214 protein-coding genes and 1 pseudogene (2 of these 215 running past the window's edge) are annotated in these 225,617 nt (G+C 71.0%); 119 read left to right on the top strand and 96 right to left on the bottom strand.

Annotation, left to right across the window (positions count from 1 at the left end; genetic code table 11):
- The 3 genes from ACIBF7_RS28870 to ACIBF7_RS28860 all read right to left on the bottom strand — a co-directional run.
- Positions 1-349, bottom strand: partial view of a (2Fe-2S)-binding protein gene (locus ACIBF7_RS28870; RefSeq protein ID WP_148036880.1) — the 5' portion only. It extends 134 nt beyond the left edge of the window; the window shows 349 of its 483 coding nt (coding positions 1-349); the start codon lies at positions 347-349; its stop codon lies off the left edge, out of view.
- A 75-nt stretch (positions 350-424) separates the two neighbouring features.
- A complete protein-coding gene (locus tag ACIBF7_RS28865) occupies positions 425-628 on the bottom strand; it encodes a hypothetical protein (protein ID WP_148036881.1) in 204 nt (67 codons plus the stop codon).
- Positions 618-2,876 carry a PspC domain-containing protein gene (locus tag ACIBF7_RS28860; protein WP_397198565.1) on the bottom strand — a complete coding sequence of 753 codons (2,259 nt, stop codon included), beginning with the start codon at positions 2,874-2,876 and terminating at the stop codon, positions 618-620. Before ACIBF7_RS28860 ends, ACIBF7_RS28865 begins: the two co-directional genes overlap by 11 nt.
- 112 nt (positions 2,877-2,988) lie before the next feature.
- Between ACIBF7_RS28860 and ACIBF7_RS28855 the strand changes: the two genes are divergently transcribed.
- The 9 genes from ACIBF7_RS28855 (at position 2,989) to ACIBF7_RS28815 (ending at position 10,008) form a co-directional block, all read left to right on the top strand.
- Entirely contained in the window at positions 2,989-4,197 is a 1,209-nt protein-coding gene (locus tag ACIBF7_RS28855; protein WP_148036883.1) for an ATP-binding protein, read from the top strand.
- Positions 4,194-4,826, top strand: coding sequence for a response regulator transcription factor (locus ACIBF7_RS28850; protein WP_148036884.1), 633 nt, complete (start codon positions 4,194-4,196; stop codon positions 4,824-4,826). Before ACIBF7_RS28855 ends, ACIBF7_RS28850 begins: the two co-directional genes overlap by 4 nt.
- A 156-nt stretch (positions 4,827-4,982) precedes the next feature.
- Positions 4,983-6,446: a glutamate--cysteine ligase gene (locus ACIBF7_RS28845; RefSeq protein ID WP_397198564.1), complete on the top strand. Its 1,464-nt coding sequence runs from the start codon at positions 4,983-4,985 to the stop codon at positions 6,444-6,446.
- Between the two features lie 5 nt (positions 6,447-6,451).
- Entirely contained in the window at positions 6,452-7,105 is a 654-nt protein-coding gene (locus tag ACIBF7_RS28840; RefSeq protein WP_397198563.1) for a neutral zinc metallopeptidase, read from the top strand.
- A 75-nt stretch (positions 7,106-7,180) separates the two neighbouring features.
- Positions 7,181-7,438, top strand: coding sequence for a WhiB family transcriptional regulator (locus ACIBF7_RS28835; RefSeq protein ID WP_219545166.1), 258 nt, complete (start codon positions 7,181-7,183; stop codon positions 7,436-7,438).
- Positions 7,439-7,481: 43 nt separating this feature from the next.
- On the top strand, positions 7,482-8,192 hold the full coding sequence (locus tag ACIBF7_RS28830) for a CPBP family intramembrane glutamic endopeptidase (protein WP_271276625.1): 711 nt from the start codon (positions 7,482-7,484) through the stop codon (positions 8,190-8,192).
- The gene (locus ACIBF7_RS28825; RefSeq protein WP_148036889.1) at positions 8,192-9,178 is read left to right on the top strand and encodes a DUF2804 domain-containing protein; all 987 of its coding nucleotides are present in this window, start codon (positions 8,192-8,194) and stop codon (positions 9,176-9,178) included. Before ACIBF7_RS28830 ends, ACIBF7_RS28825 begins: the two co-directional genes overlap by 1 nt.
- A gap of 195 nt (positions 9,179-9,373) precedes the next feature.
- Entirely contained in the window at positions 9,374-9,598 is a 225-nt protein-coding gene (locus ACIBF7_RS28820) for a type II toxin-antitoxin system VapB family antitoxin (protein WP_148036890.1), read from the top strand.
- Positions 9,580-10,008, top strand: a complete 429-nt coding sequence (locus tag ACIBF7_RS28815; protein ID WP_148036891.1) for a PIN domain nuclease — start codon at positions 9,580-9,582, stop codon at positions 10,006-10,008. The genes ACIBF7_RS28820 and ACIBF7_RS28815 overlap by 19 nt, the downstream gene beginning before the upstream one ends.
- 6 nt (positions 10,009-10,014) lie before the next feature.
- On the opposite strand, the gene ACIBF7_RS28810 is transcribed toward ACIBF7_RS28815, so the two are convergent.
- Complete coding sequence (locus ACIBF7_RS28810; protein ID WP_219545169.1) at positions 10,015-10,734, bottom strand: PIG-L deacetylase family protein; 720 nt, start codon at positions 10,732-10,734, stop codon at positions 10,015-10,017.
- A 124-nt stretch (positions 10,735-10,858) separates the two neighbouring features.
- Between ACIBF7_RS28810 and pcrA the strand changes: the two genes are divergently transcribed.
- Positions 10,859-13,081, top strand: a complete 2,223-nt coding sequence (gene pcrA, locus ACIBF7_RS28805) for a DNA helicase PcrA (protein ID WP_271276630.1) — start codon at positions 10,859-10,861, stop codon at positions 13,079-13,081.
- A gap of 9 nt (positions 13,082-13,090) precedes the next feature.
- Here pcrA and ACIBF7_RS28800 read toward each other — a convergent pair whose 3' ends face one another.
- A complete protein-coding gene (locus tag ACIBF7_RS28800; protein ID WP_148036893.1) occupies positions 13,091-14,050 on the bottom strand; it encodes a L,D-transpeptidase in 960 nt (319 codons plus the stop codon).
- A 350-nt stretch (positions 14,051-14,400) separates the two neighbouring features.
- The gene (locus ACIBF7_RS28795; RefSeq protein WP_397198562.1) at positions 14,401-15,099 is read right to left on the bottom strand and encodes a hypothetical protein; all 699 of its coding nucleotides are present in this window, start codon (positions 15,097-15,099) and stop codon (positions 14,401-14,403) included.
- Between the two features lie 396 nt (positions 15,100-15,495).
- Here ACIBF7_RS28795 and sucC point away from each other — a divergent pair, with 396 nt between their 5' ends.
- The 3 genes from sucC (at position 15,496) to ACIBF7_RS28780 (ending at position 19,345) form a co-directional block, all read left to right on the top strand.
- The gene (sucC, locus tag ACIBF7_RS28790; protein ID WP_148036896.1) at positions 15,496-16,677 is read left to right on the top strand and encodes an ADP-forming succinate--CoA ligase subunit beta; all 1,182 of its coding nucleotides are present in this window, start codon (positions 15,496-15,498) and stop codon (positions 16,675-16,677) included.
- A gap of 3 nt (positions 16,678-16,680) precedes the next feature.
- A complete protein-coding gene (sucD, locus tag ACIBF7_RS28785; RefSeq protein WP_148036897.1) occupies positions 16,681-17,556 on the top strand; it encodes a succinate--CoA ligase subunit alpha in 876 nt (291 codons plus the stop codon).
- Between the two features lie 163 nt (positions 17,557-17,719).
- On the top strand, positions 17,720-19,345 hold the full coding sequence (locus tag ACIBF7_RS28780) for a DUF6350 family protein (protein WP_397198561.1): 1,626 nt from the start codon (positions 17,720-17,722) through the stop codon (positions 19,343-19,345).
- Here ACIBF7_RS28780 and ACIBF7_RS28775 read toward each other — a convergent pair whose 3' ends face one another.
- Positions 19,346-19,765 carry a hypothetical protein gene (locus ACIBF7_RS28775; RefSeq protein WP_261809072.1) on the bottom strand — a complete coding sequence of 140 codons (420 nt, stop codon included), beginning with the start codon at positions 19,763-19,765 and terminating at the stop codon, positions 19,346-19,348.
- 76 nt (positions 19,766-19,841) lie between these two features.
- On the opposite strand from ACIBF7_RS28775, the gene purN reads away from it, so the two are divergent.
- The 3 genes from purN to ACIBF7_RS28760 all read left to right on the top strand — a co-directional run bounded on the left by purN (position 19,842) and on the right by ACIBF7_RS28760 (position 22,310).
- Positions 19,842-20,471 (top strand): phosphoribosylglycinamide formyltransferase, encoded by a 630-nt coding sequence (purN, locus tag ACIBF7_RS28770; protein WP_261809073.1) that lies wholly within the window; start codon positions 19,842-19,844, stop codon positions 20,469-20,471.
- A complete protein-coding gene (gene purH, locus ACIBF7_RS28765; RefSeq protein ID WP_148036900.1) occupies positions 20,468-22,009 on the top strand; it encodes a bifunctional phosphoribosylaminoimidazolecarboxamide formyltransferase/IMP cyclohydrolase in 1,542 nt (513 codons plus the stop codon). Before purN ends, purH begins: the two co-directional genes overlap by 4 nt.
- A 118-nt stretch (positions 22,010-22,127) precedes the next feature.
- Positions 22,128-22,310: a hypothetical protein gene (locus ACIBF7_RS28760; RefSeq protein ID WP_148036901.1), complete on the top strand. Its 183-nt coding sequence runs from the start codon at positions 22,128-22,130 to the stop codon at positions 22,308-22,310.
- On the opposite strand, the gene ACIBF7_RS28755 is transcribed toward ACIBF7_RS28760, so the two are convergent.
- Genes ACIBF7_RS28755 through ACIBF7_RS28745 form a run of 3 tightly spaced genes read right to left on the bottom strand, consistent with a single transcriptional unit; the run spans position 22,289 to position 28,391 of the window.
- The gene (locus ACIBF7_RS28755; RefSeq protein ID WP_148036902.1) at positions 22,289-23,218 is read right to left on the bottom strand and encodes an ROK family protein; all 930 of its coding nucleotides are present in this window, start codon (positions 23,216-23,218) and stop codon (positions 22,289-22,291) included. The genes ACIBF7_RS28760 and ACIBF7_RS28755 overlap by 22 nt on opposite strands.
- Positions 23,215-24,003 carry a hypothetical protein gene (locus ACIBF7_RS28750; RefSeq protein ID WP_397198560.1) on the bottom strand — a complete coding sequence of 263 codons (789 nt, stop codon included), beginning with the start codon at positions 24,001-24,003 and terminating at the stop codon, positions 23,215-23,217. Before ACIBF7_RS28750 ends, ACIBF7_RS28755 begins: the two co-directional genes overlap by 4 nt.
- On the bottom strand, positions 24,000-28,391 hold the full coding sequence (locus ACIBF7_RS28745; protein ID WP_397198559.1) for an NEW3 domain-containing protein: 4,392 nt from the start codon (positions 28,389-28,391) through the stop codon (positions 24,000-24,002). The genes ACIBF7_RS28750 and ACIBF7_RS28745 overlap by 4 nt, the downstream gene beginning before the upstream one ends.
- Before the next feature lie 115 nt (positions 28,392-28,506).
- Between ACIBF7_RS28745 and ACIBF7_RS28740 the strand changes: the two genes are divergently transcribed.
- From ACIBF7_RS28740 to ACIBF7_RS28730, 3 genes are all read left to right on the top strand, one after another.
- Complete coding sequence (locus ACIBF7_RS28740; protein WP_148036905.1) at positions 28,507-29,358, top strand: bifunctional methylenetetrahydrofolate dehydrogenase/methenyltetrahydrofolate cyclohydrolase; 852 nt, start codon at positions 28,507-28,509, stop codon at positions 29,356-29,358.
- Positions 29,359-29,487: 129 nt separating this feature from the next.
- Entirely contained in the window at positions 29,488-30,462 is a 975-nt protein-coding gene (locus tag ACIBF7_RS28735; protein ID WP_397198558.1) for a hypothetical protein, read from the top strand.
- Positions 30,463-30,559: 97 nt separating this feature from the next.
- Positions 30,560-31,342: an IclR family transcriptional regulator gene (locus ACIBF7_RS28730; RefSeq protein ID WP_397198557.1), complete on the top strand. Its 783-nt coding sequence runs from the start codon at positions 30,560-30,562 to the stop codon at positions 31,340-31,342.
- Between the two features lie 22 nt (positions 31,343-31,364).
- Here the strand turns inward: ACIBF7_RS28730 and ACIBF7_RS28725 are convergent, their stop codons facing one another.
- On the bottom strand, positions 31,365-32,234 hold the full coding sequence (locus ACIBF7_RS28725) for a MurR/RpiR family transcriptional regulator (protein ID WP_148036908.1): 870 nt from the start codon (positions 32,232-32,234) through the stop codon (positions 31,365-31,367).
- Positions 32,231-33,661, bottom strand: a complete 1,431-nt coding sequence (locus ACIBF7_RS28720) for a glycoside hydrolase family 3 protein (protein WP_397198556.1) — start codon at positions 33,659-33,661, stop codon at positions 32,231-32,233. Before ACIBF7_RS28720 ends, ACIBF7_RS28725 begins: the two co-directional genes overlap by 4 nt.
- 88 nt (positions 33,662-33,749) lie before the next feature.
- On the opposite strand from ACIBF7_RS28720, the gene ACIBF7_RS28715 reads away from it, so the two are divergent.
- Entirely contained in the window at positions 33,750-35,279 is a 1,530-nt protein-coding gene (locus tag ACIBF7_RS28715; RefSeq protein ID WP_397198555.1) for a glycoside hydrolase family 10 protein, read from the top strand.
- Between the two features lie 4 nt (positions 35,280-35,283).
- Positions 35,284-36,405 carry an anhydro-N-acetylmuramic acid kinase gene (locus tag ACIBF7_RS28710; protein ID WP_397198554.1) on the top strand — a complete coding sequence of 374 codons (1,122 nt, stop codon included), beginning with the start codon at positions 35,284-35,286 and terminating at the stop codon, positions 36,403-36,405.
- Here ACIBF7_RS28710 and ACIBF7_RS28705 read toward each other — a convergent pair.
- Positions 36,379-37,020, bottom strand: a complete 642-nt coding sequence (locus ACIBF7_RS28705) for an FHA domain-containing protein (RefSeq protein WP_148036912.1) — start codon at positions 37,018-37,020, stop codon at positions 36,379-36,381. The two genes, ACIBF7_RS28710 and ACIBF7_RS28705, sit on opposite strands and share 27 nt — an antisense overlap.
- Before the next feature lie 181 nt (positions 37,021-37,201).
- On the opposite strand from ACIBF7_RS28705, the gene ACIBF7_RS28700 reads away from it, so the two are divergent.
- The 4 genes from ACIBF7_RS28700 to ACIBF7_RS28685 all read left to right on the top strand — a co-directional run bounded on the left by ACIBF7_RS28700 (position 37,202) and on the right by ACIBF7_RS28685 (position 41,046).
- Positions 37,202-38,323 (top strand): citrate/2-methylcitrate synthase, encoded by a 1,122-nt coding sequence (locus ACIBF7_RS28700; protein WP_148036913.1) that lies wholly within the window; start codon positions 37,202-37,204, stop codon positions 38,321-38,323.
- Entirely contained in the window at positions 38,320-38,625 is a 306-nt protein-coding gene (locus ACIBF7_RS28695; RefSeq protein ID WP_148036914.1) for a DUF3017 domain-containing protein, read from the top strand. The genes ACIBF7_RS28700 and ACIBF7_RS28695 overlap by 4 nt, the downstream gene beginning before the upstream one ends.
- Before the next feature lie 51 nt (positions 38,626-38,676).
- The gene (locus tag ACIBF7_RS28690) at positions 38,677-39,891 is read left to right on the top strand and encodes an NADP-dependent isocitrate dehydrogenase (protein WP_148036915.1); all 1,215 of its coding nucleotides are present in this window, start codon (positions 38,677-38,679) and stop codon (positions 39,889-39,891) included.
- 153 nt (positions 39,892-40,044) lie between these two features.
- The gene (locus ACIBF7_RS28685; protein WP_271276616.1) at positions 40,045-41,046 is read left to right on the top strand and encodes a polysaccharide deacetylase family protein; all 1,002 of its coding nucleotides are present in this window, start codon (positions 40,045-40,047) and stop codon (positions 41,044-41,046) included.
- On the opposite strand, the gene ACIBF7_RS28680 is transcribed toward ACIBF7_RS28685, so the two are convergent.
- Both ACIBF7_RS28680 and ACIBF7_RS28675 read right to left on the bottom strand, forming a co-directional pair.
- Positions 41,043-42,101 carry a hypothetical protein gene (locus ACIBF7_RS28680; protein WP_271276615.1) on the bottom strand — a complete coding sequence of 353 codons (1,059 nt, stop codon included), beginning with the start codon at positions 42,099-42,101 and terminating at the stop codon, positions 41,043-41,045. The two genes, ACIBF7_RS28685 and ACIBF7_RS28680, sit on opposite strands and share 4 nt — an antisense overlap.
- Positions 42,098-43,630 (bottom strand): hypothetical protein, encoded by a 1,533-nt coding sequence (locus ACIBF7_RS28675; protein ID WP_397198553.1) that lies wholly within the window; start codon positions 43,628-43,630, stop codon positions 42,098-42,100. The genes ACIBF7_RS28680 and ACIBF7_RS28675 overlap by 4 nt, the downstream gene beginning before the upstream one ends.
- Positions 43,631-43,884: 254 nt before the next feature.
- On the opposite strand from ACIBF7_RS28675, the gene ACIBF7_RS28670 reads away from it, so the two are divergent.
- The 3 genes from ACIBF7_RS28670 (at position 43,885) to ACIBF7_RS28660 (ending at position 47,626) form a co-directional block, all read left to right on the top strand.
- Positions 43,885-44,427, top strand: a complete 543-nt coding sequence (locus ACIBF7_RS28670; protein WP_271276613.1) for a hypothetical protein — start codon at positions 43,885-43,887, stop codon at positions 44,425-44,427.
- A 108-nt stretch (positions 44,428-44,535) separates the two neighbouring features.
- On the top strand, positions 44,536-46,596 hold the full coding sequence (locus ACIBF7_RS28665) for a serine/threonine-protein kinase (protein WP_397198552.1): 2,061 nt from the start codon (positions 44,536-44,538) through the stop codon (positions 46,594-46,596).
- Positions 46,597-46,651: 55 nt separating this feature from the next.
- Positions 46,652-47,626 carry a malate dehydrogenase gene (locus ACIBF7_RS28660; RefSeq protein WP_148036921.1) on the top strand — a complete coding sequence of 325 codons (975 nt, stop codon included), beginning with the start codon at positions 46,652-46,654 and terminating at the stop codon, positions 47,624-47,626.
- A gap of 45 nt (positions 47,627-47,671) precedes the next feature.
- On the opposite strand, the gene ACIBF7_RS28655 is transcribed toward ACIBF7_RS28660, so the two are convergent.
- Positions 47,672-47,821, bottom strand: a complete 150-nt coding sequence (locus ACIBF7_RS28655) for a hypothetical protein (RefSeq protein ID WP_271276611.1) — start codon at positions 47,819-47,821, stop codon at positions 47,672-47,674.
- A 59-nt stretch (positions 47,822-47,880) separates the two neighbouring features.
- Positions 47,881-48,828: a UDP-glucose 4-epimerase GalE gene (galE, locus tag ACIBF7_RS28650; RefSeq protein ID WP_271276610.1), complete on the bottom strand. Its 948-nt coding sequence runs from the start codon at positions 48,826-48,828 to the stop codon at positions 47,881-47,883.
- Between the two features lie 86 nt (positions 48,829-48,914).
- Here galE and ACIBF7_RS28645 point away from each other — a divergent pair, with 86 nt between their 5' ends.
- Positions 48,915-50,228: a hemolysin family protein gene (locus ACIBF7_RS28645; RefSeq protein WP_148036923.1), complete on the top strand. Its 1,314-nt coding sequence runs from the start codon at positions 48,915-48,917 to the stop codon at positions 50,226-50,228.
- Positions 50,229-50,242: 14 nt separating this feature from the next.
- On the top strand, positions 50,243-51,247 hold the full coding sequence (gene trpS / locus ACIBF7_RS28640) for a tryptophan--tRNA ligase (protein ID WP_148036924.1): 1,005 nt from the start codon (positions 50,243-50,245) through the stop codon (positions 51,245-51,247).
- Positions 51,248-51,745: 498 nt separating this feature from the next.
- Here trpS and ACIBF7_RS28635 read toward each other — a convergent pair whose 3' ends face one another.
- The 5 genes from ACIBF7_RS28635 to ACIBF7_RS28615 form a co-directional block, all read right to left on the bottom strand.
- Positions 51,746-51,886, bottom strand: coding sequence for a hypothetical protein (locus ACIBF7_RS28635; protein WP_271276608.1), 141 nt, complete (start codon positions 51,884-51,886; stop codon positions 51,746-51,748).
- A gap of 267 nt (positions 51,887-52,153) precedes the next feature.
- Complete coding sequence (locus ACIBF7_RS28630) at positions 52,154-52,945, bottom strand: SRPBCC domain-containing protein (RefSeq protein WP_148036925.1); 792 nt, start codon at positions 52,943-52,945, stop codon at positions 52,154-52,156.
- Positions 52,946-53,413 carry an SRPBCC domain-containing protein gene (locus tag ACIBF7_RS28625; protein ID WP_397198551.1) on the bottom strand — a complete coding sequence of 156 codons (468 nt, stop codon included), beginning with the start codon at positions 53,411-53,413 and terminating at the stop codon, positions 52,946-52,948. It abuts the gene before it with no gap.
- Between the two features lie 127 nt (positions 53,414-53,540).
- Positions 53,541-53,969, bottom strand: coding sequence for a MarR family winged helix-turn-helix transcriptional regulator (locus ACIBF7_RS28620; RefSeq protein WP_397198550.1), 429 nt, complete (start codon positions 53,967-53,969; stop codon positions 53,541-53,543).
- A gap of 29 nt (positions 53,970-53,998) precedes the next feature.
- Positions 53,999-54,193, bottom strand: coding sequence for a hypothetical protein (locus ACIBF7_RS28615; protein WP_397198592.1), 195 nt, complete (start codon positions 54,191-54,193; stop codon positions 53,999-54,001).
- A 101-nt stretch (positions 54,194-54,294) separates the two neighbouring features.
- On the opposite strand from ACIBF7_RS28615, the gene ACIBF7_RS28610 reads away from it, so the two are divergent.
- Positions 54,295-55,245, top strand: coding sequence for a YihY/virulence factor BrkB family protein (locus ACIBF7_RS28610; RefSeq protein ID WP_271276605.1), 951 nt, complete (start codon positions 54,295-54,297; stop codon positions 55,243-55,245).
- Here ACIBF7_RS28610 and ACIBF7_RS28605 read toward each other — a convergent pair.
- Positions 55,240-56,361, bottom strand: coding sequence for a D-alanyl-D-alanine carboxypeptidase family protein (locus tag ACIBF7_RS28605; protein WP_397198548.1), 1,122 nt, complete (start codon positions 56,359-56,361; stop codon positions 55,240-55,242). The genes ACIBF7_RS28610 and ACIBF7_RS28605 overlap by 6 nt on opposite strands.
- An 89-nt stretch (positions 56,362-56,450) precedes the next feature.
- On the opposite strand from ACIBF7_RS28605, the gene ACIBF7_RS28600 reads away from it, so the two are divergent.
- Entirely contained in the window at positions 56,451-56,669 is a 219-nt protein-coding gene (locus tag ACIBF7_RS28600; protein WP_261809076.1) for an SCO4848 family membrane protein, read from the top strand.
- Here the strand turns inward: ACIBF7_RS28600 and ACIBF7_RS28595 are convergent.
- On the bottom strand, positions 56,646-57,992 hold the full coding sequence (locus ACIBF7_RS28595; protein WP_187281629.1) for a PP2C family protein-serine/threonine phosphatase: 1,347 nt from the start codon (positions 57,990-57,992) through the stop codon (positions 56,646-56,648). The genes ACIBF7_RS28600 and ACIBF7_RS28595 overlap by 24 nt on opposite strands.
- A 60-nt stretch (positions 57,993-58,052) precedes the next feature.
- On the bottom strand, positions 58,053-59,441 hold the full coding sequence (locus ACIBF7_RS28590) for a peptide ligase PGM1-related protein (protein WP_397198547.1): 1,389 nt from the start codon (positions 59,439-59,441) through the stop codon (positions 58,053-58,055).
- A gap of 506 nt (positions 59,442-59,947) precedes the next feature.
- On the opposite strand from ACIBF7_RS28590, the gene ACIBF7_RS28585 reads away from it, so the two are divergent.
- Positions 59,948-61,183: a M20 family metallopeptidase gene (locus ACIBF7_RS28585; protein WP_397198546.1), complete on the top strand. Its 1,236-nt coding sequence runs from the start codon at positions 59,948-59,950 to the stop codon at positions 61,181-61,183.
- A gap of 51 nt (positions 61,184-61,234) precedes the next feature.
- Here the strand turns inward: ACIBF7_RS28585 and ACIBF7_RS28580 are convergent, their stop codons facing one another.
- Positions 61,235-63,121 (bottom strand): Xaa-Pro dipeptidyl-peptidase, encoded by a 1,887-nt coding sequence (locus ACIBF7_RS28580; RefSeq protein ID WP_397198545.1) that lies wholly within the window; start codon positions 63,119-63,121, stop codon positions 61,235-61,237.
- Between the two features lie 277 nt (positions 63,122-63,398).
- Here ACIBF7_RS28580 and ACIBF7_RS28575 point away from each other — a divergent pair, with 277 nt between their 5' ends.
- The 6 genes from ACIBF7_RS28575 (at position 63,399) to ACIBF7_RS28550 (ending at position 70,168) form a co-directional block, all read left to right on the top strand.
- On the top strand, positions 63,399-64,472 hold the full coding sequence (locus ACIBF7_RS28575; protein WP_148036934.1) for a BMP family protein: 1,074 nt from the start codon (positions 63,399-63,401) through the stop codon (positions 64,470-64,472).
- An 87-nt stretch (positions 64,473-64,559) separates the two neighbouring features.
- Positions 64,560-66,104 carry an ABC transporter ATP-binding protein gene (locus ACIBF7_RS28570; RefSeq protein ID WP_271278913.1) on the top strand — a complete coding sequence of 515 codons (1,545 nt, stop codon included), beginning with the start codon at positions 64,560-64,562 and terminating at the stop codon, positions 66,102-66,104.
- Positions 66,104-67,243 (top strand): ABC transporter permease, encoded by a 1,140-nt coding sequence (locus ACIBF7_RS28565; RefSeq protein WP_148036936.1) that lies wholly within the window; start codon positions 66,104-66,106, stop codon positions 67,241-67,243. Before ACIBF7_RS28570 ends, ACIBF7_RS28565 begins: the two co-directional genes overlap by 1 nt.
- A complete protein-coding gene (locus ACIBF7_RS28560; protein WP_397198544.1) occupies positions 67,240-68,502 on the top strand; it encodes an ABC transporter permease in 1,263 nt (420 codons plus the stop codon). Before ACIBF7_RS28565 ends, ACIBF7_RS28560 begins: the two co-directional genes overlap by 4 nt.
- Positions 68,499-68,894: a cytidine deaminase gene (locus ACIBF7_RS28555; RefSeq protein WP_148036938.1), complete on the top strand. Its 396-nt coding sequence runs from the start codon at positions 68,499-68,501 to the stop codon at positions 68,892-68,894. Before ACIBF7_RS28560 ends, ACIBF7_RS28555 begins: the two co-directional genes overlap by 4 nt.
- Complete coding sequence (locus ACIBF7_RS28550; RefSeq protein WP_397198543.1) at positions 68,894-70,168, top strand: thymidine phosphorylase; 1,275 nt, start codon at positions 68,894-68,896, stop codon at positions 70,166-70,168. Before ACIBF7_RS28555 ends, ACIBF7_RS28550 begins: the two co-directional genes overlap by 1 nt.
- Before the next feature lie 78 nt (positions 70,169-70,246).
- Here ACIBF7_RS28550 and ACIBF7_RS28545 read toward each other — a convergent pair whose 3' ends face one another.
- Entirely contained in the window at positions 70,247-71,245 is a 999-nt protein-coding gene (locus ACIBF7_RS28545; protein ID WP_148036940.1) for a hypothetical protein, read from the bottom strand.
- A gap of 32 nt (positions 71,246-71,277) precedes the next feature.
- On the bottom strand, positions 71,278-71,667 hold the full coding sequence (locus tag ACIBF7_RS28540) for a MarR family winged helix-turn-helix transcriptional regulator (RefSeq protein WP_148036941.1): 390 nt from the start codon (positions 71,665-71,667) through the stop codon (positions 71,278-71,280).
- Positions 71,668-71,832: 165 nt separating this feature from the next.
- Between ACIBF7_RS28540 and ACIBF7_RS28535 the strand changes: the two genes are divergently transcribed.
- From ACIBF7_RS28535 to ACIBF7_RS28500, 8 genes are all read left to right on the top strand, one after another.
- Positions 71,833-72,408: a hypothetical protein gene (locus ACIBF7_RS28535; RefSeq protein WP_187281631.1), complete on the top strand. Its 576-nt coding sequence runs from the start codon at positions 71,833-71,835 to the stop codon at positions 72,406-72,408.
- Positions 72,409-72,412: 4 nt separating this feature from the next.
- Complete coding sequence (locus ACIBF7_RS28530; RefSeq protein WP_148036943.1) at positions 72,413-72,766, top strand: AraC family ligand binding domain-containing protein; 354 nt, start codon at positions 72,413-72,415, stop codon at positions 72,764-72,766.
- A gap of 16 nt (positions 72,767-72,782) precedes the next feature.
- Positions 72,783-73,856, top strand: coding sequence for an adenosine deaminase (locus tag ACIBF7_RS28525; protein ID WP_148036944.1), 1,074 nt, complete (start codon positions 72,783-72,785; stop codon positions 73,854-73,856).
- Positions 73,853-74,464, top strand: coding sequence for a hypothetical protein (locus ACIBF7_RS28520; RefSeq protein WP_397198542.1), 612 nt, complete (start codon positions 73,853-73,855; stop codon positions 74,462-74,464). Before ACIBF7_RS28525 ends, ACIBF7_RS28520 begins: the two co-directional genes overlap by 4 nt.
- A gap of 396 nt (positions 74,465-74,860) precedes the next feature.
- Positions 74,861-75,367: a hypothetical protein gene (locus ACIBF7_RS28515; protein WP_397198541.1), complete on the top strand. Its 507-nt coding sequence runs from the start codon at positions 74,861-74,863 to the stop codon at positions 75,365-75,367.
- Positions 75,368-75,508: 141 nt separating this feature from the next.
- Positions 75,509-76,354 carry a hypothetical protein gene (locus ACIBF7_RS28510; protein WP_397198540.1) on the top strand — a complete coding sequence of 282 codons (846 nt, stop codon included), beginning with the start codon at positions 75,509-75,511 and terminating at the stop codon, positions 76,352-76,354.
- Positions 76,355-76,574: 220 nt separating this feature from the next.
- Positions 76,575-77,243, top strand: a complete 669-nt coding sequence (locus ACIBF7_RS28505) for a DUF433 domain-containing protein (protein WP_148036948.1) — start codon at positions 76,575-76,577, stop codon at positions 77,241-77,243.
- On the top strand, positions 77,194-77,664 hold the full coding sequence (locus ACIBF7_RS28500) for a hypothetical protein (RefSeq protein ID WP_187281632.1): 471 nt from the start codon (positions 77,194-77,196) through the stop codon (positions 77,662-77,664). Before ACIBF7_RS28505 ends, ACIBF7_RS28500 begins: the two co-directional genes overlap by 50 nt.
- 97 nt (positions 77,665-77,761) lie before the next feature.
- On the opposite strand, the gene ACIBF7_RS28495 is transcribed toward ACIBF7_RS28500, so the two are convergent.
- From ACIBF7_RS28495 to ACIBF7_RS28460, 8 genes are all read right to left on the bottom strand, one after another.
- Positions 77,762-78,493 carry an enoyl-CoA hydratase/isomerase family protein gene (locus ACIBF7_RS28495; RefSeq protein WP_271278904.1) on the bottom strand — a complete coding sequence of 244 codons (732 nt, stop codon included), beginning with the start codon at positions 78,491-78,493 and terminating at the stop codon, positions 77,762-77,764.
- Positions 78,490-79,980 (bottom strand): AMP-binding protein, encoded by a 1,491-nt coding sequence (locus ACIBF7_RS28490; protein ID WP_397198539.1) that lies wholly within the window; start codon positions 79,978-79,980, stop codon positions 78,490-78,492. The genes ACIBF7_RS28495 and ACIBF7_RS28490 overlap by 4 nt, the downstream gene beginning before the upstream one ends.
- Entirely contained in the window at positions 79,973-80,647 is a 675-nt protein-coding gene (locus ACIBF7_RS28485; protein ID WP_397198538.1) for a TetR/AcrR family transcriptional regulator, read from the bottom strand. The genes ACIBF7_RS28490 and ACIBF7_RS28485 overlap by 8 nt, the downstream gene beginning before the upstream one ends.
- A gap of 191 nt (positions 80,648-80,838) precedes the next feature.
- Positions 80,839-82,236, bottom strand: coding sequence for an ATP-binding protein (locus ACIBF7_RS28480; protein WP_397198537.1), 1,398 nt, complete (start codon positions 82,234-82,236; stop codon positions 80,839-80,841).
- Between the two features lie 77 nt (positions 82,237-82,313).
- Complete coding sequence (locus tag ACIBF7_RS28475; RefSeq protein WP_397198536.1) at positions 82,314-83,948, bottom strand: phospho-sugar mutase; 1,635 nt, start codon at positions 83,946-83,948, stop codon at positions 82,314-82,316.
- Positions 83,945-84,748 (bottom strand): purine-nucleoside phosphorylase, encoded by an 804-nt coding sequence (locus ACIBF7_RS28470; protein WP_397198535.1) that lies wholly within the window; start codon positions 84,746-84,748, stop codon positions 83,945-83,947. Before ACIBF7_RS28470 ends, ACIBF7_RS28475 begins: the two co-directional genes overlap by 4 nt.
- Position 84,749: 1 nt before the next feature.
- A complete protein-coding gene (locus ACIBF7_RS28465; protein ID WP_397198534.1) occupies positions 84,750-86,054 on the bottom strand; it encodes a M20/M25/M40 family metallo-hydrolase in 1,305 nt (434 codons plus the stop codon).
- Positions 86,055-86,136: 82 nt separating this feature from the next.
- On the bottom strand, positions 86,137-86,589 hold the full coding sequence (locus ACIBF7_RS28460; RefSeq protein ID WP_148036953.1) for a gamma-glutamylcyclotransferase: 453 nt from the start codon (positions 86,587-86,589) through the stop codon (positions 86,137-86,139).
- Positions 86,590-86,660: 71 nt separating this feature from the next.
- Here ACIBF7_RS28460 and ACIBF7_RS28455 point away from each other — a divergent pair, with 71 nt between their 5' ends.
- Positions 86,661-88,055 (top strand): NAD(P)H-quinone dehydrogenase, encoded by a 1,395-nt coding sequence (locus ACIBF7_RS28455; protein ID WP_148036954.1) that lies wholly within the window; start codon positions 86,661-86,663, stop codon positions 88,053-88,055.
- Positions 88,056-88,107: 52 nt separating this feature from the next.
- Positions 88,108-88,680, top strand: a complete 573-nt coding sequence (locus tag ACIBF7_RS28450) for a dihydrofolate reductase family protein (protein ID WP_271278644.1) — start codon at positions 88,108-88,110, stop codon at positions 88,678-88,680.
- Here ACIBF7_RS28450 and ACIBF7_RS28445 read toward each other — a convergent pair.
- The 9 genes from ACIBF7_RS28445 to ACIBF7_RS28405 all read right to left on the bottom strand — a co-directional run bounded on the left by ACIBF7_RS28445 (position 88,650) and on the right by ACIBF7_RS28405 (position 96,479).
- Positions 88,650-89,285, bottom strand: coding sequence for a bifunctional 2-polyprenyl-6-hydroxyphenol methylase/3-demethylubiquinol 3-O-methyltransferase UbiG (locus ACIBF7_RS28445; protein WP_271278645.1), 636 nt, complete (start codon positions 89,283-89,285; stop codon positions 88,650-88,652). The two genes, ACIBF7_RS28450 and ACIBF7_RS28445, sit on opposite strands and share 31 nt — an antisense overlap.
- A gap of 17 nt (positions 89,286-89,302) precedes the next feature.
- The gene (locus ACIBF7_RS28440) at positions 89,303-90,277 is read right to left on the bottom strand and encodes an NAD(P)/FAD-dependent oxidoreductase (RefSeq protein ID WP_271278660.1); all 975 of its coding nucleotides are present in this window, start codon (positions 90,275-90,277) and stop codon (positions 89,303-89,305) included.
- Positions 90,278-90,367: 90 nt separating this feature from the next.
- Positions 90,368-90,526 carry a hypothetical protein gene (locus ACIBF7_RS28435; RefSeq protein WP_271278646.1) on the bottom strand — a complete coding sequence of 53 codons (159 nt, stop codon included), beginning with the start codon at positions 90,524-90,526 and terminating at the stop codon, positions 90,368-90,370.
- On the bottom strand, positions 90,523-90,777 hold the full coding sequence (locus ACIBF7_RS28430; protein ID WP_148036958.1) for a dihydroxy-acid dehydratase: 255 nt from the start codon (positions 90,775-90,777) through the stop codon (positions 90,523-90,525). The genes ACIBF7_RS28435 and ACIBF7_RS28430 overlap by 4 nt, the downstream gene beginning before the upstream one ends.
- On the bottom strand, positions 90,680-92,167 hold the full coding sequence (locus tag ACIBF7_RS28425) for a glucose-6-phosphate dehydrogenase (protein ID WP_397198533.1): 1,488 nt from the start codon (positions 92,165-92,167) through the stop codon (positions 90,680-90,682). The genes ACIBF7_RS28430 and ACIBF7_RS28425 overlap by 98 nt, the downstream gene beginning before the upstream one ends.
- The gene (locus tag ACIBF7_RS28420; protein ID WP_271278648.1) at positions 92,164-93,960 is read right to left on the bottom strand and encodes a glycoside hydrolase family 15 protein; all 1,797 of its coding nucleotides are present in this window, start codon (positions 93,958-93,960) and stop codon (positions 92,164-92,166) included. The genes ACIBF7_RS28425 and ACIBF7_RS28420 overlap by 4 nt, the downstream gene beginning before the upstream one ends.
- Before the next feature lie 48 nt (positions 93,961-94,008).
- Positions 94,009-95,019 carry an NAD(P)-dependent alcohol dehydrogenase gene (locus tag ACIBF7_RS28415; protein WP_364225450.1) on the bottom strand — a complete coding sequence of 337 codons (1,011 nt, stop codon included), beginning with the start codon at positions 95,017-95,019 and terminating at the stop codon, positions 94,009-94,011.
- A 174-nt stretch (positions 95,020-95,193) separates the two neighbouring features.
- The gene (locus ACIBF7_RS28410) at positions 95,194-95,400 is read right to left on the bottom strand and encodes a hypothetical protein (protein ID WP_271278650.1); all 207 of its coding nucleotides are present in this window, start codon (positions 95,398-95,400) and stop codon (positions 95,194-95,196) included.
- A 77-nt stretch (positions 95,401-95,477) separates the two neighbouring features.
- The gene (locus ACIBF7_RS28405; protein ID WP_397198532.1) at positions 95,478-96,479 is read right to left on the bottom strand and encodes a hypothetical protein; all 1,002 of its coding nucleotides are present in this window, start codon (positions 96,477-96,479) and stop codon (positions 95,478-95,480) included.
- A 102-nt stretch (positions 96,480-96,581) separates the two neighbouring features.
- Here ACIBF7_RS28405 and ACIBF7_RS28400 point away from each other — a divergent pair, with 102 nt between their 5' ends.
- On the top strand, positions 96,582-97,196 hold the full coding sequence (locus ACIBF7_RS28400) for a TetR/AcrR family transcriptional regulator (RefSeq protein ID WP_397198531.1): 615 nt from the start codon (positions 96,582-96,584) through the stop codon (positions 97,194-97,196).
- 20 nt (positions 97,197-97,216) lie between these two features.
- Here the strand turns inward: ACIBF7_RS28400 and ACIBF7_RS28395 are convergent, their stop codons facing one another.
- The 3 genes from ACIBF7_RS28395 to ACIBF7_RS28385 are packed head-to-tail and all read right to left on the bottom strand — an operon-like array spanning position 97,217 to position 98,636.
- Positions 97,217-97,843 carry a dihydrofolate reductase family protein gene (locus tag ACIBF7_RS28395; RefSeq protein WP_397198530.1) on the bottom strand — a complete coding sequence of 209 codons (627 nt, stop codon included), beginning with the start codon at positions 97,841-97,843 and terminating at the stop codon, positions 97,217-97,219.
- Positions 97,840-98,310, bottom strand: coding sequence for an SRPBCC domain-containing protein (locus ACIBF7_RS28390; RefSeq protein WP_364225460.1), 471 nt, complete (start codon positions 98,308-98,310; stop codon positions 97,840-97,842). Before ACIBF7_RS28390 ends, ACIBF7_RS28395 begins: the two co-directional genes overlap by 4 nt.
- Complete coding sequence (locus ACIBF7_RS28385; protein ID WP_148036966.1) at positions 98,307-98,636, bottom strand: helix-turn-helix transcriptional regulator; 330 nt, start codon at positions 98,634-98,636, stop codon at positions 98,307-98,309. Before ACIBF7_RS28385 ends, ACIBF7_RS28390 begins: the two co-directional genes overlap by 4 nt.
- Positions 98,637-98,771: 135 nt before the next feature.
- On the opposite strand from ACIBF7_RS28385, the gene ACIBF7_RS28380 reads away from it, so the two are divergent.
- From ACIBF7_RS28380 to ACIBF7_RS28355, 6 genes are all read left to right on the top strand, one after another.
- Positions 98,772-101,069 (top strand): TIM-barrel domain-containing protein, encoded by a 2,298-nt coding sequence (locus ACIBF7_RS28380; RefSeq protein ID WP_397198529.1) that lies wholly within the window; start codon positions 98,772-98,774, stop codon positions 101,067-101,069.
- A complete protein-coding gene (locus tag ACIBF7_RS28375) occupies positions 101,066-102,367 on the top strand; it encodes an ABC transporter substrate-binding protein (RefSeq protein WP_148036968.1) in 1,302 nt (433 codons plus the stop codon). Before ACIBF7_RS28380 ends, ACIBF7_RS28375 begins: the two co-directional genes overlap by 4 nt.
- The gene (locus tag ACIBF7_RS28370) at positions 102,368-103,231 is read left to right on the top strand and encodes a carbohydrate ABC transporter permease (RefSeq protein ID WP_148036969.1); all 864 of its coding nucleotides are present in this window, start codon (positions 102,368-102,370) and stop codon (positions 103,229-103,231) included.
- The gene (locus ACIBF7_RS28365; protein ID WP_148036970.1) at positions 103,228-104,049 is read left to right on the top strand and encodes a carbohydrate ABC transporter permease; all 822 of its coding nucleotides are present in this window, start codon (positions 103,228-103,230) and stop codon (positions 104,047-104,049) included. The genes ACIBF7_RS28370 and ACIBF7_RS28365 overlap by 4 nt, the downstream gene beginning before the upstream one ends.
- A gap of 25 nt (positions 104,050-104,074) precedes the next feature.
- Positions 104,075-106,951 (top strand): glycoside hydrolase family 3 C-terminal domain-containing protein, encoded by a 2,877-nt coding sequence (locus ACIBF7_RS28360; protein ID WP_397198528.1) that lies wholly within the window; start codon positions 104,075-104,077, stop codon positions 106,949-106,951.
- A 222-nt stretch (positions 106,952-107,173) separates the two neighbouring features.
- Positions 107,174-109,840: a cellulose binding domain-containing protein gene (locus ACIBF7_RS28355; protein ID WP_397198527.1), complete on the top strand. Its 2,667-nt coding sequence runs from the start codon at positions 107,174-107,176 to the stop codon at positions 109,838-109,840.
- 27 nt (positions 109,841-109,867) lie between these two features.
- On the opposite strand, the gene ACIBF7_RS28350 is transcribed toward ACIBF7_RS28355, so the two are convergent.
- From ACIBF7_RS28350 to ACIBF7_RS28340, 3 genes are read right to left on the bottom strand one after another with little or no spacing between them, the layout of a single operon-like run.
- Positions 109,868-110,788 carry a carbohydrate ABC transporter permease gene (locus ACIBF7_RS28350; RefSeq protein WP_397198526.1) on the bottom strand — a complete coding sequence of 307 codons (921 nt, stop codon included), beginning with the start codon at positions 110,786-110,788 and terminating at the stop codon, positions 109,868-109,870.
- A complete protein-coding gene (locus ACIBF7_RS28345) occupies positions 110,785-111,846 on the bottom strand; it encodes a sugar ABC transporter permease (protein ID WP_148036974.1) in 1,062 nt (353 codons plus the stop codon). Before ACIBF7_RS28345 ends, ACIBF7_RS28350 begins: the two co-directional genes overlap by 4 nt.
- The gene (locus ACIBF7_RS28340; protein ID WP_397198525.1) at positions 111,774-113,414 is read right to left on the bottom strand and encodes an extracellular solute-binding protein; all 1,641 of its coding nucleotides are present in this window, start codon (positions 113,412-113,414) and stop codon (positions 111,774-111,776) included. Before ACIBF7_RS28340 ends, ACIBF7_RS28345 begins: the two co-directional genes overlap by 73 nt.
- Positions 113,415-113,591: 177 nt before the next feature.
- On the opposite strand from ACIBF7_RS28340, the gene ACIBF7_RS28335 reads away from it, so the two are divergent.
- The 3 genes from ACIBF7_RS28335 to ACIBF7_RS28325 all read left to right on the top strand — a co-directional run bounded on the left by ACIBF7_RS28335 (position 113,592) and on the right by ACIBF7_RS28325 (position 118,676).
- A complete protein-coding gene (locus ACIBF7_RS28335) occupies positions 113,592-114,806 on the top strand; it encodes an ROK family transcriptional regulator (protein WP_148036976.1) in 1,215 nt (404 codons plus the stop codon).
- A 106-nt stretch (positions 114,807-114,912) separates the two neighbouring features.
- A complete protein-coding gene (locus ACIBF7_RS28330) occupies positions 114,913-117,675 on the top strand; it encodes a glycoside hydrolase family 3 C-terminal domain-containing protein (RefSeq protein ID WP_397198524.1) in 2,763 nt (920 codons plus the stop codon).
- Entirely contained in the window at positions 117,672-118,676 is a 1,005-nt protein-coding gene (locus ACIBF7_RS28325; protein WP_219543646.1) for a LacI family DNA-binding transcriptional regulator, read from the top strand. The genes ACIBF7_RS28330 and ACIBF7_RS28325 overlap by 4 nt, the downstream gene beginning before the upstream one ends.
- Positions 118,677-118,678: 2 nt before the next feature.
- Here the strand turns inward: ACIBF7_RS28325 and ACIBF7_RS28320 are convergent, their stop codons facing one another.
- The 3 genes from ACIBF7_RS28320 to ACIBF7_RS28310 form a co-directional block, all read right to left on the bottom strand.
- Positions 118,679-120,127 carry a serine hydrolase gene (locus ACIBF7_RS28320; RefSeq protein WP_271279935.1) on the bottom strand — a complete coding sequence of 483 codons (1,449 nt, stop codon included), beginning with the start codon at positions 120,125-120,127 and terminating at the stop codon, positions 118,679-118,681.
- Positions 120,128-120,232: 105 nt separating this feature from the next.
- The gene (locus tag ACIBF7_RS28315; RefSeq protein ID WP_261809081.1) at positions 120,233-121,615 is read right to left on the bottom strand and encodes a hypothetical protein; all 1,383 of its coding nucleotides are present in this window, start codon (positions 121,613-121,615) and stop codon (positions 120,233-120,235) included.
- A 180-nt stretch (positions 121,616-121,795) separates the two neighbouring features.
- The gene (locus ACIBF7_RS28310; protein ID WP_397198590.1) at positions 121,796-123,541 is read right to left on the bottom strand and encodes an acetyl/propionyl/methylcrotonyl-CoA carboxylase subunit alpha; all 1,746 of its coding nucleotides are present in this window, start codon (positions 123,539-123,541) and stop codon (positions 121,796-121,798) included.
- A gap of 196 nt (positions 123,542-123,737) precedes the next feature.
- Between ACIBF7_RS28310 and ACIBF7_RS28305 the strand changes: the two genes are divergently transcribed.
- From ACIBF7_RS28305 to ACIBF7_RS28295, 3 genes are all read left to right on the top strand, one after another.
- Entirely contained in the window at positions 123,738-124,010 is a 273-nt protein-coding gene (locus ACIBF7_RS28305; protein ID WP_261809082.1) for a WXG100 family type VII secretion target, read from the top strand.
- Between the two features lie 75 nt (positions 124,011-124,085).
- Positions 124,086-125,231, top strand: a complete 1,146-nt coding sequence (locus ACIBF7_RS28300; protein WP_345482817.1) for a S8 family serine peptidase — start codon at positions 124,086-124,088, stop codon at positions 125,229-125,231.
- 102 nt (positions 125,232-125,333) lie between these two features.
- A complete protein-coding gene (locus ACIBF7_RS28295; protein WP_397198523.1) occupies positions 125,334-127,442 on the top strand; it encodes a serine/threonine protein kinase in 2,109 nt (702 codons plus the stop codon).
- 174 nt (positions 127,443-127,616) lie between these two features.
- On the opposite strand, the gene ACIBF7_RS28290 is transcribed toward ACIBF7_RS28295, so the two are convergent.
- The 5 genes from ACIBF7_RS28290 to eccCa form a co-directional block, all read right to left on the bottom strand.
- On the bottom strand, positions 127,617-127,901 hold the full coding sequence (locus ACIBF7_RS28290; protein WP_261809123.1) for a YbaB/EbfC family nucleoid-associated protein: 285 nt from the start codon (positions 127,899-127,901) through the stop codon (positions 127,617-127,619).
- A gap of 12 nt (positions 127,902-127,913) precedes the next feature.
- Positions 127,914-128,282, bottom strand: a complete 369-nt coding sequence (locus ACIBF7_RS28285) for a YbaB/EbfC family nucleoid-associated protein (protein WP_148036983.1) — start codon at positions 128,280-128,282, stop codon at positions 127,914-127,916.
- Entirely contained in the window at positions 128,282-129,118 is an 837-nt protein-coding gene (locus ACIBF7_RS28280; RefSeq protein WP_397198522.1) for a hypothetical protein, read from the bottom strand. Before ACIBF7_RS28280 ends, ACIBF7_RS28285 begins: the two co-directional genes overlap by 1 nt.
- Positions 129,119-129,124: 6 nt before the next feature.
- A complete protein-coding gene (locus tag ACIBF7_RS28275; RefSeq protein WP_271278998.1) occupies positions 129,125-129,565 on the bottom strand; it encodes a hypothetical protein in 441 nt (146 codons plus the stop codon).
- Between the two features lie 123 nt (positions 129,566-129,688).
- Positions 129,689-133,678 (bottom strand): type VII secretion protein EccCa, encoded by a 3,990-nt coding sequence (gene eccCa, locus ACIBF7_RS28270; RefSeq protein WP_397198521.1) that lies wholly within the window; start codon positions 133,676-133,678, stop codon positions 129,689-129,691.
- Between the two features lie 149 nt (positions 133,679-133,827).
- Here eccCa and eccD point away from each other — a divergent pair, with 149 nt between their 5' ends.
- The 8 genes from eccD (at position 133,828) to ACIBF7_RS28230 (ending at position 140,240) form a co-directional block, all read left to right on the top strand.
- The gene (eccD, locus tag ACIBF7_RS28265) at positions 133,828-135,300 is read left to right on the top strand and encodes a type VII secretion integral membrane protein EccD (protein WP_148036987.1); all 1,473 of its coding nucleotides are present in this window, start codon (positions 133,828-133,830) and stop codon (positions 135,298-135,300) included.
- Positions 135,301-135,322: 22 nt separating this feature from the next.
- Positions 135,323-135,766: a YbaB/EbfC family DNA-binding protein gene (locus ACIBF7_RS28260; protein ID WP_148036988.1), complete on the top strand. Its 444-nt coding sequence runs from the start codon at positions 135,323-135,325 to the stop codon at positions 135,764-135,766.
- Between the two features lie 219 nt (positions 135,767-135,985).
- The gene (locus tag ACIBF7_RS28255; RefSeq protein ID WP_148036989.1) at positions 135,986-136,333 is read left to right on the top strand and encodes a WXG100 family type VII secretion target; all 348 of its coding nucleotides are present in this window, start codon (positions 135,986-135,988) and stop codon (positions 136,331-136,333) included.
- A gap of 17 nt (positions 136,334-136,350) precedes the next feature.
- Positions 136,351-136,656: a WXG100 family type VII secretion target gene (locus ACIBF7_RS28250; protein WP_148036990.1), complete on the top strand. Its 306-nt coding sequence runs from the start codon at positions 136,351-136,353 to the stop codon at positions 136,654-136,656.
- A gap of 79 nt (positions 136,657-136,735) precedes the next feature.
- Positions 136,736-137,128 carry a hypothetical protein gene (locus ACIBF7_RS28245; protein WP_148036991.1) on the top strand — a complete coding sequence of 131 codons (393 nt, stop codon included), beginning with the start codon at positions 136,736-136,738 and terminating at the stop codon, positions 137,126-137,128.
- A gap of 7 nt (positions 137,129-137,135) precedes the next feature.
- Entirely contained in the window at positions 137,136-138,449 is a 1,314-nt protein-coding gene (locus ACIBF7_RS28240) for a hypothetical protein (RefSeq protein ID WP_397198520.1), read from the top strand.
- Between the two features lie 4 nt (positions 138,450-138,453).
- On the top strand, positions 138,454-139,491 hold the full coding sequence (locus ACIBF7_RS28235) for a pentapeptide repeat-containing protein (protein ID WP_397198519.1): 1,038 nt from the start codon (positions 138,454-138,456) through the stop codon (positions 139,489-139,491).
- The gene (locus ACIBF7_RS28230) at positions 139,488-140,240 is read left to right on the top strand and encodes a hypothetical protein (protein ID WP_271278994.1); all 753 of its coding nucleotides are present in this window, start codon (positions 139,488-139,490) and stop codon (positions 140,238-140,240) included. The genes ACIBF7_RS28235 and ACIBF7_RS28230 overlap by 4 nt, the downstream gene beginning before the upstream one ends.
- Before the next feature lie 15 nt (positions 140,241-140,255).
- Here the strand turns inward: ACIBF7_RS28230 and eccB are convergent, their stop codons facing one another.
- Positions 140,256-141,674 carry a type VII secretion protein EccB gene (gene eccB, locus ACIBF7_RS28225; RefSeq protein WP_271278993.1) on the bottom strand — a complete coding sequence of 473 codons (1,419 nt, stop codon included), beginning with the start codon at positions 141,672-141,674 and terminating at the stop codon, positions 140,256-140,258.
- A 98-nt stretch (positions 141,675-141,772) separates the two neighbouring features.
- Between eccB and ACIBF7_RS28220 the strand changes: the two genes are divergently transcribed.
- Positions 141,773-142,156 carry a hypothetical protein gene (locus tag ACIBF7_RS28220; protein WP_148036996.1) on the top strand — a complete coding sequence of 128 codons (384 nt, stop codon included), beginning with the start codon at positions 141,773-141,775 and terminating at the stop codon, positions 142,154-142,156.
- A 5-nt stretch (positions 142,157-142,161) separates the two neighbouring features.
- On the top strand, positions 142,162-143,493 hold the full coding sequence (locus tag ACIBF7_RS28215; RefSeq protein ID WP_271278992.1) for a WXG100 family type VII secretion target: 1,332 nt from the start codon (positions 142,162-142,164) through the stop codon (positions 143,491-143,493).
- Positions 143,494-143,497: 4 nt separating this feature from the next.
- On the opposite strand, the gene ACIBF7_RS28210 is transcribed toward ACIBF7_RS28215, so the two are convergent.
- Complete coding sequence (locus ACIBF7_RS28210; RefSeq protein ID WP_345482816.1) at positions 143,498-148,204, bottom strand: FtsK/SpoIIIE domain-containing protein; 4,707 nt, start codon at positions 148,202-148,204, stop codon at positions 143,498-143,500.
- A 1,189-nt stretch (positions 148,205-149,393) separates the two neighbouring features.
- On the opposite strand from ACIBF7_RS28210, the gene ACIBF7_RS28205 reads away from it, so the two are divergent.
- The 12 genes from ACIBF7_RS28205 to ACIBF7_RS28150 all read left to right on the top strand — a co-directional run bounded on the left by ACIBF7_RS28205 (position 149,394) and on the right by ACIBF7_RS28150 (position 159,698).
- A complete protein-coding gene (locus ACIBF7_RS28205; RefSeq protein ID WP_219543632.1) occupies positions 149,394-150,056 on the top strand; it encodes a hypothetical protein in 663 nt (220 codons plus the stop codon).
- 1 nt (position 150,057) lies between these two features.
- Complete coding sequence (locus tag ACIBF7_RS28200) at positions 150,058-150,771, top strand: hypothetical protein (protein ID WP_148036998.1); 714 nt, start codon at positions 150,058-150,060, stop codon at positions 150,769-150,771.
- Positions 150,768-152,063 carry a CpaF family protein gene (locus ACIBF7_RS28195; RefSeq protein WP_148036999.1) on the top strand — a complete coding sequence of 432 codons (1,296 nt, stop codon included), beginning with the start codon at positions 150,768-150,770 and terminating at the stop codon, positions 152,061-152,063. Before ACIBF7_RS28200 ends, ACIBF7_RS28195 begins: the two co-directional genes overlap by 4 nt.
- A gap of 2 nt (positions 152,064-152,065) precedes the next feature.
- A complete protein-coding gene (locus ACIBF7_RS28190; RefSeq protein WP_148037000.1) occupies positions 152,066-152,908 on the top strand; it encodes a type II secretion system F family protein in 843 nt (280 codons plus the stop codon).
- Positions 152,901-153,821: a type II secretion system F family protein gene (locus ACIBF7_RS28185; RefSeq protein ID WP_148037001.1), complete on the top strand. Its 921-nt coding sequence runs from the start codon at positions 152,901-152,903 to the stop codon at positions 153,819-153,821. The genes ACIBF7_RS28190 and ACIBF7_RS28185 overlap by 8 nt, the downstream gene beginning before the upstream one ends.
- A complete protein-coding gene (locus tag ACIBF7_RS28180; protein WP_148037002.1) occupies positions 153,822-154,058 on the top strand; it encodes a hypothetical protein in 237 nt (78 codons plus the stop codon).
- On the top strand, positions 154,055-154,477 hold the full coding sequence (locus ACIBF7_RS28175) for a TadE/TadG family type IV pilus assembly protein (RefSeq protein ID WP_219543630.1): 423 nt from the start codon (positions 154,055-154,057) through the stop codon (positions 154,475-154,477). The genes ACIBF7_RS28180 and ACIBF7_RS28175 overlap by 4 nt, the downstream gene beginning before the upstream one ends.
- On the top strand, positions 154,474-154,866 hold the full coding sequence (locus ACIBF7_RS28170; protein ID WP_271280032.1) for a TadE family protein: 393 nt from the start codon (positions 154,474-154,476) through the stop codon (positions 154,864-154,866). The genes ACIBF7_RS28175 and ACIBF7_RS28170 overlap by 4 nt, the downstream gene beginning before the upstream one ends.
- Positions 154,863-155,273 carry a pilus assembly protein TadG-related protein gene (locus ACIBF7_RS28165; protein ID WP_271280031.1) on the top strand — a complete coding sequence of 137 codons (411 nt, stop codon included), beginning with the start codon at positions 154,863-154,865 and terminating at the stop codon, positions 155,271-155,273. The genes ACIBF7_RS28170 and ACIBF7_RS28165 overlap by 4 nt, the downstream gene beginning before the upstream one ends.
- Before the next feature lie 74 nt (positions 155,274-155,347).
- Positions 155,348-158,158: a BTAD domain-containing putative transcriptional regulator gene (locus ACIBF7_RS28160; RefSeq protein WP_397198518.1), complete on the top strand. Its 2,811-nt coding sequence runs from the start codon at positions 155,348-155,350 to the stop codon at positions 158,156-158,158.
- Complete coding sequence (locus ACIBF7_RS28155; protein WP_397198517.1) at positions 158,155-158,778, top strand: hypothetical protein; 624 nt, start codon at positions 158,155-158,157, stop codon at positions 158,776-158,778. Before ACIBF7_RS28160 ends, ACIBF7_RS28155 begins: the two co-directional genes overlap by 4 nt.
- The gene (locus tag ACIBF7_RS28150; RefSeq protein ID WP_271280474.1) at positions 158,775-159,698 is read left to right on the top strand and encodes a hypothetical protein; all 924 of its coding nucleotides are present in this window, start codon (positions 158,775-158,777) and stop codon (positions 159,696-159,698) included. Before ACIBF7_RS28155 ends, ACIBF7_RS28150 begins: the two co-directional genes overlap by 4 nt.
- Before the next feature lie 68 nt (positions 159,699-159,766).
- On the opposite strand, the gene ACIBF7_RS28145 is transcribed toward ACIBF7_RS28150, so the two are convergent.
- From ACIBF7_RS28145 to ACIBF7_RS28125, 5 genes are all read right to left on the bottom strand, one after another.
- Positions 159,767-160,267 carry a methylated-DNA--[protein]-cysteine S-methyltransferase gene (locus ACIBF7_RS28145; RefSeq protein WP_148037006.1) on the bottom strand — a complete coding sequence of 167 codons (501 nt, stop codon included), beginning with the start codon at positions 160,265-160,267 and terminating at the stop codon, positions 159,767-159,769.
- Complete coding sequence (locus tag ACIBF7_RS28140) at positions 160,264-161,688, bottom strand: AlkA N-terminal domain-containing protein (RefSeq protein ID WP_271280475.1); 1,425 nt, start codon at positions 161,686-161,688, stop codon at positions 160,264-160,266. The genes ACIBF7_RS28145 and ACIBF7_RS28140 overlap by 4 nt, the downstream gene beginning before the upstream one ends.
- 71 nt (positions 161,689-161,759) lie before the next feature.
- Positions 161,760-162,701, bottom strand: a complete 942-nt coding sequence (locus ACIBF7_RS28135; RefSeq protein WP_148037008.1) for an NYN domain-containing protein — start codon at positions 162,699-162,701, stop codon at positions 161,760-161,762.
- Positions 162,702-162,808: 107 nt separating this feature from the next.
- Entirely contained in the window at positions 162,809-163,021 is a 213-nt protein-coding gene (locus ACIBF7_RS28130) for an acyl-CoA carboxylase subunit epsilon (protein ID WP_148037009.1), read from the bottom strand.
- Positions 163,018-164,604, bottom strand: coding sequence for an acyl-CoA carboxylase subunit beta (locus tag ACIBF7_RS28125; protein WP_271280399.1), 1,587 nt, complete (start codon positions 164,602-164,604; stop codon positions 163,018-163,020). The genes ACIBF7_RS28130 and ACIBF7_RS28125 overlap by 4 nt, the downstream gene beginning before the upstream one ends.
- Positions 164,605-164,640: 36 nt before the next feature.
- Between ACIBF7_RS28125 and ACIBF7_RS28120 the strand changes: the two genes are divergently transcribed.
- The 3 genes from ACIBF7_RS28120 (at position 164,641) to ACIBF7_RS28110 (ending at position 169,654) form a co-directional block, all read left to right on the top strand.
- The gene (locus ACIBF7_RS28120; protein WP_148037011.1) at positions 164,641-165,411 is read left to right on the top strand and encodes an ABC transporter ATP-binding protein; all 771 of its coding nucleotides are present in this window, start codon (positions 164,641-164,643) and stop codon (positions 165,409-165,411) included.
- A complete protein-coding gene (locus ACIBF7_RS28115) occupies positions 165,408-166,970 on the top strand; it encodes a hypothetical protein (protein ID WP_271280398.1) in 1,563 nt (520 codons plus the stop codon). The genes ACIBF7_RS28120 and ACIBF7_RS28115 overlap by 4 nt, the downstream gene beginning before the upstream one ends.
- Positions 166,971-167,038: 68 nt before the next feature.
- Positions 167,039-169,654, top strand: a complete 2,616-nt coding sequence (locus ACIBF7_RS28110) for a phosphoenolpyruvate carboxylase (protein ID WP_148037013.1) — start codon at positions 167,039-167,041, stop codon at positions 169,652-169,654.
- Between the two features lie 9 nt (positions 169,655-169,663).
- Here ACIBF7_RS28110 and ACIBF7_RS28105 read toward each other — a convergent pair whose 3' ends face one another.
- Complete coding sequence (locus tag ACIBF7_RS28105; protein ID WP_271278364.1) at positions 169,664-170,740, bottom strand: epoxide hydrolase family protein; 1,077 nt, start codon at positions 170,738-170,740, stop codon at positions 169,664-169,666.
- A gap of 66 nt (positions 170,741-170,806) precedes the next feature.
- Complete coding sequence (gene fdhD, locus ACIBF7_RS28100) at positions 170,807-171,649, bottom strand: formate dehydrogenase accessory sulfurtransferase FdhD (RefSeq protein ID WP_397198516.1); 843 nt, start codon at positions 171,647-171,649, stop codon at positions 170,807-170,809.
- 108 nt (positions 171,650-171,757) lie between these two features.
- Here fdhD and ACIBF7_RS28095 point away from each other — a divergent pair, with 108 nt between their 5' ends.
- The gene (locus ACIBF7_RS28095) at positions 171,758-172,753 is read left to right on the top strand and encodes an RNA-guided endonuclease InsQ/TnpB family protein (RefSeq protein ID WP_397198515.1); all 996 of its coding nucleotides are present in this window, start codon (positions 171,758-171,760) and stop codon (positions 172,751-172,753) included.
- Between the two features lie 27 nt (positions 172,754-172,780).
- Positions 172,781-172,954: pseudogene (locus ACIBF7_RS28090) on the top strand (zinc ribbon domain-containing protein); the annotation flags it as partial.
- A 40-nt stretch (positions 172,955-172,994) separates the two neighbouring features.
- On the opposite strand, the gene ACIBF7_RS28085 reads toward ACIBF7_RS28090, so the two are convergent.
- Positions 172,995-175,199: an FdhF/YdeP family oxidoreductase gene (locus ACIBF7_RS28085; protein ID WP_397198514.1), complete on the bottom strand. Its 2,205-nt coding sequence runs from the start codon at positions 175,197-175,199 to the stop codon at positions 172,995-172,997.
- 81 nt (positions 175,200-175,280) lie between these two features.
- Between ACIBF7_RS28085 and ACIBF7_RS28080 the strand changes: the two genes are divergently transcribed.
- From ACIBF7_RS28080 to ACIBF7_RS28045, 8 genes are all read left to right on the top strand, one after another.
- On the top strand, positions 175,281-176,096 hold the full coding sequence (locus ACIBF7_RS28080) for a biotin--[acetyl-CoA-carboxylase] ligase (RefSeq protein ID WP_364225539.1): 816 nt from the start codon (positions 175,281-175,283) through the stop codon (positions 176,094-176,096).
- A gap of 32 nt (positions 176,097-176,128) precedes the next feature.
- Positions 176,129-176,641: a PH domain-containing protein gene (locus ACIBF7_RS28075; protein ID WP_148037018.1), complete on the top strand. Its 513-nt coding sequence runs from the start codon at positions 176,129-176,131 to the stop codon at positions 176,639-176,641.
- 97 nt (positions 176,642-176,738) lie between these two features.
- A complete protein-coding gene (locus ACIBF7_RS28070; protein ID WP_397198513.1) occupies positions 176,739-177,824 on the top strand; it encodes an S-(hydroxymethyl)mycothiol dehydrogenase in 1,086 nt (361 codons plus the stop codon).
- Positions 177,825-178,445, top strand: coding sequence for an MBL fold metallo-hydrolase (locus ACIBF7_RS28065; protein ID WP_148037020.1), 621 nt, complete (start codon positions 177,825-177,827; stop codon positions 178,443-178,445).
- Between the two features lie 97 nt (positions 178,446-178,542).
- Positions 178,543-178,719 (top strand): bacterioferritin-associated ferredoxin, encoded by a 177-nt coding sequence (locus tag ACIBF7_RS28060; RefSeq protein WP_148037021.1) that lies wholly within the window; start codon positions 178,543-178,545, stop codon positions 178,717-178,719.
- Between the two features lie 17 nt (positions 178,720-178,736).
- Complete coding sequence (bfr, locus tag ACIBF7_RS28055) at positions 178,737-179,222, top strand: bacterioferritin (protein ID WP_148037022.1); 486 nt, start codon at positions 178,737-178,739, stop codon at positions 179,220-179,222.
- A gap of 229 nt (positions 179,223-179,451) precedes the next feature.
- Positions 179,452-180,120 carry a response regulator transcription factor gene (locus ACIBF7_RS28050; protein WP_012888073.1) on the top strand — a complete coding sequence of 223 codons (669 nt, stop codon included), beginning with the start codon at positions 179,452-179,454 and terminating at the stop codon, positions 180,118-180,120.
- A gap of 2 nt (positions 180,121-180,122) precedes the next feature.
- Complete coding sequence (locus ACIBF7_RS28045) at positions 180,123-181,400, top strand: ATP-binding protein (protein ID WP_148037023.1); 1,278 nt, start codon at positions 180,123-180,125, stop codon at positions 181,398-181,400.
- Here ACIBF7_RS28045 and ACIBF7_RS28040 read toward each other — a convergent pair.
- On the bottom strand, positions 181,384-181,866 hold the full coding sequence (locus ACIBF7_RS28040; RefSeq protein WP_148037024.1) for a GtrA family protein: 483 nt from the start codon (positions 181,864-181,866) through the stop codon (positions 181,384-181,386). The genes ACIBF7_RS28045 and ACIBF7_RS28040 overlap by 17 nt on opposite strands.
- A gap of 172 nt (positions 181,867-182,038) precedes the next feature.
- Here ACIBF7_RS28040 and ACIBF7_RS28035 point away from each other — a divergent pair, with 172 nt between their 5' ends.
- The 3 genes from ACIBF7_RS28035 to ACIBF7_RS28025 are packed head-to-tail and all read left to right on the top strand — an operon-like array spanning position 182,039 to position 184,610.
- The gene (locus tag ACIBF7_RS28035) at positions 182,039-183,190 is read left to right on the top strand and encodes a 5-(carboxyamino)imidazole ribonucleotide synthase (RefSeq protein WP_397198512.1); all 1,152 of its coding nucleotides are present in this window, start codon (positions 182,039-182,041) and stop codon (positions 183,188-183,190) included.
- A gap of 14 nt (positions 183,191-183,204) precedes the next feature.
- The gene (purE, locus tag ACIBF7_RS28030; RefSeq protein WP_148037314.1) at positions 183,205-183,693 is read left to right on the top strand and encodes a 5-(carboxyamino)imidazole ribonucleotide mutase; all 489 of its coding nucleotides are present in this window, start codon (positions 183,205-183,207) and stop codon (positions 183,691-183,693) included.
- A gap of 23 nt (positions 183,694-183,716) precedes the next feature.
- On the top strand, positions 183,717-184,610 hold the full coding sequence (locus ACIBF7_RS28025) for a GNAT family N-acetyltransferase (RefSeq protein WP_148037026.1): 894 nt from the start codon (positions 183,717-183,719) through the stop codon (positions 184,608-184,610).
- Here the strand turns inward: ACIBF7_RS28025 and ACIBF7_RS28020 are convergent.
- Complete coding sequence (locus ACIBF7_RS28020; RefSeq protein ID WP_397198511.1) at positions 184,586-185,899, bottom strand: UDP-glucose dehydrogenase family protein; 1,314 nt, start codon at positions 185,897-185,899, stop codon at positions 184,586-184,588. The genes ACIBF7_RS28025 and ACIBF7_RS28020 overlap by 25 nt on opposite strands.
- Before the next feature lie 126 nt (positions 185,900-186,025).
- Here ACIBF7_RS28020 and ACIBF7_RS28015 point away from each other — a divergent pair, with 126 nt between their 5' ends.
- Positions 186,026-187,189 carry an acyl-CoA dehydrogenase family protein gene (locus ACIBF7_RS28015; protein ID WP_397198510.1) on the top strand — a complete coding sequence of 388 codons (1,164 nt, stop codon included), beginning with the start codon at positions 186,026-186,028 and terminating at the stop codon, positions 187,187-187,189.
- A 79-nt stretch (positions 187,190-187,268) separates the two neighbouring features.
- Here the strand turns inward: ACIBF7_RS28015 and ACIBF7_RS28010 are convergent, their stop codons facing one another.
- The 5 genes from ACIBF7_RS28010 to ACIBF7_RS27990 form a co-directional block, all read right to left on the bottom strand.
- Positions 187,269-188,465, bottom strand: coding sequence for a hypothetical protein (locus ACIBF7_RS28010; RefSeq protein WP_397198509.1), 1,197 nt, complete (start codon positions 188,463-188,465; stop codon positions 187,269-187,271).
- Positions 188,462-188,983, bottom strand: a complete 522-nt coding sequence (locus tag ACIBF7_RS28005) for a SigE family RNA polymerase sigma factor (RefSeq protein WP_148037030.1) — start codon at positions 188,981-188,983, stop codon at positions 188,462-188,464. The genes ACIBF7_RS28010 and ACIBF7_RS28005 overlap by 4 nt, the downstream gene beginning before the upstream one ends.
- A 290-nt stretch (positions 188,984-189,273) precedes the next feature.
- Entirely contained in the window at positions 189,274-189,873 is a 600-nt protein-coding gene (locus ACIBF7_RS28000) for a hypothetical protein (RefSeq protein ID WP_364225562.1), read from the bottom strand.
- A 170-nt stretch (positions 189,874-190,043) separates the two neighbouring features.
- Entirely contained in the window at positions 190,044-190,847 is an 804-nt protein-coding gene (locus ACIBF7_RS27995; RefSeq protein WP_364225565.1) for a hypothetical protein, read from the bottom strand.
- A gap of 553 nt (positions 190,848-191,400) precedes the next feature.
- Positions 191,401-192,663: an IS256 family transposase gene (locus tag ACIBF7_RS27990; protein ID WP_364225571.1), complete on the bottom strand. Its 1,263-nt coding sequence runs from the start codon at positions 192,661-192,663 to the stop codon at positions 191,401-191,403.
- 111 nt (positions 192,664-192,774) lie between these two features.
- Here ACIBF7_RS27990 and ACIBF7_RS27985 point away from each other — a divergent pair, with 111 nt between their 5' ends.
- Positions 192,775-193,443: a hypothetical protein gene (locus ACIBF7_RS27985; RefSeq protein WP_364225574.1), complete on the top strand. Its 669-nt coding sequence runs from the start codon at positions 192,775-192,777 to the stop codon at positions 193,441-193,443.
- A gap of 1,077 nt (positions 193,444-194,520) precedes the next feature.
- Positions 194,521-195,066: a hypothetical protein gene (locus ACIBF7_RS27980; RefSeq protein WP_364225577.1), complete on the top strand. Its 546-nt coding sequence runs from the start codon at positions 194,521-194,523 to the stop codon at positions 195,064-195,066.
- A 248-nt stretch (positions 195,067-195,314) separates the two neighbouring features.
- Here ACIBF7_RS27980 and ACIBF7_RS27975 read toward each other — a convergent pair whose 3' ends face one another.
- The 3 genes from ACIBF7_RS27975 to ACIBF7_RS27965 are packed head-to-tail and all read right to left on the bottom strand — an operon-like array spanning position 195,315 to position 197,464.
- On the bottom strand, positions 195,315-195,962 hold the full coding sequence (locus ACIBF7_RS27975) for a DivIVA domain-containing protein (RefSeq protein WP_364225580.1): 648 nt from the start codon (positions 195,960-195,962) through the stop codon (positions 195,315-195,317).
- Positions 195,959-197,080 carry a globin domain-containing protein gene (locus ACIBF7_RS27970; protein WP_148037035.1) on the bottom strand — a complete coding sequence of 374 codons (1,122 nt, stop codon included), beginning with the start codon at positions 197,078-197,080 and terminating at the stop codon, positions 195,959-195,961. The genes ACIBF7_RS27975 and ACIBF7_RS27970 overlap by 4 nt, the downstream gene beginning before the upstream one ends.
- Positions 197,081-197,464 (bottom strand): group 1 truncated hemoglobin, encoded by a 384-nt coding sequence (locus ACIBF7_RS27965; protein WP_148037036.1) that lies wholly within the window; start codon positions 197,462-197,464, stop codon positions 197,081-197,083. It lies immediately after the preceding gene.
- A gap of 519 nt (positions 197,465-197,983) precedes the next feature.
- Here ACIBF7_RS27965 and ACIBF7_RS27960 point away from each other — a divergent pair.
- The 3 genes from ACIBF7_RS27960 (at position 197,984) to ACIBF7_RS27950 (ending at position 200,638) form a co-directional block, all read left to right on the top strand.
- Entirely contained in the window at positions 197,984-198,997 is a 1,014-nt protein-coding gene (locus ACIBF7_RS27960; RefSeq protein WP_397198508.1) for a DUF4331 family protein, read from the top strand.
- 63 nt (positions 198,998-199,060) lie between these two features.
- Positions 199,061-200,038, top strand: coding sequence for a helix-turn-helix transcriptional regulator (locus ACIBF7_RS27955; RefSeq protein WP_397198507.1), 978 nt, complete (start codon positions 199,061-199,063; stop codon positions 200,036-200,038).
- 69 nt (positions 200,039-200,107) lie between these two features.
- Positions 200,108-200,638 (top strand): VOC family protein, encoded by a 531-nt coding sequence (locus tag ACIBF7_RS27950; protein ID WP_397198506.1) that lies wholly within the window; start codon positions 200,108-200,110, stop codon positions 200,636-200,638.
- Between the two features lie 15 nt (positions 200,639-200,653).
- Here ACIBF7_RS27950 and ACIBF7_RS27945 read toward each other — a convergent pair whose 3' ends face one another.
- From ACIBF7_RS27945 to ACIBF7_RS27930, 4 genes are read right to left on the bottom strand one after another with little or no spacing between them, the layout of a single operon-like run.
- Complete coding sequence (locus tag ACIBF7_RS27945) at positions 200,654-201,091, bottom strand: hypothetical protein (RefSeq protein ID WP_378525253.1); 438 nt, start codon at positions 201,089-201,091, stop codon at positions 200,654-200,656.
- Between the two features lie 16 nt (positions 201,092-201,107).
- Positions 201,108-201,479, bottom strand: a complete 372-nt coding sequence (locus ACIBF7_RS27940; RefSeq protein WP_378525251.1) for a hypothetical protein — start codon at positions 201,477-201,479, stop codon at positions 201,108-201,110.
- Positions 201,480-201,511: 32 nt separating this feature from the next.
- Positions 201,512-202,024 (bottom strand): pyridoxamine 5'-phosphate oxidase family protein, encoded by a 513-nt coding sequence (locus tag ACIBF7_RS27935; RefSeq protein ID WP_397198505.1) that lies wholly within the window; start codon positions 202,022-202,024, stop codon positions 201,512-201,514.
- Positions 202,025-202,027: 3 nt separating this feature from the next.
- Entirely contained in the window at positions 202,028-203,440 is a 1,413-nt protein-coding gene (locus ACIBF7_RS27930) for an MFS transporter (RefSeq protein ID WP_397198504.1), read from the bottom strand.
- Between the two features lie 100 nt (positions 203,441-203,540).
- Here ACIBF7_RS27930 and ACIBF7_RS27925 point away from each other — a divergent pair, with 100 nt between their 5' ends.
- Together ACIBF7_RS27925 and ACIBF7_RS27920 are read left to right on the top strand one after the other, a co-directional pair.
- Entirely contained in the window at positions 203,541-204,035 is a 495-nt protein-coding gene (locus ACIBF7_RS27925) for a winged helix-turn-helix transcriptional regulator (RefSeq protein ID WP_397198503.1), read from the top strand.
- Between the two features lie 59 nt (positions 204,036-204,094).
- The gene (locus ACIBF7_RS27920) at positions 204,095-204,985 is read left to right on the top strand and encodes an aminoglycoside phosphotransferase family protein (RefSeq protein WP_397198502.1); all 891 of its coding nucleotides are present in this window, start codon (positions 204,095-204,097) and stop codon (positions 204,983-204,985) included.
- Between the two features lie 4 nt (positions 204,986-204,989).
- On the opposite strand, the gene ACIBF7_RS27915 is transcribed toward ACIBF7_RS27920, so the two are convergent.
- Positions 204,990-205,634 carry a TetR/AcrR family transcriptional regulator gene (locus ACIBF7_RS27915; RefSeq protein WP_364225611.1) on the bottom strand — a complete coding sequence of 215 codons (645 nt, stop codon included), beginning with the start codon at positions 205,632-205,634 and terminating at the stop codon, positions 204,990-204,992.
- A 95-nt stretch (positions 205,635-205,729) separates the two neighbouring features.
- On the opposite strand from ACIBF7_RS27915, the gene ACIBF7_RS27910 reads away from it, so the two are divergent.
- A complete protein-coding gene (locus tag ACIBF7_RS27910; RefSeq protein ID WP_397198501.1) occupies positions 205,730-206,533 on the top strand; it encodes an alpha/beta fold hydrolase in 804 nt (267 codons plus the stop codon).
- An 11-nt stretch (positions 206,534-206,544) separates the two neighbouring features.
- Here the strand turns inward: ACIBF7_RS27910 and ACIBF7_RS27905 are convergent, their stop codons facing one another.
- Positions 206,545-206,982 (bottom strand): thioesterase family protein, encoded by a 438-nt coding sequence (locus ACIBF7_RS27905; RefSeq protein ID WP_148037048.1) that lies wholly within the window; start codon positions 206,980-206,982, stop codon positions 206,545-206,547.
- Positions 206,983-207,615 carry a TetR/AcrR family transcriptional regulator gene (locus ACIBF7_RS27900; protein WP_271276925.1) on the bottom strand — a complete coding sequence of 211 codons (633 nt, stop codon included), beginning with the start codon at positions 207,613-207,615 and terminating at the stop codon, positions 206,983-206,985.
- Positions 207,616-207,733: 118 nt separating this feature from the next.
- Here ACIBF7_RS27900 and ACIBF7_RS27895 point away from each other — a divergent pair, with 118 nt between their 5' ends.
- Positions 207,734-207,919: a hypothetical protein gene (locus ACIBF7_RS27895; RefSeq protein WP_148037050.1), complete on the top strand. Its 186-nt coding sequence runs from the start codon at positions 207,734-207,736 to the stop codon at positions 207,917-207,919.
- Positions 207,920-207,947: 28 nt separating this feature from the next.
- Here ACIBF7_RS27895 and ACIBF7_RS27890 read toward each other — a convergent pair whose 3' ends face one another.
- The 5 genes from ACIBF7_RS27890 to ACIBF7_RS27870 all read right to left on the bottom strand — a co-directional run bounded on the left by ACIBF7_RS27890 (position 207,948) and on the right by ACIBF7_RS27870 (position 212,331).
- Entirely contained in the window at positions 207,948-208,682 is a 735-nt protein-coding gene (locus ACIBF7_RS27890; protein ID WP_271276923.1) for a hypothetical protein, read from the bottom strand.
- An 87-nt stretch (positions 208,683-208,769) separates the two neighbouring features.
- A complete protein-coding gene (locus ACIBF7_RS27885; protein ID WP_364225619.1) occupies positions 208,770-209,603 on the bottom strand; it encodes an LLM class flavin-dependent oxidoreductase in 834 nt (277 codons plus the stop codon).
- Complete coding sequence (locus tag ACIBF7_RS27880; RefSeq protein WP_364225622.1) at positions 209,600-210,460, bottom strand: GNAT family N-acetyltransferase; 861 nt, start codon at positions 210,458-210,460, stop codon at positions 209,600-209,602. Before ACIBF7_RS27880 ends, ACIBF7_RS27885 begins: the two co-directional genes overlap by 4 nt.
- A gap of 47 nt (positions 210,461-210,507) precedes the next feature.
- Positions 210,508-210,855, bottom strand: coding sequence for an STAS domain-containing protein (locus ACIBF7_RS27875; protein WP_271276920.1), 348 nt, complete (start codon positions 210,853-210,855; stop codon positions 210,508-210,510).
- Positions 210,856-210,888: 33 nt separating this feature from the next.
- Positions 210,889-212,331 carry an LCP family protein gene (locus tag ACIBF7_RS27870; protein WP_271276919.1) on the bottom strand — a complete coding sequence of 481 codons (1,443 nt, stop codon included), beginning with the start codon at positions 212,329-212,331 and terminating at the stop codon, positions 210,889-210,891.
- Positions 212,332-212,412: 81 nt separating this feature from the next.
- Here ACIBF7_RS27870 and ACIBF7_RS27865 point away from each other — a divergent pair, with 81 nt between their 5' ends.
- Entirely contained in the window at positions 212,413-213,429 is a 1,017-nt protein-coding gene (locus ACIBF7_RS27865) for a glycosyltransferase family 2 protein (protein ID WP_397198500.1), read from the top strand.
- 37 nt (positions 213,430-213,466) lie between these two features.
- Here the strand turns inward: ACIBF7_RS27865 and ACIBF7_RS27860 are convergent, their stop codons facing one another.
- Positions 213,467-214,714, bottom strand: coding sequence for an SDR family oxidoreductase (locus ACIBF7_RS27860; RefSeq protein ID WP_397198499.1), 1,248 nt, complete (start codon positions 214,712-214,714; stop codon positions 213,467-213,469).
- 95 nt (positions 214,715-214,809) lie between these two features.
- Between ACIBF7_RS27860 and ACIBF7_RS27855 the strand changes: the two genes are divergently transcribed.
- The 8 genes from ACIBF7_RS27855 (at position 214,810) to ACIBF7_RS27820 (ending at position 221,512) form a co-directional block, all read left to right on the top strand.
- On the top strand, positions 214,810-216,246 hold the full coding sequence (locus ACIBF7_RS27855) for a CDP-alcohol phosphatidyltransferase family protein (RefSeq protein ID WP_271276916.1): 1,437 nt from the start codon (positions 214,810-214,812) through the stop codon (positions 216,244-216,246).
- Positions 216,243-216,866, top strand: a complete 624-nt coding sequence (locus ACIBF7_RS27850; protein ID WP_219543593.1) for a DUF5941 domain-containing protein — start codon at positions 216,243-216,245, stop codon at positions 216,864-216,866. The genes ACIBF7_RS27855 and ACIBF7_RS27850 overlap by 4 nt, the downstream gene beginning before the upstream one ends.
- A gap of 77 nt (positions 216,867-216,943) precedes the next feature.
- Positions 216,944-217,678, top strand: coding sequence for a sugar phosphate nucleotidyltransferase (locus tag ACIBF7_RS27845; protein ID WP_219543592.1), 735 nt, complete (start codon positions 216,944-216,946; stop codon positions 217,676-217,678).
- Positions 217,679-217,687: 9 nt separating this feature from the next.
- A complete protein-coding gene (locus ACIBF7_RS27840; RefSeq protein WP_271276915.1) occupies positions 217,688-218,746 on the top strand; it encodes an iron-containing alcohol dehydrogenase family protein in 1,059 nt (352 codons plus the stop codon).
- Positions 218,724-219,491, top strand: a complete 768-nt coding sequence (locus tag ACIBF7_RS27835) for a CDP-alcohol phosphatidyltransferase family protein (RefSeq protein WP_148037061.1) — start codon at positions 218,724-218,726, stop codon at positions 219,489-219,491. Before ACIBF7_RS27840 ends, ACIBF7_RS27835 begins: the two co-directional genes overlap by 23 nt.
- Before the next feature lie 188 nt (positions 219,492-219,679).
- Positions 219,680-220,564: a glycosyltransferase gene (locus ACIBF7_RS27830; protein ID WP_219543591.1), complete on the top strand. Its 885-nt coding sequence runs from the start codon at positions 219,680-219,682 to the stop codon at positions 220,562-220,564.
- Between the two features lie 98 nt (positions 220,565-220,662).
- Complete coding sequence (locus ACIBF7_RS27825) at positions 220,663-221,043, top strand: DUF4260 family protein (RefSeq protein ID WP_271276914.1); 381 nt, start codon at positions 220,663-220,665, stop codon at positions 221,041-221,043.
- Complete coding sequence (locus ACIBF7_RS27820) at positions 221,015-221,512, top strand: TetR/AcrR family transcriptional regulator (protein WP_271276913.1); 498 nt, start codon at positions 221,015-221,017, stop codon at positions 221,510-221,512. Before ACIBF7_RS27825 ends, ACIBF7_RS27820 begins: the two co-directional genes overlap by 29 nt.
- On the opposite strand, the gene ACIBF7_RS27815 is transcribed toward ACIBF7_RS27820, so the two are convergent.
- The 4 genes from ACIBF7_RS27815 to ACIBF7_RS27800 form a co-directional block, all read right to left on the bottom strand.
- Entirely contained in the window at positions 221,509-222,225 is a 717-nt protein-coding gene (locus ACIBF7_RS27815) for an acetoacetate decarboxylase family protein (protein WP_148037064.1), read from the bottom strand. The two genes, ACIBF7_RS27820 and ACIBF7_RS27815, sit on opposite strands and share 4 nt — an antisense overlap.
- Before the next feature lie 36 nt (positions 222,226-222,261).
- Positions 222,262-223,248, bottom strand: a complete 987-nt coding sequence (locus tag ACIBF7_RS27810) for a glycosyltransferase (RefSeq protein WP_271276912.1) — start codon at positions 223,246-223,248, stop codon at positions 222,262-222,264.
- 56 nt (positions 223,249-223,304) lie between these two features.
- Entirely contained in the window at positions 223,305-224,471 is a 1,167-nt protein-coding gene (locus ACIBF7_RS27805; RefSeq protein WP_271276911.1) for an acyltransferase family protein, read from the bottom strand.
- A gap of 151 nt (positions 224,472-224,622) precedes the next feature.
- Positions 224,623-225,617, bottom strand: partial view of an LCP family protein gene (locus ACIBF7_RS27800; protein WP_219543585.1) — the 3' portion only. The gene runs 622 nt beyond the window's last position; the window shows 995 of its 1,617 coding nt (coding positions 623-1,617); the start codon falls outside the window, past its right edge; its stop codon occupies positions 224,623-224,625.

Here is a 225,617-nt window from a genome sequence, read left to right as displayed (position 1 = left end):
TGTCTCTCACCAGGTCGATCGCGGCCATGACCATGCCTGGCGTGCAGAATCCGCACTGCAGCGCGTGTTCCTCGTGGAAGGCCCGCTGCATCGGGTGCAGCGACCCGTTCGCGGCCAGGCCCTCGATGGTGACGATGTCGGAGCCGTCGGCCTGCACCGCGAGCACCGAGCAGCTCTTGACGGTCTTGCCGTCGAGCATCACGGTGCAGGCGCCGCAGTTGCTGGTGTCGCAGCCGGCGGGGGTGCCGGTCTTGCCCAGCCGTTCTCTTAGTAGGTGAACGAGAAGAAGTCGCGGTTCGACGTCCTCCTCGTAGGCGATTCCGTCCACTTTGACGGATATCCGGGGCATACGTCCTCCCTCACAGGAGCAGGGGAAAGGCGGACAAGGCCAACGTATGCCCGTATTTGTCTCGGTAGTCAAGGGTTACTTACCACGAATAACCCTCGCCAGGATCGCCACCAGCCCCGCGAAGCCCAGGCCCGTCACCAGCACAGGCAACAGGACCAGCGGATCCGTGATCGACCGCGTCATGATCAGGATGCCCAGCACGACGAACAGGGTCCCGCTCAGCAGCGCCATCCAGTCGGTCCTGTGCAGGCGCCGCGGCCGGTCGACGTCACGCGGCACGCCGCACCTCCAGGTCTCCGACGCCGCCCCGGATGTGCAGCACGATCGTGGCCGGCTCGCCCTCGGGCGCGACCTCAGGCTCCATCACCCTGTCCAGCCGGACCTCCAGGCCGCCCCGGAGCGACTGGTCGACCTGGATGTCGCCGACCTTGTTGGTCGCGTGCACCTCCACCCGCGCGTCGGGCGGCACCACCACGTCCAGCGTCCCCACCGAGACCGCGGCCCGCACCTCGACCGTCGACCCCGGCTTCAGCGCGAGCTTCGACAGGTCCAGTTCGCCGTCTCCCACGCCCACGTCGAACACCTGGCGCGTCTCCTCCACCGTGAGGGGCTGCCACACGGCCGACCCCACCTTCGCCGGGAGCCCGCCGAACATCAGCCCGACGCCGATCAGCAGCGCCACCGTGGTGCCCGCGGCCACCAGCCCGGCGCCCTTGCCCCACCAGGCGGCGATCAGCAGCCCGGCCCCGATGGTGACGAGCACCGCGCCGCCGACGATCGTGGGCTGCACGCCCGAAGGCGATGCCGCCTGCACGGCCACGAGGATCCCTCCAATGATGGTTGCCAGCAGGATGGTGATGGCGCCGATGAACGACTTCGGCCGTTTCTGCCGCTTCGGCAGCGGCACCCCGTACAGCGCGGGGTCGTACGGCGAGTAACCTCCGCCGCGCTTGGCCGGGTCCAGCGGCTGGTACGGCCCGTGCGGCGCGAACGGCTCCCCGTACGAGCCGTACCGGGTCTCCCGGTGACCGGCGAGCGGCCGATACGCGGGCATCTCCCGCGTCTCACCCGCCGCGAACACCGACTCCTCCTGCACCCCATACGACCGAACCCGATCCCCCTCGGCCCCTTCGCCGGTCGCGGATTCGGCCCTGGAACCGGCCCCGGACCCGATCCCGGCCCCTTCCTCGGTCCCGGACCTGGACCCGATCCCGGTGCCTTCGTCGGTCCCGGTCCCGGCCTGGTCGCCGATCCTCGTACCGGGCTGATCGGTCCTCTCGCCTGTACCGGCCTCCGCCCGGAAGCCGGCCCCCGCCGGCTCCTGTCCCGGCGCACCCTGCCGCGGCAGATCAACGGCGGGCCGCGCCACCGTCTCATCGCCCCGGCCCTCCTGCGCCCGGTCGCCCTCGGCGGCCGGGTCCGTCCCCGCGTCGGCGTAAGCAGCGGCGTGTGCGGCTGCGGCGGGCGGCGCGGTCGCCTCGTCCCGCCCCGTTTCGGGCCACCCCGCCGCGTCGGGTGAAATGCTCGTGGGTGACGCCGCCTGGTCCCGCCCCGCTTCGGGTCGGCCGTCCTGCGCGGGCGACTCTGTTGCGTCGGGTGAGATGCTCGTGGGTGACGCCGCCTGGTCCCGCCCCGCTTCGGGTCGGCCGTCCTGCGCGGGCGACTCTGTTGCGTCGGGTGAGATGCTCGTGGGCGGTGCCGCCTGGTCCCGTACCGTTTCGGGCCGGCCGTCGGGCGTTGCCGCCGTGCCGGGGGAGGTGGCGGTCGCCTCGTCCTGGCTCCGTTCCGTCCGGTCGGCGTCTGCGGACGTCTTCGGCGAGACGCTGGCGTGGACCGCGGCGGGTCCGGCGCCGGTGAGCGGCACGGCACGAGGGCCCTTGCCGGGCTCGGGCGCCGCGTCAGCCGCCGGGTGGGAGGTCTCTTCCCGCGTACCGTTCTCGTCCGTACGGCGGGGCTGGTCCGGGGGGCCTCCGGCGCGGGACCCCGGGGGCCGGTGACCCATCGGAGGAGTCGCCTGCGCGTACGGAGGCACGCGGGGGGTCTCCTGGTACCCGTCCAGGTCCATCGCCCGGGGCCGCCGGTTGAGGCGTTCGGGCATCGAGCGCACCAGCCCCAGCAGGTCGACCCCGTGCGCGTGCGCCGCCAGCAGCGCGACGGCCAGGAACAGCCCCGCCACCAGCGTCCCGGTGTCCAGCCACACGGTCGACAGGTTGATGCCCAGCCCGAGCGCCAGCACCGCCGTCAGCAACGCCATCACCGTGTCGGCGTCGAAGTCGCGGTGGGTCCACTGCTCGATGAGCCCCGGCCGCCCACTGGGCTCCTTCATCAGCAGAAAAGCCGCGATGTACAGAAACAGCCCGATACCGGACCCGAACAGCAGGATCACGAACCCCACGCGGAACACCACGGGGTCGATGCCGGTGTGCCTGCCGAGCCCGGCGCACACCCCCATGAGGAATCGTCCCTCGCTGCTGCGGCGCAGCACGCTCGGGGGCGCGGCCGGTTCCCTGGGCGGTGCTTCTGTCATGGAACCATCGTGACCCACCCCCGAGGGGGCACGCATCGGGGAGACCCCTGACCCGACCCGGGGGTTGTTCCCTGATGCCCCCAACGCTGCGACATGTGACGATGGCGGTGTTATGACAGACCAGAAGACACTCGCCGAGCCCGAGACCAGCGGGCCGTACCGCCGCATGATGCGCCCCATGGAGGGCCGGCTCGTCGGCGGCGTCGCGCAGGGCCTGGCCGCGCAGCTCAAGCTCGACCCCGTCGTGATCAGGCTGGTGTTCGTGCTGCTCAGCGTGGTCGGCGGGGTCGGCGGTGTGGCGTACGCGGTGCTGTGGATGATCACGCCGCGCGAGCCGTACAGGGGAGAGCCGCCCGCCCGCGACTGGAGCCAGCTCGCCGCGTTCACGGCGATCGGGGTGGCGCTGCTCGCGTTCGGGTTCCTGACGGGAGCCTCGCGGGGCGGCATCGGCATGCTGCCGTTCGCGGTGGGCGGCATCGGCGGGCTGATCCTGTGGCAGCAGGCCGACCCCGACCGCCGCAAGAACTGGGTGAGCGGCGCGACCAAGAGCATCAGGAAGAACCGGGTGCGCACGCTCCTCGGCGTGATGCTCGTGGTGGCGGGCGGGATCGGCTTCCTGGTGGTCGAGGGCCAGCTCCAGGAGGCGGGCCAGGGCCTGCTGTTCACCACGGTCGTGGTCGGCGGGCTGGCGGTCATCGCCGCCCCGTGGCTGGCCGGCCTGTGGAAGGAGCTGCAGCTCGAACGGCGCGAGCGCATCCGTCAGGAGGAGCGCGCCGAGGTCGCCGCGATGGTGCACGACTCCGTCCTGCACACGTTGACGCTCATCCAGCGCGTCGCGCACGACTCGCGCGAGGTCACCCGCCTGGCCCGCTCCCAGGAGCGCGAGCTGCGCAACTGGCTCTACCAGCCGGCCCAGGACGCCGACGCCACCCTCGCCGCCGCCGTACGGCGCATCGCGGCCGAGGAGGAGGACGCGCACGGCGTGCCGATCGAGGTGGTCTGCGTCGGCGACATCGACCTCGACTCCGGCGGCAGGCTCGGGGCCATGCTCAAGGCGGCCCGGCAGTCGATGGTCAACGCCGCGAAATACTCTGAGAGTCCGTCCATTTCCGTGTACGCGGAAGTAGAGGGTGAAGAGGTCACGATTTTCGTGAAGGATCGGGGCAAGGGGTTCGACCTCGACGCGGTGCCGGTCGACAGGATGGGGATCAGGGAGTCCATCATCGGAAGGATGGAACGTCACGGCGGCGCCGCCAGGGTGCGTACCGAGCCTGGCGAGGGCACTGAAGTGATGCTGACGATGAAGGTGGAAAAGCAATGACGCGGGTGCTGATCGTGGACGACCACCGGCTCTTCCGCTCCGGCGTGCGGGCCGAGCTGGGCGACTCGATCGAGGTCGTGGGCGAGGCGGAGGACGTCGACTCGGCGGTCAAGGCCATCGCCGAGCTGCAGCCGGACGTCGTCCTGCTCGACGTCCACATGCCCGGCGGCGGCGGCCAGGAGGTGCTGCGCCGCGTGCTCGGCGCCGGCTCGCAGGTGCGCTTCCTCGCCCTGTCGGTGTCGGACGCGGCCGAGGACGTGATCGGCGTCATCCGCGGCGGCGCCCGCGGCTACGTCACCAAGAACATCAGCGGCAAGGAGCTGACCGACGCCATCAGCCGGGTCGCCGACGGTGACGCGGTCTTCTCGCCGCGCCTGGCCGGCTTCGTCCTCGACGCCTTCGCCTCCTCCGAGGCGCCTCCGATCGACCCCGAGCTCGACTCGCTGACGCAGCGCGAGCGCGAGGTGCTGCGGCTGATCGCCCGCGGTTACGCGTACAAGGAGATCGCCAAGGAGCTGTTCATCTCGGTCAAGACGGTGGAGACCCATGTCTCGTCGGTGCTGCGCAAGCTCCAGCTCTCCAACCGCCACGAGCTCTCCCGCTGGGCCACCGCCCGCCGCCTCGTCTGACCGCCGGGGAGAAAGTCGTCCATGAACGACTCCGGCTGGGCGTGGGCGGGGCTGGCGGCACGGGGAAGTTGGAGCGTAGGCGCCTTGCCTCAGCCCAGGACGAAGGCTGGGCGTGGTGGGGTGGTCTAACAAGGGACGGCGTGCGACATTCCAGGTATGGGCAGGGATGTGCCGATCGTCGTGTTCAGCCGGGACGACCGACGGAAGTACCGCGAGAAGGTCCACCGTTGCCTCGACGTCTTCGCGGAGCTGCTCCGGGAGTCGAAGTTCGAGGTCGACCGGTCGCTCGCCGGTCTGGAGATCGAGCTCAACATCGTGGACGGCGCCGGCGAGGCGTGCATGCGCAACGCCGAGGTGCTCGCCGCCATCGCGCGGCCTGACTGGGCCACCGAGCTGGGTCAGTTCAACGTCGAGATCAACATCGAGCCGCAGGAGCTCGGCGACGGCGGGGCCCGGCGGCTGGAGGACGACGTGCGCGCCCGGCTCAACCACGCCGAGGAGCGCGCCCGGTCGCAGGGCGCCCGTCTGATGCTGGTCGGCATCCTGCCCACGCTGCGCGAGCGGGACATCGGCGAGGGCACGCTCTCCGCCAACCCCCGCTACAAGCTGCTGAACGAGCAGATCTTCGCGGCCAGGGGCGAGGACCTGCACCTGCGGATCGAGGGCGTCGAACTGCTGGACACGCGCGCCGACAGCATCACCCCCGAGGCCGCCTGCACCAGTGTCCAGCTGCACCTGCAGGTCAGCCCGCCGGCGTTCGCCGCGCACTGGAACGCCGCCCAGGCCATCGCCGGCCCCCAGGTCGCCGTCGCCGCGAACTCCCCGTACCTGTTCGGCAAGGAGCTGCACCGCGAGACCAGGATCGCGCTCTTCGAGCAGGCCACCGACACCCGTCCGGACGAGCTGAAAGCACAGGGCGTGCGGCCCCGCGTGTGGTTCGGCGAGCGCTGGATCACCAGCGTCTTCGACCTGTTCGAGGAGAACGTCCGCTACTACCCGGCCCTGCTGCCCATCTGCGATGACGAGGACCCGAGGGCCGAGCTGGAACAGGGCCGCGTCCCGCAACTGCACGAGCTGACCCTGCACAACGGCACCGTCTACCGGTGGAACCGTCCCGTGTACGCGGTGGTGGACGGCCGCCCGCACCTGCGCGTGGAGAACCGGGTGCTCCCGGCCGGCCCGTCCGTGCTCGACATCGCGGCCAACGCCGCCTTCTACTACGGCCTGATGAGCGTGCTGCCGCACGCGGAGCGGCCGGTCTGGAGCCAGATGTCGTTCGCCGCCGCCGAGGAGAACCTCTACAACGCCGCCCGCCACGGCCTGGAGGCCAGGCTGTACTGGCCGGGGCTCGGCGAGGTGCCGGCGGACGAGCTGATCCTGCGCCGCCTGCTGCCCATGGCGTACGAGGGGCTGAACCTGCGGGGTGTGGACCACGACGTCTCCGCCCGCCTGCTGGGCGTCATCGAGGGCCGCTGCCTGACCGGCCGCACGGGCGCCACCTGGCAGGTCGAGAAGGTACGGACGATCGGCGGCGACCGGCATGAGGCGCTGCGGGCGATGACGCTGGAGTACCTCGACCGTATGCACGCGAATGAACCCGTACATACCTGGGCAGTCTGAGGCATGTGACGCCTCCCCTCGTCGTGCGCCTCCTGCTCGTCGTGCTGTTGCTGGCCCCCGTCTCCGCCTGTGGTGTGGTCGACGTGCCGTCGAGGGACCGGCGCGGGCTCGACTCGTTCGAGGACGACGTGTGGGGCGCCAGGACGCTGTCGGAGGAGTTCTGGAAGCAGCAGTTCGCGGCGTCCGGGATGACCTATCGCCCGGTCAACCGGTTCATCCCCTACTCGGGGACGAACGGGCCGCGTTGCGGCGGACAGCCGTCCGTGCCGAACAACGCCTTCTACTGCTCGGCGGGACATTTCATCGCCTACGACGAGGAGTGGATGCGGGCGCTGTGGAGCCGGATGGGCGACGGCTCCGTCTATCTGATCATCCCGCACGAGTTCGGCCACGCCGTGCAGGCCCAGCTCCGCACCAGTTTCCGCCTCAACGTGGAGATGGAGCTGCAGGCCGACTGCTACGCGGGCGGCACGCTGCGCGCCCTGATCGACTCGGGGGCGCTGGTGGCCGAGCCGGGCGACGAGGACGAGCTCCTGCTCAACCTCGCCGCCGCCGGCGACCCGACCGACGACTGGCTCGACCCAGCTGCCCACGGTACGGCCGAGCAGCGCCAGCGGTCGTTCGCCGTCGGCTACACCCGCGGCGTGAGCGCCTGCTGACACCTCCCGCGATGTAGTCGCGTGTCAATCCCCAGGATGATGCGACTGATCTTGTACACGTCATAGCGTTAGCCCATGCCATTGGAGGAGATCGGCTGGCTGCGCAGGGGGGCCTGCAGATCCAGCGACCCGGAGCTCTTCTTCCCCCTCGCCCCCTCACCCGTCCAGGAGGCGCGGGCCAAGGCCGTCTGCGCGACGTGCCAGGTCCTCACCGAGTGTCGTTCGTACGCGTTGAAGGCGGGCGAGGCCGATGGCATCTGGGGTGGGCTCACCCCGGAGGAGCGCCGCCGCTCCCGCGTTCCCGAAGGTGTGCGCCGCCCCGCGGCCTCGTGACCCTCCGGCGCGAGTTGATAGTGAGCGCGACTAATCTTCAAGGGTGCTGCTTCGCTCGATCGCCGTGCTGACCGCGGCCAACGTGCTCAACAACCGCGTCGCGCCGCGGCTCGGCCCCCTCACCTCCGCCGCGGCCACGGCGGCGCTGGTGGCGATGGCCCGCCGGTCCGGAGTCACGTGGGAGGAGCTCGGGTTCGAGCACGGGCGCCGTGGGGCGGTCATCGGCGGGGTGCTGGTGACCGGCGTGGCCGCGGTCTACACCGTCGGCATCACCCTCCCTCGCACCCGCCCGCTCTTCCACGACGAGCGGGCGCTGTCGCTCACCCGCGCCCGCGTCCTGGAGGAGGCCCTGCTCCAGGTTCCCGTCGGCACGGTGCTGCTGGAGGAGGTCGGGTTCCGCGGGGCGCTGCACGCGATGCTCCGCCGGGCCCACGGGCAGGCCACCGCCACGGCGGTGTCGTCGGCGCTGTTCGGCCTCTGGCACATCCTGCCGGCCGTCGACATGGCGCGCGCCAACCCGGCGCTGGGAGCGGTCGTCGCGGGCGAGTCCCCCGGGCGGCTCGACACGGCGCGGGTCGTGGCGGGCAGCGTGCTCTCGACGGCCGCCGCCGGGGTCCTGTTCACCGAGCTGCGCCGCCGGGGCGGGCTCCTCGCGCCCTCGATGCTGCATCTGGCGACCAACTCGCTGGGCTACCTCTTCGCCCGCCTCGCCGCGACCAAGACCGAGCCCGTCCAGCAGGAGGCCTCCCTCTGATGACGACGCGCGAACGGGAGATCACCGAGCCCGTGGACCTCTGCCTGCCCGACGGACGGCTCAACCCGGCCGCCGTCGGCTGGACGCGACGGCCGCTCCACCGGGCCAACCTGCGCGGCTGGGGCCGCACCAAGCGCTGGGAATACTGGGGGATCGTCACCCCGTCCCACATCATCGGCGTCGTGGCGTCCTCGCTCGACTACGCGGGCGTGCACGGCCTCTACGTCCTCGACCGCGCCGCCGGCGAGGAGATCAGCAGGGACGTCGTGGTGCCGTTCGCCCGCGGCACCGTCATGCCCGACCGCAGCGGGGAGGGCACCGCCGTCGCGAAGGGCGGCGGCGGGCTGGACATCCGGATCACCCAGACCCCCGGCGCCACCGCGCTGCGCGCCCGCGCCGAGGGCATCGAGGTCGACCTGGAGATGCCGTCGCGCGAGGGCCACGAGTCGCTCGGCGTGGTGGTGCCGTGGGGCCCGCGGCGCTTCCAGTACACGGTCAAGGACGTCGGCCGCCCGGTCCGGGGCAGGCTCGTGCTCGGCTCGGTCCCGTACGAGGTGCGCGAGGAAGACTCGTTCGCCGTGCTCGACCACGGGCGGGGGCGCTGGCCGTACTCGATCGCCTGGAACTGGGCGGCGGGCAGCGCGCCCGGGAAGGCGATCCAGCTCGGCGGGCGGTGGACGGCCGGCACCGGGATGACGGAGAACGCCCTGTTCATCGGCGGCCGGCTGCACAAGATCGGCGAGGAGCTGGCGTGGAGCTACGACCGCGCCGACTGGATGCGGCCGTGGCGGATCACCGGTCCCCGGGTGCAGGTGGAGTTCACGCCGTTCTACGAGCGGGTGGCCCGCACCGAGCTGGTGGTGGTGGGCTCCGAGACCCACCAGTGCTTCGGCCACTTCGCCGGCCGCGCCCAGGCCGACGACGGCACCTGGGTGGAGCTCGACGGGCTGACGGGGTGGGCGGAGGAGGCCCGGCAGCGCTGGTGATGTTCTCCCGGTGGTGAGGGTGCTTTCCGCCCCGGGGTGAGGATCCTTCACCTCGCGGCCCTGGCCTGCGTTCATCCTCTTTGCCGCTGCTTTAAAGTCACTTCCGCGCCTCAACGTGTTCGATCAAACACGGAGAGTGCGTATATCAAGATCACACTTCGTGATATACGCTGGAGGTAACGGAGGTGGTGTTCCATGCGAACGGTCATCGACATCGACAAGGAACTCGTCCAGGCGGTCCAGGACAGGCTGGGGACGAGCAGCATGAAGGAAACGGTCCACTCGGCCCTGCAGGCGGTGCTCGACCGGGACGAGGAGACGGCGGACGCGATCGAGGCGTTCGAGTTCTGGCGGACGGAGGGGAGCCCGGATCTGCTGGATCCGGAGGTAATGAAGCACGCGTGGCGGCGACAGGAGTGATCTACCTGCTCGACACGAGCGCGCTGGCGCGCATCAGGACCAGCGACGTCGTCGCCAAGGCGCTCCACCCGCTCTACGCGGCTCGTGTCGTGGCCACGTGCGACATCATCGACCTGGAGGTCGGCTACAGCGCCCGTAACCACGCGCACTACAAGCGCATCATCCGCGCACAGCACCAGGTCATCAGGCTGTCCGCCGGACCGGAAGTCTGGGCGCGCGCCCGCGAGGTCCAGCTGAAGCTGATCGAGGCCTCGCAGCATCGCGGCGTCAGCCCGCCGGACCTGCTCATCGCCGCCTGCGCCGAGGTGTACGGCGCTACGGTGCTCCACTACGACCGCGACTACGACCGGATCGCGGAGGTCACCGGGCAGCCGTCGCTGTGGGTGGTGCCGCCCGGTTCGGTGCCGTAAGCCGGCCTATGTCGTGTTGACGACCTGGAAGCCCTCGGCGTAGTGCCCGTCGGGGAAGCCGGCCTGCCGCGCCCAGGCGGCGAAACGGTCCCTGACGATCTCCGCGAACCCCTCGATGTGACCCACCTGACTGGCGTGCGACTGCAGTGCCGCCAGTTTGCGGTCGACGACCGGCGTGATGTCCACCCAGTGGTTGCGGGTGGGCCCGCCCATGAGCCACACCTCACGCACCGTCCACGCCTCCAGGCCCTCCTCCTCGACGAGCTCGGGGAAGGCGTACGGGTTGCGCGCGTCGGGATAGACGGCGTCCAGGGTGGCGCCGCCGACCGCCCGGTGGTCGGGGTGGCTGGGGGCGATGAACTCGTAGTTGCGCTCGGGGTGATGGGTGATCACCAGCTCGGGCCGTACCTGCCTGATGACGCGCGCGATGTCCCTGCGCAGATCCAGCGACGGGACGACGGTCCCGTCGGCGCGGCCGAGGGAGCGCAGGTCGGTCACGCCGACGCACTTGGCCGCCGCGGCCTGCTCGGCGCGGCGCAGTTCGGCCATGCCGGAGTGGTCCAGGGAGCGGTCGTTGCCGCCCGCGTCGCCGTCGGTGACCAGCAGGTAGGTCACCTCCACGCCCTTGTCGGCGAACAGCGCCACGCTGCCCGCCGCGCCGAAGTCGGCGTCGTCCGGGTGCGCCGTCACGACGAGGACCCTGGTGATCTCACTCTCCGGCAGCATGGCTCCCCTTTCTGAGGCGTCTGTCCGCACAACGGGAGCCCGGTCCCCGGCATTCCGGGCGCCGATTGTCGGTGAGGGGGCCTAACCTAGGGGCGTGCCCACCCAAGTCTCTGTTGACCACCCTTTGCTCGACGGCCTCAACCCTCAGCAGCGCGAGGCCGTGCTCCACCACGGCAGCCCGCTGCTGATCGTCGCGGGCGCCGGGTCCGGCAAGACGCGGGTGCTCACCCACCGCATCGCCTACCTCCTGGCCGAGCGCGACGTCCATCCGGGCGAGATCCTGGCCATCACGTTCACCAACAAGGCCGCCCGCGAGATGAAGGAGCGCATCGACAAGCTCGTCGGCCCGCGCTCGCGGGCGATGTGGGTGATGACCTTCCACAGCGCGTGCATGCGCATCCTGCGCCGCGAGGCCAAGCGGCTCGGCTTCCCTTCGAGCTTCTCCATCTACGACCAGGCCGACTCCCAGCGCCTCATGGCCATGGTCTGCCGCGAGATGGAGCTCGACCCCAAGCGCTATCCGCCCCGGTCGTTCTCCGCCCAGGTCAGCAACTTCAAGAACGAGCTGATCGACTACGAGACCGCGATCGAGCGGGCGGGCTCCCACCTGGAGAAGACGCTCGCCCAGGCCTACAAGAGCTACCAGCTCAAGCTCACCGAGGCCGGCGCGATGGACTTCGACGACATCATCATGAACACGGTGACGCTCTTCCAGCTCTTCCCCGAGGTGGCGGAGCACTACCGGATGCGCTTCCGCCACGTCCTCGTCGACGAATACCAGGACACCAACCACGCGCAGTACATCCTGATCAGGGAGCTGGTCGGGTTCCCCGAGCTGCGCACCGCCGACGGCGACCAGGTGCGCTCCGGCACCAGCCAGTCGGAGCTGTGCGTGGTCGGCGACGCCGACCAGTCGATCTACGCCTTCCGTGGCGCGACGATCCGCAACATCCTCGAGTTCGAGCGCGACTACCCCGACGCCCGCACGATCCTGCTGGAGCAGAACTACCGCTCCACCCAGAACATCCTGGCCGCCGCCAACGCGGTCATCTCCCGCAACGAGTCGCGCAAGCCGAAGAACCTCTGGTCCGACCAGGGCGACGGGCCCAAGATCGTGGGATACGTCGCCGACAACGAGCACGACGAGGCCGTGTTCGTGGCGCAGGAGGTCGACCGGCTGGCCGACGAGGAGGAGGTCAGGCCGGGCGACGTCGCGGTCTTCTACCGCACCAACGCCGCCTCCCGCGTGTTCGAGGAGATCTTCATCCGCACCGGCCTGCCCTACAAGGTCGTCGGCGGGGTGCGCTTCTACGAGCGCAAGGAGGTCAAGGACCTGCTGGCCTACCTCCGGGTGCTGGCCAACCCGCTCGACGTGGTGTCGCTGCGCCGCATACTCAACGTGCCCAAGCGCGGCATCGGCGACCGGGCCGAGGCGATGGTGGAGGCGTTCGCGGCGCGCGAGCGGATCCCGTTCTGGGAGGGCCTGCGGCGGGCCGACGAGGCGCCGGGCATGGCCACCCGCTCGCTCAACGCGATCAGGGAGTTCGTCGCGATGATCGATGAGCTGATCGCCAAGGGCGAGGGCGTGCCGCCGTCCGCGCTGGCCGAGGAGGTGCTGGTGGCCACCGGCTACCGCGCCGAGCTGGAGGCGTCCGAAGATCCTCAGGACGAGTCCCGTCTGGAGAACCTCCAGGAGCTGGTCTCGGTGGCCGGCGAGTTCGAGGAGGCCAATCCCGAGGGCACGCTCGTGGAGTTCCTGGAGCAGGTGTCGCTGGTGGCCGACGCCGACCAGATCCCCGAGCAGGACGGCGGCCAGGGCGTGGTGACGCTGATGACGCTCCACACCGCCAAGGGCCTGGAGTTCCCGGTGGTGTTCCTGACCGCCATGGAAGACGGCGTCTTCCCCCACATCCGCTCCATCGGCGAGCCGAAGGAGCTGGAGGAGGAGCGCCGCCTGGCCTACGTCGGCATCACCCGCGCCCAGCAGCGGCTCTACCTGACGCGGGCGGCGGTGCGCAGCTCGTGGGGCGCGCCGTCGTTCAACCCGGCCTCGCGGTTCGTCAACGAGGTGCCGGCCAAGCTGGTCGAGTGGCGCACCGACCCCGACAAGTCGGCGTGGAGCGCCGCCACCCGCCGCGAGCCCGCCCCGGCCGCGGCCCCGAAGAAGACCGGCGGCCGGGCCGTCCCGTCGCTGACGCCGGGCGACCGGGTCACCCACGACGCGTTCGGTCTCGGCACCGTGGTGTCGGTAGACGGCGTGGCCGAGAAGACCAAGGTCAAGATCGACTTCGGCTCGGGCGGTGAGAAGACGCTCCTGCTCGCGTACGCGCCGCTGGAGAAGCTCTGACCCCGTACGTCAGCTCTGGGCGGTGCGCAGGGCGCTGCCCTTCTTCCACTGGGTCCAGTTGAGCTGCCAGTAGCTCCAGCCGTTGTTCCACTGGAGCTTGCGCTTGGTGCCGACGATCTTGACGACGTCGCCGCGCTGGCTGATCTGGTAGAACCACTTGGCCCCGGCCGGGGTGGCGCGCACACAGCCGTGGCTCTGGTTGGACCGGCCGAGATACTGGTAGTCGCCGAAGCTCTGGTGGACGTACTCGCCGCTGTCGGAGATGCGCACCGCCCACGGGATCTCCTCCTTGTAGTAGCGGGGGTCCTTCGGGTCGGTCACCCCCATCCACGACGAGGTCATGGTCTCCACGGCCTTCTTGCCCATGGTCAGGTGGACGCCGCTGGTGGTCAGGTAGACGTCGACGCCGTTCCTGACGAGCCCGCCGCGGCCGGCGCTGATCGGGATCTTCTTGGCCAGCTTGCCGTTGCGGTAGACCTTCATGACGTGCTTGCGGGTGTCGACCAGCGACACGTGCTTGGCGCCGACAGCGAAGCGGCGGCTGACGTTCTTCGCCTTCTCGTTGCCGGGGATCTCGCTGAGCAGGGCCTTGAACAGCACCTTCTGGTAGGGCTTCCAGTAGGTCTTGGTGCGGTAGATGACCTTGCGCGGCGACACCCACCGCCAGGCGCCCTCGACGGGCTGCTCCGCCTCGACCTGGAGCACGGACTCGACGGCGGCCTTGTCGGGCACGTCGCGGTCGAAGGTGACGATGATGGGGAAGCCGACGCCCACCTTCTCCGTCTTCTCGCCCATGGGGGTGATGTCGGCGATGCCTATCTTGAACTTCTTCTTCGCCTTCGTGACGGTTTGAGCCGCCTGCACCGTCTGCGGCCGGGCGGCCTGCTGAGCGACGGGGGCGCCCTCCGCCGCGCAGGCCACCGCCGTCACCAGCGCGGCGGCGGCGAGAATCCGGGGGAAGACATTCACGGGTCGTACTCCTGAGCTATGGTTCTCCGCGTTACGCGTCTGTACGTGTGACAATTGGGACGCGTGTTTCGACGGCGAATGGCTCGTCACGATGTTGTAACGGTCCAAAGGAGCACGAACCCGGCCTCCGTGGATCAGCGTTTGACCTCAGCGGCCCGCCGCTCTGACGGTCCCGCTTCTCCACGGCGGCCAGCGGATCCTTGGGCGCGGCCTGCGCGGGGACGGCCTGGACGAAGGTCGAGGCGAGGGCCGCGGTGAGACGCTTCATGCGATGTCTCGGTCTCGTGGGACTGGGAAGACCCCCATGCCCGAGAGCATGAGGGTCCTCATTCGTACGGAAGAGGAGAAAGCTAGCCGCCGACCCCGAGTGAGCTGATGGCGTCTTCCGGGATCTCCGACGGGATGTCGGCGTCCGGCGTCTCGGCGAACAGGTCGGCGATGTCGAGCCACTGCGACTTCGCCGGGGCCTTGATCGTGACCTTGGAGCCCCAGCCGGTGTAGCGGGTGTCGGTGACGGTGCGGCTGCTGCCCATGAGGCCGAAGTCGAGTGTCCACTCGCTCACCACGCGGGTCACCAGTCCTCTGGCGTTGGTGTCGAGGAGATACTTGACCTTGATCTTCCCTAGCTTGCCGGGGATCGTCGTGTCCTGGAACGCCGCGAGCTGCTTGAGGGTGACCGTGCCCTTGTAGTCGCCCTTGACGTTCTCGGCCTTGGCGACCAGGCCCTTGAGCACCTTCGGGTTGAAGATGTCGACCATTTGGTTCGACTGGTGGGAGAAGCCGGGGTAACGCAGCCACTTCTTGCCCTCGGGCAGCATGTCCGTGAAGATGCCGCCCTGCAGGTACCTGTGGTCGCCCGTGCTGATGGTGCGGTTGGAGCCCAGCGCCGACAGGGAGGTGCGCGTATTGCCCTTACCGCTGGACTTCGCGCGGCTGGTCAGGTCGGCCGCGATCACTCCCTTCTTACCGAAGGCGAGTTTTCCTGTCGTACGAAGGGTTTCGGCGGCCTTTCCGTCGACGTAACTACGCGCAGTTTCGGAAACGCGCACTCCGTGTCCTGGCTTGAACTGCTGCTTCAGCGTTTTGACCGGATTCGCCGGTGCGGCCTGCGCTGGCGCCACCGTGACCAGCGTCGCCGCGGTGGCCAATGCCAGTCCGGCAATGACTCTTCTCATCGTTGTCCTCGGTTGAAAAGGAAGGGGAAAAAGGTATCTTGCCGATCGAAGATCACAGCGATATCTCAATAGGCGGACAAGAGCTGATGATTCGGTGCACATTTCGTGCAGGCGGAGTGAGATCACCGTCACATCCAGGCACAACCGCGACCCGGTGACCGGGAAGGGTCAAGTCTGGGGCTAGGCTTCACTGGCGGAAACGCCCGGCACGGACGTACGGGGTGGCCCGGGCCGTCGAACATTCAGTCGGAGAAGCAAGGACGGACCCTCGTGGACCTGTTCGAACATCAGGCGAAGGAACTCTTCGCCGACTACGGCATCCCGGTGCCACGCGGCATCGTCGCCCACACCGTGGAGGAGGCACGCGCGGCCGCCGAGGAGCTCACCGGTCGCGTCGTCGTCAAGGCGCAGGTGAAGACCGGTGGCCGCGGCAAGGCCGGCGGCGTCAAGGTGGCCGACGACGCCGCCGACGCCGTCGAGAAGGCCCAGGCCATCCTGGGCATGGACATCAAGGGCCACACGGTGCACAAGGTGCTCGTGGAGGAGGCCAGCGCGATCGCGGAGGAGTACTACTTCTCCTTCCTGCTCGACCGCGCCAACCGCACCTTCCTGGCCATCTGCTCCGCCGCGGGCGGAATGGACATCGAAGAGGTCGCCCACTCGACCCCCGAGAAGGTCGCCAAGGTGCCGGTCTCGCCGCTGACCGGCGTCGACCGCGCCACGGCCCGCGAGATCGCGGCGGCCGGCGGGCTGCCGGAGAAGGCGCTCGACGGCGCGGCCGAGCTCATCGAGAAGCTCTGGTGCGCGTTCGTCGACGAGGACGCCAGCCTCGTCGAGGTCAACCCGATGATCCTGTCGGCCGACGGCCAGGTGAAGGCCCTCGACGGCAAGGTCACGCTCGACGACAACGCCTCCTTCCGCCAGCCCGACCACGAGGCCTTCGTCGACCAGGCAGCCGAGGACCCGCTGGAGGCCGCGGCCAAGGCCAAGGACCTCAACTACGTCAAGCTCGACGGCACCGTCGGCATCATCGGCAACGGCGCCGGCCTGGTCATGTCCACGCTCGACGTGGTCGCCTACGCGGGCGAGGCCTTCCCCGGCAAGCCCGCCCCGGCCAACTTCCTCGACATCGGCGGCGGCGCGTCCGCCGAGGTCATGGCGGCCGGCCTGGAGATCATCATGTCCGACCCGTCGGTCAAGTCGATCTTCGTCAACGTGTTCGGCGGCATCACCGCCTGCGACGCCGTGGCCAACGGCATCGTCTCGGCGTTCAAGCTGCTGGAGAGCCGCGGCGAGTCGGTCAACCACCCGCTGGTGGTCCGCCTCGACGGCAACAACGCCCAGCTCGGGCGACAGATCCTGGCCGACGCCGCGCTCCCGCGCGTCGAGCTGGTCGACACGATGGACGACGCGGCCAAGCGGGCCGCCGAGCTCGCTGCGGTAGGTGCGTGACACATGGCTATCTGGCTGACCGAGAACAGCAAGATCATCGTTCAGGGCATGACCGGTTCGGAGGGCACCAAGCACACCCGCCGCATGCTCGCCGCCGGCTCCCGCGTCGTAGGCGGCGTCAACGCCCGCAAGGCCGGCACCACCCACGAGGGCCTGCCCGTGTTCGGCACGGTCAAGGAGGCGATGGAGAAGACGCGCGCCGACGTGTCCGTCGTCTTCGTCCCCCCGGCGTTCACCAAGGACGCCGTCAAGGAGGCCGTCGACGCCGAGATCCCGCTCTGCGTGGTGATCACCGAAGGCGTGCCGGTCCACGACACCACCGAGTTCTGGGCGTACGCGACCGAGAAGGGCAACAAGACCCGCATCATCGGCCCCAACTGCCCCGGCATCGCCTCTCCCGGCGCCTCCAACGCCGGCATCATCCCCGCCGACATCACCACCGCGGGCCGCATCGGCCTGGTGTCGAAGTCCGGCACGCTGACCTACCAGCTCATGTACGAGCTGCGTGACTTCGGCTTCTCCACCGCCGTGGGCATCGGCGGCGACCCGGTCATCGGCACCACGCACATCGACTGCCTCCAGGCGTTCCAGGACGACCCCGGCACCGACGCGATCGTGATGATCGGCGAGATCGGCGGCGACGCCGAGGAGCGCGCGGCCGCCTACATCGAGAAGCACGTCACCAAGCCGGTCGTCGCCTACGTCGCGGGCTTCACCGCGCCCGAGGGCAAGACCATGGGCCACGCCGGCGCCATCGTCTCCGGCTCGGCCGGCACCGCCCAGGCGAAGAAGGAGGCCCTGGAGAAGGTCGGCGTGCGCGTCGGCAAGACCCCCTCCGAGACCGCCCGCCTGATGCGGGAGATCATGCAGTCACGCTAGACAGCGGCGAAGGCCCCCACGGACGGCTCGTTCGTCCGGGCGGGGCCTTCCGCGTGTCCGGGGCTCGGAAAGCCCGTGCCCGTCGCGGAAACACCGTATAAACCGGGCGGGTGCGGCGCGTCAACCAAGCGCCGGTCGGGAAAGATTGAGAAAATCACTTGTTGTGACGGCGATACTCGACCAGCTCCGCACCGCCCCCCGGTCGGTTCTCGGCAAGCTGCCGGGGGTCTCGGGTGACGACGAGTCCCGCCGGCCCCTGCCCGTGTCCGGCATGCTCGCCGCCGCCATCGCGCTGGGCGCCGGGCTCGCCGTCCTCACCACGCTCACCATCGTCGGCTGGATGGCCGCCCCGCGCGGCGCGCTCGGCCAGGGGCTGCCCGGCGTGTTCCGCACGGCCGCGCAGATCTGGCTGGCCGCCCACCACGCGGGCTTCGACATCCCCGGCGGCCGGGTCGGGCTGCTGCCCCTGGGCCTGATGGTGCTGCCCGCCCTGCTGCTCTACAAGGCGGGGCGGTGGATGGCCCGCGACGCCGACCTGCGGCTGCGGATGCCGGCCCGGCTCCCGAAGAACAGCCCGAAGGAGAAGGCCAACGCGCGGCGCCGGGCCCAGCTCGTGCTGGTCGTGCAGGCGGGCGTCTCGCTCGCGGCCCCCTACGCCATGCTGGCCGGCGGCATCGCGCTGGCCACCACCAACGACCTCACCAAGCCGTCCATCGGCGAGGCGCTGATCAGCCACTTCCTCCTGGCCTTCCTGGCCGGCACGCTCGCCGTCGCGCGCACGATCGGGCCGTGGCGGGTGATGCCGAGGCTGCTGCCCGAGCGGGTGCGGGCGGTGACCGTCGGCACGGCGGTGGCCACCGCGATCATGCTCGCGGCCGGGCTGGTGCTCGTGCTGGTCGCCATCGTGCTCAACTTCGACCAGGTGCGGGAGCTGTCCGACGTGCTCGCGCCGGGGTTCGTGGGCGGCGTGCTGCTCCTGCTGGTGCAGCTGCTCTACCTGTTCAACGTGGTCATCTGGGGGCTGTCCTACATCGCCGGGCCGGGGTTCGCGGTCGGCGCGGACACGCTGGTCGCGCCGACGGGCGTGCAGCTCGGCACGGTGCCGAGCCTGCCGATGCTGGGCGCGCTGCCCGACAGCGGCCCGGCGCCCGTCTGGATGATGGCGGTGATCGCGCTGCCGTTCGCGGCGGGCGCGGTGGCGGGCGTCGTGGTCGCCAGGATCTCGCCCTCTCCCGCGTACGAGGCCGCGCCGCTCTGGGGTTTCCTCACCGGCGTCACGACCGGGCTGGTGGCGGCGGCGCTGGCCGCGTTGTCCGGCGGGCCGATCGGCGGCGGCAGGCTGACGGTCGTCGGGCCGCCGGCGTGGGAGGTGGCCCTGTCGGTCGGGCTGGAGGTGGGCGTGGCCGCCGGCATCTCCGCCGGCGTGACCAACCTGCTGCTGCTCAGCCGCAAGGCCCGCGCGCCGCTCGACAAGGCCGCCGCGCCGGTGCGGAAGGCGGGGGCGGCGATCGCCAGGGCGGCGAGCAAGGTCGGGCTGGCCGAGTCGGACGCCCGCCCGCTGCCCGGCCACTGGATGGACGCCACCGAGGCCGACACGCAGCCCATCCCGGTCATCAGGGACGACTGGCAGGACGAGCACGCGTCGGCCGCCGCCGAGACCCTGGCCCAGGCGCGGCCGCGCGCCCCGCTGGACGAGGCGCCGCGGAGCCGCAAGGACATCGTGGACGAGTCGGACGACAAGGGCGGCCACGTGATCTACGTGGACCCGTACGCGTGGGACCGCGACTGATCAGGGCTGCGCCGCGCCGAGCAGCTCCAGCACGTCGGGCGGCAGCTTCTTCTCGGCCGCCTCCCTGAACTGCACGAAGCACTCGCCCTGCGACTGAACCGTGCCGGCGCCCTTCATGCACTCCTGGTAGGCGGAGTTCTCGTCCATCAGGTAGACCTGCATGCCGGTGGCCCCGGCGGAGAGCAGCAGCGCGGCCGTCGCCACGGCGATGCCGCCCGACGCCACGCCGGTGGGTTTGCCCGCGCCTCTCAGCAGCGGGAGCGCGCGGATGCCGGCCACGAGCGCGAACACCGCCATGACCAGCCCGGCCAGCGGCAGCATGAACGTCATGGCCAGCGCTGCGATGGACAACCAGATCGCTCGGCGGCCCGCGGACTCCGCGGGCTGCTGACCGGCCGGTGCTTGCACCGGTGTCGACACCTGACCTCCTCTGCGTCACCGGGCGAGTAACGGATACGCTTGCAGCCCCACCCCACGATTGTCCATGGGAGAGTGCGTGTCTAAGGCTGGGCGGCTCGTCGTCCTCGTCTCCGGCTCTGGAACAAACCTACAGGCCCTGCTGGACGCTTCCGCCGATCCTTCGTACGGGGCCCGCGTGGTGGCCGTCGGCGCCGACCGCGATGGGATCGAAGGTTTGGCCAGGGCGTCACGCGCAGGCGTACCCACTTTTGTGCGAAATTTGCGTGATTATCCGAATCGTGAGGATTGGGATGCCGCGATCGCCGCGGAGATCGCGGCCCACAAGCCCGATCTGGTGATCTCGGCCGGCTTCATGAAGATTCTCGGCGCTCCGACGCTGGACTCGTTCCCGGTCGTCAACACCCACCCCGCGCTGCTGCCGTCGTTCCCGGGGGCTCACGGCGTGCGCGACGCGCTCGCGTACGGGGTCCAGGTGACGGGCTGCACCGTGATGCTGGCCGACGCCGGCGTCGACACCGGGCCGATCATCGCCCAGGAGGCCGTGCGCGTGCTGCCGGGCGACGACGAGTCCGAGCTGCACGAGCGCATCAAGACCGTCGAGCGCCGGCTGCTCGTCGACACTGTCGGCCGGATGGTCCGCGAGGGCTGGACGGTCAGCGGACGCGTCGTCCGCATCGGCAACAACATTGGAGGGGAAAACTCGTGACCCGCATCGCCATCCGGCGTGCCCTGATCGCCGTGTACGACAAGTCGGGGCTGGAAGAGCTGGCCAGGGCTCTTGACGGTGCGGGGGTGGAGATCGTGTCGACGGGCGGCACGGCCGCCGCCATCGCGTCCTACGGCATCCCGGTGACCAAGGTCGAGCAGCTCACCGGCTTCCCCGAATGTCTCGACGGGCGCGTCAAGACGCTCCACCCGAGGGTGCACGCCGGGCTGCTCGCCGACCTCGGCAAGCCGCACCACGTGCAGCAGCTGGAGGAGCTGGAGATCGACCCGTTCCAGCTCGTGGTGGTCAACCTCTACCCGTTCGAGCAGACGGTGGCCTCGGGGGCGTCGCCGGAGGAGTGCGTCGAGCAGATCGACATCGGCGGCCCCGCCATGATCCGCGGCGCCGCCAAGAACCACAACACCTGCGCGGTCGTGGTCGACCCCGGCTTCTACGGCGAGGTGTCCGCCGCGCTGGAGCAGGGCGGGTTCAGCAAGGCCGAGCGCAAGCGGCTGGCGGGCATCGCCTACGCCCACACCGCCGCCTACGACGTGGCCGTGGCCTCGTGGTTCGGCAGCGCGTACGCGGCCGAGGAGGAGTGGCCCGCGTTCATGGGCGCGACCTGGCGGCGCAAGGCCGAGCTGCGCTACGGCGAGAACCCCCACCAGGGCGCCGCCCTCTACACCTCGGGAGCGGACGGGCTGGCCAACGCCGAGCAGCTGCACGGCAAGGAGATGTCCTACAACAACTACCTCGACGCCGACGCCGCCTGGCGGGCCGCGTGGGACTTCACCGACCCGTGCGTGGCCATCATCAAGCACCAGAACCCGTGCGGCATCGCCGTCGGCGCCGACGTGGCCGAGGCGCACCGCAAGGCCCACGCGTGCGACCCGGTCTCCGCCTACGGTGGCGTGATCGCCGTCAACGGGCCGGTCACGGCGTCCCTGGCCCGGCAGATCGCCGAGGTGTTCACCGAGGTCGTGGTGGCGCCCGCGTTCGAGCCCGAGGCGCTGGAGATCCTCACCAGGAAGAAGAACCTGCGCCTGCTGGTCTGCCCCGCCGGCCCGGCCAACGCGGCCGAGTTCCGCCGGATCGACGGCGGCCTGCTCGTCCAGCAGGTCGACCGGGTCGACGCGGCCGGCGACGACCCGTCCACCTGGCAGCTCAAGGCGGGCGAGCCGGCCTCTCCGGAGATGCTGGCCGACCTGGCGTTCGCCTGGCGGGCCGCGCGCTCGGTCAAGTCCAACGCGATCCTGCTGGCCAGCGACGGCGCCACCGTGGGCGTGGGCATGGGGCAGGTCAACCGGGTCGACTCCTGCCGCCTCGCGGTCAGCCGGGCGGGCGAGCGCGCGACGGGCGCGGTGGCCGCGTCCGACGCGTTCTTCCCGTTCCCCGACGGGCCGCAGGTGCTCATCGAGGGCGGCGTGAAGGCCATCGTCGAGCCCGGCGGCTCCGTACGCGACCAGGAGGTCATCGACGCGGTGGAGAAGGCGGGCGTCACGCTCTACTTCACCGGCACGCGGCACTTCTTCCACTGATCGACGGCTCGGCGGCCCGGACTCCGGGCCGCCGATTTGCCGGAAAAGTGCGGCGGCATGCCGCTTGTCCGGTTAATCTGATGCGCGTTGCGTGTCTCATTCCCCTCGGAGTGTCTCCATGACGCTGCTCGACGCATCCCTGAACGTCCTCCTGGCCGTGAACGGATTCGCCACCAGCCCCTTCGTGCTCATCCTGCTGGCCTTCATCGGCGCCTACCTCGGCGGCCGGGCCATGGAGCTGATCCCGTTCACCCGCAGGATCATCGAGCGCCGTGAGGCTCAGCTCGCCGAGCGGGAGTAGTCCCAGGCCAGCTTGGCCGCCCCGGCGAGGCCGGCCCGCACCCCCAGCGTGGTCGGCCGCACCTCGACGGCCCTGACGAACCCCAGCCCGCCGACGTCGTCCAGCGCCGCCTCCAGCGGGCCGAACAGCACCGGCCCCGCCTGGGAGACGCCCCCGCCGACGACCACGGTGGTGATCTCGACCGCGGCGGCCGTCGAGGCGATCATCCCGGCCAGCGCCCGCGCCCCCCGCTCGAACGCGGCCACCGCCACGGGATCACCTGCGGCGGCATCCCCCGCCAACGTCCGCGCGTCCGCGACCACGGGGTCGCCGGTCGATGCCCGGCCGGGGGTCCAGCCGTTCTCCAGCGCCCAGCGGGCCATGTTGGGGCCGCTCGCGTACCTCTCGACGCAGCCGCGTCCGCCGCACTCGCAGCGCTCCCCGTAGGGGTCCACGCTCATGTGGCCGACGTGACCGGCGTTCCCGGTGGGGCCGAGCAGTGGCGTGCCGCCGACGACCAGGCCGCCGCCGATGCCGGTGGAGACCACGATGCCCAGCAGCGCGCGGGTCTCCTGGCCCGCGCCCAGCCAGTGCTCGCCCAGCGCCATGCACTGCGCGTCGCCGGCGAGCACGGTGGGCAGGCCGGTCACCTTCCGCACCTCGTCGCGGAGCGGGAAGCCGCGCCAGCTCGGCATGTTCACCGGGCTCACGGTCCCGGCGGCGAGGTCCAGCGGCCCGGCGCACCCGATCCCGACGGCACCGGGCTCCGGCCCGCCCTCGGTCACCTCCTCGATCAGGCCGCGCAGCGCGGCCATGACCTCCTGCCCCGGCGTGGGCCGGGTGCCGGAACGCAGCACGGATCCGCTCGCGTCCACGAGCGCGGCGGCGAGCTTGGTCCCGCCGATGTCAATGGCAAGTACGTGATTCATGAGTGTTTGTGGTGGTTGTCGGGCTGGCGAGGGTCGCCAGGATGCTCAAGTCCGGGCACGAGCCGCACCGTCGCGGCCCGCTTCTCATCGATCCACCGCGCGAAGGCGAGCCGCCGCGCCGCGTCGAGCCGGGGTGCCTCGGCGCCGCTCTCCGAAGCGGGCGTCTCGCCGTCGAGGGCCGCGACGTCCAGCTCCGAGCGCTCCGCCACCGCGACATGCCACCCCAGGGCATCTCGTACGGGGCCGGTGAGCTCTCCGAATGGCCGGGAGCGGAGGGCCGCGGCGAGGGCGGCGGGCAGCGACTCCAGGGTGACCGCGCCCAGCGGTTCCAGGTCGGCCGGGGTGGCCGTCCGGGCGGTCTCCCTGTCCTCGAACAGCCCGTGCAGCACCAGGTAGCGGGTCTCCCGATCGTCCCGTACGGGGGAGGGACGCCAGGCGGCGGGCACCTCGGCGGTGGCGGTCACGTGCCGGTACATCGCGCGCACCCACGGGCTGCCGTGATAGGCGGCGGCGTTGACGGAGCCCAGCTCGACGGCGGCGATCCGGTCGAGCGGCGGCCCGTCCACGGGGGCCAGCCCGAGGCGCGCGGCCTCGTCTTCGCACAGCGCCTCGGTGAGGATCACCTGGGTCAGCCACCGGGCCAGCTGGCGGTCCTCGGCGCTGCCGGGCGTGGGCAGCGCGGCGCGTGACGGCCCGGCCCGCAGTTCGGCGATCCGCCGGTCGAGCGCCTCCCGCCCCACGGGCCTGTCACCGACGTACCCGATCTCCGCGGGAACGGGGGTCACCGGGTCACCTCCAGGCGGACGGTGGCGGCGTACTGGCAGCGGCCGAACCACATGACCTTGGGCAGCGCCCAGAAGTGCCCGGCCGTCGCGTCCGGCGGGACCTCCACGGGGAACGTCACGTCACAGGTCCCTCCGGCGGCCACCGTGAACCCCCTGATGGCCGAGGGGAGCAGCTCCCACGTCCCCCACGGGGCGGCGAGCTGGGCCTCGCCCCGGATCTCTCCGTGGGTGCCGTTCGCGAGCCGTACGGTCAGAGCGGCGCGGTCGCCGGGGCGGAGGGTGAGCGCGTCCGCGAGCGTGGTCACCGACAGGCCGGTGGGGCGGGCCTCGTCGGCCGTGGTGCCCCGGACGGCGTCGACGGGGGCGGGCGCGGGGCCGGGCACGGGCAGTTCGGGGGCGTCGCCGAGCGCCACCGTGACCACGTCCTCGATCACCTGCCCGCCGACGCCCGTCCGCGCGGACACGAAGTGCAGGCCCCGGCCGGGTGCTGGGGTGACGGTGGCGGGGAACCGGACGTGCCCGCCTGGCTCGACGCGGAACGGCCGCCGCGCCGGCAGCACCGTCCACCCGTCGGGTACGTGCAGCTCCACGACGCCTTCGTGCGCCGCGTCGGTCAACTGCGACGACACGACGACGTCCACCTCGAACGGCCCGTCCGGGGTGACCAGGCCGGGAGTCAGGGTGACCGACACCGGCAGGTAGCCGAGCGGCGCCGGGCCCTTGTTGTGCAGCCAGTAACGCGCGTACACCGGCTGCGCGGTCTCTCTCACGGCTCCCAGCTCGGGCCCCGTCTCCATGGGCTCGGCGGCGACCAGAAACGTGCCCACCTCGGCCCCGCCCAGCCTCACGGCCCCCGGGTGGTTCCCCTCGGGATCGAAGAGCGGCCGGCGCGTCCTCGAACCTCTCACCCGCTTCGGCAGCACCGACCCGTCGAAGCCTCCCGCGGCGGGATGGGGCGCTGTCGGCGGGAGAGGACGTTCGAGCAGGTCGGCGGGCGTCAGAGCGGAGGGCAGAAGAGGGGAGTGGACCTTGGCCTCAGAGCCGAGGCCAGTGGCCTCCACCAGGCGCAGGGTGACCGTCTCGGCGTCGTGACGGGCGCGCCCGTGGGCGTGCGGGTTGCCGGTGGCCTTGAGCGTACCCAGGAGCACGTCACGAGCAGGCTCCACGCGCAGCAACGAGCACACCTGCGGTAGCACTAGACCACTCGCGCCCGTCAGCGGCCTGGCCGTGGCGTGCGGTGGGGACGCGTCCGCGTGTGGCGGCTCGCCAACCGGACCGGTCGCGCCCATCAGCAGCCTGTCCGTCGCGTGTGGTGGCTCGCTTGCTGGGTTGGTCGCGTGCGTCGGAGGTCTGTTCGCCGGGGTGACCACGCGGGGCAGCAGTGGGGTGGTGAACTCCTGGCCCGAGGAGGGGAGCCGGTTCGCCCGCCAGTCGCCGGGTCCGGCCACGAGGGCGTACGAGAACTCGTGGGTCCAGTGCTGGAGCTGGAACGCCGACCCGTCGGGGCCGGTGCGGCGCGGGGGGTCGAGCCAGACGCCGGAGGGCCAGCCCGTGCAGGACCGCATGAGCGACAGGTGCAGAGCCCCCGACGGGTCCACCGCGAAGCCCGGCAGCCCGTACGCCAGCAGCGCCACCGTCCGGTCGTCGAGCCGTTCGGAACCGGCCGGGCAGACCGCCGGGATGACGGCGCCGGCCAGGTCGTCCACCAGCTCGTCCACCGGCCCGGCGACGATGAGGGCGGGCAGGGAACGCAGGTCGCGCAGGTCCGCGCTGGGCCGCCACACCTCGGCCAGCGGCCGTTCGGCGGGCACCCACACGCGTGGCGCGCCCGACGTGAGCGCCTGGGAGAAGACCGGGTCGCAGCGGGACAGCAGCTCGGCGGCGACCGGGTTGGTGTCCGGCCCGCCGAGGACGATGCGCGTGTCCGGCAGGTTCGAGTCCACGTGCAGCCACCCGTACCGGGTGCCCGAGGCGGTGGAGGTGGTGGCGGTGACGCCCACCCGGGCCAGCGCCGCGACGAGCTCGCGGGCCCGAGGCGCGTCCGAAGGGCCGGGCACCACGATCTCGGCCACGCCGATCGCCCGCGCGCCGGCCGGGCCGAGGTCCACCCGGGCGGTGGAGGACAGGCCGAACCAGGTGTTGGCCGGGTTGTCGAGCGTCCACGGGTGTTCGGCGGAGTCCACGTCCGGCAGCGCGAAGCCGCGCCCCACGACGGCGCCCGCCACGTCCGACACCGGCAGCGCGCCCTCGACGTGTGCCGGGAACCGGACCCTGAGCAGGCGGTCGGCGCCGGTGTAGTCGACCACGCGGGTGGTGAGGTCCACCCGGTCGGAGCCCGCCAGGAGGGTGACGACCTGCTCGTACGCGACCTCGCCCACCTGCCCGGTGACGATGATCCGCTGCCCGACGGGGGAGGTCTCGGCCCGTACGGAATCCGCGGGGGCGTCGCCTGACCCGAGGGAGCTGCCGGTGGGCATGAGGTGCCACGGCCCTTCGCCCATGTCCGGATGCTGCGGGTACTCCTCGTACAGGCGCAGCTCGTTGCCCAGGCCGGTGAGCAGTTCGCGGCCGGTGGCCAGGTCGGTGACGGAGGCCAGCGCGCCGCCCCTGGCGGGGTCGGCGACGATCCGCCAGCGCTCGTTCTCGATGGTCGTGCCGGGCAGGTCCTGCCACGGGTCGGCCCGGCCCTCGACGATCCGGTACGTGCGCCAGCCCGTCGCGGGCACGTCCCTGGCCGTGAACGTCAGCGTGCCGTGCTCGGAGACGGCGGGGATCTCCACGCCCGCCGGGTCGGCGACGCGCAGTCCGGGCCCGAGGCGCACGCGCACCAGGCCGTCGCGGGCGAACGGCAGCGTGTTCGTCACCACGACGCTGCGCCCGTCCACCGCCACCTGGCCCATCAGCGCGTCGAGGGCCCGGTCGCGGGCGTCCGCCGCCAGGTCGTACGCCTCGCGCCAGCCGGTCAGCAGGTCGATGTAGACCTGGTCGGACTCGGAGCCGGTGATCGCGTCGTGGTGCGCCCCGTACGCGAGCTGCCGCCACACCTTGTCCAGCGCGGTGTGCGGGTAGCGGCCCAGCCCCAGCAGCGCGGCGAGCGCCGAGAGCCGCTCGGCGTCCAGCGCCGCCACCTCGGCGGCCCGCTGGGCCTGCTTGGTGTCGATGTAGGAGACGTCCTTGCCGGTATAGATCGGGTTCATGTCCCGTGATTGCGGGCTTAAGGCCGAAATTTCGGTACGAACCGCGTCCAGGAAGTCCCGAGGCGTCCCGCACACGAACCGCGGCCACACGTACCGCGCGTTCCAGGCACGGTGGATCTCGGTCACCCACTTGTTCGGCGGGGTGTAGTCGGTGCCGACGGGCAGCAGGATGTTCCGGGTGGCGGCGACGGGCTTGAGCGACCGGTACAACTCGTACACCGCCGCCATGGCGGCCTCCAGCGTCGGCGCCGAGTCCATCCACCAGCCGGCCGAGTAGTGGGCGGGCATGTAGTGCGTCAGCACCCCCAGCCCGGACGGCGCGATCCACTCGAACTCGCTGGGGAACTGCATCAGGGTGGCGTCGTTCCCGGCCGCGCCGAAGTTCTTGTCGATCGGCCCCCACTGGTGGAACGGCCCGCGCGCCCACGCGCTCCCGGTCAGCCCGGCCGCCGCCAGGTAGCCGGGGAACTGCGGGTCGTGCCCGAACGCGTCGAGCTGCCAGGCGGTGCGCGGGTCGCCGCCGAGGATGTCGCGCTGGTAGCCGATGCCGTGGACGAGGTTCCTGATGGTGGTCTCGGCCCCGGTCAGGTTGGTGTTGGGCTCGTTGTACGTGCCGCCGACCAGTTCGGCCCGGCCCTCGGCGAGCAGGGCGCGCAGGTCGGCGCGGCGCTCGGGATGGGTGTCGAGGAACGGCTTCAGATAGTCGACCTCGGCCAGCACGAACCGGTAGTCCGGGTCCCGCAGGGCCAGCTCGATGTGCGCCTCGACCAGCGCGAACGCGTTGAACTCCCAGAGCGGCCTGGTGGTCGCGTCGGCGGCCAGCAGCTCCCACGGGCTGGTGTAGGCGGCCTGGGTGTTCCACCAGACCGGGTCGTAGTGGAAGTGGGAGACCATGAACATGGTCCAGCCGGGAGACTCGGCCGTCACGGTCACGTCCAGCGTCTCGCCCTCCAAGGTCACCACGCACGGCACCACCGCGCCCGGCGGCGTCTCGGCGTCGAGCGGCACCTCCAGCGTGACCGGTCCGTCCCCGGCGGGCACGGTCGCGTGCCCGCGCACGCCGTCGCCGCGCACCTCCAGCGCGGCCTCGCGCCCGTCCCGCGCGACGGTGACCTTCAGCACCTGGCGTGGCCGGTCCGCCGGCCCCACGAACAGATCGGTCGGCTCCGCGGACAGCAGGCGAACAGACAAATCAACCCCTAACACCCAGACCGGCGACGGCCACACTATGCCTTCCGTGGGTCCATGACAACGATGTCATCGGCCGGGAAACGCGCGCCGGCGGAGCCATGGAAGGATTGGAAGCATGAGCGCAGTCAGACTCGACGGCAAGGCCACCGCGGCGAAGATCAAGGCAGACCTCACGGCCCGGGTGTCCGCCCTCAGAGAGCGCGGCATCACCCCCGGGCTCGGCACGGTCCTCGTCGGCGACGACCCCGGCAGCCAGATCTACGTCGCGGGCAAGCACCGCGACTGCGCCGAGGTCGGCATCGCCTCCATCCGCGTCGACCTGCCGGCCACCGCCACCCAGGCCGAGGTCGAGGCCGCCGTCGACGAGCTCAACGCCTCACCCGAGTGCACCGGCTACATCGTCCAGCTCCCGCTGCCCAAACACCTCGACACCATGGCCCTGCTGGAGCGCATGGACCCGGCCAAGGACGCCGACGGCCTCCACCCGGTCAACCTCGGCCGCCTGGTCCACATGGTCGACGCGCCGCTGCCCTGCACGCCGCACGGCATCGTGCTGCTCCTCCAGGAGTACGGGGTCCCGATCAAGGGCGCCGAGGTGGCCCTGGTCGGCCGCGGCATCACCGTGGGCCGCTCGCTCGGCCTCCTGCTGACCCGGCGCAGCGAGAACGCCACCGTGACCCTCTGCCACACCGGCACCCAGGACCTGGCCGGCCACGTCCGCCGCGCCGACATCGTGGTGGCGGCCGCGGGCGTGCCCGGCCTGATCACCAAGGACATGGTCAAGCCGGGCGCCGCCGTGCTCGACGTCGGCGTCTCCCGGGTCAACGGCAAGATCGCCGGCGACGTGGCGCCCGACGTGGCCGAGGTCGCGGGTTTCCTCACCCCCAACCCCGGCGGCGTGGGCCCGATGACCCGCGCCCTCCTGCTGGCCAACGTCGTGGAGGCGGCCGAGCGGCTGCACGCCTAGGGGCTCGTACGGGGTCCGGGGCTGGGTTCTTCGTACGTTCGACAACCGCTGTTGATATCTTTGGCCGCTTTAGTCCAGAAATATCGTGAGGCGGTCTAGATGCGGAGATTTGTGTGGATGGTCGGGTGCTTGGCTCTGGCAGGATGCTCCGCCCTGCCGGGGGCGGGCTCGGAGCAGGCGCCGTCCACGGCGGCCACCGAAACCCCGACACCCGCGGCCGCGCCCGTCACCGCCCAGGAGGTGGCCTCGGTCCTGGAGGACTACGTCAAGCGCAACAACGCCGCCAACAAGGCCGTGAGCGACAAGCTGCTCGCGGGCTACGAAGGCGGCTCCAGCCTGGCCATCGACAAGGCGGGCTACGCCTCCGTCCGCAAGCTGGGCGGTCGCCAGGCCGCCTACCAGCCGTTCGGCTACACCGAGCCGGTCCACACCGTGCCCGTCGGCCAGGAGGGACGCTGGTTCCTGGCCACGGCGCACTGGAAGGGCAAGACCGGGACCGCCAAGGAGCCGACCTACCTGCTGTTCACCCGTGACGGAGAGTCCTGGAAGCAGGTGTACGCCCCCGACGTCTTCGAGGGCAAGGCCGCCGAACTGCCCGAGATCGTCGCGGACGCCTCGGGAACGGCCGAGGAGGTGGCCCACTCCGACGCCGCCGGGCTGATGATGTCGCCCGCCGCGTTCGCCAAGAGCTACGCCGCCCACCTGGTGAACAAGGGCACCGCGGCGTCCAGGACCCGCTTCGCGGCCGACCGGCTCACCACCGGCGCCGCGTCCAACCGCGTCAAGATGAAGGAGTACGCCAAGGTCGTCGAGAGCGCCCGCCCGGCCACGGCGTATCCCTCCTACGCCCTGCGCACGGCCGACGGCGGGGCGCTCGCCTTCACCACCCTCGAACGGACCATCCGCTACGACGTGCACCAGGGGCCGGGGCGCAAGTACGTCTTCCAGAAGAACAACGGGTTCCTGCGCGGCAAGTTCTACACGTACATGAAGTCCACCGCGCTGATCCAGGTCGTCGCGCACATCCCGCCGAAGACCGCCGAACTCGCCCAGGTCGAGGTGCTCGGCTCCTACAGCGGCATCATCTCCGGCAGCGGACGCTAGCCCGCCACCGCGAGGCGTGTTCGGCATGCGTACACTTATTCACTAGCCGAACATTTCGGAGAGCTGCGCCTCTGCCCGCCGGTGTCAAGGGAACCTCATGGTCGAACACGTGCAGTCGCTGGCCCGCGGCCTGGCCGTGATCCGCGCCTTCAGCGCCACCGCCCCCCGGCTGACGCTGAGCGAGGTGGCCCGCGCGACCGGCCTCACCCGCGCCGCCGCGCGCCGTTTCCTCCTCACGCTCGCCGACCTCGGCTACGTGCGCACCGACGGGCGGCTGTTCTCCCTCACGCCGCGTGTCCTGGAGCTCGGATACGCCTACCTGTCCAGCCTGTCGTTGCCCGAGGTCGCCGCGCCCCACCTGGAACGCCTGGCCGCCGAGGTGCACGAGTCCGCCTCCGTCGCGGTGCTGGACGGCGAGGACGTCGTGTACGTGGCCCGCGTCGCCACCGCCCGGATCATGCGCGTGTCGATCAGCATCGGCACCCGCTTCCCCGCCTACTGCACCTCCATGGGCCGCGTCCTCCTGGCCGGCCTACCCCCGGCGGACCTCGACGCCTACCTGGACCAGGCCGACCTGCGCCGCCTGACCTCCCGCACCATCACCGTCCCGTCGGCGCTGCGAGACGAGCTGGACGGCATCCGCGAGCAGGGCTGGGCCATGGTCGACCAGGAGATGGAGGAGGGCCTCCGCTCGATCGCCGCCCCGATCCGGGACCGTTCCGGGACGGTCGTGGCGGCCGTCAACGTCTCCACCCACGCCAGCCGCACCACCCTCCAGCAGGCCAGGCGCACGCTCCTCCCGCCGCTGCTGGCCACGGCCGCCAAGATCGAAGGCGACCTGTCCTCGCTCGCCTCTCCGGCGAAAAGGGACACGAGCTGACCAGCGGGCCGGCAGACGACGGTCACGTGCGCTGACGGTAGCGGTCGGTGGCCTGGCGGGTGGCGCGGATGGCCGCGTCCGCCTTGTCGTAGGTCCGCTGCGCCAGCCCCACGAAGATGCAGTCCACGATCAGCAGCTGGCTGATCCGGCTGGCCAGCGCGCCGGGCCGGAACGCGGTCTCCCTGCCCGCCGACACCAGGGTGTGGTGGGCGAGCGCGGCCAGGGAGGAGCGCGGGTTGTTGGTGATGGCGACCAGCAGCGCCCCCGTCTCGGCCGCCGTGCGGGCCGGGACGAGGACGTCCGGCGTCTCGCCGCTGCAGCTGATCGCCACCGCCACGTCCCCGGGTTTGAGCAGGGCGGCGCTCGTCAACGCCAGGTGGGCGTCGCTGAACGGGTGGCTCGACAGCCCGATCCGCAGGAGTTTCTGCGACATGTCGGCGGCCACCAGGCCGGAGGCGGCGACGCCGTAGACGTCGACCCGGCGGGCGCCGACGATGGCGGTGACGACCTCGTCGAGCCGGTCCGGGTCGAGCTGGGCGGCGGTGTCGGCGAGGGCTTCGGACTCGGCGCGGGCGACCTTGGCGATGACGTCGGTGAGCGGGTCGTCGGGGGCGAGGTCGCCGGGGACGAGCCGTTCGGGCTCCTTGGCGACGGCGGCGGCCAGCGCGAAGCGCAGCTGCGAGTAGCCGGTGAAGCCGAGCGCTCTGGCGGTACGGACGATCGTCGCCTCGCTGGTGCCCGACACCGTGCTGAACTCGGTGATGGTGCTGCGCACGACGAGGCCGGGGTCGTCCAGGATGATGCGGGCGATGGCCTGGGCCGCGGGGGTGAGCGACGGCAGGACGGCGCGGACCGCGGCGACCGGGTTGGCCGGTTCGGTGGTGCCGGTCACGAGGTCAGCCGTTCGGCCGCCGCCTGGGCGGAGACGCGGGAGATGCCGTGGGTGGCGAGGTGGGCGGCGCCGGCGGGTTCGGCCGGGATGCCGGTGTCGATGACGACGATGTCGGGACGCTCCCGTACGGCCTGCTCGATGCGCTCGCGTACCCAGGGGTGGCGGGCGGCGTCGTGCACGACGAGGACGGCGGGGCCGGTGCCGAGGGGCGGGAGCGCGGCGCTGGGCTCCAGCGGGACGCGGCGGGTGCCGGGCAGCGCGGCGGCCAGGGCGGCGGTGACGCCGGTCGGGTTGACCTGGTCGACGGCCTGGCTGTGACGGGTGTTGACCTCGACCACGAGCGGCGGGCCGGTGAGCCGGGCGGCGCCGGTGACGGTGAGGGCGGCGCGGGCGGCTTCGAGGCCGGCGGGGTCGTCCGGTTCGGCGAGTGCCTGGTCGCGGAGCGCGGCCTGGCCGGCGTACCAGGCGGAGACGGCGCGGACGCGGGCGGCGGCCTCGGCGAGGCGTTCCTCGGGCAGCGTGCCGGAGCGGACGGCCTCGACGATGGCGTCGCGCAGCGCGTACAGGCCGTCCTCGGTGACGTGGCCGGCGCAGACGGCGTCGGCGCCGGCGGCGAGGGCGCGTACGGCGATCTCGCCCGGGTCGAACATGGCGGCGACCGCACGCATCTCGATGGCGTCCGTGACCAGCATGCCGTCGAAGCCGAGCTCGCCCCGCAGGAGCTCGGTGAGAGCGGCGCGGCTGAGTGTCGCGGGCAGGTCCGGGTCGAGGGCGGGCACGAGCAGGTGGCCGCACATGATCGACCGCACGCCGGCCTCGACGGCGGCGCGGAACGGCGGCAGGTCGCGTTCGGCGAGCAGGTCGCGGGAGGCGTGCACGGTGGGCAGCGCCAGGTGGGAGTCGGTGGTGGTGTCGCCGTGGCCGGGGAAGTGCTTGGCGCAGCCGGCCACGCCGGCGCCCTGGACGCCGGCCACGTAGGCGGCGGTGTGGCGGGCCACCAGGTCCGGGTCCGGGCCGAAGGAGCGGACGCCGATGACGGGGTTGGCCGGGTTGGCGTTCACGTCGGCGGTCGGCGCGTAGTCGAGGGTGACGCCGGCTCCGGCGAGCATGCGGCCGAGCTGCCGGCCGACGCGTTCGGTGAGCTTCACGTCGTCGACCACGCCGAGCGCCCGGTTGCCGGGGACGGAGCTGCCGTGCTCGACCTCGAAGCGGGTGATGGTGCCGCCTTCCTCGTCGACGGCGACGATCGCGTCCGGGCTGTGCGCGCGGATCTGCCGGGCGGCCCGGTCGAGCGGGTGGTTGCGCGCGAACAGCACGACGCCGCCGAGCCCTTGATCGAGCGCCCCGCGCATCCAGTCGGGAAGCGAGGCTCCCGCGTACCCCGGCTGGAGCACGGTCATGGCCAGGCGGGACAGGTCTGGGGTCATGCGGCATTTTCCTTCACGGTTGTTGAACTGAAGGTAATTTTCTGTCATCGTCGCCCTCGACACAACCGCTTCCGGGAGGCCACCCCCCATGCCCAGCCGAAGGACTCTCCTGAAGGGTCTCGCCCTTGCCGCCGCCGCCACGGCGGTTCCCCTGCCCGCTTTCGCGTCCGCCGAGTACGTCCCGCCGCTGCGCCAGATGCGCGGCATGTGGATCGCGTCGGTGGTGAACATCAACTGGCCCTCCAAGCAGGGCCTGAGCGTCGAGGAGCAGAAGGCCGAGTATCTCGCCTGGCTCGACCTGGCCGAGCAGCGGAAGCTCAACTCGGTGTTCGTCCAGATCAGGCCGACCGCCGACGCGTTCTGGCCGTCGCCGTTCGAGCCGTGGTCGCACTGGATCACCGGCGTGCAGGGGCAGGACCCCGGCTACGACCCGCTCGGGTTCGCCGTCGAGGAGACGCACAAGCGCGGCCTGGCCTTCCACGCCTGGTTCAACCCGTACCGCGTGTCGATGCAGGACGACCCGAACCAGCTGCACCCCGACCACCCCGGACGCAAGAACCCCGACTGGATCCTCCCGTTCGGCGGCAAGCTCTACTACAACCCCGGCATGCCGGAGGTGCGGAAGTTCTGCCAGGACGCGATGCTCGACGCGCTGGCCCGCTACGACATCGACGGCCTGCACTTCGACGACTACTTCTACCCGACCAACAGCACGGCGTTCGACGACGCCGAGGAGTTCGCCAAGTACGGCGCGGGCTTCCCCGACCTGGCGGCCTGGCGGCGCAACAACGTCGACCTGATGGTCTCCGAGATGCAGCAGCGGGTCCGCGAGGTCAAGCCGGAGGCCGCCTGGGGCATCAGCCCGTCGGGCATCTGGCGCAACAAGGGCACCGACCCGCTCGGCTCCGAGACCAACGGCGGCCAGTCGTACGACAACCTGCACGCCGACACCCGCGGCTGGGTCAAGAAGGGCTGGCTCGACTACATCGCGCCGCAGCTCTACTGGTACATCGGCCAGCCGCCGGCCGACTACTCCAAGCTCGTGCCCTGGTGGTCCGACGTGGCCGACGGCACGAAGACGATGCTGTGGATCGGGCAGGCCGCGTACAAGGCGGGCGACCCCGCGCAGGCGCCCGAGTGGCAGGACCCGAAGGAGCTGTCCGACCACCTCACGCTCAACCGCGACCACCCGCAGATCAGCGGCGACATCTGGTACAACGCCAACGACCTGCGCCAGGACCGGATCGCGTCGGTGAGCACCGCCGTCGCCGACCACTACGTCCGGCCCGCGCTCGCCCCGGTGCTGCCGAGGCTGGCGACGGGCAAGGCGCCGAACCGTCCCGTGCTCGCCTACGCGCTGCGCAAGCGCGGCGGGGTCGAGGTGCGCGCGGTGGCGACCGGTAAGCAGGAGCCGTTCCAGTTCGCCATCTTCCGCTTCCCCGGCAGGGCGCGGGACGCGCAGTTCGCCGACGCCCGCCACCTGGTCGCGGTCGTCCCCGGCGACCGGCAGGTGGTCTGGCAGGACCCCGACGGCAAGCGCGGCGACCACTACCACGTCGTGGCGGTCGACCGGGCCAACCGGACCAGCAAGCCCAGCAACGGGTTCCCGGTGATCTGAGATCATGCGGGTTCTCGGCCTCATCTCGGGCACGTCCCACGACGGCATCGACAGCGCCGTCGTGGACTGGACGCTCGACGCCGGCGTGCTCACCGGCAGGATCGAGCACACGGGCGAGCGACCGTACGAGCCGGAGCTGAGAGCCCGCATCCGGGCCGCGCTGCCGCCCCACCGCGTCGACCTGGGCGAGGTGTGCGCCCTGGACACGCTGATCGGGCAGGCGTTCGCCGGCGCCGCCGCCGAAGCGCCGCCGTGCGAGCTGGTCTGCTCGCACGGCCAGACCTTGTTCCACTGGGTGGAGGACGGCCGGGTGCGCGGCACGCTGCAGCTCGGCCAGCCGGCCTGGATCGCCGAGCGCACCGGCGTTCCGGTCGTGTCGGACGTACGGGCGCGCGACGTGGCCGCCGGAGGGCAGGGCGCGCCCCTGGTGTCGTATCTCGACCTGCTGCTCATGGCGGGGCTGCCGGGTCGCACCGGCGCGCTCAACCTGGGCGGCATCGCCAACCTGACCGTGCGCGAGCCTCCGCTGGCCTACGACACCGGGCCGGGCTGCGCCCTGATCGACGCCGCCGCGCCGCCGTACGACAGGGACGGCGCGCTGGCGTCGGCGGGCACGGTCGACCGGGACCTGCTCGACCGGCTGCTCGCGGAGCCCTACTACCTCCAGGAGCCGCCGAAGTCCACCGGCAAGGAGTTGTTCACGCCGGACTACGTGAAGGCGGATCTGCCCCTGCCGGACCTGGTGGCGACGCTGACGGCGCTGACCGCCGAGACGGTCGCCGCGGAGATCCGCAGGCACCGGCTCGACACCGTGATCGTGTCGGGCGGAGGCGCCCGCAACCCAGCGCTGATGAGCATGCTCCGCCTGCGCGCGACGCCGGCCAGGTTTCTGACCAGCGACGAACTCGGGGTGCCGGCCGACAGCAAGGAGGCGATCGCCTTCTCGCTGTTCGGCTGGCTCACCGCACACGGCCTGGCGGCGACCGTGCCCGGGTGCACGGGCGCGTCGGGCGCCCGGATCCTGGGCACGATCACGCCGGGTTCCGGTCCGTTGACGCTGCCGGAACCCCTCGCCGAAGCCCCGGTCGCGATCCGCTTCTCAGGAAGCCCTGCGGCCCGCCGCTGACGGCTCCGCGGTGGTGCCCGCCCGCTGCGGGGGAACCACGGGGGTCGGACGCACCAGGCCGAGCGCGACGACCTCGTTGGCCAGTCGCGTGCGCCGGTTGGTGCCTTCGGGGATCCTGAACTTCTGATAAAGCCGCAGCAGGTGCTGCTTGACCGCGGCCTCGGTCACGACCAGGTCGTCGGCGATCTCCCGCGCGGTGGCCGGAGCGACGAACGCCTCATCCGACAGGGCCGGCCGGCAGAGCGAGGTGAGCACGTCGACCTCGCGCCTGGTCAGCTCGGGCGCCGCCGCCCTGCGGAGCTCCACTTCGGGCGCGAAGTCCTCACGGGGGACTCCGCCGACCCGTCCTCGCGCGGCCCCGAACGAGACGACGTCGCCGTCGTCGAGCACCCTCCGGGCGATCGGCCTGCCGTTCACCCGTGTGCCGTTGCGGGACAGGCCCAGGTCAACGACGTACAGGTAAGGCCCTCGCCTGACGAATTCGGCATGGAGCCGAGAGACGCTGGGATCGGTGAGCCGGATGTCGACACCGCGGCCCCTTCCCACCGTCGTGATCTCGGGGCGCAACGGGATCACCTCGCCTGTGTCCTCGATGCGTATGAACGGCCCCTCCACGGCAGTTCCTCCCCAGGTAGCCCGCCGTAACTCTTACTACAGCTCCGGCTTACCCAAACGTGGGGATGCGGAATCGCCTTTGCCGAAAGCAGAATCGCGCGTGAAATTGGTCTGGACCTCTGCGGACGGTTTTGCCTGCTCACGGGTAGACTTCGGGCGAAGATAAGCGGAGGAAACACTCATGGCGGACAAGCCCACCAAAGGCCTGGCTGACGTCGTCGCCGCGTCCACAGCGCTCAGCGACATCGACGGAAAAGCAGGTCGGCTGTTCTACCGGGGATACGACATCCACGATCTGGCCGGCCGCGCGACCTTCGAGGAGACCGCGTACCTGTTGCAACGAGGCAAGCTGCCCGACCGCGCCGAGCTCCAGGAGTACGGCGACGACCTCGTGCGCGGCCGTGACCTCGGCGAGCTGGTCTCGGCGAACATCTCCGAGATCGCCGAGAAACAGAAACCGATGGAGGCGCTGCGCAGCTACGTGTCGCTGTCCGGCGCGGACGACCCTGACAAGGACTCGAACGCCCCCGACGCCAACCTGCGCAAGGCCGCCCGCCTGACCGCCCAGCAGCCCCTGCTGGTGGCCCGCTACCACGCGGCCCGCACCGGCGCGACCGCCCCCGATCCCGACCCCTCCCTGAGCACCGCGGCGAACTTCCTGTTCCAGATCACCGGGCGCGTCCCCTCCCAGCGCGAGGTGGAGATCTTCGACACCTGCCTGGTGCTGCACGCCGACCACACGATGAACGCCTCCACGTTCGCCGCCCGCGTCTGCGCCGCTACCCTCTCGGACATGCACTCCGCCATCGTCGCGGCCATCGGCACGCTCAAGGGCCCGCTGCACGGCGGCGCCAACGAGCAGGTCATGAAGACCCTGGAGTCGATCTCGCCGACCGGCGTCGCCCAGGCGGTCCGTGACAAGCTCGGTGCCGGCGAGAAGATCATGGGCTTCGGCCACCGGGTCTACAAGACCGAAGACCCGCGCGCCACCCATCTGCGCCGCATGTCGCAGGAGCTGGCCGAGTCGGCCGGCGACGACACCTACTACCGGATGTCCAAGGAGATGGAGGAGGTCGTCTTCGAGGAGAAGGGCCTCTATCCGAACGTCGACTTCTACGCGGCCTCGGTTTACCACTACCTTGGCATCCCGACCGACCTGTTCACTCCCGTGTTCTCGATCAGCCGCATGTCCGGCTGGACGGCGCACGTGATCGAGCAGCACGCCGACAACAGGCTGATCCGCCCGGACAGCGAGTACATCGGCGAGACCGACCAGAAGTGGAAGCCGATCGACGAGCGATGAGCCTGCGTGACGACGTCGAACGCGAGGGCTGGGGGCCGTACCCGCTGATTCTGGCGGGTGCGGCCGTCGCCGTGGGATTGGTGTTCCTGATCGACCCGCGCTGGGGCGGATTCGCCCTGGGCGGTGTCATCATGATCGGTGCCGCACTGCGCTTCTCCGGATTCGGCGGGCCCCTCGCGGTGCGCGGCCGGAAGGCGGACGCGGTCACGCTCGGGCTGGCCGGGTTCATGCTGGTGCTGACTTCGCTGCTGCTCGACAACCCGGCCGCGAAGGCCCTGATCGAGTCCCTTTTCTCTCGCTGACGAGGCGTCCGATAGCCTCAACGCATTCATTCATGAAGGGGAACCGTTCGCATGCCCAAGATCAAGGTGGAGGGCCCGGTCGTCGAACTCGACGGCGACGAGATGACCCGGATCATCTGGCAGTTCATCAAGGACCAGCTGATCCTTCCCTACCTGGACATCGACCTTAAGTACTACGACCTCGGCATCGAGCACCGTGACGCCACCGACGACCAGGTGACCATCGATGCCGCCAACGCCATCAGGAAGCACGGCGTGGGCGTCAAGTGCGCCACCATCACCCCGGACGAGGCGCGGGTCGAGGAGTTCGGCCTCAAGCAGATGTGGAAGTCCCCCAACGGGACGATCCGCAACATCCTCGGCGGCGTCATCTTCCGCGAGCCGATCATCATGTCCAACGTGCCGCGGCTCGTCCCGGGCTGGACCAAGCCGATCGTCGTCGGCCGTCACGCCTTCGGCGACCAGTACCGCGCCACCGACCTGAAGGTGCCGGGCGAGGGCACCCTCACCCTCACCTTCACCCCGAAGGACGGCTCCGAGCCGATCGAGCTCGACGTGTACGACTTCCCGGGCTCGGGCGTCGCGATGGCGATGTACAACCTGGACGAGTCGATCCGCGACTTCGCCCGCGCCTCCATGCGCTACGGCCTGGACCGCAACTACCCGGTCTACCTGTCGACCAAGAACACGATCATGAAGGCCTACGACGGGCGCTTCAAGGACATCTTCGCCGAGGTGTTCGAGAGCGAGTTCAAGGACGACTTCGCGAAGGCCGGCATCACCTACGAGCACCGCCTGATCGACGACATGGTCGCCGCCGCGCTCAAGTGGGAGGGCGGCTACGTCTGGGCGTGCAAGAACTACGACGGCGACGTCCAGTCCGACACGGTGGCGCAGGGCTTCGGCTCGCTCGGCCTGATGACCTCCGTGCTCATGACCCCCGACGGCCGCACCGTCGAGGCCGAGGCGGCGCACGGCACCGTGACCCGCCACTACCGCCAGCACCAGCAGGGCAAGCCCACCTCCACCAACCCGATCGCCTCGATCTTCGCGTGGACCCGTGGCCTCGCCCACCGCGGCAAGCTCGACAACACCCCCGCGGTGACCGAGTTCGCCGACACGCTGGAGCGGGTCTGCATCGAGACGGTCGAGGGCGGCCAGATGACCAAGGACCTCGCGCTCCTGGTCGGCGGCGACGCCGCGTGGCTCACGACCCAGGACTTCCTCGCGGCCCTGGACGAGAACCTGAAGAAGAAGATGGCCTGACCGCCGTCTCACGTGAAGGGCCGCCTCCGGGCGGCCCTTTCCGCTTCCCGGACGATCCCTTGGTGCGCCGCGGTTGATCAGCTGGGTAAGAGCCCTCCATAACAGTCGTGCGCGTCTCGGGGGGTTCGAATGCGACTGCGTTTCATCGGTGGCGTGGGTGCGGTCGCGGTCGCCGTGATCGTGTCGGGGTGCGGCTCCGAGCCGGTCACCCAGGTGAAGGACGCCAAGGCCGACAGCGCCGCCAAGCAGCAGCTGTTCAAGGCCGCCCAGGCGAAGGCGGCCGCGGCCGTCAAGGCCAACGAGCTGGGCCAGGTCCCGGTTCTCATGTACCACCGGATCGTCGACAAGCCGGGGACCACCGACGACCGCACGCCCGCCCAGTTCCGCACCGAGCTCGAACGGCTGGCCAAGGAGAACTACGTGCCGGTCACCGCGGCCGAGTTCGTCACCGGGAAGATCGACATCCCGGCCGGCAAGCACCCGGTGGTGCTCACCTTCGACGACTCCTCCCCGTCCCAGCTCACGCTGGACGCGATGGGCACGCCCAAGGCGAACACCGCCGTCGCCATCATGCGCGAGGTGGCCGCCAAGCACTCCGGGTTCCGCCCGGTCGCGACCTTCTACATCACCCGCGACATGTTCGGCAAGCACGTGCGCGAGGAGCAGGCGCAGACGCTGCTGTGGCTCAAGTCGAACGGCTTCGACCTGGGCAACCACACCCGCGACCACTACAACCTGCGCGCCCGCACGCACGACCAGGTGGAGGAGCAGATCGGCTCGATCGGCAAGGAGATCAACGAGCTGGCCGGGGTCAAGCCGGTGACGATCGCGCTCCCGTACGGGGTGCAGCCGCGCAAGAAGGAGTGGGCGGCGCGCGGCAAGTCGTACCACCACCAGGGCGTCTTCCTGGCCGGTTACACGCCCGCCGCGTCGCCGTTCAGCAAGTCGTTCGACGCGCTGGGCATCCCGCGCATCAGGGCGATGGACAAGAAGGGCGACTGCGCGCAGTTCTGCTCGACGGCCTGGCTCGACTGGCTGAAGGCCAACCCCGACATGCGCTACACCTCCGACGGCGACCCGTCGACGATCGCGTACCCGAAGTTCAAGAACCCGTTCCTGCGCGCCTCGTACAAGGCGAAGGCGCTGGCCTACTAGCGGACCGACCCGATCAGCACCGAGAGCTCCGCCGGGGCGAGCAGGTAGTCGGAGACGGCTGCCATGGCGACGCGGAGGTCCCGTGCGGCCCCGGTGGAGAGGTCCACGACGTGGTAGGAGATCTTCCCGTGACGGTCCTCGGCGCGGACGAGCAGGGCGTCCTCACCTTCCCAGCGGATGAGGGCGTCGGCCCGCAGGCCCTCCGGGAGCCGCGGCACGACCGTGCGGAGGGTCTTTCCGTTTTCGGTGCCGGTCAGCAGGATGCCGGTGCTGACCACGTCGTGCGGGGCGATCTCCTTCGCGAGCGTCGCCAGCGTGCGGGCCGACGGTGACGGCAGGCCGTGGGCCAGGTTGCCGGGCACGGTGAAGCGCCGCACCACCCGGCCGCCGGGGGAGCGGATCACGTACGCGGCAGAGGTGGCATAGCCGGGCAGGTCGCGGGCGGGGTGGTCGGTCACCAGGGCGAGCCCCTCGGTGGTCCAGCCGGCGACCCGCTCGCCCTTCGGCAGGCGGCGCACGGTGCCGCGCCGGATGTCGACGATCATCGGGCGCTCCAGCACGACCTCGACGTCCTCGTCCAGGTGGTCGTGCTGGACGAGCAGGTGGCGGCCGTCGAGGGAGAGCAGCGGCTGCTGGGCGCCGAAGATCTCCCCGACCGATTCCTCCGTCCTGACGGGCAGTTCCGTGACCGTGCCGGTGGTCAGGTCCCTGGCGACGAACCGGTCGCCCAGAGGGTGGACGACCAGGGTGCCGTCGGCGGAGAGCGCGAACGGGGCGTCGTCGTGGGCGCCCTCCACCCACCACTGCTGACCCGCCGCCGACACCAGGATGTGGTGCCGGCAGCCGTCGGTCCCGTCGTTGCAGTGCGGCTCGTACGCGTACCGGACGGGGGCGGGCGCGGGCCCGGTCAGCTTCACCGCGGCCGGGGCGGGGGTGGCCGGCGGGGCCGGCTCCGGGCTCAGGAACTCCACCGGCGGCGGGCCGCCGCCGTTGATCAGCCACGCCGCGGCGAGCGCCGCCGCCGCGGCCACGCACAGCCGCCAGAGCGCGCTCACGGGATCAGCCCGAACACGCCGTGGTCGAGTTTGTCCATGACACCCTTCATCGGGCTCGACCTGCCGGTGCCCGGGTCGACCAGGTGGTAGTGGCCGTCGTCGCCGTCGGGCTCGATCAGCACGGCGAGCCTGCCCTCCGCCGACCAGCCCAGCGGCTCCGGCGGGCCGTGGTGACGGGGCAGCTTCAACGCCGCCCGATCGGTCACCCGGCCCGTGCGCGCGTCCATGGCGACGGCCTCGTCGTCCGTGAACACGATCAGGGAGCGTCCGTCCTGGGTGGCCAGGGCTGGGAGGGTGGGGTCGAAGGGCGCCCGGCTGCGCACCCGGCCCCGCGGGTCCAGGGTGACCAGCTCGGTGCCGGGCGCGCCGGGCAGGGCGCGGTGGCCGGTGGTGCCGACCACGCCGTACGGGCCGAGGCCGAGCACGCGCCTGACGCCGGGCAGGGCGGTCCTGTCACCCGTGGCGGTGTCGACCAGCTCGGTCCCGGTGGCGGAGACCAGCGCCGCGAGGCGGCCGTCGTGGGAGAGGAGCGGCCGGGGGACGGCGTGGGCGGGCAGCGGCCCCGTGAGGTCGCGCCGGGTGGCCTCTGACAGGTGCTGGACGACCAGGCGGTCCGTGACGGAGTCAAGGTAGACGACGTGGTGGCCGTCGCCGCTGAGCGCCAGCGGCCCCTCCTGCCTGCCTCCGTCGCCGGTGGCGAGCCGGGTGACGGCCCTGTCCAGCGAGAACCCGCCGAAGTCCCAGGTGCTCTCGTCCCACTCGTCGTCCGGTTCGCGGCCGTCCGGCATCGTGGCGATCTCCCATGGGCTACCCGGGGTGACGTAGGCGAACAGGGCCGCGTTGGCGTAGGGCTCGGTGAGAGGCGACTTCGGCTGCTCGTCCGGCTCGACGGCGGCGGCGTTCCAGCCGGCCGCGAGGACGGGCGTGAGCAGCACGGCGGCGACCACCTGCCACCGGAGCGGCCGGCCCGCCTGGGTGAGGCGTTCGGGCGAAAGTGTCATGTACCAGGCCAGCAGCGACACGACGAGACCGATAAGCGAGCGGATGGACTCCGCCTGGGAGGACCAGCCGCCACCCGGCGCCGACCAGATCGCCACGATCGTCCCGCCGGCCAGCAGCAGGCGCGCGGACCGGGACCGCATGGCCAGCTCGGCGGACACCAGGTCGGCGGGCCCCGCGCGGAGCGGCCGCCGCCGCAGCCCCATGACGAGCAGGTTCACCGTCAGCACCACGGCGAGCGTGAACACCGCCCAGCCGCGCTCGGCGAGATCCACCTCGGTCCGGAACGAGCGCAGCACGGAGGCCAGCGCGATCGCGCCGGACACCATGGCGGCGAACACCCACAGCCCGGTCGCCTGCGGCGGCGCCAGCCGCAGGCCGAGCGGACGCCCTAGAGGCCCGCCCCGGCGAGCCAGCACCATTTCGGCCGCGGCGAAACCGCAGAACCATCCGGTGACCGGCCAGAAAGGGCTGACGGTGAACGATTCTCCGGGGGCCTGCGCGAACATGACGGCGAATCCGACGCCCATTCCGGCCCACATCAGACCTTGTGTGACATGCAGATAACGCAGAATCGCCGTGCCGTTGTAAGGAGTGACTTCAACCTGGTGTACGCGGGAGAAACGGTTCATCGCCTCCCGGGTCACCGGCCCGGATTGGGCACGGAGTGTGAGCGGGACCGCGACCGCCAGGAACACCAGAAAAAGAATTAACCCCACGAAATACCCCTCGTCACCCCGGGAGAAAGTAGCAGAATGCCCATCGAGGTGACAGGGGTGCATGAGTGATATCCGACGACGTGTGGGACCGGCTGGATCACAGCGCGGGGACGGCCGGTAAGCGCGAGGTCCGGCGGATGAGTGCCGCGTTCGGCGCCCTCGCTGCCGTGGTGCTGCTGGTGCTGGGCGCGTCGGTCAGCGGGCTGGCCGTGCCCAGGCTGACGCACGGCGCACCTGACCCCCACATCTCCGTGCTCAGCGACGACGCCGACCGGATCCGGTACACGAGCATGCGGCTGCGGCACACGGTCGTCAACGACGGCTGGTTCCCCGTCACCGTCACCGGTGTGGGCCTGCGCGCGGACGGGATCCGGCTCGCCGAGGTCGAGAGCCCCGCCTTTCCCGTGACCGTCGGCTCCGGGGAGAAGCTCTCGATGACGCTCGGCCTGGAGGTCGTCGACTGCGACCGGGCCCAGGCGACGGTCCCCGAACTGGTGCTGCGGGTGGAGCGCTGGTGGGGGAGCCAGACCACGAGTTCCTCCGGTGAAGACCCGCTCTTCGGCGAGTCCAGCTGGGAGTTCCACCTCCGGTCGGCCTGCGACAGGTGAATGTGTCCGCGAAACGTGACGTCACGAACGGTTAACGGTTCTCTGGGAAGTTCCGCAACGTCGTAAAGTTTGCCTCGTCGGGCTTCATTGGACACGTGGGGAAGTGGAATGCCGCAGATCTCGCCGCTCGTGGCCGGCGATCCCACCCAGCTGGGTTCGTTCCGGCTGACCGGAAGGATCGGCGAGGGCGGGCAGGGCATCGTCTTTCTCGGAGTCGACCAGCACGGCGAGCGGGCCGCCGTCAAATTGCTGCACGTGAAATTCACCGGCGACAAGAGCGCACGCTCCCGCTTCGCCCGTGAGTTGAAGGCGGCCAAGCGGGTGGCGTCGTTCTGCACCGCCAGGGTGATGGAGGCCGACCTCGACGGCGACACTCCATACATCGCCAGCGAGTACATCGACGGGCGGGCGCTGCGCGAGATCGTCGAGACCGACGGGCCGCTCACCGGCACCGTGCTCGACCGGCTGGCCATCGGCACCGCCACCGCGCTGACCGCCATCCACCACGCCTCGATCATCCACCGCGACCTCAAGCCCGACAACGTCCTCATCGCCGCCGACGGGCCGAGGGTGGTCGACTTCGGCATCGCCCGCATCATCGACTCGACCGGGACGATCACCAGCCGGGCCATCGGCACCCCCGCCTACATGGCTCCCGAGCAGATCGCCGGCGAGGAGATCGGGCCGTTCACCGACGTGTTCGCGTGGGGGGCGACGATCGCGTTCGCGGCCACCGGGGTCGCCGTCTTCGAGGGCAACTCGATCGCGACCGTGCTCAACCGGATCCTCACCCACGAGGTGGACGTGGGGATGATGCCGGAGCCGCTGCGCGGCGTGGTGCGGGGGGCGCTGTCCAAGTCCGCCGCCGACCGGCCGTCCGCCGACCAGATCCTGCTGCGGCTGCTCGGGCAGCCCGAGACGGTGGGGGCGTCCACGGCGCTGCTGACCCGGGGGGTGCAGGTGGCAGGCGACGACACCACCCCGTTCAGCCGCGTCTCGGTCCCCGCCCCGGGCACGGCCTCGGCCGTCACCGGCTTCCCCGCCGTCTCCGGCCGCACGGGCGCGCAGGACCCGCCCGGCCACGCCGCCGCCGGCGCGGTCCAGGGTCACGACAGCTCCGGTACGGGCGCGTACGGAACTCCGGGGGGTACGGGGACGTACGGACCGGCGCAAGGCACGGGCGCGCACGGAGCTCAGGGCACGGGCGCGCACGGAGCGCAAGGCACGGGCGCGCAGGGCGTCGGGGTCCCGACGCGGGAGGCCGGAGGCGGTCAGGCGCCCGCGCCGTCCAGGAAGCGGGGACGGGCGAAGTGGTGGGTGGCGTTCGCCGCCGCGCTGGCCGTGGTCGCGACGATCGCCGCGATGACGGTGGTCAAGGGCTGGCCGCTGAACGCCCTCGGCCCGGATCCCGGCTCCACGGAGGACCCGCTGCCGCCCTCGTACGCGAGCGTCGCCGAGAAGGTGGCCGCGACCGGGAAGATCGTGATCGGGGTCAAGGCCGACCTGCCGGGCGTCGGGCTGCGGCGCGGCGACGCGTTCGAGGGCTTCGACGTCGACGTGGCCCGCCGCGTCGCAGAAGGGCTGGGGGCCCGGGACGTCGAGTTCGTCGCCGTCTCCCCGGCGACCAGGGTCCGCGCGCTGGCCGAGGGCAGCGTGGACCTCGTGGTGGCCACCTACTCGATCGTCGACGACCCCGAGGTCGCCTTCGCCGGCCCTTACTACCTGGCCCACCGGGACGTGCTGGTCCACCGGGGCCCCATCGACTCGCTCGGCGACCTGAAGGGCAAGAAGATCTGCGCGGTCAACAGTCCGTCGGTGGGCGCCGTGCAGGACAAGGTGAAGGTCCACCCGGTGCCCGCAGGCAACTACGCCGAATGCATGAACATGCTGCTCGACGGCACCGTGGACGCGGTGCCCGGCGACGACCTCATCCTGGCCGGGTTCGCCGGCCGGGAGAACGTGCGCTTCCGCCTGCTCGGCGCCGGGCTCAGCGACGAGCGCTACGGCGTCGGCCTGCGCAAGGGCGACGCGCGGACGTGCAAGGCGATCTCCGGCGTGCTGGCCGACCTCTACCGCAAGGGCGTGGTCAAGGAGCTGCTCGCGAAACACTTCGGCAACGTGGAGTTCGAGCCGGAGACGAAGGTGCCCGCGATGGAAGCCTGCGAATGACGACCGGGTAACATCCGAAAGTCAACGCATCAGCTTGCGAGTTAGGGGAAAGGCCATGGCCACGCCCGTCAAGGTGACCGTCACCGGTGCTGCCGGACAGATCGGCTACGCGCTGCTGTTCCGCATCGCGTCGGGCCAGCTACTCGGGCCTGACGTCCCGGTCAAGCTGAGCCTGCTGGAGATCCCGCAGGCGGTCAAGGCCGCCGAGGGCACCGCCATGGAGCTCGACGACTGCGCCTTCCCGCTGCTGTCCGGCATCGAGATCACCGACGATCCCAACGTGGCGTTCAACGGCACCAGCGTCGGCCTCCTGGTCGGCGCCATGCCGCGGAAGGCCGGCATGGAGCGCGGCGACCTGCTCGGCGCCAACGGCGGCATCTTCGGGCCGCAGGGCAAGGCCATCAACGACCACGCCGCCGACGACATCCGGGTGCTCGTCGTCGGCAACCCCGCCAACACCAACGCGCTCATCGCCCAGCAGCACGCCCCCGACGTGCCGGCCGACCGGTTCACCGCGATGACCCGCCTCGACCACAACCGCGCGATCTCGCAGCTGGCCGCCAAGCTCCAGGTGCCGGTCACCGAGATCAAGCACATGACCATCTGGGGCAACCACTCCGCCACCCAGTACCCCGACCTGTTCCACACCGAGGTGGGCGGCAAGGTCGCCGCCGAGCAGGTCGACCAGGAGTGGCTGCGCGACACGTTCATCCCGACCGTCGCCAAGCGCGGCGCGGCCATCATCGAGGCCCGCGGCGCGTCCTCCGCGGCCTCGGCCGCCAACGCCGCCATCGACCACGTCTACGACTGGGTCAACGGCACCGAGTGGACCTCGGCCGCGATCGTCTCCGACGGCTCCTACGGGGTGCCCGAGGGCCTGGTGTCGTCGTTCCCGGTGCGGGCGGCCGGCGGCAGGTTCGAGATCATCCAGGGGCTGGAGATCGACGCGTTCTCCCGTGAGCGCATCGATGCCTCGGTGCGGGAGCTCGCCGAGGAGCGCGACGCGGTCAAGTCGCTGGGCCTGATCTGATCCGTACCACGAGAAGGCGCGCGTCCGTGCGGGCGCGCGCCCGGGTCACTCTCCGGTAGGCGCCGGGCAGCTCGCCGAGGACGCCGGTATGGCCGGCACGGGCTCCGGCACGGGCTTCGGCGTGGCGAACACCACTCCGGCCGCGGCCGTCGCGCAACCCGCCACGAGCACGGCGCCGAAGAGCACCTTCGTCACCCTTGGTGAAAAGCTCCTCACATTTCGGTATCACAGCACATATCGACCGCCGATAGGGGTCAAATCCCGGAAAGCGCCTCCCAGGCGTCCGCGACGATGTCCCGCAGCTCGGTGCGCTCCGGCTTCCAGCCCAGCTCACGCTGGAGCCGCTCCGACGAGGCCACCAGGACGGCCGGGTCGCCGGCCCGGCGCGGGCCGACGACGGCGGGGATCTCGTGGCCGGTGACCTCGCGGCAGACCTCGATCACCTCCAGCACCGAGAACCCCGTGCCGTTGCCCAGGTTGTAGATCTGGTGCTCGCCCTCTCGGCAGGCGCCGAGCGCCAGCAGATGGGCCCTGGCCAGGTCGGCGACGTGCACGTAGTCGCGCACGCAACTGCCGTCGGGCGTCGGGTAGTCGGTGCCGAACACGCTGACCGACTCGCGCTCGCCGGTGGCCACCTTGAGCACGTTCGGGATGAGGTGGGTCTCCACCGCGTGACGCTCGCGGTAGCGGCCGTAGGCGCCGGCCACGTTGAAGTAGCGCAGGCTGACCGCGCCCAGCCCGCGCAGCCCGGCGAAGGCCGTCAGCGCGGTGTCGACGGCCAGCTTGGAGGCGCCGTACGGGTTGGTCGGGCGCGTGGGGTCGCTCTCCCTGATCGGCGACTGCTCCGGCTCGCCGTACGTGGCCGCGGTCGAGGAGAACACGATCTTGCGGACGCCGCGCTCGTGCATCGCCTCCAGCAGCGCCAGCGTGCCGCCGAGGTTGTGGGCCCAGTAGAGTCCGGGCTTCTCCACCGACTCGCCGACCAGCGACCTGGCGGCGAAGTGGAGCACCGCGTCGACGCCGTCGAGCGCCGGCCCCGCGTTCTCGATCGAGGCCCGCACGAACGTCGCGCCGTCCGGCACCGCGTCCGCGTGGCCGGTGGACAGGTCGTCGAGCACGACGACCTCGTGGCCCGCCTCCACGAGCTGCGCCGCGACGACGCTGCCGACGTATCCTGCCCCTCCGGTGACCAGCAGCCTCATGTTGACTCCAGTTCGAATATGTTTGATTTTGTACGGCTTGCCGTTCAGCATACGCGGCAAGAGGCCCGTATACGCTGCCAACCACCATGTTTGACACCGTCGCGGCCAACATCGCCGTGGTCCTGCTGTTCATCCTGATCGGCGGGTTCTTCGCCGCCGCCGAGATAGCCATGGTCTCGCTACGCGAGAGCCAGGTGCGCAAGCTCTCCCAACAAGGCCGCCGCGGCGAACGCGTGGCCAAGCTCGCCCGCGACCCGAACCGCTTCCTGTCGGCCGTGCAGATCGGCGTCACCGTCGCCACCATGCTCTCGGCCGCGTTCGGCGCCGACCGGCTCAGCGGGCAGCTCAGCCCCTTGCTCGAACGCTGGGGCGTGCCCGTCGCCATCGCCGGCGTGCTCGCCCTGGTGCTCGTCACCCTGGCCATCTCGTACGTCTCCCTCGTGCTCGGAGAACTCGCCCCCAAACGACTCGCGCTCCAGCGGGCCGAAGGACTGTCGCTGGTCGTCGCCCCGTTCCTCGACCGCCTCGCCGCCCTGTCGCGGCCCGTCATCTGGGCGCTGTCCAAGTCCACCGACGGCGTCGTCCGGCTGCTCGGCGGCAACCCGCAGGCCGACCGCGAGGAGGTCACCACCGAGGAACTGCGCGACATGGTCGTCGGCCACGCCGAGCTGACCCCCGACGAGCGCAACCTGATCGCCGAGGTGTTCGCCGCAGGCAAGCGCCAGCTCCGCGAGCTCATGCTGCCGCGCACCGAGGTCGAGTTCATGGAGGCCGACACGCCGCTGGCCGAGGCGGCGGTGCTGGCCGCCGCGCTGCCCCACTCGCGCTTCCCCGTCTACCGCGAGTCCTACGACGAGGTCATCGGCTTCGTGCACGTCAGGGACCTGCTCGACCCCGTGCTCACCGGCCGCACCGAGCCGCTCAGCGAGCTGGTGCCGATCCGGCCGGCCAAGTTCGTGCCCGCGTCCAAGCGGCTGCTCAACACGCTCTCCGAGATGCGCGACGAGGGCCAGCACATGTGCATCGTCATCGACGAGTACGGCGGCACCGCGGGCATCGTCACCATGGAGGACCTGGTCGAGGAGCTCATCGGCGACATCAGGGACGAGTACGACGTCGAGGACCAGTCCGTGATCCTGCCCGCCGGAGTGATGGAGATCGACGGGCTCACCAACCTCAACGACTTCGCCGACGAGACCGGCATCCGCCTGCCCGACGGCCCGTACGAGACGCTGGCCGGCTTCGTCATGGCGATGCTCGGGCGCGTGCCCGAGGTGAACGACGTCGTCGAGGCGAGCGGCTTCGACCTGACCGTCATCGAGCTCGACGGCCGCCGGATCGCCAAGGTGCGGGTGAAACGCCGCCCTGTCGTGGAGTCGCCGCCCGAAGCGGATACCTGACACAATTACCTGTCATGGCCAGACCTCGTGTTCTCTCCGGCATCCAGCCCACCGCGGACTCCTTCCACCTGGGCAACTACCTGGGTGCGGTTCGTCAATGGGTCACGTTGCAGGAGACCCACGACGCCTTCTACTGCGTGGTGGACCTGCACGCGATCACCGTGCCCACCGAGCCCGCCGCGCTGCGCCGCCGCACCCGCGTCGCCGCGGCCCAGCTCTTCGCCGCCGGGCTCGATCCGGAACGCTCCACCGTGTTCGTGCAGTCCCACGTCCGCGAGCACTCCGAGCTGGCCTGGATACTCAACTGCCAGACCGGCATGGGCGAGGCCGCGCGGATGACCCAGTTCAAGGACAAGTCGGCCAAGTTCGGGGAGAGCGCGGCCAGCGTCGGCCTGTTCACCTACCCGATCCTGCAGGCCGCCGACATCCTGCTCTACCAGGCCAACAGCGTGCCCGTCGGCGCCGACCAGAAGCAGCACCTGGAGCTCACCCGCGACCTCGGCCAGCGCTTCAACCACCGCTTCGGCGACACCTTCACGATCCCCGAGCCGTTCATTCTCAAAGAGGTCGAGAAGATCACCGACCTGCAGGACCCGTCGGCCAAGATGTCCAAGTCCTCCTCCAGCCCCGCGGGCATCCTGGACGTCCTGGAGCAGCCCGGGCCGCTGCGCAAGAAGATCATGCGGGCGGTCACCGACACCGAGACCGAGGTCCGCTTCGACGAGGAGGCCAAGCCGGGGATCTCCAACCTGCTGCGCATCCAGTCCGCGCTGACCGGCACGCCGATCCCCGACCTGGTCGCCCGCTACGCCGGGCAGGGTTACGGGACCTTCAAGAAGGACGTCGCCGAAGCGGTCATCGACGCCTTCACCCCGATCCGCGAGCGCACCGAGAAGCTGCTGGCCGACGAGGCCGAGCTGGACCGGATGCTGGCTTCGGGCGCGGAGCGCGCCCGTGCGGTGGCCCGGCGCACCATGGCCGAAGTCCGCGACCGGGTCGGCTTCCTCCCGGGCGCCTAGCCGGCACCCCACCGCTCTTCCCGGGGCGCCTCCGGCGCTTCACCCCCGGTCGCTCCGCGACGCCCCGGCCCAAACTATCAAGCGCCTCCGGCGCGACAAGGGCTTCGCCGACAGCCGCTTCGCGGCGACCAGCTCAGGCTGTCCTTCCCAAGCGCGCCTCCGGCGCGCGAAAGGTCCTCGCCCCCGGCGCTTCGCGCCTCCACAGCTCGGGCGTCCCCCCAGGAGCTGTCGCCCCTCCCTGCCCAGAGGCGTTGGGATCGGGGTTTCCTGGCAGGGGACGGGCAGCAGAAGTCGGTTGATGTCCTGAGGCCGGAAGTGAACCTGCGCCCACGGCCGAGAGATACGTCACCAGGCGCGTGTCATCGCCGGGCATGGACGACCGGTGCCGTCTGCTTCGCGGACCTCGACGCGGATCGGGCACTGCCGCAGGTTCAGGAGTTGGTCGATGAGCACGGCGAACGCTTCCTGACTCCACGGTGGCGCATACGGCTCCAGCTCTTACGTCTGCCCATCGACCGTCACGGTCATGGCTCCGTCGTCGGCGATCGTCATCACGACGTGCGGGAGCACCACGGGCACCTCACTCTCGCGGTGCGCAGGCGGCTGGTCGGGGGTGCGCTTGTATCGGTGGCGACCCATCAGGGGTCTCTCCGGGCACAGAACAGATGCACGCACGACGCCCCTCCGGCGGATACGCGAAGGGGGCGCGCACCCCGTGGGAGCGCCGCGCGCTCCTCAGGCGGGAATCCAAGCCCCTGACGGGTCCATCGAGGGAGAACGACGTCGACGACCTGCCTGACCCGGAACTTCAGACGGCTGCACACGTAGCCCGGGAGGAAGGCCCGAGCTTGGAGCCGAGTGCGCGCACGTCGTCGATCGCCACACCTCCTCGACCGCACCGAGCCGTCAACGTGCGGCGAGCGAGCGTCGCAGACCGTCGAGCAGCTGGTTCCACCCCGGCTCAAGCCCTGCGGTCATCGGGGCCGCCTCAGCGCGGACCTCGGACACCACGATACGGAGGCGGACCGTCGTCATCCCGTCCTCCTCTGTCAGCGACACTGTGTGACGGGCCGAGAAGAGCGGCACTCCGGTGGCGTCGACCGGGGCGAGCGTGAACACCAGTTGCCGGCGCGGCCGCACCTCCACGACCCGGCCCACGGACTCGTAAGTCGCCCCATCCCCCTCGTGCAGCACGAAGCGGATCGGCGTGCCCTCCTGCGGCGCGATGTCGAACACGTCGACGTGGAAATGACGAGGCGCCCACCACTGTGCGGCCTGCTCGGCGTCGGTCCAGGCATCCCACACCACCGCCGCGGGAAACGGCAGCTCCCGCTCGAAGGTGAGGACACGGGCACCGTCGTCGCCAGGCCGGCGAGCCTCCTCCCGCCCGATCGACGCCTCGTAGCTCTCAAGCACGGCGTCATCCGGGTCGGGCACGGCGAGCCGCCCGAAGAACGACGAGAGCATGGACATGGATGCGCGGTCGAGTCGAGCGACCCGCCTGCGCCCGAGCTTGTGCACCCGGATGACGCCGGCAGCCTCGAGCGCCTGGATGTGCTTGGTCGTCTGAGGCTGCAGCGCGCCGATGCCCTCGGCGACTTCGCCGACCGTACACGCGCGCGTCGACAGCAGCTCCACGATGCGGAACCGGGTGGGCTCGGCGATCGCCGCGAGCATGGGCTGGATGCCCTCGCTCATTCAGCTCTCCGCGACGAGGGCCGCCAGATTGTCCAGCTCGTTGGCGCGCCCCGCGAGCAGCCGCTGCGTCCACACCTCGTCATGCATCCGCTCGACCTGCATGACGATACGCGTGCCGCCCTCGACGGACGAGAGCTCGACGACCGTCAGATGCTCGTACGGCTCATGGTCGGGCACGAAGTCGACAACCGACTGGTAGGCGAGACGGTGAGGTTCGGCGATCTCGGTGAAGTACTTGCGGGACTCGGTCGAGAGCGGCATCCCGTGCTGCTCCATGAAGGCGATCTGCTCCGGCGCCACCGCCGTCATGGTGTAGACCAGCTCACCGCCCGGCGTGAGGTCAAGCTTCGTGACGTCAGTGCGGAAGCCCTCTGGCGCCCACCACGACGAGATGCCCTCCGCGGTCGTCCAGAGCTCCCAGACGCGGGCAGGCGATGCGGCAACGATTCGTTCGATGTTCTCGGTCATGCCGTTGAGAATACATTCGTCTAGGCGAATATTTCAAGGCGACCTTCGCGCGTACTGACTCATCTCTCGTCGCAGCCGAGCGCGACCGCCGCACGGACCCCGCCATCGACCAGCGGCATAACGCGCGTCAGGGGGCGAAGGCGGCGCGGATGGCGGCGGCGAGCTGTCGCTGGATCGGGTCCGCCGAGGACCCGAACAGCAGGTCGTCGACGTCGCCGATGGCCTGCTCGGCCGCCGCCAGGAGCCGCCGCCCCTCGGGGGTCAGCTCGATCGTGGACGCCGAGCCGGCGCGGGCGTTGCTGTCGCGTACGAGGCCGGCGGCGACCAGGGCCTTCACCGCGGAGTGCACGCTCTGCACGGCGGTGCCCGACATGCGCGCCAGGTCGCTGAACGACACGCCCGGCACGGCGGCGATGTGCCCGAGCAGCCCGAGCCGGGTGACGGTGAGGTCGAGCGGCGCGAGAGCGGCGCCGAGCTCGGTCTCGACCCGGCGCGCCAGCGTCAGCACGATGATGGAGGGGCTGATGGGCGGCGGAGAGCCCTTCTCGGTGGTCACCCTTCCAGTTTCCCGCCCTGCGGCCCGTGTCAAGCCGGAGTGGTCCACAGCGCGGAGACGGGCAGGCAGGCCATGCCGTCACCGAAGCTCAGCGACTCGGGCCCGCAGTAGAGGACGAACCCCGCTTTCATCCGGTCGCCCAGACGGCGCCGCAGGAGGCGGAGGCCGCGGAAGTCGTCGCTGCGCACGGTCTCCGCCGCCTGCAATCCGCCGAAGATCGACAAAGGCCCGCCAGGTCCCTGAGAGGTCCGTCCAACGGGAAATCCCCCGGCGCGGAATGATCGCCGAAAGGATACGAACGTCGCCTCCAGGGCAGGTCTGGGGCGTGAGCGTGAGCCTGACCGAGCGGATCCGGTCCATCAAGAACCGGGCCAGGCGGATGGTGGAAGGCTGGCGCGTGCGCAGGCCGTCCGTCGACCACCTCATCAAGACCGTCCAGCGCTACCAGGCGCAGTCCGGCGACCGGCTGGCGGGCGGGGTGACGTACTTCGCGTTCCTGTCCTTCTTCCCGCTGATCGCGCTGGCGTTCGCGCTGCTGGGGTATGTGGTGACGGTCAGCGCGACGGTGGCGGGGGCGCTGGAGACGGCGATCACGGAGCGGCTGCCCGGTCTGGCGGGGCAGCTCGACCTGACGGCGATCAAGGACGCCAAGACGACCGCGGGCGTCATCGGCCTCCTGGGCCTGCTGTACGCGGGGCTCGGGGCGGTGGACGCGCTGCGCGGGGCGTTGCGCGAGATCTCCATGACCACCTCGCCGGCGTTCTCGTTCGTCAGGGCCAAGCTGCGCGACCTGGCGTCGCTGCTCATGCTGGGCGTGACGCTCATCGTGTCGGTGCTGGTCGGCGGGCTGGCGACGCAGGCCACCACGATGGTGGCGAACTTCCTGTTCGGCGGCAGCTCGCCGGTGGTGACGGTGCTGACGGGGCTCGTCGGCCTGGCGGGCAGCGTCGCCGCCGACTGGGTGCTGTTCATGATCGCGCTGGGCTGGGTGGCCAGGCCCGTCCAGCCGTTCCGGGTGCTCGCCCGGGGCGCGCTGCTCGGCGCGATCGGGTTCGGCGTGCTCAAGCAGCTCGCCTCGCTGCTGCTCGCCGGGACGCTGTCGAACCCGATCTACGGCGCGTTCGCGGTCATGGTCGGCCTGCTGCTGTGGATCAACTTCTCCACCCGGCTCATCCTGTACGTGGCCGCGTGGACCGCCACGGCCGGAGGCGCCCCGCCGCCCGCGCCCTCGCCCGTGCCCTCGGCGGGCACGCCGGAGCCGGCCGGGCCGTCATAGCCTCCTGCGCCTGCGGCGGATGCCGTAGCCGAGCCAGACCAGCCCGAACAGCAGCCCGCCGCCGATCACCACGGAACCCATCGTGCGCGTGCTCGCGTCCTGCTCGGACGCGGCCGCGTCCATCATCGGCTTCCGGCTGGGCGACGGAGTGGCGTGGGACGTGGCGACCGGCGCCGCCTGCTGGGCCGGCTCGTCGGGCAGCGGGTCGACGAGCCGGCCGACCGGCGTCGCCTTGCCCCGGGCGGCGAAGCCCCAGTCGAGCAGGTCGGCCACCTCTTCCCAGAAGTAGCCCTCGTGCTTCATGATCGACACGATGATCGTGTGGCCGTCGCGGGTGGCCGCGCCGACGAACGTGCTCTGCGCCTTCGTCGTCCAGCCGTTCTTGACCCCGATCATGCCCTTGTAGCGCCAGAGCAGCTTGTTGTGGTTGCTGATCTCGTACCACTTCTTCGGCGCGGGGAACTTGGCCGTCTTGGTGCTCACGTACCGCCGGAAGTCCTTGTCGGACAGGCCGGATCTGGCGATGAGCGCCAGGTCGTAGGCGGAGCTGCTCTGTCCGGGCTTGTCCAGGCCGCTGGGCGTCTTGGCCACGGTGTCGTTGGCCTGCAGCCGCTTGGCCTCGTCGTTCATGTCGCGCATGGTCTTGTCGAGGCCGCCGTTCGCCTCGGCCAGCGCCATCGCCGCGTCGTTGCCGGACGACATCATCAGGGCCTTGAACAGGTCGTCCACCGTGTAGATGGGCCTGGTCTGCAGGCCGACGGCGCTGCCCTCCTGGTTGACGGCGTTGCGGCTCGGCCTGACCTTGAGGGTCTTGTCGAGCTTGGGGATCAGCGTGGCCGCGGTGAGCATCTTGAGCGTGCTGGCCGGGCGGTAGCGGCCGTGTGGGTCCTTCGCCGCCAGCACCTGCCCCGTCTCGTGGTCGGCGATCACGTACGCGGTCGCCTTGGTCTTCGGGGGCGCCTTGAACCCGACGGGCTTGATCAGGCCGCGACCGGCCAGCAGGTCACCGCCGACCGGCGGCGGCGGGGTCGGGGTCTGGGTCGGGGCCGGGGACGCCTGGGCCGCCCCGGTGAAGGTCACCGCCACGAGGAGTGCCGTGACTGGCACCAGTTTCATCCACATCGCGAACTCAGCGTAGCTTCGTGTTGTCGCTCATGTGCCGACACATCCCCTGAAGATCCGCTTCAGACGCTAGAGAGATGGTCATGTCACGAAAGATCGCTGGATTCCTCATCGCGCTCGCCGCGTTCATGATCTTCGAGTGGATCAACCTGGGATTCAACCTCCAGGACGGGCACGAGACCGGCTTCTACGTGGTGCACGGCATCCTGATCGCCGTCAACATCGTGCTGGCGATCGTGCTGGGCGTCATCGGGTGGCGCGGCCTGCGCGGGCGGCGATCAGGAGGCCTTGGCGAGCAGTAGCGCGATGTCGTCGCGCTTGTCCGTCGGCCGCTGCGCGTTGATGATCAGGTCACAGATCCGCTCGATCCCCCGGGGCGGACCGCTGAGCAGCGTGCACAGACCCGACAGGCCCTGGTCGATGCTCTGCTCCCTGCTCTCCACCAGGCCGTCGGTGTAGAGGGCGAGCAGGCCGCCCGGAGGCAGGTCGACGGTGCAGGTCTCCCACGTCTCGACGTCGACGCCGAGCGGCAGGCCCGGGACGACGGGCACCGTCGCGGCCTGGCCGGCGGGTTCCACCAGCACCGGCGGCAGGTGTCCCGCGCTGGCCATGGCGATCTTGCCGGACGTGCGGTCGTACGTCGCGTACAGACAGGTCGCGATCTGGTCGGAGCTGAGCTGCTGGGCCACGTGGTTGAGCCGGAACAGCAGCTCGGACGGGTCGAGGTCCAGGCTGGCCAGCGTCTGGGTGGCGGTGCGGAGCTGGCCCATGGTCGCCGCGGCGCGGATGCCGTGGCCCATCACGTCGCCGACCACCAGCGCGGTGCGCTCCGGGGTCACCGGGATCACGTCGAACCAGTCGCCGCCCACCTCGGCCAGGTCGCTCGCCGGCAGGTAGCGGTAGGCGATCTCCAGGCCGGGGGACCGCTGCAGGCCGGTCGGCAGGAGGGAACGCTGCAGCATGAGCGCGGTGCGCCGCTCGCGCTCGTAGAGCCGGGCGTTGTCGATGCAGATCGCGGTCCGCGCGGCCAGTTCCTCGGCCAGCGGGACGTCCGACTCCTGGAAGGGCTCGCTGCAGTCGCGGCGCAGCAGCACCAGGAACCCGAGCACGTTGCCCCTGGCGAGCAGCGGCGCCACGAGGAAGGAGCTCCCGGGCAGCAGCCTGGCGATGATCGGCCGCTGGAACGCCTGTGCGTTCTCCTCGCCGACGGCGCGGTCCAGCCTGGGCACGAGCACGGTCTCGCCCGTGGCCATGGCCTGCCCCTGCGGCAGGTACGGGGGATAGACGCAGACCTCGTCGACCGGGAACGCGTCGTCCCACTCCCACGGGTTGTGCGTCGCCACCGCCGTGGACACGCGTCTGACCAGGGCCGAGCCGTCCTTCGCGCGGGCCGGGAACTCGCCTTCGGTGATGAGCCGCTCCTGCACCATGACGCCGCCGGTGTCGGCCAGCCGGGGGATCGCGACGTCCATCAGCTCGCGGCACGTCTGCTGGAGGTCGAGCGTGCTGCCGATGCGGCTGCTCGCCTCGTTGAGGAAGGCCAGCCGCTCCTGGGACGTGGCGGACGCGCTCAGACGCAGACCGGCGCGGCTGCGCGGGTCTTTGATGACGAAGTACGGATTCACCGGAGCGCCCCTCCAGCCCATACGTGACTTCGTTTATTAATGCACAGAATCGGTGAGGAATCAGCCACAGAGGGCGCGTCGGGTCCGGCGGTGCAGCTCGTCCGCCTGCTCGCGGGAGTCGGCGATCGAGGTGAAGCCGAGCTTGCCGTGCTCGGGGATGGCGCCGAGCAGGTGGAAGACGTTGCCGGTGCGGCTGTCGTGGTCGAAGCCGAGTCCGAGCCGCTCGGCCTGGCGCAGCACCTGCCCGGGGGTGCGCCCGCGCAGGCAGTCGGCCGCGCAGTTGTCCGTGGCCGTGTAGTACTTGGGCCGGCCCTCGGCCATCAGCAGCCCGGTGCCGGGGTCGTACGTGGCCCCGGTCGTCAGCAACGCGGCCCCGTACGGGTGGGTGGTGCCGCCGATGCGCAGGTTGATCTCGCACAGCAGCGCCGCGTAGCCGGCGTCGGTCTTCATGGCGAAGAAGTCCATGCCGAACAGGCCGATCACGCCTTTGGCCGCCAGCGCTCCGGCTATGCGCCCGGCGCAGTCGCCGACCTCGGAGCGGTACTCCGGCGCGGCCGGGAACATGCAGCCCTGGTAGACGTGGTTGTTCGGGCCGCCGAGCACCTGGTCGTGGGTGGCGACCACCTCGTAGTCGCCGCCGGGGGAGATGCGGGCCAGCGCGCTCGGGTGGTAGAGCGGGCGGTGCTCGATGAACTCCTCGACGACCGCGCCGCGCTCGCGCACCTTGGCGGCGAAGGTGGCCCAGGTCTCGCCCTCGGCCGCGAAGCTGGTGCCCCGCAGGTCGCCCCTGGGCACGATGGCGTTGCCGAGGCCGGAGTAGGCGTCGTTCAGCTTGACGATCAGACGCTCGCCCGGCAGCGACTCGATCGCGTCCTCGATCTCGGCGAGCGTATAGAGGTCGCGGAAACCGCGGGCCATCGGCACGCCCGCCTCGGTGCCGATCTCCCGGGAGCCGCTCTTGGAGCCGTAGTAGGCCAGCGACGTGGCCGGGCCGTAGAGGGGAACGCTGAGTAGCGAGGCGAGCCGTTCCTCCAGCTCGCTCAGCACGAAGGGGACCAGCCAGGCGTCGCCGTCGATCGCGGCGCGCAGCCGCTCCAGGACATCGGGACGGGAGAGTAACGTCCGGGTGAGGGGCTGCGCGTCCGGGGTGTCGAGGCTGATCAACGTGAGCCGCTTGGCGGCTTCCTCCGGATCGGGCAGGAATCCCAAGTAGTAGTCGACGATGGCCGGATCGATCGGCGCGGACGACAGGTAGATCACATTGACCGCGGGCTCGCGTAGCGTCAGCAACAAGAAGAGCAGACGCTCCTCGTAGCATCGCGCGCCCGTGATGCGGCGGAGCTCATCCTGGGGCAGGGAGAGCGAAGGTACGACCACCAGGGTGCCCTGGCCCGGCTCGAAGATGCTCAACCCGGCATACTTCTCCCCGAACGGGATGTTAGTGATCATATAGCGAGTGAAACACGCAATTCTCCCAAATGCAGCCAGCGCGGTAGTGTTATCGCCATGGCTGAAGGTGACGCGATTCGGAATCGGTCACCACGTTTGGGAGTGGCGGCCGCGGGTCATGATCTAGTGATCCCTTGTGACTATTTTCAGGTCAGTTGACCTGTCACTCTCCGTGACCGTCCATGGTTACGGGCATGCCGTCGGCTAACTTTTGGTGTAGTCGTCAGCGCGAAGCCTCGTGAGAGGGATAAAGTCGGAGCATCGCCAGGTTCCACGGCCGACCGCTGTGATCCGGGCTGTGGCGGTTGTCCTCAACAGGCGACCGAGAGTCGTGCCCCGCGCTGACGATCCCCGAAGACCTCCGGGTGTGCGGCAATCTCGATTCGCCGGACGGCTGCTCCGATCGAACAGCCGACCACAGTTGGGACAAGTACTCGATACGGCGCTATTGGCCGTGTGATTTCCGGGTAGTCGACGGCGCACGGCACGGGACGGGATGGTGACTGATGCAGGGGCGTGAGCTTCGAGGGGAACTCGACGCGTTCCTGGTGGAGACCGAGCAGGATCTCGTGGCGTTCCGCCGCGACCTGCACATGCATCCTGAGCTGGCCTTCGCCGAATACCGCACGACCCAGCGGGTCGCGGAGCGGCTCGTGGCCGCCGGGCTGACCCCGACGGTGCTCCCGCGTGGCACGGGTCTCATCTGCGACGTGGGAAGCGGCGACGGCCCCACCATCGCGCTGCGCGCCGACATCGACGCGCTGCCCCTGCAGGACGAGAAGGGCGTGCCCTACCGTTCGACCGTCCCCGGCGCCTGCCACGCGTGCGGCCACGACGTGCACACCACGATCCTGCTCGGCGCCTCGCTCTTCCTCGCCCAGCAGGCCGCCGCGGGGCTGCTGCCCGGCCGGGTGCGGCTGATCTTCCAGCCCGCCGAGGAGCTTCCCGGCGGCGCGCTCGAGGTCATGGCCCAGGGCGGCATCAGCGGCGTCGACCGCATCTTCGGCCTCCACTGCGACCCTCGCGTCGACGTCGGCCAGCTCGGTCTCAAGAGCGGCCCGATCACCTCCGCCTGCGACAAGGTCGTCATCCGGGTGTCCGGCCCCGGCGGCCACACCGCCCGCCCGCACCTCACGGCCGACCTGGTCTTCGCGCTGGCCAAGGTGCTCACCGAGCTGCCCGCCGCGCTGTCGCGCCGGATCGACCCGCGCTCCTCGCTCAGCCTCGTCTGGGGCCGCGTCGAGGCCGGCACGGCCGCCAACGCGATCCCCGACGGCGGCGTGGCCGAGGGCACGGTCCGCTGCCTCGACGAGGACGCCTGGCACGCCGCCCCTGACCTGATCAAGACGCTGCTGGAGTCGGTCGCGGGCGCGTACGGCATCGAGGCCACGATGGAATACACCCGCGGCGTGCCGCCGGTGGTCAACGACGAGGGCTGCGTGCAGATGCTGTCCGAGGCCGCCGAGCGCGCCCTGGGCGCGGGCGCCGTGGTGTCCACCCACCAGTCGCTCGGCGGCGAGGACTTCGCTTGGTACCTCGAGTCGATCCCGGGCGCCTTCGCCCGGCTCGGCACCCGGTCCCCGGAGAGCGGCGTCACCTACGACATCCACCAGGGCACGTTCGACATCGACGAGCGGGCGATCGCGATGGGCGTGCGGGTCATGGCCACGACCGCGCTGACCGCGCTGTTCGAGAGCACCCACGTGCCGGCCGCTGACGAGATCACCTCGGCGCTGGCCTGACGAGACACGGTCCGGCGGCGGGAGACTCCGGTCTCCCGCCGCCGTCCCATGTCAGGAGATCCGGCCGAAGACCACCGGCAGCCGCAGCGACGAGCGGCCGGGCGACAGCGTCACCTCGGTGCCCGCCGGGTAGCGCAGGGTGTAGTCGTGGTCGGTCGAGATGATCACGACGCCGATCCTGTGCCCCTTCTTGAACAGGTAGTCCTGGGGCTGGAAGTCCCAGGTGAAGCTGTACTCCTTGCCCGCGCGCACCGGCTCCGTCCGGTCGGCCCGGTTCCGGTTGCGCACGTCCAGCCAGCCCCGGGTGACGATCTTGTACGCGGTCTCGGCCGTGCCCAGCCGGCGCAGCACCGTGCAGCCGGTGTCACCCGGCACGCCCTGGCCGTAGCAGTACTCCTCGCCGGTCGACAGCAGCCTGCCGTCGGGCCGCGTGTCGGTGCCGTAGTCCACGAGCAGCGCGGTCAGGAACGGCGAGGAGCCGTTCTTCAGCGAGGCCCGCACGGTGACCTCCGGTGTGCCGGAGATCCGCACGTCCGTCGGCAACGCCCCGGTGAGGTAGGCCAGCCGGTTCGGGTCGGCGGCCGGGGCGGTCTCCACCAGCTGCTCCGCCGTGCGGGTCTTCTGGTCGACGAACGACTCGCGCGCCGAGAGCGGTCGCGGCAGCAGGCCCAGCTTCGCGTCCGAGCCCATCCACAGCCGCACCGGCGCGGTGCCCGGCAGCGGCCACGACCTGTGCTGCCCCCACTGACCGGCCGCGATCTCCACGTCGGCCTGCGGCTCACGCATGATCCCGCTGTCGATCCCGTACAGCCAGTGGTCGAACCAGCCGTGCAGCTGGCGCAGCCACTCGGCGGTGCGCAGGCTGAACGGGTTCATGTGGGTGCCCTGGTGCAGCCAGATCTTGCGCGGCACCTTCCGCTCGGCCAGCGCGTACCACCACTGGGCGGCCTGCTTGGTCTTGACGTTCCAGTCGTTGAGCCCGTGCACGAGGAAGACGCTGGCCCGCACCTTGCGCACGTCGTTGAGGTAGTTGCGGTCGTCCCAGAAGTCGCTGTAGTCGCCGGTGACCCGGTCCTGGGCGGCGGTCAGGTGGTCCATGACCGGGCCGCACACCTCCTGGCCGTTCTCCCTGGTGAGCACGTACTTGGCCAGCACGTCCGCGTCCTCGCCCTGGAACCCGCCGGGCGCGACCACGCCGCCGTTGGCCCGGTAGTAGTCGTACCAGGAGGAGATCGCGGCGATCGGCACGATCGTCTCCAGGCCCTTGACGCCGGTCGCGGCCACCGCGTTCGGCAGGGTCCCGTTGTACGAGACGCCGATCATGCCGACCTTGCCGGTGGACCAGGTGGCCTCGACCGGGTTGCCGGCGGCGTCGAAGGCCTTGGCGCGGCCGTTGAGCCAGTCGATGGCGGCCTTGGGCCCGGCCGTCTCGTTGCGGTCGCCGGTGGTCGGGCAGCCGGTGGCGCGGCCGCTGCCCAGGTTCTCGACCAGGGCGACGGCGTAGCCGCGGGGCACGAAGTAGTTGTCGTAGTAGGAGTCGAACGGCTCGCTCGACAGCTTGGACTGCCCGCGCAGGGTGCTGGGCAGCGGGTTGCCGTGCTCGTCGACGTCCACGACGTGGTTGGCGACGTCGTTGCCGCCCGCGTAGTACGGGCTGGCCTCCATGATGACCGGGACCTTGAGTCCCTGGTCGGTCTCCTTGGGCCGCAGGATGTCGACGGCGACCCGGTCGGGGCTGCCGTCGTCGTCGCTGTCGGTGCCGGCCACCTCGACGAAGACCGTCTGTTTGATCGCGTCTGCGCGGGAGAAGACCGGTTGGGTCGCGCCTCCCTCGACCTTGACGGCGGGGGTGTCCGCCGATGCCGCGGGCGGCGCGGACGCCATGGTGAGCACCATGGCCGCGGCCAGCGGCACGGCGATTGCCTTCCAGGGGTGCATGCAGGACTCCTGAGTGGTTGCCCCGGTTGGGGGAATGCCCTGTCATGATCGATCCCCTCGGACCGGATGGCGAGGCCCAAAATTGGGCAAAGCTTCCGGACGTGGGTGAGGGCGCGGCCAGGTCACAGTCCCGCTTGAGGTCGATAACGGAGCGGTTGCGACCCTGTGTGCCGGTTTGGTATGGCCTGGTCAACCAACTATCTTCCGTGCAGGGTTGCCGTGCATTTCTTCGCGCCTGCGATGAAGTTTGACGGCCGGGGAAATGGAAGGAGTCGCCTTGCTCAGCAAGCGATTCGGCAGGTTGGCGACCGGCACGCTGGCCGGTGCCATGCTCATGGCGGCCGCGGCTTGTGGCGGCAGCGGCAGCGGCGGGGAGACGACGGCGAGCACCGCGCCGTCCGCGGACAGCAGCAGCGCCCCCGCGGGTGGCGCGCTCAAGGTCGGTCTCGCGTTCGACATCGGCGGACGCGGCGACAAGTCGTTCAACGACGCCGCCTACGCGGGCCTGGAGAAGGCGAAGGCCGAGCTCGGCGCGGAGATCAAGGAACTCAGCCCGGCGTCCGACGGCTCCAACCGCGGCGAGCTGCTGACCCAGCTGGCCGACGCGGGCTACAACCCGATCATCGGCGTCGGCTTCGCCTACGGCGAGGACATCAAGAAGGCCGCCGAGGAATACCCGGAGATCCAGTTCGCGGTCGTCGACTCGGCCTCCAACGCCACCAACGTGACGGGTCTGCTCTTCGCCGAGGAGCAGGGCTCCTACCTGGCGGGCGTCGCGGCGGCGCTCAAGGCCGAGAGCGGCCACGTGGGCTTCGTCGGCGGTGTCGAGAACGACCTGATCAAGAAGTTCCAGGCGGGCTTCGAGGCCGGCGTGAAGTCGGTCAAGAGCGACGCCAAGATCGACGTGACGTACCTCACGCCCGACGGTGACTTCACCGGCTTCCGCGCCCCCGACAAGGGCAAGGTCGCGGCCGAGAAGATGTACCAGGACGGCGCGGAGATCGTCTACCACGCGTCCGGCGACTCCGGCCTCGGCGTGTTCCAGGCGGCGGCCGCGGCCAAGAAGAAGGCCATCGGCGTCGACTCCGACCAGCGCCAGACGGTCAAGGAGACCAACCTCCAGGAGGTCATCATGACCTCCATGCTCAAGCGCGTCGACGTGGGCGTGTTCGAGTTCGTCAAGGCCTTCCAGGGTGGCGCCAAGGGCGGCACCGACGTGATCTACGACCTCAAGGTGGACGGCGTCGGCCTGTCCACCACCGGCGGTGAGATCGACGACATCGCGGACAAGATCGAAGCCGCTCAGAAGGACATCGTCGACGGCAAGATCACGGTCCCGACCAAGCCGTGATCTGAGGAATGCCTCCCCGAGGGCCCGGCGTCCCCTGACCCGGGCCTTCGGCCTGTATCTGCCAAGGAGAGATCGAATGAGCGGCCGATGAACGCCGAGACCGTCGCCGCGGTTCCACCAGCCGTCCAGCTGGAGGGCATCACCAAGCGCTTCCCCGGTGTCGTGGCCAACCACGACGTCAGCCTCACCGTCGACGCCGGAACGGTGCACGCGATCGTGGGGGAGAACGGCGCCGGCAAGTCGACGCTGATGAAGATCCTCTACGGCATGCAGAAGCCGGACGAGGGCACAATCAGGGTCAACGGCGAAGAGGTCGCCTTCCGCACCCCCAGCGACGCCATCGCCGTCGGCATCGGCATGGTCCACCAGCACTTCATGCTCGCCGACAACTTCACGGTGCTGGAGAACATCGTGCTGGGGGCCGAGCCCGGCACGGCCGGCGTGCTCGACAAGGCCGGCGCCCGCCGCCGCATCAACGAGCTGGCCGAGCGCCACGGGCTGCGGGTGGACCCCGACCGGCTCGTGGAGGACCTGGGCGTCGGCGACCGCCAGCGGGTGGAGATCCTCAAGGTCCTCTACCGCGGCGCGCGGATCCTCATCCTGGACGAGCCGACCGCGGTGCTCGTGCCGCAGGAGGTCGACGAGCTCTTCGACAACCTGCGCGAGCTCAAGGCCGGCGGCCTCACCGTCATCTTCATCTCGCACAAGCTCGACGAGGTGCTCAGCATCGCCGACGCGATCACCGTGATCCGGCGCGGCACCACGGTCGCCGGCGTCGACCCCGCGGGCACCACCGCCCGCCAGCTCGCGGAGCTCATGGTCGGCAGCGAGCTGCCCACCCCGGAGACCCGCGAGTCCACGGTGACCGACACCATCATGCTCAAGGTGTCCGGCCTGACCATGGAGGCGCAGGGCGGGCGGCGCCTGCTGGACGAGGTGTCGTTCGAGATCCGCAAGGGCGAGATCGTCGGCATCGCGGGCGTCGAGGGCAACGGCCAGTCCGAGCTGATCGAGGCCATCATGGGCATCCGCCAGGCGCGCGGCGGGCTCACGCTCGGCGCCGAGGACATCTCCGCCTGGCCCACGCTGCGCCGCCGCGAGGCGGGCATCGGCTACATCCCCGAGGACCGCCACCGCCAGGGCCTGCTGCTGGAGGCGTCCCTCTGGGAGAACCGCGTGCTCGGCCACCAGACCAGGCCCCCGGCCCGCCGCGGGTTCTGGATCAACCGGCGCGCGTCCAGGGCCGACACCCAGCGCATCGTCGAGGCGTACGACGTCCGCACGCCCGGCGTCGACACGCTGGCCCTGGCCCTGTCGGGCGGCAACCAGCAGAAGCTCATCGTCGGCCGTGAGATGAGCGGCGAGCCGAAGGTGCTCATCGCCGCCCACCCGACCAGAGGCGTCGACGTGGGCGCGCAGGCCGCCATCTGGGAGCACCTGCGCAACGCCCGCGCGGCCGGGCTGGCCGTGCTGCTGATCTCGGCGGACCTCGACGAGCTGATCGGCCTGTCCGACACGTTGTACGTGATCTACCGAGGGCGGCTCGCCGCCCGGCTCGACCCGTCCGGCGTCACGCCAGAGCGGCTGGGCGGATACATGACCGGTGCCATCACCGGCACTGAGGAGGCGTGATGCCCGCGGGGCTCTTCAGGGCGCTGCTCACCGTCGCCGGCGCCGTCGCGGCCATCGTGCTGGCCATCGGCATCTCCAGCGTGGCGATCGTCGCCGTGGGCGCCAGCCCGGCGGACGCGTTCGCCGCCTTCCTGAACTTCGGCGCCACCGAGAAGGCCGTGTCGACCAGCATCGCCGACATGCTCAACCGGGCGGTGACGCTGTTCATCGCCGGGCTGGCGGTGGCCATCGGCTTCCGGATGAACCTCTTCAACATCGGCGTCGAGGGCCAGTACCGCATCGCGGCCATCTGCGCCGCCTTCGTCGGCTCGACGTTCGTCGCGCCCGCGCCGATCCAGATCACGGTGATCATCATCGTGGCGGCGGCCGCCGGCGGCCTGTACGCGCTGATCCCGGCCGTGATGAAGGTGACCCGGGGGGTGAACGAGGTCATCTCCACGATCATGCTGAACTACATCGCGATCAACCTGGCCGCGTTCCTCGTCCGCGGCCCGTTCGCCGGCGAGCGGGCGGAGGGCCAGCTCACCACGAGCACGCCCGTGCTGCCCGAGTCGGCGTGGTTCCCCAACGTGAACGTGCTGCTGGAGATGTTCGGCCTGCCCGCGCCGCGCGGCGACGGCCTGTGGGGCTTCCTGATCGTGGCGATCCTGCTCGGCGTCGGGATCTGGCTGGTGCTGGAGCGCACCAGGTTCGGCTTCGAGGTCAAGGCCAGCGGCCTCAACGCGCCGGCCGCGCTCGCCTCCGGCGTCGACCCGAAGCGGATGGTCATCTCCGCGATGGTGCTCTCCGGGGCGGTCGCTGGACTGATCGGCCTGCCCGAGATCCTCGGCGACGAGCACGCGTTCGGCTCCAACTTCACCCCGGGCCTCGGCTTCCTCGGCATCGCCGTGGCCCTGCTGGGCCGCAACAAGCCCGCGGGCATCGCGGTGGCCGCGCTGCTGTTCGGCTTCCTCGACCGGGCGCAGGGGCCGCTGCAGTTCGCGGACGTGCCGCCCTCGGTCATCACGATCATGCAGGGCACCATCGTCCTCCTCGTGGTCATCGCCAACGAGATCACCAGCAGGATCGCGCTGCGGCGCGAGGAACGGCGGGCCGCCCAGGCGCTCGGCAGGAACACTCCCGTTGAGGTGGCAGCATGACCAGGACCCGCAAGTACCATCTGGCGCTCGTCGGCGTCGCCGCGGCGATCCTGCTCGTGGCGCTGATCCGCCTGATCACCGGAGCCAACGAGATCACCTCGTCCGGCACGTTCGCGGCCGCGCTCATGCTGGCGGTGCCGATCGGGCTGGCCGGGCTCGGCGGCCTGTGGGCGGAGCGCGCGGGCGTGGTCAACATCGGCCTCGAAGGCATGATGGTGCTCGGCACGTGGTTCGCCGGCTGGGCCGGCTACCAGTGGGGCCCCTACGCGGCGCTCGTCGCCGGGCTGCTCGCGGGCGCGATCGGCGGCCTCATCCACGCCATCGCCACCGTCACCTTCGGCGTCGACCACATCATCAGCGGCGTGGCGATCAACCTGCTCGGTCCCGGCGTCACCCGGTTCCTGTCCGAGGTGCTCTACAAGGAGGGCAGCCCCGCCAACCAGGCGGGCGCGGGCATCACCACCTCGCCCGCGATGTCGTCCGCGGCGCCCGAGCTGAGCCTGCCGCTGCTGTCGGACGGGCCCGACTGGCTGGGCAGCCTGGAGAGCACCAGGTGGTTCCTGATCGGCGACGTGGCGGGCATCCTGCGCGGGCTCACGCACAACGTGAACGTGCTGGTCATCCTGGCCGTGCTGATGCTGCCGCTGACGTTCTTCGTGCTCTGGCACACCTCCTTCGGGCTGCGGCTGCGCTCCGCGGGCGAGAACCCGTGGGCGGCCGAGTCGCTGGGCGTGAACGTCTACCGGATCAAGTACATCGCGGTGGTCATCTCCGGCGCGTTCGCCGGGCTGGGCGGCGTGTTCCTGGTCTTCGTCAGCACGAAGTACGTCGAGGGGCAGACGGCCGGGCGCGGCTTCATCGGCCTCGCCGCGATGATCTTCGGTAACTGGCGGCCCGGCGGGCTCGCGGCCGGCGCCGCGCTCTTCGGGTACGCCGACGGCCTGCAGTTGCGCAGCCAGGGGGCGATCACGTCCTTCCTGCTCCTGGGCGCGATCCTGCTGCTGATCTACCTCGGCGTCAGGGCCCGCCGGGCGGACGGGCTGTCGGCGCTGACCGTCAAGGACTACACGGCGATGGGCGCCGCCATGGTGGGCGCGGCCGTGCTCTTCTGGCTCTGGCTGACCGTCGACCGGCTGCCGAACGAGTTCGTCTTCATCACGCCGCACGTGCTCACGCTGCTGGTGCTCCTCGTCGCGTCGCAGCGGCTGCGGATGCCCAAGGCCGACGGCGTACGCTACCGACGGGGGGAACAGCATTGAGCATCGACTGGGAGTCACTGCGCGCCGAGGCCGCGGAGGCCATGCACCACGCCTACGCTCCATACTCGAAGTTCCCGGTCGGCGCCGCCGCGCTGGTCGACGACGGGCGCGTGGTGACCGGCTGCAACGTGGAGAACGCCTCCTACGGCGTGGGGCTGTGCGCCGAGTGCGGGCTGGTGTCCGCGCTGCAGGCGTCCGGCGGCGGCCGGCTGGTGGCCTTCACCTGCGTCGACGGCCACGGTGAGCTGCTCATGCCGTGCGGGCGCTGCCGTCAGCTGCTGTGGGAGTTCGGCGGCGCCGACCTGCTGGTCGAGACCGTCGACGGGCCCAAGCGGATGGCCGAGATCCTGCCGTACGCCTTCGGCCCCGACGACCTGTCCCGGATGGCGTGATGGACGTCATCGAGGTGATCGTCGCCAAGCGCGACGGCGGCGAGCTGACGGCCGCCCAGATCGACTGGGTGATCGACGCCTACACCAAGGGCGCGGTCGCCGACGAGCAGATGGCCGCGCTGGCCATGGCGATCCTGCTCAACGGCATGAACCGGCGCGAGATCGCCGGCTGGACCGAGGCGATGATCCGTTCCGGCGAGCGCATGGACTGGTCGGCGCTCGACCGGCCCACCGCCGACAAGCACTCCACCGGCGGCGTCGGCGACAAGATCACGCTGCCGCTGGCGCCGCTGGTCGCCGCCTGCGGGGCCTACGTGCCGCAGCTCTCCGGGCGCGGCCTCGGCCACACCGGGGGCACGCTCGACAAGCTGGAGTCGATTCCCGGCTGGCGGGCCTCGCTGTCCAACGACGAGATGCTCGGCGTGCTCCGCGAGGCGGGCGCGGTGGTCTGCGCCGCCGGGTCCGGGCTCGCGCCCGCCGACAAGAAGCTGTACGCGCTCCGCGACGTCACCGGCACCGTCGAGTCCATCCCGCTCATCGCCTCGTCGATCATGTCCAAGAAGATCGCCGAAGGCACGGGCGCGCTGGTGCTCGACGTGAAGGTCGGCTCCGGGGCGTTCATGAAGACCCCGGAGCGCGCCCGCGAGCTGGCCGAGACCATGGTGGCGCTCGGCACCGACGCGGGCGTGCGCACGGTCGCGCTGCTCACCGCCATGGACCGGCCGCTGGGCCGGGCCGTGGGCAACGCCCTGGAGGTCGAGGAGTCGGTCGAGGTCCTCGCGGGCGGCGGGCCTTCCGACGTGGTGGAGCTGACCGTACGGCTCGCGCGGGAGATGCTGGAGGCGGCCGGGATCTCCGGCAAGGACCCCGCCGACGCGCTGGGCGACGGGTCGGCGATGGACGCCTGGCGGCGCATGATCGCGGCCCAGGGCGGCGATCCGGACGCGCCGCTGCCCCGGGCGGGCGAGACGATGACCGTCGAGGCGCCGGCGTCCGGGGTGCTGTCCCGGCTCGACGCCTACGCGGTGGGCCTGGCGGCCTGGCGGCTCGGCGCGGGCCGGGCGCGCAAGGAGGACCCGGTGTCGGCGGGCGCGGGCATCACCCTGCACGCCAAGCCCGGCGATCCGGTGCGCCAAGGGCAGCCGCTGATGACGCTGCACGCCGACGAGGCGGCGCGGTTCGAGCGGGCGCTCGCGGCCCTGGACGGCGGTTACGAGGTGGGCGAGACCGCGGGGGAGCAGTTGCCCCTCGTGATCGGCCGCGTCACCGCGTAACGGCAGGGTGGTCCGCCGCGTCGGCGTTCGACCGCTGGCGCGGCCGGGTTCGGTGATCCGTCCAGGGCTCGGGTGGGTTCAGACCGTGATGAACGCGTACAGGGCCAGGTGGTTGGACTTCGTGCTGTTCACCGTGTGGTCGACGGGTGACGGCCGCACGGCGCCCTTGACGAACAGGTGGTCGATCTTCCTGGTGCCCATGGTGGCCTTCGCCCCGTAGCCGGTCATGCCGAAGCCGCCGAGGGTGGTGCGGGCGATGCCGGTGCGGTTCGCGTCGATCCCGATCACGCGGACGGCCGAGGCGTTCATCAGTCTCGTGGCGTCCGCGCCGACCTTGATGCCGGAGTTCGCGATGCCCGGGTCGCCGGGCCCCGCGCAGGCGTTCTTGCCGTTCTGCTCCGGCAGGTGCATGGAGGCGGCGAAGACCGACGTCCCCGTCCCCTTGATCGTGAACCTCGCGGCGATGGCGCTGGTGCGCTTCCACTTGTGCTTGTTGGCAGCGGCGTCGTCGTTGCTCGGCGGCTTGTAGAGCGTGCACCCGGCCCCGCCGGAGTAGGACGTGCCGGGCTTCAGCCAGCCCGCGCTCCAGTACTTGGAGGTCTCGGCGAGGCCCAGCGTCCTGGTGTTGTAGATGATCCCGTTGGTCTGGCGCTTCTTCAGGTCGCCCAGCGACTGCTGGCTGCAGTGGTGGGAGCCGCCCCACTGCTCGGGGTCGTCCCAGGCCACGATCGCCCTGTAGGTGCCCGCCGGATAGCCGAACTTGGCCGAGAGCTGGTCGGCGTAGGCCGTGGCCTGCCCGGTGCCGCGCACCTGCTGCACGATCAGGAGATCGGGAGCCCGCACGCCGGACGTGCCGGTCTTGCCGTTGTCGTCGACCAGCATCGAGGTGAGGTGGTCGGGGCCCGAGATCCGGGTGCAGGAGCCGTCGGCGTTGTTCCTCACCAGGTTCTCGATGTTGTTGGTGTAGACCCGCAAGACCTGGTCCGCGGTCCTGGTCGCTTCGTGCGCCGTCGTGGCCGGGGCCACGGTGAGCGCGGCGGCCACCGCGAGCGTCAATGATCCGTGAATGAGGAGCATCGCCGTAGAGTAGCGACGATTGACAGCCGGAGTCAGGTGCTCAGTGGCGTGGCGGCGTCGTCGAAGATCTCGGCCAGGACGGCGCGCTGGGTGGGGAGCGCCGCCGCGTGACGGGCCCGGCCCTCCTCCGTGATGCGCACGAACACGCCCCGCCGGTCGGAGTCGCACACGCCGCGCGACACGAGCGCGGCCTTCTCCAGGCGGGCCACCACCCGCGAGAGCGCGCTCTGGCTCAGGTGGACCTCGTCGCAGAGCTCCTGGATGCGCAGCTTCCTGTCATGGCTGACCATCCGGTCGAGCACCTCGAACTCGCTGGGCCCCAGCCCGTGCTTGTCGCCCAGCTCGCGCTCCAGCGCGCACATGGCCCTGGCGTGTTTGGAGAGGACGTCATGCCAGGTGTCGACCACGAACCGCTCGTCCATGCGCGGAGGTTACCACGCCGTAAAGATCATGGTTAGATGCACGCGCATCCAGACGGGAGGTCGCGAAACCGCCGAACCTATCGTGCCCCGAGGTTCCCGGGCGTCCCCCGATGCCGATCAGGTCGCCGGCGCATCGGACGCGCGGTCGCCGGGCATCCAGTGCACATGACCCCGTTCGTACGGGCCGCCGTCGCGTTCCTCGCGTGTGGCGCGGTCCTGATCTCCTGCGGCACGGCGCCTCCCGCGGACACCCCGGCGGAGAGCGCCGCGTCCCCCGGGCCCGCCACCGAGCCGCACACGGCCACGCCCGTCCCCGGCCCCACCGCCACCGCCCCCGTCCGGGTCGAGCGGAACGACGCCGAACCCGCCCTGGTCACCGGGGTGCGGTTCGGCCGGCATCCCTCGTTCGACCGGGTGGTCGTCGACTTCCAGGGCGGCGTCCCCGGCTACACCGTGCGCTGGGTCCGCGAGTCGCACGAGGAGGGCTCGGGCCGGCCGATCGACCTGAAGGGCGGCCGCGCCCTGCACATCCGGCTCGTGCCCGCCAACGCCCACACCGAGGACGGCACCCCCACCTGGAACGGCACCACCGTGCCCGCGGCCGGGGGCATCACCGGCATCGCCAAGACCGGCGACTTCGAAGGCGTCGTCGGCATCGCCCTGCTGGCGCCCGGCGTCACGGGTTTCAAGGTCACCGAGCTCGCCGCCCCGCCCAGACTGGTGGTCGACGTGGCACACTGACCGGGTGGTGAGAAAGATCGAAGGACCTTCACGCATCCCGGTGCCGGGCGGCAAGCTCATCGACGAGCACGTGGGCCGCGTCAACAGCGGCGACGAGGCGATCTCCATCGCCCACATGGTCGCCCCGCCCGGCTGGGACGAGCCCGCCCAGGCCCCCGCCTTCACCGAATACACGCTCGTGCTGCGCGGCACCGTCCTGGTCGAGCACGCCGGCGGCACCACCGAGGTGTCCGCCGGCCAGACCGTCGTGACCGAGCCCGGCGAGAAGGTCCGCTACCGGGTGGGCGACGAAGGCGCCGAGTACGTCGCGGTGTGCCTGCCCGCCTTCAGCCCTGATTCGGCCAACCGCGACGAGTGACTCGTATCATGGGCGGATGAGCCCCACGATTGACGAGATCCGGCGCGCGCCCAAGGTGTTGCTGCACGACCATCTCGACGGTGGTCTCCGCGCCGAGACCATCGTGGACCTGGCCCGCGACACCGGCTACGACCGGCTGCCCACCACCGACCCGGACAACCTGCGCCAGTGGTTCGAGGAGGCGTCCGACTCCGGCTCGCTGGAGCGCTACCTGGAGACGTTCCAGCACACCGTCGGCGTCATGCAGACTCCCGAGTCGCTCGCCCGCGTCGCCGCCGAGTGCGCCGAGGACCTGGCCGCCGACGGCGTCGTCTACGCCGAGGTGCGCTTCGCCCCCGAGCAGCACACCACCAACGGGCTGAGCCTCGACGAGGTGGTGCAGGCCGTCCTGGAGGGCTTCCGCCAGGGGTCCGAAGGGCGCGGCATCCGCGTCGGCACGCTCCTGACCGCCATGCGCCACCAGGCCCGCTCGATGGAGATCGCCGAGCTGTCCGTACGCTACCGCGACGTCGGCGTCGTCGGCTTCGACATCGCCGGCGCCGAGGCGGGCTACCCTCCCACCCGCCACCTCGACGCGTTCGAGTACCTCCAGCGGGAGAACGCCCACTTCACCATCCACGCCGGCGAGGCGTTCGGCCTGCCGTCCATCTGGCAGGCCATCCAGTGGTGCGGCGCCGACCGGCTCGGCCACGGCGTGCGCATCATCGACGACATCTCCGTCTCCGGCGACGGCACCGCCAAGCTCGGCCGGCTGGCCGCGTACGTGCGCGACAAGCGCATCCCGCTGGAGATGTGCCCCACCTCCAACCTGCAGACCGGCGCCGCCGCGTCCATCGCCGACCACCCGATCGGGCTGCTGCGCCGCCTCCACTTCCGGGTCACGGTCAACACCGACAACCGGCTGATGAGCTCCACCACCGTGTCGCAGGAGTTCGCCAAGCTGATCGAGGCGTTCGACTACGGCTGGGACGACCTGCAGTGGTTCACGGTCAACGCGATGAAGTCGGCCTTCCTGCCGTTCGACGAACGCCTCGCGCTGATCAACGGCGTCATCAAGCCCGGATTCGCGCAACTCAAGTGGCAGCCGTGAAACAGGTCTTCCGTTCCAAGACCGCCTTCGTCTTCGGCTGGATCTGGGTGGCGTTCGTCGCGGCCAACGTCATCGACCTAACCCTCCGCTACAGCGGCAAGCCGTCCATGGTCGCGCTCGCCGTGCTGGGCGTGCTCACCGCCGTCGTCTACGTCGTCGCCATCCGCCCGGCCACCGTCCTCACCGAGCCCGGCCTCGTGGGCCGCACCCCGCTGCGGTCCACGTTCGTGCCGTGGGCCTCGGTCGAGGACGTCACCGTGTCCCACTCGATCAACGTCTCCCACTCCGGCTCGCAGACGCTGCGCCTGTGGACCCCGATGACCTCGGCCCGCGAACGCGCCAAGGCCGTGCGCCGCGGCGCCGCCCCCGTCCGTCACGGCCGCTACCAGACCGAGCCCGTGCTCACCAAGGGCGAGCAGGCGGCGGCCGAGGCGATGGCGGGCAAGACCCACGCCGACTGGGTGGGGGAGCAGATCACCTCCCGGGCCGAGCAGGCGAGACTCCGCAAGGACGAGGTGGGCCAGGTCCGCGTGACCTGGGCGTACGACTCGATCGTGGCTTTCGCCGTGGCGGTGGGGTTGATCGTCGCCGCCGTGCTCGTGCCCTGAGTGCCTTTCCCGGGGGCGCGTTGTGGTGGGTGGTTCCCGCGTTCAACGACATCCTTCTCGTGGTGTGCTGTGGCGGGCGGGCCCCGGGGTTCAACGGCATCGTCCTCGCGGTCGGACGCGCTTCGCGCGACGCGGCTCGGGCTGTGCTGTGGGGGGGCAGGCCCCCGCACCCCCGGGCGAGGGAGCTACCGCCCCCTCGCGCACCCCGGTCCCTGCCCGATTGCCAGGAACCCAGCTGATTCGAACTCCGGGTCAACTCCCGTCAGGAGCCCTCGGCTGCCACCACGGAAGGTCTTTGCGACCTGCCAACAGCCCGGGAGACACGGCCTGGCGGGTGAGCAGCGCAGCCGGCTTTCGGGCAGCTTTCCGCGGCGCCCGGTGTGCCAAGGTGGAGGGGTGACAACGGTCTCCCAGTTCCGCAAGGCTGCGCTTTCCAACTCTGACGTGGTCGAAAGTGCTGTCGACGGCGCGCCGGTGTTCGCCGTGGACGGCAAGGAGTTCGCCTTGCTGGATGCGGATGCCCGCGTGTGCCTTCGGTTGCCGGGAGCCGAGGCTGAGGACATGGTGTCCCAGCACGCGACGGCCGAGCGGACGGGTGACTTCGTGCGCCTGCCTGTCAAAGACATCAACGGACAGGCTCTCAACTACTGGGTGCGGCGTGCCTGGCTCGCGTGCGCGCCGCCGGAGGTCGCGGCCCGTGCGTCCACTGCCGACAAGGCCGGCGCGGGCGAGGTCGGTGACCTGCCCAAGGCGATCGGGCGGCCGGCCACCCGGGCGCTGGCGAACGTCGGCATCACCACGCTCGACCAGGTCGCCGGGCTTTCGGACTCGGAACTCAACGCGCTGCACGGGGTCGGGCCGAAGGCCGTGCGGATTCTCCGGGAGACGCTTGAGTCCCGCTGATGGCCACGTGGCTTGCCGCCTCGCGAGACGCTCGATCTTCGGCACAGCCCAGACGGGGAGCCAGGTGACCTGGCGCCACCACCGATTTAGCCGACAACCGTACCGTTCGAACCTCGCGGCGTACTCGCGCGTCTGAAGGTCATGCGCTTCGTCGCCTTTCCCGCCCTCTTCGTGCTGGCCGCCTGCGGCACGGGGGTGGCGGCCGACAATCCGGTCACGTACGCGGCCGACGCCGTCTCCGTCCTGGAGAGCCCCGAGCACGGGCCGCAGCTGTGCGCTGAGATGGCCACGTCGCTGCCACCCCAGTGCGGCGGGCCGGACATCGTCGGCTGGGACTGGTCCAAGGTGCGGCACGAGAGCGTCCGGGGTACGAAGTGGGGCTGGTATCGGGTGGTCGGCACCTGGGACGGCTCCCGGCTGACCCTGACCGAACCACCAGGGGCGGCGGTCGAGCGCGCATCGGAGGAGCACAGCCTGGACAGCCCGTGCCCCGTCCCGGAGGGTGGCTGGCGGCCGGCCGATCCCGCCAAGGCCACCCGGGAAGCGCTCCAGGTGACTAAGCAGCGGCTGGATAACGAGGAAGCCGTGGGCGGGGTGTGGCTCGACCAGAGCTATCTGGACTCGATCCCCGGCTACGACGGCAGTAAGCGGGAGTGGTCGGAGAAGTACGCCAACGACCCGGCCAAGCTGGTGCTGAACGTGAAGTTCACGGGCGACCTGACCGGCCGGGAGGCGTGGGTCCGGGAGAGCTGGGGCGGCGCACTCTGCGTCAGCCAGGCCCAGCGCAGCGAGGAAACGCTCCGGCAGATCCAGGAGTTCATCGGCGACGATCTTGGTCAGCGCTTCACCTCGACCTCCGTCGACATCATGAAGGAGCAGGTGGTCGTGGGCGTCTGGGTGGCCGACGAGGAACTGCAGCAACGGCTGGACGACAAGTACGGCGAGGGCGTCGTGCATCTCCAGGCGGCGCTGAAGCCGGTGCGATAGCCAGTTTCAGGAGCTGTGGCGGTGTCCAGGAGGGCGCCGGTGCCTTCGTGTTCCCTACGGAAAGTGATGCCGTGCGCGCACTGGATAACCACAATCGCCATCGGTGCCCTCGAAAGTGCGGCTAATGTTGCGGCCCTGAACGAGTTCAACCGGCGGGCCCTTGTGCGCCCACCGAGTCGGTGAGAGAAGATGACTGCGAGCAAAAGAGGAGGTGCGCGGCATGGACGACATCAGGACTCGGACCGGTCTGCTCAACCAGAGCGACGCCGCCCGCTTCCTCGGCATCCCCCAGCAGACGTTCAACCACTGGGCGCGCGGCTACGAAAGAGGCCGTCCCCTGCTGCACGTTCTTCCGCAGCCGATCGAGCATCGCATGGCCACCGTTCCCTTCGTGGCCATGGCAGAGGCATACGTCCTGGATGCGCTGCGGGCCGCAGGAGTGAAGCCACGCAAGATCCGCCCTGCGCTGGAGCGGCTCCAGCGAGAGTTCGGGCAGTACGTTCTCGTCGCCCCGGAGCTGGCCACGGACGGCATCGACGTTCTCTGGGACTTTTCGAAGACTTCGCCGGAAGGGGAAGGGCTGATCGAGGGCACCACGGGGCAGCGGGTGATCCGCGAGATCGTGACCGACTATCTGCAGTACATCGTGCGAGCGGAAGACGGCTACCCTGCGATGCTCCGTCTGCGGCACTGGGCGCCTTCGAAGATCGTCGTCGATCCGCTGAGATCTTTCGGGCAACCTATTTTCGAGGAGTCTCGTACCCGAGTGTCGGATGTCGCCGCGATGGTCAGGGCCGGGGAGGACTTCGAGGTGATAGCCGATGAGCTCGGAGTCACCGTTGAGGACGTCCGAACCGCCGCCCGCATCTTCGTGGGCCACGCCGCCTGAGTTCTACCTCGACGAGAACAGTGTCAGCCGAACCATCCGCAGGCTGCTCACCGGACTCGGCTATCGCGTTCACAGTCCTGCGGAGTTGTACGGGTCGAGGGATCAGGCGCTGGGGGCCGATGATGATGACTGGCTGCCGAAGGTAGGTCAGCGAGGCTGGACTGTGCTCGCGACGGATTTCCGGATATTCGAGCGTCCGCACGAGTACGAGGCGTATCTCAAGGCCGGTGTGTCGGTCTTCTTGATGCCGGCGGAGTCGAAAATCGATGAGCGCGTCGAGCTGATAGCAGCGTGTTTGCCGTCGATGTGCAGCGCTGCCAGTCAGAGAGGGGCCGGTGTATGGCGACTCACCACGCGCGGCGCGGAGCCGTACACCGCGCCGGCAGCTCGTAAGAAGCGAGGTAGGAGCCGCGACACGTGAGGCATGGCGAACCATGCTGTTGCGCACGATGGCCCGGGGAGGCGGCCAAGAGAGCCTCTTACGGGCCATGTGCAGCGGGGACGTGGTTCTGTTGAGGTCAGCGGTCGCGGTTGACGAAGCGGTCCATGCCGGCCTTGGCGATGCCGGAGCCTTCGACCTCCTTGGCCGCCTCCGTCTCCGCCGCGAAGGCGCGCTCCACCTCCTCCAGGGACGGGCGCAGGAGGCGGAGGTGGACTCCGGTGGCCGTGCCGGGGAGGGTCCAGCGGTGGACGAGGCCGATGGCGGTGTCCAGGAGGGCGTCGGGGGCGACGATCTCATCGAGGATGCCGAGCCGCTGTGCCTCCTCCGCGCTGATCCGGGACGAGTCCAGCACCAGCCGGAGCGCCCGCCCGCCGCCGACGAGGCGGCTCAGCAGCAGGCTCGACGCGTTGGAGACCGACAGGCCGATGTGGTTCTCCGGCCAGAAGTACTCGGCGCCGGGGGTGCCGACGCGGGCGTCGAAGCAGAGCGTCCACTCGGCGGCGCCGCCCACGGACAGGCCGTTGACCGCGGCCACCACGGGCACCCGGGCCTCCAGGACGGCCCTGGTCAGGTCGTGGAACAGTTCGACCTCGTCGAGCAGCGACCGGTCGACGGCCTGGTTGATGTCCTCGCCGGACGAGAACGCCCGCCCGGTGCCCGTCACCACGATGCCCCGGGCCGAGCCGTCGCCGTGGGCGCGTACGGCCGCCGCGAGGTCCCGGCGCATGCCTTCGGTGAGGGCGTTGAGCTTCTCGGGACGGTTCAGGGTGATGACGGCGACCTCGTCGCGGACCGTGATGTCAATCATGATCTCTCCTCTTCGACGGCTTCGACGGCTTCGACGGCGAACGCTCCGGCACGCTGGTCGGGGCGGAGCAGGTGGCGCTTCTCGACGCGGGCGGACGGGGTGAGCCGGAAGCCGTCCACGAACTCCACAAAAGCGGGGACCTTGAAGCGGGCCAGGCGTTCCCGCGCGTGTTCGGCCAGGCTCACGGCCGTCTCCCTGGAGGCCGGATGGTCCGGCCTGAGCTGGACGAACGCCTTGGGCAGCTCGCCCCACAGGTCGTCGGGCACGGGCACGACGGCGGTGTTCAGGACGGCGGGGTGCTCGCCGAGCACGCGTTCGACCTCGGCGCAGGAGATGTTCTCGCCGCCCCTGCGCACCATGTCCTTCAGCCGGCCGGAGTGGTGGATGTAGCCGTGCTCGTCCTGGAAGCCCAGGTCGCCGGTGTGGTACCAGCCGCCGCGGAGGGCCTCGGCGGTGGCCTCCGGGTGGTTCCAGTAGCCCTTCATCATCGGCGTGCCGCGGACCAGGATCTCGCCCGTACTCTCGTCGATCTTGACCTCCTTGCCGTCCGGGGGCAGGCCCATGGCGCCGGTGCCCACCGTGTCGGCGGCGTCCACGGCGGCGAGCAGGTCGGGGCCGCTCTCGGTGGACCCGTACAGCTCCCGCCAGGGCGCGCCCCACCGTTCCTCGAACGTGCGGTGCAGGTTTGGGGCGATGCCGGAGCACAGGACCAGGCGCATGCGGTTCTCCCGGTCGAGCGGGTGCGGCGGCTGCTTGTGCAGGAGCAGCGGCATCGTGCCGAGCACGTACGTGAGCGTCGCGCCGTGCTCGCGGACGGCGGGCCAGAAGCCGGAGGCGGAGAAGCGGGGGAGCACCACGTGCGGGATGCCGCCGATCAGGCACATCAGCGTGGTCCACTGCGGGTCCATGTAGGAGTACGCCTGCGCGATGATCATGACGTCGTCGTCGCGGAGCCGTACGTGGTCGGCGACGATCCGGGCGCAGCGGATCCAGTAGTCGTGGGTGAGCAGGCAGGCCTTGGGGAAGCCGGTGGTCCCCGAGGTGTACTGAAAATTCGCGATATCGTCCGCGCCCGGCGAGATGTCGGGCGGGACGGCCGGGCCGGCCAGCGCGTCCAGCGTGTACGCGGGACCGGGGATGTGCGGGACGTGCTCCGGCGTCGTCAGCGTCACCACCGCGCCCGAGTCGCGCAGCACGTGCTCCAGGTCGGCGGCCCGGTAGCGGACGTTGACCGGCACGGTGATCGCCCCCGCCTTGAGCACGGCCAGCCAGCTGAGCGGCCAGCCGGGGACGTTCTCCATCATGATCGCCACCCGGTCGCCCGGGCGGACGCCCTTCGCGGCCAGCGCCCCGGCCAGCCGGTCGGACTCGGCGTCCGCCTCGGCGAAGCTCAGAGACGCCTCGGGGAAACGCAGGAACTCGCGCCCGCCGTACCGCTGCGCGGCGTGGCGGACCAGCTCGGGGATCGTTCGGTACGGTTCAGTCACGGGGCGGCTCCCAGGGCAGTTCGGGCAACAGGGAGAAGTCGGCGATCGGCAGCGGGCGGGCCGGGGCGCGGACGGCCGCCAGCCCGATGGCCACGAACTCCGCGCACACCTGCTCCAGCGTCGAGTCGCCGTCCGGGCGGTACCACTCGCTGGTGCCGGTGCACATGGTCATGAGCGCGAGCCGGGTCAGCTTCTGGTCGGCGACGTGGAAGACGCCCTCGCCGACCCCGTCGGCCACCGCCCGCCGCCAGAGATCCTCGTACGCGTCGCGCAGCGCGATGACCTCGGCCAGGGCTGCGGAGCCGGGGGTGAGGGCGCGCAACTCGCCGTCCATGACGCGGGTGGTCATCGGGTTCAGCGCGTGGATGGCGGTGAGCGAGCTGATCAGCAGGGCCAAGCGCTCGGCGGCGTCCTTCACCCCGTCGAGCACCTGCTCCGCGGCCTCGATGAGCCCGCGGTGCCCGGATATGAGCAGGTCGGCGAGGAGGGCTTCCTTGCTGGTGACGTGGTGGTAGATGCCGGCGTTCGTCATGCCGACGGTACGGGCGAGGTCGCGGATGGTCGTGGCCGCGTACCCCTGGCGGGCGAACAGCAGCACCGCCGCCGTCCTGATGCGCAGGCCGGGGTCGGCGTGGCGGTCGGTGAGGTAGGTGGAGAGGGGGGTCATGTCGCCTACCGAACGTTCGGTTGATCCGATATTCCGCACGATAAAGGACAAAAGCCGTATTGCCTAGAGTGGCAGCGCGGGTGCTGCGGTTTGGTCTCACGGATGAGACCAACGAAAAGTTTGGTCTCACGAAGTGAATCCGTGAGACCTCGCGCCGAGTTCGGTCTCACGGATGAGACCAAAGTCCAGGCTCAGCGCCACGCCTCGATGAGCTCTTCCGGTGTGACGTGCCGGACCCCGTCCACGGTGCACCCCGCCCGGGAGACCGCGTACAGCGGTGTGCCGGCGTCGGCGCCGGGCATCTTCGACCGGTGCACGATCAGTTCAGTCAGGTCGTGGTGGTCGAACGGCCGGTTCTCCAGCCACTTGATCGACCCCAGCAGGGTGACCCGCTTGGCCACCGGCTCCCGGTCGGCGCCGACCAGATCGATCTCCGGATCATTGGTCCGCGTCCAGTAACCGCCCACGGCGCCCGTCTCCTCGGGCAGGCCGTCCATGCGCCGCAGCGACTCCCGGACGACGGGCTCCACGGCCATCCCCCGCCAGGCGGTCCATGAGCGTTCGATGCGCTTCAGGGCCAGGTCGCCGCGGCCCCGGTCGATCTCCGTCAGTCCGGGCTCGACGAAGGACAGCCAGAACCGGAGGTGAGTGTCCGCGATGTGGTAGCGGGTCTCTCTGGAGGGCTTCGTGGACAGGGGCAGCTCGGCAGTCACCATGCGCTTGTCCAGCAGGATCTGCATGCCGCGCTTCGCTGAAGTAGCCGGCATGCCGCCTGTGGCCCGCAGGACGGACGAGAACGTGCGCTGCCCCGGCCCGACGGCCTTGAGCAGCATCGTGGCCTGCGCTTCAGGCGGGAACTCCGCTGCCATGGCGCGCACGCCGCTCACCGTGAGCGCCGACATGGGGTCGGGGATGGCGCCGCCGAGGTACTCCCAGAGAGAGGCACCCGTGGGCCACTCGTCGAGGATCATCGGCAGTCCGCCGGTCACGAGATAGGCGTCGATGGCCTCGGCCGGCGGCAGTCGAAGCCGCTCGGCCACGTCCGCCGGAGTCAACGGATGGATCACCATGTCCGACGCCCTCATGTAGAAGGGGCGGTCGTACTGGTTGATCGCCTCCATGACAGAAAGATCGGAGCCGATCAGGATGAGCAGCATCGGCCGCCGGGAGAACTCGCGGTCGAAGAGCCGCTGCAGTCTGCCCTCCAGATGCGGGTCCTGAGCCATCATGTACGGCAGCTCGTCGATGACGACGATGCTTGGCGAGTCCTGGGGCACCGCCTGCGCCAGGAGTCTCAGCGCGCTGTCCCAGGACGTAGGGACCATCTCGCCGAAGAGCGCCGCCCCCGGCAAGTCGGATGTGGCGACGGAGGCACTGAAGCTCGCGAGCTGCTCGCTGATCGGCTCCGTGGCCGCGGTGTAGAAGACGGACGGCACACCGGACCGATGGATGAACTCCTCCGCCAGCCGCGACTTGCCGACCCGGCGGCGACCCCGCATGAGGACGGCGCGCCCCGGCCGATCACCGGTGCCCACCCTGGTGAAGAAACGCCCTAGCGCCGCCAGCTCGCGGCTACGCCCGATGAACACGCTGCACCTCCTGGTAGAACCAAATTTGGACCCACCAAAAGTGGATGGTCCAAATTTGGTCCTATCCTAGATGCCCGTCAGAGCCGCAGGACGGTGGTCAGGTCGGCTTTCAGGGTGTCCAGGTCCTGGGAGGCGCGGGCGCGGGCGGGCGTGACCTCGTCCGTGACCGGGACGACCACCTCCAGGTAGCACTTGAGCTTGGGCTCGGTGCCGGAGGGCCGGACCACCACGCGGGCGTCGCCCGACAGCAGGAAGCGCAGGCCGTCCGTCGGGGGGAGGCCGCCGTCGCCGCGGCTCAGGTCGTCGATCCGGGTCACCTCACGGCCGCCGAGCCGGGACGGCGGGGTGGCGCGGAGGCGGGTCATGGCCTCCGTGATGAGGGCCAGGTCGCTCACCCGGAAGGACAACTGGGCCGTGGCGTGCAGGCCGTAGCGGCGGGCCTGGTCGTCGAGGAGGTCCAGCAGCGTGCGGCCGGCGCGCTTGGCGCCGGCGGCGATGGCCGCCACGGTGAGGGCGGCGCCGATGCCGTCCTTGTCGTGCACCGGCAGCCCCGCGGCGCCGCCGACGCTGTAGCCGATGGCTTCCTCGTAGCCGAAGACCAGGCCGGGGCCGGCCTTGATGATCCACTTGAAGCCGGTCAGGGTCTCGCCGTAACCGACGCCGTGGGCGCCGGCGATCTTGCCGAGCAGTGTCGAGGACACGATCGTGGTGGCCACCATGCGCTCGCCCGAGGTGTGGGTGATGACGTGCTCGGCGAGCAGGCCGCCCACCTCGTCGCCGGTGAGCATGCGGCAGCCGCCGCCGGGCAGCGGGACGCCCACCGCGCACCGGTCGGCGTCGGGGTCGTTGGCCAGCACCAGGTCGGCGCCGGTCTTGGCGGCCAGGGCGACGGCGAGGTCCATCGCGCCCGGCTCCTCCGGGTTGGGGAAGGCCACGGTCGGGAAGTCGGGGTCGGGCTCGCGCTGCTCCTCCACGGGCAGCGGAGGCTCGAACCCGGCGGCCTCGAAGGCTCGCGCGAGCGTGGCCGCGCCGACGCCGTGCAGCGGCGTGTAGGCGACCCGCAGGTCACGGGCGTCGCCCAGCGGCAGCGCGGTGACGGCCTCGATGTAGGCGTCGACGATGGAATCGTCCAGAAGGGTCCCCGGGCCGCCGAGCGGCAGCTCGGAGACGGACTCCACGGCGTCGATCGCGGCCGAGATCTCGGCGTCGATCGGCGGCACGATCTGCGAGCCGTCGCCCCAGTAGACCTTGTAGCCGTTGTCGCGGGGCGGGTTGTGGCTGGCCGTGACCGTCACGCCCGCGTCGGCGCCCAGACGGCGGACCGCGAAGGCGAGCACCGGGGTCGGCAGCGGGCGCGGCAGCACGGAGGCGCGCAGCCCGGCGCCCTCCAGCACGGCGGCCGTGTCACGGGCGAACACGTCGGACTTGTGGCGGGCGTCGTAACCGATCACCACGTGCCGGCCGGGGCCGAGCACCCGGGCCAGCCCGGCCGCGGCGCGCATGACGGTGACGCGGTTCATCCGGTTGGGCCCGGCGCCCAGCTCACCGCGGAGCCCGGCGGTCCCGAACTCCAGCTTGGCCCCGAACCGGTCGCGCAGCCCCTCGGCGTCGCCGCGCTCCAGCATCGCGGCCAGCTCGGCGCGGGTGTCGGGGTCGGGGTCCTGCGCCAGCCAGGCGCGGGCGCGCTCCTCGATGCTCACGACAGAGGTCAAAGCCGGTCGACCACCTTCGCGAGCAGCACCCCCATGCGGGCGGCGGTGGCGCGCCCGACCTGGAGCACCTCCTCGTGGTCGAGCGGGTCGCCCGCCAGGCCCGCGCCCGGGTTGGTGACCAGCGACACGCCCAGCACGTCCAGCCCGGACTCGCGGGCCGCGATGGCCTCCAGCACGGTGGACATGCCGATCAGGTCGCCGCCGAGCGTGCGCAGCATCCGGATCTCGGCGGGCGTCTCGTAGGTGGGGCCGCGGAAGGCGACGTAGACGCCCTCGGACAGGCTCGGGTCGATCTCCCGTACGAGGTCGCGCAGCCGCTTGGAGTAGACCTCGGTCAGGTCGAGGAAGGTGGTGCCGGTGATCGGGTTGGCACCGGTCAGGTTGATGTGGTCGCTGATCAGCACCGGGTCGCCGACCTGCTGCGTCTCGGGCCGCAGCCCGCCGGCCGCGTTGGTCAGCACGATCGTGCGGATCCCGGCGGCCGCGGCGGTGCGGACGCCGTGGACCACCGAGTCGACGCCGCGCCCCTCGTACAGGTGACTGCGCCCGAGGAAGATCAGCGCGTGGCGGCCGGCGTCGGTGCGGACGACGCGGATGCGGCCGCCGTGGCCCGCCACGGCGGGGGCGGCGAACCCGGGCAGGTCGGTGAACGGGACCTCGGCCACCACCTGCCCGATCGCGTCGGCGGCCGGGACCCAGCCCGACCCCATCACGAGGGCCACGTCGAAGGTGTCGAGACCGGCGGCCGCCTTCAGAGCGGCGGCCGCCTCGCCGGCGAGGGAATAGGGGTCGGTGCTCACGTCAGTAGTCTAGGAGGAGGCGCTCCAGCACCCGCACGCCGAACTGGAGGGCGTCGACCGGCACCCGCTCGTCGACGCCGTGGAACATCGAGGCGAAGTCCATGCCGGCCGGCAGCCGCAGCGGCACGAACCCGAACCCGCGGATGTCGAGGTCGGCGAAGAACGTCTTGTTGTCGGTGCCGCCCGACATGCAGTACGGGATCGCGCGCGCGGCGGGGTCCTCGGCCTTCAGCGCCGCGATCATCGACTCGACCAGGGCGCCGTCGAACGTCGTCTCCAGCGCGATGTCGTGGTGCACGAACTCGCGGCGCACCTTCGGCCCGATCAGCGAGTCGATCGTCTTGAAGAAGTCGTCCTCGAAGCCCGGCAGGAAACGGCCGTCGATGACGGCGCTGGCCTGGCCGGGGATGACGTTGGACTTGTAGCCGGCGTCGAGCTGGGTCGGGTTGGCGGTGTGGCGGAGCGTGGCGCCGACGAACCGCACCAGCGGGCCGAGCCGGTCGAGCAGCACCGACGGGTCGTCCTCGTCGAACGGCAGCGCGTACGCGTCGGCGATCTCGGCGAGGAAGCGGCGCACGGTCGGGGTGTAGGCGAGCGGCCAGTCGTGCGAGCCGATCCTGGCCACCGCCTTGGCGACCTCGGTGACGGCGTTGTCGGAGTTGAGCATGGAGCCGTGGCCGGCGGTGCCGTCGGCCACCAGCTTCATCCAGGCCAGCCCCTTCTGGGCCGTCTCGATGAGGTAGAGCCGCAGCGACGGGTCGACCTCCAGCGAGTAGCCGCCGACCTCGCTGATCGCCTCCGTCACGCCCTCGAACAGGCCGGGGTGGTGCTTGGTGAGGTACTTGGCGCCGAAGGTGCCGCCGGCCTCCTCGTCGGCCAGCCAGGCGAACACCAGGTCGCGGCGGGGCCTGCGGCCGTCGCGGGTGAGCTGGCGCAGCACGGCCAGCATCATGGCGTCCATGTCCTTCATGTCGACCGCGCCGCGGCCCCAGATGTAGCCGTCGCGCACCTCGCCGGAGAACGGGTCGACCGTCCAGTCGGCGGCGTTGGCCGGGACCACGTCCAGGTGGCCGTGCACGAGCAGGGCGGGCAGCGACGGGTCCGTGCCCTCGACGCGGGTGATCACGTTGCCCCTGCCGGGCGCGCTCTCCAGGTAGGTGGCCTCGATGCCGACCTCCGCGAGCCTGGCCATGACGACCTCGGCGGCGGCCCGCTCGCCCGGGCCGCTGCCGTCGCCGTAGTTGCTGCTGTCGACCCGGATCAGCTCCACGCACAGGTCGGCGACTTCGAGTTCGGCAGGGGTCATGATCTCTTCTCCAGGGTTGAACGGGCCGGTACGACCTGGATGAGAGTCTGCACTACCCGGGCGGGTCGGGGTATGCGCCGGGTCAGTCGCCGAGTGACTTGCAGGGGCGTCCGCGCAGCTCCTTGACGTAGTCGTCGGGGGCTCCCGCGCGCTCGGCGGCGTCGGCCAGGATGCCGAGATAGCGGGCCGAGGGCAGGCCGCCCTCGTAGCCGTCGAGGACGTAGAACCAGGCCACCACCTCGCCGTCGAGCGTCTGCACCCGCAGGCGGACCTTGTGGTAGAGGCCGCGGGCCGCGCCCTCCCACTGGTCGAGGGACTGCTCGTCGAACTCCGGCACGTCGTAGAGGGCGACGAAGACGTGATCCGTCGGGTCTTCCACGATGGTGGCGAGCGCGCCCTCCCAGCCCAGGGTCTCCCCGCCGAAGGTCAGGCGCCAGCCGGGCAGCCAGCCCACGCCCCGCACGGGAGAGTGAGGGGCCCGCATGGCCATCTGCTCCGGGTCCATGTTGCTGCCGTAGGCGGCGTAAACAGGCACAGCATGCAAGAGTAGCGTGGCCGTGGCCTCCCCGTTCGTCAGCAGCTCAGAGGATGCGGGACAATAGGTACGTGACGAGGATCGTGATCATCGGTGGCGGACCCGGCGGCTACGAGGCGGCGCTGGTGGCCGCCCAGCTAGGCGCGCAGACCACGATGATCGAGCGCGACGGTCCCGGCGGGGCGTGCGTGCTGACCGACTGCGTGCCGTCCAAGACGCTGATCACCACCTCGGTCCGCAAGCAGGCGCTGCTCGACGCGCCGTCGCTGGGCGTCGGCTTCGACGGCGGGCTCGACGGCGAGGTCGGCGTGGCGCATGTCGACCTGCCCCTCGTCAACAAGCGGGTCAAGGAGCTGGCCCAGGCCCAGTCCGCCGACATCGGGGCCCGGGTCGAGGCCGAGGGCGTGGAGATCATCAAGGGGCAGGGCCGGCTGGTCGACCCGCAGGTGGTCAAGGCCGGCGACCGCACGATCCGGGCCGACGTGGTGCTGGTGGCCACCGGCGCCACCCCCCGCATCCTGCCCGGCGCCGAGCCCGACGGCGAGCGCATCCTCACCTGGCGGCAGCTCTACGACCTCGACAAGCTGCCCGAGCACCTCATCGTGATCGGCTCCGGCGTCACCGGCGCCGAGTTCGCCGGCGCCTACCGCTCGCTGGGCGCCGAGGTCACGCTGGTCTCCAGCCGCGACCGCATGATGCCCAACGAGGACGCCGACGGCGCCGAGGTGCTCGAAGAGGTCTACCGCCGCCGCGGCATGAACGTCATGGGCCGCAGCCGCGCCGCCTCCGTCAAACGCACCGCCGACGGCGTGGTCGTGACCCTCGAGGACGGCCGCACCGCCGAGGGCTCCCACGCGCTGATGACGGTCGGCATGATCCCCAACACCTCCGGCATCGGCCTGGAGGAGGCCGGGGTCCAGCTCGACGACCACGGGTTCATCAAGGTCGACAAGGTCTCGCGCACGTCCGCGCCCGGCGTCTACGCGGCCGGAGACTGCACCGGCGTGCTCATGCTCGCGTCCGTCGCCGCCATGCAGGGCCGCATCGCCGTCTGGCACGCGCTCGGCGAGGCCGTGCAGCCGCTGCGGCTGGCCACCGTCGCGTCCAACATCTTCACCGATCCGGAGATCGCCGCCGTCGGCGTGGCGCAGCGGGCCATCGAGGCGGGCGAGATCGAGGCCAAGGTGGTCAAGCTGCCGCTGGCCACCAACGCGCGGGCCAAGATGCAGGGCTTCAACGACGGCTTCGTCAAGTTGTTCTGCCGCCCCAACACGCAGATCGTGCTCGGCGGCGTGGTGGTGGCGCCGCGGGCGTCGGAGCTGATCCTGGCGGTGTCGGTGGCGGTGCAGCAGCGGCTCACCGTCGACCAGCTCGCCCACACGTTCGCGGTCTACCCGTCGCTGTCCGGCTCCATCACCGAGGCCGCCCGCCGCCTCATGCAGCCCGAGACCTCCCTCGACATCTGACTCTCCTCCGCCCGGCCGATGATTTCGGTCGGCTGGTGTGGTCTGATCAAACGTGCGCAAACTCATCATCCAAGAGCTCGTCTCGGTCGACGGCTACGTGGCCGGGCCCGACGGGGACCTCGGCTTCTTCGAGTCCGTGACCGACTACAGCCAGGTGGACCAGGACAACCTCCGGATCCTGGCGGACGTGGACACCGTCCTGCTGGGGGCGGAGACGTACCGGATGTTCGTCCAATACTGGCCCACCGCTGACGAGACGGTCGCCAAGACGGTGAACACCCTGCCCAAGGTGGTCTTCTCCGCCACCCTGGACGAGGCGCCGTGGGGTGACTGGGAGGCGGCGCGGGTGGTGCGCGGCGACGCGGCCGAGGAGGTCGCCGCGCTCAAGCGGCAGCCGGGCGGGGACATGATGCTCTGGGGCAGCCTGTCTCTCGCCCGCTCGCTGATCCGCGCCGGCCTGCTCGACGAGCTCCAGCTCCGCGTGATCCCCGTCGCCGTCGGCGAGGGCCGCAAGCTCTTCCCCGGCGACCTGAACCGGCTGGACCTGGAACTGACCGAGGCCAGGCCCTACGACTCGGGCATCGTCTCCCTGCACTACCGTCCGAGGCGCACGCCCGCCGCCTGACCGCGCCTGCGGGCCTGGAGGACGGTGTCGTGGAGAGGGATCTCGCGGCCGCCGTGGGACATGACGCGGGACCGGTCCCCGGCGACGGCGATGTCCCATCGGCCGGGGTCGAGGACGGCGGCGAGCTCTCCGATCTCGACGTGGGCCTCCGGGGTGGTGGCGGTGTGGTGGTCCGACGGGTGGTGGCCGACGAGGAGCAGCGTGCCGCCGGGCGCGACCGCTGCCGCCAGCCGCCGGAACAGGTCGCCGGGTGCCGCCGCCGGGTGCACGTAGTGGGAGCAGACGAGGTCGAAGCGCTCTTCGGCGGGCGTCCACGTGGTCAGGTCGGCCTGGATCCAGTCGATCCCGGTCGTGACGCCGGCGGCCGCGGCGTGCTCGCGCGCCCGGTGCAGGGCGGTGTCGGCGATGTCCACCGCCGTCACCTGCCAGCCGTGCGCGGCGAGCCAGATGGCCTCGGCTCCCTCGCCGCAGCCCGCGTCCAGGGCCGTGCCGGGCGTGAGGTCCCGGGCCGCCGCCAGCAGGTAGGGGTTGGGCCGACCGGCCCCGGCCGGGGCGTGAGCGTCGTAGTGCTCGTCCCAGTACGCCTTGTCGAAGGTTTCGGACACAGTCGTTCCTTTCGGTGTCAGCGGGATCCGGCCGAGGTCAGCTCGCGGTGGGCGGCCACCGCCTCGCGGGTCTCCTCGGCGACGAGGTCGGCGTTGATCTGGGCCGCCGCGCCGGCGCCCGCCGCCGCCGCGGTGCCGACCTGGGCGACCAGGTCGGTGACGTTGCCCGCGACCCAGACCCCCGGCACCTCGGTGCGGCCGGTCGCGTCGGCGGGGATGTGTTCACCGGCGCCGCCCGGGTGCTCGACGGGCCGCAGCCCGAGCGTGGCCAGGAAACCAGCCCGCGCCTCCATGCGGGACGCCACCGCCAGGACCTCACGGCTCACCAGGGTGCGGTCGCTCAGCCGTACTCCCACCAGGCGGTCCTCGACGACCTCCAGGGACGCGACCTCGCCCTCCACCACCCTGATGCCGCGCGCGGCCAGGCGCTCCGCGTCCTCGCCTGTGGGGGCGGGCATGGTGTGCGCGAAGTACGTGACGTCGTCGCTCCACTGCCGGAACAGCAGCGCCTGGTGCACGGACATCGGCCCGCTCGCCAGCACGCCGATGGCCCGGTCGCGGACCTCCCAGCCGTGGCAGTACGGGCAGTGCACGACATCCCGGCCCCATCTGGCCCGCAGCCCCGCCACGTCGGGCAGTTCGTCCACCAGCCCGGTGGTGACCAGCAGGCGGCGCGCCCGGACCGTCCGGCCGTCGGTCAGCGTCACCCCGAACCCGTCGTCGTCGCGGACCGCGGCCTCGACCTCGCCGGTCACCACCTGGCCGCCGTAGTGGCGTACCTCCGCCCGGCCGCGCTCCAGCAGCTCACCCGGCGGCATGCCGTCCCGGGCCAGCAGCCCGTGCACGCCTTCGGCCGGGGCGTTGCGCGGGCTGCCCGCGTCGACCACCAGCACCGTCCGCCGGGCCCGCGCCAGCATCAGCGCCCCGTTGAGCCCCGCGGCGCCGCCGCCGACCACCACCACGTCATAGCTGTCGTTCAGCTGCTCGGTCATCGTGACCACCTCCGCGCACACTATGCGGGCGGTCACGCCGTCATGGCAAATGCCTTTGCCGATCCGGCAAATCGCGGTGAGGGGTGCCCGCTATGGACTCTTCGGGGAGTGGGAGCCCACGGTCACGTCGTTGACCGGGAAACGCGCCGGTTGCCCCGTCAGGACCCGTACGGCCTCTTCGGCGGCGATGCGGCGCACCGTCCCGATGGCTTCCTCGGAGTAGTAGGCGGCATGAGGTGTGACGATCACATGGGGCAGCTCGAAGAGGGGGTTGCCCGGACGTTGCCGGTTTCCTGCAGGGGATGGACGGGGAACTCGAGCGGGATGCCGCCGCTGTCACGGATCCCGGCCTTGACCCGGTCGGCGAGGGCGAGATGGTGCCGGTCGCAGGGAACCAGGTCGTTACCCGTCTGGGCGATGCCGATGATCGGCCGGCCCGACTGGAGCTCCGCCGAGGTGAGGCCGTAGTTGAGAAAACGCTCCAGGTAGAGAGCGGTCATCGCCGGATTGCCCGTGTTGTCCCACCAGGCCTGGCTGCTTCGGGGGCCCGTCGGATCCCGCCGGATACTCCTGGAGCGGAACGAGGTCCTTCGACCAGGCTGACAGCACGGGTGTGAGGACCCGCCAAGCCTCTTCGGCCTCGTCGCCGCGGATGGACAGGGTGGCGTTCCCGCTCAGGATGTCGAGCAGCACCTGACCGTAGGCCGGCAGGCTGGGTGCGTCCATCTGGGCGGCCAGGGTGAGCGGGACAAGGGTCTGGGCGTGGGAACCGACGCCCGTGACATCCAGCGCGAAACCCTCCGGGTCGAGCCCGAACCGCAGCATGTTGGGCAGTGCCTCGCCGTGGCCGAAGGGCAGGTGAGGCACGGGCCGGAAGCGTACCGCGATCTCCTTGCGGTCATTCCTGAGCGCTTTGCCGCTGCGAAGCCGGAAGGTCGTGCCCGACCAGCGCCAGCTGTCGAGCTCCAGCTCCACCTCGGCGAAGGTCTCGGTGCGGTGCCCCGGGTCCACGCCTTCCTCGTCGGTGTAGGTGGGCACGACGCGATCACCGACCCGGCCGGCCGTGTAGCGCGCGCGGCGGGTGCGGCGGAGCACGTCCTGCTCGGTGAAGGGCCGCACCGAGCGCAGCACATCGACCTTCCGGTCACGCAGCTCACGCTCGCCGATGCTGATCGGTGGTTCCATGGCCACCAGGCACAGCAACTGCAGCAGGTGATTCTGCACCATGTCCTTGAGCGCGCCGACACCGTCGTAGTAGCCCGCTCTGCCTTCCAGCGTGAGGCACTCATCCCAGACGATCTCCACCTCGTCGATGTGCGCGCTGTTCCAGATGGGTTCCAGCACGCGGTTGGCCAGCCGGCCGCCGAGCACGTTCTGGACGGTGGTCATGGCCAGGAAGTGGTCGATCCGGAACACCGCCTGCTCGGGCACGACCGCCTCCAGCAGACGGTTCAGCTCCGCCGCGCTGTCCAGGTCCTCGCCGAAGGGTTTCTCCAGCGCGATCCGGCTGCCGGGCGGCAGGTTCGCGTCGCGCAGGGCGGCGACCGTGCCGGGGAAGATCGCCGGTGGGAGGGCGAGATAGAGGGCGACGGGCCCGTCACCGGCGATGAGCGAGGCGAGGTCGGCGGGGTCGGTGGCGTCCGCCTGCCGGTACCGGACGGACCCGGCGATCGCCCGCACGCCCTCGCCGGGCTGGTCCGCGGCGTGCCGGGCGAGCTGGTCGGACGCCCAGTCACGGAACTCCTCGACGGACCAGTCCGACCGGTCGGCGCAGGTCAGCTCGAACCCGTCGCCGAGGTGCCCGGCGGAGCGCAGGGCGACCAGGGCCGGCAGGAGGTAGCGGGCGTTGAGGTCGCCGGTCGCGCCGAGGACGACGAGTCGGTTGATCATGTGGTTCCTGCTCTCATGCGTGCGAGGTTGACGCCGCTGGCGATGATCCCGATGTGGCTGAACGCCTGCGGGAAGTTGCCCATGAACGCGCCCGTGGACGGGTCGATCTGCTCGGGCAGCAGCCCGACCGGGCTGGCGCGGGCGCACAGTGACGCGTACAGGTCCTCGGCCCGGTCCTGGTGGCCTTGCAGGATCAGGTTGTCGACCAGCCAGAAGCTGCACAGCAAGAAGGCGCCCTCATCGCCGGGCAGGCCGTCGGGGGAGTGCTCGTGCAGGTAGCGGTAGAGCAGCCCGTCACCGGCCGACAGGCGCTCGGCGATGGCCTCGGTCGTGGCCGTCATGCGGGGATGGCAGGCCGGGATGACCTTGCGCAGCGGCAGCGCCAGCAGGCTGGCGTCCAGGCCGCCGCCACCGTCGAGGTGCTCGCCCAGGCACTGCGTGTCCTCGTTCCACGCCTGGTCCAGGATGAGCCGGCGGAGCTTCTCGGCGGTGGCGCGCCAGGTGGCGATCGGCCCGGACAGGCCGAGCCGCTCACCGATGGCCGCGGCCCGGTCCAGGGCCACCTGGCACATCCCGGTCGAATAGGTGAAGACCCGGCCTTCGCTGCGTACCTCCCAGATGCCCTGGTCCGGCTGCCACCACGTGTGCGCGGCGGCCTCGGCCAGCTCCGACAGGCCGGACCACAGTGCCGGTTCGAGATCGCGGCCGGGGAGCAGCCACTGGTCGGCGCAGTCCAGCACCTCGCCGTAGACGTCGTGCTGGCGCTGGTCGGCGGCGCCGTTGCCCCACCGCACCGGCGCCGAGCGACGGTAGCCCTCCAGGTCGGCGTCGTGGATCTCCTCCGGTACGGGGTCGCCGCCGAGGGTGTACATGATGCGTGGACGGCGGCTCTGCTCGAAGGCGTCGAGTATCCAGCCGAGAAAGGCGTCGGCCTCCTCCCCGATGCCGACGCGCCGCAGCGCGAACACGGCGTAGGCGGCGTCGCGGATCCAGGTGTAGCGGTAGTCCCAGTTGCGCACCCCGCCGATCGGCGCGGGCAAGGAGGACGTGGGCGCGGCGACCAGCGAGCCGTTGGCCCAGTCGTCGCACAGCTTCAGCGTGATCACCGAGCGCCGGACCAGCGCTTCCTGGGGGCCTCGGTAGCTGCACTTGCGCATCCAGCGCCGCCAGGCCTCGGCGGTCTGCCGCAGCATCGTCCCGGCGTCGAACCGGTGGTGGCGGTGCACGCGTCCCCAGGAGAGCACCAGGTCGAGGCGGTCACCCTCCTGAAGGTCGTACGCGGTGCGCATGCCGGTCAGCGGACGGTTGGACCGCAGGTGCAGCCGCAGGCCGGGGTGCCGGGAGGCGCGCACCTCCAGACCGCTGTGAGAGCTTCGCGCCTGCCCGCCACCGCGCGGCTCCAGCTCCGCCCGCAGGCGCACGGTCCCGGACCGGACGACCGCGGACCGGACGAGCTCGGACCGGCCGCTGCCCGCGTCGTCGCTGAGGTCGGCGCCGGCCCGCAGGGCCAGCGCGTCGGTGATCCGGACCAGGCCGGTCGGACCGCGCAGCTCGGTCACCAGCACCGCGGTGTCCGGCTCGTAGAACTGCCGGGCCTCGCGCAGGTCGTCCACGGTCAGCGTGAAGTGGCCGCCGCGCGCGTGATCCAGCAGGCCGCACAGCAGGGGCTCGCTGTCGAAGCGGGGCAGGCACAGCCACGGGATCGAACCGTCGACGCCGACCAGCGCCGCCGTCGTGCCGTCGCCGATGAGGCCCAGGTCCTCCAGCGCCAGGTAGCCGTCGCGGTGGTGCACCGGGCGAAAGGGTGGATCGAGATCGAGCATGTCCGGGACCGGCTTCCGTCACGCGAAGGTGATCAGCACTTTCACCACGTTGTCGAGTTTCTTGTCCGAGACCTCGAAGCCACGCTCCATCTCGTCGAAGCGGAACGTGTGGGTGGTCAGGTGGGTCGGATCGAGCCGTTTGTTCGCCAGGATGCGCAGCAACCGTTCCATGCGCAGCCGGCCGCCCGGGCACAGACCGGTCGCGATCGTCTTGTCGGCCATCCCGACGCCCCACTCGACGCGGGGGATGCGCACGAACTCGCCTTCCCCGTAGTAGCCGGTGTTGGATACGGTCCCGCCCGGCCTGGTGATCTTGACGGCGGTCTGGAAGGTGCCGTCCGCGCCGAGGGCTTCGATGGCGGTGTCCACGCCCTGCCCCCCGGTCAGGTCGAGGACGCGCTCGACGACGTCCTCGGTGGTGAAGTCGACGATCTCGTCGGCGCCGTAGTAGCGGGCGAGCTTCTGCCGGCCGGGCACCGATTCGACCCCGATGACCAGGCCGGCGCCGCGCAGCCTGGCGCCCGCGGTGGCCATGAGGCCCACCGGGCCCTGGGCGAGCACGGCGACGGTCCCGCCTATGGGGATGTCGCCGTTCTCCGCGCCCATGAACCCGGTGGAGAGCATGTCGGCGCAGTAGACGGCCATCTCGTCGGGGACGTCGTCGGGGATCTTCGCCAGGTTGGCGTCGGCCTCGTTGACGTGGAAGTACTCGGCGAACACGCCGTCCTTGGAATTGGCGAACTTGAACCCGCCGAGCGGTCCGCCGGACTGTGACGGGTGACCGTTCTGGGAGGCGACATCGCCCCAGTCGGGGGTGATGGCGCCGGCCAGGACGCGGTCGCCCGGCCGGAAGATCTTCACCTCGCTGCCCACCTCGTGCACCACGCCGACGCCCTCGTGGCCGAGGGTGAGGTTCTCCCGTGGCCCGATGCCGCCGGCGACGGTGTGGGAGTCAGAGGTGCAGATGAGGGCGGTGGTGGTCCTGACGACGGCGTCGAGGGGACCGGCTCGCGGGACGGGTTTGTCCATGAAGCCGACCTGTCCGATCCCCTTCATCACGAACGCTTGCATCGTGCCCCCGATTGCTCCCCCGTGTCGGCGTCGCGTAGAACGCCGGAAACACGCAACGGCGTACCCTGCGAACTTCGGGGTTTAACCGGGCCTCACCTGCGGACGGACGCGTGGAGATCGTCCGCGGCCGTGTCACTTCGTCCAGATGGCGGCGTAGCGGCCGCGTTCGGCGTTGATGTGGATGGGGTGGAAACCTTTGGCCTTGAGGTCGTCGAAGCGGCTCTGGTAGCCGGCGGCGGTCATGCCGATGGAGGAGTGCCAGGCGCCGGGGTTGGCCGACCAGACCGCGACATAGCGCGGGGTGTCCGTGGACGGGTGCGCGGTGGGGACCAGGGACACCGTGCACCCGCCGACGCAGGCTTGACTAGACGCACACCTTGTCGTTAGAGATGCATCTAGTCAATTTTGCCCGTGGGTCAGTGCCCGCCGTAGTAACCGGCGAGCGCGGCGAAAGCGGCCTTGGGTTCCCAGGGCAGGCCGGGGTAGGTCTCGCCGGAGCCGTGGTCCAGGACCTTGACCACGCCCCAGCTCCCCAGGTCGAGGTCCTTGCGGGGGTCGGGGCGGTGCGGCAGGCCGTAGCAGACGAAGGTGCAGGCGAAGGCGGCGTCGACGCCCTCCTCGGTGAAGACGTCCAGCAGTTCGCGGAGGTAGGTGGCCTGCTCCTCCTCGTCGCGGACGTAGTCGCCGTTGATCCCCACCGGGATGACGCCGTCGTACTCGATGATCTCCCCGCTGCGGGCGCCGAGGTCGGCCGCGCCGCGGTAGGCGGTGCAGCCGAACTCGGTGATCGCGACCGGCTTGTCCTGGGCGACCAGCGAGCGGATGCCCTGCTGGTAGAGGTGGGCGACCTCCTTCGAGCGGTGGGCGTCCACCGACACGATGTCGAACGGCGTCCAGTCGACGTTCTCCAGGGGGACCGAGGCGTAGGTGACCTTGCCGCCGAACCGCTCGCGCACCACGGACACGGCCTCGCCGAGGAAGTCGTTGACCTGGGCGGACAGCCGGCCCAGCTCCGGCCCCCGGGCGAGGAGGGCGCCCACGCGCTCCTGGATGGTGTCACCGGGCACGAACCCGCGGTTGAACAGGCTCACCTCCGCCCCGGCGACGAACACCACCTCGGCGCCCCCGAGGCGGACCCGCTCGGCGCGCTCGGCCGCGTCGGCGAGCAGGTCGAGGAGCCCTCCCCGGTCGAGGTGATGCGGGAACGGCGAGAACCAGACCTCCAGGCCCAGGCCGGCCGCGTGGTGGGCGGCGAACTCGATCCGGTCCGGCTCGGTGCCGAAGATGCGCACGGCGGTGCAGTGGAGGTCGTCGCGGATGATCTGGAGCTCCCGTTCCATGATCGTCCGGTCGAACGGCCTGTTCTCGACGCCGTCGAGAATGATCCCGGTGTCGTAACCGATGCCCTTGGCTCGCATGCCGGTATGTCCTTTCCCTCGATAGGGTACGCAACGTACCGTAAATTTCTCCCGAGAGTCCAGACATTTCCGGGAATGGGGTACGTGCGGTACCCTATGCGGGTGAGTGCGGCCGGAGAGTCAGCGGCGAAGCCCGCGAGCAGGCGTCGTGGCGCCGAGCTGGAGAGCGCCATCCTGCGCGCGGCCGTGGAGGAGCTCTCCGAGTCGGGCTATCAGGGGCTGACCATGGACCGGGTCGCCCGCCGCGCCGGCACCAACAAGAACGCGATCTACCGCCGCTGGCCCAACCGGGCCGCGCTGGGCGTCGCCGCCTACCAGCGGCTCGCCACGGAGAAGCTGCGGCCGCCGGACACCGGAGCGCTCCGTGACGACGCGCTGGCGCTGCTGCGCCGCGTCAACTGCGACCTGTCCTCGCCGCAGGCCGAGATCCTCCGCGGCCTGCTCGCGGGCGTCGGCGACGAGCCGGAGCTGCTGGCGCGGCTGCACGACGCCGTCGCCGACGGCGGGTCCGGCGTCTGGCTGACGATCGTGGGCCGTGCGGTGGCGCGCGGCGAGGTGCCGCCCGAGGCCCTGCATCCGAGGGTCGTCACCGTGGCCCTCGCGCTGCTGCGCAACGAGTACGTCACGCGAGGGCTCACGACCGTGCCCGACGACGTCCTGGTCGAGATCGTCGACGAGGTCTACCTGCCGCTCCTGCGGAGCCGGGGCCCCGCCTGATGAGGGGCGGCCGCGTCCTCCTAGATGAAGGCCGTGACGCCGGCGTACTCGGCCCGGGGCGCCTGGCCTGTCGTCCGGTATTCGAGGAGCAGCAGGCCGTTCGGCGTCGCCTCGTGATGGGTCAGGCGGAAACCGGACGCGTCGCCGTCACCGGTCAGGAGACGGCGGCCGGTCCTGAGCACCGTGGGGGCGACCACGAGGCGGAGCGTGTCGACCAGGCCGGCCGACAGCAGCGTGTCGCCCAGGCGGGCGCTGCCGTGGATCTGGAGTTCCCGTCCCGGGCGTGACTTTAGCGCGGCGACCGTACGGACCGGGTCACCGGTGAGCACGGTCGTGGGGTCCCAACCGCCCTCGGTGAGGGTGTTCGAGACCACGTACTTCGGCAGCGCGTTCATCCGTCCGGCGAACGGGTCGGCGGGGTCGGTGATCTTCGGCCAGTCGCGCGCGAACGCCTCGTAGGTGCGCCGGCCGAGCAGCAGGCCGTCGGCGAGGTCGAGCCAGTCGGAGGCGCGCCGGACGAACGTCCCGTCGATGTGCGGCACCAGCCAGCCGCCGCGGGTGAAGCCGTCGCTGGTGTCCTCGTCGGGCGAGCCGGGGCCCTGGCTGACGCCGTCGAGCGTGACGAACTCGGTGAGGGTGATCTTCATTGCGGTGCCTCCGTGAAAGCGGCCAGCTGGCCGGCGACGGTGCCCCAGCCGGCGGCGAAGCCGATCTTCTCGTGATGGGCGCGGGACGCCGGGTCGCCGTGCCGGACGAGCATCCGGTAGCGGGTCCCGTCAGGGTGGTCGTCCAGCGTGATCGTGGCCGTCATCGCGACCGGGTCGGGGTTCGCGGGACGCCACGCGCTGGTGATCGCGTTGGTGAACACGATCCGCTCCAGGTCGTCCACGGCGAGGAAGCACGCGTCCAGATGCGGTACGAAAACGGCGCCGTCGTCGCTGAGCCGCGTCACGAACGCCCCGCCGGGCCGTAGGTCCAGGCGGTCCACGCGGCAGCGGGACGGGGCCGGGACCCACCAGCGGGCGAGCTTGGCCGGGTCGGTCCAGGCGCTCCACACGGTCGCGCGCGGGGCCCGGATGATCCGTTCCAGGGCGAGGTCGAGATCGGGGTTCACTGGTCGTCCTCCGTGACGAACCGTTCGAGGCGGTCGGTGCGCTCCTCCCAGACGCGGCGCTGCTCGGCGAGCCAGTCGTCGACGAGGGCGAGCCGCTCGCGGTTGAGCACGCACGTGCGCACCCGGCCGGACTTGACCGTGCGGATGAGCCCGTTCGACTCGAGCGTCCGCACGTGCTTCATGAACGAGGGGAGGGTCATCGGGAACTCGCGGGCGAGGTCGCCGACGCTCGTGGGCCCGTGGCCGAGGCGCCGGACGACGGCACGCCTGGTCGGGTCGGCCAGGGCGACGAAAACGCCGTCCAGTTGTGCCGAATACTGTGCCATGCGGCTAAGTATTGCGGAGGCTGATAGTTAGCGCAAGGGCTAAGTGTTCATCGCGCTCACGAATACCGTTGACGTTTGTTGGTATGGGCACCAAACTAATTCACGAGTTTTGCGCTGTCTGGAAGAGGAGCGTCCATGCCCTACCGCCCCCCACTCGTCGCGCACGAGTACTTCGTCGCCGACCCGCCCGAGCTGCCGGTGCGCGCCCACGGCGAGGGTGGACTGTCCGCGCTGACCGCCGCCGAGCTGGTCGCCGCCGACGGCGCGGGAGTGATGCTGAAGGCCGTCACCACGGCGGAGGAGACCCTGGTCGTGCAGATCGGCGTCGCGGGCGAGGGCGTGATCCGGGTCCGGCTGAGCGAGGACGCCGACGCCCGGCCCCGCTCGGAGCGGGCCATCGCGATGGTGACGCCGGGCTCGTACGCGGGAGCGCGGGCCGAGGTGACGCCGGGGGAGCCGATCGTGATCGACGCCGGCTCGCTGCGGGCCGAGATCAGGCTGGCGCCGTGGCACCTGCGCTTCACCGACGCCACCGGCGCCCCGCTGCTGGAGCAGGACCGGGGGCACACCGACATCAGCGGCCGGCTGCGTACGCTGCCGTTCGGCCGGTCGTCGGCGGGCGGCGCGCACGTGGCCTTCCACGAGAGCTTCGAGGTCGCGCCCGACGAGGCGTTCGCCGGGTTCGGGGAGTCGTTCGCGCCGCTCGACAAGCGCGGCCAGCGGCCCCTGATGTGGAACTTCGACGCCTTCGGCGCCGAGTCGCAGCGCGCGTACAAGAACATCCCGCTGTACGTGTCGAGCAAGGGGTACGGGGTGCTGGTCGACAGCGGCGCGCCCACCGAGTTCGACGTGTGCCAGTCGACGCACAGCGCGGTGCAGATCGTGGTGCCCGACGACGTCATGGACTACTACGTGCTGGCCGGGCCGACCCCGGCCGAGGTGCTGGAGCGCTACAACGGGCTGACCTGCCGGCCGGTGCTGCCGCCGAAGTGGGCGTTCGGCACCTGGATCTCCTCCGGCTTCTGCGTCGACAGCCAGGAGCGGGTGCTGGCCAGGGCGCGCACGATCAGGGAGCGCGGCATCCCGTGCGACGTGCTGCACCTGGACACCTACTGGCAGACCGACGGCCACTGGTCGGACCTGCGCTGGGACCCGGTCAACTTCCCCGAGCCGGAGGCGATGCTGGCGGAGCTGGACGGGATGGGGTTCAAGGTCTGCCTGTGGATGAACCCGTACATCTCCCATCAGAGCCCGGCGTTCCAGGAAGCAGCCGATGCCGGATATTTCCTGAAGAAACCCGATGGTGAGCCGTACGTGGCCGACACCTGGCACGGCTCCTACCCCGCCTGCGGCATCCTCGACCTCACCCACCCCGACGCCGTCCGCTGGTTCCAGGACCGGCTCAGGGCGCTGCTGCACCAGGGCGTGCAGGCGTTCAAGACCGACTTCGCCGAAGGCGTGCCGCACGACGCGGTCGCGGCCAACGGGATGACCGGCACCGACCTGCACAACGTCTACACGCTGCTGTTCAACGACGCCGTCGCCGAGGTCACCAGGGAGGTGCACGGGCACAGCCTGGTGTGGGCGCGCTCGTCGTTCCTCGGCGGGCAGCGGCACAGCGCCCAGTGGAGCGGCGACACCTACACGAGCTACGCCGCGATGGGCAGCACGATCCGGGGCGGGCTGGCGCACGGCCTGTCCGGGGTGCCGTTCTGGAGCCACGACGCGGGCGGCTTCACCGGCAGGCCCAGCGACGACCTGTTCGTCCGGTGGACCCAGTTCGGCGCGCTGTCGCCGCTGCTGCGGCTGCACGGCACCACCAGCAGGGAGCCGTGGGAGTTCCCGGCGGTGGAGGAGCACGCGGTGGCCGCGCTCCGGCTGCGCTACCGGCTGATGCCCTACATCTACTCGGCGGCCGTGGACGCCGCCAGGACGGGCGCCCCGATGATGCGCGCGCTCTGCGTCGACCACCCGGGCGACCCGGTCGCCTGGCAGGCGGACCTGCAGTACCTGCTCGGCCGCGACCTGCTGGTGGCGCCGATGACCTCGCCGGAGGGCGCGCGGGAGGTCTACCTGCCGGAGGGCGAGTGGGTGGACTACTGGACGGGCGAGGTGCACGCCGGCTCCCGCTACGTCCGCGTGGTCAAGCCGCTCGCCGAGCTCCCGCTGTTCGTCCGGTACGGTGCCTTGATCCCTGTCGCCGAGCCGGGGGACACCGTGCGGACGCCGGACCGGATCACGCTGGTCGCCTTCGGGAGCGGCGACCGCCGCATGCGGATCCACGACACCGACGGAGAGACCGCCGTCACGGCCACCCTGGAGGGCGACACGCTGCGCGTGACCGTCACCGGGCCGAAGCGGGTCGCCGCCGTCGAGTTCGCCCCGGTGCCGGGCGCGCCCGGCCGGGCCGTCATCACCCAGGAGGAAATATGATCAAAAAGTCTGGCGTGGCGGCGCTGGCAGCCATGGTGCTGGCCCTCTCGGCCTGCGGTTCCGGCTCGGAGAGCCCGCCCGCGCAGAGCGACGGGCCCCGCGTGCTCAAGCTCTGGCACTACGAGGCCGCCGAGTCCGCCATGGGCAAGGCCTGGGCCGAGGCGATCAAGAAGTTCGAGGCGTCCCACCCGAACGTCAAGGTGGAGTTCGAGGAGAAGAGCTTCGAGCAGATCCAGAAGACGGCGAGCATGGTGCTCAACTCCGACGAGGCGCCCGACCTCATGGAGTACAACAAGGGCAACGCCACCGCCGGCCTGCTGTCCAAGCAGGGCCTGCTCGCCGACCTGAGCGCCGAGGTCACCGGGCGCGGCTGGGACAAGCTGCTGCCGGGCGGCCTGCAGACCACGGCCAAGTACGACGAGCGGGGCGTCATGGGCGCCGGCAAGTGGTACGGCATCCCGAACTACGGCGAGTTCGTCATGGTCTATTACAACAAGGACCTGTTCGAGAAGCACAAGGTCGAGGTGCCGACGACCTTCGAGGAGTTCACCGCCGCGCTCGACACCTTCGTCAAGGCCGGGGTGACCCCGATCGGCACCGCCGGGGCCGAGTATCCAGCGCAGCAGATCTTCTACCAGCTCGCGCTCAGCAAGGCCGACCGGGCCTGGGTGGACGCCTTCCAGGCGTACCAGGGCAAGGTCGACTTCCACGGCCCCCAGTTCACCTACGGCGCGCAGACGTTCGCCGACTGGGTCGGCAAGGGCTACCTCGACAAGAAGTCCTCCGGTATCAAGGCCGAGGACATGGGCGTGTCGTTCATGAAGGGCGAGCACCCGATGATGGTCAGCGGAAGCTGGTGGTACGGCCGGTTCGCCTCGGAGATCAAGGACTTCGAGTGGGGTCACTTCCTGTGGCCCGGGGCCACGATGGCGCCCGGCTCCAGCGGCAACCTCTGGGTCGTGCCGGAGAAGTCCGAGAACAAGGACCTGGCCTACGACTTCATCGACATCACGATGAGCAAGGACATCCAGAACCTGCTGGGCAACTCCGGCGGCGTGCCGGTCGCGGCCGACCCGGCGGCGATCACGGACGCCAAGAGCAAGGAGCTGATCGAGAGCTTCAACACGCTGACCGCCAGGGACGGGCTGGCGTTCTACCCCGACTGGCCGGCGCCGGGCTACTACGACGTCATGGTCGCCGCCACGCAGAACCTCATCAACGGCAGCAAGCAGCCCGCCGCGATGCTGGACGAGCTCGCGCAGCCGTACGAGGACAACCTCGCCGACCTCGGCAACTAGATGCGCGTCCGTAAGAAGGGCTACTGGCTCTACCTGGTGCCGAGCCTGGTGCTGTTCCTGGCCGTCATCGTGGTGCCGTTCCTGATGAACCTGGGCGTGAGCTTCACCCGCTGGTCGGGGGTGGGCACGCCCAGGTGGGTCGGGCTGGAGAACTACGCCCGGTTACTGGAGGACGAGCGGTTCTGGCTGTCCTTCCAGAACAACGTGGCGCTGATCTTCGCGATGGCGATCGTGCCCACGGTGCTCGGCCTGGTCCTGGCGGCGGCGCTGTTCGACTACATCGGCAGGCGGTTCGGCCCGCGCACCGCCTCGGCGCTACGCGCCATGTACTACCTGCCGCAGGTGCTGCCCGTGGCGGTGGCCGGCGTGGTGTGGGGCTGGATGCTGCACCCGTCGTACGGCGCGGTCAACCAGGCGTTCGGCCTGGAGCTCGACTGGCTGGGCGACCCCGACCTGGCGCTGGCCACCGTGATGGCGGTGATGGTGTGGTTCCAGCTCGGCTACCCGGTGGTGATCTTCATGGCGGGGCTGCAGCGGGTGGACCCGGCCTACTACGAGGCGGCCGAGCTGGACGGGGCGTCGTGGTGGCGCAAGGTGTGGCACATCACGATCCCGCAGATCCGGCCGGAGATCTTCGTGGTGCTGCTCACCTGCACGATCGCCGCGCTCAAGGTGTTCGGGCCGATCTTCGTGCTCACTCGCGGTGGGCCCGGCAACGCCACGCTGGTGCCGTCGTACTTCTCGTACCTGAACTTCTTCCAGAAGAGCAACGTCGGGTACGGGTCCGCGATCGCGACCGTGCTGGCCCTGATCATCGTCGTGGTGACGTTCCTGTTCCTGCGGGTGCAGGAGCGTGAGTCATGAGGGGGCCGGGCCGGTGGGCCGTCCTGGCGTCGATGACGGTGGCGGCGCTGGTGATGGTGTTCCCGTTCGCCCTCGTGGCGCTCAACGCGGTCAAGACACCCGAGGAGTACGCGTCGGAGGGGCCGCTCGGGCTGCCCGGCGGGCTCTATCTCCAGGGCATCGTGGACTTCTGGAACCGGGTGGACTTCGGCGAGAAGCTCTGGAACAGCCTGCTCATCAGCGGCTCCGTGGCGGTGCTGGCGGTCGTGCTGTCGGTGCTCAACGCGTACGCGCTCGGCATCGGGCGGGTGCGCGGGCGGCTGTCGATCCTGGTGCTGTTCCTGGTGGCCAACACGCTGCCGCAGGAGGCGCTGGCCTACCCGCTGTACTACCTGGCCAAGGAAGCCGGGTTGTACGACACCAGGCTGTCGATGATCATCATCTTCACCGTGATCCAGGCGGCGTTCGGCACGTACCTGCTCAGCGCGGTGCTCGGCCAGTTCCCGAAGGAGATCCTGGAGGCGGCTGAGATCGACGGGGCCGGCCGGTTCAGGGCGCTGGTCCGGGTCGTGGTGCCGATCAGCCGGCCGACGATCAGCGTCCTGATGATCTTCTTCTTCATCTGGACCTGGAACGAGTTCTTCCTGCCGCTGATCTTCCTCATCTCCAACGACAACCAGACCGTGCCGGTCGCGCTGGGCGTGCTCCAGGGCGAGCGGTACATGGACGCGACCATGTCCAGCGCCTCCGCCCTGCTCGGCATCGTCCCGGCGGTGGCGTTCTTCCTGATCTTCCAGCGCACGCTCACCCGAGGCATCACGGTCGGAGCCGTGAAGTGAGCCTCCCTCCCGAGGAGAACCCCCCATGAAGAAACCGATCCTGATCGTCTTAACCCTGGTCGCGTCGCTGCTCGCGGCACCGGCCGCGGCGCAGGCGGAGTTACCGTTCCGCGACCCGTCGCTGCCGGTGGAGCAGCGGGTCGCCGACCTGCTGGGCCGGCTCACCTTGCAGGAGAAGCTGGGTCTGCTGCACCAGTCGCAGGAGGCCATCCCGCGCCTGGGCGTCCCGTACCACAAGAACGGCACCGAGGCGCTGCACGGCGTCGCCTGGTCCAACGCGCTCGACGACAACTGGAACCAGAAGCTGGCCAAGGGCACCGTGTTCCCGCAGGCGGTCGGCCTGGCCAGCACCTGGGACCCGGAGCTGATCAAGCGGGTCGGCTCGGCCGTCGGCGACGAGGCGCGCGGCTACAACGCGACCGACCCGACGCTGTGGGGCCTGCAGGTCTGGGCGCCGGTGGTGGACCCGCTGCGCGACCCCCGGGCGGGCCGCAACGAGGAGGGCTATTCCGAGGACCCGCTGCTGACCGGCGCCATCGCGACCGCGTACGGCAAGGGCCTGCAGGGCGACGACCCGTTCTACCTGAAGACCGCGCCGGTGCTGAAGCACTACCTGGCCTACAACAACGAGGTGAACCGCAGCCTCACCTCGTCCAACCTGACGCCCAGGCTCAAGCACGAGTACTACGAGCAGGCGTTCAGGTCGGCGATCTCGGCTGACGCCGCGACCGGGGTCATGGCCTCGTACAACCTGGTGAACGGCCGGCCCAACCACGTCAACTCCGACCTGGAGGAGGTCGTCAGGTCCTGGACCGACAAGACGCTCTACAACGTCAGCGACGCCTGGGGCCCGCACGCGCTCACCGACCTGGAGCGGTACTACGACGACAAGGCCGAGGCGTTCGCCGCCGTGCTCAAGTCGGGCCAGGACAGCTTCACCATCGACGGCAGCGACAAGGGCCCGATGGTGCAGCACCTCACCACGGCCCTGGAGCGCGGCCTGATCACCGAGGCCGACGTCGACCGGTCCGTCAGCCGGGCGCTGACCATCCGGTTCCGCCTGGGCCACTTCGACCCGGACGGCGGCCCGTACAAGGGCATCGGCGCGAGCGTGATCGACAGCCCCGCGCACCGCGCGCTCAACCGTGAGACCGCGGCCAAGGCGGCCGTGCTGCTGAAGAACTCCGGCACGCTCCCGCTCAGGTCGCCGAAGTCGGCGGCCGTGGTCGGCCCGCTGGCGGACGAACTCTACAGCGACTGGTACGCGGGCACGATGCCGTACGAGGTCACCCCGCTGGACGGGATCAAGGAGCGGGTCGCCGACGTGACCACCGGGGCGGGCCTGGAGCGCGTCGCGCTCAAGCACGTCGAGTCCGGCAAGTACGTCACGGCCACCGGAACCGGGCCCGACGCCAACGCCGCGCTCGTGGACACCGCGCCGACGCCCGCCTCGCAGTGGGACGTGACCGACTGGGTGAGCGACATCTCGACGCTGCGCAACGCGGGCAACGGCAAGCTGCTCGGCGGCGACTGGCGCTCGCTCGACACCGACGACGACGACCCCAACGGCTGGTACGTGTCGCAGCAGTTCTCGCTGGAGAAGCAGGGCGACGGGACCTTCCTGATCCGGTACGCCGGGTTCGAGGCGGTCGAGGGCTGGTACGCGCTGCCCGACCCGTACGTGACCGTGACCGCCGACGGCGCGCTCGCGCTGGCGCCGAAGGCGGAGGCGGCGAGGTTCGCCAAGGAGGTCGTCTCCGACGGCATCGCCGCGGCGGCCGAGCAGGCCCGGAAGGCCGAGGTCGCGGTCGTGGTCGTCGGCAGCCACCCGTGGGTGCACGGCCGCGAGTTCCACGACCGTGACGACCTGCGGCTGGGCGACGGGCAGAAGCGGCTGATCGAGGCCGTGCGCAAGGCGAACCCGAGGACCGTGGTGGTGCTGGAGACCAGCTATCCCGTGATCGTGGACGCCCCGGCGCTGCTGTGGACCACGCACGCGGGCGCGGAGACCGGGCACGCGGTCGCCGACGTGCTCTTCGGCGAGGTGAACCCGGCCGGGCGGCTCACCCAGACCTGGTATGCCGGTGGCGAGCTGCCGAGCATCCTGGACTACGACCTGGCCAAGACCGGGATGACGTACCTGTACCACGAGGGCCGGCCGCAGTTCGCGTTCGGTCACGGGCTCAGCTACACCACGTTCGGCTACCAGGGGCTGAAGGCGCAGGGCGAGCAGGTGAGCGTCAAGGTCACCAACACCGGCCGCGTGGCGGGCGAGGAGGTCGTGCAGCTCTACACCCACCAGCGGCAGTCCCGCTTCGACCAGCCGGTCAAGCGGTTGCGCGGCTTCCAGCGGATCGCGCTGGCGCCGGGCGAGTCGAAGACGGTGACGTTCCCGCTGAAGAAGTCCGACCTGGCCGTGTGGGACCACACGCGGGACACGTGGGTGGTCGAGGACGCCGCGCACGACGTGCTCGTGGGCTCCGCCTCGGACAAGATCAGGCAGCGTACGACGCTGAAGGTGAGCGGGGAGAAGGTGCCGCCGCGCGACCTGACGAAGCCGACCAGGGCGATGAACTTCGACGACTACGCGGGCGTCACGTTCGCCGACGAGAACAAGGTGCGCGGCGACGTGGTGGCCGGGTCGGACGGCGGCTGGATCTCGTTCACCGACGCCGTCTACGGGGCTGAGCTCAGCGCCGGGGTGGCCTCGGTCGCGGGCGGCTCGATCGAGCTCCGCCGCGGCTCTCCGAAGGGCGCTCTGCTGGCCTCCGTCCAGGTGCCGGCCACGGGCGGGGTGTACGAGTACGCCACGGTCACGGCACGGCTCAAGCCCGGCAAGGGCGACCTGTACGTGCTCTTCAAGGGCGGGATCCGGCTCAGGGATCTGACCCTGGCCCGGTGACGGAGCGTCGGCCCGGCACGGGGAGCATGGCTCCGTGCCGGGCCGACTTATTTGGTTGTGCGTCCAAACTATTGACGGGCCGTTGAGGCGTGTGTGAGCCTCTAATTGCTCATGCGCGAGGGCGCGGCGATGGTCAGGGTCCTGCAACCTGGTCGTGCATGGCGGTCATCTGTTTGTCCTCAGGTGCGCTCTTTCGGCGTGCCAGGAAAGGGAGAGCCGCTCATGCGAAAGGCATTACTCAGCCTGCTCGCGATCACCGCAGTCCTGCTGGCCACAGCAGTGGTGCGGATGACTCCGGTCGCCGCCGTCGCGGCGGACCCGTACACCTACAAGAACGTGCGGATCGACGGCGGCGGGTTCGTGCCCGGCATCGTCTTCAACCCCACGGAGCGCAACCTGATCTACGCCCGCACCGACATCGGCGGCGCGTACCGCTGGAACCAGTCGTCGAAGTCCTGGACGCCGCTGCTCGACTGGGTGGGCTGGGACAAGTGGGGCTGGAACGGCGTGATCAGCCTCGCCACCGACCCCGTGCAGACCAACCGCCTGTACGCGGCCGTCGGCATGTACACCAACGACTGGGACCCGAACAACGGCGCCATCCTGCGCTCCACCGACAAGGGCGCCACCTGGCAGGCCACCCAGCTGCCGTTCAAGCTCGGCGGCAACATGCCCGGCCGAGGCATGGGCGAGGCGCTGTCCGTCGACCCCAACCGCAACAGCGTGCTCTACTTCGGCGCCCCCAACGGCAACGGCCTGTGGCGCAGCACGGACTACGGCGCCACCTGGGCGAAGGTGACGAGCTTCCCCAACCCCGGCAACCACGCCGACGACCCGAGCGACCCCAACGGCTACCAGAGCCACCGCCCCGGCGTCGTCTGGGTGACCTACGACCCGCGCTCGTCCTCCTCGGGCACCGCCACCAGGACCATCTACGTGGGCGTGGCCGACAAGCAGAACACCGTCTACCGCACCACGGACGCAGGGGCCACCTGGCAGCGGGTGGCGGGCCAGCCGACCGGCTACATCGCGCACAAGGGCGTGCTGGACGCCCAGAACGGCCACCTGTTCATCGCCACCAGCGATACCAGCGGCCCGTACGACGGCGCCAAGGGTGACGTGTGGCGGCTCGACACCGCGACAGGCACGTGGACCCAGGTCAGCCCGGTCCCGTCGTCCAGCTCCGACGACTACTTCGGCTACAGCGGCCTCACCCTGGACCGGCAGGACCCCGGCACGCTGATGGTCGCCACCCAGATCTCCTGGTGGCCCGACGTGATCTTCTTCAGGTCGACCGACTCCGGCGCCACCTGGACCCGGGTCTGGGACTGGACCTCGTACCCGAACCGCAGCTTCCGCTACCAGATGAACGTCTCCGAGGTGCCCTGGCTGACCTTCGGCACCAACCCGCAGCCGCCCGAGGTCACGCCCAAGCTCGGCTGGATGACCGAGTCGCTGGAGATCGACCCGTTCGACTCCAACCGGATGATGTACGGGACCGGCGCCACGATCTACGGCACCGAGAACCTCACCCAGTGGGACTCCGGCGGCACGTTCACGATCAAGCCCATGGTGCGCGGGCTGGAGGAGACCGCGGTGCTCGACCTGATCAGCCCGCCCAGCGGCGCCCCGCTGATCAGCGGCCTGGGTGACATCGCCGGGTTCCGGCACACGAACCTGGACGCGGTGCCGCCGATGATGTTCACCTCGCCCAACTTCACCTCCACGACCAGCCTCGACTACGCCGAGCGGAACCCGTCCGTGATGGTGCGGGCCGGCAACTTCACCGACGCCGACCGGCCGAACGACAGCCACGTGGCCTTCTCCACCGACGGCGGCGCCAACTGGTTCCAGGGCGGCGAGCCCGGCGGGATCAACGAGGGCGGCACGGTCGCGGCGGCGGCCGACGGCTCCCGCTTCGTGTGGGCGCCGCGCGGCGTCACCCCGCACTACTCGGTCGGCTTCGGCAACTCCTGGACCCAGGTGCAGGGCCTGCCCACGGGCGCGATCGTCGAGTCCGACCGGGTCAACGCCTCGAAGTTCTACGGGTTCGACGGCGGCCGGTTCTACGCCAGCACGAACGGCGGCGCGTCGTTCACCGCCACCGCCGCTTCCGGGCTGCCCACGACCGGCAAGTTCAAGGCCGTGCCCGGCGTCGAGGGCCACATCTGGCTGGCGGGCGAGGGCGGCCTGTGGCGCTCGACCAACGGCGGCGCGTCCTTCACCAAGGTCTCCGGGATCACCGGCTCGGTGAACGTCGGCTTCGGCAAGGCCGCGCCCGGCGCGAACTACATGGCGATCTTCGCGGTGGCCACGATCGACGGCGTCACCGGCCTCTACCGCTCGGACGACACCGGCGCGAACTGGGTCCGGATCAACGACGACCAGCACCAGTGGGGCAACATGGGCGAGGCGCTCACGGGCGACCCGCGCGTGTACGGCCGCGTCTACCTGGGCACCAACGGCCGCGGCATCATCTACGGCGACCGCACAGGCCCGCCGGTCACCGTGACGCCCACGGTCACGCCGACGGTCACTCCAACTGTCACCCCGACTGTGACCCCCACGGTCACCCCGACCACCGGCACCGGCTGCACGGCCACCTACCAGGCGGGCAACCAGTGGCCCGGCGGCTTCCAGGCCGAGGTCACGGTACGCAACACCGGCAGCTCGGCCATCACCGGCTGGCGGGTGACCTGGACCTGGCCGGGTGACCAGAGGATCAGCCAGCTCTGGAGCGGCTCGCACACCCAGTCGGGCGCGAACGTGAGCGTGACCAACGCCGGCTACAACGGCAACCTGGCGCCGAACGCGGCCACGTCGTTCGGCTTCAACGGCAGCCAGACCAGCGCCGGCTCCACGCCGGCCCTCACCTGCACGCCCGTCTAGCCTGAGGGCGCCCCTCCGGGGGCGCCCTCACCCCTTGACGGCCCCGATCAGCACGCCCTTGGTGAAGTGGCGCTGCACGAACGGGTAGATGACCAGCGCGGGGACCACGGCGACCACCACGATCGCCATCTTGACGGCCAGCGTCGGCGGCAGGTCGCCCGCGCCGGTGACGCCCACGGTCGCCGTGGGCAGCGGGTTGGAGTCCACCACGTACTGCCGCAGCACCAGCGCCAGCGGCCACTTGCGGGAGTCCTCAAGGTAGAGCATGGCGTTGAACCAGGCGTTCCAGTAGCCGACCGCGTAGAACAGGCCGACGACGGCGGTGACGGCCTTCGACATGGGCAGCACGATCCGCCACAGGATGCGGAACTCGCCCGCCCCGTCGATCCGGGCGCTGTCCATGATCTCGCCGGGGATGTTCATGAAGAACGCCCGCATCACCACCACGTTGAACGCCGACACCGCCGTCGGCAGGATCAGCGACCAGTAGGTGTCCTTCAGCCCGAGCCCGCTGACCATCAGGTAGACGGGGATGATGCCGGGGAAGAACACGAACATCAGCAGCACCGCGAAGAGCAGCGGCCGGTGCAGGAACGAGCCGGGCCGGGCCAGCGAGTACGCGCCGAGGATGCTCACGCACAGGCTGATGGCGGTGCCGACGACGGTGACGCCGGTGGCGACCAGCACGGCCCGCCGCACCACCGTGTCCGAAAATATCTGGATATAGGCGTCGAAAGTGATGCCCTCCGGGATCAGCACCAGCCCGCCCACCCGGTTCACCGTGGCCTTGGAGCTCAGGCTCGTCAGCACGATCGTGTAGAGCGGCAGGAGCACGGCCAGCACGATGACCGTCAGCACCGCGCCCTTGCCGACCCGCCCGGCCGGTGAGGGCGGCTCCTCCCACGCCGCCAGGCCCGACGGCTTCTTCCTCGTCGCCAGCAGAGTCATGATCTCGAATACACCCCTCGCTCGCCGAACGCGTGCGCCACCCGGTTGGCCGCGACGATCAGCAGCAGCCCGACCAGGCCCTTGAACAGCCCGGCGGCCGCGCCGTAGCCGAGATCCCCGGTGCGCAGGCCCGAGTAGAAGACGAACGTGTCGAACACCTCCGACACCTCGCTGCCGACCGCGCCGCGCTGCAGCATGAACTGCTCGAAGCCGACGTTCAGCGCGTCGCCCAGCCGGAGGATCAGCAGCAGGATGATCACCGGTCGCAGCCCCGGGAGCGTGATGTGCCACATCCGGCGCCACCGCTTGGCGCCGTCGACCGCCGCGGCTTCGTACAGGCTGGGGTTGATCGTGCTCAGCGCGGCCAGGAAGATGATCGCCCCCCAGCCGGCGTCCTTCCAGATCGTCTGCGTGGTGAGCAGCAGGATGAACGTGTCGGAGTTCGTCATCCAGTCGACGCCCTCGTGCCCGCGCTCGCGCAGCAGCTGCGCCAGCAGGCCGGCGCCGCCGAACATCTGCTGGAAGATGGCCACCACCAGCACCCAGGAGAAGAAGTACGGCAGGTAGACGACGCCCTGCACGAACGCCCGCAGCCTGGCCGAGACCACGCTGTTGAGCAGCAGCGCCAGCATGATGGGCACCGGGAAGTAGAAGATCAGCTGGAAGGCGGTGATCGACAGCGTGTTGACGATCGCGCGCAGGAACTGCGGGTCCTGGAAGAGCAGCGCGAAGTTGGTGAAGCCGATGACCGGGCTGCCCAGGATGCCGCCCGAGTAGGGGCTGTAGTCCTGGAAGGCGATGATGTTGCCGAGCCCGGGGATCCACCAGAACGCCACCACGAGCAGCAGCATCGGCAGGTTCATCAGCAGCAGCGGCCAGTCGCGGCGCAGCTTGGCGCGCCAGTCCGCGGTCCTGCCGCGTTTCCTGCCGCGTTTCCCGCCGGCCCGGCGCCGGGCCGGCTTCTCGGCGGTCACGGCGGGGGAGCTCACAGCCGGCCGTTCTCCTTGGCGACCTTGCTGTAGAACTCGCGTGCCTCGTTGCCGCCCTGCTCCTGCCATTCCTTCACGATCGTCTTCCACTCGGAGACCGGCCGCTTGCCGCGGTAGATCTCGTTGAGCTTGTCCTCCGTCGGCTGGACCAGGCCCGCCATCTTCGACGGCACCTCCACCCGGATCCCCACGAACGGGTCGTTCTCCAGATACTTGGCCGCGCCGGTCTGCCAGTCCCACAGCGACTGGACGAGGCCGTCGTACTGGCTCATGGAGTTCGCCGGCGGCCGTCCCGACAGGAACATGTACGTGGGCGCGACCTCCTTGCGGCCCAGGGCGGTCTGCGCCACCTTGCCGTCCTCGACCTTGTAGTGCTCGCCCTCGACGCCGTTGTTGACCAGCTCGTACTCCTGGGTCCCGAACGGGGCCGAGCACCAGTCGGCGATGGCCAGCAGCTCGCGGGTGCGGGCGTCGCCCAGGCCCTTCTTGACGAAGCAGAACATGCTGGCGGGCTCGTTGCGCCAGACGATGGGGGCCTGTCCGGCGGTGGCCGCGAACGGCGCCACGGGCTGCTGGTCGAACTTCGGGTTGTCCGGCAGGAAGCGGCCGAGGTTCTCGTGCCAGGAGCCGAGCCCGTCCTTCAGCATCATGAGCTGGCCGCTGCCGAACGGCGCCTTCTGGTCGGCGAACGCGTTGGCCACGATGTTGGGGTGCACCCAGCCGTTCTCGAAGAGCTTGGTCAGGAACTCCACCGCCGCCGCGAACTCGTCGGTCTCGTACTTGTGGACCAGCGTGCCCTGGGCCGTCTTGCGCCACTCGCGGGGAGCGCCGAAGGCGCGCTGGAGCTCCTGGTCGACGCCGCCGAAGGCCCAGCGCTTCTTCTTCGCGTCGGTCAGCTCCTTGCCCAGGGTGAGCAGGTCGTCGGTGCTCTTGGGGTGCGGCAGGCCCAGCTCGTCGAGGATGTCCTGGCGGACGAAGAGGGCGAACGGGAAGGGCTCGTTCTGCCAGGGGATGCCCTGCAGCACGCCGCCGAACACGCCGAACTGCCAGGCGGCCGTGTCGTAGTTGGCCAGCAGCGGGAACTCCTTGGCCTTGTCGCCGGCGAGATAGGGCGACAGGTCGGCGAAGAGCTTGTTGGCCGCCTCGGTGAAGCGGGCGATCTTGATCAGCTCCCAGCCGGGGATCTGCATCAGCTCGGGGACGTCGCCGCTGGCCAGGAGGGTGGAGACCTTCTGCACGTAGGTGTTGCCGTCGGAGATGTTGAACCGGACGGTGCCGCCGAGCCGCTCGTTGACGGCCGCGTAGTAGGAGTTGTCGCCGAGGCCGGGAGGCACCGTGCCCCACAGCGGGGTCATCGCGGTCACCTCCTTGCCGCTGGTGATCGGCTTGGTGGTGACCGCCTGCACCATCTGGGCGGGCCGGGTGAGGAAGCCGGGGGCGACGAACTCGTTGCCGGGCAGGTCGGGCCGCAGGCCGGGGATCTCGTACGGCATACGGGTCGGCACCAGGCCCGCCAGCTTGTCGGCGGCGACCGCGGTGCCCTGGGCGGGCCCCCGCTTCTCGGCGCAGCCGGTCGCCGCCGCCAGGACGCCCGCGCCGACCAGGCCGAGGAACCCTCGGCGAGTCGTCGGATTCATCGCTCGCACCCTTCTCCGAGTGGGAATGGCCAACTAGGATTAATTAGTTGGTATTACGCCCAAACAAATTAGTAGACTGTGACCGCTACCACAAGGGAGCGGCACGGTCACAGGTTGGTGAAGGGAGCCCGCGATGCGGCATGCTGGGGTCACTTCTCGGTGGGAACGGGGCTGATATTGATCACATCCACGACCGGCCCGCAGCCGGCCGACTTCGCGGACGTCCGGGCCACCAATCTCGCGGTCGTGCTCCGGTTCGTACGCGAGCACGCGCCGTGCTCCCGCGCTGACATCGCCGCCAACACGGGGCTCAACAAGGCGACCGTCTCCAGCCTGGTCGCCGACCTGATCGACCGCCGCCTGGTGCGCGAGACCGGGCTCACCGAGAACCGCGTCGGCAGGCCCGCCACCATGCTCGTCCTCGACGGCTCCCCGTACGCCGCGATCGGCGTCGAGATCAACGTCGACTACGTCGCCGCGGTCGCCACCGACCTGGCGGGGCAGCGGCTGCTGGCCTGGCGGCGCTCCTTCAGCGCGGGGGAGTCGGTCAACCAGGGCGTGGCCAACGTCGCGGCCGTCGTCCGGCGGGTGGTCAACCGCATGGCCAAGGAGGAGCGGCAGGTCCTCGGCCTGGCCGTGGCCGTGCCCGGCCTGGTCGACGTGCAGGGCACGGTGCGCATCGCGCCCAACCTCGGCTGGCGCGACGCCGACATCGGCGGCGACCTGGCCAAGGCGCTGCGCGACCCCGGCTTCTCGATCCAGGTCGACAACGACGCCAACCTGGCGGCGCTGGCCGAGCAGCGCTTCGGCGGCAACGCGGGGGCCGACGACCTGGTCTACCTGACCGGGCAGATGGGCGTCGGGGCGGGCGTCATCCTCGACGGGCGGCTGCGCCGCGGCGGCCTCGGCTACAGCGGTGAGCTCGGCCACGTCCAGCTCGACCCCGAGGGCCCCGCCTGCCGCTGCGGGCGGCGCGGGTGCCTGGAGGCGATGGCCGGCATCGGCGCCGTGCTCCGCCGGGCCGACCCGTCACCGGCCGAGATCGAGATCGAGCTGGAGGAGGTCGTCAGGTCCGCGCGGGCCGGCGACGAGGCCACGCTGGCGACGCTCGCCGCCGTGGGCGCCGGCCTGGGCAGGGGCGTGTCGATCATCGCCAACCTGCTCAACCCCCAGGTGGTCATCCTGGGCGGCTACTACGTGGCGCTGGCCCCGTGGCTGCTGCCGCCGGTGCGCGCCGCGGTGCGCGACGGCTCCATCGCGCCGCAGGCCGGAGGCTGCGAGGTGGTGGCCTCCACGCTCGGTCACGACGCGGCGGCGCTGGGCGGGGCGGCGCGGGTGCTCGACTCGCTCGATTCGGGAAGATTGCCCGGCGGAATCTCACGAACCACTTGACCTAGCTTCACAGACGCGTGCACCCTTCATGAAACCCCCAGAAACACCGACGTAACCCCACCGGCCGGTCATCGAAGCGCTTCGACACTCCCCCCAGAGGATGGCCATGCACGAACCCTTCCGCGACCCCGAGATCCCCCTTCCCGACCGGATCGCCGACCTGTCGCGCAGGCTCACGCTCGAGGAGAAGATCGGCCTGCTCCACCAGTACCAGGCGCCGATCGACCGGCTGGGCGTGGCGGCGTTCCGCACCGGCACCGAGGCCCTGCACGGCCTGGCCTGGCTCGGCCCCGCCACGGTGTTCCCGCAGGCCGTCGGGCTGGCCTCCACCTGGGACCCGGAGCTGCTGCGCCGCGTCGGCGAGGCCACCTCCGACGAGGTGCTGGCCTTCCACCACAAGGACCCGACGGGCGCCGGGCGCAACGTGTGGGCCCCCGTCGTCAACCCGCTGCGCGACCCGCGCTGGGGACGCAACGAGGAGGGTTACTCCGAGGACCCGTGGCTCACCGGGCTGCTGGCCGCGGCGTACGCGTGGGGCCTTCGTGGGAGCGATCCCAACGTGCTGAAGACCGCGCCCACGCTCAAGCACTTCCTCGCCTACAACAACGAGACCGACCGCTGCGTCACCTCCAGCAACGTGCCGCCCCGGGTGCTGCACGAGTACGAGCTGCCCGCCTTCAGGCCCGCCATCGAGCAGGGCGCCGCGGTGGCCGTCATGCCCTCCTACAACCTGGTCAACGGCCGGCCCGCGCACCTCAGCCCGCTCATCGGCGAGGCGCTGCGCGCCTGGGCGCCGGACGACCTCCTCGTGGTCAGCGACGCCTACGCGCCCGGCAACCTGGTCACGCTGCAGGGCTACCACGACAGCGCCGCCGACGCGTACGCGCACGCGATCAGAGCTGGGCTGGACAGCTTCACCCAGGACGACGACCGGGCCGAGGCCACGCTCGGGCACGTCAGGGAGGCCCTGGATCGCGGCCTGCTGGCCGAGGACGACATCGACGCCGCCGTGCGTCACCTGCTGTCGATCCGCTTCCGGCTCGGCGAGTTCGACCCCGCGACCCCGTACGACGACGTCACCGAGGAAGTCGTCAACTGCCCGCGCCACCAGGACCTGGCCCGCGAGGCGGCGCGGCGCTCGTTCGTGCTGCTGGAGAACGACGGGCTGCTGCCGCTGCGTGACGTCGCCACCGTCGCGGTCATCGGCCAGCTCGGCGACACGCTCATGGAGGACTGGTACAGCGGGACGCTCCCGTACGCCGTCACCGCACGCGCCGGGCTGGCCGAGCGGTGCGCGACCGTCTTCTGCGAGGGCGTCGACCGGGTGACGATGACCGCCGAGGCGGGCTGCGTGACGGCCGACCCGGCGGGCGGGCCGCTCAGCCTCGGCTCCGAGCCCGGCACGTTCGACGTGTTCGACTGGGGTGGCGGCGCCTACGCGCTGCGCGCCGTGGCCACCGGCCGGTTCGTGTCCGTGGACGACGGCGTGCTGGTCAACGACCAGCCGGGGCCGAACGGCTGGGAGGTGCGCCAGACGTTCCGGATGGAGGAGCGGCCGCGCGGGGCCGTGGCGCTGCGGCACATCTCCACCGGCTGCTACGTCGGCGCCGCGGCCGACGGGACGCTCCGCCTGGTCGACGACGCCGACCAGGCGCTCTGGCTGGTGCCCGAGGTGGTCAGGAGCGGCGCGCGGCAGGCCGCCGAGCTGGCCGCCACCGCCGACGTGGCCGTCGTGGTCGTGGGCGACCACCCGCTGGTGAACGGCCGCGAGACCGAGGACCGCAGCACGCTCGCGCTCGCCCCCGCCCAGGACGCGGTGGTCCAGGCCGTGCTCGCCGCCAACCCGCGCACGGTCATGGTGATCAGCAGCGGCTACCCGCTCACCTGGGGCGCCTCCGGGGTGCCGGCCGTGCTCTGGTCGTCGCACGGCGGGCAGGAGTACGGGCACGCGCTGGCCGAGGTGCTGCTCGGCGACGCGGACCCGGAGGGCCGCCTCACCCAGACCTGGTACCGCTCCGAGCAGGAGCTGCCCGACCTGCTCGACTACGACATCATCACCGCCGACGCCACCTACATGTACTTCCGGGGCATCCCGCGCTACCCGTTCGGGCACGGGCTCGGCTACACCGAGTTCGGCTACTCCGGCCTGACGGTCGAGGTGGACCCCGGGGGCATGGTGCGCGCCTCGGTGACCGTGACCAACACCGGGCCGCGCGAGGGCGTCGAGGTCGTCCAGTTCTACACCCACCAGCAGCGCTCCCGCGTCAAGCAGCCGCTGCGCCGGCTGCGCGGCTTCGAGAAGGTGCGGCTCGCGCCGGGCGAGAGCCGCGTCGTCCGCCTCGACCTGCCCGTGCGCGAGCTGGCCTGCTGGGACGTGACCAGCGGCCGGTTCGTCGTGGAGCGCGCGCCGCACCGGCTCATGGCCGGCCGCAGCGCCACCGACCTGCGCGTCACCGCCCGCTTCGAGGTCGACGGCGAGACCATCCCGCCGCGCCGCGGGCTGCTGCGCGCCGTCGACCACGACGAGTACGACGCGGTCACGTTCACCGAGGCGAGCCGCGAGAACGGCGACGCCGTCCGCGCCGACGCCGAGGGCGCCTGGATCCTGTTCCGGCAGGTGGACCTCAACGGCGCCGCCTCCTGCCTGGCCGTGCTCGGCAGCACCGAAGGCGGCATGATCACGCTGCGGATCGGCGACCCCCTCTACGGGCAGCCGATCGCCACCCTGCCCGTGCCCCGCACCGGACGGTACGACCTGCACGCCATCGTCACCTCCCTTGCGGCCACGCGGGGAGTGCACGATCTTTATGTGGTGTTCGAGAACGAGGGCGTCACGCTGAGCCAGATCGACTTCGGAGCGGCGACTTGAGCGGGCGCACGGTCACCATCACGGAGGTCGCCCGGCACGCCGGCGTGGCCGTCAGCACCGTCTCGTACGTGCTCAGCGGCAAGCGCACGATCTCGGCCGGCACCAGGCGGCGGGTGCTCGACAGCATCGACGCGCTCGGCTACCACCCGCACGCCGGCGCCCGCGCGCTGGCCAGCAAGCGGTCCAACGTGATCGCCCTGGTGCTGCCGCTGCGCGCCGGCATGCACGTGCCGGTGCTGATGCGCTTCGCCAGCGCCGTCGTCACCGCCGCCCGCCGCTTCGACCACGACGTGCTGCTGCTGACCGCCGACGAGGGCACCGACGGCATCAGGCGGGTGGCGGCCAGCGCGCTGGTCGACGCGTTCGTGCTGATGGACGTCGAGCTGGACGACAGCCGGGTGCCGCTGCTGCGCGAGCTGGCCGAGCCCAGCGTGCTCATCGGCTTCCCGGCCGAACCCGCCGGCCTGACCTGCGTCGACCTCGACTTCGCCGCCGCCGGCGCGCAGTGCGTCGCCCACCTGGCCGAGCGCGGCCACTCCCGGATCGCCCTGCTGGGCGCGCCCGCCGTCGTCTACGAGCGCGGCACCGGCTTCGCCCGCCGCACCCGCGAGGGCTTCGTCGCGGCCGTCGCCGCGCACCGGGTGACCGGGGTGGCGCTGCCGTGCGAGGAGACGTTCGACGAGGTGTACTCGACGTTGAGCAGGCTGCTCAGGGACCAGCCGGACCTTTCCGGGCTCGTCGTGCACAACGAGGCCGCGGTCGGCCACGTGCTCAGCGCCCTGCGCCAGCTCGGCAGGCGTGTCCCCGAGGACGTGGCGGTGGTCGCCATCTGCCCCGACGACGTGGCGGAACGTGCCAGCCCTCCGCTCACCTCGGTCCTGATCCCGGCCGAGGAGGTGGGCCGGGAGGCGGTCCGGCTGGTGATGGACAAGCTCGACGGCAAGCCCGCCCCCGACGCCACCCTGCTCACCCCCCACCTGGCCCTGCGCGCCAGCACCTGACCTCAGGTCACGAGGACGACCGTGAAACCGATCAGCAGGGCGGCCGGGATCGCGGGGGACAGCCAGGTGTGCCACCTTACCGGCTTCGCGCTGAGCGGCAGGCCGGGCCAGCGGGTCAGCGCGGCGGCCGTGGCCGCGCCCAGGACCCCCGCCCCCAGGGCCCACACGAACGGCGGGACGACCCCCCAGGCGCCCGCCGTGTGCCCCAGCCCGAGGAACAGCATCCCGTACAGGACGCGGCTCACCACCGACACCCGGTCCAGCCCCGGCGTGCGGAACGCCGAATAGAGCAGGCCCAGCCCTGCGAACGGGAAGGTCAGGGCGAAGACCAGCGGCCGGATCTCCGGGCCGTCGTCGTCCGGCGCCTCGACCCCGAGCAGGCGCAGGCCCACGCCGTCCACCGGCGTGCCGGTGTTGCCCATGACCACCACGCCCCGGCCGGACGCCCGGTCGAAGCCCGCGTAGGTGCGGAACCCGCCGGTCCCGCCGTTGTGCCAGGTGATCTCCCGCTCGCCGTGCCGGGTGGTGAACCAGCCGTAGCCGATCCGCTCGTCCCGGCCGGCGTCGAAGCGTGGCGTCGCGGCGTCCGCGCCCGGCGCGGAGCCCGCCATCACGCCCTGGACGAGCCGGGCCACGTCGTGGGAGGTGGACCAGACGGCGCCGCCCGCGCCCGCGTGGCCGTGGTCGCGCCACGGCTCCATGGGCAGCCCGTTCTTCTCCTCGCCGTGCGCGTGACCGGCGGGCAGCGGCTCGTCCGGCCCGAGCACGACGGTCGAGTCCATGCCGAGCGGGGCGAGGATCCGCCCGCGCAGCAGGTCCTCGTAGCCGGTGCCCGCGTGCTCGGCCAGGGCCTGGCCGAGCAGCGCCACGCCGAGGTTGGAGTACGCGACCTCGCCCCGGCCCTCGGCGGAGACGGCCGCGGCGTCGTCCAGCATGCTCCGCGTCCCCGCCGCGCCGTACGGGTCCTGGCCGGCGAAGACGTACAGGTACGAGCGGAGGAACGAGAGCGGCGTCACGCGGACGCTGGGCACGCCCGCGCGGTGCGAGGAGAGCTCGGCGAGGGTGGCCGACCCGACGGCGGGATCGGAGAAGCGGACGCCCGGCAGCTTGTCGCGCACCGGCGTGCCGGGGGAGAGCCCTTCCCCGGCCAGGCTCGCCAGCAGCATCCCGGTCATCGGCTTGGCGATCGACCCGAGCTCGTAGGACGTGTGCTCGTCCACCGGGCGCGGGTCGGGGCCGCCGGTGTCGCCCACCCCGGCGTGGCGGATCCGGCCGTCCTCGACGAGGGCGACCGACAGCCCCCGGTATCCGCCCTCCCCGGCGGCGCTCCGTACCAGCTTCGCCAGGGCGGGGTCGCCGGTCGTCGCCTCGCCCAGCGCAGGCGGGCTCGGGGCCGGGAACAGGGCGAGGGCGGCCACGACGAGGGCGGCCAGGGCTGCTGCTCGCTTCATAACTCCGATATTACGTAATTTCGGAGTATCCCCAAAACGCCGCGACGGACAGCAAAAAGCGCGCCCCCCGAAGGGAGCGCGCTCATGCTGGTGAGTGAGGATGGGTTACCAGTCGCCGCCACCGAAGTCGCCGCCGCCGAAGTCGCCCCAGCCGCCACCGCCGCCGAAGTCTCCGCCACCGCCGAAGTCGCCGCCGCCGCCGAAGTCACCGCCGGCACCGGCGTCGTAGCCGCCGCCCATCATGCCGCCCATCATCATGCCGCCCATGCCCCAGCCCATCATGGAGCCCATCATGGTGCCGATGAACATGCCGGTCATGATGTCGCCGAAGCCGCCGTAGTAGCCGTAGGCGTACGGCTGGTAGGCCGGGCCCGCGTCGTAGTAGGGACGGCGCTGACCGTCGACCATGACCTCGCGCATCTGCGGGTCGAAGCCGCGCTCCACCGCCTCGGCGTCGGCCTTGCAGGCGGGCACGTCGCGGACCACGCCACCGGGCGGGGCCCAGCGCACGTCGCGCAGGGAGGGGCCGTGCTGCGGGTTGAAGAAGCAGGGGGCGCGCCGCTCGGGCACCGGCTGGTTGTCGACCCTGGCCTTCACCACGGCGAGGGCGTAGCGGCCCTCCTCGAGCGTCCCGGTGACCTCGCGGACCTGGTCGGCCCGCTCGATCGCGGCGAGCTGGGTCTTGGCCTTCTCGTAGGAGTCGAGGGCCTGCGCCCACTCGTCGATGTGCTTGCCGCCCTCGCCGGAGAGCACGACGTCGGTGTCGAGCGCGGTGATCTCCTCACCGAACTTGGTGACGTCCTCCTCGACGGTCTGCTTGACCGCGGCCAGGTCCTTGGCGTCCTGGATGGCCTGCTTCTTCTTCTTGTTGCGCGAGTAGAGGAAGTAGCCGCCACCGCCGGCCACCGCGAGCACGCCCAGCGTGGCCAGCGCGCCGAAGCCGCTGCCGTCGTTGACCGGGCCGGAGTCGAGCGCGGAGCGCGTCTTGCCCTCGGCCATGAGGTTGACCCGGGCGATGAAGTCCTCCATGCCGGAGACGACGTCGTCGTTGTTGCGCACGGCGAGCTTCGACAGCTGGTCGGTCATGCCGGCCTTGCCGAAGTTGGACGCGGCGAACAGCGTCGGGCCGTCGAGCACGGCGACGGTCCACTGGCCGCCCGACGAGGACTTCTTGGCCTCGGACACCGCGTCGCCGAGCTGCTTGATGTAGCCGGCGGGGTCGGTCACCGTGTCGTCGGGCAGCGCGGCCAGATAGATGTCGTTCTTGGAGTCCTTGAGCGCGTCGCGGATCTCGGACTGCTGGTCAGAGCTCAGCGCGGACCCGGACTGCACATAGAGTGGGTCGCCGCCCTTCCAATGGGAGAGCACCGTCTGGGCATCGGGCGGCGCCGCCGCGGCTATGGCCGCAGGGGACAGCGCAAGAGTGACGAATAGACCGGCGACGAGAACCGCGATCGCGGCCCCTGCGCGGCGCAGCGGATGTGTCATTGGCAGCAAGCCTCCTTCGCCCATGAGGACGAACGGGCGGTCGGCAAAGTTCCTCACTGGGCACGTTACCCGCCAGAAGCCCTCCCGGCGCGCGAGCCCCCCGGCGGATCTGGGGAACGCCGGGCGGTCCGCACTTCCGGCATCGCCGATATCGGGCCCGCCTGGGGCCCGATATCGCCGTCACGTGTCCTTGATCTCGCAGATCGTCGCCCCGGACGTGACCGTCTGGCCGACGTCCGCGGAGAGACCGGTGATGACGCCGGACTTGTGCGCCGTCAGCGGCTGCTCCATCTTCATGGCCTCCAGCACCACCACGGTGTCGCCCTCGGCGACCGTGGCGCCGTCGCCGGCCACGACCTTGACGATCGTGCCCTGCATCGGGGAGACCAGCGCGTCGCCGCTCGCGGCCGCCTTCTTCGCGCCGCCCGCCGCGCGCCGGGGCTTCTTCGCGCCCGCCGCGGCGGGCGCGGCCGCGCCGAGGCCCGCGGGCAGCACGACCTCCAGCCGCTTGCCGCCGACCTCGACCGTGACCGTCTCGCGCGGCTCGGGCTCGTCGGCGTGGGTCTCTCCCGCGTACGGGGGGATGGTGTTGTCGAACTCGGTCTCGATCCACCGCGTGTGGACGGTGAACGGGTCGGAGGTGAACGCCGGGTCCGACACGATCGCCCGGTGGAACGGCAGCACCGTCGGCATGCCGTCGATCTCGAACTCGGCCAGCGCGCGCCGCGACCGCTCCAGGGCCTCCAGGCGGGTGCGGCCGGTCACGATCAGCTTGGCCACGAGCGAGTCGAACGCGCCCGGCACGGTCATGCCGGTCTCGTAGCCGGCGTCGAGCCGCACGCCGGGACCCGACGGCGCCCGCATGGCGGTGAGGGTGCCCGGCGCGGGCAGGAAGTTGCGGCCCGCGTCCTCGGCGTTGATGCGGAACTCGATCGAGTGGCCGCGCAGCTCGGGGTCGCCGTAGCCGAGCGGCTCGCCGTCGGCGATCCGGAACATCTCGCGTACGAGGTCGACCCCCGCGACCTCCTCGGTCACCGGGTGCTCGACCTGGAGGCGGGTGTTGACCTCCAGGAAGGAGATCGTGCCGTCCTGGCCGACGAGGAACTCGCAGGTGCCGGCCCCCACGTAGCCGGCCTCCTTGAGAATGGCCTTGGAGCTGGCGTAGAGGATGTCGAGCTGCTCCTGGCTGAGGAAGGGCGCGGGGGCCTCCTCCACGAGCTTCTGGTGGCGGCGCTGCAGGGAGCAGTCGCGGGTGCTGACCACGACGACGTCGCCGTGGCTGTCGGCCAGGCACTGGGTCTCGACGTGCCGCGGCCGGTCGAGGTAGCGCTCGACGAAGCACTCGCCCCGGCCGAAGGCGGCCACCGCCTCGCGCACCGCCGACTCGTACAGCTCGGCGACCTCCTCCAGCCAGCGGGCGACCTTGATGCCGCGCCCGCCGCCGCCGTAAGCGGCCTTGATCGCGATCGGCAGGCCGTGCTCCTCGGCGAACGCGACGACCTCGTCGGCCCCGGACACGGGGTCCTTGGTGCCGGCGACCAGCGGCGCGCCCACCTTCTGGGCGATGTGCCTGGCCTGCACCTTGTCGCCGAGCGCGGCGATGGCGGAGGGCGGCGGGCCGATCCAGATCAGGCCCGCGTCGATGACCGCCTGGGCGAAGCCGGCGTTCTCGGCCAGGAAGCCGTAACCGGGGTGCACCGCGTCGGCGCCCGACCGCGCCGCGACGTCGAGCAGCTTGCCGAAGTCGAGGTAGGTCTCCGCGGGCGACTGACCGCCCAGCGCGTACGCCTCGTCGGCGACTTTCACGTGGAGGGCGTCCCGGTCCTGCTCGGCGTAGACGGCCACGCTCCCGATCCCGGCGTCCTTGCACGCGCGAGCCACCCGTACGGCGATCTCGCCGCGATTGGCGATGAGAACCTTCTGCACCGACATCCATCCTTCCTCGGCGAGCACTGAGGGGAGTGTAAGTGCTGCAAATCGATCATCCGCAGGTGGGTCGGGTCGTAGGGGGCCATAGCCGCTCGGTATGGAGGCCGACGAGGCGGTGGGGGCGCATCTAGGGTGAGGGCGCTTCCCCGTCCGACTCAGCGTCCCCAACCAGGTCCCCAACCAGGAGGTTTGCGTGAGCCAGAGCATGCTCGGCGGCGACCCTGCAGAGATGCAGGCGATGTCCGCTCAGTTCAAGCAGCAGTCCGAGGCGGTGCGCGCCACGATGGCGGCGCTGGACAAGGAGGCCGCCAAGGTCGGCACGGCCTGGACCGGCCCGGGAGCCCAGAAGTTCCAGGGCGCCTGGCAGAACTACCGGACCGCCTTCCAGCGCATGACCGAGGAGCTCGTCGAGGCGTCCCGGGTCATCGACACCTACCGGGGCAACATCGAGTCCGCGACCCGCTGACGGCGGCGCCGCGGAGGCCCCGGTCCGGGGTCGGGGCCTCCGCGCGCCGGCCCGGGCGCGCTACGCTTTCCCGACATGATCGGTCGCGCCCTCCTGGCGAGCCTGCTCGCCCTGCACCTCGCCGCGGTTCCCGCGGCGGCCGCGCCCGACGACTGCAGACCGGAGAAGGGCACGCTCCAGCTGCCCGCCGGCGAGCCGTGGGCGCAGAAACGTCTCGACGTCAAGAACGCCTGGCGGCTGACCAGGGGCGCCGGGGTGACGGTCGCCGTCATCGACAGCGGCGTCGACTACGGCCACCCGCAGCTGCGCGTCTCCAAGATCGTCGACGAGACGCACACCGGTCACCACGACTGCGTCGGCCACGGCACCGCCGTCTCCGGCATCATCGCCGCCCGCTACGTGGCCGGCGTCCCCTTCCACGGCGTCGCGCCCGACGCCAGGCTCGTCGTGCTCAAGCAGAGCAACAAGAGAGACGGCGACATCCGCAAGCTGGTCGACGCCATCAACCACGCGGTCGACGCCGGGGCCGATGTGATCAACGTCTCCGTGCGCGCCTCCGACCACACGTCCCTGCGGGCCGCGGTGCAGCGGGCGCTGGCCAGCGACATCGTCGTGGTGGCCGCCGCCGGGAACGTCACCGGCCCCGACGACGAGAGCGTGCCCGCCTATCCCGCGGCCTACGACGGCGTGCTGTCCGTGGGCGGGGCCGCGCCCGACGGCCGCCGCGTCGACTCCTCCAACGCCGCCACCCCGGTCGGCGTGGTCGGCCCCGGCACGGACATCACCGCCCCCTGGCCGGGCAAGGCCTACAAGCGCGGCCTGGAGGGCACCAGCTACGCCACCCCGTACGTGGCCGGCACCGCCGCCCTGGTCCGGGCCCGCTTCCCCGGGCTCAACCAGGAGCAGGTGCGCCGGCGCATCATCGCCACCGCCGACGGCACGGCCGGCGCGGGCACCGGCGCGGGCATGGTGAACCCGGTGCTCGCGGTCACGGCCGTGCTGCCGTACGAGGCCGCCAACGCGCCCGTGGTGGCCGATCCGCCGCCGACCGCGCTGCCTGCCGACGCCATCGCCAAGGTCCCGCCCCGCGACGAGACCGCCATCGGCATCGCCACGGCGGTGGGGGGCGGGGCGCTGCTCGCCGCCATGGTGGCGGTGGCGCTGGCGCTGCTCGTGCCGCTGGGCCGGCGCCGGGGCTGGCGGCCCGGCCGGACGTCTTGAGGCTGTCCTGTGGGTGAATTGTCAATTCGTCGGTGAAACTACTGATGCAAAAGTGGTAGATGCGGTTGAATGTCCCTTCGAGATCATGGTTTTACTGAAGGGATGGAGATGCACCCCCTGCTGCCGGGTGATCCCGAAAAGCTGGGCGCGTACGTCATCTCAGGACGGTTGGCTGACGGGCCGCGCGGAGCGGTGTTCCTCGGCAAGGAGTCCGATGACGCGCCGCTGACAGTGATCAAGTTATTGCCTCCAGTGCCGGAGGGCGGCGACGACGGCGTCGCGAGGCTCACCGGGGTGCAGCGCGTGTCCAGCGCGTACGTCGCCAGGACTTTGGAGGCCGGCGAGCACGGCGACCACCTCTATGTGGCCCGTGAGTACGTCGAGGGCCGCACACTCGCCGAGGTGGTGGCCGAGGACGGCCCGCTCGACGGCGACGGCCTGGAACGGGTGGCCGTGGGTGTGCTCACCGCGCTGACCGCGGTCCACCTGGCCGGCATCACCCACCGGGGCCTCACCCCGCACAATGTCATCCTCGGCGCCGACGGCCCCCGTGTGACCGACCTGGACCAGGGCGAGCCGGTCGGCGAGCTGGGCTTCCGGGCTCCGGAGCAGGTCAGGGGCCTGGCGTACGGGCCCTACGCCGACGTGTTCGCCTGGGCGGCGACCGTGGTGTTCGCCGCGACCGGGCAGCCGCCGTTCGGCCATGACGAGGACGCGCTGCTGAACGCGCAGCCCGAGCTCGGCGACCTGGCCGAGCCGCTGCGCCGGGTGGTGATGTCGGCGCTGTCCAAGGACGTCGCGCAGCGGCCGACCACGTACATGGCGCTGCTGCAGCTCCTCGGCGACAAGCGCGGCGGGGTCGTCGCCCAGAAGGGCGCCCAGGCCGACGGAGAGCCTCTGCAGGGCGTGCCCGTGCAGGGGGTGCCGGTCGACGGCGTGCCGACGCAGATGATGCCGCCTCAGGGCGTGCCTCCGCAGCAGTCCTGGGGGCCGCCGCCCGTGCCCCAGCAGGGCGGGCACCCCGGCGTGCCTCCGCAGGGAGCGCTGCAGGGAAGCGCCGAGCCGATGCAGGGCGTGCCGATGCCGCCGCCGGCCCCGGCCTGGGAGCCGCCGCGCGAGCAGACGCGGCAGGCGCCCGTGGCGGGGCAGACGGTGTCCTCCAGCCCGCGGCGCAAGTTCCCGGCGGGTCTGGTCGCCGCGGTGGGCGCGCTGGCGCTGCTGTCCGGTGTGGGGCTCTGGGGCGCCAACCAGTACGCCTCGACCCAGCGCTTCGAGCCGGTGGCGGCGGCCGGGGACCAGGCCGACGGGCGGGGCTCCGGCAGCGAGAAGGTGGAGAACGGCGTCGCGCAGGCGGAGCAGAACCCGCCGCCGCAGGGTGAGCCTCAGCAGAGCCAGCCCGAGGTGACGGTGCCGTGGGCCAGCCCGACCAACGGCAACCCGAACGACGTCGGCCCCATGGTGCTGCCCAACGACTGGGAGTCGCAGTCGCCCGCGCCGCCGGAGCTGAGCACCGTGCCGACGCCCGTGCAGATCGCCACCCAGTCGGTCACGCAGCCGACCCAGGCGCAGCCGACGGTGACCGTGACGGAGTCCTCCGACGCGACCCAGACGGAGAGGTCGAGGCCGCGCCCGTCGAAGTCGGAGGACATGGTCCATCCGACGCCGACGGTCACCGTCACGCAGACGCCGACCCCGACCCCGACGCCCTCCCCGACGGTCACGGTGACGGTCACGCCGACGCCGACCGTCACGGAGACCGCCACGCCTGAGCCGCCCCCGGCGGACACCGCGCCGCCCACGGCGAAGCCCACGGCCACGGCGAAGCCCACGGCGACGGTCAAGCCGACCGCGACGCCGACCAAGAAGCCGACCGCGACGCCCTCGGCGAAGAACCCGTACACGGCCGTCCAGGTCTGCGGTTCCGGCTTCGTCGTGCAGCGCCAGCAGGCGTTCAAGGGCGGCGAGACCTACCAGCTCTGGAACAACGCCACCGGTGAGAACTGCGCGGTCACCCTGAAGCGGGTGAACGTCGGCAAGGCCTCCGAGGTGAGCGTCACGCTGGAGGTGCAGGGCGGCGAGGCCAAGACCGCTCTGGGCAACTACGAGTACTACGCCGGACCGATCAAGCTGCCCGCCAGGGGCAAGTGCGTCCGGTTCGCCGGCAGCGTCGGCGACGAAGGCATGAGGACCGGCTGGGGCAACTGCGGCTGACCCAGGTAGCGAGACCCCCCTCCGGGTGACCCCGGGAGGGGACTCGTACTCGAAACCCCATCGGCTGACGCCCGAGGGGGACAGGTACGCGAAAACCCCCACCGGCGATGCCGGAGGGGGATGAGTACTCAGAAACCCCCTCCAGGAGGCCCTGGAGGGGGTTTTTCTTTCCTGTCAGTGGAGGCCGGGCAGGAGGCGGGATCTGGCGTTCTCGGCTTCTTCCTCCGCACGGGTGATGGCGGCGAGGATCTCGTCGGCGAGCCGGCGGGCGTCCAGCCGGCTCCGGCTCACCGGATGGATCCGCAGGTCGAGCAGGACACCGAGGGCGTCCGTCGTGGCGACGACGCGGCCTTCGTCGGCCCGCCCGGTGAACCGGCGCGCACTCCACTCGGCCGCCGCCTCCTCGGCCCGCCGGGCCGTGGAGACCAGCTCGTCCAGGCGCGCCATCGCCTCTTCCATCTCCCGCACCGCTCAGCCCTCCCGCATGACACGCTCGACGTGGGGCGCCAGCGGATCGGCGGCCGAGGCAGGATCGCCGGTCAGCTCCGCCAGCCGGTCGCCCATGGCGGTCCGCGCCGCCCCGACGGCCTCCTTGACGGCCTCGGCCAGCCGCTCGTGGTCCAGGTCGCGCAGGCCCCTGGCGTCGATGTCGAGCCCGAGCAGCCGTCCCGTGCCGGAGACCCTGGCCCGGACGACGCCGCTCGCGTCGGCGCCCTCCAGCCGCTCCCTCGCCAGCTCCTCCAACATGCCGGTGACCCTGGCGGTCCAGCCGTCCACCTCGCGCAGCAGAGCGGCGAGGTCGCCCTCCCGGCCCGCGGCGAACGCGTCGATCTCGCCCATCAGTCCTGCACCGCCGGCACCCACATGTCGTCCACCGTGGCGTCCTCGATCGCGTCCGACAGGTTCAGCTCGCGCGCCCCGAGATTCGGGTCGCCGGAGTTGTAGAAGGCGCCCCTGAGGTCGTTGAGCTTCAGCTCCAGCTTGTTGAGATCGCCCTCGTACGAGTTGTAGATGTCGGCGAACTGCTTGACGAGGTTGCCGAGCGCGGTCGTGAACACGCCGACCTGGGTCGCGAGGGCGACCTTGGCGACGGGGTGCGCGCTCATGGCGGCCAGGGTCCGCAGGATCGGCGCCGAGGCGGCGTACAGCCCCATGACCGACAGGTCGTACTCCAGGACCTCCTTGTACTGGCCGTGCATCGTGCCGCTCATCTCGTCGCTGACCTTGCCGAGCTGGCTGAACAGGCCGTTGACGTTGAACCGGACGTACTGCTGCAGCATGCCCGCGGCCTGGCCGTTCCAGTTCGGGGAGATGTCGTCGAAGTAGCCACGCCACAGGTTGGACCGGTTGCCCTCCAGCGACCCGGACATCTCCTTCCAGGTCTCGCGCCGGTCGTAGAACAGGAACGGGTTGCCCAGGTTGGCCGTGGCCGCGACGTCCATGGCGAGCGCGCCCAGGCCGAGGCCGGAGAGCATCATCGCGCCCCTGGTCGTCTGCCTCAGCGGGTTGAGCTGGGTGACCAGGCGCTTGAAGAAGCCGGGGTCGGTGCGCGTGGCGGCGGGCGGCACCTGGACGGTCCTGGTGACGTTGCCGTGGTTGTTGGCGAGGTGGAGCTGCTGGGTGCCCTGCGGGGGAGTGGTCTGGCCGGGCAGGATCAGCCGGGGGTCAGGCGCCATGATCTCTCAGTTCTCCCCGCCGGGGTTCTCCGCCTGCCGGTAGTTGGCGGCCGCCCTGCTGACCTTGGCGGCGTCCGTACGGAGCACGTCGCGCAGGATGCCCGCGCTGTCGCGCCAGGTGTCGGAGATGGTGTTGAGGCGGTTGACGAACATCAGGCCGATGACGGGGACGCCGGCCAGGGGGACCAGGTTCCAGCCTTCGAAGCGGGGGGTCCGCTCCCTGACCAGGCCCACGCCGTCGGCGGTGCCGCACATGGTGCCGGCGAACCCGTCGATGTGGCCGGTCCGGGTCTCGTAGCCTGGCAGGTTCGTGCCGCCCGCGGGGTCGTGGCGGACCGGCGTCGCCGTCGCCGCCGTGGGCCGCAGCGACGGCGGCAGGCAGACGGGCGGCGGGCACGCGGGGTTGTGCGGGCACGGGCTCAGCGGGGATGCCTCTTCGGTCGACACGTGATCTTTGTACCACCCGAATAAGCCTGAAAAATCGGCATTCGCCCAGGTGAAGGGCAATAGGCGCTCGCCGTTCACGATCATGTAACCGGGCGTTTCCCGGCCCCCGCCGTCAGGAGGGGGTCACCGCTGCTCCTGCTCCAGGTACGCGGTCTGGATCAGGCGCGAGCCGTTCCGCCGGTCGACGTAGAAGCCGCGCCCCACGGGCAGCTGCTGCGGCCGGACGTTGCCGAAGAGCTGGCCCTCCTCCCGGTTGCCCGACATGATCAGCGCCGGGCTGGCCATCTCCTTCAGGCGCTGCACGGCCTGGTCGAACATGGCCCGGCTGGCGCCGCCGCTCTGACGGGCCAGCACCAGGTGCAGGCCGATGTCCCGGGCCTGCGGCAGCAGGTCGGCCAGGTGCGCCAGCGGGTTGGCGTTGGAGGTCGCCACGAGGTCGTAGTCGTCCACCACGATGTACAGGTCCGCGCCCTGCCACCAGCTCCGCGACCGGAGCTGCTCGGGCGTGAGGTCGGCGGGCGGCAGGCGCTTGAGCAGGGCCGAGCGGGCGTCCTTGATCAGGTCGTTGGCCGCGGTGCTGGAGGCGGCGTAGCCGATGCGGTGGTCGGTCACCGCCGTGTCCAGCAGCGACCGCCGGTAGTCGATCACGATCATCATGGCCTCGCCCGGCGTCTGCCGCGCGACCACGCCCTCCATGATCAGCTTGAGCACGTTGGACTTGCCGCACTCGTTGTCGCCGAACACCACGAAGTGCGGGTCGGTCTCGAAGTCGAGCGCGACGGGCGCCAGCGCGTCCTCGTCGATGCCGATCGCGATCCGGCGCGGGCCCGTCAGCTCCGGCCCCGGCAGGTCGGCCGCGGGCAGCAGCGACGGCAGCAGGCGCACCGGCGGCGCCGACGGCCCCTGCCACGCCTTGCGCACGTTCTCGACCAGCGAACGCATGCCGTCGGAGACGTCGTCCGCCCCGCGCCGCCCGTCGATCCGCGGCAGCGCCGCGAGGAAGTGCATGCCGTCCCTGGTCAGGCCGCGTCCCGGCGACTCTTCGGGCACGGCGAGCGACGCCTTCCTGCTGATCTCCGACTCGTACGCGTCACCCAGCTTGAACTCGATCCTGGTGCCGAACAGGTCCCTGATGGCCGGCCGGAACTCCGACCACTTGTTGGTCGTGGCCACGACGTGGATGCCGTAACCCAGCCCGCGGGCCGCCAGGTCGGTGATCACGGCCTCCAGGCTCTCGAACTCCTGCCTGATCGTCAGCCATCCGTCGATGACCAGGAACACGTCGCCGAAGCCGTCGCTCTGGGCGCTGCCCTCGCCGACCATCTTGCGGTAGGTGGCGATGGACTCGATGCCGCGCTCGGCGAACCCCCGCTCCCGCTGCCGCAGGATTCCCGACACCTCGGCCACGGTCCTGCGCACCCGGTCGGCGTCGAGCCTGGTGGCCACGCCGCCCACGTGCGGCAGCCCCTCCAGCGCGCCCAGGCCGCCGCCGCCGAAGTCCAGGCAGTAGAACTGCACCTCGGCCGGCGTGTGGGTGAGCGCCATGCCGGTGACGAGCGTGCGCAGCACGTTGCTCTTGCCGCTCTGCGGGCCGCCGGCCACGCCGACGTGCCCGGCGGCGCCGGACAGGTCCAGCCAGTACGGGTCGCGCCGCTGCTCGAACGGCTTGTCGATGATGCCGATGACGGCGTGCAGCGTCCCCCTGCCGTTCCAGCCCGGCGTGGACAGCCCGAGCTCGGGGGTCACCGAGAGCGGCGGCAGCAGGTGCGCCAGCGTGGGCGGCTCGCCGAGCGGCGGGAGCCAGATGCGGTGGGCCGCGGGTCCGTGCCCCTGCAGGCGCCGCACCAGGATGTCGAGCAGGCTGGTCTGCGAAGGGGAGCGCTCGTCCACCTCCGCCGCCGGGGCCTCCTTGGGCTTCGGCTTGACGGGCAGCGGCACGTACGCCGGGCCGTACTCGACGACCTGGCGCAGGATCGTGTGGCCGTCGTCGCCGCTCACGCGCCGGCCGTCCGGCTGGTAGGCACCCGACACGTACGCGGCCTTGAACCTGGTCATGCCGGTGGTGTCGAACTTGAGGTAGCCGTTGCCCGGCGCGGAGGGCAGCTCGTAGGCGTCGGCCACGCCGAGCACGACCCGGCTCTCCATGGCGGAGAACGTCCGCAGGCCGATCCGGTACGACAGGTGGGTGTCGAGGCCCCGCAGCCGCCCTTCCTCCAGGCGCTGCGAGGCCAGCAGCAGGTGCACGCCGAGCGAGCGGCCCAACCGGCCGATCATGACGAACAGCTCGACGAACTCCGGCTTGGCCGACAGCAGCTCGCTGAACTCGTCCAGCACCACGAAGAGCGTCGGCATCGGCGCCAGGTCCGCTCCCTGCTCCCTGGCCCGCTCGTAGTCGCGCAGCGAGGCGTAGTTGCCCGCCGACCGCAGCAGTTCCTGGCGGCGCACCATCTCGCCGTGCAGGGCGTCGTACATGCGGTCGACCAGCGGGAGCTCGTCCTCCAGGTTGGTGATGACCGCCGAGACGTGGGAGAGGGAGTCGAGCCCGAGGAAGGTCGCGCCGCCCTTGAAGTCGACCAGGACGAAGTTGAGGATCTCGGACGAGTGCGTCACCGCCAGGCCCAGCACCAGCGTGCGCAGCAGCTCCGACTTGCCGGAGCCGGTGGCCCCGATGACCAGCCCGTGCGGTCCCATGCCGCCCTGCGCGGACTCCTTGATGTCCAGCTCCACGACCCGGCCGTCGGCGCCGAGCCCGATCGGCACCCGCAGCCTGTTGCGGCCGGCCCGCGGCCGCCAGGCGACCGCCGGGTCCAGCAGGCCGGGATCGCCCACGCCCAGCAGGTCGGTCAGCGTGGTGTTGGCCGCCAGCACGTCCTCGGCGTCGCCGCCGCCGGACGCCGAGGTGCGTAACGGCGCGAGCTGCCTGGCCAGGCCCTCGGCCCGCAGGTAGTCGAGGCCGTCGGGATCGCCGAGCCGGGTCCTGTGCTCCTTGCCCGCGTGGTCGAGCTTCACCATGTGGAACCCGTCAGGCTGGACGTCCAGCCGCAGCGTGCTCTTCTCCTCCACGTCGGCGGACGAGCCCGACAGGTCGATGACCGTCACGCCCTGGATGGCGTCGCTGCCGAGCTGAGAGTCCTGCGGCACGTGCCCGCCGTCCAGGATGAGCACGTGGTACGGGAGCGACTCGGCCGCCGCGCCGGGCCGGAACCGGGCGCGTTCCTTGAGCTCGCCGCCGACCAGCCGGTCCAGCTCGCCCAGGTTGTCGGTCATCAGCCGCACCTGGCCGGCCGCGTCCGTCTCCTCGGGATGCAGCGCATGCGGCAGCCACTTGACCCATTCCCAGTACGTCATCCACTCGCTCCCGGCGCACACCATGATCCGCATGTCGTCGGGCGAGTGGAACACGGTCAGCTGGGCGATCATGGCGCGCACCAGGTCGCGCACGGTCCCGGGGTCGCCGCCGATCCGGATCCTGGCGAACGAGCCGAGCGCCACGGCGACCGGCAGCCCGGCCACGGTGGAGTGCGCCCTGATGAACCTGCGCAGCGCGCCTGCCGCCAGCGCGTCCAGGTCCTCGACGGGCTTGGAGTCCGGCGGGACGAGCTGGATGGCCAGCTTCTGGACGCCGGTGCCCAGCCGCACGGTGGCGAAGTCCTCGTCGCGCGGGCGGCGCTCCCACAGCCGGGGTCCCATGGCGATCCACCACAGGGCGTCGGGCTCGGGCCCGCTCCACTCCAGGGCCTCGCGCTGCTGCCTGGCCGCGCGCCGGGTCTTCTTGCGCACCTGGCCCAGATAGCGGAAGTAGTCGCGGCGGGCGCCGTTGAGCTTGTACTTGCGCTCGCCGAGCTGGCGGGTGAGCTGGCCCGCCGTCATGCCGACCATGGACAGCGCGAACAGGCCGCTGGCCACGTACATGATCGGGTTGGCGTTGCCGAAGGCGGTGAACATGAGCGCCATCGCCGCCGCGCCCGCCAGCATCGGCAGGTAGGTGAGGGCCATCGAGAAGCCCTGCGGCTGGACCTCGGGAATCTCGGGCGGAGATTCGAGCAGGACCTCGCCGCGCGGCGGTTTGGGTCCCGGGCGGCGTTCTGGTCGGCGTACGACGACGATGCTCATCGAGACGTTCTTACCAGAAGAGACCCGATATGTTCTCTGTTGTCCGTGACCATTGGTGGGGACGGAGAGTAGAGATGGGACAGATCGTTCAGGGACCTCTGCCCGGCCCGCCGGCTTCGATCCCAGGGCCACCACCTGGACAGCCGCCGATGCACGGGCCACCACCCGGTGCGCGGGGGCCTGCCGGATACGCCGGGCCGCCGGGGCCGCCGCGCGGGCCGATCCAGCAGGGCGCCCTGTCGCAGGTTCCGGTGCCGCTGCCGGCCCAGTGCCACGTGACGATCGTCGGCCCCCGGCGCAAGGCCGACCTGGCCCTGCCCGCCGACATCCCGCTGCCGAACGTGCTGCCCAGCCTGCTGCGCGCGCTGGGCGAGGTGAACGGCGACTCCGCCGCCGCGCCCGGCTGGACGCTGCAGCGGCTCGGCGGCCAGCCGTTCGACCTGGGGCAGAGCCTCGGCTCGCTGGGCGTGCTCGACGGCGAGATCCTCTATCTCAGGCCGCGTGAGGCGATCCTGCCGCCGGCCCTGTTCGACGACGTGGCGGACGTGGTCGCCACCGGCGTGCGCGAGGGCCGCGGCGCCTGGTCGGCCACGCAGACCAGGGTCATGGGCGCGAGCGGCGCGACGGCCCTGCTCGTGCTGGGCGCGGTGGGCCTCGCGCTGTCCGGCATGCCGGCGCTGACCGTCACCATCGTGGCCGGGCTGCTGGCGCTGCTGCTGATCGTCACCGGCACGCTGCTGTCCAGGGCGGTCGGCGACTCGATGGCCGGGGCGCTGATCGGGCACTCGGCGCTGCCGTACGGGTTCGTCGCCGGCCTGTTCGCGCCGGGGACCTCGGCCGGGTTCGGCGCGCCGCACCTGCTGGCGGCGCTGGCCTGCCTGGCCCTGGTGGCCGCCGTGGGCGGCGCGCTGATCTCCGACGGCGTGCCCGGCTTCCTCGGCACGGCCGGGGTGGCCACGGTGGGCGGGATCTGCTCGGCGGTCGTGATGGTGTGGTCGCCGCCGCCGGCCGGGGTGGCGGCGGTGGCCATCGCGCTGCTGCTGGCGCTCAGCCCGCTGGTGCCCACGCTGTCGTTCCGGCTGGCCAAGGTGCCGCTGCCGGCCATGCCGACCACCGCGGAGGAGCTCCGCAACGACAACCAGCGCCTGGACGCGCCGGCCATCCAGGAGCGCACGCGGATCGCGCAGGGCTACGCCACCGGCATGGTCGCCGCGATCGCGCTCTCGGCGTTGATCGCCCTGGCGTTGCTGGTGCTCGCCGACGGCTGGGTGGCGGACGTCATGACGGTGTCGCTGTCGCTCACACTCATCATGCGGGCCCGGGTGTTCCGCGGGCTCGGCCAGCGCGTCTGGCTGATCAGCACGGGCCTGGCGGGCCTGGCCATGCTGGCGATGTCGATGGTCGGCCAGGGCGAGATCGTCGGCTCGGTGGCCGTGGCCACCGGGATCCTGTGGCTGGCGCTGATGACGGTGGGCATCGGGTTGTGGCTGGCGACGGGCAGGCCGTCGCCGTTCTGGGGGCGCGCGGCCGACATCCTCGACGTGGCGCTGATCGTCCAGCTCTTCCCCCTCGCGCTGGGGGTCCTGGAGGTCTACACGTGGGTGCGCGGGCTGTCCGGCTGATCTCGTACGGGAGGTTGAAGGCATGCAGGAGTTCGGCGACTTCGCCAACATCGACATCGAGAAGCTGCTCAAGGGCATGGACGACCAGATCGCCCGCCTGGAGAAGTTCCAGCGCGGCGCCGGCGACTGCGTGGGCCGGGCCGAGGACGAGGACGGCCTGGTCACGGTGGAGTACGACCAGACCGGCCTGCGCGAGCTGAACCTGCACCCCAAGGCCATGCGGCTGGCGTCGGGCGAGCTGGCCGACCTGATCAAGGTCGTGCTGGCCGAGGCCGTGGCCGACTTCCAGGTGAAGTTCACCGAGATGGCGGGCGAGGCGTTCGGCGAGCGGGGCAACCCCATGAAGCTCGCCACCGACCCGAGCTCGGCGCTGAACGACATCAAGAATGCGGAGGCGGCCTACGACCGGGCGTTCACGGACGTCATGGGCGAGCTCGACCGCATCCGCCGCCGGCTGGAGATCTGACCCCGATCACCACAGCCGCACGTCCTCCGGGTCAGAAAGCCGCGGTTCCGCCACCAGGGCGTTCACTCGAACGTCGCTACAGCGCGACCAATCCGTAATCTGATATTTCTGGGAATCCTGGGGTTGATGTTGACTAACATGGCATTTGATGTTGTTCATGGGGGTCAGTTGCATGCTGTGCCCACGTGACGGACAACGCCATGTCGACTTGGAGGTCCAGTGGCTCTGTACGGGGCAAGTCCGACTCAGCTGACCAACGCGGCGGGTTACTGCCAGGACACCGCGCAGTACATCGAGGGCATGCGCCAGCGCGTGCAGCAGATCAAAGCCGACCTGACCAGCCAGGGCTGGCAGGGTGGCGCCGCGCAGCGGTTCGGCGCGGCGCTGGACCAGTGGGACGGGGAGTTCAAGGGCGTCATCAAGATCCTTGAGGACATCTACGACCGGCTCAACATCGGCGCCGGCGTCTACCGCAACGCGGCCGACCAGAACATGGACATCGCGGGCGGCTTCGTCGGCGACGGCGGCGCCGGTCGCATCGACTCCCTCATCAACGCCAACCGCTGAGCAGGACGGACAACGCCATGACCATGCCTGACGACTACACCTTTGTCCGGTTCGGCTCCATGGAGCAGGCCTACGAGGAGCTCAAGAAGGTCATCACCGAGCTCGACAGGGCCACCGACGACCTCTACGCCGACATCCAGCGGGAGCTCGGGGCGAGCTGGCAGGGTGACGCCGAAACCTACTTCGAGACCAAGCGCCAGCAGTGGAACCAGCACGAGAAGGCCATGGGCGAGCAGCTGTTCAAGGCCGCCGAGGCCGTCAACGTCGCCAAGGGCAACTACCAGTCCGCCGAGCAGCGCAACATCAGCATCTGGATGGACTAGCCCGGCTCGTACCCCCTCTCGGTCATCGTCGCGGAGCGGTGGCCGGGAGGACTGCTGCTAGCGGAAAGGAATGACGGGTATGGCCCTGCCGGACGAACGCGGTGCCGAGCTGCCGGTCGACCCCAACCTGTTCGACGCGAGGGAGAACTCGCCGGCCAGCATGCGGGTCATCGCCCAGGAGCTGCGGGCCAGCCTCGAAGCCATGCTGGGCAACGGCGAGCGGCCGAACGGCAACGTCAACCAGATCGCGACCGGCGACCGTCCGGCGGACGAGGAGATCCCGCTGACCACCTCCCAGATCGGTCAGTGGAACGACGCCTCGGCCCTCGCCGCGACCGTGGGCTCGCAGAACGCGGGCCAGAAGTTCGCCGAGGTCTACCAGAAGTTCATCGACGCGTACCGGGACGTGGTCGAAGCGGTGGAGGCCAGCGCCGCGAACCACGACGGCGCGCGCCAGGCCAACGAGGGATGATCGCCTGGTGAGCAAGCAGGAAATCGTCACCATCACGTCCTACGCCAGCGCGCCTTTCGGCGATCGGCCCTGCTCCACCAGCCAGGAGATCAACTCCTGGCTGAACAGCACCGATCCGGCCTACGTCCGGGGCGCCGGTCAGACGTACACCTTCGCGTCGAGCAAGGTCGAGCAGGCGATCAGCTCCCTGGAGGAGCACGCCGGCCGGATCGCCCAGATCTGGAAGGGCCCGGACGCCTCCAAGGCCCGCCAGGCGCTGCAGCTCCTGCACGCCTCCGGCCAGGAGCTGTCGACCAAGATGCAGCAGATGGGCACCGCGCTGCAGTCGTACGCGGGCCACCTGGAGACCGCCAGGGAGGAGGCCAAGCGCGCGCCGACGGACGCGGAGATCGACGGCAACCATCTGCAGGGGACCGGCGCCGAGAAGCCCGACATCGAGCAGGCCGCCAAGAACATGATCGCGCAGGACGCGATCCACAAGCTGAACACGGAGATCGTCACGATCTTCGACAGCGAAGTCCCCGACTACATCATGTACGAGCTCCCGACGGTCAGCCTCCCCGGCACGGGCGGCGGGTACGAGAACCCCGGCTACCCGACCGGCTCCGGCACGCGGGGGCCCACCTTCGGCTCGACGGCGTACGACAGCTCCGGCGGCTGGGCCGGAGCCCCGGGCGGGACGAACCCGGGCGGCACCAACCCGGGCGGGACGAACCCCGGCGGCTCCGATCCCGGAGGCACCGACCCGGACGGCTCCATCCCCGGCGGGACGGACCCGAACGACCCCAGCAATCCCAACAACCCGAACGATCCGAACAACCCCGGCTCTCCTGACCCCGGCGCCCCGGGGAACCAGGACCCGAGCCGGAACCCCGGCTCCGGCACCGGCGACGGCACCGCGCCGTCGGTCATCGGCAACGAGGACCGTACGACCACCGACGGCGGGACCCGCACGGACCCGCGCCAGACCGACCTCGCGACCGTCACGCCGCAGACCCTGACGTTCACGCCCACCACGCTCGCGCCCGTGACCACCACGGTGGCCCCGCCCTCGGTCCTCACTCCCGTGGGCTCGACCCCGGGCGTCCCCTCGGTGATCGGCTCTCCTGGCATGCTCGGCGGCCAGTCCGCGCTGGGCGCCGCCGGGCGCGGACTCGGCGGGCCGATGGGCGGCATGCCGCTCATGCCGTTCATGGGCGGCGCGGGGGGCGCGGGCGGCGGCGGTGGTGACTACGGCGACGTCGAGCGCACCACATACCTCTCCGAGGATCCCAACTCCTGGACGACCGGCCATGACACGACGGAACCCGTGATCGGATGAGCTGATGGGCAACACCTGGCCTACCTTCCCCACGCCCGGCTCCGACGGCCCGCCGTCGTCCGGGGTCTCCTTCACCAAGGGGGAGCTCGACCGCGCCGGGGGGCAGATCGGCGGCCATGTCACCTATCTCGAGACCCTCGGGGGCAGGACCGGCGACCTGAGCGTGCCCTGGCCCCACTTCGGCGTGCTCGGCATGGGCGTGCACGGCGCGCACGAATCGGCCATCGAGTCCCAGCGCGAGGCGCTGCAGCGGGCCAGGGAGGCGCTGGCGAGCTGGGAGCCCGCGCTCAGGGCGGCCGACGACAACTACAAGGAAGCCGACGACAACAGCGGCGGTCCCGACCTCCCCGGCGGCCCCGGCCCGGTCTCCGCCCCCAAGATGCCCGGACTCGACGGCCCTCAGCCCGAGATCCCGGGCGCCGACGTGCCCGGCCTCGACGTTCCCGGCGCCGACCTCCCCGGCACCGATCTCCCCGGTACGGACCTGCCTGGGACGGACCTGCCGGGCACCGATCTCCCCGGCACTGATCTCCCGGGGACCGACCTGCCGGGAACCCAGGACCCGTCGGCCGGCCTGCCGGGCACGGATCTGCCGGGAACCGGCCTGCCGAACACCGGCCTGCCCAACACCGACCAGGTGGACACGCGGGTCCCCGACCTCGACTCGGCCCTGAACAACCCCAACAAGACCGACCTGTCGTCCTACCAGCCCACGACGCCGAACGTGCCGTCGCTCGACCCCAACGCGACCGGCCTGGGCACCCGTACGGGGAACCAGCTCGGCGGCGTGCCCGGCACCGGCACCGGCATGGGCGCGGGCTCCGGCGGGGGCGGGCTCGCCCCGGGCGCCGCGGCCGGGCTGCGCGGCGGAGCGGGCGCCCCGGGCATGCCGATGATGCCCATGATGCCGATGGGCGGCGGGGGCGCGGGCAGCGGGGAGGAACGCGACCGCGACAAGACCGTCGGGCTGTCCGAGGACGAGGGCGTCTGGGGCGGCGACGAGGACATCGCGCCTCAGGTGATCGGCCAGGAGGAGCTGTGAACGGGAAGGACGCCTTCAGCGCCGCCGCCATGATGTCCCTGACGGCGGCGGTCATGATCGCCCAACCGTGGGCCTTCTACGTCGCGGCCGCCTTCGGCACGCTGGTCTCCAACCCCGAAGGCATGGACGACTCCGCCACGAACTGGCGCTCCACGGACCAGAACGGGGTGACCACCGAGCTCGACAACCTGGTGACGGAGCTGGAGGCGCTGAAGACGCAGCTGAAGGAGGAGGGCAAGTGGGAGGGGGGCGCCTTCCAGTCGTTCTCGGGCGTCCACGGCAGCTTCGTCGAGTCGATCGGGCAGCTCAAGAACATCCGCGACGAGACCGGTAACGCCGTCTCCTCGACCGCCGACTTCATGAAGATCGTCTCCTACATCGTGCTCGCCATCGCCGGCGTCATGCTCGCCTGGGGCATCTTCTGCTTCGCGACCCGATGGCATCCGGTCTCCGCCGTGACCGTGTACGGGATGAGCGCCGCTCTGGGTAAGGCCATCCTCGCCGCGACCAAGAAGATCGTGGCGAGCAACTGGAAGAAGACGGCGGTCCTGGCCGGGATCATGTTCCTGGCGGTCCAGTACACCCAGATGACCGGCCAGATGTTCCCCACCGTCGACCCCATCCCGTCGGAGATGTCGGTCCTCAACACCGGCGACCCGACGAGCATGCGGCAGCCGTTCACCAACGACGGCCTGGTCTACGACGAGGACACCGGTCAGCTCCGCCCGGACACCAACCTGCAGGTCTAGCCGTCACTGGCTGGCCTACTGGATGGGCTGCACGTCCTGCACCGGCGTGCGGGCCGCCGCCTCGTCCAGGGCGGGGCCGTCCGGGATCAGCCGCAGCAGGTGGGCGGGCACCGGCGCGACGTCCGCGGCCTCGTACCCGAGCTTGCCCACCGTGTCCGCCGAGGTGAGCTGGAACCGCTTGCCCTGGTCGGTGACGAGCCAGTACTGCTGCACCGACGACAGCTGCCCCTCGCCCGGCAGGGTCCCCGCCAGCACGGCGCTGCCCGGCGGCAGCAGCACCTGGTCGACCTTGTCCGCGCCGGCGCTCGTCCCCGGGGTCGGGAGGCCCATCCGGCTGCCCGTGGTCAGCACCGCCTTGGTCGAGCCCTTCACGGTGTCCTCGTACACCGCGCAGAGCGGGGCCGACATGCCGGGCGAGCGGAAGCTCGGCATGGTGGCCGGGAGCCCGCTGTCCAGCAGGCGGCGCGCGGACGCCTTGGCCGCGTTGGCGGTCGCCGCGTCGATCACCGTCTCGCGGACCGGGAGCCTGCCGTAGGCGGGCTTGCTGGCCGGGTCCAGGAGCAGGAGCATGGCCTGCGTGTGGTCGATCGGCGCGAGGCCGTCGGCGAGCAGCACGTACCACCGCTCGGCCGCGCCCGCCACCGACTCCACCTTGTACACCCGTCCCACCCGGGACGCCCTGCCGTCAGGCCCGCGGACCTTGTCGCCGCGCTGGGCGATCTTCGGCGCGGCGAAGTCCACCCCCGCCGGGATGGCGTTGATCCACGAGGCCGGCACGCGGCGCGGCGTCTGGTCGGTGAGCCGGGCCACGTTCGCCACCCGCATGCGGTGGTTGGCCCAGAGCACCCAGTTCTGCTGCCCGTCGCTGACGACCAGCGCCTCGTCGCCCACCGGCGTCCCGCCGAGGTCGGTGCCGGCCACGAGCGTCACGAACGGCTTGCGCGTCCCGGCCGCGTCGGTCCCCTCCGCGACGCACGCCGACCACGGGGCCTTGACCAGCCGCTCCTTGTCCGGCAGCGAGTCCGGCGCCCCCTGGATGCCGACCTTCTGCCCGCGGGCGAAACCGGCCAGGGACTCGGCCGAGACCGTCCTGACCTTGATCTCGTCATTGCCGAGCAGCAGCCGCGCGGACACGTAGTTGGCCACCGGCTGCAGCTTGCGGCTCTGCTGGTTGTAGACGTAGGAGGCGCCGGTCTCCTCCTCGATCAGCAGCTGCCCTGCGTCGGTCAGCTTGGTGGCGTTCCCCGGGCTGAGCAGCCCCCAGATCCCGAACGCGGCCACGACCAGGATCGCGATCAGGATCCCTCCGAACGTCGCCACGGTCTGCCGGCGCATCGGCGACTCGGGCAGATCGGGCTCCCCCTGCATCAGCGCCAGACCCAGGCGCAGTGTCATGAGGCGATGCGCTTGATAGAGATCCTTCTGGGTCTGCATAGCGCCATATGTTACGCAAGTTGACTCTGTGTCTTCTGTACGGAAAAGGAACTGTTCGAGTAAGGTGCATGATCGAGTGCCCTAAGGGGGGAGGTCTCGTGGGAGCAGCAAAACCGCCCGAGGACTGGCCGGGCCTGGTCGCCGAACGGGACGGCGTCGGGTACGACGCCACGAAGATCACGAACGTCGCCGAGGCGTTGCGAGAGATCATGAAGCCGATCAACGGTGGCGGCTACGGCGAGCACCAGGGCTCGATCCAGGACCTCAGCATCAACGGCTCGCTCTCCGACGTGCGCACCCAGTTGCGCAGCATCGACCGCAACCAGGGCACCGAGTCGTTCGCCACGACGCTGGAGACGGCACACCGGGAGTTCCTCGACGTCTACGAGGACGTCCTGGAGAACTTCTCCACCGCGATCGCGCTGGTGGAAGCCGGAGCCGGCACCTACAGAGTGACGGACATCGTCAACCAGGGGGTGTGAGGGGCATGGGTGGGACCAAGCACGAGATCCACCTGATCAAGCCCTCCTGCGGCAGCTGGGCCGTCGAGACCGGAGGCCGCAGCGTCGAGCAGGTCGTGACCTTCATCAAGGGCTTCAACCTCACGAGCATCACGCAGGCGGCGAGTTCGTACGAGGACGCCAAGACGGCGGTCGAGACGGCCAGGGAGGCCATCAAGACCCAGGCCATCAAGCTCGCCGAGGTGTGGGAGGGCGAGGCGTCGGTCGAGGCGCAGACGGCCCTCGGCATCCTCTACGTGACGATGGGCGAGCTGGCCACCAAGCTCGGCGCGATGCACACGCCCGTCGACAACCTCGCCAGCGTGGTCCGCGAGCACCAGGCGTTCATGGAGGACCACAGCAAGGGCATCCTGAACACCTGGACGAACAGGGGAGGAACCGGCGCCACCTGGGACGACAGCATCCCCGACATCTACAGTGCCTACGCGGGCTACTACGGCGGCGACGGCAAGGTCCTGAACGAGGCCAAGACCGACTTCGGCTCCCCGGACGAACTGGCCGGACTCCACCTGCAGACGTTCACCAACGACCTCGTCGTCGTCCACCAGGCCATCCCGGACACCGTGGACAAGAGCCTGCGCGACATCAAGCCTCCCGGCATGCCGCAGGACGATCCCACGCAGGTCGACTACCCCACGGGCCTGCCCACCGGCAACCCCTCGCCGTACTCGAACACCGGCCTGGGCCTGAACGGCGGCACCGACGGCACGGGCAACCCCGGCGGCCCCTCCTTCGCCGATTACGACCCGAGCACCGGCCTCCCGAACCCGAACGGCGTGGACCCGAACGGCACGAACCCCAACGGCTATGACCCGAACGGCAACTATCCCCCCGGAACCAGCGTCCCGGGAGGCACCGTCCCCGTCGGCTCCACCACCGGCCCGAACAACGGCACGCAGCCGTCGGTCGACACGGCCGGCCTGAACCGGAACCCGTCCGGCACCGACGGCACCACCAGCCTGGCGGACTACAACCCGACCACGTCCGGCTACTCCCCGACGGGCGCCACGCCCACGACGGCGACCACCCCCGGATACACCACGCCCACCACGTCGGCCACGCCCGTCACCTACGGCGGCACCGGCATCGGCACCGGCGGAGCCCTCGGCCCCGGCCAGGGCACCAGCCTCGGCACCCGCTCCGGCACCGGCGCCGGGATGCCCTTCCTCCCGATGGGCGGCATGGGCGGAGGGGGCGGCGGCGGCGACTCCCGGGACCGGGAGTCCACCACGTGGCTGCACGAGGACGACGACGTGTGGGGCGACGACACCGGCTCGGTGAACAGCAGGATCGGCTGACCCCTCAGGCGTCGCCCGGCAGAGCCGCCTGGACAGGCGTGATGGTGCCGGTCGTCACGAGGAACCCCCGACCGGGCGGCCCGCCCACCGTGCCGCGGGGCAGCCGGATGGTGAAGAGGTCGCCGTCGGCCTGGCCCTGCACCGCCAGCAGCAGCCCCGTACGGGACTTCCTGGTCTCGGCCGCGAACCCGCGGTAGGCGACCGCCAGATCCCCGGTCGTGCCGGCGATGAGCAGGCCGTGGTCACCGTCCCTCCCGGACCGGAGCACCTCCTCCAGGGCGGTGCCCAGCGGGGAGTCGGGGTTGACCAGCTCGGCGTCGTCCACCAGCACGACGTAGTGACGCTGGTCGGCGACCACCTCGGCGAGGTTGTCCGCGTTCCCGTCGAGCACCGCCAGCGCCCCGTCCAGCTCCCGCAGCGGGCTGCGCCGCGGTGCCACGGCGACGACAGGGGTGCCGCGCGCGATCAGGGACCGCGCCGCCGTCATGAGCGCCGACGAACGGCCGGAACGGGCCGGGCCCGCGATCACCGCGCCCGGGCCGTGCGCCAGCAGGTCGAGCCCCAGCGGCGCGAGCGCGTCGCCGCCCGCCCCGACCAGCGCCCACAGCGGCGACGGCGGGCTGAACGACGGATCGAGCTCCAGGGCCTCCGCCGCGGTGATGCGCATCGGCAGCGCGTCCACACGCAGCGGCCCCTGCCCTGCGAAGCCGCCGCCTGCGGCACGGGACTGCCCGGCCCCGGCGCCTGCGGAACCGCCATGTGCGGCACGGGGCTGGCCGCCCGCCGGCATCCGGTCGCCGACGGTACGGGCGAGCGCCTGCAACGCCGCCACCTGCGCAGGACCGGCCGGATCGGGGGAGAGCAGGGCGATGTGGTGCTCGACGATGCCGTGGTCGCCGAGGGACAACGCCCGGCCCGGCGGTATCGACGCGGGCAGGCCCTTGATCGGGAAACCGGCCAGCCCGTAGTCGGAGGGGTCGGACAGGCGCAGGAGCAGCCGGTCGTCGAACACCGTCGACACCTGGCCCAGCAGCCCTGACCGGTCACTGGTGATCACCGCCCTGAACCCCACGGCCGGTCCCTCACGCAGGAGCTGGAGCAGCGCCTCGATCAGGCGGCCGTAGTCGTAGCCCTCGAACGCGGCCACGAAGCCCTCCCAGCGGTCGAGCATGAACACCATCCAGGGGAGCCGGTGGCCCGCCTGCCGGTACTCGGCCAGGGAGGCGTGCCCGGCCTCGGCGAGGAGCTGCTGGCGGCGGCCGATCTCGGCCCTGAGCCTGGCGAGCAGGCGCTCGACCCGGTCGAGCTGGTCACGGGTCACCACCGCCCCGCAGTGCGGCATCGCGACCAGCGGCAGCAGCGCCCCCGACCCGCAGTCGATCGCGTGCACGTGCGCGTCGGCGGGGGACACGTGCGCCGCGATGGACCCGGCGATCGTCCGCAACGCCGTCGACCTGCCGCTCCGCGCGGCGCCCGCGATCAGCAGATGCCCGCCGTGCGCCAGGTCCAGCGCCAGCGGCTGCCGATCCTGCGCCCACGGCCGATCGGTGATCCCGAACGCCACCGGCGCCACCTCGGCGACCACCCCGCCCCCCTTCACCCGGCCAGGACTGAACTCCCGGAACGGAACCCCCGAAGCCTGCAACGGAACCCCCCGCCCACCGCCCGAGGAAGCCGCCACCTCCCGGTCACCGGCACCGCGACCCCGAGCGGCGTCCCTGTCGCCCGCACCGGGACCGCGAGCGTCCCCGCTCCCCGCGAGGTGGGGGGCCGCCGTCTGGCGGCCACCCGGACTCTGGGCACCCCCTCCTTCCGTGAGGGAGACCGGTCCCGCACTTCCGGACGCTCCAGGGCCGCGAGCGGTGTCGGCTCCGCTCCTCGGGCCGAGGGCCGCAGTGCCGTCACCCGTACCGAGGTCACGAGCGCTGTCTGTCGGCAGGGGAAGGACGAACTGGCTGGGGAGAGGTTCGAGCCACGGGCTGGGCTGGGGTGGGACGCCCGCCAGGCGGGCCGCCTCGATCAGGGCGTCGGCCAGCAGCGTGAGGTCGGTGACGGTCGATTCCTCCTCGGGTTCCGGAGGCCGGGGCAGCGGCCGCCCCACCATGCGCCAGCCGACGTCGATCACGCGGACGGCGGCGGACTGCCTGTCGTGGGGGCCCGTGACCGACGCGGGGGCACGGCCGCCGACCCGGGCCGTCTGCACGGCGCTCGCCGCCCCCATCCCCGAACGCACGTAGCAGCGGCCCGGCGTGGTCTTCGAGATGTGCGCCGCGTCGGGCAGGTCGATCACGTCGGAGGACTCGGCCGGCTCGGTCACCCGCAGCGCGATCCGGAGCGAGGTGTTGGCCTGGATGTCGGCCGTGACCACGCCCGCCGGCCGCTGGGTGGCGAGGATCAGGTGGATGCCCAGCGACCGGCCACGACGGGCGATGTCGACCAGGCCGGTGACGAAGTCCGGCAGCTCGGCCACCAGCGCGGCGAACTCGTCGATGATGAGCACGAGGCGGGGCAGGGGCTCGGAGCCCGCGTAGTCCTCGATGTCCTTGGCGCCGGAGGTGAACAGGAGACGCTCGCGCCGACGGAGCTCGGCGGCGAGCGAGTCGAGGGCGCGCTGCGTCAGATGGCCGTCGAGGTCGCTCACCATGCCGACCGTGTGCGGCAGGCGGGTGCACTCCTTGAAGGCGGCGCCGCCCTTGTAGTCGATCAGCACGAACGTGAGCTGGTCGGGCCGGTTGGCGGCGGCCAGCGCGCAGATGAGCGTCTGCAGCAGCTCCGACTTGCCCGCGCCGGTGGTGCCGGCGATCAGCGCGTGCGGCCCGTCCAGCCGCAGGTCGACCGCGAACGGGCCCTCGGAGTCCATGCCGATCACCACCTCGGTGGAGCCCCGGCCGCGCCATCGGGCGGCCAGCTCGCGGCCCGTGGCGGAGCGCAGGCCCAGCAGGTCGAGCAGGCGCACCGCGTCGGGGAGGTTGCCCTCGGTGTCCTGCCTGCTCACGTCGCGGATCGGGGCGAGCGACCTGGCCAGGCGGTCGCACCAGGACGCCGACACCAGGTCGGTCAGCACCGGCCCGATGACGTCGAGGCCGCCGCCGCGCAGCACCACCCGGCCGTCGGAACCGCAGGCCGCGACCGTGGCGCACTCCTCGGGCAGCAGCCGCTGGTCCTCGTCGACGGCCACCGTGTAGACGCCCGCCCGGGGCCCTTGCCGCAGCACCTGGGGCATGCCCGGCAGGCCACGCAGCGCCTGGGCGCCGTCGACCACGACCAGCACGTCGTACGGGCGGGTGTCGAACGCGGCGAACGCCGGAGGCTCCGGCCCGCCCAGGTCGTCCCAGCCCGTCGGGACCTTGCCGAGCTCGGGGATCGAGGTGTTCTGGCGTTCGTCGATGAGGGCGGCCAGCTCGCCCACCCGCTTGGCCGCCGACTCCGGATCGGCGCCGATCAGCGCGACGCACTCCTCGCCGCCGCGCGGGGCGCAGTGGGGCAACCAGCGCGCCCAGCTCCAGCGGCGCTCGCCGTCGGGGTGCGCGGAGAGGATCACGATGGCCAGGTCGCGCGGGCTGTGCAGGGTCGCGGCCTGGCCGACCAGCCATCCGGCCAGGCCGGTGGCGGCGTCGCGCGGGCCGGTGACGCCGGCGACCCCGAGCCTGCGCATCGGCAGGCAGACCGGCACCGCGCGGCAGACCGGCGGGTCGATCGGGCCGCCCTGCTCCTCGCTCAGCTCCAGGTTCGCGGGCAGGTCGGCGAGCCCGATCCGCAGCCTGAGCGCGTCCTCGTCGTGGATCCTGCGCTCCCACAGCCGCCTGCGCGGGCCGATGGCGGTCAGCAGCACCTGGGCCGGGTCGGGCGAGTCGGACCGTCGCCGCCGCTCGTCGTCCGCCCTGGCCGCCTCCACCTCCTCGTCGTGGGCGGCCAGCATCGCGCGGTACTCCTTCATGGCCTTCCTGTGCTGCTTCTTGCCGTGGCGGCGGTCGCTCCACCACTGGCCGACCATGATGACCGGCGTCATCAGCGCGAACAGCAGGAAGTACCACTGGTCGAGCACGTACGCGAGCGTGACCCCGATCACGGCGGGCAGGAACGCGGCGAGCAACTGCAGCCGCATGCCCTCCGCGCGGGTGGGCTCCTTGGGCTTCTTGAACGTGCGGCGGCCCTCGGGACGGCGCAGCCTGGGCGGGCGGTTGTAGGCGACGCCGCCCTCCAGCCGGGGCGTCAGGTGGGCGTCGCGCGGCTCGATGGCGGTCAGCGTGAACAGCGACGAGCCGCAGGCCAGCAGCGTGTCCTCCGGCCACTCGACGGCCTCGCCGAGCGGCAGGGAGCCCAGCTCGGGCGCCGGCCGCCTCGCCTCGGCGGCGAACTCGGCGGCCTCACGCTCCGCCACCCGGGCCGACAGCTCGGCGACCTCGTCGGCCCAGCGGCCCTTGAGCTTGAGCCGCGCCTGTTCGGGAGCCGCGCGCAGGGCTCGCTCCACCGTGATGGCGTCGGGCGTCACCCGGACGGTCACCGCCTCGGGGGCGAGCTCGGGATCGGCCACGGCGATGGCGCACAACGGGTCGGCGCCGATGACGTGAGCGCCCAGGCCGAGCCGGTGCACCGCCCCGGCGGCCGGCCCGCCGACCACGCGCACCTCGGCGACCCCCGCGGGCTCCTCGACGATCGTCGTACGGGCCAGCCGCGCATCGAGCGTGACCTTGTCGCCGTCCCGCAGCACGGCCCGCGCCGGAGCCCGAGGATCAAGAGGCCGCCCATTGCGCCACAACACCAAGGGCCCCGAAGGGACAGCCCCCGCACCGGAAACATCCGCCGGACGCGAGCTCTCGCCCGGTCCATAGGGAAAGTCCGGCGGAAACGCGGCACCATCCGGCGAACGCGAGCCCGTGTCCGGCCAGTAGGGCAGGCCCGTCGAGGACGCGGCCCCGTCCGGCGCGTGGGGACGCTCCGGCGAACGCGAGGCCCTGTCCGGTCCGTACGGGAAGCCCGGCGGGGGCGTGGCATCGTCCGGCCGTCGGGGGAAGCCCGGCGGGGACGCACTGTCCGGCCGTTGGGGGTTCGGCGGGGGTGCGCCGCCTGAACCGTTGCGGGAGCCGGAGTAGGGAGGGGAGGTGCCGGGGCGGCGGTGCCCGGGAGGACGGCCGGGACTGCCGGAGGCCGCTCCGGGAGCTCTCCCGTACGGGTCCCCAGGAGACCTGCCGGGTGGGTCCGCAGAAGACCTGCCGGGATCGCCCGGGAACGGGGTCCCAGTGCCGGAATGTCCGGGGAAGGGGTTTCCGGGGAAGTGGCCCGGGGCGCCTGGGGGCCAGTCGGGGGTGGGTGGGCGGTGGTGGTCGTCGTGGGCGGGACGTCGCTGCCCGGGGACCTGGCCCAGTGGATCGTCGGCGGGCGACATGCCGTAGGGGGCGCGGGCTCGGGGCAGGCGGACGACGGGGGCGAGCGGCCCCCGGTCGCCGAGGGCTTCGCTCACCGTGGCCACGGTGGCGTCGTCGTCGCCGTCGATCACGACGTCACGGTCGCCCTGCTCGCCGAGCACGGTGAGCATGATCCGCATGGGCCGTCTCCTCGGTCGGATTCGGGCGCCAAGGTAACGCCCGGAGCGAGGCTAGACCCCCGGGTTGACGGCAATGGCATGGATTCCCGCCCCTGTGGACAACCGCCGCCGACGCCAGAGCACGTTGTAGGGATAAAACACAAAAAATCCCGCAATAAAGCACCGATCAATATCTTCGCGTCCCATAGCCAGATCAATCACAGCCGTCAACCCGGTAGAAACAATAGGCATTGATTATGACTGGTTGACACACCTACTCCTGCGAAACCAGCATGGTTCCTCGCATTCACCCCCCGCTTCCCCAACCCAATGCACATAATGGCGGACATTCGACAATTCACCCGTGGGAGCCCGATTGAGGACCAGTGAAAAGCCCGCCGCCACCACGGCCGGTTTGTCAGGCCCGGCCTCGCGCAAGCTTCCCGTGCCGCCGCGCGAGCGCAAGCCCGCCCTGGCCGCCCTCGCCGTGCTCCTCATCCTGGGCGGCGCGCTGGCCACCACTCTCCTCGTGCTGCGCAGCGGCGACCGCGTCTCCGCGATCCGCGTCACCCAGCAGATCGGCGCCGGCCAGCAGTTCACCGCCGACGCGCTGGAAGAGGTCCAGGTCGCCGAGACCGGCGTCGACTTCGTCAGCTGGTCGCAGCGCGAGCAGGTGCTCGACAGCTTCGCGGCCGTCACGATCCTGCCCGGCACGCTCCTGACGAACGCGATGGGCGTCAAGGAGAGCGCCGAGCTGGGCCCCGGCAAGGCCGTGGTGGGCCTGGCGCTCAAGCCCGGCCAGATGCCCACGGGCCTGCGCGAGGGCGACCGCGTCCAGGTGGTGTACGTGCCCGCCCGCGGCTCGGCCGACGAGAGCCGCGTCCTCGTACAGAACGCCCTGGTCCACAGCGTCGGCGACCGCGGCCGCACCGGCGCCGGGCAGATCACCGTGATCGTCGACACGCAGGTGTCGCCGGTGGTGCTCCGCTTCGCCTCCAGCGGCGAGGTCGCCGTGGCCGAGCTGCCGGGAGAACGCTGAGGTGGCCCTGATCGTGCTGGCCGCCGACAAGGGCGCGCCCGGCGTGACGACCGCCGCCACGGCGCTGGCCGCAGTGTGGCCGCGCCCGGTGCTGCTGGCCGAGTGCGATCCGGCGGGCGGCGACCTGGCCTACCGGCTGCCGGCCGTCGACGGCGGCGTGCTCAACCCGGGCAAGGGCCTGCTCACGCTGGGCGCGACGGCCCGGCGCGGCCTGGACCCCGCGCAGATCCCCGCACACACGCAGAAGGTGATCGGAGGGCTGGACGTGCTGGTCGGTCTCACCCATGGCGAGCAGGCGGCCGGGCTCACCTGGCTGTGGGGCCCGCTGGGCCGGGCGCTGGCCGGCATCCCCGAGGCCGACGTGATCGCCGACTGCGGCCGGCTGGGCGCCCACCCGCAGCTCGGCGACCTGATGGCCGAGGCCGACCAGGTGGTGCTGCTCGCCCGCGCCACCCTCGACCACGTCGCCCACCTGCGCGAGCGCCTGTCGATCAGCAAGGCCCACGGCGTCGTGGTGATCGCCGACCCGCGCAGCTACCGCGCCTCGATCGAGGAGGTGCGCCGCATCGTCGGCCCGTACGTCGGCTTCGTGCACGGCCTGGCCCACGACCCGAAGGGCGCCGAGCTGCTGCGCGGCCAGTGGGGCGGCAGGCTCGACCGCTCGCTGCTCATCCGCACCGCACGCGACCTCGCCGGACGGCTGGTGACCCGATGATCGACCACGCCCTCGTCAAGCGGTTCCGCCAGGAGGTCGGCGACCGGCTGGCCCACCAGCGCAGGCTCGACCAGGCCAACGGCATGCCCCCGATGACCGGGGAGGACGAGCGCCAGTTCGCCCGCGCGCTGATCTCCCAGGTGCTGGAGGAGCACGCGCGCGGTGAGATCGGCCTCGGCCGCACCCCGCCCACCGTCGAGGAGGAGGAGGCGCTCGCGGCCGGCATCCACGCCGCGCTGTTCGGCGTGGGCCGCCTGCAGCCGCTGCTCGACGACCCCGAGGTGGAGAACATCGACATCAACGGCTGCGACCGCGTGTTCGTCAGCTACGCCGACGGCCAGGAGCTGATGCACGACCCGGTGGCCGAGTCCGACGAGGAGCTGACCGAGCTCATCCAGATCCTCGCGGCCTATTCGGGGCTGTCGAGCCGGCCGTTCGACACCGCCAACCCGCAACTCGACCTGCGCCTGCCCGACGGGTCCCGGTTGAGCGCGGTGATGGACGTGACGGTACGGCCCGCGGTGTCGATCAGGCGTGCCCGGCTCGGCAAAGTCTTTCTTTCCGACTTAGTCGGAAATAACACAATAAGCCCGGAGATCGGGCGTTTCTTGACGGCCGCCGTCGCCGCGAGGAAAAACATCATGATCGCCGGCTCCACCAATGCCGGAAAGACCACCCTGCTGCGCGCGCTGGCCAACGAGATCCCGGCGGGCGAGCGCCTCATCACCGTCGAGCGCGCCCTGGAGCTCGGCCTCGACCAGTTCGCCGAGCTCCACCCGAACGTGGTCGCCTTCGAACAGCGCCTGCCCAACTCCGAGGGCCAGGGCGAGATCACCATGGCCGAGCTCGTCCGCAGGTCCCTGCGGATGAACCCGAGCCGCGTCATCGTCGGCGAGGTCCTCGGCGACGAGATCGTCACCATGCTCAACGCGATGACCCAGGGCAACGACGGCAGCCTGTCGACCATCCACGCGAACTCCAGCATGGAGGTCTTCAACCGCATCGCCACCTACGCCCTCCAGGCGAGCGAGCGGCTGCCGATCGACGCCACCCACATGCTCATCGCCGGGGCGATCGACTTCGTGGTCTTCATCGAGAAGCGCAACGACTACCACCGCGGCGGCACCCTGCGCCGCTACGTGTCCAGCATCCGCGAGGTCAACGGCTGCGACGGCCGCGTGCTGTCCAGCGAGATCTTCGTCCCCGGCCCCGACGGCGCCGGGCTGCCGCACGCGCCGGTCTCCTGCCTGGAGGAGCTCATGGCGCACGGCTACCACCCGGGAGGCTGGTGACCATGCCGGGGCTCGACCCGCTCGCCCTGCTGACCGGCGCCGCCGCCGGGGGAGGCCTGTTCCTGCTCATCGTCTCCCTGTACGGGATGCGCCCCCGGCCCGCGCAGCCCAAGCGCCACCTCGTACAGAAGCTGACCACCCGCACGGCCGTGGCCGCGATCGCCGCCCTCGTGGTCCTGGTGGTCACCGGCTGGCCCGTGGTGGCCGTCGGCACGGTCCTGCTGGTGTTCGCCTGGCGCGGCCTGTCCGGCGGCGCCGCCGAGGAGCGGGCCGCCATGCGCCGCCTGGAGGCGCTGGCAGCCTGGACCGAGTCGCTGCGCGACACCATCGCCGGCGCTGCGGGGCTGGAGCAGGCCATCCCGGCCTCCATCAGGGCCGCCGCGCCCTCGCTCCGCCCTCATCTGCGCGCGCTGATCGACCGCCTGCACACCAGGATGGCGCTGCCCGAAGCGCTCAGCCGGTTCGCCGACGACCTCGACGACCCGTCCGCCGACCTGGTCGTCGCCGCGCTCGTGCTCAACTCCAAGCTGCGCGGCCCCGGCCTGCGCGACGTGCTCGGCGCGCTCGCCGTGTCGGCCCGCGAGGAGCTCGACATGCGCCGCCGGGTCGAGGCCGAACGCCGCGCCACCCGCCGCAGCGTGCAGATCGTGGTGGGCACCGCGCTCGCCTTCGCGGCCCTGCTCGTCGTCTTCAACCCCTCGTACGTGAACGAGTACGACAACGCCCTCGGCCAGGCCGTGCTCGTGGTGGTCGCCGGCCTGTTCGGCGCCGGGTTCGCCTGGATGCGGCGGCTGGCCAGGTTCGACAAACCCAGCCGGCTGCTGATGGGAGGCGACCATGGTTGAGGGCGTGCTGGCCGGCGGCCTGGCGGGCCTCGGCCTCTTCCTGCTCGTACGGGCCATCTTCCCGGCCCGGCCTGGGCTGGTGGCGCGGCTGCTGGCGCTGGACGCGGTCCGCGAGAGCACCGACGCCCCGCGCATCAGCCTGCTGCTCCCCGAGGAGTCGGTCGGCGCGTTCCGCCGCGGGCTCGGCGCGCGGCTGGCGGCGCTGTACGCGGCGCGCGGCTGGGAGGCCCGGTCGGTCAGGGCGGACCTGGCGCTGGTGGGCCGCTCGTTCGAGGGCTTCCTGGCGACCAAGGCGCTGCTGGCGGCCAGCGGGCTGCTGGCGTTCCCGCTGCTGTTCGGCTGGCTGCTGCTCATGGGGTGGGGCGCGTCGCCCGCCGTCCCGTTCTGGGTGGCGGTGCTGGCGGCGGCCGTCTTCTTCTTCCTGCCCGACCTGCAGGTCCGCAAGGAGGCCGCGGCGCGGCGGCGCGACTTCCGCCACGTCGTCGGCGCGTTCCTCGACCTGGTGTCGATGAACCTCGCCGGCGGCCGCGGCGTGCCCGAGGCGCTCATGATGGCGGTCTCCGTCAGCGGCGACCAGCCCAACTGGGCCATGGCCCGCATCCGCGACGCGCTCAGCGGCGCCAGGATCGTCGGCATCACCCCCTGGCAGGCGCTCGGCCAGCTCGGCGAGGAGATCAACATCGACGAGCTGCGCGACCTGTCGGCGGCGCTCGGCCTGGTCGCCGACGACGGCGCCAAGGTGCGCTCCTCCCTGACGGCGCGGGCGGCCACGCTGCGCCGCCGCGAGCTGGCGGAGATCGAGGGCCGGGCCGGCGAGCGCTCCCAGTCGATGCTGGTCGCCCAGCTCCTGCTCTGCGCCGGCTTCGTGATCTTTCTCAGTTTCCCGGCCGCTATGAAGATGTTGGGGTCATAAATGAACCATCCGTGGATCGTCTACACCGTCGCGCTGCTGCACGTGCGGATCCACCGCGCCCGCACCGCCCCGAGCCGCGGCGCCTCCGCCGTGGAGTGGGTCATCATCACGGCCATCGTCGCCGGGGTCGCGCTCGGCCTCGCCACGCTGATCAGGTCACTCGTCGAGAGCAAGCAGGCCGAGATCGAGGGCTCCTTCGGCGGGGGCGGCGGCGGCGGTGGCGGTGGCGACGAGTGAGCCGGCGGCGCGACGGCGGCGCGAGCGTGATCGAGCTCGCCCTGCTGATGCCCGTCGTGCTCGCCGTGGTGCTGCTGATCGTGCAGGTGGCGCTCTGGTTCCACGGCCGCCAGGTCGCCGAGGCGGCCGCGCGGGAGGGCGCCCGTGTGGCGCGCGCCGCCCCCGCCGACTCGGACGGCTGGGAGGAGCAGGCCAGGGCCCAGGCCAGGGACGTGGTCGCGGCCATCGGCCCGCGGTTGCTGTCCGGTGCCGAGATCACCACCGCCGAACGCGAGCCCGACGAGCGCCACGTCACCGTGACCGGCAGCGCCGTCCAGGTCATCCCGCTGCTGCCGGAGCTGGCCTTCACGATCACCGCCACCGCCGGCGGGCCTGTCGAGTGCTTCCGGCCCGACGACGGTGGAGAGGACTGCGGTTGAGCACCGGGGACCACGGCTCGATGGCGGTCGAGACCGTGCTGCTGGCCCCGATCTTCGTGCTGTTCCTGCTGTTCCTGGCCGGGGCCGGGCGGTTGGTCGAGGCCCAGGGCGAGGTGAACGGCGCGGCCAGGGACGCCGCCAGGGCCGCCTCCGTCCAGCGGACGCTCGACGAGGCCCGCTCGGCGGCCGAGGAGATCGCCACCGCCGCGCTCGAAGGGCAGTGCGCGGGCCCCGCCGTCTCGCTCGACGGCTCCCGCTGGGAGGAGGGCGGCGAGGTGCGCGCCGAGGTCACCTGCGAGCTGGACCTGGGCTTCCTCGGGTTCGGCGCGGCCAAGACCATGACCGGCACCGCGGTGGTGCCGCTGGAGCAGTTCAGGAGGGTCGATTGAGGCGGCGCGAGCGCGGGTCGATGTCGGTGTTCACCGTGCTCTTCTCCGTGGTGGTGTTCCTGCTGGCCGGGCTGCTCGTGGACGGCGGGGCGGCGATCAACGCCCGGCTGCGCGCCGCCGACATCGCCGAGCAGGCGGCCAGGGCCGCCGCCGACCAGGTCGACGTCGACCAGTTGCGGGAGGGCGGCCAGGTCCGATTGCTCGGCGAGGCCGAGGTGTGCGCCAGGGCCGGCGAGGTGCTCGACGCGCACGGCGACGACGGCATCGCGCTGGCGAGCTGCACCGTCGACGGCGACCAGGCCGTGGTCGCCGTCCGGGTGCCCTGGACGGCCTTCTTCCTGGGCGCCGTCGGCTTTCCTGGCTCCGAGATGGAGGCCGAGGCCGCCGCGGCTCCTGAGGCGCGGTGAGCCAGACCGATTCGGGCCGGTCGGTGGAGAAGAAACCGGCGAGTCGGGACGCTGGACGTGAAAGGGGAGTGACGATGTCAGGTCCGGCCCAGCATGCGCGCAGGCGGACGCCCGCGCGCATACCCCGCAGGCGCCGCCTGGGCGACGTGCTGGCCGGGCTCGGCGCGCTCGCGTCACTGCTGGCGCTCGTCGGCGGCGTCCCGTACGCGCTGCTGCTCTTCGTCGGCCCGCCGATCGGCCCCGAGCTGCTCGACCTGGACCTGCTCACCACCCGCATCGGGCCCAGCACGATCACGGCGGTGCTGATCCTGCTCGTCTGGCTGGCCTGGCTGCAGCTGTTCGCGTGCGTGGTGGTCGAGGTGTACGCGGGCGTGCGCCGGGTCGGGATGCCGGCCAGGGTGCCGCTGTCGGGCGGCACGCAGGCGCTGGTGAACAAGCTGGTCACGGCCGCGCTCGTGCTGTTCACCACGGGCGCCGCGATGGCGCCGATCGCCAGGCTGGCCACCCCGCCGCCCACCATGCCGCCGGTGACGGCGGTCGCGTTCACGGCCCCGGTCGTCGAGCAGCAGGTGGTCGACAACCAGCGGACGAAGAAGGTGTACGTGGTGCAGCCCCCGCACGGCCGTCACCACGAGAGCCTGTGGGAGATCGCCGAGAAGTGCCTCGGCGACGGCCGGCGCTATCCCGAGATCTTCCGGCTCAACCAGCACAAGGAGCAGCCCGACGGGGCGCGCCTGCGGATGGCCGACCTGATCAGGCCCGGATGGGTGCTCGACATGCCCGACGACGCGCGCAACACGCACATCGTCCCCGCCGGCCAGGCCAGGGCGCAGACCCTCAAGGAGCACCCCGGCCCGCCCAAGAAGTCCGCCACCGAGGGCGACCAGCGAGGCTCCGGCGACGAGCGTGCGGGCAAGGGCGGGTCCACGGACGCGCGGAAGGGCGAACGCGGCTCGGCCGGCGAACGGCCGGGCGACCAGCGCTCGAACGAGCGGGGCTCGAACGACCGGGGCACGGGTGACCAGCGCTCGAACGACCAGCGCTCCGGCGAGCAGGGCGCGGCCGAGGCGCAGGCGGGCGGGTCGGCGCTGCTCGACGTGCTGTCCGGGGCGTCGCTGGCCGCCGCCGGCCTGCTGGCCCTGCTCGCCGTGCGGCGGCGCGAGCAGCTCTGGCGCCGCCTGACCGGCCGCCGGGTGGCCCGCCCGCAGGGCGACGCCGCCGACGCCGAGGTGGCGCTCAGGATGGGCGCGGACATGCCCGGCGCCCGCATCCTCGACCTCGGGCTCCGGCTGCTCGGCGCCGAGCTGGGCGCCCAGGGCCGCACCCCGCCCACCGTCTACGCCGCCCACCTGTCGGCCCGTTCACTCGACCTGTGGATCCACCCCAAGGACGACCACCCGCCCGCCCCGTGGACGGCCGACGACGGCGGCCAGGTCTGGCGGCTGCCCGCACGGGAGGGCCGCCTGCTGCCCGACCAAGGGAGCCCGGCCGGAGACGATCCCGCGAACAGGCACACACACCTGGGCGGCGCACCGTACCCCGGACTGGTGTCGATCGGCACCGACCGGAGCGGCCGGGTGCTGGTCGACCTGGAGGCGGCGCAGGGCCTGATCAACATCCGCGGCCCGCAGACCACGGCCGCGCTCGCCGCGCTCGCCGTGGAGCTGGCCACCAACCGGTGGTCCGACCGCATGCGGGTCACGCTCGTCGGGTTCGGCGAGGAGCTGACCGCGATCGCCCCAGACCGGATCAGAGCCGTCGGAGGTCTGGCCGAGGTGCTGCCGGAGCTGGAGGCGACCGCCGCCCCCCGCGAGGCGGTGCTCACCGGTCGCGTCACCGGACGCCCCGGCGTCGCCCACTACCTGCTGTCGGCGGTGGCGCCCACCCACGACGAGGCCCGCCGCCTGGCCCTGCTCGCCAGGAACGACCTGGCCGGATACGTGGTCGCGGGCGACGTGCCGCACGCCACCTGGACCTGGGAGATCACCGAGGACGGCACGGCCAGGCTGCCGGAGCTGGGCTTCGAGGTGAAGGCCCAGCTGCTGCCGCGCCGCCACTACCGGGCGCTGGTCGACCTGTTCCGCACCGCCGACCGGGTCGACGGCGAGCCCATCCCCGGCCCCGAGCCGCTGGCCGACCTCCGCCCGCCCGCGGTCGAGATCAGGATCCTCGGCCCCGTCCAGGTCATCGGCCCGCAGCCGCTCGAAGAAGGACGGATGGCGCTCGCCGCCGAACTGCTCGTCTACCTGGCCACCCACCCGGGCGGCGTGCACCCCGTCGTGCTCGGCGGCGTGCTGTGGCCGCGCGGCGTGCAGCCCTCGGTCAGGGACGCCACGATCGCCCGCGTCGCCGCCTGGCTCGGCCGCGAGCACCTGCGCGCCGACGAGTCCGGCCGGCTCTCGCTCGGGCCCGGCGTGCGCACCGACTGGGCGCTCTTCCGCGAGCTGGTACGCCGCTCGCACGGCGACCAGATGGCCAGGACCGTCCTGCTGGAGAAGGCGCTCGGCCTGGTCAGGGGCCCGCTGCTGAGGGACCGCCCGCGGGGCCGGTACGCGTGGCTGGCGGCGGACGAGCTGGAGTACGACGTGGCCGCGGAAGTCGCCGACGCGGCCCGCCGGCTGTGTGAGCTCCGGCTCGCCGAAGGGGAGCCGGAGGCCGCGATCGCCGCCGTGCGGGCCGCGCTGCTGCTCGCCCCCGACGACCAGAGTCTCTGGCGCGACCTGCTGCGCGCCGCCCACGCCACCGGCGACCTGGTCCGGCTGCGGGCCGTCATCGAAGGGCTGACCAGGCGCGCCGCCGGCAGTTTCGCCCCGGAAACCGAGGCGCTCATCGACGAGCTGCTGCCGTCGTGGCGCGTCCACCTCGTCAGGGAGTCCACGGCATGAAAAGGATCACGGCCGCGCTCGTACTCCTGCTGCTGGCAGGATGCGGGCAGCCCGCCGAGCGGCCCTACCAGCCGCGCGAAGAACCCGCCACCGGTGCGGCGCGGGCGGAGCCCGGCGCGACGCGGCCGGAACCCACCCCGTCGCAGGCGGCGCCCACCGGGGCGCGGCCGGCGACCGCCGAGGTCGGCGACCTGCGGGTGCGGTTCGACTGGCCCGCCAAGGACACCGCGCTGCTGCGGCTGTTCCCCGCGTTCTACCTCGGCAAGTACGAGGCGGTGATCTCCGGTGACGACGGCTTCCTCGACCATGTCGAGCTCGAGTACCGGGTCAACGCGATCAAATGGGCGCGGGCCTTCACCGACAAGAAGCTCGAAGTGGCGGGCCGGTCGCGGCTCTACCGCATGAAGGTGAACGCGGTCGTCGGCCGGGGCGCCGAGGTCGACGTCTGCGTGGACGAGACGGACATGAAGGTCGTCTCCGCGGAGACGGGCGAGCCGGTCAAGCCGCAGCCCACCTCCATCCGCACGCCGTACCTGCAGAGGGTGCTCGCCCGCAAGGGCGACGACGGCGTGTGGCGCGTCAAGCAGATCGGTTACGGCAAAGAAGGGTGCGGGAGATGAAACCGCTGGTCGCCGTGGTCGTCGCCGGGTCGCTGCTGTTCGGCGCTCTCGACCCGCCGAGCGAGGACGTCAGGGTCGGAGGCTCGCAGAAGGACCGCACGTCCACGGTCGTCCTCGAACATTCCAAGATCACTATCTCCGGTGACGTGCGAAACGGCCGCAACGACGGCTACCAGATGAGAAGCCCCTGCTGGTACGAGCCGGGCCTGGACGCGGAGAAGATGTTCGAGCAGATGTCCGACCCGGTGGCCAACCGTGGCAGGGCGCAGACCGACGAGGAGGGCTTCCGCGCCTTCATCCAGCAGTTCAAGGACAAGCTGGGGCAACCCGGGCTGTGGTGGTCTCCCGCGTACAACAGCGGCGACCGGAGGGGCGCCGCCTGCTGGGCGGGGCTGGAGCAGTTCGTGTTCGTGCCGCCGGGGGAGACGCCGCCGAGTGGCATCACGTTCCAGGAGCTGGCCGAGATCGCCAGGGCCGCGCTGACGGTGCCGGAGGGCAAGGTCGAGCTGAACCCGGACGCCAAGAGCTACGTCAACCTGCCGACGTTCGTCTGGCTGGAGGGCGTGGGCGACACCACCCGGTCGGTGACCGCGACCCTGCCCGGCGTCATGAGCGCCACGGTGACCGCGACCCTGAGCGACATCAGGATCGACGCCGGCACCGGTTCCGACCGGGCCGAGGTGCGCGAGGACGGTTGCGGCGCGGCCGGCCGGCCGTACGCGCGGGGAGCGGAGTTCACCTGCGGCGTGCGCTACCTGCGGGCCTCGATCGACCGGCCGCGCGAGGTGTACGAGCTGACGGTGACCAGCGTGTGGCCGGTGACGGTGACGGGCGGGGCCGACATCCAGTTCGACCCGGTCCAGGTGGAGGCGACCAGGGACGTTCCGGTCGGCGAGGTGCAGAGCAACGTCCGGCCCTAGGACGCGGTCCGGCGGCGCCGCCGGGAATCGGCGCCGCCGGGCCGGCTGCCCGGCTGTTAGTTACGCGGTCAGTGACGTCCGGACTCGTGGGCGAGCAGCCACTCCTTGACGGCGACGCCGTAGTAGTAGCCGCCGAAGCCGCCCGTGCTGGGCAGGACGCGGTGGCAGGGCACGAACGGGGCGATCAGGTTCTGGGCGCAGGCGCCCCCCGCCGCCCTGGCCGCCGACCTGGGCATCCCCGCCCGTTCGGCCAGCTCCGCGTAGGTGACCGTGGTGCCCGCCTTGACCTCGCGCAGGGCCTGGTGGAGCGCCTTGCGCCGGAGCGAGCCCGGCTGCTCGGCCGGGACCGCGTCCAGGGCGTCGAGGTCGCCGGCGAAGTAGTCGCGCACCGCCCGCGACACCGGGCCGAGGTCGTCGACCACGGTCATGCCCTCGGCCTGGAGGGCGGGGGCGAGCCTGACGAACATCTCCTTGGGCTCGCCGGTGAAGCCGCCCGCGACGAGCACGCCGTCGCGAACCAGCACGGACAGTTCGCCCGCCGGGGTGGGCAGGACCTGAGCGTCGATCATCGATGACTCCAGAGGTGCAGGGCGGCGTAGGCCCGCCAGGGCCGCCACCGCTCAAGGTGATCCTTCGGGATGCCCAGCTCGGCCATGCGCCGGTCCAGCACCAGGTCTCCGGTGGGCCAGGCGTCGGGGTCGCGCAGCGCGCGCAGGGCGATGTAGCCGGCGGTCCACGGGCCGATGCCGGGGACCGCGAGCAGTTCCTTGACCGCCTCGGCGGGCTCCTGCGCGCCGTCGAGGTCGATCAGTCCGCCGGCCACGCGGGCGGCCAGCTCTTTCAGGGTGGTGACGCGCCTGCCGGTCAGCCCGAGGCCGGTCAGGTCGGCGTCGAGCAGCTCGGCGGCGGTGGGGAACAGCCGCCCGTCCGAGCCCGCCCGCGCCACGACGCGGCCCAGCAGGGTACGGGCGCCCGCCACGGAGATCTGCTGGCCGACGACGGCGCGCACGGCCAGCTCGAACCCGTCGAACGTGCCCGGCACCCGGAGCCCCGGCCTGGCCTCGACGAGCGGGGCCAGCGAGGTCCGGCCGAGCGCGTCGCGGATGGCCTCCGGGTCGGCGTCCAGGTCCAGCAGCCGCCGGCAGCGTGCCACGATGCGGGCGAGCTGCCGGGTGTCGTCCACCGTCACGTCCAGCGCCAGATGGCCGGGGTGCGCGGTGAGCGTGATCGTCCCGCCGGGCATGTTGCGGCTGTAGGCGGTGGCGTCCGCCGCCTCCAGCCCCGGCACGGCACGCGCGGCGAGGAAGCCGAAGACCCCTGCCACCTCGTACGGCTCCCGCCGATGCAGCCGCAACCGCAACGACGCGGCCCCGGGGACGGGATCGGCGGTGGGCACGGGCGCGGACACCCTGGCCCACCCGCCGGCCGTCGCGCGCAGTTCGCTCGGCGTGAACCCGTACGTCTCCCGCATCGTCGCGTTGAACTGCCGGACGCTGCCGAAACCGGCGGCGAACGCCACGTCGGTGACCGGCAGCGCCGTCTCCGTCAGCAACTGCTTGGCCAGCAGCAGCCGCCGGGTCCTGGCCACCGCGAGCGGCCCGGCGCCGAGCTCGGCGACGAACAGCCGGTGCAGGTGGCGCTCGGTGATGTGCAGCCGCCTGGCCAGGCCGGCGACGCCGTCCTCGTCCGCGGCCCCGTCGTCGATCAGCCGCAGCGCCCTGCCGATGAGGTCGCCGCGGGTGTCCCAGCCGGGGTCGCCGGGCGAGAGCTCGGGCCGGCAGCGCTTGCACGGCCGGTACCCGGCGGCCTCCGCCGAGGCGGCATGCCGGTAGAAGCGCACGTTGCGGGCGGCCGGCGTGCGCGCCGGGCAGATCGGACGGCAGTAGATCCGCGTCGTCTTCACCGCCGTGTAGAACCGCCCGTCGAACCGGGCGTCCCGCGCCGAGACGGCTCGGTAGCAGGCGTCGAAGTCGAGCTCCAAGGGCGACATGCTTCGAGACTATGCCTGCTCACCGGCACCGACTGGCGGGAATCGGACCTGACCGCGAAGGCCCAGGTCAGCTACTTGGACGAGACGCCCACCCCGAGATCGAACTCGCGGTAGACGCGCGCCCAGAACCCGTCACGCAGCCACACCCGGGCCTCAGGGTAGGGCCGCAGCGAGTGGCCCAGCTCCTTCTCCGCCTCGATCAGCAGCTCGGTGTCGATCACGGTGGGCAGGATGGGGCCGGGCAGCAGGTCGCGGATGTTGTCGCGGCCCCGCGTCAGGATCCACTTCTGCGCGACGTGCTCGCCGACGTCCTCCACCCGGGGCCGGCTCGGCCCGAGCTTGGCCACCTGGCCGGGCTTGACGTGCGGCTTGACCGGCGAGCGGCCCGCGAACACCTGGGCGGGCGACGGCGCCGCCGCCGGCGGGGCGACCGCCACGGGCTGCGGAGCACGGCTGAAAAAGGGCCTCAGGAAATCAGCGCTGATCACTTCCACGGTGTCGGACTCCCACACCAGGCGCTCGGCCTGGTTGGTGCCGTAGGGCGGCTCCACCCCCCAGAGGTGGATGCGCACCCCGTACGCCTGCGCGGCCTCCACGGCGGGGACCATGTCCTCGTCGCCGGCCAGCAGGATGGTGTCGGTCACCGCGTGGTGCCTGGCCAGCGCCTCCAGGTCGCTCCTGATCTGCGCGTCGACGCCTTTCTGCTGGCCGCGCGCGTTCAGGTTGCCCAGCCGCACCTTCACCCAGGGCAGCTGGGCGATGACCCGCTGGTCGACGGTGGGCACGCGGTCACGGGCGGCGTCATACCAATAGATCCGCAACAGCTCACCAGAAATACGTTCCTCTGCATGTTTCTGAAGGCTCTGGATGAGCTCATCGGCGGCCACACGATATTCCTTGCGTTCCTTGGCGCCAAGGAGCACTTCACCCGCGGCAGCGTAGAGATAACCGACGTCCACCAGGACGGCGTACTTCGCTGCCACAGGGTGCGGCACCAGGTCTGGGATGGCCATGATGTCCTCCAGGCCGGAGCATTAGTTGATCGGCCGACTATATACGCCTACTTTCTCTAGATAGTCCCAACTACCGGAGAACTTGACACCCGATTCTCGGGATCGATCTAGGGCAGGGCACTCATCCGCCAAGCCGTCTTCCCCGGTGTGAGTGGGTTACGCATGCTTCGCGCAGGGTTTCGCCAAGATTGCGTCCGGGGCCGCGCCGGAGGTTCCGGCGCGGCGGGGCGGGCGGCGAGCACGGCGACCAGTGCCGCGAGTTCCTCGGGCGTGGCGTCGCCGCGCACGATGCGCAGGTGGGGACGTGACTGCTCGGTCATAGCGGGATGTTCCCATGCTTCTTGGGCGGGAGGGAGGCGCGCTTGTTGCGCAGCGCGCGCAGCGCCTTGACGACCTGGGCGCGGGTCTCGGAGGGGCGGATCACCGCGTCCACGTAGCCGCGTTCGGCGGCGATGTAGGGGTTGGCCAGCGTGTCCTCGTACTCGGTGACGCGCCTGGCGCGCTCGCTGTCGGGCTCGTCGGCGGCGGCCAGCTCGCGGCGGTAGAGGATGTTGACCGCGCCCTGCGCGCCCATGACCGCGATCTGCGCGGTGGGCCAGGCGAGGTTCACGTCGGCGCCGAGGTGCTTGGAGCCCATGACGTCGTAGGCGCCGCCGTACGCCTTGCGGGTGATGACGGTGACCAGCGGGACGGTCGCCTCGGCGTAGGCGTACAGCAGCTTGGCGCCGCGGCGGATGATTCCGTTCCATTCCTGATCAGTGCCGGGGAGGAAACCCGGGACATCAACAAAAGTCAGGATCGGAATATTGAAGGCATCACATGTTCGAATAAAGCGGGCGGCCTTCTCGGATGCGTTGATATCCAGACATCCGGCGAAATGCATGGGCTGGTTGGCGACGACGCCGACCGGCCGCCCGTCCACCCGGCCGAACCCGACGACGATGTTCTGCGCGAAGAGCTCCTGCACCTCCAGGAACTCCCCGTCGTCGAGCACGTGCTCGATCGCCCGGCGCATGTCGTACGGCTGGTTGGCCGAGTCCGGGATCAGCTCGTCCAGCTCCTGGTCGGGCTCCAGGTCCTCGGCGGCCTCGTACGCGGGAGCCTCGTCCAGGTTGTTGGTCGGCAGGTAGGACAGCAGCGCCTTGACGTACTCCAGCGCGTCGGTCTCGTCCGACGCCTGGTAGTGGGCCACGCCCGACCTGGAGTTGTGCGCGTGCGCCCCGCCCAGCTCCTCGAACGTGACCTCCTCGCCGGTGACCGTCTTGATGACGTCGGGGCCCGTGATGAACATGTGGGAGGTCTGGTCGACCATGACCACGAAGTCGGTCAGCGCGGGGGAGTAGACGTGGCCGCCGGCGGCGGCGCCCATGATGAGGGAGATCTGCGGGATCACGCCCGAGGCGTGCACGTTGCGCTTGAAGATCTCGGCGTACAGGCCGAGCGCGACCACGCCCTCCTGGATACGGGCCCCGCCGCCCTCGTTGATGCCGATGATCGGGCAGCCGGTCTTCAGCGCCATGTCGAGCACCTTGACGATCTTCTCGCCGTAGACCTCGCCGAGCGAGCCGCCGAACACGGCGACGTCCTGTGAGAAGACGCACACCTGCCGGCCGTCGACGGTGCCGTAACCGGTGATCACCCCGTCGCCGTAGGGACGCTTCTTCTCCAGGCCGAACATGCTCGACCGGTGCCTGGCGAACTCGTCGAACTCCACGAACGAGTCCTCGTCCAGCAGCGCGAGCACCCGCTCGCGCGCGGTCATCTTGCCCTTGGCGTGCTGTTTCTCGACAGCGGCGGCGGACCCGGCGTGCAGCGCCTCGTCCCGCCGCCGTTCCAGGTCAGCGATCTTCCCAGCCGTGGTGTGGATGTCCGGCATGGCCGGCACAGGTTCAGCAGCGCTCATGCGCGCAAGAGTAAACCCTGCTCATAGAGTGGCTTCATGAAGGATGCCGTTCGGACCAGCGGCCTGTTCAAAAGATACGGGCCGCAGATCGCAGTCGCGGGCGTCGACCTGGTCGTGCCGGCGGGCAGTTTCGCCGGTCTGGTCGGGCCCAACGGGGCCGGCAAGACCACCACCCTCAGCATGATCACCGGCCTGCTCCGGCCCGACGGCGGCCACGCCGAGATCGACGGCTTCCACGTCTGGCGCGACCCCGTCGCGGTCAAGGCACGCATCGGCGTGCTGCCCGAGGGGCTGCGCCTGTTCGAGCGGCTGTCCGGCCGTGAGCTGCTCCTCTACAACGGCAGGCTGCGCGGCATCCCCAAGGCGGAGGTCGAGCGGCGCGCCACCGACCTGCTGCAGCTGATGGACCTGGCCGGCGCGGCCGACAAGCTCGTCGTCGACTACTCCACCGGCATGCGCAAGAAGATCGGCCTGGCGGCGGCGCTGCTCCACAACCCGTCCGTGCTCTTCCTCGACGAGCCGTTCGAGGGCGTCGACCCGGTCAGCGCCAACACCCTCACCGAGGTGCTGCGCGCCTTCACCGCCTCCGGCTCCACCGTGATCTTCTCCAGCCACGTCATGGACCTGGTCGAGCGGCTGTGCGACTGGGTGTCGGTGATGAACGGCGGCCACATCGTCGCCCAGGGCCCGCTGGAGCGGGTGCGCGACGGGCGCAGTCTCAACCAGGCGTTCCTGGAGCTCGTCGGCGGCCCGCAGACCGGCGGCGGCACCGGGCTGACCTGGCTCGGGCAGCGGGACACGCCGTGACCACCGTCCGCCTCTTCGCCGAGCTCAAGCTCCGCCTGCTGGCCGGCAACCTGCGCGGAGACCTCGCGCGCAAGCTCGGCTTCGTCTTCACCCTCGTCATGGCCGCGTTCCTGGCCGCGCTCGGCTTCTTCCTGATGAGCCTGGTCCGGCTGGCGCAGCCGGAGATCGCCGCCGACATCGTCATCGTGGTGTTCACCCTGTTCCTGGTGAGCTGGATGATCGTGCCACTGCTGGCGTTCGGCCTGGACGACACGCTCGACCCGGCGCGGCTTGCGCTGTTCCCGCTGCCGACCGCGCGGCTGGCCGTGGGCATGTTCACCGCCTCGGCCACCGGCGTGTGGCCGGCGGCGACGCTGATCGTCACGGCCGGCGCGCTGGCCGGGCTGGCCTCCGGCGCCGGCGGGTTCCTGATCGGCGTGCCGGCCGTGCTGCTGCAGTTCGCGCTCTGCCTGGTCGCCTCCCGGCTGGTGACCACCTCGCTGTCCAGCGCGCTGCGCACCCGGCGCGGGCGCGACGTGCTCGCGGTGGCCGCGATCGGCGCGGTGCTGCTCTTCCAGCTGCCCAACCTGCTGATCAACAGCGACCTGGGCGACCCGCTGTCGCTGTTGCACGGCACCGCCGCCGTGCTGCGCTGGACGCCCTCCGGCATGGCCGCGCACGCGATCGCCGACGGCGGCCTGGTGGGCGTGGCCGAGCTGGCCGTCGTGGCGCTCGTGGTGGTCGCCGCCGCCTGGCTGTGGATCAAGGCGCTGAGCCGCGCCCTGGTCACGCCCGACGTGTCGAACGAGGCCGCCACCGTACGCCGTGACAGCGGTCTCGTCGACCGGATCGTGCCCGACGGGCCGCTGGCGGCCGTGGTGACCAAGGAGCTCAAGTACATCCGGCGCGAGCCCCGCTACCGCGTCGTCTGGTTCACCGCGGTGGTGGTGACCGCCGTGCTGGCGATCTCGTTCGGCCGGGGTGACGGCCCCAGCGGGCCCGGTGTGCCGATCATGCTCACCGCGGCCGGCGGGCTGATGGTGTCGCTGCAGCTGTGCAACGCGTTCGGCATCGACGGCCGCTCCCTGTGGATGAACGCCGTGGCGATCGGCTCCGAGCGCGGTCTCAGCGTCGACCTGGCGGGCCGCCACCTGGCCAACGCGCTGGTCGCGGCGCCGATGCTGGTGGCGATCGCGGTCGTCACCGGGGTGCTGACCGGCAGTCCGGGCGCGATCGTCTGGGCGGTCTTCGCGGGCCTGGGCGCGCTGGGCATCGGGTGCGGCGTCGGCGCCGTGACCAGCGTCGTCATCCCGTACACGATCCCCGAGCGGCTCAACGCCTTCACCGGCGCCGCGCCCGGCCAGGGCGGGCAGGCGTTCGCCTCGTCCATGGGCGCGATGGTCGGCATCTCCCTGCTGACGCTGCCGTTCATCGTGCCGATGCTCTTCGGCCTGCTCTGGGTGTGCGCGCTCGCGCCCTTCTACGGCCTGGCCGCGGAGGTGCTCGGCCGCAGGCTCGGCGCGCGTATCGGCTTCGCCAGGATGCCCGAGCTGCTGGCCGCCGTCTCGAAGCCCGCCTGACCAGTGGTCTAGTCCAATAAGTGAGACCCCTCTGCGGCGTCCAGGAAGCGGTGTATACGCTTCGAAGCATGATTGACCAGGGGCTGGAGCATCGCAGTGCCGCAGTGACCGAGATGCCCGACGAGCTGCGCAGAGACGTGCGGTTGCTCGGCAGCCTGCTCGGGGAGGTGATCGCCGAGCAGGGCGGCGAAGATCTGCTGGCCGACGTCGAACGCCTGCGCAAGGCCGTCATCGCCGCCCGCAGAGGCGAGGTGTCCGGCGACGAGATCGTCGAGATGGTGTCCGGGTGGGAGATCGACCGGGCGGTGGAGATCGCCCGCGCGTTCACGTGTTACTTCCACCTGGCCAACCTGGCCGAGGAGCACTACCGCATCCGCTCCCTGCGCCGCCGCGACACCGAGGACGGGGTGCAGCGCGAGTCGCTGGCGCACGCCGTGCAGGAGCTGGGCGCCGAGCGCGTCGCCGAGCTCGTCCGCGACCTGGAGCTGCACCCCGTGCTGACCGCCCACCCGACCGAGGCGCGCAGGCGCGCCGTCGCCACCGCCATCCAGCGCGTCAGCCACCAGCTCACCGAGTACGACGCGCCCGAGCGGGGCGCCTCCGAGCGGGCCGAGTCCAGGCGCCGCCTGCTGGAGGAGATCGACCTGCTCTGGCGTACGGCGCAGCTCCGCAACACCCGGCTGGACCCGCTCGACGAGGTCCGCACCGCCATGGCGGCCTTCGACGAGACCCTGTTCAGGGTGGTGCCGCAGGTCTACCGGTCGCTGGACGCGGCGCTGCACGACAGCGTCGGCGAGCCGCTCGCCCGGCCGTTCATCCGCTTCGGCAGCTGGATCGGCGGCGACCGCGACGGCAACCCCAACGTCACCGCCAAGGTCACCCGCGAGGCCATCCAGATCCAGGCCGAGCACGTGCTCACCGCCCTGGAGAACGCCTGCCTGCGGATCGGCCGCACGCTCACCGCCTCGGCCCAGTTCGCCCCCGCCTCGCCCGAGCTGCGCGCCGCGCTGGCCGCCGCCGTCGACCACCACCCCGACCTGGTCTCCGAGCTGGCCACCCGGTCGCCGCGGGAGCCGCACCGGCAGTGGCTGCTGTTCGTCGCCGCCCGCGTCGCCGCCACCCGCAGCCGCGACCTCGACCTCGCCTACCGCGGCCCCGCCGAGCTGCTCGCCGACCTGCGCCTCGCGCAGGACTCGCTCGCCAAGACCGCGGTACGCCAGGCGTACGGGGAGCTGCAGCACCTGATCTGGCAGGTGGAGACGTTCGGCTTCCACCTGGCCGAGCTGGAGGTCCGCCAGCACTCCCAGGTGCACGCGGCGGCCCTGGAGGAGATCCGCGCGGGCGGCGAGCTGTCGGAGCGCACCGAGGAGGTGCTGGCCACGATCCGGGTCATCGCCTGGATCCAGGACCGGTTCGGCGTCGAGGCCTGCTCCCGCTACGTGGTCTCGTTCACCCGCTCCGCCGACGACGTCGCCGCCGTGCACGAGCTGGTGTCGCACGCCCTCGGCGCGCGCCCGCTGGCGCTGGACGTGGTGCCGCTGTTCGAGTCGGGCGAGGACCTGGTCAACTCGCCCCGCGTGCTCACGGGCATGCTCGACATCCCGCAGGTCCAGCAGCGGCTGGCCGACACCGGGCGGCGCATGGAGATCATGCTGGGTTACTCCGACTCGGCCAAGGAGCTCGGCCCGGCCGCCGCGACCCTCCGCCTGTACGAGGCGCAGGAGCAGCTCACGGCGTGGGCCGCCGCGCACGACGTCAAGCTGCGGATGTTCCACGGCCGCGGCGGCGCGCTCGGCCGGGGAGGCGGCCCGGCCAACCGCGCCGTGCTCGCCCAGGCGCCCGGCTCGGTCGCCGGCCGATTCAAGGTCACCGAGCAGGGCGAGGTCATCTTCGCCCGCTACGCCCACATGGCGATCGCCCGCCGCCACCTGGAGCAGGTCGCCAACGCCGTCCTGCTGGCCTCCTCCCCGGCGGTCGGCGCCCGCACCGCCGCCGCCGCCGAACGCTTCCGCCCGCTCGCCGAGCGGGTCGCCCGCGCGTCCGAGGAGGCGTACCGCGCGCTCACCGAGGCCCCCGGCTTCCCTGAATGGTTCGCCCTGGTCAGCCCGCTGGAGGAGATCGGCTCCCTGCGCCTCGGCTCCCGCCCGGCCCGCCGGGGCCTGGGCGCCCCGCGCTCGCTGGACGACCTGCGGGCCATCCCGTGGGTGTTCGCCTGGGCCCAGACCCGCGTCAACCTGCCGGGCTGGTACGGCATCGGCACCGGCCTGGCGGCCGCCGACTCCCTGGAGGAGCTGCAGGCCGCCTACGCCGAGTGGCCGCTGTTCAACTCGCTGCTCGACAACGCCGAGATGTCGCTGGCCAAGACCGACCGCTCCATCGCGGCCCGCTACCTGGCGCTCGGCGGCAGGGACGACTTCGCCGAGCAGGTCCTGGAGGAGTACGACCGCACCCGCAGGCTGGTGCTGAAGGTCACCGGCCACAAGCGCCTCCTGGAGAACCGCAAGGTCCTCTCGCGCGCCGTCCAGCTCCGCGACCCGTACGTCGACGCCCTGTCACACCTGCAACTGCGTGCCCTGACGGTGCTGCGCACCGGCGACCCGTCCGACCACGAACGCGACCGCCTGTCCACGCTCCTCCTGCTGTCCGTCAACGGGGTGGCGGCAGGTCTGCAGAACACGGGCTGATGCCGGGGGTCAGGTCAGGCTGAGGAAGAAGTCGCGGACGTCCGAGGTGAGGGCGTCCGTGGCGGTGTGGGCCGTGTAGTGGCCGCGGGCCGGGGCCGGCAGCGTCTTCCAGGAGACGATCCGGGTGTGGTCGCGGTCCGCGAACGGCCGGATCGACTTGAAGTCGCCCTCGCCCATCGCCAGCGCGATCGGCACCGTCGTGGGCTCCTTGGGCTGCTCGGCGCGGGCGTTCTCCCAGTAGAGCCGGAGCGCCGACGCGGCGGTGCCGGTGAACCAGTGGATGGCGGCGTGGGTCAGCACGAAGTCGTCGTCCAGGTCCTCGTCGAAGAGCTGGGCCAGCCAGCCGACCAGGCCCGAGGGGGAGTCCATGAGGGCGTGGGCCAGGGTCTGCGGCTGCTGCGAGTGCAGGACGTTGAAGGCGCCCTTCTCCTTCCAGAACCAGTCGAGGACGGCCAGGCCCTGCTGGTCCTCCTCCGAGAGGCCGGCGAACTCGGCCGGGTCGCCCGACGGGAAGGAGAAGAGCTGGGTCACGTGGACGCCGACGCAGTGGCCGGGGTCCACCCGGCCGATCTCGGGAGAGATCATCGAGCCGGCGTCGTTGCCCACCGCGCCGTAGCGGGTGTAGCCGAGGCGGGCCATCAGCTCGGCCCAGGCGCGGGCGATGCGCACGTTGTTCCAGCCCAGCTCCCTGGTCGGGCCGGAGAAGCCGTAGCCGGGCAGCGACGGGACGACCAGGTGGAAGTGGCGCGACAAGGGCTCGATGGCGTCGAGATACTCGGCGAAGCTGCCCGGCCAGCCGTGGGTGAGGATCAGCGGCAGCGCGTCCGGGTTGTCGGAGCGGACGTGGACGAAGTGGATGTCCTGCCCGTCGATCTCGGTGACGAACTGCGGGTGGGCGTTGAGGCGGGCCTCGACGGCCCGCCAGTCGAAACCGTCGCGCCAGTACGAGACCAGCCGCTGGACCCGCGAGACCGGGACGCCCTGGTCGGCGCCGGGGATCTCGTCGGCGAAGCGGGTCAGGGCCAGGCGGGCCCGCAGGTCGTCGAGGTCGGCCTGGGGGATCTCGATGCGGAAGGGACGGATCACGGGAGGCTCCTCGGAAGAGAACGGAACGGCTTGTTCTGTTCCCCAACTATAGCAGAACGGAATGCTTCATTCCATAAGAATCCGCTCATGGCCGGCATAGACGTTGCACCGCTCCCCCCGCAGGAAGCCCACCAGCGTCAGCCCGAACTCCATGGCCAGGTCGACCGCCAGCGACGAGGGCGCCGACACCGCGCACACCACCGGCACCCCGGCCGCCAGCGCCTTCTGCATGATCTCGTAGCCGGCCCGGCCGCTCACCATGAGCACGTGCCCGGCCAGCGGCAGCCGGTCGTTCATGGCCGACCAGCCGACGAGCTTGTCGACGGCGTTGTGCCGGCCGACGTCCTCCCGTACCGCCAGAAGGGCGCCGTCGGCGGTGAACAGGCCGGCCGCGTGCAGCCCGCCGGTCTTGCCGAACACGCCCTGGCCCGCGCGCAACGCGTCCGGCAGCCCGTACAGGACCTCGGGGTCGATGGGCGGCCCGCCCGGCGGGAGCGGGGCGCACCGCTCGTGCAGCCGGTCCAGGCTCGCCGAGCCGCACACGCCGCACGCGCTGGAGGTCACGAAGTGACGCTCCAGGGCGGGCAGGTCGGGGATCGGCCCGCGCAGCCGCACGGTGACGGTGTTGTAGCGCTCCTCCGGCGGCAGGTCCTCGTCGGTGCAGTACGCGATGGACGCGATCTCCCCGGGCCCGGCCAGGCCCTCGCCGTGCAGGAACCCGGCGGCCAGCTCGAAGTCGTGCCCCGGCGTGCGCATGGTGATCGCCACCGTCTTGCGCGCCCCGCCGAGCCCGACGAGCCGTATCTCCAGCGGCTCCTCGGTGGCCAGGTTGTCGCGGCGCTCGCGGGCCGTGCGCCCGTTCAGCTCGCGGATCCGGGCCCGGGTGGTGGGGCCGGGCCTGCTCACCAAGCACCTGCAGCGTGGATGCCCCGTCCTTCAGGGCGGGGAGGAAACGCGGTACGGCCGGACACTTCTGTCTCCCGGATTCTGTCGGTGGCGGTCGGTAGTTTGATCGGCGTGTCCCGCTACCGGCTCCAGCCCTCGCCCGCCCAAGAGCAGGTCTTGCTGGAGCACTGCGGGCATGCCCGATACATGTGGAATTTGGCCGTTGAGCAGCACGCTCACTGGAAGCCAGGACGCAAGAGCGCGCCCGGATTCGCCGAGCAGTGCCGTCAGCTGACCGAGGCCCGCGCGGAGTTCGCGTGGCTGCGGACGGGGTCGATCATCGTCCAGCAGCAAGCGCTCAAGGACTTTGCCCAGGCCATGGCCCACTATTTCGGCAAGACCCACCGGCGTCCGACCTGGCGCAAGCGAGGGCGGGGCGAAGGCTTCCGGATCGTCGCCGCCGAGGCCGGTGACGTCCGCCGCCTGTCCCGGCAGGTGGGCGAGGTCAAGATCCCCAAGGTGGGCTGGGTGCGGTTCCGCTGGTCCCGCCCTATCCCCGGAGGCGTCAAGTCGTTCCGGGTGACCCGCGATGCGGCGGGCCGCTGGCATGTGGCGTTCGCCGCGATCCCGGAGCCGATCCCCGCGCCCGGTACGGGCGTCGTCGTCGGCGTGGACCGGGGAGTTGCCGTCTCGGCGGCGCTGTCCACCGGCGAGACGCTGAACGCGCCTGCCTTGCGTGACATCGAGAAGACGCGGTTGGCGCGTCTGCTGCGGAAGTTGGCGCGGGCCAAGCGCGGGTCGAACCGGCGCGGCAGGGTCAAGGCGGCGATCGCGAAGCTGAAGGCGCGCGAGAGCGACCGGCGCAAGGACTGGATCGAGAAGACCTCGACCGGTCTGGCCCGCCGCTTCGACATGATCGCCGTCGAAGACCTCAAGATCTCCGGCATGACCCGGACGGCTAAAGGGACGCTCGACGCGCCGGGCCGCAACGTCCGCCAGAAGGCGGGCCTGAACCGGGGCATCCTCGCCAGCGGGTGGGGCCTGCTCGTGGAACGCCTGGAGCACAAGGCTCCCGGCCGCGTCCAGAAGATCAACCCGCGTTACACGTCGCAGACCTGCAACGCCTGAGGGCACCGCGCCGCCGGATCGAGACAGAGCCAATCTCGATTCCGCTGCGTGGCCTGCGGGCATCAGGCGCACGCCGACGTGAACGCGGCCAGGAACATCAGGGATACGGCCGCAGGGCATGCGGTTGCTGCGCAGGGAGGCCCGCCGTTGGGCGGGCCTGTGAACCGCGAACCTCAACGCGACCTCCTCCTCGTGGGGTAGTTGGCGTTGGAATCCCCCGCTTTTCAGGCGAGGGAGGATGTCAAAGCGCCCGCACGGTGACGACGGCGTTGTAGTCGGGGATCCGCGCCTGCGGTGACCGGCGCGTCTCGTCCAGCAGCACGTTGCCCTCCGGCCAGTGGACCTGCAGGTTGCCGGGCACGAGCGGGGCGCGCAGCACCTTGCCCCGGTACGAGCGCTCGCCCGCGCGCAGCTCGACCGGGGTGCCGTCGGGCAGGCCGAGCCGGTCGGCGTCGTAGGGGCTCATCAGCACGGCCTCGCGCATCGCGCCGTTGAAGCCGTCCATGCGCTCGTGGACCATGCTGTTGAACTGCTTGCCGCGCCGGGTGGCGACGGAGAACGCGCCGTCGGGCCGCTCCAGCGCCGGTGGATCGACCGCCGAGAACCCGCCCCGCCCGTCGGGGGTGGGGAAGCGGCCGTCGGGGCAGAGGTGGCGGCCGCCATACTGGACGCTGTCGCCGAACCGCCGCAGCCCGGCGATGCCTTCGTAGAAGGGCACCGCGCGCTCGATCTCCTCGCGGATCGCGGGCGTGCCGGTGAACCTCACGAGTCTTGAAATTTCGGGACGTGTGGTGGCGGCCAGCTCGGTGAAGATCTTCCACTCCGGCCACGCCTCGCCGATCCGCGGCCCCTCCACCTCCGGCGAGAAGATCACCCGCCGCTCGGTCGACGTCTCGGTCACCCCGCCCGCCATCTCGTAGCGCGTCTGCGCGGGCAGCAGCAGCACGTCGCCCTCGGCAGGCACGAGCATCTGCGACGACAGCACGATGTCGATGTGCACCCGCAGCTTGAGCCGGGACAACGCCTCCCGGCAGTAGCCGGGGTCGGGCAGCACCTCCAGGAAGTTGCCGCCGGAGGAGACCAGCGCGTCCAGCTCCCGCGCGTGCGCCGCGTCGATCATGTCGGTCGCCGTCAGCCCCGGCGAAGAAGGCACCTCGAACCCCCACATCCCGGAGAACTTCGCCGCGTTCTCCGGCGTGACGGGCAGCCCGCCCGGCAGCCCGGTCGCGTACGCCCCCATCTCGGCACCGCCCTGCACGCCGCTGTGGCCGCGGATCGGCATCAGCCCGCACCCGTCGCGCCCCACGAAGCCTCTGGCCAGCGCCAGGTTGACGATCGCGCGTACGTTGTCCTCGCCGTGGGTGTGCTGGGTGATGCCCATCGACCACACCAGCACGGCGGAGCGGGCCTCGCCCAGCATCCTGGCCAGGCGCAGCATCTCGTCCCTGGTCGACCCCGACAGCGCCTCCAGCACCTCCCACGACTGCTCCGACACGGCCCGGCGGGCCTCCTCGAAGCCGGTGGTGTGCCCGGCGACGAACTTCTCGTCGATCCAGTCGTTCTCGATCAGGTGCTTGAGCACCCCGTTGAGGAAGCCGATGTCGCCGCCCTGGTGAACCCCGAAGAACTCATCGGTGATCTTCGTGCCGAACAGGGCCGACTCGGCGTTGGACGGCACCCAGTAGCGTTCCATGCCGGGCTCGCGGTAGGCGTTGACCATCGCGATCCGGGTGCCGGCCTTCTTGGCGTGGTAGAGATACTTCATCGCCACCGGCTGGTTGTTCGACGGGTTCGACCCGATGAACACGATCAGGTCGGAGCCGATCCAGTCCTGATACGAGCAGGTCGTGGCCGCCGCCCCGATGGTGTCCTTGAGCGCCACCGTCGACGGCGAGTGGCAGATGCGGGCGGCGTTGTCGACGTTGTTGGTGCCGAGCGCCCGCACCGCCTTCTGGGCCGCGTAGTAGTTCTCGTTCGGCATGCCGCGGCTGGTCAGGTAGGCGCCGAAGCGCGCGTCGCGCAGCCCGCCGGCCGCCACCCGCAGCGCCTCGTCCCACGACACGCGGGTGAAGCCGGGCTCGCCGGCGCGCCGCAGCATCGGGTACGGCAGCCGCCCCAGCTCCCGGAGCTCGGCGCTCCTCTTCCCGGCGAGCCGGTCGGCGTCCGCCAGCACCGACACGTCGAGCGCGGGCATCGTGTTGAGCGGCAGCAGCCGCAGCCTGATGTTGCACAGGTGGACCTCCCGCATGGTCCAGTCGCGCATGCCCTTGGTGCCGAGCGCGCACCCGTCGCACGTCCCCCGGGTGAGGATCCGCCACGCGTAGCGCCTGTTGCCCTTGACCGACCGGAAGGCCTTGATCAGCTCCAGGTAGTTGTTCGGCTTGCGCAGCCCGAGGCCGAACGGCCGCCACGAGGCCCAGTTGCGCGGATCCAGTCGCTTGCTCATGCGTCCATCTTGCTCCTGGCCGATCCGTGGTTCCGCCCGGCCCTTCCGGAGTCCGGCAGGCGGATGCGACAGGATGGGGGGATGTCTCGCTACCACGACCTCGACCGGCCACCCCTGTCCGAGGCGGCGCTCAACCGCGCCCTGGTCCGCCCCGGCTCGCTGTGGACGGGCATCAGGGTCGTCGACAGCACCGGCTCCACCAACGCCGACCTCGCCAAGGCCGCCAGGGACGGCGCGCCCGAGGGCGCGGTGCTGGCCGCCGAGGAGCAGGTGGCGGGCCGCGGCAGGCTGGGCCGCCCCTGGACCGCTCCGGCGTACGCGGGGCTGACGTTCTCGGTCCTGCTCAGGCCCGAGGCGCCGGTCACCGCGTACGGGTGGCTGCCGCTGCTGTTCGGCGTGGCCGCCGCGTCCGCGGTGCGCCGCCTGGCCGAGGTGGACGTGCGCCTGAAGTGGCCCAACGACCTGCTGATCGGCGAGCGGAAGCTGGCCGGGGTGCTCGCCGAGAGGGTCGAGGGCGGGGTAGTGATCGGCATCGGGCTGAACGTGCTGCTGAGCGAGGACGAGCTGCCCGTCGCCACCGCGACCTCGCTGGCCGTGGAGAAGGCCGCCTGCGTCGACCGCGACCCGCTGCTGCGGGCCGTGCTGCGGGAGGTCGAGACCCACTACCGCGAGTGGGACGAGGCGGGCGGCGACGCCGACGCCTGCGGGCTGCGCGCCGCCTACCTGGCCCGCTCCGCCACCGTCGGCCGCGACGTGCGGGTGGAGCTGCCCGGCGGCAGCGTGCTCACCGGACGCGCCACCGGCGTCGACCGGTCGGGCCACCTTCAGGTGAGCGCCGAGGACCGGGCCTACGCGCTGAGCGCGGGCGACGTCGTGCATGTTCGGGCCACGACGTAGCCGCCGATCGGCCGAGGTGGCACCATTTGCCCATGACCATTCCCGACCACCACCTGACACAAGGTGAGCGCCGCGTCCGGTCCTTCAACCCGCACTGGAAGCGGCTGGTCGTCCCCTTCATCGCGCTCCTCCTGATCGCCGCGGCCTCCGGCGCGGCGATCTACTTCGTCCCGGACACCTGGGAGTACGCCTCCTACGCCCGCATCGCGGTCGTCGTCATCGGGCTGATCCTCATGACGATCTGGTCGTTCGTCCCGTACCTGCAGTGGAAGAACACCGGTTACGTCCTCACCACCCACCGGTTCTCGATCAGCACCGGCGTGCTCAACAAGTCGACCGACGAGATCCCGATGGCGAAGGTCAACACCGTCAGCTCCGACCAGACGCTCTTCGAGCGGCTGCTGGGCTGCGGCACCCTCACCGTCGAGTCCGCCGGCGAGCGGGGTGAGATCGTGCTGCGCGACATCCCGCGGATCCAGGAGGTCCGCACCGAGCTGTTCCGGCTCCTGGAGGACGCCTCCGACGGCGAGATCGACGGCCGGTAGCCTGTGCAGCGGCTCGGGCGGCGGCCGGTGAGAGGTCTCGGCGTGGTGCGGCCCCATGTCTTGCGGAGATCACCCTCCTGGACACAAGATGGCTGGCATGCCGTACGAAGTTCAGGGTGTCATCGCCCGAGGTAAGGGCCAGGAAGTCTCACTTGAAACGGTGCTCGTCCCCGACCCGGGCCCGGGCGAGGCGGTGGTGACCGTGCAGGCGTGCGGGGTCTGCCACACCGACCTCCACTATCGCCAGGGCGGCATCAGCGACGACTACCCGTTCCTGCTCGGGCACGAGGCGGCCGGCGTCGTGGAGGCGGTCGGCGAGGGCGTCACCGGCCTGGAGCCCGGCGACTTCGTCATCCTCAACTGGCGGGCCGTCTGCGGCCAGTGCCGGGCGTGCCTGCGCGGCCGGCCGTGGTACTGCTTCAACACCCACAACGCCACCCAGAAGATGACCCTGACCGACGGCACCGAGCTGTCGCCCGCGCTCGGCATCGGCGCCTTCCTCGGCAAGACGCTGGTCGCCGCCGGGCAGTGCACGAAGGTCTCGGCCGAGGCGCCCGCGTCCGTGGCCGGGCTGCTGGGCTGCGGCGTGATGGCCGGCCTCGGCGCCGCCATCAACACCGGCGGCGTCACCCGCGGCGACACGGTCGCGGTCATCGGCTGCGGCGGCGTCGGCGACGCGGCCATCCTCGGCGCCTCCCTGGCCGGCGCATCCAAGATCATCGCGGTGGACGTCGACGAGCGCAAGCTGGAGTGGGCGCGCGGCTTCGGCGCCACCGACACTGTCAACTCCCGCGAGAGCGACCCGGTCGAGGCGATCCGCGACCTCACCGGCGGCTTCGGCGCCGACGTGGTGGTCGAGGCGGTCGGCAGGCCCGAGACGTACGAGCAGGCCTTCTACGCCCGCGACCTGGCCGGCACCGTGGTGCTGGTCGGCGTGCCCACCCCCGAGATGCGCATCGACCTGCCGCTGCTGGACGTGTTCGGCAGGGGCGGCGCGCTGAAGTCGTCGTGGTACGGCGACTGCCTGCCGACCCGCGACTTCCCGATGCTCATCGACCTGTTCCTGCAGCACCGGCTGCCGCTCGACAAGTTCGTCACCGAGACGATCGCGCTCGACCAGGTCGAAGAGGCCTTCCACAAGATGGAGCGCGGCGACGTGCTGCGGTCGGTGGTGATCCTCTAAATGCTCGACAAGGTCATCACCTCCGGCACCTTCTCGCTCGACGGCGGCACCTGGGACGTCGACAACAACGTCTGGCTGGTCGGCGACGCCCGTGAGGTCGTCGTCATCGACGCCGCCCACGACGCCGAGGCCATCGCCCAGCGGGTCGGCGGGCGCAGCGTGCGGGCCATCGTCTGCACCCACGCGCACAACGACCACATCAACGCCGCCGCCGACCTGGCCCGCCGCACCGGCGCGCCGATCCGGCTGCACCCCGCCGACCAGGTGCTCTGGGAGCAGGTCTACGGGGACGAGGTCGCGTACGAACCGCTCGCCGACGGCGACAAGTTCGAGGCCGGCGGGATCGAGCTGCAGGTCCTGCACACCCCCGGCCACGCGCCCGGCGCGGTCTGCCTGTACGCGCCCGAGGTGGGCGCGCTGTTCAGCGGCGACACGTTGTTCAAGGGCGGGCCGGGGGCGACCGGGCGGTCCTACTCGTCCTTCGACACGATCATCGAGTCGATCCGCGAGCGGCTGCTCACGCTGCCTCCCGAGACCGTCGTGCACACCGGTCACGGCGACTCGACCTCGATCGGCGCGGAGGCGCCGCACCTGGAGGAGTGGATCACCCGAGGTCACTGAATCCGCCTTATGGCGGACCTCACATAGGCAAGCCTTACCTCAGTGGGCTACCTTAGGTGTGCCTTACCTGAGTTGTTCCCCTGAGAGGCTGCCCCGGATGTACGTGTGTGTCTGTCGTGCCGTGACCGAGAACGAGGTTCACGACTGCATCGCCGCGGGCGCCAAGAGCGCGAAGCAGGTACGCGACACCACGGGCGCCGGGGGCGACTGCGCCCGGTGTGTACGAAAGATCTGTGCGATGCTGAAAAGGTCGGAGGAACTCACGACCGCATAGCACAAGGGGCTTGTTTCATGCAGGGTGACAGGCAGATCATCGAGCTGCTCAACGAGCAGTTGACCGCGGAGCTCACGGCGATCAACCAGTACTTCCTGCACGCCAAGATGCAGGAGAACTGGGGCTACACGAAACTCGCCGAGCACACCCGCGCGGAGTCGTTCGACGAGATGCGACACGCCGAGCGGCTCACCGATCGCATCCTGTTCCTGGAGGGACTGCCCAACTACCAGCGGCTGGGCACGCTCCACATCGGGCAGACGGTGCCCGAGCAGCTCCGGGCCGACCTGGACGTCGAGCTGGGCGTCGTGGAACGGCTGCGGCCCGCCATCGCGCTGATGCGCGAGAAGGGCGACATCACCTCCGCCCGCATCTTCGAGGAGATCCTCGAGGACGAGGAGGAGCACATCGACTACCTGGAGACCGAGCTCGAACTCATCCAGACGCTCGGTGAGCAGCTCTACCTCGCCCGCTACGCCGAGCCGCCGTCCAGCGACGACTGAGCCCGCCGCCCGCGCCCGAACTTCCGTCATGCGACCCCCGCCCGCCGGTTTTCCCGGCGGGTGCGCGCGTTTCTGGGGGACGTAAGGGTTTAGCCCCGAGTATCGCGGTAATTTAATCACGACTAACCGACATTTAGTCGCGTTTGCCCAGGTCAATAGATAGGTCAACTACGAGTCAAACCGCGCGCTGTGCCCGGGAAACGATCGCCTAAGGACCTACGATCGCCTCATGACCTGCGTACTTCTCGCCGAGGATGACACCTCGATTTCCGAGCCGCTCGCGCGCGCCCTGCGCCGCGAGGGCTACCAGGTTGAGGTGAGCCCCGACGGCCCGCAGGCCCTGGAGAGGGCACTGTCGGGTGGCATCGACCTCATCGTCCTGGACCTGGGCCTTCCGGAGATGGACGGCCTGGAGGTGGCGCGCCGCATACGTGCGGAGGGGCACGGCACTCCGGTGCTGATCCTCACCGCACGCGTTGACGAAGTGGACACGGTGGTCGGCCTCGACGCCGGCGCCGACGACTACGTCACCAAACCGTTCCGGCTCGCCGAACTGCTCGCCCGGGTGCGGGCACTGCTGCGGCGCGGCACGTCCGAGACCCCGGTGGTCCAGGGCGTCCGCATCGACGCCGACTCACGCCGCGCCTGGATGGGCGACAAGGAGCTCCACCTCACCACCAAGGAGTTCGACCTGCTGCGCGTGCTGGTGCGCGACGCGGGCAAGGTCGTCACCCGCGAGCAGATCATGCGCGAGGTGTGGGACACCAACTGGTGGGGCTCGACCAAGACGCTCGACATGCACATCTCCTGGCTGCGCCGCAAGCTGGGGGACGACGCGGCGAAGCCTCGTTACATCACCACCGTCCGGGGAGTCGGCTTCCGCTTCGAACGCGAGTAGGCATGCGCCGACGCCTGCTCACTTCAACCCTCCTCGTCGCGGGCATCGCCGTCCTTCTGCTCGGAGTGCCCCTGGGCGTCGTCGTCAGCCGGCTGATCGTCGATGATGCCGCCCAGCAGCTCAGAGCGGAGGCGACACGCCTGGTGGGCGAGGTCGAGTACGCCCGGATCCAGGAGACGCCGCTCGACCCGCAGCAACTGGAGCAGAAATATCCGGATCGCTACATCCAGATATTCGAACGCGGGAACCCCCCGAAGGCCACCGTCGTCGGCACGCCACCGCCGTCCGGTCAGCAGATGACCGAGGACGCGGAGTCCGACAGCGGCATCTTCGTCCGGGTGAGCCGCGACAGGGCACAGGTCGAGCAGGACGTGTACGCGCGCCTGCTGCTGATCGTCGCCCTGGCCGTCGCGGCTCTCGCCGTCGCCGTCGGCCTGGCCATCGTGCAGACACGCCGGCTCACGCTGCCCCTGCGCGACCTCGCCATGATCGCCGAGCGGCTCGGCTCCGGGGACGCCCGGCCGAGCAAGCACCGCTACGGCATCCCCGAACTCGACAGGGTGGCCCAGGTCCTCGACCGCAGCGCCACCCGCATCTCCGACCTGCTCACCCGTGAGCGCGAGTTCGCCACCGACGCCTCACACCAGCTGCGCACCCCGCTGACCGGCCTCACCATGCGCCTGGAGGAGATCGTCGCCGCCTCCAACCACCCGGAGGTCGTGCGCGAGGAGGGCGAGGCGGCCATCGTGCAGGCCGAGCGGCTCACGGCGGTGATCGACGAGCTGCTCGCCGCGGCCCGCCGCCAGCGTCACTCCCAGGCCGAGCCGACCTCGATCGACCAGGTGCTGGTCCAGCAGGTGACGGAGTGGGACCCCGTCTTCCGCGGCGTGGGACGCAGGCTCGTGCTCGAAGGCACCCGCGACCTCAAGGCGCTGGCCACCACCGGCGGCTTCGGCCAGGTCATCGCCACGCTGCTGGAGAACTCCCTGCGCCACGGCGGCGGCACCGTCACCGTCACCACGACGAGCGGCGACAATTACGTGGTGACCGAGGTGACCGACGAGGGGCCGGGCATCGACGACGAGATCGCACCCAAGATCTTCGACAGGAACGTGAGCGGGGGCGGCGGCACCGGTCTCGGGCTGACGCTCGCCCGCGCGCTCGCCGCCGCCGACGGCGGACGGCTGGAGCTCGTACGGAGGAGGCCCGCGACGTTCGCCGTCTTCCTGCGCCCGGCCGACGCCCCGGGCAGGAATCGCGTGGTCAGCGGTCCTGCCTGAGCTCGATCGCGGGCAGCTCGGCCGGGATCGGCGTGGTCGCCTCCAGGAACACCCACTTCTTGTAGGACCAGTAGCGGAAGAGGGTGCCGAGGCCGACGCCGACGATGTTGGCGATGTTGAGGCTGACCGGGTCGTCGAACTTGAGCGTGTAGGTGGTGAACCCGATCACCAGCACGCCGAACAGCAGCGCGATGCCGTTCATCAGGAAGAACAGGAAGTATTCGCGCCCCAGCCCGCTCTGCTCGCGGTGGCGGAACGTCCAGAAGCGGTTGCCCGCGTACGCGAAGGTGGTCGAGATCGTCGTGGCGAAGACCTTCGAGGTCATCGGCCCGATGCCGACGACCAGGTGGAAGAAGTTGAGCGCGCCCAGGTCGATCAGGAAGGCGAGCCCTCCGACGATGCCGAACTTCGTCAGCTCATGCAGAAGGGCGGCGAACCGCTGGTACAAGCTCTTGACGAACCGCACGTGTCTGCTCGGCCCTTCCGCCTCGTCACGCCATGACCACTTCAGCGTACCGGGGTACCTCACCGTGGCGTGTCAGCATCTTCTTTCCTGAAGACTGCCCGTTATAACGCGGTTCGTACCGAGGGCGCTCTACCTGTGAGCGCTCCGAATGCGGCCGGTATGCTCACCTCACGTGAACGCATACAGTCCCATCGGCCCCGTCGTCGGCATCGTCGGCGCCGGACAGCTCGCCCGGATGTCGCAGCCCCCCGCCATCGCTCTCGGCGTCGAACTGCGCGTGCTGGCCGGGTCCTCTGACGAGAGCGCCGCCCGGGTCATCGTCGACACCCGCGTCGGCGACTACCGCTCCCTCGACGACCTGCGCGCGTTCGCCGAAGGCTGTCACGCGATCACGTTCGACCACGAGCACGTCCCCGGCGAGCACATCCGGGCGCTCATCGACGACGGCCACGCCGTCCACCCCGGCGCCGACGCCCTCGTCCACGCCCAGGACAAGGCCGTCATGCGTGAGCGGCTGACCGCGATCGGCGCCCCGTGCCCGGCCTGGGCCCGCGTCTCCGGCCCCGGCGAGGCGGCCGCGTTCGCCGCCGGGCACGGCTGGCCGGTGGTGCTCAAGGCGGTCACCGGCGGCTACGACGGCCGCGGCGTGTGGGTGTGCGACTCGGAGGAGGCCGCGGCCGAGGCGTTCGCCGCCGCCGGCGGCCCGCTGCTCGCGGAGGCGTTCGTGCCGTTCGAGCGCGAGCTCGCCGTGCTCGTCGCCCGTTCCCCGCACGGCCAGGGCGTCAGCTACCCGGTCGTGGAGACCGTGCAGCGCGACGGCATCTGCGTAGAGGTGCTCGCCCCCGCCCCCGGGCTCGACCCCGAGGAGGCCGCCGAGGCGCAGCGCGTCGCCCTGCGGATCGCCGACGAGCTGGGCGTCACCGGCCTGCTGGCCGTCGAGATGTTCCAGACCCGGCAGGGGCTGCTCGTCAACGAGCTGGCCATGCGCCCGCACAACAGCGGCCACTGGACCATCGAGGGCTCCCGCACCTCCCAGTTCGAGCAGCACCTGCGGGCCGTGCTCGACCTGCCGCTCGGCACGCCCGCCATGACCGCTCCGGTGGTCGTCATGGCCAACCTGCTCGGCGGCGACGACCCCGACCTGTTCAAGCGGTACGAGCACGTCATGGCCCACGATCCGGCCGTCAAGGTGCACTTCTACGGCAAGCAGGTGCGCCCCGGCCGTAAGATCGGCCATGTCACCGCCGTCGGTGACGACCTCGACGAGGTCAGGGCCCGCGCCCGCCACGCCGCCGTCTACCTGATGACCGGGGAGTACACGTGAGCATCGGCATCGTCATGGGCAGCGACTCCGACTGGCCGGTGATGAAGGCCGCCGCCGAGGCGGTCGCCGAGTTCGGGATCCCGTTCGAGGCCGACGTCGTCTCCGCCCACCGGATGCCCGCCGAGATGATCGAGTACGGCAGGCAGGCGGCCGGCCGCGGCGTCGAGGTCATCATCGCGGGCGCGGGCGGCGCCGCCCACCTGCCCGGCATGCTCGCCTCCGTCACGCCGCTGCCGGTGATCGGGGTGCCGGTGCCGCTGAAGTACCTCGACGGCATGGACTCCCTGCTGTCGATCGTCCAGATGCCGGCCGGGGTGCCCGTCGCGACCGTCGCGGTCGGCGGCGCCCGCAACGCCGGCCTGCTCGCCGTACGCATCCTCGCCGCCACGGACGCCACCCTGCGCGCCCGCATGGTCGAGTTCCAGGAGCGGCTCAAGGAGCAGGCGCACGCCAAGGGCGAACGGCTGCGCGCCGAGGCGGCGGCGCTGAAGCCGGCCGTTTGATCCGCCCGCCCCGGGAGAGGGCCGTGCTGGACGTGCTCGCGGGCCACGCCGCCCGGGTACGCGCCGCCGACCCGCTGGCCGGCGGTCAGGACCGGCTGCCCAAGCCCGGCCTCGGGGAGCAACTCGTCGAGGTGCCCGGCGCCGTCGGCCTGGCCTCGATGGACCGTTCCGGCCTTGACACACTCAACGCCACCTGGGGCCCGCTCGTCGTCCACCGGCTGCACGCCCGCGTCGGCGGCCCCGACCCGGAGGCGGCGCTCGGCGCGCTGCTGGACGCGTGGACGGCCGCGCCCCGGCGGGAGCCCGGCCCGCTCGCGGTGCTGTGGCCCAGCCGCGACACCGCCGCCGTCCGCGCCCTGGCCGTCCGCGGCTTCGCCCCGACGGTCACCGTCGCCGCCCGCCCCCGCAGGCTCCCGGCCGGGCAGGCCACGGACCCGCGCGTACGGCCCGCCACCGCTGACGACCTGGACGGGATCGCGCGTTTGTACGAGGCGCTGGTGGCGTACGACGCGCAGTTCGGCTGGGTCACGCCGCGGCCGTCGACGCCCGCCAGGATCAGGGAGCATCTCACCGGCACGCTGCCCCGCTCGTGGGCCTGGGTGGCCGAGCACGACGGCGCGGTGACCGGCGTCGTCATCGTCGACCCGCCGCCCCGGTCGCGGTGGATCGCCTCCATGGTGACCCGGATGCCGGCCGCCTACCTGGGCGTCATGTACGCCGACCCCGCCGTACGGGGCCGGGGTGTCGGCGCGGCGCTGGCCGCCGCCGCGCACGCCCGGCTGGACGCGTGGGGCGTGGCCACGACGCTGCTGCACCACGCGGTGGCGAACCCGCTGTCAGGCCCGTTCTGGGCGCGCCAGGGCTACCGGCCGGTGCACACCCAGTGGGTGCGTCAGGGGCGGCCCAGCGCCCGGTAGTGCCACCCGGCGGAGCGCCACGCCTCGGCGTTGAGCGCGTTGCGCCCGTCGACGATCTTGCGGGTGGCCACGACCTCGCCCAGCGCCTCCGGGTCCAGGTCCAGGAACTCCTGCCACTCCGTCAGCAGCAGCACGACGTGCGCGCCCCGTACCGCGTCGAGGGCAGACTCGCCGTAGGCGAGCTGGGGGTGTGCCTTGCGGACGTTGTCGAGCGCGATCGGGTCGTAGATCGTGACCCGCCCGCCCTGCCGCCCGATCGTCACCGCCACGTCTAGGGCGGGGGAGTCGCGTATGTCGTCGGAGTTGGGCTTGAAGGCGGCGCCGAGCACGCCCACCGTGCAGCCGTGGAAGGAACCCCCGGCCAGCTCGCGGGCCAGGTCGACCATGCGGGCGCGGCGGCGCATGTTGATCGCGTCCACCTCGCGCAGGAACGTCAGCGCCTGGTCGGCGCCGAGCTCGCCGGCCCGCGCCATGAACGCCCTGATGTCCTTCGGCAGGCAGCCGCCGCCGAATCCGAGCCCCGGGTTCAGGTAACGCCCGCCGATCCGGTCGTCGTACGAGAGCGCGAGCGAGAGCTGCTGCACGTCGGCGTGAGCGGCCTCGCACACCTCGGCCATCGCGTTGATGAAGGAGATCTTGGTGGCCAGGAAGGAGTTGGCGGCGGTCTTGACCAGCTCGGCCGTCGGGAAGTCGGTCACCACCATCGGCACGTCGCCGAGCGGCTCGTAGACCTCACGCAGCACCTTCTCGGCCCGCTCGGAGCGCACGCCCAGCACGATGCGGTCGGGGTGGAGCGTGTCCTGCACGGCGAAGCCCTCGCGCAGGAACTCGGGGTTCCACGCCAGCTCGGCCTGCTCGCCCGCCGGAGCCAGCGTGGCCAGCCGGTCGGCCAGCCGGGACGCGGTGCCGACCGGGACCGTCGACTTGCCGACGACCAGGGACGCGCGGTCGAGATGGGGGGCCAGCGAGTCGATCGCGGCGTCGATGTAGGACACGTCGGCGGCGTACTCGCCCTTCTTCTGCGGCGTGCCCACGCAGACGAAGTGGACGTCGCCGAACGCGCCGGCCTCCTCGTAGGAGGTGGTGAAGCGCAGGCGGCCGGACTCGAGGCCGCGGCGGAGCACGGGTTCGAGCCCTGGCTCGTGGATGGGGAGCTCGCCGTTGTTGAGGCAGCGGACCTTGTCGGCGTCGATGTCAAGGCCGAGCACCTCATAGCCGAGATCCGCCATGCAGGCCGCATGCGTGATGCCCAGGTAGCCGGTCCCGATCACCGTCAGGCGATATGGCACGAGTGAGCTCCTTTCCATTGCGGAGGAATGCTACAGGCCCGCGCCCACCCTTCTTCGTGCCACCTCTTCTCAAGCACAAACCGTACCGGTTGGTAGCAAGATGCTCGGACGTCCTACTATCTGTGCATGAGCTTTCCTCTGTACGCGCCCGCCGAAGAGCACGACATGCTCCGGGAGACGGTCAGGGCCCTCGCCGACGAGAAGATCGCCCCCCGCGCCGCGGAGGCGGACGAGGCCGAGGAGTTCCCCTGGGACGTCTACAAGGCCCTGGTCGCCTCCGACCTGCACGCCATCCACGTCCCGGAACAGTACGGAGGAGCCGGCGGCGACGCGCTGGCCGCCGTCATCGTCATCGAGGAGGTCGCCCGCGCCTGCGCCTCCTCCTCGCTGATCCCCGCCGTCAACAAGCTCGGCACCGTGCCGATCATGCTGTCGGCCTCCGAGGAGCTCAAGCAGCAGTACCTGCCCGCCGTGGCCCGCGGCGACGCCATGTTCTCGTACGCGCTCTCCGAGCCGGAGGCGGGCTCCGACGCCGCCGCCATGAAGACCCGCGCCGTCCTCGACGGCGACCACTACGTGCTCAACGGCACCAAGATGTGGATCACCAACGCGGGCGTGTCCGAGTACTACACGGTCATGGCCGTCACGGACCCGTCGGCCGGGGCGCGCGGCATCTCCGCCTTCGTGGTGGAGAAGTCGGACGAGGGCGTCTCGTTCGGGCCCAAGGAGCGCAAGCTCGGCATCAAGGCCTCCCCGACGCGTCAGGTGATCCTGGAGGACGTGCGCATCCCCGAACCGCGGATGATCGGCGCGCCCGGGACCGGGTTCAAGACCGCGCTGGCCACCCTGGACCACACCCGGGTGACCATCGCCGCGCAGGCCCTCGGCATCGCGCAGGGAGCGCTGGACTACGCGGTCGGGTACGTCAAGGAGCGCAAGCAGTTCGGCAAGGCCGTCGCCGACTTCCAGGGCGTGCAGTTCATGCTCGCGGACATGGCGATGAAGCTGGAGGCGGCGCGGCAGCTCACCTATCACGCGGCGGCCAAGTCGGAGCGGGCCATGAAGGGTGAGCCGCAGAAGGACCTCACGTTCCTGTCGAGCGCGGCCAAGTGCGCTGCTTCCGATGCGGCTATGGAGATCACCGTGGACGCGGTGCAGATGCTGGGCGGGTATGGGTACACGAAGGACTTCCCGGTGGAGCGTATGATGCGCGATGCCAAGATCACGCAGATCTACGAGGGCACCAACCAGATCCAGCGCATGGTGATGGCCCGGCAGCTCCTCAAGTAGTCGTTGACGTGCACGAACCCCGCCTGCCTCGCTGGACGGGCGGGGTTCGTCGTCCCGGGATCCCGGTTCACACCTGAGGTCATAGCGCCCCGGGAGGGCCGGGCAGGACGATCTCGAAGAAGCCATGCGCTCTGTACGTGGCGAGCTTCCTGGCCTTGCCGGTCCTGACGTTCACCGCGTACGCGGTCATGGTCCGGTACGGCTGGTCGATCACCGCGGGCTCGTCGTCCGGCACGTCGGACGCCGGCCTGCACCGCACGGACATGGTGAGAGCGGTGACCTCCTCGGCGCTGAGCCAGGTGCGCAGCGAGATCTGGGAGACATCGGCGGGCAGGCCGCTGATGACGGTCGGTTTCCGCTTCTCTCCGGTGAGCGTGTCCATGAGGGCCAGGTCGCCGCGGCGGCACGGCCGCTCGGCGGTGCTGAGGTTCTCGATCACCGCGACGGTTCTGCCATCGGGGGCGAGAGGGCTGAAGTGGTAGTCCACCGGCAGGATGACCGACGTGGTGTCGCCCTTGGAAGAACTGGGCCACAGGTTGGAGATCGTCCGCAGCCGTGATCGCGGCGAGTACTCCGCGAGGGTGATGGTCGCGCCGTCCGGGGACAGACCGATGGGGACCCAGCGGTTGGGCAACTCGCGGACGGCCCCGCCACGCATGTCGATGAGCAGCGCGGGATCCTTGAAGTCCGGAACCTTGCTGAAGGCGACGAACCGCCCGTCGTCCGACAGCATCAGTCGCGAGACGCTGCCCAGCAGGCTCTTGGGCACCTTCTGCGCGGCCGTCGTCTTCCGGCCCGAGGCCAGGTCGCGGACCTGGAAGGTGCCTTCATCGGCGCTGTAGTAGGCGATCTTGCGGCCGTCGCGGCTGATCGCCAGCGGGCTGTCGCGCAGGCCGGTGCGGCCGGGAGCGAGGCTGCGCAGCGCGTCCGGCACGTGGTAGGTCTCGCCGCTCCGGGTGACCACCCGCCAGCCTCCGTCTCTGCAGCCCTTCGGCGCCTCCCCGCGGGCAGGCTCGCAGAAGGTCTTGTACGCGTGGCTCAGCGGCCCCACCCCGCGCGCCGGCAGGTCGCCCGTGGAAGCGGCCTCCTGCCGCCTGTCGGGCAGCAGCCGGACGGCGGCCGTCGCACCAAGAGCGACGACCACGACCATGCCCGCCGCGAGGAGCGAGACCACCGTACGCCGCCTGCGGTGATGTGCCGCGATCGTACGTTCTGCCAGGTCCACCTGCGGAGAGTCGTCGGCCAGATCGACGAGCACGTCCCGTAGCCAGGTCATCGGCGGGCCTCCTCTGCTTCCAGGTCTGAGAGTTTCGGCGCCAGTTCGGGTGCCAGCTCGCGTAAACGGGCCAGCGCGTAGTGGGCCTGGCTCTTCACCGTGCCGACCGAGCAGTTCAGCAACTCGGCCGTCTCGCGTTCGGTCCGGTCCTCGTAGTAACGCAGCACGATCACCGCCCGCTGCCGGGGCGGCAGCCGCATGAGAGCCCGGCGCATGACGAGCCGCACGATGGTGGAGTCCTCGCTCGAGTACAGCCGGTCGGGCGGGTCGGCGGTCGGAAGCTCGGCCCTGACCCGGCGCCGTCGCCACGAGATGTACTGATTCAGCAGCACCTTGCGCGCGTACGCCTCGGGATACTCGACGCGCGACAGCCTGAACCAGCGGCCGAACACCTTCAGCAGGGCGCTCTGCAGCAGGTCCTCGGCCTGGTGGGCGTCTCCCGTGAGCAGGTACGCGGTGCGCATCAGCGCCTGCTGATGGGCGGCGACGAACTCGCGGAAGCTGTCATTGCGATCCAAAATGACTCCTCTCGACCGTTACGGACGCCGGTGACGCGTCGAAAGGTTCGGTCCCGTCAGGGTCGCGTGCGAGTACGCTGCCGGCCACCACAGGCCGAGAGCGCTGCTCGACAACGGATATATCCGCCAGGCTCGCCCACAGCGGCACCTGTCATCGGTGTCTTGGGACTCCCGCGTCAAGCATGTCCCGGGACAACACATCTTTTGTCAGGTCTCAGGACCCGTGTGACAGATCCGGCTCGGGAGGTGGGTGACACTCCGGCTAGATGATCTGTCGTTCTCTTGGTGCCCTATTGAACCGGGAATTGGTGGCCGTGTCCCGGTGACGGGGGCGGAAGTTCTTCGATGTGCAGGTCGGAGAAGACCAGGGTGAGGTCGTGCACGTTGGTCTCGATCCGGACTTCATGGAAGTCGATGCCGATGGCTGTGGCCCAGCTGCGGGCGGTGGGTGAGTCGGCGATGAGCGTGGCGCCGGGATAAAGCGCCTGCCAGTTGACGCCCCAGATGTATCCGTCGTACTCCACCCCGGTTTCCCAGGTGGTGAGCCGGTCATCGAGCGAGACCCGCCAGGTTCGGGCCGGTAGCGCGGTGGTGCAGGTGGCCTGCACGCAGTACCGGAACAGGTAACGCAGCGGCGGCGGTGTGGTTCCGGTCCGGGGATCGGGCATCGGGAGGACCACGAGCTGGTAGTCGCGCGAGTAGTCCACGAAGCCGTGCCGCAGCAGGGACAGGTCGAAGAGGTCGTCTAACGCCTGCTGCAGCTTGATCATGTCCATGGACGCAGTTCTACCCTCCGCGAGGTGACCTTTCGTTGGTGCTGGGGCTTCGGCGATGACTTGCCCGGCCTGCATGGTGATGCGGAAGGTGCCGTCGGTGTCCTCGATGGTCACGGTCGTGGCGGCGTGGCCGATATCTGCACGGATGCGCTGGCCGGCGGGCTGCCGGCGTCCCTCGGGTGCCGGATCGGGGGATGGTTCGCAGGCGTCCGCCGTATTCGCGGATACGCTGAGGGCTCTAGAACGTTCCGAGCGCAGGCTGCGGCTTGACGATGGTGGTGGGCCTACCGGAGCCGCCGCGAGATCAAGTTCTTGGTTCGCTCGGTCAGCTGGGTAGCGATGAAGGTATCCAGCCGCTCAGGATCTGGCTCGACACGTCGAGCCTCCACTCGTTCCTCCCAGGTCTCGTAATCCTCAGCGTCGCCCGCCGTGATGAGGCCGATGCCGTGGGAACGCGCCACTTCAGCGATATCGCCGACGATGTCCTCCATCGCCACAGCCTCGGCGACAGGTATGTGTGCCAGGACGTAGGAACGGGTGGCGGACCTGCGGTGGGCCAAGGCCTCGAATACCGCCTGCACATTCAAAGCGGCGGCCAACTTGATCTCAAAGGTGGCCAGTTCCAGGTGCTTGCCCGGCACGTAGGCGAAGGTCCGGATCTCCACGCTGACGATGTCCGGGCGGGACCAGGTACCCCCCGTACTCCGACGTCCCTGTAACGCGGTCACCTCGACCGCCAAAGGATCGGCACGGTGATCTCTGGCCCAATCGCCGGCGATCACCTTGCGCATCGGCTCGTAGAGCGCGAGCTCGCTTTGGATGACCGCCTCGACCTCCCGCGCCGGATCCATCACGCCTACGGGTACCGACACCACATCAGCAGGCGGCCCTACGTCCACAAACCGGCGGATCGTGCCGCCCCTGCCTTTGCCACGGATGACCATCCCGGCATCCACTAACGCATCGCGCGCCGCCCAGTAACGATCGGTCTCCCACCCGAGACGCTTTTGCACAGTGAGATTGCTGATCGCGGAACCGTCATGAGGCACACATTCCAACAGGGCCTGTTGATCGGGCGCCAGATCCATGGACACCATTATCCACTGCCCCCCAACAGCTATAACTACGCCGGTTCCAGGGCGCCAACCGTGGAAGCACACCCGCATCTGAGGAGCGGGAACGCCTTGCGTACCTCCTGCCACGATCAGGGTGTTGGCCAGGCCGGATACCCGTCAAGCGATGAGCGTCGGGAGATCCTCGCCGAGGAGCCAAACACGTGTGATCAGCCATACATTGCCCATTGATGGACAAATTGGACTAGAAATGCCTCGTGCTCTCCTAAATCGGGTGCCGCGGGTTCGAATCCTGCGGAGGCACTCTCTTCGGCCAGAGTTTCCGCCCGTTGACCCGCGGTTTCTCAGCCGCAGGTCTTTTGCTTTCTTGATCCTTCGTAGGCCGCCGAGGGTACCCGGGTCGCGTCCTCGGAGCGGTGTAAAAAGCTCGACGAGGTAGGTGCCGTGAGTGGATCTTAGGCGGCCTCGGTGGCGGGTGCCAAGGCCGGGTCGTCGGCCGGGTGGAGCTGAGTGGGCGGGTGGAGCAGGGCCCGGCGGAGGTCTTGCAGGATGCGCAGGCCCTGGCTGGTCATGGTGAAGCCGCGCCAGCCGCGGGAGGCACGATCCAGCACTGCCCAGACCAGGGACACGCAGCTGCTCTCGCCGGGGAAGCGGCCGATGACCTTGACCCGGCGGCGGGTCTCGCCGAAGGGCGCTCGATGAAGTTGGAATGCCGTACGCGCTTGTGATGCTCGATCGGGGAGGGCAGGTATGTGGTCAGGCTCTGCCGATCGGCGAGCAGGCACTTGACCGCCGCCGGGTAGCGGCCGCCCCAGGCCTCGGCGAAGGCGTCGATGCGCCGCTGCACCCAGTCCACGAGCTGCTGGCCGGGCTTAACGTCATCGCCCAGCTCGCCCAGCTCGCCCAGCTCGCTGAGGTCGAAGATCTGCCAGTAGGCGGCCTTCACCTCGGCCTGGTCGCCGGCGCTGACCTTGGCCAGCACATTGCGGGCGCGATGCACCAGACATCTTTGGCGCAGCGAGCGGGACAAGACCTGCTCGGCCGCTGCGATGAGACCGGGCGCGCCGTCGGAGACGACGAGCAGCGGCGCTCGCAGGCCGCGGCTGGCCAGGTCGGTCAGGAAGTCGTGCCAGGCGTCGGTGGATTCGGATCCGGCGGCGGCCAGGCCGACGAAGACGGGCTTGCCGGCGGTGGTGATGCCCCAGGCGGCCAGGATCGGCTCGGCCCTGCTGCCGTCGTGCATCTTGAAGTGCGAGGCGTCCAGGAACAGGTAGTCCAGCTCCACCGTGCTGAGGTCGCGGCGGCACCAGGCGTCGTACTCGGCCACGATCGCCTGGCAGATGGTCGAGACCGTGGACTTGGACAGCGCGGCCTCGGGGCCGAGCGCATCAGCCAGTGCGCCCTCGACGTCACGCGTCGACAGGCCGCGCACGAAGGAGGCGATCACGAGCGTCTCCAGCGCGTGGGTGCGGGTGACGCCGGCGCCGAACAGGCGGGAGGCGAACTTGTCGGTGGTGCCGCGCAGCTTCGGCCGGGCGATGGTGATCGGCCCGGTGGTGGTCTTGACGGTGGTCGGGCAGTGCCCGTTGCGGTAACCGGGCCGCACCGTGCTCTGCTGGTCGTTCCCGCCGGCACCGGTGGCGGTGGCGGCGCGCTGGTAGCGGGCTCGGCCGAGGAACGCGTCCACCTCGGCTTCGACGGCGGTCTGGATGATCAGCCGGGCGCCGAGCCGGGCGACCTCCTCGATGACCTCGACCAGGTCACGACCTTCGGTGAACAGGGCGTCGATCTCGGCGCGGATGGCCTGAACGGGCGGTAGTGTGCGTGCCACGAGCGTAGGTCCTTGCGTAGTGCGAACTTTGGTCGGTTCCGCACGGCAACCTACGCTCGTTCACTTTTACACCGCATCTCGGACGCGACCGCATCCGCTTGGATGAGGCTCATGACTGCTCACGATGTGGCCCGCCTGCTGCCTGATATTCCGGTGCTTCGCGATCTATGCCGATCCATGGCGGTGCTGGAGGCCATCTTGAGCCCGGAATGGTCCAGTCGCTACCACTCCTTCGATGCGGGCTGGGCCCCTGGGGAGGAGATGGCCTCAATGCGTAACGGCTCGGGAGACGAGTACTCCATCGTCTTCTCCGCGGCGGGTGCGTATGTCCGCGGCTTCGGCCACGAGGCGGTGATGAGCCCGTACGGCAACGATGGGCCGTGGCCGGGCGTGCTCGACTTCGTGCCCGAGGTCTTCCGCCACTGTGTGGAGGAGCCGGCGTTCTGTGACGAGGACGGAATGCCGGTCGTGACTGTCTGCCTATGGCGGGAGGTTGGCGATGGTCGTTGGCGGGTGGGTGAGATTGGCTACCCAGACGGCGTGAGCGATCCCGATGGGGCGATGTGCCTGTTCGCGCGGCTCGTCGATTCGTCTCCGGAGGTGTTCCGGCGGTTCGCGGAGGACTACTACGAGGTACCCGTGGATCTCGATGCGGTGCGGCAGGTCTATGCTCTTCGTCCGCTGACGCAGGCGGTGGTCACCGCGCTGAACGCTGATCTTGCCGTGAAAGATCTCGCCGATGACCTTGCGGCAGCCCGGTATCCGTCCGTCGCCGGCTGACAAGCTGGAAGGACGACGTGGCCCTTGCCTAGCGGCGGAACTGGGTGGCAACAACGCCGAACTATGTTGGGCATGGCGGTGCTGTACAGCACCGCCATGCAGCAACACCGCCATACGCGACCGCGTGCTACCGATCGGCATGCACCGCTTGACCAGGGCGGGACGCTGCTGACAGGGCGTCTGCCTTTCCCTACGGATCAGAAGGTTAGGGGTTCGAGTCCTCTCGGCCGCGCACATCACAGAAGGCCCGTGACTAGGGGAAAACCTGGTGACGAGCCTGTGAGCTTCCTAGATCATCCGGATCACCTGCTAACACCGTTGCCAACAGGCGGCTTCGACACGGGATAGCGCAACTCACGTGTCCGCGAGCAAGGAGAGGCCGTTACCGTCTCCATCACAGCCGGGACCCAGGTAATCGCCCGCATGCCAACCGAACCCGAGCGCCGGCAACGCGGCATCGCCGAAGGCGTCCCCATCCTGGCCGCCACCGAGTCAGACAGCGGGGTCCGTAAGCTCTCGGCAGACAGGACCCTCCTCGAGGCCGGAAAGAAGTAGCAGTGTTAACACGCCAACCGGATAGCGCAGTGCGGCGTGGACGAGAAAGGGGATCGGACGCAGGGCCCTTTCGACACAGGGAGGCTCAACGGCTTCGACCACGCTGGTCTGGGCTGTCGGCCGGATGATCTAATACCGAGAGGCCGAACCCGATCTACGGGTCGCCCGCGGCTGATGCGCCGCGCGTTGGACTCGTACACGCTGAGCTGGACGCTGATGCGTGCGGCTGGCGTAGGCGCCTGTTAACGATCGGATCTCTTCGGGGTGGGCCGGTAATCCCTCTAGCTGGTCTGCCCGTCTTCGGAACGTTCCCGCGTCAATCACTTCGGAGTGCCGACGATGGCGTACCAGCAAGGCCCCCAGGATCCACGGCAGTGGCACACTCAACCGAGGCAGCAGCAGCCGTACTTCCAGCAGCCTCACGGCCAACCGCCGCCCGGATACGGTTACCCGCCCCCACCCCTGCCTCCGCGGAGGAAGTCCAATGCTGGGCTGATCCTTGTCATCATCGGAGCCGCCGCGTTGCTGCTGTTCGGTGGATGCGCGGCGTTGGTCGGCCTTGTCGGCGAGTCGCCGCAGGGCGCTGACACGATCGCCGCTACAGGGACGGATGCTGGACCGGCCGAGACATCTGGAGAAAAAGCGGAAAAACCGACCTCTACGCCAACCACGGCGTCGAGCAAGAAGAAGTTCGCGCCCGGTGACTACGAGGTTCTCTCACCGCGTGGGTTCGCCAAACTCGTAAAGAATCCCGACGCGTACACGGGTGAGAAATTCATCATCTACGGGGAAGTCACGCAGTTTGACGCTGCTACAGGCAACGACGTTTTCCGCGCAAATTCGGGTGAGAAGAAACTGCAGCCAGAGTACGGTTTTACAAGTTACGACCAAAACTCTCTGTTCGCTGGTTCCAAGGACCGGCTTAGTGACGTGGTCGAAGGCGACGTCTTTCAGGCATACGCGACTGTTCTTGGCAGCTATAGCTATGACACTCAAATTGGCGGAAATACCACAGTCCCGAGCTTTCGGGTAGACAAGATCAAAGTCTATGCAAGCACTAAGCAGTAGTGGTGTGCAACTGACGTTGATCGTTTACGCCTGGGCCGTGGTCTTCTGCTTGAGGCGTTCGTAGGGAGTCTGGCCACCGAGGCCACCATGGGGCATCGACCTCCGGTCGACGGGCCGCCTGGCCGACGAGCTGGACGAAGTCACCGAGCCCCCCGTCCAGCTCCGACGTCTCCCACGCGTACCGCACGTCCGCCCTCTCCCTTCTTCGGTGAGGTCGCGGCGCTTCCCCGGCGCCATGCCCGGACCGGTCAGCGGTGGACCGGTGAAGGGCCGTGCAGGAGCTGCCCGTCCTGGTCAGGGATGGTGCCGAGCTTGTCGACCTCCTGCGCCAGCCCTGCCAGCACGGCCCGCAGCTGCACCCGGGTGACGTCGGCGAAGGTGCGCAGGTAGGCGATCTGCCGCTCCAGTTCCTCGGCCTCGGCGCCGTGTTCGCCGCCGCGCGAGCGGTAGGCGCCGACCGCCTGGTCGGCGGCCTCCTCCGCCTGCCGCTGCGCCTCCGTGAGGATCACCTCGTACTGTTGGCGGGCTTCCCCCAGGATCCGCCGGGCGTAGTCCTCCGCCTCCGCGATCTGGACGTCGGCGGTCTGCTGGGCGCGGGAGAGGATGTTGATCGCGTCGACGCTCAGGGCCTGCTGGGGAGCGGCGTGCTCGACGCTGACGCCGTGGTCCTTGTACCACTGCTTCAGACGGTCGATGTACGCGCGGAGGTCCGCCTTCTCCTTGTCCCCGGCCGCCATGTCCTCCGCGACCCGGTACAGGAACGAGCGCACCTCGTCCTCGCTGTAGCCGCGGCGTCCGAGCGGTGTGCGCGAGAACTCCTGCTTGCGTACCCGATCCGGGGTGAGAGGCTGGCGTTCGCGCTCCGGGTGATCTCCCCAAGGCATCTCTGCCGTCATGACTCCCCGCCTTTGTCGCTCGTGAACTCGTCGAAGTGGATCCGCTCGGAGGGCACGCCCGCGTCCAGCAGTCGTCCGACGGTGCTCTGAGCCATCTCCGTGGAGCCGCAGACGAAGACCTGCTGGCCACGCCATGCCTGGAGCGCGACGTCCACGGCGTTGCCGCGGACGCCCCGGTAGAAGGGGTCGTTGGAGACGGCCGGGACGACGGTCAGCCAGGGGTGCTCCGCGGCCATCTTGGACAGCGCTTCGAGGTCGTACAGCTCCCGGGACGTCCGGGCGCCGACGACGACGTCGACTTTCCGTGACGGGCCTTCGTACATCACCTGTTCCACCAGCGCCTTCAGCGGCGCGAGGCCGGTGCCGCCCGCGATGAGGAGCAGGTCGCCGGTGATCTCCGGGGTGAGGCTCAGCCGGTCGCCCACGGGCGCTCCCACGCGCAGGACGTCGCCGCGCCGCGCGCCCATGACCAGGGCGGCGCTCAGCACGCCGCCGTCGACCATGCGGACGTGCAGGTCGATGGTGTTGTCCTGGCGCGGCGCGTTGGCGAAGGAGTAGAAACGCCAGACGCGCGGCCGCATGGGATGCGCGATCGACGCCGACTGGCCGGGACGGTAGCCGTACTGGTAGTTCAGCCGCGCCCTGATCACCGCGATGCCGAGGGCGGGGGTCTCGTGACTGATGATCTCGCCCTCCCACCAGGGCGGGGTGGTCCTGGACGCGTCCGCGGCGGCGTCCGTCATCACCTGGGCCACCAGGCTGTACGCCTTCGTCCAGTCCTCGGCGAGGGCGGGCGTCCACCGGTCGCCTATGAAGTGCTCCAGGGTGGCGAGCAGCGCCCTGCCGACGGCGGGGTAGTGCTCCGTCACCACGGCGAACTTGCGGTGGTCCCGGCCGAGCTGCTGCAGGAACGGGACCAGCTCCTCCACCCGGTCGACGTTGCTGACGATGTGCCCGAGCGCGCTGACGAGCCGGTCGCGCTGGCTCGCCATCGACACCGGGAACAGGTCCCTCGTCTCCGGGTTCATCAGGAACAGGGCCGAGTAGAAGTACAGCGGCACCTGGTCGCCAGACCGGGCGACGAGGCGCCAGCTGTCTTTCAGAGCTTGCGCGTCCACTCAGTCGGCCGTCTCTACAGGTTCGGCCACGATGGACGACTCCACCTTGTTCAGGGTCAGCACGACGTGCTGCAGGATCTCGTCCCCCACGCCGGCCCCCTGCAGCACCGAAAGCAGGATCTCGCCGACCTTCGCGTAGTGGTCGGCGGTGATGCCCATGCCGCGGTGCGCCTCCGCCAGGTCGCGGCCCTCGTACGGCTCGGGGCCGCCGAGGACGGAACACAGCAGCACCACCATGTGCCGCTTCAGCCTCGGCATGTCGATGCCGGCGAAGTAGGGCTTGAGGTCGGCGTCGTCGAGGACCCGCACGTAGAACAGGTCGACGACGTCGCGAACAGCCGGCGCGCCGCCGATCTGGTCATAGTAGGACGTCGAGGTTGTCACAGATCCTCCAAGGGGGCCAATGCGTCGCAGGACGCGGTCACGACTCGGGGCATGGTGAATAGACGCGCCCTGGCGCTCGGGGACACCGGAAGCCCGGGTGCCCGCGAGAAGGTGAGTGATGGTCGTGGGCTTCCTGCCGTCACCCTTCTTCGGAGCCAGAGCATCGGCGTCGAGACGGATGCCGTGACACGGGGCACGGCGGGGGCATCGCCTCAGACGCCTGGCCTATCTAAGCATGTCCCATACGCCACATGAACCCAGTTAGAGGCATTTTTGACTGCCGTCCCTCACGGACAGGCAACCTCCGATGTCCGACGGTGGAGGCGCCGATGAGCGTCCCGACCTCGGTGAACTCTCCCTCGCGACACACCGCGACGGAACCCTCACAGCGCACTCGCCGACGCTTAATCTGCAGAAACAGATTCATGTACGACGACCGCTGGATGTGGCGGCGGGCACCGAACAAAGGTTCGAGTGTCCTGGTGGCTTCCCGGCGAGCGAGCGATCGAAGGGCCTGACATGTCGAACCACTTCACCGGCCTCAGCCTCGGGCCACCACTGGGCGACCAGCGCCTCGATCTGTGCGACCTGTACGCCTTCCAGGCGCCCGGCGATCCGGGCAGGACCGTTCTCATCCTCAACGCCAATCCCAACGCGGACGCCCTGCACCCCGACGCCGTGTACCGCCTGAACATCGACAACGACGGGGACCTCCTGACCGACGTCGCCTTCAGCTGGGTCTTCAGCGAGCCGGCGTCCGACGGCTCCCAGACCTACAGCGTCTTCATGGCGACCGGTGCGGAGTCCCGCGACTTCGGGGCGGTGGGCACCAAGATCGTGTCGGGCGCCGCCGTCTCCTTCGGCCCCCGGGCCAACGTGGTCAGCAGCGGCGACTACCTGGTGGCCGCCGGCAGCCGCAGTGACGCCTTCTTCTTCGACTTCGACGGCATCAAGAACCTGTTCGACACCAGCGGCAAGCGGAACTTCACCGCACCGCATCTGGGCGGGAAGTCCCCGTGGACCGGCGTCGACTCCAACACCACGGCCAACGTCTTCTCCATGGCCATCGAACTGCCGACCGAGGAGCTGGCGCCCGAGCCCGCGTTGCGCGTCTGGGGCCGGTGCAGCGTCCTGCGCGACGGCGAACTCGTCCACGCGGACCGGGCGGGACACCCGTCGATGAGCAGCTTCTTCAACACCGACGACACGAAGGAGGAGTACAACGCCGGCGAGCCGGTCGACGACCGGGAGAAGTGGACGGACCAGTTCGTCCACCTGCTGGGCCACACCGGCGGCTACTCCCGTGAGGAGGCGATCGCCGCGATCGACGAGCACGGCCTCCTGCCGGACATGCTGCACTTCGACCCGGCCAAGCCGGCCGCGTACCCCAATGGGCGGACGTTCACCGAAGACGTCATCGACATCCGCGTCGCGTTCCTCACCAAGAACGAAGCGCCGCCCACCGGGCTGACGCCGCACACCGACACCCTGGACCGGTTCCCGTACCTCGGCGACCCGCACCCGGCCTCCTGACCGATCCCGCGCGCCCCCCGGACGCGGACACGAACCGTCCGCGTTCGGCGGCAAGCTGGCGGTATGCCGGACACCACCGCACGCGCGCTCGCGCTCCTCAACCTGCTGCAGACGCATCGGCACTGGACGGGCCCCGAGCTGGCGGACCGGCTCGGGGTCTCGCGGCGTACGGTGCGCCGGGACGTCGAACGCCTGCGTGACCTCGGCTACCGGATCGAGTCGGTTCCGGGGCTGGCCGGCGGCTACCGCCTGGAGCCCGGCGGTGTGATGCCGCCGCTGCTGCTCACCGACGAGGAGGCCGTCGCCATGGCGGCGGGCCTGCGCCTGGCGGCGACGCGGCAGCTCACCGACGGCGCGGACACGACGATCCGAGCCCTCGCCAAGCTCGAACGGGTCCTGCCCGCCGCACTGCGCGAACGGGTCAACGCGCTCGCCGCCGCGGTGCGACCAGCCGGGACAGGACCCGGGTCCGGGGTGTCCCCGGCCGTGCTCACCGAACTGGCGCTGGCCTGCCGGGACCACGAGCGTGTCCGCTTCGCCCACGTGTCCAGATCGGGGCCGTCGTCGCGCCAGGTGGAGCCGCACCACCTCGTGCCGTCCGAGCGGCACTGGTACCTGCTCTGCTGGGACCTCGATCGTGACGGCTGGCGTACGTTCCGCATCGACCGGATCGCCGGCGTGCGGCGCACCGGGGCGTTCTTCGAGCCGCGGCCGCTCTCGCACCGGCAGGTCGCGGAGTTCGTGGCCGTCGCGTCGTCATGGGGCAAGCAGGCGACCGACGCGACCGCGACGATGCGGATGCCGATCGAGCGGCTGCGTGATCTCTTCGGCGAGTGGGCGCAGGGCGCCGAGCCGGGGGACGCCGGCACCACGGTCTGGCCGGTGGGCGGCGCCGACTTCAGGGACACGATGTACGCCCTGTCGTGGATTCCGGCCGGCGTCGCGTACACCGTCGACCTCCCCGATCCCGCGCGCTCGGAGCTTCGCGAGGCGCTCGGGCGGATGCTGCGCGCCCTGGAGACGCCGCCGGACGCGCCCTGACGAACGCGGACGGGATGTGACCTCGTCTGCTGCGAGAGTGCGTGCACCGCTCATCAGGAAAGGAACCTCATGACCGCACGACCTCACGCGCCCGCCGGCTCCAACACGGTGAACCCGTTCGTCATCGCCGACGGGACCGCAGAGCTGATCGACTTCCTCATCGACGTGTTCGGCGCGACCGACGTGCCGGAGGCCTGCACGATCGACGAGGACGGGCTCATCCTGCACGCCGAGCTCCGTCTGGGCGACTCGCTGCTGTCGCTCGCCGACCGCAAGCCCGACTGGCCGTTCACCCCGGCGCTCACGCGTGTGTACGTGGACGACGTGGAGGAGACCTTGGCCCGCGCGGAGGCCCGCGGGGCGCGGATCGTCACGCGTCCGACCGATTTCTTCGGTGACACGCTCGCGCGGTTCCAGGACCGGTCGGGGAATCTCTGGTGGGTGTACCAGCACGATCCCGCGGCCGGCCATGACTGGGCCGCCGAGGCCGAGTCGTCGGACGCCGACGACTGGACGAGCTTCTCCACGCCCGGGCTGGAGTACATCCACGGGAGCCTGGTGAAGGCGATGCGCTCGCTCCGCGACCCGAGAACCCCGTAAGGGGCCCACTGCGGATCAAGAAGACCGGTCCCGGCTCCAGATCTGAGTGCATCGCGGAAGATCTTCGATGCCGCCGCCCTCCGGGATCATGCCCCAGAGGAAAGGGACCAGGTATCGGGGCGGCTCACCGAGAAGCCCGGCCAGTTCGTCCTCGGCGACGTCGAGGACGAACGCCGGGCCTGCGCGTCCCGGCCGCCATCCTCGCTCGACGGCCCGCCGGACACACCCGCCGACGAGGATCGGACGGACGGCGACTGTACGTTCCCCCCGCCAGTTGTCCGGCCGGGCGCAGGGGAGCGTCACCACGAGCACGCTCCCCGGCTCCTCGGCCCGCTCCACGGTGAAGCGGAGCGGCGTCCAGCCGTCACCCTGACGGCGGCCCGGCTTGCGGCGGACCCGCCAGCGGTAGACGGCGTCACCGACGGTGATGAGCCGCGACCCCTTCTCAGGCATCACCTCAGCAGCCTCCTCATCTCCGCATGAAGGGGACGGTGTACGTGGGCGGCCCATGCAGCATGGCGGTCAGGTCGTCATCGGTGAGTGCGAGGTCGAAGGCGTTGCCCGCTTGCCGTGGGTTCCAGCCGCGGTCGAGCGCCATGCGGACGGCGGCCTTCACGAGCGCCGGCCGGACGGCGGTGGCTCGCTCTCCCAGCCACGCGTCCGGCCTCGAACAGGGAAGTGACACCAGGAGCACGCGACCCGGCGTGTCGGCCGGTTCCACCGCGAACGTCATCGGGCCCCAGCCGTTCCCTTGGCAGTATGTGGGCTTACGGCGAACACGCCACCGGAACGCGGTGCCGTCGACGGTGACAGGCCTCGCGTACTTCTTCGGGATCGCCATAAGACCAACCTGCCTCGTGAGAGGGCCGAGGATCAGGCGCAACCGTAGCCCCCGCCCAGGCTCCCGGTCGACGGGTTTCGCCAGATCCTGCTCCGCAGGTCGGTGCCGCGGATGACCTGGACGCGCCAGGGGACCAGCCGGAGGACGTGCAGCCGGGGATCGGCGGGGCCGCTCCAGAAGTCGCCCAGTTCGTACCCCGCCCCGGGCGGGCTCCCTTGCCGGTAGAGGTCCCACACCCGCCGCGTGAGCTCCGGGTCGTCGGCCCATTCGGCCACGGTGTCCAGGCTCACCGCGTTCTGTCTGGGGCTCCAGTACGAGAACGTGGCGTGCGGATTGCCGGCCAGGTGCGCCGTCTTCACCGGGGTCTTGTAGGTGGCCAGCCAGCCGATCGGGCGGCCGTCGACCACCTCCCAGACCGGTATCAGGACGCGCGCCCGGGGGCGGCCCCGGGCGTCCACGGTGGTCATGGTGGCGTACACGATGTCGCCGACGTAGGCGGCGAACTGCTGCTCGATCTCACCGAACGAGGTCACTCTGGTCGTCATCGGTCACACCGAGGCCGGGACGGACACGCGGCCGGCGGTGCGGCGGCGGAGGCCGAAGGCGGTGATCAGGGCGCCGGCGGCGGCGGCCGCGACCGGGACGACGAGGGCGAGCCGCAGGGAGTCCAGCGTCGCCTCGGGCGTGCCGGCGTCGCCGAGCGCCGCGACGCTCACCGCGGTCACCGCCGACAGCCCGAGTGCGGTGCCGAACTGGATGGAGGTGTAGAGCAGGCCGCTGGCCAGGCCGTGCTCGTGCTCGTCGATCCCTTCGGTGGCGGCCATGGTCAGCGGGCCGTACGCCAGGGAGAACGCCACGCCGAGCAGGAGCATGGTCGGCAGCATGGCCGCGTACGTCCAGTCCATCCCGAGCGGCAGGAAGAGCGCGTAGGCCAGGGCGGCGACCACCAGTCCGCCGAAGAGCACGCGGGCGTTGCCGAACCGGTTCACCAGCTTCGGGGTGACCGTCGGCGCGAGGATCGTGTCGATGCCGATCACCAGCATGGCCAGACCGGTCTGCAGGCTGCTCCAGCCGCGCACCTCCTGCAGGTAGATGGTGACCACGAACTGGAAGCCGGCGAACGAGGCGAGGAACAGCAGCGCGCCCAGGTTGGCCCGCACCAGCGGGTGTGAGCGCAGGATGCCTAGCCGCACCAGGGGATGGGCCGCGCGTCGTTCGATCAGGACGAAGACGGCCAGCAGGGCGAGGCCCGCGGCGAACACGCCGATCGTGCCCGCGAGGCCGTCGCCGGGGTGCTCAAGCCGGACCACGCCGTACACCAGGAGCAGCATCGCGCCGGTGATGCTGAACGCGCCGGCCAGGTCGAAGCCGCCCGGAGGCCGCTCGGGCGCCTCGCTCTCCTTGAGCAGGACCAGCGCCGCGACGAGGATCACCGCCGCCAGGATCACCGGTGCGAAGAACACCCATCGCCAGCCGATGGAGGCCAGCAGACCGCCGGCGACCAGGCCGAGCACGTAGCCGCCCGAGGCCGTGCCGGCGTACACCCCGAGCGCCTTGGTGCGCTGCGGCCCTTCGGGGAAGTTGCCGGTGATCAGGGAGAGCCCTGCGGGCGTCATGAACGCGGCCGCGACCCCGGTCACGAAGCGGGCCGTCAACAGCGTCCACCCTTCGGTCGCGAAGCCCCCCAGACCTGAGAAGAGCAGGAAGACGATCAGCCAGAACAGGAACATCCTGCGGCGTCCCAGCAGGTCGGCGGCCCGGCCGCCCAGCAGCATGAAGCCGCCGTAGCCGAGCACGTAGGCGCTGACCACGCCGCTGAGCATGCCGGTGGACAGGCCGAGATCCGCCCGGATCGCCGGCAGGGCCACGTTCAGCATGGCCACGTCGATCCCTTCCAGGAAGATGGCGCCGGCGAGCACGAAGAGCACGCCCCACGAGCGTGGGGACATCGAGGTGGGCACGGTGCGGTCCTTTCACGAAAGCGGAACCGGCCCACAGTTCCTCGACCGCCTGCCGGTTCCTTCTTGTAACCAGCAGAATCGTCGAGCATCATGAAATGTCATGGAAGACGGCACTTCTGAGTTCCTCGGTCACTGCGGGGATACCGGCGACGACTACGACGTTCTCCAGTGGGACACCCGGGAGGACTGCGAGGTCCGGCAGATCCTCGACCGCGTCGCGGACAAATGGTCGCTGTTGGTCATCGCCCTGCTCGACCGGCGCAGCCTGCGCTTCACCGAGCTGCGCCGCATGATCGACGGGGTCAGCCAGCGCATGCTCACCCGTACGCTGCGGCACCTGGAACGCGACGGGCTGGTCAGCAGGACCGTCCACCCGACCGTCCCGCCGCGCGTCGACTACGAGCTCACCTCGCTCGGCACGACCCTGCACTCCACCATCCGCGAGCTGGTCACCTGGACGGAGACGCACCAGAACGAGATCGCCGCCGCCCGCACCGCCTATGACGCCCGCGTGCTCGCCGAGAAGCGGGCGGCCGAGGCGGAGGCCGCCGACCGGGCCGAGATCGCCCGCACCGCCCTGGCGAGCACCCGCTGACGGCGCGGACCCCGGAAAAGAGGTTGCGGGCCGGCATCGGCGTGGGGAGGCTTCCTCGGATGAGGATGCACGCCGGCCAGCTGACGGTGACGACCGAGACGGTGCGCGCGTTGATCGACGCGCAGTTCCCCCAGTGGCGCGGCCTGGACGTCAGGAGCGTCGCCTCCGAGGGGACGGTCAACGCCGTCTTCCGCGTCGGCGACCGGCTGGCCGCCCGGTTCCCGCTGGAGCCCGGGGACGTCGACCGGACGCGGCGATGGCTGCGGGCGGAAGCGGAGGCGGGCCGGGAGCTGGCGGGCCGGACGCGGTTCCGTACGCCCGAGCCCGTCGCACTGGGTGAGCCGGGGGCGGGCTATCCGCTGCCGTGGGCGGTGCAGACGTGGCTGCCCGGTGTCGTGGCCACGGACGAGGACCCGGGGGAGTCGGCGGCGTTCGCGCGCGACCTGGCGGAGCTGATCGAGGGACTGCGTGCCGTCGGCACGCGGGGCCGCACGTTCGCGGGCGGAGGCCGGGGAGGCGACCTGAAGTCCCACGACGCGTGGATGGAGACCTGCTTCAGGAACAGTGAAGGGTTGCTCGACGTCCCCAGGCTGCGGCGGCTGTGGGACTCCATGAGGAGCCTGCCGCGCGAGGCGGACGACGTGATGACCCACGGCGATCTGATCCCCGGCAACGTGCTCGTGGCGGACGGGCGGCTGGCGGGGATCCTGGACGTCGGCGGGTTCGGGCCGGCCGACCCCGCGCTGGATCTCGTGAGCGCGTGGCACCTGCTCGATCCGGGCCCTCGGCGGGTGCTCCGCGACGAGCTCGGCTGCGACGACCTCGAATGGGAGCGGGGCCGGGCGTGGGCGTTCCAGCAGGCGATGGGCGCGGTCTGGTACTACGCGGAGAGCAACCGGGCCATGAGCCGGATGGGCCGCCGCACCCTCGACCGCATCCTGGGCGGCTGAGCCGTCAGCCGTAGGCCGCGAGGAACACCTCCACCGCCTGGCCGGCGATGCTCTCCAGCTCCTCGGCCGCGGGACCGGCGGGGGTGCCGGCGAACATCACCTGGTTCATCGGCTTGTACATGACCAGTCCGGCGAACTGGTAGGCGGCCAGCGTCTGGTCAGGCAGGTTCCGCAGCAGCCCGCGGTCCTCCAGGCGGCGCAGCGTCTCGCCCAGCATCACCAGCGACTGGTGGAAACCGTGCTCGAACCACGCCCCGGAGATGTCGGGGAACCGGTCGGCCTCGGCGATGACCAGGCGGCGCAGCCGCAGGACGTCCGGCTGGGTGAGGTTGGCGAGGAGGGCGCGGGCCAGGTCGTGCAGGGCCTGGCGCGCGTCGGTGGCCCGGTCGAGGTCGGTCGCGACCTGCCTGAAGCCGTCCATGAGCTGGGCTGTGGTGCCGAGGATGATCTCGGTGAAGAGGTGCTTCTTGTCCGCGAACTGCTTGTAGACGGTCTGCTTGGACACCGCGGCCTTGGCGGCCACCTCGTCCATGCTCGCTCCGAGGTAGCCGTTCTGCAGGAACACCTCGGTGGCCGCGTCCAGGATCGCGCGCCGCTTCCTGGCCGTGCGACCGGTCTCGGGCCCGGCGCCGCTCTGCTGTGGGTCCACAACACCTCCTTAAGGCTAGGCAGGGATAGTACTGGACAGTTCCGTACGGAAGCCAGTACTGTACCGTCCAGTTCCGGAGATGAAGGAGAGTAACCATGGGCACGGTCCGCTCGAAGGACGGCACCATCATCGCTTTCGACGCCGTGGGCGAGGGTCAGCCGCTGGTCATGGTCGACGGCGCCACCTCCCACCGCGCCGTCAACCCGCTGGGCGCCGAGGTCGGGGAGCTGCTGCGCGACGGGTTCCGCACCTACACCTACGACCGGCGCGGGCGCGGCCAGAGCACCGACACCGCCCCGTACGCGACGGAGCGCGAGATCGAGGACCTCGCGGCGATCATCGCCGACGCCGGAGGGCCCGCCATCGTCTGCGGGTTCTCCTCAGGCGCGGCCCTGGCCCTCGACGCCGCGGTGGCCGGGCTGCCGATCAGCCGGCTGGTGGTGTGGGAGCCGCCGTTCATCATCGACGACACCCGCCCGCCCCTGCCGCCGGACTATGTCGAGCGGCTCGACGAGGCGATCGCCCAGGGCCGGCCCGGCGACGCGGCGGCGCTGTTCTTCACCGCGGCGGTCGGCATGCCCGCCGAGGTCGTCGACGGTTTCCGGCAGAGCCCGTTCTGGGCGGCCGTCGAGGAGGTCGCGCACACGATCGCCTACGACGGCCGGTTCGTGGCGTCTGCGATGGCGGGCAATCCGCTGGACGAGGACCGCTGGGCCGCGGTCGACGTCCCCGTCCTGGCCATGCACGGCGACGGCACCGATCCGTCGCTGATGGTCGGCGCCCGCGCCGTCGCCGAGCTGCTGCCGACCGCCACGCTGCAGGTCGTCAAGGGGGAGCAGCACGGCGTGGCCGCCGACGTGCTCGCCCCGGTGCTCAGGCGGTTCGCCGAGACCGGCTGACGCGGCGGACGTCAGCCCGCCGCCACGGGCAGGAACAGGGGCCCGGCGGCGGCGCGGCTCTCGTCGCTGATGGGCGTGGGGCGGAACGTGACCGGGTCGAGGTTGACGTTGGCGCGGTAGCCCTCGGCGTGGGTGATCTCATGATCGGGGGACAGCACGAGGAAGCCGTACACCACGCTGCTGCGCCCCATGCGCTCGATCCAGAGACGCACCGCCAGCTCGCCCGCCCCCATGACCGGCGCCTCATAGGAGATCTTGAACTCGCGCACGGCGAAGGACACGTCCTTGAACGCCGACGTGGCAGGATCGGGCGACCAGCCGAGCCTGGTCCAGTAGGCGCCGATCGCCCGCTCCACCAGCAGGGCGTAGCGCGAGTTGTGCAACAGGCCCATGACGTCGAGGTCGTCGAAGTGGACGTGGACGGACTCGTAGTGTCCTTCGTCGGTCATTCAATCCTCCGGTAGCAGTGCGGGGTCGGGGCAGAGGGCGCGCAGCCTCTGCAGGACGGCGCGGCGGGCGTGCTCGACGGCCCGGTGGTCGTCGAGCAGGCGGGTGTGGGTGACGGCCAGCTCGCCGAGGGCCTCGATCTCGTACGCGAGCTGCCCGGGATCGACGTCGGGCCGGAGCTCGCCCAGCGAGATCGCTTCGGCGACGAGCCTCCGGATGAACGCCAGCCAGTCGCGCAGCGCCTGGGAGACGCGTTCGCGCACCTCTCCCGGCCGGTCGTCGAACTCGGTCTGCGCCGCCAGGAAGAAGCACCCGCCGGGCAGCACCCGGTCGGCGTAGAAGCGCAGCCGCAGCTCGTGCAGCGCGAACAGCCTCCGGACGCCCGCCGGCGCGCGCAGCGCGGGAGAGATGATCTGCTCGGTCCACTGGCGGGCCGCCCAGTCGACGGCGTCGAGCTGGAGCTGCTCCTTGTCGCGCCAGTGGGCGAAGAAGCCCGACTTGCTGATGCCGAGCGTGGTGGCCAGCCGGCCGAGCGAGAGCCCGTCGAGGCCCTCCACGGAGGCCAGGCTCACGGCCTGATCGAGGATCGCCTCCCGGCTCCGCTGGCCGCGCAGCCGGCGGCCGTCGTGTGTCATACCGGCAGACTATATGAACGACCGGTCGTTTACCTAATCAGGTCTTCCTCCTGTTAAACCGGGCTGATGGTGGATAAGGAGGAAACGACGGTAAAGACACTGATCAAGGGAGATGCGCATGCTGCGTCGGAGGAGTCACAGGTCGATGCTCGCGGCCGCCGCGATGGTGGCCGTGCTCGGGTTGACCGGCGCCTGCGGAGGCGGTGGCGACGACGGCGACGACGACCCGGATGTCGTCAACACCAACCAGCAGAACGACGACCAGGACGACGGCCAGGACGACAACGACCAGGACGGCGACTGACCCGGGAGCCGGGAGCACGGCCGCCGGATCAACCAACCCCCTTGATCCGGATATTTCCGGATTCGCTTCTGGCGACGATCGTCCGATCGCTCCTGGCGCTCTTCAGCTCGGAGCGTTCGGACCCCTCGGCGGACTCGGCGGTGATCGCGTACTTCTCGCGCGGCACCGCCACCGTCACCCCGCCCTCCCGCGACCGGGCGTCCAGCTTGACGGGCGCGACGGCGAAGGCCAGCGCGATCGAGCCGCTCACCGTCCGGGCCCGCACGTCGGCCGACTTGAGGCCCGAGCCCTTGATCGGCTCCTCGCCGCCCAGGAGGCGCAGCCTGCCCGACGTCCCTTCGGCCGTGATGGGACCGCGGGTCGAGACGTCCGCGTCCTGGTCGAGGTTCTTCAGGATGACGCCGTCGTCGGAGCCGTCGACCACGAGCCTCGTCCCCGGCGGCACCCGTACGTGGTAGCGGGCGCCGCAGGTGCCGAACACCATGGTGCAGTCGGCGCTCAGCCGGAGCACGCCCCCTCGGAACGACCAGGAGGCGTTGCCGTCCCTGGCCGCCTTCCCCTCCAGCCACCGGTCGACCCGGACCTCGCCGGCCGTGCCCGGCAGGAAGCGCAGGCCGCCCACGGAGGACTTGACGACCAGCGTCGCCCCTGAGTGGGCGAACGCCCGCGCGGAGTGCGTCTCGGTGTCGTCGAAGGTCGCGCCGCAACCGGCGAGCCCGGCCATCCCGGCGATCACCGCTGCCACTGTCAAGGTCCGCTTCATGCTTCCGATCGTGGCCGGGGCGCCGGTGGGCGCGGATCGGCCGTCCGGCCGATCGCCGTCCGCCTTTCGGCCAGATCCCGGTACGGGTCAGAGCGCGGTGAGGAGGGCCTCCACGTGGGGGACCGGGTCGGCGGCGACCGGGCGGACCAGCACGGTGCCGGCGCCCGCCGACCACAGGGCCCTGACGTGCGCCGCGGCCTCCTCGGCGGTGCCGACGGCGCTCGCCACCTCCTCCGGCGGCACGCCCAGGAACTCGGCCTGGCCCTCGGCCACGTGGGCGGGGAAGCCCGGCCCGACGTGCAGGTAGGTGAAGGCGGCGAGCTCGTGATCACCGGTGGGGGAGATCTGGCCGAGCGCCTGCCTGACCTGGTCGGGACCGAGGCCCTCGGGCAGGATCGTGCCCTGCGCCACCCGTCCGGACAGGGCCAGCGAGCGGGGACCCTTGACGCCCGCCAGCACCGGCGGGACCTCACGCGGCGGGTGCACCAGCGACAGCCCGTCCAACTGGACCGACCGGCCCGCCATGGTGACCGTCTCGCCCCTCAGCAGCGCCCGTACGGAGGTGATCGTCTCCTCCAGGAGGGCCAGCGGCGACGGCGGCGCGGCCCCCGCCTGGGCCATCCACGCCGGCACCCCGTGGCCGATCCCGGCGGCCAGTCTGCCGGGGTGCAGCCGGGCCAGGTTGGCCAGCTCCATGGCCAGCAGCATCGGGTTGCGCAGCGGCGCCGGGGCGATGCCGATGCCCACGCGCAGCCGGGAGGTGACGGCCAGGGCGGTGGCGGCGGAGGAGACGCCGCCGGTCCAGCCCAGGTCCTCGACCACCCACAGGTCGTCCACCCGGTCCAGGGCGTCGAGCGCCCGCGCCACCGGCACGAGCCGCTCCGGCGGCAGATCCCGGTCGAAGATCACACCAAGTCTCACGAGGACATCCCATCACGGAGTCGCCAGTAGTAGCGGTGCAGGCGGCCGGCCTCGGAGTATCCGGCCCGCAGGAACGCCGCCGCGGTCGGGGCGTTGGCCACGTCGGTGGCGGCCACGACGCGCTGGACCCCGGCCTCGGCGAGCGTGCGGGTGCCGTGGGCCAGCAGGTCGTCGACGTAGCCGTGGCCGCGATGATCCGGCACCACCCCGATGTAGGCGATCGAGTGGTCGTCGGGCGCGACCAGGCCGACCGGCTCGCCGTCCAGACAGCCGATCACGAACCAGCCGGGCTTGCCCTTGCGGTTCATCAGGTCGTCGTACATCCAGCGCGCCTCGTGCTCGGCCCCCACCGTCGCCAGCTCCACCCGGGTGTCGTGGTCGAGCGACCCGTACGAGATGCGCACCAGCAGGTCGAGCACCTCGGCCGGGTCGAGCTCCCTGGCCGGGCGGTAGGTCAGCCGGCCGGGGTCGGCGGGCAGGTCGCCGCCTGGCCGCCATTCGAGCAGCAGCCGCTCGACCTCCAGCGCGAACCCGGCGCCGGTCAGCGACTCGTGCTCGACCGCACGGTCGATGAGCGGCGACAGGCCGGACGGCAGCGAGATGTCATGGATGACCTTCGGGACGCCGGCGGCGGCGAGGGCGCGGCGCAGCAGGCGCGAGGCGGCGGCCGGGTCGGGGCCGGCCGTGAACTGCCAGACGATCATCGGCTCCGCGCCGGCGAAGGGCGCCCAGAACGCCAGCCGGACGGGCCCGTCAGTGAAACACCACTCCGGCCGGGTCCTGCCCTCGTCGTGGGCGGCCACGAGCTGGGACCGCGCGGGCTCGGGGAACTCCTCGAACAACGCCAATGCCTCCACAGGAGAACCGCAGGGACGATGACATCGTCTCGCATCCCTGGGCAGGGCTACGCCGCGGCGGCGAGCGCCGCCTGGGCGTCCGTGAGCGAGGGGCTCGTCTCGAAGTGGCGGTCGAGGTTGGTGATCGTCAGCAGGTGGCTGATCATGCCCTCCTGGAGGACCAGGATCAGCCTGCCGCCGGTGCGCCGCGCGTGGTTGTGCGTCGAGACCAGCACGCCCAGCCCCACCGAGTCGCAGAACGGCACCTCGCTCAGATCCATCACGAGCATGAGCGGGCCGGGGGAGGACAGGACCGGCTCCAGCTCGGCGCGCAGCCGGGGAGCGCCCGCCACGTCGAGCTCCCCGGAGACGCGCAGGACCGTGCAGAGTTCCTCCTGCCAAGACCTGACAATCATGGGGAAAGGGTGCCCCCTTGGCTGATTGTTAACCTATTTCTTGCAGATGTTCTGCGTTGCCGTTTCCGCAGATGGGGAAGCGCTCGGCCGCGCCGACGGCGTCGTGGAGGCCTTGGGCTTGGCCACCTTCGGCTGGTCGGCGCCGATGACGACCTCGATCTCCTTGACGTCCGCCTTCCGCAGGTCGGACCCGGGGATGGCGGCGGCGACCGTGCGGGCGGCGGCCTCCTGGCCGGGGCCGTAGCGCACCACGGTCTTCTTGTGGTCCTTGCGCGCGGTGTTGCCGGCGTCCTCGGGCACCTGGAAGCCGTACGCGACCAGCGCGGTGCGCGTCCGGGCGCCGAGCCCGGTGATCAGCGTGCCGTTGAGCACCTTGACCGAGATCTGCTGCGGCGGGACGGACGTCGGCCCGGCCGAGGCCTTGGCCGAGGGACTCGCCTTGGGGGTGGGCTTGATCAGGTCCTGGTCGGCCTCGATGGCCCGGAACAGCTCACGCGCCTTCTGCTTGTCCCACAGCACCGCCGACTCGCCCGTGGAGGTGCGGAAGTCGACGTCCTCCAGCGGCACGTCGGCGAACTGCACGTTGTCGAGCTTGACGTCCCGCAGCTGGGTGGCCAGCCCGAGCAGCCCGTCGTCGGGGTCGACCTTGATCGTGCCGAGCGTGGTGTTGACGAACGAGGCCAGCTTGGCCGGGTTGGCCAGCGTGTCGGCGCTCAGCGCCCGGTTGAGCAGGGCCGAGATCACCTGCTGCTGCCGGTCGATCCGGTCGAGGTCGGAGCGGGCGGTGGCGCGGGTGCGGGCGTAACCCAGCGCCTGCGCGCCCTGCAGCTCGTGGGTGCCGGCGGCGAGGTTGAGACCGGTCTTCGGGTCGTTGATCGGCACGGGCGTGCAGACGGTGACGCCGCCGAGCGAGTCGACCACGTCGATGAAGCCCAGCACGTTGACCTCGATGTACCGGTTGATCTTCAGGCCGGTGGCCTGCTGCACGGCCTGCACGGTGAGCTTCGGGCCGCCGAACTGGTAGGCCGAGTTGATCTTGTGATCGCCCTTGCCGGGGATCGTCGTCCAGGTGTCGCGCGGCAGGCTCACCACGGTGATCCGGCTGTGGTCCTCCGACAGGTGGATCACCATCATGGTGTCGGTGCGCTGGCCCGACTCGCGGCCGAGCTTGAGCTCGTTCTGCTTCTTGCGGGTGAGGTCGTCGCGCTTGTCGACGCCCACCAGCAGGATGTTCTCCGCCCCGCGCGGCGCGGTCTCCTCGACCCCCGCGTCGACCGTGCCGATCTGGCGCGGCGTCGCCCACACCACGCCGGTGCCGATCAGGACGCCCGTGGACAGCAGGCCCGCGAGGACCGCGTTGCGCCGCCGCACCCTGGCGCTCCTGCGCGGCCTGCGCCGCCCGCCGGCGAGCTTGACGCCGCCGTAGGCGTCGCCGCCCACGATCACCCCGGCGTCCTCCTCGCCTGGGTCGCGCATGACCGTCCCCCTCCGTGCCGCCGGAGGATTGCGCTCTCGATTGCCGTCCTCCCGTGGTCGTACAGTAGCGTGAGCCCCGCCATGAAGCAGTTCCCCGACTCGCCGCACGCGCCAGCGGAGACGCGTGGCTGGCCCCCCATCTCCGTCGTCATGCCGGTCCTCAACGAGGAACGCCATCTCCGCGAAGCCGTCGACCAGGTGCTCGCCCAGCACTACCCGGGTGAGATCGAGGTCGTCCTCGCCGTCGGTCCGTCACACGACCGCACGCAAGAGGTCGCCGACGCCATCGCCGCCGCCGACCGCCGGGTGACCGTCGTGCCCAACCCCACGGGCCGCACACCCAACGCGCTCAACGCCGCCATCGCCGCCTCCCGCAACGGCATCATCGCCAGGGTCGACGGCCACGCCATGCTCCCGCCCGACTACCTGCGGGTGGCGGTCGAGACCCTGTACGAGACAGGAGCCGACAACGTCGGCGGCGTGATGGCGGCCGAGGGCGTCAGCCCGTTCGAGCAGGCCGTCGCGTGCGCGATGACCTCCAAGATCGGCGTGGGCGCGGCGGCCTTCCACGTCGGCGGCACGGCCGGGCCCGCCGACACGGTCTACCTCGGCGTGTTCAGGCGCTCCGCGCTGGCCCGGGTGGGCGGCTACGACGAGCACTTCCAGCGCGCCCAGGACTGGGAGATGAACCACCGCATCCGCCAGACCGGCGGCCTGGTGTGGTTCCAGCCGCGGATGCGGGTCTCCTACCGGCCTCGGCCCAACGTCAAGGCGCTCGCCAAGCAGTACTTCCACTACGGCAGATGGCGCCGGGTGGTGGCGCGCACCCACGAGGGCACGATCAACCTGCGCTACCTCGCGCCGCCTGCCGCCGTGCTGGCCATCCTGCTCGGGCTGGTGGTCGCGCCGTTCTTCCCCCTGGGGTTGGTCGTCCCGGGCGGATACGCCGCGGCCATCGTGGCGGGTTCGGTGCTGACCGGAAGCGGGCTGCCCTGGTTGGCCAGGCTGCGGCTGCCGGTGGTGTACGCGACCATGCACATGTCATGGGGCTGGGGCTTCCTCACCAGCCCCCGCAAACTGGCCCGCCCATCCCGCTGACGCCACGCACCGTTCCGTACGGTGCGTGAGCGTGGGATCAGCCTTCCATGATTTGTCCGGTCAGGCCGGAGGCGAGCGCGTCCAGGCAGGTCCGCGCCGTCCGGTGGGGGTCGGTCGTGAGGACCGCGTTGACGCGGATGTCGTCGGCTGCCCATTCGGAGGCGAGGGCTCGGGCCAGCTCGGCGGTCGCCGCACGGGCCGGGGCGGCGACGCTGCCGTCGCCGCCGTCTGCCTGGAGGACGAGGGTGCCGCCGGTCTCGCGCAGGAGCGGGTACGCGGCCCTGGCGACGTTCGACGCCCCGAGGCAGGCCAGGGCCAGGGCTTCCGCGTCGGCCGCCGCGAGCGAACCGGGGCGCGGCCCCGCGAGGTGGATGACGTGGTGCACCGGGCCCGCCTCGGCCAGGGCCTTGGCCGCCTGCTCCTCCGTACGGGCCAGGTCCGCGGGGAAGCACCGCACCACCGCGCCGTATCCGGACGCCAGGGCGGCGAGGACGGCGCCGTCGCCGAACACCGCGACCGTGCGGCCGGAGAGGACCCGCCGGTAGTCGGGCGGGGCGGGCGCGGGCGTGCCGGCGGCGGCCAGGCGCAGTAGCTGGTCGGCGATGGACAGGTCGATCGGGTGGGTGACCTTCATGTTGCGCTCGCTGCCCGGCACCAGGTAGATCGGCACCTCCGGCAGGTAACGCAGCACCACGCCGCAGTCGTCGGTCGCCTGCCGGGTGGCGAAGCCGGGATCGGCCATCGCCCGCCGGTACGCCTCGCGGATCACCGACAGCCGGAACGCCTGCGGCGTCTGCGCCCGCCGCAGCCGCGACCGGTCCAGCACCTCGCGCACGATGTCGTCCTCGGCCACCAGCACCGTGTCGGAGCTGGGGATCGCCACCTCGACGGCTTCGTACGTCTCCAGGGCGCGGACACAGTCGGTGATGATCCGGGGCTCCAGCAAGGGCCGCACGGCGTCGTGCAGGAGCACGTTGCACTCCCGCTCGCCCACCGCCTGAAGGGCCCGCCAGGTGCTCTCGGTCCGGCTCGCCCCGCCCTCGACGATCGCGGTCACCTTGCCGAAACCGCACCGCCGCACCAGCTCGCGCACCGGCTCCACGAACCCCGGCGTCATCAGCACGACCACCTCGTCGACGTCGGGAGAGGCGTCGAACAGCTCGATCGTGTGCTCCAGGATCGTCCGCCCGGCCAGCTTGATGAGCTGCTTCGGCTCACTGTGGCCGACACGCCGGCCTGTGCCGCCCGCGAGCACCACGCCGATGGAGGGCAGCCGAGAAATCATAGTTCGAGGGTAACGGTACTGGTCCGTGCTATCGCGTGGCCCGATCGCTACGCTGTGTGCCACGCGCTCCCTCATCAAACGGGAGGACCCGCGCCTTGACCGACTCGCTCACCGAGAGCGGCACGATCGTGCTGCTCGCCACGACACCGGCGGCCCGGCTCGGCTGCCGCGAGGGCACGCTCACCGACCGGCTCGCGGACCAGCTCGCGACCCTGCCCACCCGCGAGGTCCAGGTGCTGACGTCGGCCGGCGGGCTCGCCGCCGACCTGCGCGTGGTGGCCAAGCTGGCGCGCGTGGCGTCGGGGCCGGTCGCCCTGCTGCCCGGCGACCTGGTGGCCCACACGGAGGCGCTGGCCGTACTGCTGGAGCACCCGGCGCGCGACACGCGGGCGCTGGTCGACGGCGAGGCCGCGGCGGGGCCGACCCGGCCGCCGCTCCGCGTCGAGGGCGGGCGGATCACCGCGGCGGGCAGCTCGTTCCACACCGTGCCGGAGGCCAACACCGCGTTCGCCGGCGGGCTGCAGGCCGGCGAGGCCGACCTGGGCGTGCTCGCCGAGGTCGCGGAGGAGCTGGCGGAGCTGGCGGAGTCGGGCAGGCTCGGCCCCGTCACCCCTGTCGAGACCGTCGACCTGCTGCTGGTCGGGCTGGTCAGATCCGGGGTGCCGGTGCGCACGGCGGCGCTCGGGCCGCTCCACTGCGTGCGGCCCACCGGCCAGGCCTCCGCCGACGCCGCGATCGAGCGGCTCGCGGAGGTGGACGAGGACCAGGTCCGCCTCGACGGCGCGGTGAAGTCCGACGACGGCTTCTTCACCTCATACCTCGTCTCGCCCTTGACCCGCCATCTGATCAGGCCCGCGCACGCGCTCAAGCTCACCCCGAACGCCGTCACCGGCGTCTCGGTCGCCGTGGCCGTGCTGGCGGCGGTCTGGTTCTCCCAGGGCGGCAGGGTCGCGCTGGTGGCCGGGGCCCTGCTCTTCTACCTGTCGTTCGCGCTCGACTGCCTCGACGGCCAGCTCGCCCGCTACACGCGCGGGTACACGCCGCTCGGCGCGTGGGCCGACGGGATGGCCGACCGGTTCAAGGAGTACGCGGTCTACGTGGGGCTGGCCTACGGCTACGCGGCCACGCACGGCGGCGGCAACCCCGACGGCATCTGGTTCCTCGCCGTCGCCGCCATGATGCTGCAGGCCGTCCGCCACTCGCTCCAGTTCGCGTACGCCGGGTCCGTGTGGGACGCCGGCCAGACCGGCGCGCTGCCTGCCAGGCCATCGCGCTCGCTGCTGGAGCCGTCCGACGCCGGGCGCCGCCGCCCTCGGCAGGGGCTGCTCAGGATCGCCCAGCGGGTGCGTCACGGCTCCGCGGTCCACTGGCTGCGCAGGATGGTCGTGCTGCCCATCGGGGAGCGTACGGCGCTGATCGCGGTCACGGCCGCGGTGTCCGACGCCCGGGTCACGTTCGTGGCGCTGCTCGGCTGGGGCGCGGTGGCCGCCGCCTACCAGCTCGTCGGCCGGATGATGAGGTCTGCTGAATGAGCTCTGTCCACATGGTGCCGGTGCCCCGGGGCAAGGTCGTGGCCTACCGCGACGACGGGCCGCTCTCACGCGGCATGGGCATGCTCGTGGCCGGGCAGCTCCCGCCGCTGCCGCCGCTCGTCGCCGCCGCCTTCGTCATCGGGATCCTGCTGCTGATGGGGGTCGCGGGGGCCGGCGGGCTGGCGGTGTTCGCGCCGCTCGTCACGCTGCTGCTGGCCGGGCCGGGCAGCTCCCATCCGCACGACGGCCGGCTCGACTGGATGGCGCCGCCGATCCTGCGCGGGATCGAGTACGCCTTCATCGCCGCCTGCGGCTTCGCCCACGGTGTGCCCCCGGTGCTGATCTTCCTGCTGCTCGGGGCGGCCGCCTTCCACCATTACGACCTGGTCTACCGGCTGCGCCAGCAGGTCTACCCGCCGCCCTGGCTGGCCGCGCTCGGCCTCGGCTGGGAGGGGCGGATGCTGGTGCTCGGCCTGTTCGCCCTCGTGGGCTGGGTGACCGGTGGGTTCGTGCTGCTGGCGGTGTATCTGTGGGGCGCTTTCGGGTGGGAGAGCCTCACATGCTGGCTCGCCGCGCCCAGGACCGGGGTGCGCACGGCGGACACGGGAACGCAAGACTAACGGCGGATTACCCTCACGAGGCCGAAAGCCAACTAACCTTTGGGCCTACGTAGTCATGCTCGACTGAGGAGTGCACGTTGCTGGGAATGGTGCTGGCCGCTGGAGCCGGACGACGCCTGCGGCCGTACACCGACACGCTGCCTAAGGCGCTCGTGCCGGTCGACGGCGAGACCACGATCATGGACATCTCGCTGCGCAACCTGGCCGCCGTGGGCCTGCGCGAGGTCGTGGTCGTCGTCGGTTACGCGGCGCAGGCCGTACACGAGCGCAAGCGCGAGCTGGAGGAGCGTCACGGCGTCGAGCTCACCCTCGTGCACAACGACAAGGCCGAGGAGTGGAACAACGCCTACTCCCTGTGGTGCGCGCGTGACTACTTCGGCCGCGGCGCGCTGCTGGTCAACGGCGACACCGTGCACCCCGTCTCGGTCGAGAAGACGCTGCTCGCCGCGCCCGAGACCAGCGACATCCTGCTCGCCGTCGACGACGTGAAGAAGCTGGCCGACGAGGAGATGAAGGTCACGCTCTCCGAGGAGGGGGCGCTGCGCCGCATCACCAAGCTGATGGACCCGTCCGACGCGTACGGCGAGTACATCGGCGCCACGCTCATCCGGCCGGGCGCCGCCGAGCGGCTGGCCGACGCGCTCAAGGCCACCTTCGAGCGCGACCCGCAGCTCTACTACGAAGACGGCTACCAGGAGATGGTCGAGCGAGGCGAGGCCATCCACGTCGCCCCCATCGGCGAGGTCGACTGGGTCGAAGTGGACAACCACGACGACCTGGCCAAGGCCCGCACCATCGCCGTCCACTACTGAGGGGGCCGGATGCCGCTTCTTGCGAGGATGCTGCCCGCGCCGATCCAGATGGAGGTCAGGCGCGGTGCCGTCGCGGAGCTCGGCGCGCTGCTCGCCGACAGCAGGGTCGCCACCTCCGGCCGGGTCGCGGTGGCCGTCGGCCCCGGCCAGGGCGACCACATAGAGAGCCTGATCGCGCCGACGCTGGACGAGGCCCAGGTGTTCCGCGTCTCCGACGGGAGCGTGGAAGCCGCCGTCTCGCTCGGCGCCGACCTGCGGAAGGGCGCCTACGAGGTGGTGGTGGGCGTGGGCGGCGGCAAGACCATCGACACGACCAAGTACGCCGCCTCGCTGGCCGGCATCCCCATGGTCGCGGTGGCCACCAACCTGTCCCACGACGGCATCTGCTCGCCGACGGCCTCCCTGCTGTACGAGGGCGGCAAGGGCACGTTCGGTGTGCCGATGCCGCTGGCCGTCCTGGTCGACCTCGACTTCGTGCACAAGGCCCCGCAGTCGCTGGTCCGCTCGGGCGTCGGCGACGTGCTCGCCAACCTGTCGGCGTGCGAGGACTGGCAGCTCAGCCACGTCGAGCGCGGCGAGCCGATAGACGGGCTGGCCTGTTCGATGGCGCGCACGGCCGCCGAGGCGCTGCTCGGCAGGGCCGACTCCGTCGAGTCCGACGCGTTCCTGACCGTTCTGGCCGAGTCGCTGATCCTGTCGGGCATGTCGATGGTGGTCGCCGGCTCATCGCGGCCCGCGAGCGGTGGCGACCATGAGATCATGCATGCCGTGGACCAGCTCTTCCCCGGCACCTCCAACCACGGCGAGCTCGCCGGGGTCGGCACCGCCTTCTGCTACTTCCTGAGGGAGGACGAGGCCCGGCTCAAGCAGGTGGTCGGCTGCCTGCGGCAGCACCAGCTGCCGGTGACCCCCGGCGACATCGGGCTGAGCAGCGAGCAGTTCACCGCCGCGGTCTCGCTCGCGCCCGCCACCCGTCCCGGCCGTTACACGATCCTGGAGCACCTGCGCCTGCAGGACTCCGAGATCCGCGATCGGGTGGAGGACTATGTCCGGGCCTTCGGTCGCTGAGCTGCGCGGGGTCGCCCAGCCCGCCGGTCACCTGGAGCGCCGCAACGGCGAGCACTGGGCGGGCGTGCTCTACATGCGCAGGCTGTCGATCTACGTCACCTGGTTGATGACCAGGACGAGCGTCACGCCCAACCAGCTCACCTGGGTGATGACGGTGGCGGGGGTCGCGGCCGGGGTGGTGATCGCGCTGCCGGGGTTGTGGGCGGCCGTGGCCGCCGCCCTGCTGATCCAGGTCTACCTGCTGCTCGACTGCTCCGACGGCGAGCTGGCCCGGTGGACCGGCAAGACCTCGCTGACCGGCGTCTACCTCGACCGGGTCGGCGCCTACTTCGCCGAGGCGGCGCTGCTGGCCGGGCTGGGCTGGCGGGCGTCGGCCGTGCTGCCCGACTGGTACACCGTGCTGGGCTTCGCGGCGGCGCTCGGCGCGATCCTCATCAAGGCGGAGTCCGACCTGGTGGAGGTGGCGCGGGCCAAGGGCGGCCTGCCCGCCGCGACCGAGTCCGCCGCCGTGCAGTTCCGCTCAGGGCTGCTGGGGCTCGGCAGGCGGGTCCTGGCGGCGACCGGGTTCCACCGGATCGTGCAGCCGATCGAGCTGTCGCTGCTCGCGCTCGCGACGGCGGTGATCGACGTGGTGCGGGGCGATCTGGCGGCCACCCGGGTGCTCGTCGTGGCCTGTGTGGTCGCGGCAGGGCTACAGGTTGTCCTGCATTTGGTCAGCATTCTCGCGTCGAGGCGGCTGGCGTGATGCGATTCTCGGAACCGGCAGGGCTTCTCGTCCGTCGTATTGATCGGACATCCCCGGTTCGGTGGGGGTTCACTACCGGTTCCGATACGCTTAGCTCCACCAATATCAGGAAATAAGCCACCCAGCAGACTCGGTGATCATGAAAGATTGCTCCGCCCGTGCTCTCAACGCGTCAGGACGATGATTCGTTGAAGATCTCGTGCGTCATCCTCACCATGGGAAACCGGGTCGCGGAGCTGGACCGGGCGGTCGAGTCCGCGCTCAACCAGATCGACGGTGACGTCGAGGTGGTGATCGTGGGCAACGGCGCAGACGTGCCCGAGCTGTCCGCGACGCCCCCCGCTGGCTCGTCGGCGACCGTGAAGACGATCCGGCTCGACCACAATACGGGCATACCCGCGGGCCGCAACCGCGGGGTCGAGGAGTGCTCCGGTGACGTGGTGCTGTTCCTCGACGACGACGGCTGGTACGCCAACCAGAAAGTGGCCGCGCACGTCCGCGACCGCTTCGCCACCGAGCCCGACCTGGCCGTCATCTCCTTCCGGGTGATGGACCCCGACGGCGGCATCGGCCAGCGACGTCACGTCCCGCGCCTGCGCGCCGGCGACCCGGAGCGCAGCTCACCGGTCACCACGTTCCTGGGCGGCGCCTCCGCCGTCCGCCGCTCGGCCTTCCTCCAGGTGGGCGGGCTGCCGGAGCGGTTCTTCTACGCGCACGAGGAGACCGACCTGGCCTGGCGGCTGCTCGGCGAGGGCTACCGGATCGAGTACGACGCCGAGACCGTGATGTACCACCCCCAGGTCCCGCCGACCCGCCACGCCGAGTTCTACCGGCTCAACGCGCGCAACCGGGTGTGGCTGGCCCGCCGCAACCTGCCGTGGCCGCTGGCGGCGCTCTACCTGCTCGACTGGGTGGTGCTGACCCTGATCAGGGAGCGCGGCTCCAAAGACTCGCTGAAGGCATGGTTCACCGGGTTCTTCGAGGGCCTGCGCACACCCGCGGGCGAGCGCCGCCCGATGGCCTGGAAGACGGCCTGGCGCATGGTGAAGCTCGGCCGCCCGCCCATCGTCTGAAAGCCCTCGCCGTCACGGCGAGGGCTTTTCCCCGCTTGACGGCTAACGCTGTTAGCCATAGCCTTCGGCTAACAGCGTTAGCCAACGAGAGGGCGGTCATGGGAAGAGGCGCGTGGGGTGGTCTGGCGATCTTCTGCCTGGCCTTCATCGTCTTCGAGGTGGCCAAGCACGGGGGAATGGCCTGGGTCACAGCGGTGGTCTTCGCGATCCTGCCGGACCTGACCATGCTCGTGGGGGCGAGGAAGGCCGGCGGCGGGCGGCTGTCACCGCGGGCGGTGCCGTTCTACAACGCGGCACACCGGGCGTGGGCGCCCCTCCTGCTGCTGGTTGGATACATCTTCTGGCCGATCGGCGGAGTGCCGACGTGGACCGCCGGGCTCGCCTGGCTGATGCACATCGCCGCCGATCGCGCGTTCGGTTACGGACTACGGGAACGGGATGGGAGCCGGCGTGTCCGAGCGGTCACGGCAGATCGTTGAGGCGGCCCTGCGCCTCGTCGAGGAGGGCGGCGCGGAGGCGCTCACCATGCGGGCGCTGGCCGGGCGGCTGGGCATCCGGGCCCCTTCGCTCTACAAGCACTTCCCCGACAAGAGCGCCGTCGAGGCCGAGGTGATCGCGATCGCCATGCAGGACCTGGCGCGGGCCCTGGAAGCGTCGCAGGGCGGCCTGGGAGTGCTGGCGCGGGCCTACCGCGCCTACGCGCTGGCCCACCCCCATCTCTACCGGCTGATGAGCACCGGGCCGCTGCCGCGCGGACTTCTGCCCGCCGGACTGGAGGACCGGACGGCTCTGCCCCTGGTCAAGGCCGTCGACGGTGACCCGCTGCTGGCGCGGGCCGTGTGGGCCTTCGCGCACGGCATGGTGATGCTGGAGCTCGACGGTCGTTTCCCGCCAGGTGCCGACCTCGACGGCGCCTGGCGGGCAGGGCTGGCCGCGTTCGCCCGCTAGCGGACGAGCTCGGCCTCTTCCAGGGCCATGGTGGCGTGCGCGACCGTGCCGGCCAGCAGGGGGCGCTTGGGCAGGCCCAGCTCGCTCAGCTCCTTGGCGATGGGATGGTTGCCCAGCCGGATCAGCGCGCCGCCGGGGCGCACGCGGAGGCCGCGGGTCTGGACGGTCCACGGGATGCGCCGGGTGAGCCCGTCGCGGTGCGTGTAGGCGTCCAGGGCGATCACCGGGCCCGGTCCGGGCAGCGGAGCGCCGGGCTTGACCAGCATGTCGAGCACGAGCCTGCCGTCCCTGCTCAGGACACACCGTTTGTACGGGGAGCCGAGCCGCAGGTCGATGTCGGCCAGCTCCTTCGGCACGCCCCACAGCGAGCGCCCCGCCTCCAGCGTGAAGCCCTGGTCGACCGGCATCCAGTGGACGAACGCGGCCGCGTTCCGCAGGTCGGCGAGCCCCACCGAGCCCGTCGCCCCCGGCCGACGGATCAGGAACGCCATGCCGAACTCGTGGTAGGAGTCGAGATCGCCGTCGCGGTAGTCGGCGAACACCAGCACGCAGACGGCCTTGCCGGGCAGCACCTCGGCCACGTCCAGCCCCGAATACGCGAGCACGGCCCGTGCGGCGTCGGCCCGGACCAGGTAGAGAGCGCCACACACCATGACGTCCCGTACCCGGACGGGCATGCTCACCGTCCGGCCCTGGATCAGATGCGATGCCATGGCGTCTAGTACATCAACCGCCGGACGCCGTGACCATCACCCCGCGGACCTGCTCTGTACCGCGAACGACGGGGCGCGGGCGGGAACCCCGGCGCAGCCTTCCATCCGGGCCACGAACGCCGGCGCGTGGTCCGGCCAGTGGTGGTGCGCGCGGGCGTGCGCGTGCCCGCGCGCGGCGAGCGACCGGCGCAGCTCGGGGCTCTCCTTCAGGTCGAGCACGGCGTCGAGCGCCGCGTCCACGTCCAGCGGGACCACGAAGCCGCAGCCCGCCCGCTCCACCACCCCGGCGCCCTGCGAGGTGGTCACGACGGGGAGGCCCCGGCCCAGGTAGTCGAGGATCTTGGTGGGCGGCCCGGTCACCGCGGGACCGGCCAGCGACAGGCCGGCCAGCGCGCCCTCGGCCATCCGCAGCGCGTGCCTGAGCGGCACGTGGCCGAACCAGTCCAGCAGGCCGACCCGCTGGGCGTCACGCAGCAGCGGGCGCGCCGCCGGGTCGGCCTGGCCGATGAGGTCCATCCGGATGCCGTGCGGGGCCAGCCGCCGGGCCAGGCCGATGAGCTCGTTCACGCCCCTGGCGGCCGACAGCCGGCCGATGTGGACCACTCTCGTCTCCCCGGGAGGGGGCGGCTCCGGCGCCACGAGAGTGGCCTCGGGCACCACGTCCGGTGTGATCACGTGGCACCTGCGTGCGGCCCGCGCCAGCCTGGCCTCGGAGACGTCCTCGCGTACGTCCCAGACGACCGGAGGGCGGCGGTACGGCAGCGCGCGGAGGAGACGGGCGTCGTGCACGAGCAGGAGGTCGGCGCCCCGCACGCCGCGCCTGAGAGCCGACCGGGCCCGGCCCGGGCCCGCCTCGCGCGCCACGTCGACGGCGGTGAGCCGTGGGGTGGGCGTCACGTTGTGGTAGGTGAACGGCGCGACGTAGGTCACCTCGTGGCCGGCGTCGAGCAGCGCCCTGATCTGCCGATGCATGATCCGGGCGTCCTCGGGATGATGGACGACGGTGGCAACGCATACCCGCATGCGTCGATGCTCCGCGCCGACCGGGTCAAAGGCGTGAATGCGGGGGTAACTGCCGCTTAACTTCTGGAAGGACGGCGATAGAGCCAGGTCAGGCGCGGCTCCAGCACCCACTTGAAGACCGTCCGGGTCTCCGGCAGGCACAGCACGATCGCCAGCGCGAAGCAGCTGAAGCTGATCGCCAGCGCCCCGAGCGGGCCGTGCAGCCACGGCAGGTTGAGCCAGCCCTGCTCCTTGGCGATGAGCACCGGGATGCCGTGGAGCAGGTAGCAGTAGAGGGTGCGGGTGCCGAGATCGGAGTACCACGTCTCGCCCCGCGGCACCAGCGCCAGCACCGCGAAGCAGAGCGCCAGGGCGCAGACCAGCAGCCCGACGCGCACGCCCAGCCCCATGTACCAGGACAGGTCCATCTTCTCGTAGCTGTTCTTGAAGTAGAACGGCGCGAGCTTGGCCCTGGGCGCGATGAGGATGGCCACGGTGGCCGCGGCGACGATGGTGAACACCGAGGCGATCTTGATCCACAGCCGGTTGAGCAGCTCGAAGTGCTCCGGCTGCATGACCAGCCCGATCACGAAGAACGGCAGCAGGCCGAAGAACCGGTCCATGCTGAAGTCACCGGAGATCTCGGAGAACCCGGCGAACAGGTAGATCGCGATCGCCACCGGGATCGGGAACTTCATCCGCTTCCACACCGGCGTCGACAGCCGCCAGAACAGCAGCGCCAGCAGGTACCAGTTGAGCCACGCCGGGTCGATGATCGTCAGGCTCCACTTCTGCCCGAGGGAGAAGCGCAGCGCCGCGTAGCCGACCTCGACGATCACGTACGGCACGAGGAACGTGTCGACGAGCTTGTTGGTCTTGGCGTTGGAGTTCCAGAAGTTTCTGGACAGGTAGCCGCTGATCAGCACGAACAGCGGCATGTGGAAGGTGTAGATGAAGATGTAGAGCGCCCGGTTGGAGTCGGCGTCGAGCGTCGGCACCAGCGAGTGGCCCACCACGACGAGCGCGATGAGCACGAACTTGACGTTGTCGAGGTACGGGTCGCGCCTGCGCTTCGGCGGCCCGGCCTCGGGCTCGGGCTTCTGGGCGGGCTCGGCCTGCTCCTGGCCAGGGCGCTCGAAGAGGCCGCCGCCGCCGGGGAGCGGCCAGCGGGCCCCTGTGTTCGCCGGCCCCGCACTCTCTTCGCCGGGAACCTGGACCGGAGGGGAGTACTTGGTGTCAGACACAGGGAAGTCGCTCAGCTTCGCTCGGGGCCGGGGTACGCGACAGGCGGCGACGCCCGCGAGGGCGAGCCGCGTCGCCGACCCGAACCACCCTAGCGGGCGCCGGAGGTCCTGTCTCACGGCCTGAGGGTTACACAGACAACTTGCAGGAGCCTTACACGCAGACGTTCTTCTGCTGGGACGCGGTGATGGTGTTCTTCTCCACGGCCTCCGACAGCTTGGTGACCTTGACGGCCTTGAAGTCGGTGCCGATGACGAGCTGGAGCACCGGACCCTTCGGCCCGTCGGCGGCCGGCGCGGTGGTGGGGGCCACCGTCGGCGTGTAGGGCTCGGTGTTGGTGGGCCTGACCTTGCCGGCCGTCGCGTCGGGCGCGGGGTTGAGCTTCTTGGTCAGCACGTCGGCGTGGTCGGCGCCGGTCTCGGCCGTCTTCGGGTAGCGGACCTCGGTGGCGGCGACCGGCTGGCCGCCGGCGTCGGCGTAGTTGCCCAGCCCGGTGACCTGGAAGCCCTCCTTGGCGAGCTGGTCGGCGACCTCGCGCGCCCTGCCCGGTTCGCCGGTGGCGTTGAGCACCTGGATCCGCACCTGGCCGGGCTTGACGGCGACCTTCGGCTTGTCGGCGGTCGCGCTCGGCGTGGGCTCGGGGAGCTCGGTGTCGTTGATGATGGAGTCGAACAGTTCGCCCGCCGCCGGCTGCTGCCAGACGACGCGGTTCTCGTCCTCGGGGTCGGGGATCCACGGGACCGTGGTGAGCTTGACGCCCTTGGCGGTGAGGTCCTTGGCGCTCATGCCGATGTCGATGAGCTTCTGCGGGTTGTTGGCCAGGTCGGGGTCCATGGTCACCGACTGGGCGGCCGACTTGATGAACCCGGTGAGCTTGATCGGGTCGGTGAGCAGGTCACTGCTGGTGGCCTTGGCGATGACCTTGCTGAGGAAGATCTGCTGGCGCTTGATGCGCTGGATGTCGCTGCCGTCGCCGTAGCTGCGCAGCCGCACGTAGCCCAGCGCCTTCTCGCCGTTGAGCAGGCTCTTGCCGGGCGGGAGGACCAGCTTGGCATTCTTGTCGTTGACGCCGGACTTGAGGCAGATCTCGATGCCGCCGAGCGAGTCGACGATGTTCTTGAAGCCGCTGAAGTCGACCTCGACGAAGT

Source organism: Nonomuraea sp. NPDC050478, from assembly GCF_044458265.1.
Lineage (GTDB): Bacteria > Actinomycetota > Actinomycetes > Streptosporangiales > Streptosporangiaceae > Nonomuraea > Nonomuraea ferruginea.
This window is presented reverse-complemented; position numbering and strand designations above follow the sequence as displayed.

Excerpts from the sequence above, each read along its gene's own strand:
- ACIBF7_RS28085 (WP_397198514.1), bottom strand. The coding sequence starts at position 175,199 with ATGAGCAAGCGACTGGATCCGCGCAACTGGGCCTCGTGGCGGCCGTTC.
- ACIBF7_RS28690 (WP_148036915.1), top strand. The coding sequence starts at position 38,677 with ATGCCCAAGATCAAGGTGGAGGGCCCGGTCGTCGAACTCGACGGCGAC.
- ACIBF7_RS28845 (WP_397198564.1), top strand. The coding sequence starts at position 4,983 with ATGGGCAGGGATGTGCCGATCGTCGTGTTCAGCCGGGACGACCGACGG.
- ACIBF7_RS28625 (WP_397198551.1), bottom strand. The coding sequence starts at position 53,413 with ATGACCGAGAACATCGAACGAATCGTTGCCGCATCGCCTGCCCGCGTC.
- sucD (WP_148036897.1), top strand. The coding sequence starts at position 16,681 with ATGGCTATCTGGCTGACCGAGAACAGCAAGATCATCGTTCAGGGCATG.
- ACIBF7_RS28135 (WP_148037008.1), bottom strand. The coding sequence starts at position 162,701 with ATGGCCATCCCAGACCTGGTGCCGCACCCTGTGGCAGCGAAGTACGCC.
- ACIBF7_RS28190 (WP_148037000.1), top strand. The coding sequence starts at position 152,066 with ATGCCGGGGCTCGACCCGCTCGCCCTGCTGACCGGCGCCGCCGCCGGG.
- ACIBF7_RS28290 (WP_261809123.1), bottom strand. The coding sequence starts at position 127,901 with ATGGAAGAGGCGATGGCGCGCCTGGACGAGCTGGTCTCCACGGCCCGG.
- ACIBF7_RS27910 (WP_397198501.1), top strand. The coding sequence starts at position 205,730 with ATGGGCACGGTCCGCTCGAAGGACGGCACCATCATCGCTTTCGACGCC.
- ACIBF7_RS28635 (WP_271276608.1), bottom strand. The coding sequence starts at position 51,886 with ATGGGTCGCCACCGATACAAGCGCACCCCCGACCAGCCGCCTGCGCAC.
- ACIBF7_RS27945 (WP_378525253.1), bottom strand. The coding sequence starts at position 201,091 with ATGCCTGAGAAGGGGTCGCGGCTCATCACCGTCGGTGACGCCGTCTAC.
- ACIBF7_RS28260 (WP_148036988.1), top strand. The coding sequence starts at position 135,323 with ATGCAGGAGTTCGGCGACTTCGCCAACATCGACATCGAGAAGCTGCTC.
- ACIBF7_RS27815 (WP_148037064.1), bottom strand. The coding sequence starts at position 222,225 with ATGGCATCGCATCTGATCCAGGGCCGGACGGTGAGCATGCCCGTCCGG.
- ACIBF7_RS28360 (WP_397198528.1), top strand. The coding sequence starts at position 104,075 with ATGAAGAAACCGATCCTGATCGTCTTAACCCTGGTCGCGTCGCTGCTC.
- ACIBF7_RS28010 (WP_397198509.1), bottom strand. The coding sequence starts at position 188,465 with ATGACCTGGCTACGGGACGTGCTCGTCGATCTGGCCGACGACTCTCCG.
- ACIBF7_RS28545 (WP_148036940.1), bottom strand. The coding sequence starts at position 71,245 with ATGCTCCTCATTCACGGATCATTGACGCTCGCGGTGGCCGCCGCGCTC.
- ACIBF7_RS27865 (WP_397198500.1), top strand. The coding sequence starts at position 212,413 with ATGAAGCAGTTCCCCGACTCGCCGCACGCGCCAGCGGAGACGCGTGGC.
- ACIBF7_RS28300 (WP_345482817.1), top strand. The coding sequence starts at position 124,086 with ATGATCGGTCGCGCCCTCCTGGCGAGCCTGCTCGCCCTGCACCTCGCC.
- ACIBF7_RS28740 (WP_148036905.1), top strand. The coding sequence starts at position 28,507 with ATGAGCGCAGTCAGACTCGACGGCAAGGCCACCGCGGCGAAGATCAAG.
- ACIBF7_RS28405 (WP_397198532.1), bottom strand. The coding sequence starts at position 96,479 with ATGCGAGCCAAGGGCATCGGTTACGACACCGGGATCATTCTCGACGGC.
- ACIBF7_RS28760 (WP_148036901.1), top strand. The coding sequence starts at position 22,128 with ATGACGCTGCTCGACGCATCCCTGAACGTCCTCCTGGCCGTGAACGGA.
- ACIBF7_RS28590 (WP_397198547.1), bottom strand. The coding sequence starts at position 59,441 with ATGATCACTAACATCCCGTTCGGGGAGAAGTATGCCGGGTTGAGCATC.
- ACIBF7_RS28080 (WP_364225539.1), top strand. The coding sequence starts at position 175,281 with ATGTCTCGCTACCACGACCTCGACCGGCCACCCCTGTCCGAGGCGGCG.
- ACIBF7_RS28285 (WP_148036983.1), bottom strand. The coding sequence starts at position 128,282 with ATGGGCGAGATCGACGCGTTCGCCGCGGGCCGGGAGGGCGACCTCGCC.
- ACIBF7_RS27895 (WP_148037050.1), top strand. The coding sequence starts at position 207,734 with ATGCTGCGTCGGAGGAGTCACAGGTCGATGCTCGCGGCCGCCGCGATG.
- ACIBF7_RS27950 (WP_397198506.1), top strand. The coding sequence starts at position 200,108 with ATGACCGCACGACCTCACGCGCCCGCCGGCTCCAACACGGTGAACCCG.
- ACIBF7_RS28375 (WP_148036968.1), top strand. The coding sequence starts at position 101,066 with ATGATCAAAAAGTCTGGCGTGGCGGCGCTGGCAGCCATGGTGCTGGCC.
- ACIBF7_RS27935 (WP_397198505.1), bottom strand. The coding sequence starts at position 202,024 with ATGACGACCAGAGTGACCTCGTTCGGTGAGATCGAGCAGCAGTTCGCC.
- ACIBF7_RS28280 (WP_397198522.1), bottom strand. The coding sequence starts at position 129,118 with ATGGCGCCTGACCCCCGGCTGATCCTGCCCGGCCAGACCACTCCCCCG.
- ACIBF7_RS28330 (WP_397198524.1), top strand. The coding sequence starts at position 114,913 with ATGCACGAACCCTTCCGCGACCCCGAGATCCCCCTTCCCGACCGGATC.
- eccCa (WP_397198521.1), bottom strand. The coding sequence starts at position 133,678 with ATGAGCATCGTCGTCGTACGCCGACCAGAACGCCGCCCGGGACCCAAA.
- ACIBF7_RS28660 (WP_148036921.1), top strand. The coding sequence starts at position 46,652 with ATGGCCACGCCCGTCAAGGTGACCGTCACCGGTGCTGCCGGACAGATC.
- ACIBF7_RS28565 (WP_148036936.1), top strand. The coding sequence starts at position 66,104 with ATGCCCGCGGGGCTCTTCAGGGCGCTGCTCACCGTCGCCGGCGCCGTC.
- ACIBF7_RS28485 (WP_397198538.1), bottom strand. The coding sequence starts at position 80,647 with ATGACCCCCCTCTCCACCTACCTCACCGACCGCCACGCCGACCCCGGC.
- ACIBF7_RS27905 (WP_148037048.1), bottom strand. The coding sequence starts at position 206,982 with ATGACCGACGAAGGACACTACGAGTCCGTCCACGTCCACTTCGACGAC.
- ACIBF7_RS28155 (WP_397198517.1), top strand. The coding sequence starts at position 158,155 with ATGAAAAGGATCACGGCCGCGCTCGTACTCCTGCTGCTGGCAGGATGC.
- ACIBF7_RS28710 (WP_397198554.1), top strand. The coding sequence starts at position 35,284 with ATGCGGGTTCTCGGCCTCATCTCGGGCACGTCCCACGACGGCATCGAC.
- ACIBF7_RS28130 (WP_148037009.1), bottom strand. The coding sequence starts at position 163,021 with ATGACCGAGCAGTCACGTCCCCACCTGCGCATCGTGCGCGGCGACGCC.
- ACIBF7_RS28850 (WP_148036884.1), top strand. The coding sequence starts at position 4,194 with ATGACGCGGGTGCTGATCGTGGACGACCACCGGCTCTTCCGCTCCGGC.
- ACIBF7_RS28150 (WP_271280474.1), top strand. The coding sequence starts at position 158,775 with ATGAAACCGCTGGTCGCCGTGGTCGTCGCCGGGTCGCTGCTGTTCGGC.
- ACIBF7_RS28580 (WP_397198545.1), bottom strand. The coding sequence starts at position 63,121 with ATGCACCCCTGGAAGGCAATCGCCGTGCCGCTGGCCGCGGCCATGGTG.
- ACIBF7_RS28695 (WP_148036914.1), top strand. The coding sequence starts at position 38,320 with ATGAGCCTGCGTGACGACGTCGAACGCGAGGGCTGGGGGCCGTACCCG.
- ACIBF7_RS28495 (WP_271278904.1), bottom strand. The coding sequence starts at position 78,493 with ATGATTGACATCACGGTCCGCGACGAGGTCGCCGTCATCACCCTGAAC.
- ACIBF7_RS28320 (WP_271279935.1), bottom strand. The coding sequence starts at position 120,127 with ATGAAGCGAGCAGCAGCCCTGGCCGCCCTCGTCGTGGCCGCCCTCGCC.
- ACIBF7_RS28120 (WP_148037011.1), top strand. The coding sequence starts at position 164,641 with ATGAAGGATGCCGTTCGGACCAGCGGCCTGTTCAAAAGATACGGGCCG.
- trpS (WP_148036924.1), top strand. The coding sequence starts at position 50,243 with ATGGCCAGACCTCGTGTTCTCTCCGGCATCCAGCCCACCGCGGACTCC.
- ACIBF7_RS28810 (WP_219545169.1), bottom strand. The coding sequence starts at position 10,734 with ATGCTGCCGGAGAGTGAGATCACCAGGGTCCTCGTCGTGACGGCGCAC.
- ACIBF7_RS28465 (WP_397198534.1), bottom strand. The coding sequence starts at position 86,054 with ATGACCCCTGCCGAACTCGAAGTCGCCGACCTGTGCGTGGAGCTGATC.
- ACIBF7_RS28110 (WP_148037013.1), top strand. The coding sequence starts at position 167,039 with ATGATTGACCAGGGGCTGGAGCATCGCAGTGCCGCAGTGACCGAGATG.
- ACIBF7_RS28755 (WP_148036902.1), bottom strand. The coding sequence starts at position 23,218 with ATGAATCACGTACTTGCCATTGACATCGGCGGGACCAAGCTCGCCGCC.
- ACIBF7_RS28180 (WP_148037002.1), top strand. The coding sequence starts at position 153,822 with ATGAACCATCCGTGGATCGTCTACACCGTCGCGCTGCTGCACGTGCGG.
- ACIBF7_RS28540 (WP_148036941.1), bottom strand. The coding sequence starts at position 71,667 with ATGGACGAGCGGTTCGTGGTCGACACCTGGCATGACGTCCTCTCCAAA.
- ACIBF7_RS28505 (WP_148036948.1), top strand. The coding sequence starts at position 76,575 with ATGGACGACATCAGGACTCGGACCGGTCTGCTCAACCAGAGCGACGCC.
- ACIBF7_RS28730 (WP_397198557.1), top strand. The coding sequence starts at position 30,560 with ATGGTCGAACACGTGCAGTCGCTGGCCCGCGGCCTGGCCGTGATCCGC.
- ACIBF7_RS28600 (WP_261809076.1), top strand. The coding sequence starts at position 56,451 with ATGTCACGAAAGATCGCTGGATTCCTCATCGCGCTCGCCGCGTTCATG.
- ACIBF7_RS28630 (WP_148036925.1), bottom strand. The coding sequence starts at position 52,945 with ATGAGCGAGGGCATCCAGCCCATGCTCGCGGCGATCGCCGAGCCCACC.
- ACIBF7_RS28820 (WP_148036890.1), top strand. The coding sequence starts at position 9,374 with ATGCGAACGGTCATCGACATCGACAAGGAACTCGTCCAGGCGGTCCAG.
- ACIBF7_RS28720 (WP_397198556.1), bottom strand. The coding sequence starts at position 33,661 with ATGACCCCAGACCTGTCCCGCCTGGCCATGACCGTGCTCCAGCCGGGG.
- ACIBF7_RS27975 (WP_364225580.1), bottom strand. The coding sequence starts at position 195,962 with ATGACGGCAGAGATGCCTTGGGGAGATCACCCGGAGCGCGAACGCCAG.
- ACIBF7_RS27955 (WP_397198507.1), top strand. The coding sequence starts at position 199,061 with ATGCCGGACACCACCGCACGCGCGCTCGCGCTCCTCAACCTGCTGCAG.
- ACIBF7_RS28160 (WP_397198518.1), top strand. The coding sequence starts at position 155,348 with ATGTCAGGTCCGGCCCAGCATGCGCGCAGGCGGACGCCCGCGCGCATA.
- ACIBF7_RS28605 (WP_397198548.1), bottom strand. The coding sequence starts at position 56,361 with ATGAAACTGGTGCCAGTCACGGCACTCCTCGTGGCGGTGACCTTCACC.
- ACIBF7_RS28245 (WP_148036991.1), top strand. The coding sequence starts at position 136,736 with ATGGCCCTGCCGGACGAACGCGGTGCCGAGCTGCCGGTCGACCCCAAC.
- ACIBF7_RS27995 (WP_364225565.1), bottom strand. The coding sequence starts at position 190,847 with ATGGATCTGGCGCCCGATCAACAGGCCCTGTTGGAATGTGTGCCTCAT.
- ACIBF7_RS28385 (WP_148036966.1), bottom strand. The coding sequence starts at position 98,636 with ATGGCACAGTATTCGGCACAACTGGACGGCGTTTTCGTCGCCCTGGCC.
- ACIBF7_RS28235 (WP_397198519.1), top strand. The coding sequence starts at position 138,454 with ATGGGCAACACCTGGCCTACCTTCCCCACGCCCGGCTCCGACGGCCCG.
- ACIBF7_RS27985 (WP_364225574.1), top strand. The coding sequence starts at position 192,775 with ATGACTGCTCACGATGTGGCCCGCCTGCTGCCTGATATTCCGGTGCTT.
- eccB (WP_271278993.1), bottom strand. The coding sequence starts at position 141,674 with ATGCAGACCCAGAAGGATCTCTATCAAGCGCATCGCCTCATGACACTG.
- ACIBF7_RS28370 (WP_148036969.1), top strand. The coding sequence starts at position 102,368 with ATGCGCGTCCGTAAGAAGGGCTACTGGCTCTACCTGGTGCCGAGCCTG.
- ACIBF7_RS28425 (WP_397198533.1), bottom strand. The coding sequence starts at position 92,167 with ATGATCAACCGACTCGTCGTCCTCGGCGCGACCGGCGACCTCAACGCC.
- ACIBF7_RS28250 (WP_148036990.1), top strand. The coding sequence starts at position 136,351 with ATGACCATGCCTGACGACTACACCTTTGTCCGGTTCGGCTCCATGGAG.
- ACIBF7_RS28415 (WP_364225450.1), bottom strand. The coding sequence starts at position 95,019 with ATGGACAAACCCGTCCCGCGAGCCGGTCCCCTCGACGCCGTCGTCAGG.
- ACIBF7_RS28700 (WP_148036913.1), top strand. The coding sequence starts at position 37,202 with ATGGCGGACAAGCCCACCAAAGGCCTGGCTGACGTCGTCGCCGCGTCC.
- ACIBF7_RS28050 (WP_012888073.1), top strand. The coding sequence starts at position 179,452 with ATGACCTGCGTACTTCTCGCCGAGGATGACACCTCGATTTCCGAGCCG.
- ACIBF7_RS28860 (WP_397198565.1), bottom strand. The coding sequence starts at position 2,876 with ATGACAGAAGCACCGCCCAGGGAACCGGCCGCGCCCCCGAGCGTGCTG.
- ACIBF7_RS28365 (WP_148036970.1), top strand. The coding sequence starts at position 103,228 with ATGAGGGGGCCGGGCCGGTGGGCCGTCCTGGCGTCGATGACGGTGGCG.
- galE (WP_271276610.1), bottom strand. The coding sequence starts at position 48,828 with ATGAGGCTGCTGGTCACCGGAGGGGCAGGATACGTCGGCAGCGTCGTC.
- ACIBF7_RS28140 (WP_271280475.1), bottom strand. The coding sequence starts at position 161,688 with ATGTCGCCCTTGGAGCTCGACTTCGACGCCTGCTACCGAGCCGTCTCG.
- ACIBF7_RS28145 (WP_148037006.1), bottom strand. The coding sequence starts at position 160,267 with ATGATCGACGCTCAGGTCCTGCCCACCCCGGCGGGCGAACTGTCCGTG.
- ACIBF7_RS28045 (WP_148037023.1), top strand. The coding sequence starts at position 180,123 with ATGCGCCGACGCCTGCTCACTTCAACCCTCCTCGTCGCGGGCATCGCC.
- ACIBF7_RS28525 (WP_148036944.1), top strand. The coding sequence starts at position 72,783 with ATGAGCCCCACGATTGACGAGATCCGGCGCGCGCCCAAGGTGTTGCTG.
- ACIBF7_RS28535 (WP_187281631.1), top strand. The coding sequence starts at position 71,833 with ATGACCCCGTTCGTACGGGCCGCCGTCGCGTTCCTCGCGTGTGGCGCG.
- ACIBF7_RS28350 (WP_397198526.1), bottom strand. The coding sequence starts at position 110,788 with ATGACTCTGCTGGCGACGAGGAAGAAGCCGTCGGGCCTGGCGGCGTGG.
- eccD (WP_148036987.1), top strand. The coding sequence starts at position 133,828 with ATGCACGGGCCACCACCCGGTGCGCGGGGGCCTGCCGGATACGCCGGG.
- ACIBF7_RS27850 (WP_219543593.1), top strand. The coding sequence starts at position 216,243 with ATGAGCTCTGTCCACATGGTGCCGGTGCCCCGGGGCAAGGTCGTGGCC.
- ACIBF7_RS28345 (WP_148036974.1), bottom strand. The coding sequence starts at position 111,846 with ATGGCAGGAGCAGGGCGGCAACGAGGCACGCGAGTTCTACAGCAAGGT.
- ACIBF7_RS27875 (WP_271276920.1), bottom strand. The coding sequence starts at position 210,855 with ATGATTGTCAGGTCTTGGCAGGAGGAACTCTGCACGGTCCTGCGCGTC.
- ACIBF7_RS28125 (WP_271280399.1), bottom strand. The coding sequence starts at position 164,604 with ATGAGCGCTGCTGAACCTGTGCCGGCCATGCCGGACATCCACACCACG.
- ACIBF7_RS28440 (WP_271278660.1), bottom strand. The coding sequence starts at position 90,277 with ATGACCGAGCAGCTGAACGACAGCTATGACGTGGTGGTGGTCGGCGGC.
- bfr (WP_148037022.1), top strand. The coding sequence starts at position 178,737 with ATGCAGGGTGACAGGCAGATCATCGAGCTGCTCAACGAGCAGTTGACC.
- ACIBF7_RS28065 (WP_148037020.1), top strand. The coding sequence starts at position 177,825 with ATGCTCGACAAGGTCATCACCTCCGGCACCTTCTCGCTCGACGGCGGC.
- ACIBF7_RS28185 (WP_148037001.1), top strand. The coding sequence starts at position 152,901 with ATGGTTGAGGGCGTGCTGGCCGGCGGCCTGGCGGGCCTCGGCCTCTTC.
- ACIBF7_RS28665 (WP_397198552.1), top strand. The coding sequence starts at position 44,536 with ATGCCGCAGATCTCGCCGCTCGTGGCCGGCGATCCCACCCAGCTGGGT.
- ACIBF7_RS28645 (WP_148036923.1), top strand. The coding sequence starts at position 48,915 with ATGTTTGACACCGTCGCGGCCAACATCGCCGTGGTCCTGCTGTTCATC.
- ACIBF7_RS28510 (WP_397198540.1), top strand. The coding sequence starts at position 75,509 with ATGCGCTTCGTCGCCTTTCCCGCCCTCTTCGTGCTGGCCGCCTGCGGC.
- ACIBF7_RS28215 (WP_271278992.1), top strand. The coding sequence starts at position 142,162 with ATGGGTGGGACCAAGCACGAGATCCACCTGATCAAGCCCTCCTGCGGC.
- ACIBF7_RS28315 (WP_261809081.1), bottom strand. The coding sequence starts at position 121,615 with ATGACACATCCGCTGCGCCGCGCAGGGGCCGCGATCGCGGTTCTCGTC.
- ACIBF7_RS27925 (WP_397198503.1), top strand. The coding sequence starts at position 203,541 with ATGGAAGACGGCACTTCTGAGTTCCTCGGTCACTGCGGGGATACCGGC.
- ACIBF7_RS28430 (WP_148036958.1), bottom strand. The coding sequence starts at position 90,777 with ATGACCGCTCTCTACCTGGAGCGTTTTCTCAACTACGGCCTCACCTCG.
- ACIBF7_RS27900 (WP_271276925.1), bottom strand. The coding sequence starts at position 207,615 with ATGACACACGACGGCCGCCGGCTGCGCGGCCAGCGGAGCCGGGAGGCG.
- ACIBF7_RS27825 (WP_271276914.1), top strand. The coding sequence starts at position 220,663 with ATGGGAAGAGGCGCGTGGGGTGGTCTGGCGATCTTCTGCCTGGCCTTC.
- ACIBF7_RS27890 (WP_271276923.1), bottom strand. The coding sequence starts at position 208,682 with ATGAAGCGGACCTTGACAGTGGCAGCGGTGATCGCCGGGATGGCCGGG.
- ACIBF7_RS28560 (WP_397198544.1), top strand. The coding sequence starts at position 67,240 with ATGACCAGGACCCGCAAGTACCATCTGGCGCTCGTCGGCGTCGCCGCG.
- ACIBF7_RS28395 (WP_397198530.1), bottom strand. The coding sequence starts at position 97,843 with ATGAAGATCACCCTCACCGAGTTCGTCACGCTCGACGGCGTCAGCCAG.
- ACIBF7_RS28675 (WP_397198553.1), bottom strand. The coding sequence starts at position 43,630 with ATGGGCGTCGGATTCGCCGTCATGTTCGCGCAGGCCCCCGGAGAATCG.
- ACIBF7_RS28585 (WP_397198546.1), top strand. The coding sequence starts at position 59,948 with ATGCAGGGGCGTGAGCTTCGAGGGGAACTCGACGCGTTCCTGGTGGAG.
- ACIBF7_RS27840 (WP_271276915.1), top strand. The coding sequence starts at position 217,688 with ATGCCGCTTCTTGCGAGGATGCTGCCCGCGCCGATCCAGATGGAGGTC.
- ACIBF7_RS28295 (WP_397198523.1), top strand. The coding sequence starts at position 125,334 with ATGGAGATGCACCCCCTGCTGCCGGGTGATCCCGAAAAGCTGGGCGCG.
- ACIBF7_RS28355 (WP_397198527.1), top strand. The coding sequence starts at position 107,174 with ATGCGAAAGGCATTACTCAGCCTGCTCGCGATCACCGCAGTCCTGCTG.
- ACIBF7_RS28855 (WP_148036883.1), top strand. The coding sequence starts at position 2,989 with ATGACAGACCAGAAGACACTCGCCGAGCCCGAGACCAGCGGGCCGTAC.
- ACIBF7_RS27940 (WP_378525251.1), bottom strand. The coding sequence starts at position 201,479 with ATGGCGATCCCGAAGAAGTACGCGAGGCCTGTCACCGTCGACGGCACC.
- ACIBF7_RS27960 (WP_397198508.1), top strand. The coding sequence starts at position 197,984 with ATGTCGAACCACTTCACCGGCCTCAGCCTCGGGCCACCACTGGGCGAC.
- ACIBF7_RS28340 (WP_397198525.1), bottom strand. The coding sequence starts at position 113,414 with ATGAATCCGACGACTCGCCGAGGGTTCCTCGGCCTGGTCGGCGCGGGC.
- ACIBF7_RS28075 (WP_148037018.1), top strand. The coding sequence starts at position 176,129 with ATGACCATTCCCGACCACCACCTGACACAAGGTGAGCGCCGCGTCCGG.
- ACIBF7_RS27810 (WP_271276912.1), bottom strand. The coding sequence starts at position 223,248 with ATGCGGGTATGCGTTGCCACCGTCGTCCATCATCCCGAGGACGCCCGG.
- ACIBF7_RS28550 (WP_397198543.1), top strand. The coding sequence starts at position 68,894 with ATGGACGTCATCGAGGTGATCGTCGCCAAGCGCGACGGCGGCGAGCTG.
- ACIBF7_RS27860 (WP_397198499.1), bottom strand. The coding sequence starts at position 214,714 with ATGATTTCTCGGCTGCCCTCCATCGGCGTGGTGCTCGCGGGCGGCACA.
- ACIBF7_RS28070 (WP_397198513.1), top strand. The coding sequence starts at position 176,739 with ATGCCGTACGAAGTTCAGGGTGTCATCGCCCGAGGTAAGGGCCAGGAA.
- ACIBF7_RS28380 (WP_397198529.1), top strand. The coding sequence starts at position 98,772 with ATGCCCTACCGCCCCCCACTCGTCGCGCACGAGTACTTCGTCGCCGAC.
- ACIBF7_RS28060 (WP_148037021.1), top strand. The coding sequence starts at position 178,543 with ATGTACGTGTGTGTCTGTCGTGCCGTGACCGAGAACGAGGTTCACGAC.
- purE (WP_148037314.1), top strand. The coding sequence starts at position 183,205 with ATGGGCAGCGACTCCGACTGGCCGGTGATGAAGGCCGCCGCCGAGGCG.
- ACIBF7_RS27835 (WP_148037061.1), top strand. The coding sequence starts at position 218,724 with ATGTCCGGGCCTTCGGTCGCTGAGCTGCGCGGGGTCGCCCAGCCCGCC.
- ACIBF7_RS28825 (WP_148036889.1), top strand. The coding sequence starts at position 8,192 with ATGACGACGCGCGAACGGGAGATCACCGAGCCCGTGGACCTCTGCCTG.
- ACIBF7_RS28195 (WP_148036999.1), top strand. The coding sequence starts at position 150,768 with ATGATCGACCACGCCCTCGTCAAGCGGTTCCGCCAGGAGGTCGGCGAC.
- ACIBF7_RS28715 (WP_397198555.1), top strand. The coding sequence starts at position 33,750 with ATGCCCAGCCGAAGGACTCTCCTGAAGGGTCTCGCCCTTGCCGCCGCC.
- ACIBF7_RS28570 (WP_271278913.1), top strand. The coding sequence starts at position 64,560 with ATGAACGCCGAGACCGTCGCCGCGGTTCCACCAGCCGTCCAGCTGGAG.
- ACIBF7_RS28015 (WP_397198510.1), top strand. The coding sequence starts at position 186,026 with ATGAGCTTTCCTCTGTACGCGCCCGCCGAAGAGCACGACATGCTCCGG.
- ACIBF7_RS27920 (WP_397198502.1), top strand. The coding sequence starts at position 204,095 with ATGAGGATGCACGCCGGCCAGCTGACGGTGACGACCGAGACGGTGCGC.
- ACIBF7_RS27870 (WP_271276919.1), bottom strand. The coding sequence starts at position 212,331 with ATGCGCGACCCAGGCGAGGAGGACGCCGGGGTGATCGTGGGCGGCGAC.
- ACIBF7_RS28835 (WP_219545166.1), top strand. The coding sequence starts at position 7,181 with ATGCCATTGGAGGAGATCGGCTGGCTGCGCAGGGGGGCCTGCAGATCC.